Origin of the sequence: Paraburkholderia sp. WC7.3g, assembly GCF_050436345.1 — a bacterium.
In the GTDB taxonomy this organism is placed as follows: Bacteria; Pseudomonadota; Gammaproteobacteria; order Burkholderiales; family Burkholderiaceae; genus Paraburkholderia; species Paraburkholderia podalyriae.
The window spans coordinates 453511-680883 of sequence record NZ_JBNDMA010000002.1; the positions used below are offsets into that span (position 1 = coordinate 453511).

Consider the following 227373-nt stretch of genomic DNA (forward strand, 5'->3'; position numbering starts at 1 on the left):
CAGCGCTTTTCAGAAGTGGGTGGCGGGACGAGATCGATACCGCCCGCGGAAAACGGATGGCAGCGGCAAACACGCCTCACGGCGAGATAAGTCCCGCGCGCGGCGCCATGATACTGGATTGCCTCGCGCGCGTAATCAGAGCAGGAAGGGTAAAAACGGCACCGGTTGCCGAGCATGGGGCTGACGGCAAGCTTGTAAAAGCGCAATAAAGCGATGAGTACCGTTTGCATGGCAGGTGCGGCCGGATGGCGCCGCGCAACGTTGAGTACCGGGCGACGCCCGCGCCCTGAAGCTGCCGGCGCCACGTCAGTGGCGGCGACGGAGGTGCGGGCGGTCACTGCGTCATTCCGTCCTGGGCGCCTCCGCGGGCGGCGCCTGACGACGAGTAATTTCGCGCGCTGCCTTGTCGAGCAACGCTTCGATTTCGCTGCGGCACAACGCCTTCAATGGCGACGACGACGCGCTCGGCAAAGTCTTTTTGTCGAAACGCGTATGTAGACGCAGCAGCACATCCCAACCGCCGAATTCTGCACGACGCAGCCGGAAAGCTTCGCGTGCGATGCGGCGCACCAGATTCCGCGTGGCCGCGCGCGACGCATACTTCTTACCGATCACGAGACCAAGACGCGCCTCGTTGCCGGTGGGCCTGCCGTACATGACGAAATGCGCGGTACGGCGCCATGGCCGCAAACGAAAAACGGATGAAAACTCATCCGTTTTTAGCAGCCTTGCGGCTTTGGGGAAGGCGGCTTGCGCTCGCAACGGAACCGAGCCCGGTTGCTGCGCCCCGGCTGCTCCCGCTTCGCTGCGGGCTTCAGTCACAGCGCGCAATCCGCTTGCCTTAGATCGCGAGGCGCTTGCGGCCCTTCGCGCGACGTGCGTTGATGACCTTGCGGCCGCCAGCGGTCTTCATGCGAACGCGGAAGCCGTGGGTGCGCTTGCGACGGGTAACGGAAGGTTGATAGGTACGTTTCATGTTGCTCTCACTCGATCGAAAAAAACCGCGCGATCATCGCTGAAAGCGCAATGGCCGGTGGTTTGCTGAAATTGGTTTTCGCGGAACCCGCTATTTAAACCGGTTTTCCGTTGGCCGTCAATAGTTTAGCCATCTTCCCGCGTAATTGGTGCTTGCCGAAGCAGCTGATCCGTCCCTGTGGATAACTCACTTGCGGGTCCGTTTTGGCGTTAGAATCTCGCCTTACTTCCCAAAAATGTTGCACGTCGCTCCGGCACGTTTGTCCCGCAGACCCTTGTGGCACAAGCGCCTGGGGCCGTTACGCCTGGCTGCTCAGGGCCTTGTTGCGCGTGCGCGACAGGGGCAGCGGCGACCGCCGTGCACACCATAACGATAGCAACTTGATGAACGAATTCTGGCAACACTGTTCCGCATTGCTGGAGCGTGAGCTCACGCCCCAGCAGTACGTGACGTGGATCAAACCCTTGGCCCCGGTCGCCTTCGACGCCGATGCGAACACGTTGAGCATTGCCGCGCCGAACCGATTCAAGCTCGACTGGGTCAAGAGCCAGTTCTCTGGCCGCATCGCGGATATGGCCCGCGATTTCTGGCACACGCCAGTGGACGTGCAATTCGTACTGGATCCGAAGGTTGGCATGCGCGGCCCGGCGGCGGGCGCGCCGACTCCGTCGTTCGCACGCCCGGCTTCGGCGGCGCCGCAGGGCGGCCATGCCGGTGGCGTCGCAGCTGTGGATGCGGCTGTCGGCGCCGTGCAGGCCGCGCATGCCGCACGCCCGAATCCCGCAGCTGCAGCAGCGGCGCTCGCCGCGCAAAACGCGAACTCGCGCAGCACCGCCGAAGACGCAGCCGACCTCGATCTGCCGAGCCTCGACGCGAACGAAGCCGCCGCCGGGCGCCGCACTTGGCGTCCGGGCCAAGGCGCGGGTGCCGCGGCGAGTAGCGAGAGCGACTCGATGTATGAGCGTTCGAAGCTGAACCCCGTGCTGACCTTCGACAACTTCGTCACCGGTAAGGCGAATCAGCTTGCGCGCGCTGCGGCGATCCAGGTGGCCGACAACCCCGGCATCTCGTATAACCCGCTGTTCCTGTACGGCGGCGTGGGCCTCGGCAAGACGCACCTGATCCACGCGATCGGCAATCAGTTGCTGATGGACAAACCCGGTGCGCGGATTCGCTACATCCACGCTGAACAGTATGTGTCCGACGTCGTGAAGGCATACCAGCGCAAGGCATTCGACGACTTCAAGCGCTACTACCACTCGCTCGACCTGCTGCTGATCGACGATATTCAGTTCTTTTCGGGCAAGTCGCGCACGCAAGAGGAATTCTTCTACGCGTTCGAGGCGCTGGTCGCGAACAAGGCGCAGGTCATCATCACGAGCGACACGTATCCGAAGGAAATCTCGGGTATCGACGATCGCCTGATCTCGCGCTTCGATTCTGGCCTGACCGTGGCCATCGAACCGCCCGAACTCGAAATGCGCGTCGCGATTCTGATGCGCAAGGCGCAATCGGAGTTCGTGAGTCTGAACGAAGACGTCGCGTTCTTCGTCGCGAAGCACCTGCGCTCGAACGTGCGCGAGCTCGAAGGCGCGCTGCGCAAGATCCTTGCGTACTCGAGGTTCCACGGCCGCGAAATCACGATCGAACTGACCAAGGAAGCGCTGAAAGACTTGCTGACGGTGCAGAACCGGCAGATCTCAGTGGAAAATATCCAGAAAACGGTCGCCGACTTTTACAGCATCAAGGTCGCGGACATGTATTCGAAGAAGCGTCCGGCGAACATCGCGCGACCGCGGCAGATCGCGATGTACCTGGCTAAGGAGCTGACGCAGAAGAGTCTGCCGGAAATCGGCGAGCTGTTCGGCGGGCGCGACCACACGACGGTGCTGCACGCGGTGCGCAAGATCGCCGATGAGCGCAGCAAGGACGCGCAGCTGAATCACGAACTGCACGTCCTGGAGCAGACGCTGAAAGGCTAAACGCGCTGGCCGCACGCGACGGTGAAACCGACGCGGGCGGCAGGAAATGCTGGAACTGGCTGCGCAGAGAAGCGGGCAGGGGATGAACAAGCCGGCGAGGCTGCCGGGTCCGGACGGGGAATGACAAGGAACGCGACGGCAAGCGGGGCACAAGTGATGCAGAGGCGCGGCAAGCGCGCGACGAATTTGCGGCGCAACCGACCCGTAGCGACTGAAAAACCCGCCCGCGAACAGGCGGCGCAGCGCAGCAGCGCGACAAACCGGCGGCAACCCGGATCACGGTCCGCAAATCGACCTGTTTATTCCCGAACTCGCCCCCATTTTAGTGAGGCGGTCCCGTTTTCAGGCACAATACAGGTTTAACCGCCCGGCGGCCGCGGGCGGATTTCACGCCGTGACGGGCGCTGTTCATGGCGCCGGCGGGGAGTCGCGACTGCACGCTGAAAAGCTTGTCCCGTAAGGCGTGCAGGCCGTTTATCAACGAAGGAAATCTATGCAACTGGTCAAGACCGAACGCGATAACCTCCTCAGGCCGCTGCAAACCGTGAGCGGCATCGTCGAACGCCGCCATACGTTGCCGATCCTCGCCAATTTGCTGATCACCAAGAACGGTCCGGACGTATCGTTCCTGTCGACCGACCTCGAGTTGCAGATCACCACCCGCGCCGATTTCGGCGTGGGCGGCGATTCGGTCGCGACCACGGTGGCAGCGCGCAAGCTCCTCGACATTCTGCGCGCGATGCCCGACGGCCAGGTCACGCTGACGCTGAATGACAAGCGCCTGACCGTGCAATCCGGCAAGAGCCGCTTTGCGCTGCAAACGCTCGCCGCAGACGAATTCCCGACCGTCGCTCAGGCTAAAGACTACGGCGCGAGCCTCGTGGTTCCGCAAAAGACGTTCCGCCAGCTGCTCGGCATGGTCCATTTCTCGATGGCCCAGCAGGACATCCGCTACTACCTGAACGGCATGCTGCTGGTGGTAGACGGCGATCAGCTGATGGCGGTCGCGACGGACGGCCACCGTCTCGCGTTCTCGTCGATGAAGATCGAGGGCTCGTTCGCGCGTCAGGAAGTGATCATTCCGCGCAAGACGATTCTCGAATTGCAGCGCCTGCTCGAAGACATCGACGACACGCTCAAGATCGACATTGCGCAGACGCAGGTCAAGTTCACGTTCGGCCAGGTCGAACTGGTGTCGAAGCTCGTGGAAGGCAAGTTCCCCGACTTCCAGCGCGTGATTCCGAAGTCGCACAAGAACAAATTCCAGATTGGCCGCGAAGAACTGCAGCGCTCGCTGCAACGCGCGGCGATTCTGACGTCTGACAAGTTCAAGGGTGTGCGCTGCATGGTCGAGCCGGGCCAGTTGAAGATCATGTCGACCAACGCCGATCAGGAAGAGGCGCAGGAAGAACTGGAAATCGCATATGACGGCGACAGCGTCGATATTGGGTTCAACGTCACGTATCTGCTCGACGTGCTCGCGAACCTGAAGGTCGACATGCTGCAGGTGAGCCTGGGTGATGCCAGCTCCAGCGCGTTGATCACGATTCCCGAGAACGACGAATTCAAATACGTGGTGATGCCGATGCGCATCTGACGCGTCCAGCATAAAGAAGAACACCAAGGGGCGCAGCGCCCCTTTGGCGTTTTTATGGCGTTTTGAAAAGTCCAGAGCAGCAACCTTGCAGTAACGCAGAACCGGAAAAAATCCATGACTGAAACGAACAATACACAGCCCGATAACAGCTACGGCGCCTCGTCCATCCAGATCCTCGAAGGTCTGGAAGCCGTGCGCAAGCGGCCTGGGATGTACATCGGGGATACATCGGATGGCACCGGTTTGCACCACCTCGTGTTCGAAGTGCTCGACAACTCAATCGACGAAGCGCTCGCCGGGCATTGCAACGACATCCAGGTGATCATCCACGCGGACAACTCGATCTCGATCACCGACAACGGCCGTGGCGTGCCGACCGGCCTGAAGATGGACGACAAGCACGATCCGAAGCGCAGCGCCGCCGAAATCGTGATGACCGAGCTGCACGCAGGCGGCAAGTTCGATCAGAACAGCTACAAGGTGTCGGGCGGCCTGCACGGGGTGGGCGTGTCGTGCGTGAACGCACTGTCGGGATGGCTGCGCCTCACCGTGCGCCGCGACGGCAAAAAGCACTTCATGGAATTCCACCGTGGGGTGCCGCAGAACCGCGTGCTCGAAAAAATCGACGGCGTGACCGTCTCGCCGATGCCAGTGATCGGCGACACCGAAAACCGCGGCACCGAAGTGCATTTCATGGCCGATGAAAAGATTTTCGGCAACGTCGAATATCACTACGACATTCTCGCGAAGCGGATTCGCGAACTGTCGTTCCTCAATAACGGCGTGCGTATTCGTTTGACGGATCAGCGTTCGGGTAAGGAAGAGGATTTTGCATTCGTCGGCGGCGTAAGGGGTTTTGTCGAGTACATCAACAAGAACAAGTCCGTGCTGCACCCGAACATCTTCCACATCATGGGCGAGAAGGACGGTGTGGGAGTCGAAGTGGCGATGCAGTGGAACGACAGCTACAACGAAAACGTGCTGTGCTTCACGAACAACATTCCGCAGCGCGACGGCGGCACGCACCTCACGGGTCTGCGCGCGGCGATGACGCGCGTGCTGAACAAGTACATCGCCGATCACGAAGTCGCGAAGAAGGCGAAGGTTGAAACGTCTGGCGACGACATGCGCGAAGGGCTGTCGTGCGTGCTGTCGGTCAAGGTGCCGGAGCCGAAGTTCAGCTCGCAGACGAAGGACAAGCTGGTGTCGTCGGAAGTGCGCGCGCCGGTGGAAGAAGTGGTTGCGAAGGCGCTCGAGGAGTTCCTGCTCGAAACGCCGGGCGACGCGAAGATCATCTGCGGCAAGATCGTCGACGCGGCGCGTGCGCGCGATGCGGCGCGCAAGGCGCGTGAGATGACCCGGCGCAAGGGCGTGCTCGATGGCGTCGGCCTGCCAGGGAAGCTTGCGGATTGCCAGGAGAAGGATCCGGCGAAGTCGGAGATTTATATCGTCGAGGGTGACTCGGCGGGCGGGTCGGCGAAGCAGGGGCGTGATCGGAAGTTTCAAGCCATCCTGCCGCTGCGCGGCAAGGTGCTGAACGTCGAGAAGGCGCGCTACGACAAGCTGCTTTCTTCTGAGCAGATCGTTACGCTGATTACCGCGCTTGGCTGCGGGATCGGCAAGGAAGACTACAACCTCGACAAGCTGCGCTATCACCGCATCATCATCATGACCGATGCTGACGTCGATGGCGCGCATATCCGGACACTGTTGCTGACGTTCTTCTATCGGCAGATGCCGGAGATGATCGAGCGCGGGTATATCTATATCGCGCAGCCGCCGCTTTACAAGATCAAGGCGGGGAAGGACGAGCGGTATCTGAAGGATGAGTCGGAAGTGAACGCTCATATTCTTCGGCTCGCGTTGCAGGGGTCCGAGTTGTTGGCTTCTGAAGGTGCGACTCCGATTACCGGGGATGCGTTGGGTGAGTTGGCGCGGGCTTATCTGCTGGCGCAGGCGGTGGTTGATCGTTTGAGCCGCTTGTATGACGCTGGCGCGCTCGAGGCGGTGATGGATAGTGTCGTTATCGACCTCTCCAGCGAGCAGGCGGCCGAGTCTTCCGCTCGCGCGCTTGAGGCGAAGCTGCGGGATGACGCGCTGAAGCCGGAAGTGCGCGTTACGACGATGTATGACCCGGTGCGGGAGCTGCGCTCGCTGCGCGTCGCGCGGACGCATCATGGGAATCAGAAGATCTCTGTGATCGATGAAGAGTTTCAGCTGACCGCGGATTATCAGCAGCTTGTGAATACCGCTAATACGTTCAAGGGGCTGATTGGCTCTGGCGCTGTGATCAAGCGTGGGGAGCGGAGTATGGCGGTTAGTGACTTCAAGAATGCGATGAAGTGGTTGCTGGCGGATGCTGAACGGAATGTTTCCAAGCAGCGCTATAAGGGGCTCGGGGAGATGAATCCGGGGCAACTTTGGGAGACGACTATGGATCCTGCGGTGCGGCGTCTTCTGAGGGTGCAGATCGAGGATGCAATTGCCGCCGACGGTATCTTTACTACGCTCATGGGGGATGATGTGGAGCCGCGGAGAGCTTTCATTGAGTCCAATGCGTTGAGGGCGGGGAATATTGATGTTTGAGGGTGGGTGTAGACGTAGGGCGCCAGAGTAAGTGCGACTGGCGCCACAGTTTTGCGACTGTGGGACGCAGTTCATGCGACTGGCCTACTTAGACGCGAAGGGACCGCCATTGTTTATCGCAAACGTGGGCTTGCGACTAACGCCCGGCTTGGGGACTGCGCTTGCGCTAGAAGCCGCGAATAGCCGAAAGTCGCACTGGCGATGCCAGCCGGGCAACGGAATTCGTGAGATCTGATCTGTGGGATACCCCCGAAACTAGAGCGCTCGTGTGTTGCAAGCTCCTCGAGCACCGAGGCATCGACAGGTGGATTCGTCGCGATTTGGCCCACCCAACCCTCTCCAGCCTGCGGGGCGCCGACTTTGCCAAATACCGTGACGAAAGGCGCTTAGCGGGTCGAGCAGAAAACACCATCCGACTTGAATTGCAGATTGTCAGTCATCTGTTCGAGATGGGCCTATCCAACCCCTTGACTAATATTCGGAAGCCCACTGGAAGCCAACCACGAGACCGGCGGCTTCGACCTGGTGAGTTTGAAAAGCTGTGCGTCCTCTTGTCGGCCAGCGGGAATCGATGGGCCGCCCCTGCTTGTGAGCTGGCCATCGAAACGAGTCTGCGCCAAGGTGCAGCACTGTTCAGTGTCCGCTGGGAGTGGCTCGACATTCAGAGTCGGATGATCAAGTTTCCACCTGATGCCCGTGGAACTGACAATAAGAGTGTTCCGCCTGCATTGCCGCTTTCCCGCCGGGCGATCAACGTCTTGCGGCACCTTGCGGCGATCGCAGAAGGGGCTGATACCAGATTGGCTCGCTCAATGTTTGGCCCAGCCAACGCTGACCTCACAGGACTAAAAGGCCGTGTGTTTGGCACAACCACCAACGCAATAATTTGCGTCTGGAAGCGAACCATTAAATCCGCAAGCATCGAAGACCCGATATTTATACTCTCCGCTGGCACGATTTGCGACATGAAGCAGCGTCGCGGCTATTCGAGAAAGGGTTACATCCGATGGAAGTCGCTTCGATAACCGGTCACCGCAGCATGCAAATGCTGAAAAGGTATACACATTGAAGCCCGAGAGTTTGCTGGAAAAACTAGGATAGCCCGCAATTGCCACGCGCGGCCTAATCGGGAATGTCGCGACTAGGCTGCGCCGCAATGATCCGTCTGATCACTCTCACGCCGATGCCTGTCAACCAGGCGACCTAGGTCAGATTCAGCCCAATCCACATATGCCGTTTGCGCGCCTGTTGCCTACGCCGCCGCCTATGTGGCACTCTCGATAAGTTTCAGCAGAATAAATCCATTCGAGGACAGTCATGTCGCAAATTTCTGCGCATTGCCACAGTACAAAGCATCACGCTAGCGGGTCCCAATCCATCGTGGTCGGAGAGCCGGACCGACTCGTCTGCAATACCTCCACCAGCCTTCAGCAGGGAGCATAACGATGAGCCCCCGGGCGTGGTCGTTTCTTACGATCGACGGGGTGCGCCAATATGGAGGAAACGTTGGCTATGAAGACGACCCAGCAAAGGTCTACCGCTACGACAGCGACGTCGCAAATTGTCGACAGGTTAAGAAAGACGACGTAGTCATTTTGCGCTCGCGGACCGAAATCATTTGTGTTGCGGAAATCGGGGAGATCTTGGAAGGGCAAGGCCACAAGGAACGGCTGCGTTGCCCAATCTGCCGTGCTACCAACATAAAAAAACGCGGGACAAAAACTCCCGAGTGGGCTTGCAAGAATCAGCACTCATTTGACGATCCGACGCGCGAGACAGTGGCTGTTCACACGTTCGAAGCGCATTATGCAGACACTTTCCGCTTGCCTCCGCAGGAGCTTACGACGACTCAGCTACAAGATGCCGTTCTGCGCCCGAGCGATCAGATGTCGATCAAGGAGATTGACCTCGCGAAGATCGAGCGATTCCTTTCGATAGACCCTAGCTACCGCCAGCTCGTTGTCGCGTACGCCAGCGCGATCTCGCCGGACGCTACTCCGCATTCGATGGATGACACTGAGGCGCCGCAATCAATCATTGCAGCTAGGAGGCGAGTATTGCGCGAAGTCAATCTCCGGCGCGGACAGCAGCAATTCCGCGATCGCTTGATCCGGCTCTATGGCGCAGCCTGCCAAGTGAGCCGCTGTGCGTTTCCAAGCCTCGTCGAGGCGGCGCATATCATGCCGTACGCGCAGACAAACGATCATAGCGCTCACAACGGGCTGCTGCTTCGCAGTGACCTTCATACGCTTTTTGATTTGGGATTAATGGCAATAAATCCTCTAGATATGCGTGTTTCGCTACACCCCGATTTGTTGCTTGTGGGATATGCCTCTTTTGACGGTGCATCGCTGTTCACAAACGGTACAAATGGTCCGAATCGCGACGCGCTCCGTGAACGATGGGAATTTTTCCAGACCTGTCTTCAGCGGCAATCGACTTGACTTGCAGCGCTAGTCCGTTTCTGGTCGCCTATATACGTTTTCTCTGTGAAATTTAAGACTATCTACGCTGATTTCATGATTTTGATCCACTCGCAAACTACCGTCGAGACCCAGAAGCGTGAAATCATCATTCACAGAGAATGCCCCTCTATCGAACGTCTTGTGATGGTTCGGGCAAAGCAAAAGCGTGTTTCCGAGCACTCTCGCGCCACCCTCGCTTACCGGAATGATCGAAGCCGCTTCCGAGGCACCGTCAAACGAGCATATCTGGCAGCGGTCACCGTACATCTGCACCAAGTGCAAGCGCACACGGTTCTCTTTGTATAGCCTGTTTCCTAGTTTGACTCGCTCTGACGAGATCGTTTTAACCTGCTCGATCGAATCCTTCTCCACATGTATCCCGAGATGCTGACTCGCCAGAGACATGAACCGTTCTGAATTATATATATAAAAATTCGACAATCCTGCTTCGGAAAAAACCTCAGACAGCAACTCTGGCCGTGGCCCCACCGTTTTTCCATTTACTCGAAGCCACCAATCTTGCTTATTATCATCCGTAACAAAAATAACGCCTTGCGGCTTCTTTCCCTTGATGAATTGAAGTATTTCTTTCCACACGATCAAATCGCCAAACTCGCGCTTCACATACATACCTCTATCGATAATATACGTGCCTTTTTTCTCGTCCTCATCAGCATAGCCAGGTGGACGCTTCGCCTTGTAACGAACAGCACCCTCTTTAAATATACCCTCGATCTCCTCAGAAGAAAACGGCGAGCCGATCCTTTCTGCAAAAAGCTTCTCTATCTCGCTTCTTATACTGTCTTCATGATGAACGTCCAACTGCTCACTTTCCAGTTGCGTTAATTGGGCTCGATATTTATTAAATGACGCACTGATTTCTTCCAGTAATATATCAGGGTCAATTGAAGAATGCCGCTTTCGAAGCTCCAAGGCATCCAGTTCCTTGCGCAATCTGGATTCAATGTCCGATATTACCGTATTGACTTTTCCGTATTTTTCTCGCTGATCTGAAATTACGGAAAGTCTATTAGACTGAAATTCCAAAGCAGACTGGTATGGCAGCCACAATCTGTTTTCAGAGGAGAGGCCGACCAATATCCGCAGTAGATCATCCCGGGCCTTCTTCGGGTACCTGTATAAATGAAGCAGCATGTTGGCGTCGAAAATGAAGACGGCGCTTTTAAAAAGTTCGGCAAGCTCAGAATCAGCAAGCCGATAGAATTGCGGGAACAGATTCTTCAACACACCCCCCATTATAATGCATGCCCTATCTATCCCAAGGCCTCATCTATATGCAAGTGGACCAAATCTCAGCGATATTTTATCGTCTGGTTCAATTTTATCTGTTGTGCCGGAGATCGGCAAATCACTGCAAAGTGATCACCACTGACGAGAAAAAATACCCGAAATCACGTCCTGTCTTCTGAAATTTTCTCATCGATGATTTCGCGAAGCTCCTCAATGCTAAGCGGAGGAGTCTTGCGATGAAGCATTGCGTGGCAATTCGGGCATACCGGTACTAAATCCTTTTTCGGATCCACCTGATAGCTCCCACCCAGCGAGGATACGGGTGTTGTGTGATGAACCTCGATGAAATCCCTGCCCAATTCGCCATAAAATGCCAAAAAGTCAAAACCACAAATGGTACATTGCATGCCGAAATAGGCGATGCACGCGTTGCGATTAACCGGACTTCTTTCATATCGATTTACCTCAACGCGCATTTTCGCGCCCTCAGGCAAACCTTCTTCATAGGCACTGCCGACGTCAACGATGTCCTCTATAACAAGTAGCGACAAGACGAGACCAACGCAAACCGAAGCCACCTCTAGCGCGCGCGCTCGGAGGTCGATTTCGCTGATCTTGCCGACGGGCAACATAACGTCACAGTCAATTTCGAGCTTCCCCCATTCCTCCCTAGGCAAATCTCTCAGATCCTCGACAGGATTGCCGTTGACTGACGCAATCACTCTGAACCCTCTTGCAGCAGCTAACCGAGCCAATTCCGCGAAAGCCTCGCGCGCATCAGAATCGGCTTGGCCCATACTACGCAGCAGGCGGCGAGAAAATGAGTCCGCCCGGAAACTCGCCTCGATCCGCCGAGGAGTTCGTGCAATTAGTACGCCGAAGCCGTTCGGATGCTCGAGGTCATCCGGGCGTATCACTATGAACGAACCTCCGTCGACATTTTCGACGCCGGCGGAGAACGCAACGCCATAATGGTCTTCGAGTCCTCGCGCCAACAAAGTCCCGTCAAGCGTTGTCATTGCTCGAGTCACCTTCAACATAGTCCGGTAAATCCGCCACGAGCTTTTTCAGATTACGCGATACCTCTATCCGGAATTCTTCAAAGGCATCGCGATTTTCATCGCTGACATTATTTAATTCCGCTTGAGCCAAAGCCCAAAGAAGGAAATCAAGAGCTTGAACTACCGTGCTATTGCTTTTATTTGGCAAATATGCTTTCGAGTAATATGGATGACCCGTGTTTAGCGTAACTCCAGCACCGCCATTTACCAGCGACATTTCCCACAACACGCCGTTATCAAGCGCGTCTGCCGTCGAGATATGCACCAGCCCTAGGTCATCCGAAGTCACAATACGCAGAGTCGTGGTCGAATGACCCGCGTTGTTAGTGACCTCTACCTGTCCATTTCCAGCCGCGGTTTCAGAAACTGTAGCGAGCTTTAATGCCCGTACCTTCTGTTGAATCGCGTTATCTGAATTTGTATGAATCAGTGTCGCAGCACCTTTAGCAACTCCCGCTGCGCCCTTGCGGTAGCGAATCTCGGCTTCGCGCCGGGGAGCAGCCAAGAATGTATCTCTAAGCCATTCATATAGATTTTCGTTAAGGAGAATTCTCGATTTTTTAATGTCAACCTGAAACGCGTCGTCCAGTCTGTGATCAAACGACAATTCAACACGCAGCAGCGAAAAATGTGGCTCTTGTTTATACATTCCAAGCCAATCTGGACCGTGAATCAGTCGATTCTCACGATACACGTACACGCCTTGCCGTTCATTTGATATTTTCGCGGCGGCTCTGCCCGCGTCGTCGGGAAACTCCTCCTTTCGCGGTAATATGAATGCGCGAACAGTGAAGGATGCGGTTTCGCCATTTGTCAATTGAACCGCCACGCTCCTGTCTACGACGGGCTTTTTTGTCTGCGCAAGACAAAATGGGTCCCATGGCGCAACCACGACGCCATTCAATCGGATCTCCACCGTGTGCGAACGATCATCGTCGTGATCGAGAAACCTTTGATATACCGTGCCAATATGTTCGCGCAGAGACTCTTCCAGTCGCCGCAATGCGTTTTTTAGGGGCTTTCCGTCTGGCCGCTTCAGTTCGCTAAAGAGTCGATCAACCTTTTCCCAGATCACCACCGTTCCGGCCGAATTGATTGCAACTGCTTCGAGGAGCTGCGTTTCGTGAGGCTCGGGCTGTCCAATTTCGAGCGCCCAACTGTTCGCGGAGCTCATCTCGTCAAGATCCCAGACAGCGCGCAGCGGTTGCATTGAGCCACCATCCCGAGAAACGACGATCAATCGTCGGCAAAAAGCGGTCGATGCGGTCTTTAAGCCCAGACCAAATTTCCCTAAGCTTGCGCTATCTTCTCGCTTCGAAGACCCATAACGCATGGCATTAATTAGTCCGCTCCGGTCCATGCCGCAACCATTGTCGGCAAACGACACAGCGATACCCCCTAAGAAGTCCACGCCAATGCGTACATCAACGGTGGAGGCGCCCGCCGCTATTGAATTGTCGATGATATCCGCGACAGCTGTGTTAATGATATAACCCGTGTCGCGTAGCCCCTCGCTTACCCGAGCTACATCTGGCGGCACATCGACTGTTTCGATTTCCAACATCTTATATCCTTTCACGCTATGTTAATGATCTTCCAGCCACCACTTAACACGAGAACATCATCCGAATGATGCATGAGCGACGGACCGTTGGGCCGAACGCGCGCAACGTAAACTGACCCATTCTCATTTTTTGAGAATACAAGCTCGTCATCGACTTTTGCATCCACAGCACGAAGATATTGGGTCATACAAGTGAGTCGATATTCATTGCGCGTACCGCCAAATAATCTGTTGTTATAAAAAATAAAATTGAATGTCCACGGAGTCTCACTAACAGACTCCCGAACTAACATTTTCACTCTCGGATTTTTTGTCGATCTGTTAAGTGGGGGAAAGAAATTTAAAATATCATCCTGCTTAGGAACCAAAATTCCGGCCTGATGCGCCCCCGTCAAACCGATATCGTTGGCACTGAGTCGCTTAGAAATTTTTTTCATATCAGTTGCGCCCACTTTTTATAGGTGATGTTTGCAACGCTTTGAAGACGATAGAAGAGTCTATTTTTCCATCGTGCCCCGTTACAGCTCCTTCTGCCATCTGCCGTTTATGTTCCGCTCGCTCAAGCATTATTTCTTCAACAGAATCTGCAAAGTAGAGGTGGTGGACCGTCACTGGCCGCGTCTGCTTTCTACGAAATGCGCGCGCAGTAGCCTGTGCGGTCAACGCAGGATTCCATTCTGGATTGTAGTGGATCACATGATTTGCGGCGGTGATATTCAGGCCAGTCCCGGCCGCCTTGGGATTCAGAAAAAGTGCCCCTGGACCGTTGAACGAAAAGAATGAATCAACGACCCCTTGCCTTGCTGGAACATTGACCCTTCCATCTATATAATCGAAAAAGACGTCAGGCCATCTTATCGGCAGATCTTGCTTCAATAAATCGATCATGCCTTGATAGCTTGTGAAAATCAGCACCTTTTCGGTTGACTCGAACAGCTCGCTAAGAAGTTCAAGAAGTCGCTGATATTTCGGCATATCGTGCGTAGGATCGCCGGGCCACTCAGTCGATAAGATTGGATGTGCACATAAGACCCGAAGCTTCGACGTCGCAACAATACCGGCGCCCGCGCCATATTCCGCCATCGCGTCAAGACGAATTGATTCGTAGGCGAGCGCCAGCGACTCGCTCATTTCGATTCGTTGTGGGATCTCGATTTTGTCCGGTAAGTCTCTGGCAACTTCTGCAACCCTCCGTCTTAGGATCAACGGGGACACGACAGATGCCAAGCGACTTGCATCGTCAACATGATCGCTGTATCGCCCCCGAAATTCCGATAACTCCCCTAGTAGACCAGGTAGGGCGAAATCACTTACCGACCAAAGGTCTTCAAGATGATTTTCCACCGGGGTGCCCGTAACCGCCAGTGAGACGCGACGAGGCAGCTTCTTGACTGCCAAGGTCCGCTGGGCGGCCGGATTCTTTATATTTTGAGCTTCGTCCAAAATTACGATGTCCCAAGGGACGTCGCCAAGCAACTCTTGGTCACGGACTACTGTGTCATAGGACACAATTACAACTTCGGCCCCGATAAATGCTTCCGCAACCCCCGCACGAGCAGAGCCATTGTGAACAATGGTCCTCAGCCTTGGGGCGAAGGACTGGATCTCTCGGCGCCAGTTCTCAAGCAGGGTAGCCGGCGCAACGACCAACGATGGACTTCTTCCCTCATTTTGTTCCGCCTGAAGGAGCGCGATAACTTGCAGTGTCTTGCCTAGACCCATTTCGTCGGCGAGTACGCAACCAATATCCTCCGACTCGACAAACCGGAGGAACGCAACCCCGTCGCTCTGATATGGGTAAAGGGTCGCGCAGAGACCTTGAATACCGCCATCGGTTGTGCCCATCCGCATGGCGATATCCATTGAAGAACTGACCGCTTCGTCCAGCAATTCCACGGGTGGCGAGCTCGCAGCACGTATCCGTAAAAGCTGCCCGATGGTCAAGGAATCTTTGCGACCAATACCCAAGTCCGTTAGCCACCCATCAGCCACCGCCATTTCATCCGAGTCGATCGGGTACCAACTTCCGCCTGCGATGATTTGGTCGTGAATGGGCACAACAAATACCCCAGCAGCAGTCTTCACCCCGACTTCCGCCTTTATTGGTGCAGGCGGCGCACCGAACAACCTGATGGTCGTTCTGGCGGGGTACCGAGAGAAGATCACGCCGGGCAGAGCACTAATCAGTTTTTGCGTCGGCAGTCCGGCTTCGTTGGACGCTGATGGCGAAAATGCCGCCACAAACACCTGGCGGGCACTGGGAAAATTTCTCTGCCCCGAGGTATCGATAACGCAGACCCGGTCGTCTTCAACGCTCCACGTCAACTCTCTATTCATCTTTGAATCGCCGGCAACGGTTTAGAGCAAAGCGTAACGGGTCGTCGGGGTACGCGAAGGGCTAGCGTCGACCGCGCATCGGAACGCGACTGATCGGGTGGACCGTAGGTGCCGCACCCAATTTCATAAATCTGCTTACGAGGGAGCGTCTTCGACAATGTTGCAAAACCGTTCATTGGATAACAACCATGTCCGGACACGCTGGCTCAGCACTTCCGGCGACAATCGCATCCTCCCCTTCAAGGCGCACTCCCAAATGACACATACTCGCCAGTGATTATCTAGGAGTTCCATGGTGACGTGCGCATCGTTTGCCGTGTTTCGCGCGATTTTTGATCGCCAGAATTCAGGACGAGACGAGGGCAGCCTGAAAAGGTGGCGCGCGTGACCATGCCAAAAGCAGCCATGAACTAGAGCGACCGCTTTGTGCCGCCTCAAGACGATATCCGGTTTGCCCGGGAGCTTTTGATCGTGAAGACGAAATCTGAAGCCGCACCCGTGCAACAAGCTCCTTACCTGAAGCTCAGGTCGAGTGTGAGCGCTCCGTATGCCGCACATCATTCGACTGCGCGTCTCCTTGTCTACGATGTCCACATCACCCCACTGACAACTGCGATTCTTGGAACCTCTCCGTTTCCGCCGGGTGATTTATTCCAAGAATATGCGGCAACATGATTCGGGCTACCTCGGTGATTACGGGGACGACCACACTATTTCCAAATTGCTTGTACGCCTGTGTATCGCTAACGGGTATTACAAATTCATCGTGAAACCCCATTAGTCTGGCGCACTCTCGGGGAGTCAACCTACGCGGATTTTTATTTTTACCGCGGTTGATCAAAATCTCCGACCCGTCTTTGTAATAACGCGCCGAAAGCGTTCGAGCCCGATCACTCCCTTTAACCAGACCAAAGCCGAAACCGTTACCTGCAGCTCGGTGTTTAGCCGCGTAAGCCTGAAGATAGTTCCACAGCTTATCCGAGAGTACATACTTACTGTTAACCATTGCCTTCGCACCAATCGTATAAGGCTCTTCGGTAATCTCTGAACCGTTTTGCGGATGCAAAATGGAATCCAGCGTTGGCTTGACAGTAGGAAGATGCATGTTCTCCCAAGAAAAATCAGTCTTATCTCTAAACCCGACAATAATGATTCGCTCTCGATGTTGGGGCGTGAAATGACCGCCGTCTACGACTTTCCATTGGACGTCGTAACCGAGCTCTTCTTTAAGGGTTTTTACAATCGTCCTGAATGTGTTGCCCTTATCGTGAGAAAGAAGATTCTTCACATTTTCGAGAAGAAACGCCTTTGGACGTTTCTTGGCGATGATTCGCGCAACGTCGAAAAACAACGTGCCTTGCGTTGTACATTCAAATCCGTGCGGGCGACCAAGCGCGTTCTTCTTGGATACTCCGGCGATCGAAAATGGCTGACACGGAAATCCAGCCAAAAGCACATCGTGATCGGGCACATCTTCGGCGGGGAGAACCGTGATATCGCCAACATACGCATGTGTGTTGCCAAAATTCGCAATATACGTTTTCTTTGACCAATCGTTCCATTCAGAAGTAAAAACGCATTTTCCACCAACAGACTCGAAACCCAAGCGAATCCCGCCTATTCCGGCGAAAAGGTCAATGAAGCTAAAAGTGTTCAATGGCAGAGCGCCCTGTCGCTCACCTCTCAGGATCTCTCGCAGCGCGGGCAGAACCATCGCCGGGCAAGAACTCTGCCCGTTTTCCCAGCGAGCAATCGTTTTCGCCGTAACGTCGAGTTTTTCGGCCAATCTCTTTTGGGTGAACTGCCCTCGTGCGTCCCTAAGCGCTTGACGCGCTTCTTCATGACTTGCCATCAGATCCCTCTGGGAAAATTTGGGGACATTATGACCAAGATCCCACCCAGCGCCAAGTGTTTCCGCATACTCCCTGAACTGCCTTTCTAGGAGCCAACAAGTCGAATCGTCCACGGTGTGCGCAGCGCATATGCCAAGCAAAGCCGTGCGAATTGTGATCCGCGGTGAATAATATGACGACCATCTCATCCACTCTCTTCTCAGCGCCGCGGGTTCCAAGTTGAACCGACTGTACCTGTTAGCGGCAGTCGAGACCTAATTTTCCAGAAATTCCAGCGATGAAGTTTCGGATCATCGGCAGCGCGCGCCTTGTCGCCCATATCGATCACCGTTGCTGGAGCCCAATAGGAAACCGTTGTCAGGCCTTTAATTGGCTAGGTACATCGGATCACGGCCGGTGTATCGGTAGCCACAAGGTCTTTTGTGGTTAACCGCAAGACCGGCACTCGATCACATGAAAGCTGCAAGCTAGTCGATCCCACCCTTATGCATCTCGCCGAAACCATGCCGCTAATTCCGCATGCGGAATTAGCGGCATGGTTTCGCGACGAACACACTTGTACGATGGTACCAGTCCGGACAGGATCCCGAGCGTCGTCTACCAATCCTGTCGGCCTACCTCGGCCATGTGCACGTTGAGGATACGCAGTGGTATTTAAGCGGCTCGCCCGAACTGATGCGTGAGGCGATGCGCCGACTCGAACAGCACTGGGGGGAACGGCAATGACTCCTTCTGCCACCTTTGCTCCACTACTGGAACATTTCTTCACGCAGCGCCTGATGCAGCAGCGCCAGGCGGGTTCGTCCCGCGCATCGCGACTATTGGCGAAGTACTGTGCGCGCCGAAGAATGGTTACTCATTGAATGGCCTGATGGCGACATGGAGCCGCTCAAATACTTTCTCACTACGGCCCCTGAGGAGGCGACACTTGAGCAGCTTGTCTTCGTGACCAAGATGCGCTGGCGCATCGAACGCGACTATCAGGACCTGAAACAGGAGTTCGGGCTTGGGCACTATGAAGGGCGTGGCTGGCGTGGCTTTCATCACCACGCCACACTGAGTATCGCTGCATATGGGTTTCTGATGACTCAGCGACTCATGATGTCTCCTGCTTGGACTACGGCTCATGCAACGATGGCACTCTTCCCGTACGGCGATAGACTGCGCAACTAATTATGTGACACAGTAAGATTTCTATGGGCATTGGAAGTCAAGCCCTTTGGTGATCTGTTTCCCGTGAATCAGTTACCTCCATGTGAGGGTGCTGCGGGTTGTCCACGGCTGGCCAGCGGGTCGCCTGTCACGACCACGACGCTGGCCGGCGGTGGACAACCCGCACGGCGAAGGATGCCTGATTCATGTTCGGAATCCTTCTTATAAAGCTGAACTTCAACGCGAGTCAGGTCGGAGTGTCTGATGTCCGGGCAACCACCCCCGGACTAACTTCTATCCGTGCCGGCACCAGGCCGGTCACCTCATACCACATGCGCAGAGCGCTGGAACCACTCCGTTACCGACGCGCCCCATCTAGAACTACGCTTGCCCGCCGGGCAAGCCTCTTACTGTCCGGGCGCGCCTGACCTTCAGGCCGTGTCATCGATCGTCATTCGCCGCTCAGGCTGCAACCGTGTTGCTGCCGGGTGGCTTGAGTGTTGCCCCGGGAGGAATCTCACCATGTTCCAGATAGCGCCACAAGGCGATCGACAGACGACGCGCAAGCGCCACTATGCCGATGCGTCGCACGCGCTTGCCGCCTCCCGCGAAGCGCTCATTGAACCACTGGCTCAGCTGGCTGGCAGGCTGGAAGCGCAGCCAGCTCCACGCGAGTTCTACCATCAGCCATCGCGCCCGTTTGTTGCCGGCCTTGCTGATGCCCTGTTCGACTTCGCTGGTGCCGCTTGCGTAAGGCGTTGGTGCCAGGCCCAGGCAGCCGGCGATTTCCCGGCGGTTGTGAAACTGCCGCCAGCCGAACAGTTCCTTGACCAGGGTCCATGCGCTGCCGGTGCCGATACCCGCGAGCCGCGCCAGCACCGCGATCGCGGGTTGTGCGCCGCTGCGGACCTGATGGGTCTGCAGCGCCTCAAGCGTCCTGATCTGCCTGACGACAAGCGACAGCCGCTCGACCTCGCGCTCAATCTCGGCGCGCAAAGCCGGCAGCAGTTGCGCGGCGTGCTGCGCCCACCAGCACGTCCACGCGCGCCCACCGATGTGCTCGACGCGCAGATTGTGCAGCACCAGCAGCGAGCGGATCCGGTTGCTGTGGGCGGTGCGCTCCTGCCGCAGACGCCCGAGTTCCCGATGCACGCGTCGCTCATCCTCCTGCTCGGGCGTCGGAATCCTCGCGACCGCCCACACCCGCCGTTCACCCGCGGGGTAGCGCATCAGCATCGACAGCAGCTTGTCGCTGTCGAGCCGGTCCGTCTTCGCGCGGCGTGCCCGCCGGTTCACTTCGATACTGGCCGGATCCACCACCAGGTTGACAATGCCTTGATCGCTCAGCCAGCGGTGTAGCCAGAAGCCATCCCGCCCCGCCTCATAGCAGCTGCGCACCGGAGCGTCGGTTGCCAGATGGCAACGCGCTTTGGCCCTGGCGATCGCCATCAGCACCGCCGCTGTATCGCCGGCCGCCACCATACACCGGCTCGGCGCGCGCACGCCGTCGCCCAGTGACAGCTTCCAGCTGTTGTCGCCCAATTCGAACGCGACATACAGCCCGGCCGGTGATCGTTGTATCTTGCCCTTGACGGGCCGTCGTGACAGGCGCATCCATTTTGCGTGCTCCTTTCGAAAAACGGGTGTCGGAATCTTCCGTTTTACTCCAGGGGCTTACTCTCGCTGACCTTGATGGCGCTTCATGTCGCAACTGCATTGGGCGGGCGCCAGCAGCTCGGGCGACCATCAAGGAGGCAGGCCCCGATTCAGGTGAAGGCCTGTTACTGAAAATTCGGCTTTATTTTTTCGGTCAGCCAAGCCTTGCTTGACGCATACATTTTTACGACAGCTGGATCTGTCTCTATGGCAAGACGGGAATCAATGAAATTCAGCGTCCTTTGTTTATCAGCCGAGAATTGATATGCAAGCCACATTGCATCGGTCGCTTGGTCTAGCCGGTTCTCTTTGGCAAGCGTAACCGCCAACGGAGCCCAAACATTCGTTCGCCGCGGGTTAAGGGCCAGCGCGACAACAGCAGTGTCCTCGGACTTTGCCAACTGGCCGTCCATAGCGTATGCAAATGAGAGGTTGCTCGCAATCTCCTCATCGCCAGGATCGGCTTGGCTTGCTTGCTGGAGCAGTTTCACTGCATCGTCTGCCCTCGATGCATTGAGCGCGGAGAGTGCATCCTGATTGAGCCTTCGAGCTGTTGTTCGATCGCCACGTGGTGGTTTGGGAAGGGAGTCGATGGTCGCCGCCGCTTGCATCGCACCGGCGATATTTTCCGAACTTGCGAACGAGAGCATTGCCTTTGCGCACGCGACAGTGGTCGTGCAACTTCCCGCAGGACTTGCCGCCGATTGCGAGGGGGCTGGTGCGTCGGGCTGTGCGGGCCCATTTTCATCACTCACGGTATTTGTTAGCCACTGCCGCTGCGTTGCATACCACTGAACGAGGCAATCGCGGTCGTGACAGTTACGCTCCCGGTAGTTCCATTGCTCCCGGGCGTGCTCCTTAAAGGCATCCTGGTCGGTAACTGTCGCCTTTGCACTCGCAAAGAGATTTGCGAGTTCGACGTTGGCCGCAGCAAGTTCAGCGTCGTTGCAGATAAGACGCTCCGCATCCGAGCGCGCCTTTGCACAATCGAAGCTGGTTTTGATAGCCGGCGTATTTTGTTCGACGGGCACCGATGCATTTGCGCTAGCGGCCATGGATAACCCCTGCTGCCTCAGAGCCGCGCGATTCGACTCGACTTCCGCTCGGACGCCCTCAAGATCGCTGGTGCGGTAGCGGTAGTTCGAGCAGCGGGCGTTGTAGAAGTTTACCGACGCGTTGAACGCATCCACTGAACTCTGTGGATTTTCATTCAGCTGTCCCTGCCACGCTTCCAACCGGACTCTCTGCGACAAGCAGTAACGAATCTGTGACCGGTCCAACGTCAGCCCCGAGCCTACAGGTGCCACGGTTTCCTCGTTCTCGGTCGATGGGACTGCAGCTGACGGTGCTGGGGCCTCGAACGTTGGGGCATTGTTTGTCGTCGTGGCAGGCGGCTCGTAGGCGACCGCTGGCGGTGAACTTGACGGCTTGCCAGAGTTTGCCAGCCAGGCCAACAGCACGAACACGCCAATTGCGATGAGCAGCCACCCTTTACCTGAGATCCCAGCCCCGGAGCCTGCTCTTGGCAATCCCGTGAAGACCTGCGGCGGCTCTGCGGCCGTCGAAGTCACGTCGGGCTGTCGATTCGGTGGCTCGGTGGGCTCCTGCTGAATCGGTGGCGCGGAAGGTTCCGGCGCGGGCCCGACCTCTGAAATCATCGAGTCGAGTCCTGCGAACCCCTTCTTTTGTTTGCCGTTCTCCATGGCCTATCAATCCTTGAGGTAATCGCTTAGCTTCCGGACACCCTTCTTGAAGCCGCCGCGGACGAGGTGCTCGAGGATGTGCGTGTTCCACCCATTGATGTAGGAAGCTGACCCGTAGACTTTCTTGTCATCCTTTTTGCCGATTACAAAGTTCCCGTCGTGGCTCCAGACATGGACCTCATTCCAACCGAGACGCACTTGCTCGTTTGCCGCGAAGGTCTTATGTCGAGTAAGCGTTACTGCGTCGTCCTGGACCGTGATATCCCCGAAGCTAAAGGATTGCCCTCTCTCCAGGGCGGAGACCATCTCGAGAAGCAATCGGACGCACACGCCGCGCCACAGCGCCCCTGTAAATCCCGAGTAGGTAGACTCTTTCCGCAGAGCGACGCTCTGATGGGAACTGCTGTCGCCGAAGGCGATGGTGTAGTCGGTTCCCGTCGGAACGCCGTTGATCGACTTGCGCACGGCGCCCCATCGGACCCGTGTAACCGAGTCCAGGGGAACAGTGCGCCCCCGCCAACGGATGCCTTGCGAGGAAATAGCGAGTTCCTCCTTGAATACGAGTCCGACCTCGGCGCGGAAGGTGATCTCGCGCTCCCACTGCTCATTATTGCGAGCTTGCTCATCGGCTTGACGCCGCAGCCCCTCAAGCGCTTGCGCATCCTCACTAAGCCTTTCAGCGACATCGGGCAGCTCCGCAAACAGTTCGCGCAGCAGACGGGTCATCCGATCGGCCTCATTGAGCATGCCGTGGTCGTTGTTCAAAGCGAGCGACAAGCTCCGCAATTCGTAGGCGGCCGCCTGACTCGGGCGATGGGCAATGCCACGGGACTTTGCGCTGATCAGAATCGGTAGCGCCACCCAGTGCCAGTTGCGTGCTACATTCTCAACCCGGTCGAGGAGCGGGTCGACCACCGAGGCCCCTCTTGGCGCCGCCTCACGGGCGTGTCCGACAAGGGCGGAAAGGTTCTCCGCTTCCTTCTGCAGGAATCCCTGTGTCTCTACCTCGTAGCTGTCAACGAGGTCGTCGAGCAACGCAGGTGCTTGCACCTTCCCACCGTCAGTCGCTCGCCGCATGACATCGGTCATGGTGTCGACCAACTTTGCCGACTCCAAGCTATCCAAGAGATTTTTAAGGACCGATCGGTATGCCTTGCGCCGCTCTGAGAACTCTTGCGCGATCGTTTCCTTCCCCTGAACCTCGGGAAATCCGGATACGCTGCGATCTTCGTTCACGTCGCGCAGGACGTCCTCCAGATCGATTGATGCGACAATCTCCGCGAAATTTCGAACGAATTCAGCCACGGACGAGACCGGCTCATCGTCTGCCACCAGTTCGCAGGCGGCCGCCATGACGTTGGCTCGCGCCAAGCCTGGGAGCCCTTGCACGGTTCGGACGACCCGGGGATTTTCCGCGAGGGCCCGAATCACGTCCTCGGCGATCTTTGGCGCAACTCCCGGCATCCAGGCCATTTCCGCCGCAAGCCTCGTCCTCGGGTTGGTCAGGTCGGAACGAGCCTTCTGGCAAATATCACTGTCCAATTGCAGCGTGCGCTCTTCGGCCAACTTGACGATCTTTCGCCGATCATCACGCGTGGTGACACCGAGGACGCAGAAGGGGTTAGTGTGCAGATGCGTCTCGTATGTGTTCGTGCTCATCTCAGTTTTGCTTTGTCGCCCCTTGGGCCGTATTGGTCTTTGTCGCAGCGCACGATGCGCTCGGTAATTGCCGCCGCTGTCGGTTAACTACTCATCATTGATTCGAGCTCGAGACCGGGCCATTTGATTGCAGTCAGGCTGCGTGGCAACATCGGATCGCAGTGACATCCAGCAGCCCACATTAACCGCAGCCTGTCCTCCATTAAACGAATCCGACGCGCCGCTCCGGGCCTGCTCCAGAGCGGGAAGGGGCAGCTTCTAGTGCTGCGAGGAGAAAGTCCTGTCCGAGCATGTCACTGCCTGCTCGCGCGGACAGCCGGGCACCTTCGCGAACCACAAACGCGACGTCGGAGAGGGGCCGACCCGCGAGCGCCTTTGCCAAAGGTGCCGGGTCTACTGCTCGGTCTTTTGGCAAGGCCGCCAGTAACTTTGCGAGCAAGGCCGCGACTTCTGCCTCGTCTGGATAGCCAACTGCGATGACGTGATCAAAGCGACCGCGACGCATGATCGCCGGATCAATCATTTCCACCCGATTGGTCATTGCGATAATCAACACCTCGTTTTTGGCAGCCTCGGGGATGCGCCGCAAGAATTCGGCAACTTCCTCCACCCGGTGGTGGCTACCTCCGCCGCCTGCTTCCCGGTCGGCCAAAAACGCCTCCATTTCGTCAATAACCAGAACCGACGGCGCGTTCTGCATTGCTTTCTCGAACATCTCAGAGACCTTTCGGCTGGTCTCGTGGATGAATGGGCTAGCGATGGTAGAGGCGTCCAGCTGGAAACTCGGCCACCCCAGATACTCGACGAGTTGCTCGACCGCGAAGGTCTTGCCGCACCCTGGTGGACCGTGCAGAACGGTCGCGGCGGGAAATTCGATGCCTAGCGCGCTGTAGCGCTCCTTGTTACGAACGATGTCGACAATGTGCTCGTTGAAGAACGCCTCGAGCTCCGGGCGTCCACTTAGCTCGAATGTTTTCCCCAACTCGATACCGGCCTTGCGCTTTGCGCTTTGTTCGAGAGCGTCGGCGTTCTCCAGCGGACTCGTTTTTTGGTGCAGGGAATGCGGGAGGTGTGCGACTTTGTTGGCCCCCAAGGGGGTGCCGTCGTCGGCGAGTTCGATTCCTGCCGTTTCAATGACCTCGCGAAGTGCCGCAGGTCCGATCCACGTCAGCATCTGGCGCAGGCGCTGGAACGACTCGGCGGAGATCTGGGCTCCGCCGCTCAGCCAGTAGCCGAGCACGATGCCGTCGTCTGCAGGAGAGTTGATCTCATAAGTGGGTAGAAGCCGGCTGAGTTTCTCGACATAAACGGCGTCCTGAAGCGAGCTGTCAGAGTCGATCGCACGGGTATCACGTAGGGCTACAGCGAACGCGATGGCCTCGTTCTTATTGTTGGGCGAACGGCAATCGGACAGATGGACAAGCAGCTGGCTGGGACTGCAGGAAACCGTGTGATAGGTTTCGGCGCCGAACGTAAAGCGGTGGAAGTCGCCGAGCTCGACCAGTCCCGAGGCGGACCACCTGGCGAATAAGGTCTCCATGGCGATCAATGCATTTCCACCACCGCGCGTCTCGACAATTTGCCAGTTTGTGCCCGCGTGGAGCGGTCGCCCGCAACTCGCGCCGTCGGGCAGTTCGTATCCGATTGGAAACCAGCTCTCGAGCGCCACAATTACCCCACGAGGATGTTCGATCCTGCGAGCATATCGTCCTCGCTCGATGTAATGACCCGGATCCCATCGAGTTGACCGACGATCTGGCGTAAGGTGTCCATGTCGTTCGATTCCGCAGCTTGACGTCCCGACCTGCAAAGCTTCTCATGCTCGGCCGCATCGGCAAACTCGAACGGACGGTCTGACAGCCATTTGAGCCGGTCTATGACGAACCAGTCCTGGCGCCAGAGGATGAGGAAATTCCTTCTGCGCATTTCATCAAGAAGCGACTCGAAATCGCCGCTGTTGTTGTCGATCGCGCGTTGCGCTGTCCTCGCGAGGTTGTCAAACGCTCCGGCCTCTGCTGGCCGTGCGAATTTCCGAATGGCCGAGTCGAAGAATTCGACAGCCTTGTCTAGCTCCATCCGACGTATGACCGGAAGGTGCTTTTTGCGCGCTTGCGCAAGGAGCTTCTTCGCCTCCTGAACATCGTCCATTGCTTGCTTAGCGGATTCAGCATCGCTTTCGCTACCCAAGCGAGACGCGCGTTCGACCCTCTTGCGTGCCTGGTCAAGGCGCGAGTCGTCAACCTGCTGGGCGACTTCCTGGAGCCGGACTCCGACGCGATCAGAATCCTCCCGGATGCGCTTGGCTGCCTTGGTATAGTCAATCTGCCCTTCCACGCGCGAATAAAAATTTCGACCGCTGGGAAACAAGCCGCCGATGGAAGGCACGCTGACCTCGAGAATGATGTTGCCCGAATCGAGCACCTCATATTTGCATAGGAGGTCAGCACCCTTGGCGATCACGCCATCGGAGAAGTCAGAGCCCTTGATCTCGAACATGCCAATAAATCGGTTGTCCGAGATGGGGTCGTCGATCGGGCCTTCCCATAGTTTGAACTTGATCGATCCGGTCGCTCCGGCACGCAGGGACTCCTCGGCCTTAAAGGTCTTATTGCCGGTTTTGGGCAACTGGTCGCCCTCACGGACCAAGTAGTCAAGCACGACCCGTCCACCCACTTTCTCCCGGGCTTCCACGCCGATGGAATGAGAGGCCGGAATCGCGTCAATTTGCGCGGCGGTCCGCGAGATTACGATCTTGTCTTGCGCCAGCTTCACCGACCCGCCAGCTGCGTCGAACACGAACACTTTGAACAGGTTCTCGCCGGGCTTGGCAAGCGGCACTTCGATTGTCGCGCCATCCGAGAGAGTGACGCGACCGGAAGACCAACCAGTATCGAGGCTGTCAATTTGGAACGCCGCGCCATCGGCCGCCTTGCCACCAACTTTAGCCATCAATCTGGCGTTGGCGTCGGGCGTGCGCGCCTGATAGTTGAAGGATAGTTCGAGGCCGCCTTCCGTGGCCAGCAAACCGCGTCCGCTTTTTCGACCTCGGTTTTGGCTCGCCCAGTCGATGGACTCGGCGAATACAGCGGCCCCTTCGGCGACCGCCGACATTGGGTTGACGTCCGTGGATGCTGCGATACCCAGCTCGAAGGCCACCTTGTCGCGAAGCGGCTTATATTGGGTTGGCCCACCTACAAAGACCACACGTCCAATATCGTGGGAGCTCAGTCCGGCCTTGTCCATTGCCTCGCGCGCCGCGACGACGGATTCCGTGACTTTCTCGGAGATTAACTCGTCGAAACGATCCCGCGTCACAGCGATATCAAGGTAGATGTCTGTTCCAGAAGCGTCGCGCACACGCAGTTCGCTGTCGTCGAGCGTAATAATCGCCTCAGCGCTTGACGAAAGTTCTATCTTTGCTTTTTCGGCTGACCAAGTGGCCATGTGACGCAGGGTCGAATAGCGCTTGTCGCTGGAGAAGTCTTCCGGCAAGTCGAAGTTCTCGAGAAGCCAAGGTTTAACAACGTTGTCGAGTAACAAGCGGTCGAAGTCCCGTCCGCCACACATGGCGATGCCACCGTGCGACAACAGGCTGACTCGTCCGTTGATGCTCTCGGCAATGGCGATGTCAAGCGTTCCGCCGCCTAGATCATAGACAAGGAAGATTCCGTCACTTTTGCGCTGGCGCATCACGCTCATGACTGCTGCGACGGGCTCTTGCATGAGGGCAACCTTTCCCAGCCCAGCCATTTCAGCAGCCGCCATCGTCGCGTCCTTCTGCATCTGGTTGAAGGCTGCGGGAACCGTGATCACTGTTCCGGTGTCCGGCGCATTGCGGATTTCCTCGGGCAAGTATCCGTATAGGACGCGCAGGATTTCGGCGGAGCATTCCTCGGGGGTCATCGTCAGATCAACGCCTGGCAGGCGCACTGGCGTGCTTGTGCCCATTAAGCGCTTGAAAAGGATCGCAGCGTTTTCTGGATTCCGAGCCGCATTATCGTAAGCACGCTTGCCGAAATACTTGTTGTTACGCTTGTCGATGAATATAGCCGAAGGCGTGACGTCGTTCTGGTCAGGGCTTTTGAACAGCCTGATGCTCTCACCGTCATAAGCACAGATCGCGCTGTTCGTTGTTCCTAGGTCAATTCCGATGTAGTTCTTCATTGGCGCTCTGCCTTGGCAAGCATGACTGTCCCGCCGCGCACCAATCCTTCCGGGCCCATGACAATGGGTTCGAGCATCTGCTCAACCACCAGGAAGTCGTCGACGCTGAAGTCCGCAATGTTCAAAGCTGAGACGGCCATTCCCGGATCGTAGGGCTGGCCCTCGAGCGTGACTATGCGAATACCAAATGCACTTAGCCGATCATCGATCTTTTTATAAAAATAGCGGGCCTGATTGGCATATCGTGTCGCCTCGCCCGCATCGAGCTTATCAAGCAATCGATCAAATACCCTAGGGAAACGCTGATTTATTCGGCTCGGCGGTCATCGCCGGCGTAGCTGAGGACGTTATAGAAGACAGCTCACGGAACAGACTCACGATGATGAAGAGGCAGATTGGCTTCGCGGAAGCGGAAATTGCAGGCAAGAGGCGAGTGACGAGGCGCCAACGCTTCCTCGCCGAGATGGAGAAGGTTGTTCCGTGGCAGCGATTGCTGTCGGCAATCGAGCCGTACTATCCGAAGGGCACGCGAGGCCGCCCGCCGATTGGCCTGGAGCGAATGCTGCGGATCTACTTTCTGCAACAGTGGTACGGGCTGTCGGACGAGGGACTGGAAGACGCGCTGTATGACAGCATCGCGCTGCGAGCCTTCGCTGGCATCGATCTGGCAGTCGAGAACGTGCCTGATGCAACCACACTGTTGAAGTTCCGGCGCCTGCTGATCGAACACGAACTGACACGAAAGTTGTTCGACGAGATTGGCATCTCGCTGTGCGAGCGTGGGCTGATGATGAAGGAAGGTACGCTGGTTGACGCGACGATCATTGAAGCGCCGCCGTCGACCAAGAACGCCGGGAAGAGTCGTGACCCGGAAATGCACCAAACGAAGAAGGGAAATGAATGGCACTTTGGGATGAAAGCCCACATTGGCGTCGACGCCGATTCGGGCCTGATTCACAGTGTGGTTGGCACGGCGGCCAACGTGTCGGATGTATCACAAGCGCATGCCCTGTTGCACGGACATGAGGAGCAGGCGTTCGCCGATGCGGGCTACATTGGCGTAGACAAGCGCGAGGAAATGGCGGGTAAGACCGTGAAGTGGAACGTCGCTGCCAAGCGGGGAAAGGTCAGGGCGATGCAGGAGGGAGCGCTGAAGGAATTGATGATCGCGGTCGAGCGAACCAAAGCGCAGATCCGTTCGCGAGTTGAGCATCCGTTCCATATCGTCAAGAACCTCTTTCACCATCGCAAGACCCGATACAAGGGCTTGGCCAAGAACACCGCGCAACTGTTCAGCCTGTTCGCTCTGGCGAATCTGGTGATTGCGCGAAATCTGATGCGATCGGTCCATGGGAGCAATCCGTCAGGCGCATGAAAAATGCGAGCAGCGAGGCTCGTTTGCGCGTCCCAATTCAGCGAATTGAGCGTCGAATCGCTTTGTCATCCGGAAAATTCGACGCCGTCTCGACTGCAATTTGGGCAGTTGGGCCATTGATCAGCGTTTCCCTAGTGAAGCGCCAACCTTCCACCGAAATATCGATTAAAGCCTTCCGCTCGGCATTCTCGCTCACGTCACGGCGCATCTCGTCCATGCTTTTCCCCGACACCGTTGTAGATTATTCAAATGCATGGGGCTCCGTCTCGCCGTGTTGCCCATGAGCGTTTCCGGGGCACCCATTTGGTCTATCCCAACTATATCAGAACGTCAGTCCTTGCTGACAAGGCAGGTTGATCCGCTGCGAATAAGTTCGCCAAGAATCGTGGGGTGGCGCACGATGGTCCCGTCGGCAAGGTGCGTAGCCGGCTAAGAACGTCGCGCATTCAATTGACGAAGGACTACGGACGCCGGCAGTAAATGCTCGCACCAAACGTTTGCTTTATAGCCTGTGAAACCTAGGAGGAACGACGCTCGGGCATTGATGTGCTGGTTGTCGCATGGGTTTTCCAAGAAGTTTTCCCAAACGGGATCCTGACGAAAGTGATCCCGGATTGGTTGATGCACTGAGAAATCTCCGCGCTCACGTATCCGAAACTTATCGATTGAATCGACGGATCTTACGAAACCGCGCCGGCGGCAGGTGTCTGGACTAACGCCCGAGCGGAAAGGGCTCGAATCCTGGGTGATTGACGGATCATCGGTTCGAGCGCTGGAGTCATCAATGGAAGCTTGGCGCATCGCCGCTAATGCAACGCTATCCAGGGGCTTGGACTCAAGGCAAATTTCTGGCTTTCGTAGCTTCTATGGAAGTTTGGTACATGGCGTTCTTGAGGATTTGAATGTTGCGCGCGCCAGCTATGCTTTCATCGACGGGAACTGCTTCGACAATCCGAAAATGTCGCCGAGGCAACTTTGGAAGGTGAACTTAAATATCTGGACGATATCCTCGCAGTTTGCGACGACCGCGAGTGGATCGATTTACGGCTAGTCGCTTTAGGTGAAAATCTTAGGCGTCTCCCAGCAAGCGCGAAAGCGATCGTTTTTTTGCTCCAGTAAGCGAGTCGCCGATGAAGTCTTCAAGTACCTTCGGCGAGAAGAACTTCGCGCGTTGCGGCATCAGACAGGCTGCGATGGAGATGACGTGGTGTTGATTTGCACCGAATTCGGACCCGCCTGACCCGGTGATTTGCATCCAATATTGACCCACGTGGAACACACTGGCCCGCTGAGCAGCTTGCGGGAGAACGGAGTGATCGACATGGCAATATTGAGCATCATTCGACGCTGGCACTATCACGATAATAGTCGTCGTCCACGCGATCCATCGACGCGGACTAGTTCGACCCGAACCTACGGGGACATGCTCGACCAATCGACTCGTTCTCATTTGGGGCCACCGATACTTCGTGGCTTCGCTCCATGTCTCATTCGCTGACTGCGGGCCCTCTTCGTCGACTCAACCCGGACGCATCGATTTTTGTGCCTACATTTGCCGCTGTCCGCTTTATTCATTGATTGGACCAGCAGCTTCGTCGAGGGAGTCGACTCAGTCGCGCACGATACTACAACGGTGTGATACCGACTCTGAAGCAGTGCACGGGTCTTTTCTCCGGACGCCCTTTCTTCCTTGCCGCGGGCTGGTCCGGCTCCGGTACGCTCGCGTCTAGGTTAGTTCACCCAACCCAGCCCTGCAAGCAGTCGCTGAGACTTTGCGCCGGTGTGGCTCCCGTGTCATACGCCGAGCAACACGTTGCGCTGCAGAAACTCACCGAGTTGCTGCACAACCTCCCTTGGCTCCGCGTCCGCTCAGAGGTCTTTACGCCTCAACGGCAGCAGACGAAAATTCTCATCAATCTTCGTCAACAGAGCGCCGGCTGAATAATTCGAGAACGTTTTCGATCTTATTACGGAAAAAGTACCACTATTTAAGAGTTCGACGCCACAAAGCGATCAAAAACATTTTTAAAAACAAATCCAATTTGACTCGTAAATAAAATGTGTCTTTTATCCTCGGTCTCCTCGGAAATAATTCGTTGACCTACTGGTGCTCCGCTCCTATTCTCAGAAAATTCGCAAACAAATTTTCTTCGAATTTTAAGTGACAGATCTCGGCAAATTCGTCCGGACGCGCCGGAAAGCGCTCAAGCTTACGCAGACAGAACTGGCTCGCCAGCTCGGCGTCGATGACGCGTCCATCAGCGGAATCGAACGCGGAGTCCGCACGCCTGGCGACGTCGTTTTTATTGATCAGCTGGGACGAGCGCTGGCGCTCGATTCGGAAGGCCAGCGTGAATTAAAGGCGGTCGCGGAAAGCTCCAAGCGCCTGCTGCGCCTGTCCGAACCGCTGCCGCTTTACAAATATCAGGTCATTTCGGCCCTGGTCGGAGATCAAGCTCTGACGGAAGCTGACATGGAGACGATCGCAAAAGTACATGCTGCGATCGTCCAGATTCGGAGCGCTACGGCGGGAGCCGTTGGCATCGACAAAGGAGGGCCTATGTAAAAGCAAAAGCGCCACTAACCAGAAGGCCAGTAGCGCTTTTGGGATCAGAACCAGTAAAGATTCATCTCCTCCAAGGCCGAGTCTCTACCTCTCTGACCTCAGCGTCAAGCCCTTCTTGTTGCCTGGCGATTTGCGCCCCCTCGGAATTCGAACTGTTTTAATCGAATCTCCGATTTCGTTCGTCCGCGCTCTGGGCGATATTCGACGGCAAATTGTCGTCGGAGGGAGGCGCGTTCCCTGAAAAGTAAGCGTCTGTCTGCAGACGCTATGGAGAAAACTCGTGCCTAAAATCCCCCAAAGTTCCACCAATAATCCCTCAACACGTCGGCCGCGCGACATCGTGACCGTCTCTGGCATTGGCGTGCGAGGAAGATTTCCGAGCCGAAAGTCTGTCAAGGCCGCCCAGTATGAAAGTCGCGTCGAGAACATGGCGCTGCAATTCCTGGAAGTGGCCCCGTCCGTCAAGTCAATCGCAACTCAGCCACGAGTATTCGAATACATGGACGGTAAACGCCGGCGGCGTTATACGCCTGACGTGGCGATCGAGATCGGGACTGCCAATGAGACAGCGTACCTCGAGGTTAAAGATGACGGAGCGTTCACCCGAAGTTCAAAAGCTGCCGATCGGATCAGCGCTGCGATACGGCACCTTCGACAACGTGGCGAATCCTTGTACATAGTCTTTCGCGCCGACCTCGTCGCAAACAATCTCCAACTACAGCTCGAACTTCTATTCCGAGCACGTCCGGTTCGCACAAGGTATCGCACTGATATCGATGCGACTCTATGGGATCCGGAAAACGGCACCCCTCCTCCAGCAGACATTGAACAGCAATGGGAAGACGCAAAACGTCAATGTGATGATTTGCTCCGCCGGATCATGAAGCGTGATCCAGACGATCTCTTGCCAGTCACGATTCGCTAACAGGAGCATTCACCATGGCTAACTTCACCAAAGACCAGGTTATCTTCCGCGGCGAGGGAAAGTTTCGGCTCGTTCGCGTACAGGAGGACATTGCTCAACTGGAAAACATCGTGACAGGCGAGCTTTCCAGCCACAGCGAAGCAGATCTTCTGGAAGAGTATGTGCAGGGATACCTTTGCACAGTTAACAGCAGGCAGTATCAACGCCCTCCAAAACGCAACGCTTTCGAGGATGTATTGGAAGCTGCAACGTCACCAACCAAGCAAGGTGACTTCGACACGCACCGGCGTGTGAACTATCTCGTGGCGCTCGACCGTATGTGTGCATTTCGTTCTCGATCTGCGTTGCGTCAAGCGATTCAAAAAATAGCATCAGACGTGAACGACGCGAAGCCGCCCCATATCACGACTGTATATCGCTGGCGCGCGCGATACCGGCATGCACTGCGTGATGTCCGTGCATTACTTGATCGAACAGATCTGCGGGGAGGCAAAGGGCAGTCACGGCTCGCCCACGTCGTCGAAGGTATCGTACAGGACAAAATCGAAACTGCATTCCTCAACAGCAAAAGAGGATCAGCTGAAGATGTCTACAACGCGATATTCCTCGAAATCCAGCGGCTAAACACGACTCGTATCGAGTCCGAGTGGCTCAAGGTTCCGGGGCTTCGGACCATTCAAAGGCGAATCCAGAGCATCAACGCATTTGAGCGCGCGGTTGCCCGCTATGGTGAACGGGAAGCGCGGCGCCGGTTCGCCGACCAGCTCTGCGCGCGCCAAGTAAGCAGAATCCTTGAGATCGTTGAAATCGATCATACCCCGATCGACTTGGTTTATACGGACGCCGACGGCAGAGCGATCGATCGCCCGTGCTTCACCGTTGTACTGGACCGTTTCTCTCGATGCGTACTTGGTTTTTGCATCAGCTCAGCCGGACACGGCGTTCACGCCGTATTCGAAGCGCTGCGGCACTCCATGATGCCAAAAAACTATCTTGGAGAGCGATTTCCCGAGCTACTTCTGGAGTGGCCATGCCACGGTTGGCCAGAGCGCTTACTGATGGACAACGGTCGAGAGTTCCATGCCCGTGCAGTAATTGACGCTCTCACGAATCTCGGCGTGATATGCGAATACGCCGCTTCGCGCGATCCGAACGACAAGCCATTCGTTGAACGTTTTCTCAAAACGTTCAACTACTCTTTTATCCACAAACTTCCGGGAACAACCCTGGCGAAGGTTCATCAACGCGTCGGTTTCAAATCGGAAGATGAAGCTTGCATCACGTTCGAGCAGCTCAACGAAATGGTGCATGTCTGGATCACGTCCGTATATCATCTTCGACCGCATAAAGGTCTTGCGGCGCGCGCACCGATCGATGTGTGGAAGGAGAGTGCAGCTGCATTTCCACCCGCATTGAAGTGCAATGCAGAGGATCTCAGCATCGAATTCGGCGAGTTCGCCGAGTGCGCTCTACAGCACTACGGCATCGACTTCAATACGTTCAGGTATGTATCTCCCGAATTGCTTGCCCTGCGCCGGATGCTGCCCGCCAAGCAAAAGGTGCAAATCAAGGCCCCCTACGAAAACGCCGGCGCAATCTGGGTGTGGAACCCGATTGATAACCAATACATCCGTGCTGACAACACCGACGAGCGGTTCAGCAACTTGACGGTAGAGCAAGCCAGGTTACTCAAGCGCGAATACGCAGACTCCGATCCTTATCAACGAACCCGGGCAAATGGAGAAGAGATGATCCGTCAAAAGGCCAACGAGGCGATGCAATCAAAGGATTTGAAAACACGCAAACGGGGGGCTCGGCAGGCACATACCACATCGAAATCTGCTAATCGCCTCCCACGTGCAGCGTCTGAACCTCAAATCGCCGCTCCACTTGCCGCCTTCACTTCGGATGCCGATGAGCTTTCAGAGTTTGAAGTGGAATCGATCAGTATCGAGGTGAGCCATGAAAAATGAAAACTCATGCACTGACATTGTTAGGGATATTAAATCAAGCTTCATCCACTTCCCTCACGTCAAGAAAATACAGATGGCGTTGGATCGTATGCGTGAGTACCAGTGTGGCGACGAGGAGGCCGAGCACATCATGCTGCTTGGCGAATCCGGGGTCGGGAAATCGACGTTGCTCAAAAGATACGTTAAGAAGTACCCGCGCGTCGCGCACGAGGAATTCACTGAGGTCCCGGTATTGTTCGCGACACTTCGTCAGTCACCAACCCCCAAGAGATTGGGGGGCACGCTTCTGAGGACGCTGGGAGACCCCGAGTGGTGTAGAGGACCGGAGGATGAATTGACTGAGCGGCTCGTCTTGTTGATCGAGCGGTGTCGCGTCAGACTCGTAATCATTGACGAGGCTAATCACCTGGTCGATCGCGGAGGCGAGAAAACATTGCACACATCTGGTGATTGGCTGAAGGGCCTCGCGGATGCGACGCGAGTGTCGTTTGTGCTAGCCGGCATACCCCGGTCCACGCGCTTGCTTGCGACCAACGATCAATTGCGAGGCAGGTTCCGGGAGGTCATTGATATCGACCGGTTTTCGGTGGCAAACAAGTCCGCCGAACACGAGTTCCGCAGTGTTCTTAAGGTCTTCAAGGGATATCTGCGGGAACTCCCCACCATAGACCTCTCGGGAGCTGCCATAACGCGACTGTTTGCCTTTGCAACCGACGGGCGTCTGCGCGCTATCCGAAGTCTTCTTGTGCGAGCAGTCGAACTGGCATACGGACAGCCCGATCCCCGATTGACAGACGCGGTTCTGGCCGAGGCCTTCCGGACAGTCATCTATCCGGGATCGCCAGATAGACGGAATCCCTTTCACAAGACATTCGACAAGATGCCGCTCGTCAAGGGCGATGAACCGTTTGCACCTGTGGAGCGCTGATATGAATACCTATCACTTTTCTGGACCGCCACTATGCCGCCCGAAAATGCTCCCGGATGAGTGGGTCGAAACCTATCTTTTTCGCGTTGCAAGAGCAAATGGCATTCGCCGCCCACGATTGAGTGACACAGACCGTATCCGCCCAACGCTACCTATCACCGTTTCGAGCAGGCCTCAGGGCTATCCCATCTGGAGCGATATACCGCTGCCACGGTGGAGCGTGGTCACCCGTGTTAACAAGATCCGGTATTGCCCTGGCTGCATGGCTGAATCCCGACATATTCGTTCGCGCTGGCGTCTCACGGTGTTTGAGGTTTGTACCATCCACAATATCCGGCTGAAAGACGACTTAGCCGAACCGGTGATGACGAGAGGCTATAAAAAGGACGGGAGATACCTTGTTACGGGCGTGACAGATGAGCAGCTGTGGGCGGGTGCAGTGTGCCCAATGCCCAGCGAGCGACGGCACCTCGAACAATTATGGTCGGGTTTCGAACGCTCGATCATTCAGAACGATATTTCGCGCGCTCTCAGGACGCTTGCCTGCATCCTCTTTCTGGAGGCATTGCTCGATGCCATCGCGACCACAATCGAGGATTCCGGATATCAGCAGATCGGCGGTCCCCGCTCGGCCGACATGGCCAAGCTTGTCGAACAATTCGAATATCCCGTGTTGCCGGATCTTGACGGAATTCGCACGTTCCTGGACCAGATCACGTTGGTCAAGCATCGTTACGTTGTGCTGGGACGGCTGCGCCGTATGTTGGCCGATGAAGAGAATAGGCCCACCTGTTTGTCCAATCTGCCGATCCCTGAATTGCGAGCGCGGCTGCTAGATGGTGGTCGTAATTGGCCCTCCCCTCCAACTCGTGGTCTCGTGCATCCGCGCCATTCACAGCCCCAAGGGTATGTGAGCTTCAACAAAGCAGGATCGCTTATTGGATGCACACCTAGCTTCCTTCGGCATATGGTTCAGAACGGGATTTTTCTGGACACCAACGTCGTAAAGCACGGCCGGAAGCGTTTCACCTATATTCCTCTTCAGGCAGTGCAAGCATGCCGTAAATGGTACGCCTCGTTGGCCACGCGCGAGCACGTAATGAATGAGTTGCATATCGATCGAAGAACTTTCGCTACTCTTTTGAGTGCAGGTCAGCTGCGTCCGCTGGAGATTGGTGTCTACACCTTCTTTCAGCGGAGTGACCTGACTGATCTATGTCGACGCCTGGAAGATATATCTCGTCCGTTTCCGATGGAGGCCGCTCAGGTCCATTCCCTGTTCGGCAAATGGATGTTACAGGGCCAGACACGCAAGTCAATATCACTAGAACTCGCGAAAGAAGCATTCGAAGGTAAATTCCCCATCTTCCGGCAACCAGGCAAGCCGGGGTTGTCTGCGTATTTCGTCGATCGGAGCGCGCTCGATCGTGCACATCAACTCGGGAGGATTAACGTAGCAACCCGCCGGCGTCGCACGGAGTCATCTCATCAGCTTTCACTGCTGCCGTGATGGCTCACAAACCGATCCGAAACGCAGACTGGCGCCACCAAGGAACCGCCCTGTTTTCGGAGCGTTTCCTGGTGCGCCCGGCTGCGCGCCCGGACGAAAGCTTTCTTGGCTATCGCCTGCGGGTGGCTCATGCTAACGGGCTATCTAACCCTGGTTGGCTGGTCTACGTCGAAAACAGCCTGCCGAAATCGCACGGGATTGTCCGTTGGTGCCCATATTGTCTCGCCGCTCCCGATGGCTATTGGCGCGAGGATTGGTACACCGGACGGGCGGCGTGCTTTGTTCATCAATGCTGGCTCACGTCTGACTGCTGTGCGTGCCGGCGGACATTGCGCTGGAACCAGGCCCGCTTTGCCACTTGCACGTGTGGAGCAGCATTGCAGGACGTGCGCGTCGACACGTTTTCGGATGACGTCCTCGGGCTGATCGATGGTCGAATCGATTCGACGGCTGGCCGTTTGTCCGTTGGAGAACGCTGGAACCTAGCCCGTTTCCTCGGGGCACTGTCGCTGTTCGGGCTTCAGGGCAAGCCATTGAAGAAGGCCTCCCGTCAAACCGAGAACACCGACCAGCTGCTGGTGACTGTTGGAGCGTCACTGATCGCTGATCAGTCGGCCTGTTTCGAATTGCTGGATCGGCTTCGCGCGCCTCAGGCCGGCGCGAATAACGTCCCCCTGCTGTCGGAGGTTTTCCCGCATTTGCTCTCGATGGTGCGCAAGCAGTTGAATGAGGCCGAACGTCGCTGGATGCTGGACTTGCTGGATGAATACGTTGCGAGTTCATCGCGCCATGGATCTGCGGTGCTCTGGGAAAGGAAAGGCGTCGCCGGGGGGGCGGACAAGGAACTACTGGAACAGCAGAAGACACGAAACCCTGCCATTGCCACCATGCTTGCTCAGACGGGCGTGACTGTACCGGTCAGGCGAACCCGGGGCGGACGGCAGAAGTTCGTGATCAGTCACGCGGACCTGCACGGCCTCCGGAAAACCCAGCGTTCGCTGGTCCTGCTTAAGACAGCGGCCCGATACGCCGGGATGTCCACCAGACGTGTTCAGACGCTGGCGAAGGCCGGCCTGATTGCTTCAACGGAGGCACGGATCGACACACGGTCTGTTGATCGTCTGCTCGGCAATATCGTGGCAGCCTGTGTCCGGGACATACCAGCGTTTGCGGATCCGGTCAGCTTGGCCGACGCCTTGCGTTTGTACGTTCCTGTTGAAGCGTCAGCGGCATTCTTCAACCGGCTCATGAACGGTGCCGTACGCCTTGTCTTCGAGCCGCACAAGGTACCGGCATTGCGGGATATTTACGCCGACCGTGGCGAGGTGATCTCCGCCGCACAGGTGCCGACCGAATTGAGTTCCCGGATATCGATTGTTGAAGCTGCCCATCGGCTCGGCGTCAAGCAGGAAGTGATGTACCACCTGATCAACATAGGTCTGGTCAGGACTCGAACGGGCAAACTGCGGCGCCGGGCAGCGCGAGTCGTCGATGTCGATGATCTGCAAAAATTCACCGAGCAATTTCTGCCGCTGTTCTCGGTGGCGAAGGCGATAGGACTCTCCGCTCGCGAGGCGCCTGGCTGGGCCAGACAGCACGGCGTTGAGATCGTCACAGGACCATCAGTCGACGGCGGACGGCAATACTGGATCCGCAGGCAGGCCAGCGTGGAAATCTCCGGCAGCGAAGGAAGTGACGCATGAAAAATTGGTTTTCGTGGGTCGTGTCAACCCTGTCCTGCAACCAGGAGCGTATATGCGAATCTGGAAATCTCCGCCTGTTGAGTTGCAACCTATTGTCTTCCTGTCTCGCTGGCAAGTCATGGAGACGGACGAGGGCTTCCGCTATTTCATTGGGCACAACATGGAAACCATGAGCGGGCGGACAAGTACCTGTATCGTGAACTTTGACCCGGAGACGCGTCGAGGGGTGACCGGATCCGGGAGAATCTACGAACTGGTCGGGGAAAGCGGCGTCGACACGAAAGCCAACTATCTGTGGGCCGTCACCTGCGCTCAGGCTGGCACGAGTTCGACGGATGTCTCGTCCGATTATGATCAACCGGCAATCGCTTCCCACCGACCTGTCGCGCCTTTCGTAGCCCATCTGTTCTACGAGGGCGGGCTGGGGTGCCTGAGCGCCAAAATCCCGGCGACCGGTCAATCCTTCGAGGTGCGGGATCCGGAGGACCTGGCGGAACTACTGTTTGCCAGAGGCGTGAGAGGTTACTTGCGCCTCCCGCACTTCGACAGGACCGAGAATCGGCCCGAGTTCGTCGACCTTGTGCGCGCGGTGGAGCATCGGCTCAATCAATTGGAGCGGGGCTTGCCTCGTGACGCTGACGGGGCACGCAGCGCAGAATGGTCGTGATGCCCCGGTGACCTGACGCTGTCGAACGCCATGACTTGCTGCCGACCAGTCAGGTCAGCGACCCAACCTTTGATTGTGAAGCCATGAAGCTGCTCGTCCTGTCCGATCTCCACAACGAATTCGAGCCAACCGTAGCTGACGCGGAGGCCGTCGCCCGCGCCGATGTTGTTGTGCTGGCTGGCGACATCGACACGAAGGATCGAAGCGTTGAGTCGGCTCGGGCATTCGTTGACGATCCGGCCAAGCCCATCATCCTGGTGGCCGGGAATCACGAGTTCTACCAAGGGCACTTTGACTACACGCTAGACAAGCTTCGCGAGCGTGCGCACGGCACCAACCTTTATTTCCTGGAGAACGACGTCTTGGTGGGCCGTATGTGTCGTCGGTTCAAGGCGGCGGCAATCACGAAACGCCACAGCAGGGAACTGAGGTGCCGGCGAACGAGGTAGCATTGTTCATTGCTTCGACGTGGAAACGGTGAAAGAGCGCTGCCGTGTCGATGCGGGTATCGCTACACTGGAAAATCACTTCCGCCCCGGGTGAATCATGAGCACGAAGGCTACCCTGTCACACCACGTCAGCACGGCCGGCGAACCCTCCTGGCACTTGTACGAGGAAGTGTTTGAAGAGGGCGTTGTCTATCTGGAACTGCGCGGCGTCAACGTCGAGCTGTCCACGCTGGAAAAGGGTGGCGTTATCGTGACAATTCGCCTTCCCACCGAAACGGCCAGACAGCTTGGCCTGCACACTCAGGTTGAAGCCGAGCGATGGACGCGTGTGTCTAATCAGGACAAACCCTGAGAAGCCCTTTGCCGGTGGCGACACGTCACACCGGCGATACGCATGCCCTTAGGAGATTCGGATGGCTCACGGAAAGAAGCTCGCTGATCGGCTTGGTCGGTGGGATCCGGCTGCACCCTATGCGGGCGAGGCGTGGCACGCGTTATCGTGCAGGGCTACGAAAGCAGCTTTAATGATGTAACCGGCGCGACTCCGCAGCCGATCGTCGTCGATGGTGATCATCGCGAGCGGGATTGCTTGGGGCCGTATGTGCCGGCGCATCAGGGCGGAGGCGGCGATCATGAGTCACCCGCCGAGGTCGACGCTGCAGCTCACGAGCTGGCCGTGCTGATCACGGTCTCGACCGACGATATGCACGAAGCGGTCGGGCAGCACATCAAGGGCGAATGGATCGGCGGCTCGCCCGGCTTCACGGACGAGGCGCTTTAGCGCGCTTGCGGGTCAGGTAAGCGCATCGCCCGGCCTCGACGTGCCGCTCGAGCTGGTTGCGGATGCGAACTGGCCGCGTGCGCGTACCTGCGATCCCGGGCGCCGCGTGCTGGTGGCCACGCTCGACAGTGGCCGGCAGCTCGAAGCGCACGACGCCCCTGAACTGGCCGAGCTCATGCCTGAGGCAGGCGTGCGGGCGGGCGACATGGCCATGCTGCGCCTGCATTACGATGAAGGGAACGGCGTGCCGACCGGCGATCAGATTGCGATTCACCATCGCCTGCCAGCTGTCCGCCCGTGACGAGCGCACCGCGCAGCTGCAGGCGGTGCCCGTGCAGATGCGCGATGGCAGGCCGTATTATGTTCGGCTGCTCGATGTGCCCCAGCCTTGGCAGGACGAGTTTCGGGCCGCGTTGCGCGGCTCGGGCTGCCCCGCGATCGACGGCGAGGGCGAGTGCGCCTGGCCGTGGGACTGGTGCAACTGGCTGCAGGGGCGCTTTCCGCACTATTGAGGGCATACGTGACATGGCAATCAAGGACAAACATCACGCGTTCATCTTCGGCATCGCTGCGGGCGTGCCGTCGCACGAGCTCGCCAGCGAAAAGGTGCTTTACGCAACCGATGCGCCCTACGAGTTTCGCGACCAGCTGCTGCCGCGCTGGCTACTCGCGCACCACGGCTGGACCGATTGGGACTCACCGGCGCGCGTGGTGCGGCGCGATGCGAGAGGCAAGCTCGCCTACACGTGGCAGAGCTGGGAGGCGTTCATTGACTGGATGACGGCCACGCTCGATGCGGCGCTCGTGGACGAGCGACATGCGGGCGCATCGGAAGACGACACCACCGCGACACACCTCGCCGCGCTGCGCGCTGGCATAGCGGCAGCCGAAGCGCCGCTTACCGACGCCACCCGGCCGCACGCGCTCAAGGCCGGGTTGGAGGCGGGGGTGCCTTTTGCTGAGCCGGAATGGGGCTATGTGGTGTATCTGCACGATGTGCCGCTCGAACTATGCCGCGCGCTGCTAGGCTGGCTATCGGCCCGATTTCCATCGGACCCGGATGGATCGACCAATCCCGCCTTCTGGGTGGATGAGGATGGCCAGGTGGCGCTCATGTGGGCCCGCTGGGAGGAGTTCATTTACTGGCTGTGCAAGTTGCTCACTGACGCGCTCGACGGGCTGGAAAACGCGCGTGAACAGACCGAAGAGGGCAACTAGAAGCGCCAGCCTTGGGTCGGGGTTCAGGGTTTCTATCTCATTCGTCGTAGGGCGGATCTATGGGAAGCGCAACGTGCTTTCCACAGGGAAAGCCGCGTCAAGATGGCTGGGATATGCCCTGCGGGGTTTTGATTTCGAGGGGTAGCGCATGCGGCTTTTTGTCGATACCGAATTTACGGATTTCATCGACTGCGATCTGATCAGCGTCGCGCTCGTGGCCAACGACGGCCGCGAGTTCTACGGCGAGCGGTCCGACTTCGATATGCCCAGCTGCAGCGAATTCGTGCGCGCGGCCGTGCTGCCGCAGCTCGGCCAGCATGCGGGCCGCGTGTTCACGCGCGAGGCGCTGCGCGTCGCGCTGCTCGCATGGTTCGACCAGTTCGCCAACGAACCGGAGCGGATGCTGTGCTTCGACTACGGGGGCGACTGGGAGTTGCTGTGCGATCTGCTCGATGGGCCGCCCGCTGGCTGGCAGGCCTGCCAGGTTGGCGAGGTGATCGACTTCGACCGAATGGAAAGCTATTACAGCGCGCATGGCGGCCGGCATCACGCACTGTCCGACGCCCGCGCCAACTGCTACGCAATGGGGGACTAAATGTTACGGGTACCGGCCGCCCGCCGATTCAGGTGACGATCTTGCGAAACAGGCGCAGCACGACCGTCCGGCCCTGGTGCACGAACACGTCGGCGCTGTACTCCTCGCCGTCCAGGTAGTCTTCCACCACCACTCGGGCGGCGTCCTCGTCGAGCACGGTGCGCATGACGCTGCCGGCGTCGGCTTGCACCGCCCGGGCGATCGCCATCGGGTCGAAGCTCCCCGCTTCAGAATGACGCACGATGCCGTAGCCGGAATAAGCCGCATCCAGCGGGGCCAGATAGCGATCGGGATAAGGCGCGGCGACGTCTTCCAGGTAGCCCCGCGGCAGGGCATGTAGCCCGCAGGCGGAGAGGTCGTGCTTTGAGCGGCTGGCGCGCAGCGCGTGCGGCGCAATATTCGCCACGCCGGCCCGGATCGCCCGGCTCACCCAGAATTCATTGAGCGGGACCACGGGCGCGTGAGTGTGAGGAATGTCCTCGCTGCAGGTCACCAGCGCGCGATGCTGCGTCGGAATGTGCCCCAACATTGCCGCATTTTCCAGGAGCACAACGGCCATGCCGGCTTGCCTGAGCGGCGGCTCGTGGCCGAACTGAGCCGTACCACCCGCCTTACCGGCCTGCGACCTCGCGCCACTTCCCGGCCGAACTGAGCCAAAGACTCGCCTCGCAGCATGAACAGAGTTGGCGGAGTCGGCTCGGTCGCAAGTTCGCCACCCTGCACTATCATGGTGGACTCGACGAGGGCGCACATGTGTACCTCGAAGCCAACCCGAACGACGCCCGCTGTTCACGAATCAGGATGTCATAGCCGACATGCGAGACGTGCCACACATCAAAAGCCGGTTGCTGGTGGTCGCGGCATTCGCGCTCCCCGCGTTCGTGTTCATCAACGGCTGCAAGTCGACAGCGACGCAGGCTGTGACCGCGCCGGGGAAGGTCGCCACTGACGACGCTGCGCTCGCCGCCAGGGTGAAGCAGGCGCTCGTCGCAGACCCACGGCTGCGATCCTTGCCGATCAGCGTCGCCACGTATCGAGGCGTCGTGCAGTTGTCAGGATACGTGGATGCAGAGGTACAGATTCAGCAAGCGCTTGCCGTGACGCGCGGCGTGGCGGGGGTGCAATCCGTGAGCAACGATCTACACCTCAGGCCGCAATAACGCGCGCTCGCCGGAAAACAGATGACGGACGAGACAGCGATGCCTGGGCTGCGCGCGACCAGCGGTTCCGTCAAAGGAACAGGTGCATCTGCGCCTTGACGGGCATTCCCCTGCGCTCTATCACGTTCGCCGGTTTCGGGGCCGACCGTGATCGACCCGTTCCTGCCCCTCAGTAAGATTCTCCGAATGTCACCACCGCGCTCAAAAGCGGCCGTTCTCCCCACGCCGTAACTGGGGGCTGGGCGACTCGCGTGCGCTGGGCGATCGCCCTGGCTCCGGCATAGGGAGAGCCGGAGGCCAGGAATAGCCGCCGCATTTTCGTCCACATGCCAGCAATCTGACAGTACCCCGCCGTCCGACCATGCGCCAAAAAAGCGCAAATGGCGGACCATGCCAACCTTCGACATTCAGTGTTGCTCGACAATTCGCTGTGCCCCTATGACGAGACGGATGACGTCATAACTCGTCTTGGGCAGTTTCCAAGGCGAGATATGCCATCACGGCGTGAAGCCCGGCTCCAGGGAAGCATAGTGCGAGGAGCGCTGCGATCGCACTCGTGCACATGCCCAAAAGAACATGCCTGTGGCGCACGACCGTGGATCTTTCGCGTCCCCTCTATTAACTGCCGCATTAATGATGAAGTCGCGTTGGCGTTAACCCTATTGGCATTTTGGCTGGCAATACTTCGTCCCGCCCTATGCGGTTGCGCGCCAGAAGGCGCAGCAAGCACCGGCGAATTTCCAAGGATCGGTCCTGACCTGTCGGCGGCGATCCGTCCACGAATGATCGAGGAGTCAAGCAATGAAGCAGGAAGCGGCCGTCATCAACGGTGAGTCGATTGAGACACGCGACACGGTAGCGGTGCTGGATCCGTCCAGCGGCGAAGTGATCGCCCAGACCCCGGACTGCGGTCCTGCGGAAATCGATCTTGCGGTTAGCGCGGCCCGGCGCGCGTCGCATCCGTGGCGCAAGGTGGCGGTTGCCGAGCGCGCACGCATTCTGCGCCGCATCGCTCAACTGGTCGAACGTGACCGCGATGCACTGGCGGAGCTCGAAGCGCTGCAAACGGGGAAGCCTTTGCGGCAAGCGAAGCGCGATGCTGAAATTACCAGCCGCTACTTTGACTTTTACGCCAGCGCGCTCGAGACACACTATGGGTCGTCCATTCCGTTGAACGCGGATACGATGATCTTTACGCAATGGGAACCGCATGGTGTCACCGCGCACGTGATTCCATGGAATTATCCGATGCAGATCTTCGCGCGCACCATCGCCCCCGCACTGGCGATGGGCAATTGCTGCGTGTTGAAGCCTGCTGAAGAAGCGCCGTTGACCGCGTTGAGACTGGCATTGCTCGCGCTTGAAGCGGGCTTGCCTGCCGGCGCGCTGAACGTAGTGACTGGCTATGGCGAGACGGCCGGTGCAGCGTTGACGAGCCATGGCGACATCGACCATATCTCGTTCACCGGCTCAGTCGAAGTAGGACGCATCATCGCCCACGCCGCGGCCAACCGTGTAATTCCGGCAACGATGGAATTGGGCGGCAAGTCGCCCAATATCGTGTTCGCCGATGCGGACCTCGAACGTGCCGTACCGGGCGTCGTCAACGCCATTCTGCAAAATGCAGGGCAAACCTGCTCAGCCGGTTCGCGGCTGCTGGTTCACGAAAGCGTGCACGACGTGCTGGTGGAGCGCATCCAGCAGGCCTTTGCCAACGTGACGATCGGTCCTGCTCTGACTGACCCCGTTCTTGGGCCGCTCATTTCGCAGACGCAGCGCAGTCGCGTCATGTCGTTCCTCGAGCAGGCGCGCGGCAACGGCGCGAAGATCGTTGCCGGCGGCAACGCGCTGAACGGCGGCGTGTTCGGTAAGGGCTTCTTCCTGCAACCAACATTGATTGACGATGTCGACCCCGCGAGCCCGATGGGCCAGGACGAAGTCTTCGGGCCGGTGCTGGCCGTGACGCGGTTCCGCAACCTCGAGGAAGCGCTCCAACTGGCCAATGGCACCGACTATGGACTGGTTGCTGGCGTGTGGACGCGCGATCTGACCACCGCGCATCGAATGATCCGGGAGGTGTTGGCCGGGCAGGTCTTCGTCAACACGTATGGCGCCTCAGGTGGGGTTGAACTGCCGTTCGGCGGCTTCAAGCGCTCCGGGTACGGACGCGAGAAAGGCGCGGAGGGGCTGCGCAGTTTTGCGCAGATCAAGACCGGCGTGGTCGCGCTGTAAGCAAGTCCAACTCGTCCCAAGGTAGAGGAATTATGTCGAGCATGAGACGTACAACAACAGATCCGAGTGAGCCTGAGTTCCACGGTGAGTCGCGCGCCGCAACGCCTGGGCCAATCGAGTCCCTGTGCACCCCTGCGCTGTTGCTCGACGAGAGCCGCATGATGCGCAACATCGCGCGTCTGCGGGGACGGCTCGCGGAACGCAGCGTCAAGTTGCGCCCGCACCTGAAGACACCGAAGTCGATCGAAGTGGCGCGTCGCGTGATGGATGGTCCGGCCGGACCGGCGACGGTATCGACTCTTCAGGAAGCGGAGCAGTTCGCCGCCGGCGGCGTGCGCGACATTCTCTACGGTGTCGGCGTTGTGCCCAGCAAACTCGACCGCGTGAGTGCACTACGCCGGCAGGGCATCGACCTGTCGGTCGTGGTGGACAACGTCGACGCTGCGCGAGCGGTTGCCGAGCAGTCGCGCCGCACAAATGACCGCATTCCAACGCTGATCGAGATCGACTCGGACGGTCATCGCGCCGGTGTGCGGCCCGATGACACGGTCAATCTTCTGGCAATCGGCAACACGCTGCATGACGGCGGTGCGGAATTGCGTGGCGTCATGACTCATGCGGGCGAATCGTACGCATGCAGGAGCATCGAAGAGATCGTGGCGATTGCCGAACGCGAACGCGCAGCGGCAGTCGGTTGCGCAACAGTGTTGCGCGCTGCGGGGTTGCCAGCCCCCGTCGTCAGTGTGGGGTCGACGCCGACGGCCCATTTCGCGGGCGACCTGACGGGCGTCACGGAGGTGCGTGCGGGTGTGTTCGTGTTTTTCGATCTCGTGATGGCAGGTCTTGATGTGTGCACGGTCGACGACATCGCTGTTAGCGTGCTGGCCACCGTCATCGGTCACCAGGCCGCCAAGGGATGGATTCTCGTCGATGCAGGCTGGATGGCGATGTCGCGCGATCGGGGTACGGCGTCGCAGAGAATCGATCAGAGTTATGGCGTGGTGTGCAGTGTCGACGGCGTGCCCTACCCCGACCTGATCATGGTTCAGGCGAACCAGGAGCAGGGGATCATCGCCGTGCGCAGCGGTAGTGGGGCGTCGCTGCCTCATTTACCCATCGGCTCGCTTGTGCGCATTCTCCCGAATCACGCTTGCGCGACGGCCGCCCAGCACGCCCACTACGAGTTGATTCGAACCGGCTCTCGCGAAATCGCAGCCCAATGGCCACGCTTTCAGGGGTGGTGATAGTTAGCGGCAAGTCCCTCCCCGCTGCTGAGACAACTACACGCCTGCTTTAGGTAAGGTTGTCGAGTAGCGCGAAGCATTGCATGTCAGCCCAGGTTGTCATGCGATCGAGCTTCGAGAATGGAAAGGACTGGGAAGTGAATACGAATGGTTGGTTGCAATCTTGCGTCGCGCCGATATTGCTCGGAATAGGCGGGCCGACGTCATCTTTCCGGGCTGGAGAAATAACATGAAGATTCGCTTTAATGCGGCACGTCTCCTTGCGTGCATGGCGTTGAGCTGCGGTGCGTTGACTTTGGGAATGACCGCTGCACACGCCGATGAAGATCACCTGAGCACGGTGGTCAAACGCGGCACGCTGTTGTGCGGCACGGACAATGCAACGCCGGGCTTCGGCTATCTGAACACGAAGACCGGCAAGATGGAAGGCATGGATGTCGACCTTTGCAGGGCGACCGCTGCCGCCGTGTTAGGTGACCCGAACAAGGTCCAGTTCGTGATCGTCACGGACCGCAGCCGCTTTAACGCGCTTCGCACGGGGCAGGCCGACGTCGTTTTCGCCCACAGTACGGTCACGCCGACGCGCGAGTCGGCAGCGCTCAGCATTTCCTTCCTGCCCACCAATTTTTATGACGGTACCGGTGTTCTGGTCAAGACCGCGCTGAAGGTCAAGCACATCAGCGACCTGAACGGTGCGACATTCTGCACGACGCAGGGTTCGGAAACGGAGCAGATGCTGGCCGGTTACTTCAAGGCTCACAACTGGAAAACGTCAACCAAGGCGCTGACCTATCAGGACACGAACAAACTGTTTGACGCGCTGAATTCCGGACGTTGTGACGCAATGGTGACGGACAAGTCGGCTTTGGCGGGCTGGCGCGGCAACGCGAGCAATCCTGCTGCCTTCCAGATTCTTCCTGAGGCGTTCGACAAATCGCCGCTCGCAGGGTTTGTGTCTGAGGACGACCCTCGCTGGCACGCTGCGTTGACATGGGTGATCTATGCGACCTTCGAAGCCGAAGAGCACGGCATCACCTCGAAGAATTTGCCGACCTTCGTCAAGACGACAGACCCGTACCTGCAAAAATTCTTGGGTGTGAACGGTACGCTCAGCAAGGATTTCGGGCTGCAACCTGAGTTTGTGCAGAAGGTGATCGCGTCGGTCGGCAATTACGGTGAGATCTACGACCGCAATATCGGCCCACGGACACCCTACGCAATTGAACGCAAGGGTTCTCTGAACGCGGCATGGAATGACGGCGGCATGATGTATTCGCCGCCCTGGTACTAAGCAGCGCAAGTCGCACTGAAGCGGGCGGCCGGCAACCTGCCGCCGGCTTCGGCAGAGTCCGGATATGAAACGAGATCAACTGTCCGCCCGCATTGGAAATTTTGACGTCAGTGGAGAAGGAAGAGTGTCGCAATTAAAACTGTCCAGTACGGAAAAAAATCGACCGTTCGGACCTCCTCCTTCACCCGCTTCACGGTCCCAATCGAAGCGGCGGCGCGCGGCACGCACGCGCGCAGCGGCGATCCAGGCGCTGATCCTTGCGGCCATTATTGCGGTCGTGTTGGCCTTCTTCGCGACGGTATGGGGTGGTCTTCAACGCCATGGCATCGGGTTTAGCCTCGACTTTCTCAAGCAGCCTGCAGGCTTCGACATCAGTGAGGGCCTGACCGTAGCGAAAGGTCCGCACGGTCTGTCGCTGGTGCCGTTCAATTCTCAGCAGACCTACGCCCAGGCACTGATTGCGGGTCTTTATAACACCCTCGTAGTCACACTCATCTCGATCGTGCTCGCCACCGTTGTTGGCGTGCTGGTCGGCGTCGGGCGCATGTCGAGGAATTGGGTCGTCAAAAACTGGGCATGGGCGTTTGTCGAACTCATCCGCAATACGCCGCTACTCATCCAGATCATCTTCTGGTATTTCGCTGTGCTGTTGCAACTGCCAAGCCTGTCAGATGCGACGCTGCTGCATGGTGCGTTGATCGCAAGCCGGCAAGGTGTGTTCACTCCGTGGCTGATTGCTACCCCGGCGGCGTCCCGCTACGCGTGGATTGCAGGACTGGCCGTGGCCGTGTTTGCCGTGGGTGTGCTGGTGAGGACGCGAGGCCAGCGTCGCTTAGCCTTCGCGGTGAGTGCCGGGATATTGGCGCTCGGCGTTGCGGTCGCTGGGCGGCCGTTCAGCATCGACATGCCGCAGGCCAGCGCTTTTTCGGTGTCGGGTGGCGCGGGCTTTTCTCCGGAGATGGCCGCCCTGATCATCGGTCTCAGCGTGAACTTCGCCGCGTACGTTGCCGAAGTGGTGCGCGGTTCGGTGCAATCGATCGACCGAGGGCAGTGGGAGGCAGCCGCTGCACTAGGTCTCGGCCATCGTGAATCCCTCTGGGTCGTCGTCTTGCCGCAAGCGGTGCGCGTCATCCTGCCTTCCCTTGGCAACCTGTACGTCACCATCGCGAAGAGCACTTCCTTTGCAATTGCGATCGGTTTTCCCGATATGTTCAGTGTGTACGGGACGGTCGCCAACCAGACCGGACGTGCACTGGAGGGCATCATCATTGTCATGGTCGTCTACATGCTCATCAGCTTGTCCATTAGTGCGATCGCGAACCTGTACAACCGGCGTGTCATGAAGAAAGGAGCTCGGTAATGGCAATGACCATTGGTCGTTGGGCGCGGCACAACCTGTTCTCGACTTCATCCAGTTCGCTGCTCTCGCTGGTGTCGATTCCGCTGACGCTTTATATTGCAGTCCTTGCCGCGCGCTGGGTCTTGTTCATCGCGCATTGGTCGGTCGTGGTGGACAACCTGACCGTATTGCTGGTCGGGACGTTCCCGGCAGACCAGATCTGGCGTGCGCTCGTTACTGGCGCCGGACTGAGCGCGCTATTCGGCATGACGATCGGCCTTGTATTGATAGCGAAGCGCTGGAAGCGCCATGTCCTGAGCGGCGCCGTTCTGGCGGCGGCCGCGGCGGTGACTTTTGGTATTCAACTTCATTGGCTCGCCGGTGTGTTCGGCTGTCTTTCCATCGCGCTGGTCGCATGCGCCGCTACGAGCCGCTGGCCCCAGATCGGCCGCATGATGGGCCTGTTGTGGCTGCTGGGCGTGGGCATCATCTGCGCGTTGCTGGCACCGGCCGGCGTCGACCGATGGGTGGGTGGATTGCTCCTGAGTGTCCTCGTCACGGTGATTGCCACCTTGCTCAGCCTGCCGGTAGGCATCCTGCTCGCGTTCGGCAGAAATAGCCGATTTTCGAGCGTGCGACTGGCGTGTTCGGGGTACATCGAATTGATGCGTTCCGTGCCGCTTGTCTGCACCGTCTACTGGTCATGGATCATTATTCCGCTGGTGTTTCCACCTCAGGTTCATATTCCGGACCTTGCGCGGGGCATCGCGGGTTTCGTGCTCTTCTACGCGGCCTATGCCGCCGAGTATGTTCGCTCTGGTATTCAGAGCGTGCCGCGGGGGCAATCGGAGGCGGCTCAGTCTTTGGGCTTCAGCAAGCGGGACGAGAGTTTCCTCATCGTTCTTCCGCAGGCATTGAAGGCCGTGATTCCCGCGCTCGTGGGGAACGTGCTTGACCTGTTCAACAACGTACCCGCGCTGTTCATTATCGGGCTTACCGATTTTCTGAAGGCAGGACAAACCGTGCTCGCCAATCCGCAGTACAGCGGCTCGCAAGACGAGGTTTATGCCTTTCTGTTCGCTGCTTACCTCGCGATCGGCTCGCTCATATCGTACGGCGCTCGCCGGATTGAACTGAAAATGAGCGAGGGTGCGCGCTAGGCTGCCGCCTCGAACAAGATGGATGGCCAGCTTCTTTGCTGGGTGAAGATATTTTTGACGAAGGAGTGGATATGTCCGCGATTGTCCAAATGCACAAGCTGAACAAATCGTACGGTGCATTTCACGTGTTGAAAGACATAGATCTGCAAGTACAGAGCGGCGAAGTGGTGGTCATTATCGGTGCGAGCGGCTCCGGCAAGTCGACCCTGATTCGTTGCGTCAACGGGCTGGAGAATTTCGGCGATGGCCAACTGATTGTCGATGGAATCGAGCTGGCGCCGTCGGAGGATGTGTTCGGCACTTCAAGGAAGGAACTGGCGGCTATCCGTAAGGAAGTCGGCATGGTCTTCCAGCACTTCAACCTGTTTCCGCACAAGACCGTTCTGGAAAACGTGATGCTCGCACCGATCCGCGTACGCAGATGGCCGCGTGCGCGCGCCGAGACGATTGCCCGCAAGCTGCTCGAGCGCGTTGGACTACGAGACCATGTCAACAAGTACCCATCCCAGCTTTCCGGCGGACAGCAGCAGCGAGTCGCGATTGCGCGTTCGCTGGCGATGGAGCCGCGGGTGATGCTGTTTGACGAGCCGACCTCGGCGCTTGACCCGGAAATGGTAGGCGAGGTGCTTGAAGTGATGCGCGAGCTCGCAAGTTCTGGAATGACGATGATGATCGTTACCCATGAAATGGGCTTCGCGCGCGAGGTGGCGGACAGGGTCATCTACATGGACCACGGCAAGGTGCTTGAACAAGGGGAGCCGGCCGCCATCTTCGACAATCCCATGCATGACCGCACGCGTACGTTCCTGTCACGGGTACTCAAGCATTAATGCCGCGGCGACGCTCGCCGAGCCACGAACCCGTCCAGCCGGCGCACGAATGGGGCAGGACGGAGAGGACAGGCGCCGAGATGAGTTGAGCTGACGCGCGAAGTAGCGTCAGACCGGGCTAAACGGCTGGCCCGAAGAAGCCCGATTTTCAATAGAAAACCTTAGGAAGTCAAACAATGAAACTGCTTCGTTATGGGCCGAAAGGGCATGAAAAACCAGGGTTGCTGGATAGTGACGGCAAGATTCGTGATCTGTCTGCTGTCGTGGACGACATCGCTGGTGACGTGCTAACAGACGCAGGGCTTGCACGGCTGCGCGCCATCGGTCCTGCGTCGTTGCCTGTCGTGCAGGGCGAACCGCGCATCGGAGCATGCGTTGGCAACATCGGCAAGTTTGTCTGTATCGGCCTGAACTACGTCGACCATGCGGCCGAGTCAAATCTGCCGGTTCCTACGGAGCCAATTGTCTTCAACAAGTGGACGAGCGCCGTATGCGGCCCAAATGACGGCATTGAAATCCCGCGCGGCTCCGCGAAGACCGACTGGGAAGCCGAACTCGGCGTCGTCATCGGCAAGTCTTGCAAGTACGTCGACGAAGTAGATGCGCTCGAGTACGTAGCGGGCTATTGCGTGATCAACGATCTGTCGGAGCGCGAGTGGCAGATTGAACGCGGCGGCACGTGGGACAAGGGAAAGGGCTGCGACACATTCGGACCAATCGGCCCCTGGCTCGTGACTCGCGACGAAGTGGCCGATCCGCAGGCACTCGATCTGTGGCTCGAGGTCGACGGGCATCGCTACCAAAACGGCAATACGCGCACGATGGTGTTCAGCGTCGCGAAGCTGGTTTCCTATTTGTCCCAGTGCATGAGCCTGCAGCCGGGTGATGTGATCTCTACCGGTACGCCGCCGGGAGTCGGCATGGGTGTGAAACCGTCGCCAGTGTTTCTGAAGCCGGGGCAGACGATGCGCCTTGGCATTGATGGTCTTGGCGAACAACAGCAGACCACGTACGCGGCCGAATAACACGCTCGCCGCTTGCATTTCGGCGAACAACGCGGCGGCGAGGTTGTTTTCGTGAAGTGGCCGCACCCGAAGTCATATCAGAGGCCGTGCGCCGTTGAGCCGGGACACGGCCTCGCGCGCTCTGCAGTCACTCGCGCGAATGTGTCAGGTGCGGGTCGATGGTCTTGCGGAACTCTCGTGATTGAGGGTCGGCTGGGCTGAGCGGACATCATCGTTGTAAATCAGCAGACGAATTGCGCAGGCGGATCGCAAGGAATCTCTCGTGTCAAACGCAGATAGCAATGGCGGTCAAAAAACCCGCAGACTACCATCCTCGGATTGTTGCGCTCACACTCAAGTCAATGATCTCGACCGAGGACCTGCACTTTTTCATTATGCTTACGAACGCGGCGTCACTCGCTGACGCCGCGCGCAAGCTCGGCGTCACGCCGCCCGCGGTCACGCAGCGACTGCGTCTTCTTGAAGCGCGCTTGGGCATGCGGTTAATCGACCGATCGGGGCGGCGCATGGTGCTCACCGATGAGGGCGAACTGCTTGCGAGCAATGCGCGCCGGATCTGCGATGACATCGGCAATCTGGCGGACACGCTGGCATCGCGACGCGGCTCGGTGGCTGGACATCTGCGGGTGATCGCGCCGCTCGGTTTCGGGCAGCGTTATGTCGCGCCTGCCATTGCTGAATTTCGCACCCTTTATCCGGAAGTCAACGCAAGCCTCATGCTATCCGATCGTCCCGCGAGCATCTCAGACGATATGTGGGACCTAATGGTACATATCGGCGAATTGCGCGATTCGTCGCTTGTCAGCCGGCGCCTTGCACCTAACCGCCGCATCCTGTGCGCCGCGCCCGGCTATCTGGCCCGGCGCGGCGAACTGCGGTATCCGGACGATCTGCGCGCGCATGACTGTATCGCGCTGCGTGAAAACGATGAAGACGTGACGATGTGGCGCTTCACGCCGAAAGATCATGGTGCACCGGCGAACGTCCGTATCGAACCGGTCATGACGAGCAATGATGGTGGCACCGTGCGCGATTGGGCACTGGCCGGACTCGGGATCATTTCACGTTCCGAGTGGGATGTCGCCGAACACCTGAACGCGGGGCGGCTTGTCCCACTGCTCGGTGCATGGACGCAACCGGACGCGGATATCGTCGCGCTGATCAGTTCGCGGCATGGGCGCTCGCTGCGCGCAACTCGTTTTCTTGAGCTTCTCCATGCCTCGGTGTTGCAACAGCCTTGGCTCCCGCGAAATGGCAGCGAGCATCCCGAGCGCGGCAAGTGTGCAAAGGACCCGCGTGCCGATGGCTCGGGCGCTCGCGCGACTGCCGTCTGACGGGATGTGACCGCAACGGTATGCCGTCACTCTCCAAACACCATGACTCAGGTTAGTCCCGGTAGTCAGGTTCCAGCTTATCGAGCCTGCGTTTGATGCTCTCAAGATGTAGCTGACTGGCTTCCTCGGCGCCGGACTCCATTTGTTCGAAGGTCAATCGCGCGACCTGTGGATCGACCGGTTTCAGAGGCACGCCCGTTGACAGCGCGAGGCGTTCCACTTCGCAAACCCGTTCGAGATAGTAGAGGTCGTCCCAGGCTTGCGCGATGCTTCGGGCAGCGACCATGACGCCATGATTTTTCAAAAAGATCACGTTCGCGCTCCCGAGTGCGGCTGCGATGCGTTCGCCTTCACGGTTGTCCAACGCGAGGCCGCCGAAACGCTCCTCCACCGCGAGCCGGCCGTAAAACCTCAGTGATGTCTGACCCGCCCATCGCAACGGCGGCCCTTCGAGCATCGACAGGGCGGTTGCGTTCGGCATGTGCGTATGAAAGCATGCAACGGCATGTGGATGGTGCAGATGCACCTGCCCATGAATATGAAAAGCCGTGCTTTCGGGCTCCCCTTTTCCAGCGAGAACCTCACCGTCAAAATTGCAGATCAGCAGGCTGGAAGCGGTGATTTCATCGAATGCGTAACCGAGCGGGTTGACCAGAAAGAGCCTCGGGTGTCCCGGCACGAGCGCGGAGAAGTGGTTGCAAATGCCTTCATGAAGGCCGAGCCGCGCGGCCATGCGAAAGCACGCAGCGAGATCGAGACGCGCCTGCTGGATGGCAGGAGATTTCAATTCATCAGACGTCTGGCGTGAATTTGAACCTATCGTGGAATGTGTGGAAGTCACGTCATCCATATTCTTTACCCGGGCGTCTCTTAGTTGCGAGGTGTGCAATTGAGTCGCAGGGCAGGCTCAACGACATTGCGCAAGCGTTCGACGTACCGCTCCTTTGGAAAGTTGAGTGTGGCCGCCTAACCGTATTGTCCATCGACGAACTAATCGGCCTGATCGGTGCTGGACTTGGGCTGACGGCCTGTGCTTGTGGTCTATGACCCAATGATATTACCAGGGCCACGCCAACGACGTTGCCGTGCTTGTTTCGCAGGCGCGCTGATGAAGCAGGCGTGCCACCGTCAGGTCTTGCAGGGCAATACCCGTCATGTCGAACAGCGTGATGTCGTCCGGCTGCCGGTTTGTCTGGACCCGGCCGGTGATCACATCGCCGATCTCGATAGATACGGTGCCCGGCGCCCATTGAGTCTCGCCGATTTCTCGCGCCTGGGTCCGGTCGTCGACGAAAACGCGACTGCGCATCAGCAAGCCTTCGGGAAGTTCACGTTTGCCTTTGGTGTCGGCACCGACGCAGTTGAGGTGAGTCCCGGGTCGAACCGCCGCCGCGTTGAAGAGCGGCCCGAAGCCTGGAGTCGCGGTGATCACCACATCGCTTTCGGCAACTGCGGCGTTATGGTCGGTCGCATGCGACACTTCGCAGTGTCCGGTGAAATGCGCTTCAAACGAAGCATCGCGCTGAGCGTCCACGGTGACATAGCGAATGGAGGAAAGCTGCTTTAGCACACGCAGCGCGAATGTGACCTGAACTCGCGCCTGTACGCCCGTGCCAAAAACGCACAGGCGGGTGCTGTCCGCACGCGCGAAGAGTGTCAATCCCAAAGCACCTGCCGCACCCGTGCGCATGGTCGTGATTGCGTTGCCGTCGATCACGCATACAGGCCGGCCGGTCTTGGGATCGATCAACATGATGGTGGCCTGGTGCGGTTCGCCGCCCACGCCGCGGTTTGCCGGCCAGAAACCCGCAGCCTTAAAGCCGAGCAGGCCTTGCGACTGTACGTCGCCCGATTTGATTCCAAATACGCCACCCGTCACGAGCGCCTCCCTGACAACAGGAAAGACACGCCCTTCGCCCGCGCTGTGCAGAGCAAACGCCTCCCGTACCGCTTCGACGACATCGTCAGGCTTTAACAACGCCTCGACTTGGTGTTTGTCGAGAAGAATCAGCTTGACATCATTTCGCATCGTATTAAACCTCTGTTTGTGAATAGTTCAATCCTGCGAGCGTTTCGCACGTGCGCTAACCAGCGTGTGCCAGCCGGAGAGTCAGAGCGCGGCCGGGCTCAAGGAGTACTGCGCCGGGGCGCGGCTGCTGGCGGGCCGCCGCGCGGTTGGCGCGGTCCGCGAATACTACTGTGGTTGCCGAGACGCACATCAGCGCGGCAACACCGAGCATCGGAACGCGATCGGGGCCGGTAAGGCTGTGCAGCCAGCCCGTTGCGTAAGGTCCGAGGATGCCGGCCAGCGTGCCGATGATATTGACAAGGCCGATGCCGGGCGCAGCCGCCGCGTTGTTCAGATAGCGAGGCGGCAACTGCCAGAACGATGCATGTGGGTATAGACGCCAACCGCCCCAGAGGATGAAAGCGGCCATCACCTCATAACGCGACGAAAGATCCAGCGCAGCGGCGAACAACAAGCCGCCCAACGCCGTGGGAATTGCGACGTGCCAGGCGCTGAACGAGGAACGTCGGGCATATTGTCCCCACAACAGAAACATCACTGCCGATACCGCAAATGGAACTGCGGTGATCAGCCGGACGTGGACACTGAATACTTCCCAGCGAACACGGGGCGCAACTCGGTTCGACTTGATCGCGAAACCAAGAGTGCCGATGCGCAGACTTTTCATCAAGTACTCGTTCCTGGGTCACTCTCAATGGCATCGGACGCGTATCTGCCCAACGGAGTATCGACGGGTAGTGGCGTTACTTTCTGCGGCTCGGCGGGAGACTGCCGACGTGCGTGACGGCAGGTGTGTTCGCCTGCCGTTTGAAAAGTATTAGTTGCCAAAAAGCCGTTGGGGTTAAGGCAGTCTGACTGATTAGTTAACTTATGGATTAATGACGTCTCGCAAGCGAGTAGCCGGTCCGGCGTACGTCGCAGGGCAACCTGATGGGCATCCAGGAGCATCGTCAGGACCAGCGCGGCTTGCTCTGCTACCACACGTCAATGCGCCTGTGTCGGACTTGCCGGTCAGGCGCATCGTCGCTCCGTTCACTTCATTGCCGACCTGACACTGCCTTACGGACGAGTGCTGCACGACTACAACCGATAACATGCATTGCCGTTTCGTCGATCTCTGTAGTGTGGATGGCCGGTATGGGTCCGGCGAGCAGCCATTCGCCGTCACGACGCGAATGACCCATCATGGCCGTTTGCTGCCCCACGGCCTGACGTGCGCCGACACACGACAGGAAGCAAGAAACTCGACGCCGCCACGCTCCCCGACTGGACGTTCGCCGCATGTCTTCGTCAGAGAATCCGGAGATACCGGATTTTCCCGATCTGGGAAGAGCGCTTCAGGATCAGGTCGGTGATGTATTCAGGCAGGAGCGCGCGCGGCACATTAGCCGGAATATCCTCAACGAGCTGCGATGGCACGTGGACGATAAATTCGTCCGGCGCATTCTTCAGGCTGTGTTCGTAGCTGACACGATAATCCATAACTGTCCTGACCTTGGAGGGTGATCCTTCTGTGCCGGATATTATCAGCACGCTACTCTGATATGCCGCGTAACCATTCCGCAAGCTTCGAGTAGCGGCGTTCCGTTTGCTTGCCCTTGACTGCCATCGCCAGTGCACGCTTTTGCCCGACGAGCACAACAAGGCGCTTGCCGCGCGTAATGCCGGTGTAGATCAGGTTCCGCTTGAGCATCATGTAGTGCTGCGTCGAGACCGGAATCACCACAACCGGGTACTCCGATCCCTGGGATTTGTGAATCGTCGTCGCGTAACAGAGCACCAGCTCGTCGAGTTCGCCGAATGCGTAGGTGACGATGTGCTCATCAAAGGTTGCGGTGAGCTCCTGCTCTTCAGCGTCGATGTCGGTCACAAATCCAATGTCGCCGTTATAGACGTCCTTGTCGTAGTTGTTCTCGATCTGCATCACCTTGTCAGCGACGCTGAAGCGATAGCCAAACTTCTCGATACTCTGTTCGCCCGGCGGGTTCAGCGCCTCCTGCAACAGCTGGTTGATACCGCGAGCGCCGGTGAGACTCCGGTTCATTGGGCACAGCACCTGAATGTCGCGCACCGGATCGAGCTGGAATTTTCGCGGTAGCCGGGTCTTGACCAGACCAACGACTGTTTTAGCGATCGCCTCGGGTTCTTCCGCCGGCACGAAATAGAAGTCCGACTTTTCGCCTTTCGCCGGCAGGGACGGGAACAGCCCCTGATTGATCTGGTGAGCGCTTCGGACAATGCGTGATGTCGCCGCCTGACGAAAAACCTCCGTCAATCGCACGACCGCCACCGAGCCCGATTCGATCAAGTCATTGAGAACCTGTCCGGGGCCAACGGAAGGCAGCTGATCCACGTCCCCGACGAAGATCACTACCGTCTCGCCTGCCACCGCTTTGAGCAACTGGTTCGCCAGCGGCACGTCGACCATCGAGCACTCGTCGATCACTAACAGATCGCATTCAAGTGGCGATTCTTCGTTGCGTTTGAACTGCCCGTTAGCGGGATTGACTTCAAGCAGCCGGTGGATCGTCTTCGCCTCAAGTCCGGTCGACTCCGACAAACGCTTGGCCGCGCGCCCGGTTGGCGCACACAGCAGCGCCTTGACCTGCTTGGCGCGCAGGATCGTCAGGATCGAATTGACCAGTGTGGTCTTCCCAACGCCTGGGCCGCCGGTGATAACCAGCAGCTTTGACGAGAGCGCCAGGCCGATCGCCTGCTTCTGGCTTTCCGCGAGCTCGATCGAGAGTTTTTGCTCGACCCATGGGATTGCCCGCGCGGCGTCCATCGAACCCCACGACGGCGAGCCCGTTCGAAGGCGAAGGATCTGCGAGACAATCGAGCGTTCCGCGTTATAAAGCGGCGCGAGAAATACGCTGGGCACGTCATAAAGCATGTCGGCGACGACCACGCCCTCGGACAGTTCTGCGTCGATCGCCGTCTCAATGATGGCTTCTGGAATGTCGAGTAGCTTGACTGCCAGCGACACGAGATGCGTCCGGGGCAGACCGCAATGCCCCTCTCCGGCGGCCTCCGACAGCGCGTAGGACACCCCGGCTCGCGCCCGAATCGGCGCGTCGCGCGCGATACCAATTTTCTGGGCAATGGTATCGGCCGTCAGGAAGCCGATGCCACGGATGTCCTGTGCCAGCCGGTAAGGATTTTCGCTGACGACGGCAATCGCGTCCTGACCGTAGGTCTTGAAAATGCGCACCGCCCGCGACGTGGACACCCCGTTGCCATGCAGGAACACCATGATTTCGCGGATGATCTTCTGGTCGGCCCAGCCGGAGGTAATCTTTTTCGCGCGAATCTCGCCGATGCCGCCAACTTCGCGCAGGCGTGCGGGCGTTTGTTCAATCACGTCGAACACGGCGGCACCGAACGCCTTGACGAGCCGGCTGGCGTACACCGGACCGATACCCTTGACCATCCCGGAGCCGAGGTAGCGCTCGATGCCAGTCAGCGTGTTCGGCGGCGAAATCTTGACGAAGACCGCCTTGAATTGCCGGCCGTGCTCGCGATCGGTCACCCACGTGCCCGACGCTGAGGCGTACTCTCCTGGCGACACGGTGGGGGCATGTCCGATCAGTGTGATGAGATCACGCTCGCCCTTGACCTTCAGGCGTAAGACGCAAAATCCATTATCGGCGTTGTGGAACGTGACGCGCTCAACCAGTCCCGCGAGGCGCTCAGGCTCGGGCTTGGGAACGACGTTGGGTGGGCTTGCTGACATGAATGAGGTGCGGCTTGTTGTATCGCTACTGAAACGCTGACAGGACTGGCATCCTATCGTGTTACTGTCGCTTCATGACCGTTCCCGACCACCGCGGCCGGCCCGGGTAGTGTCGTCCGCTGCCCATCGCGACCGCCTTAGTTAGGCCAGGAGCAGTCGGATGTTGGAAAGGGTAGACTTGCCCGCTCCCATTCGCCGTTCAAGGTAGTCCCTATGTTGATGAAAGCCCTGCGAGTCGGTCTCGGCCAGTTGATTTTACTCGGCGACGCCGTCAGTCGCCCGCACCCGCAGCGCCGTCGGGCGCAAGGTCAGGCGATTGTAGAAAAAGAAGCGGCGCGGCTATCGCTGTATCAGTTCCATTCGTGCCCCTTCTGCGTCAAGACCCGGCGCGCCCTGCATCGTCTGAATGTGCCGATGACGCTGCACGACGCCAAAAACGATCCCATCGCACGGGATCGTTTGCTGGCCGGCGGCGGCAAGATTAAAGTGCCTTGCCTGCATATTCAGGAAGAGGGCCAGTCGCGCTGGTTGTACGAGTCCAACGCCATCATCGCCTATTTAGAGCAACGCTTCGCCGGGATCGCGTGATCCGTCGCGTGCACGCTGGTAAGAAAGCTTCTGGCCCACGCTCGCTCCGTGGCATCGAGCGTAGTTGTCTACGGGTCCAGAATCCAACTGACGTCGGGCGGTATGACGGGCCGGGGCTCGGTTTATCACGCTCCTCCAAGGGGCGCTGTCGACCCGTTGCAGCCGGTCGAGCAGTCTCTGTTCTAAGGGTAGGTATCGGAGTGGAACGGTCATTCCGTGCCGTCGCCTGGGGGCAAGTCATCGGCCTCTGCGGACGCTTAGACCCGTGAGTTGGTGAGGCGGCTTACGCCGTGCAAGGATGACGTCTTGCTCGACCCTCGAATTGCTCTCGAACTTAAGTTTGATTTCTCTATAAGCAATCAGCTTGTCGTTCACCAGATCGAAAGGAAGCGCCCGCAAGGTTAGGGATGGTGTTCAGAACTCGTTTTGCCGCACTGAGCCATCCACATAGGGCCGATGCGGTGGAAGCGGTGCGGCACCTGGCTCGAATGCAGCGCTACGTTCGGCATAAGGAAGGCGCCGATTGCCTGCCCGCGCGGGCGGCTTTTGCGCTCATGCAGCGGCCTCGCGCATCAGTCGTTCGCGCGTCATCCACAGATTGCTTAGAGCGAACAGCGTGTGCAACTCTGCGGGTTCTTCATCAAGCCGCGATAGCGCACCTTTAGATGCCACCGTGCGCGGCGATGAACATGGCGACGGCCGACCGGCAATAGGATTCGATTTCGTTGTCATCCTCTGCTCTCGCCTCATCGAAGCGTGCGACAAGCAGAAGATCGGATCCTTTGAAAAGCGCGGCAAACAAGCGGGCGGATCGGAGAGCATCGGGTACGTTCAGAATCGCTTTCGCGTGCAACTGACGCAACACGGCCTCGATTTGGGCGATGACATGGGCGGGCCCGGCTTCGTAATGGAGCTTGCTTAACGACTTTTGATTCGTCTTGTCGGCCAAAACCATGGCTTCGACACTGCGGACGTCCGGGCTCAACAGCGTGCGAAGCAGGGATGATCCCACCGCCATGAGCTGATCTTCGGCTGAACCGTCGACGCTTTCAGAAAGGGCCTGGGGTGCAAATTGATGGCAGTGGGCCACCATGGCCGCGCTGAACAGCGCCTCCTTGTTCTCGAAGTGCCGATAGATGCTGAGCTTGGATATCTTCGCCCGCTGCGCGACCTTGTCCATGGTCGTCGCTTGAAAACCCAATTCCACAAAGAGTTCGCAGGCGGCGTCGACGATCGTTTGGCGAAGCGCCTCGTTGGCGGGCCGGCCGCGCCGGCTCTGGCTGTTTTCGGTCACAACAATTCCAGTACTTGACAGTATTCAAATTCCTGCACTACGATACCACGCAGTATCTTAAATGTGCAAGCCAAGGATAGGTTTCAACCAGTTGCCCAAATCAGGTTTCCCCGGGGCGCCTGGCGATATCGAATGCGGGATTGTGGGGCCGATCAATACAGCCATCAGCAACTTTCTCGCCAATGCCGAAGCCCTACTCGCTGACCGTCTCAAGCGCGTATCGCTGGACGATATTGCACACCACGCCCAGCCCACCCCTCCAATCACAACACGGAGCCCATCACCATGGATGACGTCATCATCATCGGCGGCAGCTTTGCCGGCCTCGCCGCCGCCCTGCAGCTCGGCCGTGCCCGCCGCAAGGTCACGGTTCTCGATACCGGCCGGCCGCGCAACCGCTTTGCAGGCCACTCGCATGGCTTGCTCGGCCACGATCACAAGCCACCGCTGGACATCCTGGTCGAGGCGCGGCAGCAGTTGACGCGCTATCCAACGATCAGGCTGGTCAATGCCCGGGCCGAGAGCGTGTCTGGCGCCATCGACGATTTCTGCGTCGTCACTGACGATAACGAAAGCCTGAGGGCGCACCGCCTGATCCTGAGCTATGGCGTCGCCGACCAGATGCCTGATGTTCCGGGCTTTGCCGAAAGCTGGGGCACGTCCATCGTGCCCTGCCCCTATTGCGACGGCTTTGAAGTCGCCGGCCAGCATTGGGGCCTCGTCTGGTCCAGCCCGCAGTCGCACCAGTCTGCCAGGCTGTTCCGCGATTGGACGGACAAGCTGACTGTCTTCGCCGATGGTCATGACATTGCGCCCGATATCCAAGTCGATCTGGCGCGTCGCAACATGCCTGTCGTCGATGGCCGGATCGTCGAGATCGCCCATCACAAGGGCCATATCAACACCGTCAATCTCGATACCCGCCGCAATGTCGCGGTCGACGTCCTGTTCGCCCATCCGCGCAACAAGCCGTCCGCACGCCTGCATGAATCACTGGGCCTCGCCACGGTCGATACGCCCACCGGCATCGTCCTCAAAGTCGACGAGCGCCGCCAAACCAGCGTGCCCGGCATCTACGCCGCTGGCGACCTCGCCACGCCCTTCTTGCCCTCGGTCACCCAGGCTTCATCGCAGGGCGCGATGGCGGGTATCTTCGCCCAGCAGTCGATGGTGGTTTGAGAGCACAGATCCCTGCTCTTGTTGCGTCGTCGCCTTCGAAAAGGTTGGCGTAAATCGACGCGGCGAAAGGCGGATCGTCGAGTCAAGGAGATGACATGGCAAAGCAAAGTGCTGATCAGGTGGGTGACTGGAATGGTCAAAGCGGGGAGCGCTGGGTCGCCAACCAGGCCCGGCTCGACGCGCTGGTGGCGGTGTTCGGCCAGGCCGCGATCGAAGCCGCCGCGCCCGCGACGGGTGAGCGCGTGCTGGACATCGGCTGCGGCGCGGGTGCGTCAAGTCTGGCTCTGGCCGCTCGCGTCGGCGCGGGGGGCCAAGTGCTGGGCGTGGACATATCCGAACCGCTGATCGATCGAGCGCGCGCGCTTGCGCGCCACGATACGCCGGCCCTGTTTCAGGTGGCCGACGCCAGCAGCGCAGAGCTGCCCGAAGGCGCGTTCGACATTCTGTTCTCGCGTTTCGGCGTGATGTTTTTCCCCGATCCGACAGCGGCGTTCGCCCATATGCGACGCGCGCTCCGGCCGGGCGGCCGGGTCGCTTTCGTCTGCTGGCGCGGTGCGGCCGAGAACGATTGGATGCGACTGCCGGTGGGCGCGCTCAAGGACATCGTCCCGCCGAGCGCGCTCCCCGATCCCGAAGCGCCCGGCCCGTTTTCGTTCGGCGACCGGGAGCACGTGGCGCGCATCCTGACGGCGGCCGGTTTCACCGAAATCGTTATCTCGCCCTTCGACGCGGCCGTCCCATTCGGCGAGGGCGAAACGCGGGACGCGGCGATCGACGACGCAGTGAGGATGACGCTTGAGGTCGGCCCGCTGTCGCGTGCGCTCGCTGGTCAGCCCGACGACATCCGCGCCCGTGCCTCCGCCGCAGTTCGTGCCGCCTTCGCGAGCCTCCCCGGCGAGGGGTCGGTGATGATCAACGGCGCGGCTTGGGTCGTCATGGCACGAAATCCGGCAAGCTGACAGGGATTAACAGGGGAGATGCCTCCGCTCGGTGGAACAGGGCGTCTTTGGCCGGCCAGATTGATGTCCCTTCTGGCCGCTGAACGAGCGCTCGCCTTGCGACAATCAGATGGCCGGTTGCGAAGCAGAGCCGGCGCCTGAGCGGCCTTCCGGCGGCGCATGTGGCCGGCAGTTTGTGGCCGAACCCGGACTGTTACAACTGTGTAGATTAACTCAAGAGCGTTTGGGGGCGTGAATAGCTAGGTAACGACGCTGAATTGCTGCTGTTCAAGAGAGACGATCTCTACAATCGTTTCGAACTCGGCCAGAAGGTCAGGCTGACGCTGCCGCAGATATTGAGCTACCAGTTCGTTCTCCAGGAGCCTGGCGAGATATCCCTTTGCGAGCACCAGGTTCAGCACATCCTGTCCGTAGGTCTGCTCGACAAGTTTGTATTGACCCTGGAGGTTACTCATCTCCCGCTCCATCTTCGCCATCTGTTCAGGAGTGACGCCGGTCAGCTTCGGCGGCTTCTTGCCTTCCATCAGGTGCGCTGCGGGTGTCGCGACGAGGAGCGCTTCAGCGTAGGGCACGGTCACGTTGTTTGCCGCGATCATCAGTTCGACGCATTCGACCTGCCGCGTCGGTTTCATTTTTCGGAGCGCACGAGCAAGCTCCACCGAAAACTGACGGTCCCCCAGAAGTTCGGCCGCTTCAGGGCATATGCCGTCCAGCAGTGACAGCTTCTTGAGAATGTGGGACACGTCCATCGCAAGGGCCTTCGCCAGCCTCTCCGGCGATACACCCCGTTCGACGACGCGCCGGATCATATAGTGCTCCTGGATCGTGGACAGCCGATTGACACGGTTGTTGTAGGTGTAGCTTTCGTCGTCGGTCGCAATCAGGCAGGAAGCTTCGACAAATCCGAGCTCCTGCATCGCAATGAGGCGTAAGTGGCCATCAAGCAGCACGTGCTGACCCGTACCCTGGTGTGCTGCCGTGACAGACAGCGGTTCGATCAGACCGATCTCCTCGATCGATGCCTTGATCTGTTTGAACTTGCGGGAATCGATAATGGTCGCCGGCGTCCTGCGGGACGGCAGGATACACACTACTGGAACCGATAGGGGCTCGGGGATGAACCCGAGCGTCACGCCTGTCATGCGACGCTCCCGCTCGACCAGACCCGCTCGGCAAGATACTTGGGCAACGTTGCCAGCCCTTCCGCACGCAACAGATTGACGAAGTTCTCATCGGCGAACAATTGCCGCAGCGCACCCACGACGAACATGAGCCGCTGCTGCGCAAACCCGGCCTTACGGACCATCGATTTCTGGCGTTCGACTTCGTGCTGGTAAGTCCGCACGAGGCTAGATGTTGTCACGTCCGCGAGCTTTCCCGACATGTTGCGACCGGCAGAGCGCCCAAGTGTCTTCCGCCGTTCGATGATCCGGCGGGCGTCCATTAACTGTTTCCCACGCAATTTGCCGGACTCGTAAGCCTCCTGCAGAGCAAGCTGTATCGCTGAATCATCATCACCGGCGCCGACGATCGTGAGCGCAGCGTTAAGCGGAATCCGTCCCGTCTCAACCGCGATGACCAGTCGCTCCTCTCCATGATGCAGCAGCATCAGAATGCCTTGTATGTACTGCTGTGTCAGTCCCGTCTTTTCTGCGATCACCTTGGGCGTGTATCCCTGCTCCTGCAATTGCCGGATGCCGGCGAGGAGTTCGAGTGGCCGGCACTGACGACGGGCGATGTTCTCGGCGAGGCTCATGATGAATGCATCTTCGTCGCTCACATTCACAACCATCGCCGGGATAGTCGCTTCGCCGAGTGAACGGAAAGCCTTCAGGCGGCCTTCGCCGCACACGAGCAGATACTTCTCGACACCATCGTCAGTGGCGCGCGGAGTGACCTTGATTGGTTTTTTCAGGCCGATCGCCCTGATGTTGCCGACGATTTCGTTGAACACGCGGCTATTACGTTCGCGCGGATTGATGACCTCGATCTGGTCGACCGGAATCATCCGGACCTCGCCCGTTTGTTGCTGCTGGTTCATGCCACCCTCCGAAGGCGGGCCCGCTCCGCCATGCCATAGAGATACTCCAGCGTGTCGAAGCGGTAGCTCTCGAACTCAATCTTGTTCTGATCGGCAAGGCTGATGCGCGGCTGGCCAAAATCGAGGCGCGGCAGGAGGTAATAGTCGAGTGCCGCCGAATTCGCCTGATCGAGTCGAACGGCTACCGTGATGTCCGGCAGCAGGCTCGTATCAAACCGAACCTTCCAGTGATGCCGGCCGTTTTCGTGCGTCTGGCAACGCGCAAGAACGAGGCAGGCGGTGAACTCATGGTTGACCGTGAGCATGTCAGTTGCGGGATCACGTTCCACTGCGCCGCCGAGATCGGCGATTTTTTTCTCCGTCTGGGCAATGATTTCGGGGTGCAACTGCCGGAGGAAGCGGTTGGTCTCGAGATAGCGGTAATCGCGACCGGGCGTGAAGCCGACGGTCTGGTAAGCTCGGATGAGACTGCCGAACCGGTACATGTAAACGGAGCTCGACGGCATGCCATCCGTCTCGTCGATGACGAGCCCGGAGAGGAAGCCACGATTTCGGTACAGGTTACGCAGGCGCTGAATCAGCTCTTCATTCGAATAGCGCCGGGCACGCGCGCGCATGATGCCCTGCGCTGTGTAAAACACTTCACTCGAAACGATCGACTGGAATGCACCTTCCTTCCGTATCCACATGTCCGGCGTATTGACGACGCGCACTTTCTTGAGCTTGAACGACACGCGGTTGTAGACGTTATTGCCGATGTATTTCTCGTTGGTCAGTACCTCCCGTACAGTCGCACGTGTCCATTCCCGATCGAGATTGGTGCGAACACGCATGCCGTTCAGCCGGGCCGCAATTTCGTATTCGTTTAACGACTCGTCAATAAACCAGCTGTAGATGAGATTGACGATCCGGATTTCGCTCTCGGGCCCTGGCACCAGAATGACGCGATCGGTCTGCAGGCTCTTGTGCTCGCCTTGCTGAAGTTCGCTTTTCATGATCCCGTGCTGATCGATGAGTACACGGCGTAGACCATATCCGGCCGGTCCACCTTGCCGGAAGCCGAGCTCGATCAGCCGGCATTGGCCGGCAAATACCTTCGCCGACAGTTCGCGGCTGTACTCACCAGCCATCGCCCTTTTCACACCCTTGACGATGGTCGAGAAGGGCGAACCATCGTTCTCGAACTGCTCGGCGCAATAGGTCACCTGGATGCCTCTGCGTCGGCACACATACTCGTAATAGGCACTTTCATCCGCGTCCTGGAATCGCCCCCAGCGACTTACGTCGTAGACGAGGATCACCTGAAAATCCGCGCGGCCGCTTTCGACGTCCTTGATCAACTGCTGCAGCGCCTGCCGCCCGTCGATGCGAAGACCGCTTTTACCTTCGTCAGCGTAGGTGTGAACAATCTCGAGACCGCGCCGCGTAGCGTACTCACGAATCCTGTCACGCTGGTTCTCGGTGGAGTATTGCTGGTGCTCCGTCGACATCCGGACGTATTCAGCTGCCCGCACCGTGGGAGGAGCTTGCGCGACACCTGCACCGCATGTGTGATCGAGTGACACGGTCCTGCTCCGCAGCTTCGAATCCTCGCTCCCCTGAGCTTGCGCGTCCGGCATCGCGCCGGAAACGCAGATCGTCACTTCGAAACGCAACCGCGTCGCAACTGCGGTGGTGTTTGATTCAGAGCGGGTACAAGGCAAAGGTAGCAGGCATGGCGCGGAAGTCGATCACGTCATCTCTTTGCAATCACGTATGGGTGGCCCGTTGGTTGCCGACAGCACGGCGATATGGACGGTGCACGCGTTCGTCTTTGCAATACCGGTTTCGACCACGCGGCGCAGTATGTAGAAGCCCGACGCGAGCGGCCGGTAGGACGGTGACGCGTCCATGTTTGCAACAGGAGTGGAACTCCGTCGCGCGTTCCGCTTCCGTTGCATCGCGCAATTGCGCTCCCGATAGGTCGGGTGCATCGCGCGGTATTCACGCCAGTAGTCCGGATGACGGGTGCGCCATTTGGCCTGCGCCCGCGCCTGGTTGTCGCGATAGTCGGCATCGGTGCGCAGGCGCTGGCGTTGCCAACGTCGTCGGCGCTCACGCTGACATGCGGGGGCGGAACAAAACCGTTGGGCGGGAACCTGGGGATACGGCTGGAAGGCGCAGCCGCACGCGATGCATCGCCGGTTCGTATTCATGAGCGTGCTCCACACGTATTCCGAATGTGGGAGCGCGGGCTGGGAGATACAACGTAGTTCGGAGCGTATCGCCGGCGCTGGCGAAGCCCGTCCTGGCGCGGCTTTGACGGGGGCGCCGAGATTTTTCAGTTATTGCGGCACGGCTGCCGAGTTTTTTCACTTTTAGTGTCAGAGACGGCCCCGATGCATGTCACTTTTAGTGAAAAAGCCCTTTAAATTCATAGAGGCGTTTTTCACGAAATGTGTCATCCGACAGGTGTAGTCGTAGGGCGCCAGAGTAAGTGCGACTGGCGCCACAGTTGTGCGACTAACTTCAGAAAAGAACAGATCGTTTTTCGAGGCGAGGGAAAGTATCGCCTCATCCGTACGCAAAATGGTGTCGCCCAGCTCGAAAACGTTGAGACAGGGGAGTATTCCAACCACAAAGAAGCAGATCTTCTGGAAGAGTACGTACGCGGATATCTTAGAACCGCCAGTTCAAAGCATTATCAGAACGCGCCGAAGAACAACCTTATCAGCGATGGCTTCGAAGCGAACGCCAAGGACTGTCCTGATAGTCGGGGAGCTGTCCACGCTGGAAAAGGGTGACGCTATCGTGACAATCCGCCTGCCCACCGAAACGGCCAGACAGCTTGGCCTGCACACGCAAGTTGAAGCCGAACGATGGGCGCGTGTCTGTAATCAGGACAAACCCTGAGAAGCCCTTTGCCTGTGGCGACACGTCACACGGGCGATACGCGTGTCCTTGGGAGGTTCGGATGGCTCACGGAAAGAAGCTCGCCGCTCGGCTTGGCCGGTGGGATCCGGTTGCACCCTATGCGGGCGAGGTGTGGCCCGGTGTTGCAAGTGACCTTGCGGCAGCCGGGGCTGATGGCCCTTCGTCTGGCCGTGGTCCACGTGACCCATGGAAGCCGCGCTAGTTCCTCGACACGGAGTTCACGGATTTCGACGCCTGCCAGCTCATCAGCGTGGCGATCGTTGGCGAGGACGGGCGTGAGTTCTATGGCGAGTGCTCCGACATCGAGCGCCCGATGTGCAGCGACTTTGTGCACTCGAGCGTGCTGCCGCAGCTCGGCCAGTTTTCCCGACTGCGCGATGCCGTTCGACCAGTTGCGCCGTGAACTGTTGGACTGGCTGAACCGGGTGCCAGCGAAAGCGAAGCCGGTACTGTGTTTCGACTTTCACGGCGATCTGCAACTCGTCGACCCTCTGCTCGGTGGCGCCCTGCCACGTGGCGGGAACAGACTCGATGCCCGCCGCCTTGCCAGCTATTTCGCGGAACATGGCGGCGAACATCACGCGCTGCAGGACGCCCGCGCTCACGCGAGCGCGTTCATCTGAGGAACCAATCATGATGACCGTCGCTGAACTGATTGAAATCCTGCAGTGTCTGCCAGCTTCGGCGGGCGTTATCGTGCAGGGCTACGAAAGCGGGGCTTTAATGATGTAACCGGCGCGACTCCGCAGCCGTCGTCGATGGTGGTCATCGCGAGCGGGATTGCTTGGGGCCGTATGTGCCGGCGCATCAGGCCGGAGGCGGCGATCATGAGTCACCCGCCGAGGTCGACGCTGCGGCTCACGAGCTGGCCGTGCTGATCACGTCGACGCGGCATAACGCGGCAGCGGATGCGGTGTTGTCACGGTTGCGCGGCACGGTGCAGCAATTTGAAGGCGCAACCGGTCCCGTCTGGCTTGACAATGACGAATGAGGCTTCAACCGCGGACAAGAACTCACTGAGCACGCGGCGCGCGTGCTGGGCGTTCATGTACAGGCCAGCAAAGTGCTCGAAGACCCGGTGATCGCGATGCAATGGATGCTGCGCCCCATGGTCCTGTGAATGGTGATCGGCCACTGGATGCACTGGCGACGCAAAACGGTTATGACCGGGTGCGCGATCTGCTCATGCGCCTTGAGCGCAGCATGGGTATTTGAAACTGGATCCGTCCCTCGGCAGCGCGGCAGGAGCAAACATATGGTCAAGGAACTGAAGGGCGTCGTCCACAAGCGAGAACAGGCCGTCTCGACCGACGATATGCACGAAGCGGTCGGGCAGCACATCAAGGGCGAATGGATCGGCGGCTCGCCCGGCTTCACGGACGAGGCGCTTTAGCGCGCTTGCGGGTCAGGTAAGCGCATCGCCCGACTTCGACGTGCCGCTCGAGCTGGTTGCGGATGCGAACTGGCCGCGTGTGCGCGTACCTGCGATCCCGGGCGCCGCGTGCTGGTGGCCACGCTCGACAGTGGCCGGCAGCTCGAAGCGCACGACGCCCCTGAACTGGCCGAGCTCATGCATGAGGCAGGCGTGCGGGCGGGCGACGTGGCCATGCTGCGCCTGCATTACGATGAAGAGAACGGCGTGCCGACCGGCGATCAGATTGCGATTCACCATCGCCTGCGCCAGCTGTCCGCCCGTGACGAGCGCACCGCGCAGCTGCAGGCGGTGCCCGTGCAGATGCGCGATGGCAGGCCGTATTATGTTCGGCTGCTCGATGTGCCCCAGCCTTGGCAGGACGAGTTTCGGGCCGCGTTGCGCGGCTCGGGCTGCCCCGCGATCGACGGCGAGGGCGAGTGCGCCTGGCCGTGGGACTGGTGCAACTGGCTGCAGGGGCGCTTTCCGCACTATTGAGGGCATACGTGACATGGCAATCAAGGACAAACATCACGCGTTCATCTTCGGCATCGCTGCGGGCGTGCCGTCGCACGAGCTCGCCAGCGAAAAGGTGCTTTACGCAACCGATGCGCCCTACGAGTTTCGCGACCAGCTGCTGCCGCGCTGGCTACTCGCGCACCACGGCTGGACCGATTGGGACTCACCGGCGCGCGTGGTGCGGCGCGATGCGAGAGGCAAGCTCGCCTACACGTGGCAGAGCTGGGAGGCGTTCATTGACTGGATGACGGCCACGCTCGATGCGGCGCTCGTGGACGAGCGACATGCGGGCGCATCGGAAGACGACACCACCGCGACACACCTCGCCGCGCTGCGCGCTGGCATAGCGGCAGCCGAAGCGCCGCTTACCGACGCCACCCGGCCGCACGCGCTCAAGGCCGGGTTGGAGGCGGGGGTGCCTTTTGCTGAGCCGGAATGGGGCTATGTGGTGTATCTGCACGATGTGCCGCTCGAACTATGCCGCGCGCTGCTAGGCTGGCTATCGGCCCGATTTCCATCGGACCCGGATGGATCGACCAATCCCGCCTTCTGGGTGGATGAGGATGGCCAGGTGGCGCTCATGTGGGCCCGCTGGGAGGAGTTCATTTACTGGCTGTGCAAGTTGCTCACTGACGCGCTCGACGGGCTGGAAAACGCGCGTGAACAGACCGAAGAGGGCAACTAGAAGCGCCAGCCTTGGGTCGGGGTTCAGGGTTTCTATCTCATTCGTCGTAGGGCGGATCTATGGGAAGCGCAACGTGCTTTCCACAGGGAAAGCCGCGTCAAGATGGCTGGGATATGCCCTGCGGGGTTTTGATTTCGAGGGGTAGCGCATGCGGCTTTTTGTCGATACCGAATTTACGGATTTCATCGACTGCGATCTGATCAGCGTCGCGCTCGTGGCCAACGACGGCCGCGAGTTCTACGGCGAGCGGTCCGACTTCGATATGCCCAGCTGCAGCGAATTCGTGCGCGCGGCCGTGCTGCCGCAGCTCGGCCAGCATGCGGGCCGCGTGTTCACGCGCGAGGCGCTGCGCGTCGCGCTGCTCGCATGGCTCGACCAGTTCGCCAACGAACCGGAGCGGATGCTGTGCTTCGACTACGGGGGCGACTGGGAGTTGCTGTGCGATCTGCTCGATGGGCCGCCCGCTGGCTGGCAGGCCTGCCACGTTGGCGAGGTGATCGACTTCGACCGAATGGAAAGCTATTACAGCGCGCATGGCGGCCGGCATCACGCACTGTCCGACGCCCGCGCCAACTGCTACGCAATGGGGGACTAAATGTTACGGGTATCAGCAGCTCCCGTTCCAGTTCAGCCTGCACCGTCTGTCGCGAACGGGCAAACTGGAGCACCGTGCATTTTTTGACCTGTCGGGTCAGGATCCGTTGCTTGCCTTTGCCAAGGCGCTAGTTGCCGCTTGCGGAGAAAGCGGCCCGGTCTACGTATATAGCGCATCGTTCGAGAAGGGCGGCATCCGTGAACTGGCAGAGAAGTTTCCACGCCTGAATGCCTCACTACAAGCCGTCAATGACCGCGTGGTAGACCTGTTACAAGGTCAGGGATATGGGCTGCACCTGCCAGCGGAAAAACCTTGCCGGACCGCCTCAGGGCGTGAAGCCGCCCTTCACGCTTCCGCATCCGCGATGACCGCTTGGGGCGAGTGCCCGCCCGACAACGTTCCCGGATACTTGTCTCTCCATGCTCGCTTTGCCACGAGAAGCGGACGTTCACGCAGATTGAACATGGCGAGGTCGCGGACGCGCGCCGAAAGCTGCAGGCGGATGTGAATGGCCCAGATTTCCTTGAGCTTCAGCGGTGGTTTCTGCCCAGTCAACCGGCCTTTGTTCCACGGCACTCTGGCAGTGGTTCCTTTCTCAGGTGTTTCCATGACGATCTCCTTTCAATTGAAGGGAGATCTAGTCTGTGCCCGCAGTCAGCGGGCGCTGTCCGATCCATTGCCGTCACTCAGGCTCAGATTGCGCCGAAGGTCGCTTCGAGAGTAAAGCGGCCGTTCGATCGCTGCGCATGAGTCGTGAGTTCTCGTGAGTAGACTGCGGATTAATGCAGGTGAAGGCTTGCCTTGGATCAAGTCAAGGTGCGCCCCATCAGACTCAGCCGCGAGACGCCACCATCCGGCAATATGTTGAAGCGCGCATGTGTAACAGACATGCTTCGGCTCGGCGCAAAGGTATGTACCCTGTCCATCTCCAGCTTCTGCTCGTCGAGCAATACCGGCCAGAACATCGATTGCGTAATCAGGGACTCGTCCGTTCCCGCGCTGACGAACGCGCCTTGTAGCGAGCATCGGTCCGCAAAATTCCCCTTGAAATGCGCGGTGTCAACTTTGACCTGACTAATTTCACCGGGCGTCGCCAATTCGATGATGCACCAGTCGCAGCCCGGTTCGCGGCGTCGCCGGGTTTCCCAGCCTTCGGCCATGTTGGCCGCGCGCGTCGGCAGCAGCAGGTTCGACGCTGAACCGTAATGCTGGTTGTTCACGGCGACGATTCGCGCACCGTTCATCGCGGACGCGAGATCGAGTTCGGCGCGTGGCGCGAGTTCTCGGCGCGGCCGTCCGTACACCCGAAAACGCGCTACGCCACCGTCCGGATAGATATTGAGGCGCACGTGCGTATACATTCCGCGAGTGGCCGGATCGGTCGCGTGATAATGATGTGCGTTGCCGTTGAGCGCGGTCGCGGGCAGCACTTCAGTCCATTGTGCGTCGGCGGGCGGCATATCGTCGTCGCAACGGCACGCGTCGATCGACGCAGCCGGCGGAAAGTTGCCGGTGAAATGACTGGTGTCGATATCGACGCCCATCAATTCGCCCGCCACGCCCAGTTTGACGATGCAGAAATCGTGGCCGGTCTCGCGCTTGCGGCGCGATTCCCAACCGTCCATCCATTTGCCGTTGTCGTCGTATCTGCCGGGAATGAAGACGGCCGGGTTCGGGTCAAGCATGCGCGCCATCGGTGCAAAAAAATCGTCGCTGGCGAATACAGCCTGCGCGCCGAGGCGCGGGTCCGCGAGGTTGATACCCGTGCGTGTGAAGGCGGGTGCGTCGGGATCGAAAGTAGGGAGTGCCATCTGTCTTTACGCGAAGTGATCGGTTAGATCGGTTAATGGACCGGGATGCTCAGGCGGCAGGCACCCACGATTGCGTGCCTTGCAGATCCGACTCGAAGTTGTCGAGCACTGCAATTTCCACCGGCTTTGGCGTGTTGTCGCCTTGCCCCTGAATCTTGACGATGTCTTGCGGACAGGCGGAAAACGCGACGAAACAATCCATTTCCGCGCGCAACGTGATGTACTCGCCGGGCTTCGTCACGGTGGGCAAGGTATGGAGCGTGATGCCGTCGGGCTGCACGCGAATATTCATGAAGATGTTGAAGGACGCGAGGTTCTGGCGCGGGGGCGTGACGCCGAGTTCGAACATGCCTTCGAACATGTTGTCGCAACAGTTGCGGTGATAGCCGCGCACGCCGAGCAGTTCATAGCGTTTGCGATCGCAGGCCGCCATGAAGGTGTCGTGAACGCCAGGCGTCGTATCCTCGACTACGGTCAGCACCGGATGACGTTGATTGGTCACGAAGCTGTCGCCGACGATAGGGTTCAGCCGCTGATTCCACACGCGCGTGGTTTCCATGCACATGTATTCGTTCAGGTCGTACGCATTCCAGGCCCAGCAATCCACCACCTGAGTGCCATGCGTATTGATGACGCGCACGGCCTGGCCTGCTTTCAGTCGAACGGCTTTGCCGTGGCCGGCGAGAACGGTCGATGTGGGTTGATTCGTGTAGCTCATGAGCTTTTAGATTCCAGGTTGAAGCGATAGAGAAATTGCTGGAGACGGGGCGACGACGGTGCGTCGAGCACCTGTGCAGGCGGCCCCTGTTCGACGATGCGTCCGCCGTCCATAAAGATCACGCGGTCGGCGACATCGCGCGCGAAGCCGATCTCATGCGTGACGACGATCATCGTCGTGTCGTTCGCGGCGAGACCGCGCATCACCGCGAGTACTTCGCCGACCAGTTCCGGGTCGAGCGCGCTGGTCGGTTCGTCGAAGAGGATCACTTCCGGCGCCATCGCCAGAGTGCGCGCGATGCCCACGCGTTGCTGCTGTCCGCCCGACAGGTTCGCGGGCATCGCTGTGTGCTTGCCACTCAACCCCACTTGCCGCAGCGCTTCGACCGCGAGGTCGCTGGCGGCAAGGCGGCTCATCCGCTTGACCGACAGCAGGCCTTCCGTCACGTTTTCGAGCACCGTCATGTGCGGCCACAGATTGAAGCTCTGAAACACCATGCCGATCCGGCTGCGCTGCGCGCGTATCTCGCGGTCGGGACGTGGGCCGGTCGAGCCGTTCGCGTTTTCACGCAAACCGATCCGCTCGTCGCCGATCCAGACCGCGCCCTCTTCGGGCGGAGAAAGCCAGTTCAGGCAGCGCAGCAGGGTCGATTTGCCGGAGCCGGACGGGCCGAGTACGCAGATCGTTTCGCCGCGCGCGACTGTCAGGTCGACGCCGTCCAGGATGCGATTCGGACCAAACGACTTGACGATGCCGCTCGCCTTCAACGCAACGGGCGTCGTGTTGTCGGATAGGTTCATGCTGTTCACCGGGGCAGGGCGACCCGTTGGGCGCGCCCGAGGCGGCGTTCCCAATAACGGGTCGACAGATGGATGACGGACGTCGCGGCCCAGTAGACCATCGCGACGACGAAATAGACTTCGAGTGGAGCGTAGGTGTCGGACACGACGGATTTCGCGGCGAACATGAACTCATGAACCGAGATCACGGACAGCAGCGCGGAATCCTTGACCAGACCGATCAACAGGCCGGTCAACGTGGGAAGCAACAGCGGCAGCGCTTGCGGCGCGATGATGCGTCGCGCGATTTTCACCGGCGACATGCCGATGGCGACACCCGCTTCGACGGTGCCCGCCGGCACGGCGGCGACGGCGGCCTGAATCACTTCCGCAACGTACGGGCCGTAATAGATCGCGAGCGTGACGGTGCCGACGAGCGGAGCAGGCAGCAGCACGCCGAAATCCGGCAAGACGAAGAACGTCACGTAAAGTAAGACGAGCAAGGGCAAACCAAGCGTCAGCGCCGTATAGCCGCGAATCAGCGCGACGAGCCACGGCGCGCCGCGCCGCTGACCGATCGTCAGCAACACACCGAGTACGCCCGACATCGCCGCGCCGGCCGCACAGAGCCAGATCGTGCCGCCGAGTCCTTGCACGAGTTCGGGCCAATATCCCGACAGAACGCCGAGGTCGAACGTCATCGTGCGACGCCGCTTGCGATGCGTGACGCGCGCGGTAGGCGCGGCTTACGCTGGATGCGTCGCGCGGCGTAGATGACGGGAAGCGCGACCGCCAGATAGCCGACGCTGACGAGCAACATCACTTGCGTCGACGTGTAGGTGCGCGCGATCACCATTTGCCCCGCATACGTAAGTTCGGTGACAGCCACGACCGACGCCAGCGGCGTGGTCTTCAACAGGATCGTGAATTCGTTGATGAACGCGGGCAAGCTCGCTTTCAGCATCTGCGGTAACGCAATGCGCAACGCGATACGCCACGGCGCCATGCCGAGCGCAATCGCCGCTTCATACTGACCGGCCGTGACGACCCGGAGATTGCCGCGCAGGATTTCGGCCGTGTACGCGCCACTGTTCAGGCCGAGCGTCAGCGCGGCGGCCAGCATCGGCCGGCCGCCCAGTCCGATCAGCGGTAGCGCGAAGAACAGCATGAACAGTTGCACGAGCGCCGGCGTGCCCCGCATGAAGCTGATGTAGAGGCGCGCGGCCCAGCGCAATGGCGCGATGCGCGTCAGTTGCATCGCCAGTGCGAGATGGCCGAACACGACGCTGCCGGTCACGCCGAGCAGCGTCAGTTCTACGGTCAGCAACCAGCCGTCGATCAACGTCGGCAGGCTATGGATCACTTGCGGGTCGAAGCCCATTGCGGCGTTTTTCCGGAATCAGAGTTCGTCGAGTTCTTCCGCGGTCGAGAGTTCGAGCGCACCAGGCACGTCGTTACCCGCGATTCCGGTGCAACACGCCGACACGATGAACGTCATATCCGTGACGACGCGACACGCGATGAAATCGCCCGCGCGCGTGGTGTTCGGCAGCGGTTCGATGCGGCCGTCACGATGCAGTGCGACGTGCATGAACAGGTTGACCGGATCGGGCATCTTCGGCGGCTTGAGGCCGAGCGTGTCGATCACCGCGCCGACCGATTCGACGCAACCGGTCTGTCCGGCGTAGCCTTGTTCGACGAGATACGCGGTCGTGGATGCGGGCAGCAACAAGTCGTGCTTGCCGCTCGAATCCTTGCCGAGCACCATCATCGCGCGACGACGGTTGCTGACGATTCGCATGCCGGCCTGCAACACGTACGAATTGCTGAAGACACGCGTGTGATGGACCGACATGTAGACGTCGCCGTTGATGCGGCTGAAGCCGAACATCGAGGCGACCGCACCGGGTTCTTTCGCTTCGATGCGCAGGATCTGGCCGGCCTTGACTTCGATGGCACCGCTTTCGCCGGCAGGCACGGCGATGGTTTGCGGCGGCAGCGCGGCGCGTGAGGGCGGTTCTTTGAGAAGCAGCATGGTTGAGTCCGTTCAGGCGGCGACGGGCGTCGCGGGCAGGATGGAAATGGCGATGTCGGTGACCTTGAGGCCATTGCCGGGAATGATGTCCTGCGGACACGACGACACCGCGCACACCAGGTCTTCAAGCACATCGAAGGTGATGTGGTCGCCCGGCTTGCTGGTCGGATCGGTGACCTGCATCCGGCAGTCGGCGGTGACCGGGCCGTTCTGAAACAGATTGAACGGCTCGGGCACGTCGAACGGCGACAGTCCGTACAGCGCGAGACCCGCGTGCATGTTGTCGAGACAGTTGCGATGCCCGATCACGTTGAAATCGACCGTGAAACGCGTGTCGTCGCACGCAGGTACGTTGGCATCGTGAACCCCGACCGTGTCCTCGACGACCCGCAACAGAGGCCGTCCCAACGACGAATACAGCGCGTCGCCGACATTGAAAAACAGCGTGCGAAGCTGACGACGCGTGTGGGTCGGCGACAGCTTCTCGGTATGGTTCGAGGCGACGACCGCGACGAAATCGGCGGCCTGCTGGCCTTCGACGTCGATGATCGTCAGGCGTTGGCCGGCCTTCACTTCGAAGGTACGGCCATGTCCCGCCTTGACGGTGAGAGTCTGAACTGGATCTGTCATTTGATTCGGCCTGCCTACGCTTACTGCTGGGGAATGAAGTTGGACGTCGGCGTATCGAAGCTCACGCCGAGATTGGCCTTTTGCAGGCGTGCGAGTTCGCCCGATTTCCTCATGGCGATGATTTCGTCGCTGATCGCCTTGTTCAGACGCGTATCGTCCGGGCGAGTCGCCCACGCGATCCATTGCGACGGGCCGAGTTCACCGGTCGACTTGAGCTTGCCGGGGTTCTGCCTGATCACGCCCGCCAGCACGGTCATATCGTCGAACACGAAATCGGCGCGACGCGTCATCAATGCGGCCACCGTCTGATCCACGCTATCCACGCTGATCAGCGTGATGGGCGCGAGACCCTTGGCCTTCAGCGTGTCGTTGAACTGCTTGAGGATCTGCTCGGGCGCGCTTGCGCTCTTGACCGCCGCGGTCAGGCCCGCGAGCGATTCGACGGTGGCGTTCGCCGGAATCTTCCTGAAATCGGCGCGTACGAGTGCGCCGTTGACGGTCTTGCTGGTCGGGACGACGTACGCGAGACGCTTCGCGCGTTCGGCGGTCACGTTCAGAGCCGACCCTTCGATATCGAACGAATGCGCGAGCAGGCCGGGAATGATGCCGCTGAACGCCATACGCTGATATTCGATCTTCACGCCGAGATTTTTCGCGACGGCCGCCAGGATGGCCGGATCGAAGCCGACGATGTTGTTGCTGGCGTCCGTGTATTCGTATGGCGCGAAGGTCGGATCGATGCCGACCGTCATCGTGCCGCGACTCTTGATGTCGTCGAGCGTATCGGCGCTGGCGGCGACCGGGTGAATCAACGCGGCAAACGGTAACAACGCGGCAAGGGCAAGGCTGGAGAGGCAGCGCTTCGACATCGATGGGACTCCCGTAGACAGGTGGACAATGCAGGATGCAACGCATGATCCATACCAGTGGGATGCCTGAAACACACGTTTCACGAACTTATCGTTGAAAACGCATGTTTCTATATGGATTCGAGAGAAACACCGATTTCACGTTTCCGGCGCCGGACCTATAATGCAGCCGATGCGGATAGCGCCTACCTGCACCTGTCCCGTGCAGGCAAGCCTGGATGCACGTTTGCGGTGCTGAGATCGCACCATCACGGGCAACCCATTTATCCACCTGCCGAAATGTCAAACGCTCAAACCAAAAAAGAGAAGCGATCCCCACCGTCGATCGAAAGCCGGATTGCGGAATGCTATGACGAACTGTCTGAAATCGATCAGCGGCTTGCCGATGTGATTCTGAGTGCACCGGGACAACTGGCGATGCAAACCGCCACCGAACTGGCGACGACCGCGCAAGTGTCGAAGGCAACCGCCACACGGTTCTTTCAAAAACTGGGGTATGCGTCTTATGACGATGCCCGGGCGATTGCGCGAGCGGCACAGGTCGGCGGTTCGCCGTTATATCTACAGGACAGGGGTCGCAAGACGGCGGGTTCGAAACTCGACGACGTGATCCAGGCCCATCTGCAGCACGAAGTCGAAAACATGGCGAACACCTACCGTTCGCTCGATACGCAAGTGCTGAGCGAGGTGGTCGACGCAATCGCGCAAGCACGACGCGTGGCGATCATCGGCTATCGGCATAGCCACACGGTCGCCACGATGATCCGACGCGAACTGATTCAGGTGCGTTCGGACGTGATGCTATTGCCCGCGCCCGGCGACACGATCGGCGAATATCTCGCCGATCTGAACGCGAAGGATCTCGCGATCATCATCGGCTTGCGGCGCCGCGTGCCGGCGGTGGGCGTGACTGCCGCCGCGCTGGCCGAGGCAGGCGTGCCGGTTCTGTATATGTCGGATGTGATCGCGGGCAAACCTGCGCGGCTGGCGCGCTGGGTGATCCGATGCCATACCGATGGCTTGATGCTGTTCGACAGCAAGGCGGGCATGACGTCAGTGGTCAACCTGATTTGCTCGCTCGTCGCGGAACGGTTGCTCGAGCGCGGCAACAGTCATTTGCAGCGCGTCGAAGTTCTGCACGACAGCTTGCGTGAACTGGAGTGAACCGGGCGTCAGTGGAAGCAGGCATCGGGGATCAGACATTGTCGCGAGCCTTGAACTCTGATTAAAGCTTTCTGAGATCGCTCTATTCCATAATTGAATTCGCCGACGACCGCTTCTAAGTAAATAAGCAGCCGTTCAAATTCGTTGGAAATTCTTCGTTCGACTGTCTGCTCTTGGGCCGAAAAGGGACCGATGGTGATGGTTGATCGTCGTCCCACGCTATTTTTCGATAACGATCATGCGTAAGCGGTAATTCCTCCGCATCTGGCGAACCCAGCTGAGGAGGGTCAAGCTTGTGTCCGCAACAACAACTTGCGGACGCAAACATGACCCCAGACGATCTTGACTTCCTCCCTCTCAAAGTCACGCATATCGATGAAGGCGGCCGGCGCTGCTTTGATCCAGAGGACAAGCGCCGGCTGATCGAGGCATGCCAAAGGCCAGGAGTGTCGGTGTCCGGGCTGGCTCTCAAGGCTGGCGTGAACGCCAAAGGCCACTTGCTTTTGGCGTTCCGGAGTGTTTGTGGTCGTCGAGCATTCAAGGTCCAATGTGCCGTTTTGAATCAGCGGAATGCGGTTCTGCGCTGTGAACGGTATGACCTTGACCTGCAGATTGGGCGCTTTCAGTTCGGTTTTGATGCGATCTACGACCTTCATCATGATGTCGTAGGAGTAGCCCGCGAACTCGGTGCCTTGCACGCGGTAGCTGAAGGGTGCTGCGGATTCTCGCGCACCAAGCGTGATGACGCCGCTGTCCTTGATTTTCTTGAGGGTGCCGCTCAATTCTTCAGCGTGCGCTGTGCCGGCAACGAGACACGCGGACAGCAGGAAACTCATGCAACTAGCCAACTTCAACTTCATCAGATGCTCCATTGGTGAGCGTGAATGCGCGTTTGTGGTGCAAATATTGGATGCGGCGCCGCTGTTTTATTGACCGAAAAGTTTTGCGGCATATGGCCGATTACTCCTTCGGTGGACCTAGCGAACCGATGCGCAGTCCAGATCGGCTGTGAATCGGACAGTCACCGAGTGAGTGATTGTGCGAATACACCTTCAACGGGGACGGGTCACGGCGGCACGGAAGAAGCAAACTTCATACCATTGTTCCGGTTGCGTATTTCGGCACCCGTATTTCGGCACCACCCGAACGCGCTGCCAGCCAGCGCACTCGTATAGTCGTTCGGCGTCACCCCCGGTCACGTCGGCTAAGGGTTAAGAAGACCCCTGAAAACCTTGTGAGAGAGACGGCCAGCGACTTTTTCAACAGCATCAAGGTGCAGCGGACATCCGTGCGTCAGCGGCTGGCGGCACGCCCCCGGCTGTTGCGGACGGTCGTGGATCGCTGTGCCGAGCCCGACCCGAACCATGCAGCGGAGGTTCGCTCCAGGCTCAGTTGAATGAGGGGTAAGGCCGTCATCCACTCGCGGGTTGACCTCTTGTACAAGGGTCCTCGCGGGCCGGAGCGAACTCGCCACGCGACACGCTGATCTGATTGCCGCAGTGGATCCTAGCGTGGCGCTCCGGTTGGTGGCCCTCAGTTCATCACGCGGTGCCGTCAGCGTGGCTCATCGCTCGACATTTTTGGGCTCGCAAATCGGCCTCGGGGCAAGGCCGGGAATCTCGATCATTTCGCCGGAGCCGCGTCGGTGGCGCGCCTAGGCCCATCGCATTCGGACGACGCAAAGCAGTGCGTGCAGGCGCTCACTGCGGGTCCTCTGACCAATCCCGATGGCGCCGCGGTCGTCGAGGTGTATCCTGACCAGATGCTTTCTGCTGACGCGTTGCTGACCGTGGCGATGCCGTCTTGTCACCTGCGTTTCGAGCGCACCCTGCCCAGTTGAGGCGGACGAATATTGGCGTCCCGTTCTTCACCCCATGGGGGGGACAGCCTGACGGCAGCGTGCGGCAGATGAACCCCACCTATGGTTCCGGCGCCGATGGGTAACAGCTTCCAGATCGTGTGGGACGATGGCGAGGACGGCGCCCGGGCAATGGCGGCGACAACGTACACAACGTCCTGATTGCGCGGCCCGCCGTTGACCATCCACCGCCGGCCAGCCTCGATCGCCTCGCTCACGAGTTCGGATTGAAGGACGAACTCGATGGCGCGTGGGCGGTGTGGCCGCTGGAGCTGGTGCACGAAGGCGGCCGGACCCTGCTGGTGCTCGAGGATCCGGGCGGTGAGCCGCTCGAGCGGCTGCTCGGCGCGCCCATGGAGGTGGGACGTGTGCTGCGCCTCGCCGTCGGCATCGCCGTGGCGCTGGGCAAGCTGCACCAGCGCGGCCTTGTCCACAAGGATCTCAAGCCCGCCCATATCCTCGTGAACGGCGCGGACGGACAGGCGCGGCTTACCGGCTTCGGCATCGCCTCGTGGCTGCCGCGCGAACGGCGGGCGCCCGAGCCGCCCGAGACCCTCGCCGGCACGCTCGCCTACATGGCGCCCGAGCAGAGCGGCCGGATGAACCGCTCGATCGATTCGCCCAGCGACCTCTATGCGCTCGGCGTCACGCTCTATCTGTCACCAGCGGCGTGGAATTCGATGAAAACGGACGGTTTGAAATTCACACTGTTGAAGCGATAGCACGATGGCGGGATCAAGGGTCAAGCTGGTTCTGCGCCGCGACTCACCTCAGTGGCTAATCCGCTGAGAATGCGGCAACTACAAGGGAAGCAGGAGAACGGAGCGAAGAAAAATAAAGAAGAACCAGGCTTTAGACAAACCGGGCCCCGAAGAAGATGAACCAAGAATAGTCGGTTCCACGCAGTGAGTTTCACACCGTAGGTTTTTGACGACTTTCAGATCGCCAATGACACGCGTCGAACTGCAACAAGTCCTGCTTAACCTCGTCATCAACGCGATCGAGGACATGGGTGGCATCAGCGATGGCGTGCGGGAAGTGCTCGTCAGCACTTCCGAAGCCGACGCTGGCTGCGTGCTCGGGCGGTACGCGATTCGGGGCCGGGCGTTGCCGCGGACAGCGCCGAGCGCGTTTTCGCCCCGTTCTACACGACGAAGCCGACCGGCTTGGGGATGGGGCTGTCGATCTGCCGCTCGATCATTGAAGCACACGGCGGACGATTATGGGCGAGCGCCAACGTGCCGCGCGGCGCTGTCTTTCAGTTCACGGTGCCGGTTCATCCAGAGCTTTCATCGTGATTGCACGCAGCGCGAGCACTTTTTTGGAGTTGCGGTGTGCGCGTCGGCTCAGGCCGACGATGGCACTTGTGATCAACCGGCCAGCGTCCGATGTCTGGCTCTGAGGCGACATTGGAATGACCGCCGCAGCGCGCATACGAGTGGCCGGAGTTGGCCGGGCGCTGCCCTTCGGGCGGTCGGCCGCACCCGACCCGTTCCTGCCCCTCAGTTAGTTTCTGCGAATGTCACCATCGCGCTCCAAAGCGGTCGCACTACCCCACGCTGCCGGTCGGATATGGCTTGAGGCCGCCGATTCGTGTTCGCTCCATGCATGCTCACGAAGGACCATTCTGTACAGATTGGACGAGCCGGTTGTCGATCCATCAGCGCTCCTGGTGGCTTGTTTGTCTCACGGCCACTTGGCGCTGAAGGCACGCCGGAAAGCGAGAAGCGATATCCTGGACACCGAAGGCAAGTCAATCCTGTTGCGCTTGGTCAAGGCCTGCCTCCGTCGGCAGACCGGCCCTTCGCCGCAGCATTGCGTGCTCGGGAAAGCCCCATGGCCGGGTTGCCCGCGTCACACACATAATTGTCCAAGGTGGCCCGCCAATCAATGCACACAAACGGGGAGAGCCATGGCGCACGTCGGTCGCATCATCGGACGCATCCTGCCGGCCGGTTTGCTGATCATCGGCGCGGTTGTGAGCGCGCACGCCGCGGATGGCGAGATGCTTGCCCAAGTGAGGGCGCGCGGGGTCCTGCGCTGCGGCGTCAGCGAAGGCATCGCGGGGTTTTCGGTGCACGGCGCATCCGGCGCCTGGACAGGCATCGATGTCGATTTCTGCCGTGCGGTCGCGGCCGCTGCACTGGGCAATCCGGACAGGGTTGCCTTCGTTCCGCTCAGGGCGTCGGAGCGCTTCCCGGCGCTGGAAGACGGCGTGATAGACCTGCTTGCCCGCAACACCAGCTGGACCCTGCTGCGCGAAAGCACGCTCGGCGTGCAATTCGCGGGCATCCTCTTCTACGACAGCCAGGCGTTCATGGTGCGCACGCAGGGCGCCCCGCCGACGCTGGCCGGGCTCAAGGATGCGGCCGTGTGCGTCCAGAAAGGCACTTCGAGCCAGGATCATCTTCTCGCGTATTCGGCCGTGAACCGCCTGAACCTGCGGCCGCTCGTCCTCGAGTCGGCTGCCACAGCGAGTGCGGCTTTTTTCTCGGGCCGCTGCAGCGCCTGGACGAGCGATGCGTCGCAGCTGGCCGCCGCGCGTCTGCATGCGCCTGGCGGTCCGCAAGCCTGGGTGATCCTGCCCGAACGCATCTCGCAGGAACCGCTTGGACCCGCCGTGCGCGGCGACGACCGGAGCTGGCTGGTGCTCGTGCGGTGGGTTCTCTTCGCACTGTTGACCGCCGAGGAACTGGGTGTCACACGGGCGAATCTTGCGCAACGCTCACACGAGGCCGTCGTGCTGCAAGCGCTCGTGGCCGGCGACGAGGTGGACCGCAGTCTCGGCGTTGAATCCGGATGGATGTTGCGCGCCGTGCAGGCCGTTGGCAACTACGGTGAGCTGTTCGACCGCAATCTCGGTCCGCATAGCCTGCTCAATCTCGAACGGGGGCTCAACCGGCTCTGGACGCAGGGCGGACTGATGTACGTGCCACCAATGCGCTAAGCGGGGAGAGTCAGCCCATGAGCGAACTGCAGATCACCATCGTGATGGCCGTTTTTTCGGCAGTGATTCTTACGATCGCCTTCAATGTGATCGACATGGCCGTGGCCGCGCTCACCGGCGTATGCGTGCTGATCGCGCTCGGCATTCTGGACGGTCAGGACATCGTCGACGCCTTCCGCACCTCGGGCGGACCGATCGGCCTGCTGTTCGGCGGCATGGTCGTGGCGCGCATCCTGGCTACGACGGGCATATTCGATCTGCTGGGCGACTTCTACCTGCGCGCGACGGGCGGCAGCGGCAAGCGCTTCCTGCTCCTGCTGATCGCCCTGGTCGCGCCCGTGTGCGCGTTCCTGCCGAATGCCACCGCCGTCATCCTGCTCGCGCCCGTCATCGTGCGGGATGCGCTTGCGCTCGAAGCGGATTTCGTCGGGCCCATGATACTGACCGCGATCGTGAGTAATTCCGCCGGTCTGCTCACGCTGGTCGGCGACCCGGCGACGTTCCTCGTCGGCAGCTCGATTGGCATGACGTTCGGCGTCTATCTGCACCGCGTAAGTCTGGGCGGTGTCATGGCCATCGCGATCGTCGTGCCGCTGCTGCGCTGGCTGATGCCGGACGTGTGGCATCTGCGGCGGACCTTGCCGCCGCATACGACGGCAAGGCGCATCGAGCGGCCAGTCTATGCGAGTCTCACGCTCGCGGTGCTCGCGATGATGGTCGTCCTCTTCGTCTTCGGCGAGGATCTGCCTACGCGCATCGTGCCGCCCGCGGTGGCGCTGATCGCGAGTGCGCTTGCGCTGCTGGTCGGATATGCAGCCCGGATCGAATCGACCGACGACGTGCTGCGCGATGTCGACTGGAAGACCCTAGTGTTCCTGGCAAGCATTTTTTGCCTCGTGCAGGCGGTGGTCAAGACCGGCTTGCTGCAGTTGATGGCTCTTGGGCTCTATCAGGCGTTCGGCACGGAGCTGACGCTGGTTGCGCTGGCGATGATTGCGGGCATCGGCGTGCTGTCGAGCCTGCTTGCCAACGTGCCAGTGGCCGCAGCGTACTTCGTCTGCCAATGCGGCCCCGCTGCCGAGTAACGCGCCCGCTACGCAGAACGCGAGTGCGCGAATCCCCAGCTTGCGGATGGTCACGGCCCCGCCCCAATGTCGGTCGGATGATCCAGTCCGGATATGCATCGAGTACGGATGCCAGGCATCATGTTAGCCGGCATCGCGTGCGGCAGCGAGACTGCCGCAGTCTCAGCTTCACACTACCGCCGTCGACGGGCGCCGGCTGTTCGACGCGGAGCGGTCAGCGGGCGTCCTCTTTAAAGGACGCTCAAGATGGCAGGAGCGGACACTCATAGCACCCGCAAAGTCCAGGCGTCTGCTCAGGTGCTGATCTGACCACTAGCCCATCACGGCACCCTGAGTTGTGATTTGCATCTCACCAATATACAGATGAGTTGTAAAGTGCAACCAGCCCGCCACGGTTGGAATCCCGGCGGGCGGGTGCCCGCTGCTTTGATCGCTTGGGAAACTCGGCCATGACGCCAGCCTTACTGATCGTCGGTGCATCGATCTTCGGGTTGCTCGGGATCGTGCATGGATGGTACACATTTCGTGATTCGCAAAATCCGCGCCGGCTCGTTCCAGACAGTCGCGCAGTCTTGGAGGCGATGAAGACCACGGACCTCCGGCTTTCGCGAGGCGGTACCACCGTCTGGAAAGCCTGGTTGGGTTTCAACTACAGCCACACGCTTGGTTTGCTGATGTTTGCCATCGGCTGCATTTCCTTCGCGTTGTCGCTGCATGCCTTGGCTCCGCCGAAGGCGATTTTATTGATTCCGGTCGCCGTCGGGGCCACGTATCTATGGCTTGCCGTCCGATACTGGTTTCGGGTGCCGGCCCTGGGCGTTGCTATCGGCACGCTGTGCCTCTTAGCTGCGTGGCTAACCTACTAATGCGTTTTGGATTTCTTAACGGCATTGCACCATCCGGTTTCGCTATCGCATGCCAGATCGCGTTGGCGCCCGCACCAAATGCCTGCTTTCTGGAGAATTAGTCGAAGGCCCTCACTGGCGGCTCCTGGCCGCACCCTGCCCAATGCCGAATGGGTAGCGCGGTACGCCATAGCCTACCTCTGGCAGGCAGAAGTCGACCCTGAGCCGACATGGCAGCGCGCTGATAGCTGTCGTTCAAAGTCGCTGAAGCAGACGTTCAAAAGAGGGTGTCCAAGGCAACGTCCTGTCTCCCTGTCCGGTTCGCTCGAAGACCCCTGCCTCTGACGGACGGATGTCCCGTATCTTGATATGGCCGAGAACTATCGGATTACCCGATCCGCGCGCTCCAGCACGTCCCGCGGGATCGAAGCAGCGATCTGCCGAGCCGTCTTAAGGTTCACGATCAGCTCGTAACGCGTAACGGTTTGGACGGGCAAATCACCTGGAATGGACCCCGTCAATACTTTGTCCACGTATGTCCCCATCCATCGCATTGCCTCGCCGAGGCTCGTTCCAAAGGCGATAAGCCCTCCCGCGTCTGCCCAAGCCGGCGCGAACATGGTGGGGAGCCGATCGCGGGCCGCCAGCTCGGCAATCCGTTTCGAGTGGATCACGACGGACGGTTCCTCCAAGATCAGCACGGCGTCGGCGTTTTCCTGCCGAAGCGTGGCAAACACGGCGCCGAAATCAGGCATCGAACCCGCCACCCGGTGTCTTAGCGTCTGCAGGCGCAGCGCGCGCGCCTGCTGCTCGTTCGCGGTGATCAACGCATCGGAGACGCCTTGATCTCCGAGCAGCGCCACGCGCGTGAGTTTCGGGATGATCTGCTTGAGCAGCTCGAGCTGTTTCCTGGCTTGCAGTGGATCGAAGGTCGTTGCGCCGGTGACATTTCCGCCAGGCCGTTCCAGCGATTCGACCACGTGGTCCGCGACCGGATCGACAACGACAGCAAAAACGATCGGGGTATCGGGCGCCGCCTTTCTGGCAGCGCGAGCGGTCACGGCACCGAGCACGGCGATGAGGTCGACGTCGAGACGTAGTAGTTCGGCAGCAAGCTGGGGAAATTTCTCGTACTGTCCCTCAGCGAATCGCGACTCGATCACGACATTGCGGCCTTCGACATAGCCAAGATCTGCCAAACCTTCTCTGAACGCTTCGAAGGAGGGCGACGAACGTGCCACCGGCGACAAAAAACCGACACGTGGAATCCTGGCAGTATTCACGATACCCATCGTATACCTCCCCACTCTTTCGACGTCGTGCAGAACCCCGCTGTACCGTTCAATCTTGGATCTGTCACTTCGCACCCGCTTGTGCAGACGCGGAGAATGACTGGTCTAGAGCGATTTTCGCGCTCTCTCTGAAAGTCCACAATTGGCCGAACCCGGACTGTTACAACTGTGTAGATTAACTCAAGAGCGTTGCGTGAATAGCTAGGTAACGACGCTGAATTGCTGCTGTTCAAGAGAGACGGTCTCTACAATCGTTTCGAACTCGGCCAGAAGGTCAGGCTGACGCTGCCGCAGATATTGAGCGACCAGTTCGTTCTCCAGGAGCCTGGCAAGATATCCTTTTGCGAGCACCAGGTTCAGTACATCCTGTCCATAGGTCTGCTCGACGAGTTTGTATTGGCCCTGGAGGTTACTCATCTCCCGCTCCATCTTGGCCATCTGTTCAGGAGTGACGCCGGGCAGCTTCGGCGGCTTCTTACCTTCCACCAGGTGCGCTGCGGGCGTCGCGACGAGCAGCGCTTCAGCGTATGGCACAGTGACGTTGTTTGCCGCTATCATCAGCTCGATGCACTCGACCTGCCGCGTCGGTTTCATTTTCCGAAGTGCGCGAGCAAGCTCCACCGAGAACTGGCGATCACCCAGAAGTTCGGCCGCTTCAGGGCATATGCCGTCCAGCAGTGAAAGCTTCTTAAGAATCTGGGACACGTCCATCGCCAAGGCCTTCGCCAGCCTCTCCGGTGATACACCCCGTTCGACGACGCGCCGGATCATATAGTGTTCCTGGATCGTAGACAGCCGATTCACACGGTTGTTGTAGGTGTAGCTTTCGTCGTCGATCGCAATCAGGCAGGACGCTTCGACAAATCCGAGTTCCCGCATTGCAATGAGCCGAAGATGTCCGTCAAGCAGCACGTGTTGACCCGTGCTCTGATGAGCCGCCGTGACTGACAGCGGTTCAATCAGTCCGATCTCCTCAATCGATGCCTTGATCTGTTTGAACTTGCGCGAATCGACGATCGTCGCCGGCGTCCTGCGCGAGGGCAGGATGCACACTACTGGAACCGATAGCGGTTCGGGAATGAACCCGAGCGTCACGCCTGTCATGCGACGCCCCCGCTCGACCAGACGCGCTCGGCGAGATATTTGGGCAGCGTTGCCAGCCCTTCCGCGCGCAACAGATTGACGAAGTTCTCATCGGCGAGCAATTGCCGGAGCGCACCCACGACGAACATCATCCGCTGCTGTGCAAACCCGGCCTTACGCACCATCGACTTCTGGCGTTCGACTTCGTGCTGGTAAGTCCGCACCAGGCTTGATGTTGTCACGTCCGCGAGCTTGCCCGACATGTTGCGACCGGCAGACCGCCCAAGTGTCTTCCGCCGTTCGATGATCCGACGCGCATCCATTAACTGTTTGCCGCGCAATTTACCGGACTCGTAAGCCTCCTGCAGAGCGAGTTGTATCGCTGAATCATCGTCACCGGCGCCGACTATCGTGAGCGCAGCGTTAAGCGGAATCCGTCCCCTCTCAACTGCGATGACGAGTCGCTCCTCGCCATGATGCAGTAGCATCAGAATGCCCTGAACATACTGCTGTGTCAGTCCGGTTTTTTCTGCAATGACCTTCGGCGTGTATCCCTGCTCCTGCAATTGCCGGATGCCGGCGAGGAGTTCGAGCGGCCGGCACTGGCGACGCGCAATGTTCTCCGCAAGACTCATGATGAATGCATCTTCGTCGCTCACATTCACGACCATCGCCGGGATGGTCGTTTCGCCGAGTGACCGGAAGGCCTTCAGACGGCCTTCGCCGCATACGAGCAGATACTTCTCGACGCCATCCTCAGTGGCGCGCGGCGTGACCTTGATCGGCTTTTTCAGGCCGATCGCCCTGATGTTGCCGACGATTTCGTTGAACAGGCGACTATTACGTTCGCGCGGATTGATGACCTCGATCTGCTCGACCGGAATCATCCGGACCTCGCCTGTCTGTTGCTGCGGGTTCATGCCACCCTCCGAAGGCGAGCCCGCTCAGCCATGCCATAGAGATACTCGAGCGTGTCGAAACGGTAGCTCTCGAACTCAATCCTGTTCTGGTCGGCGAGGCTGATGCGCGGCTGGCCGAAATCGAGGCGCGGCAGCAGGTAATAGTCGAGGGCCGCCGAATTCGCGTGATCGAGCCGAACGGCTACCGTGATGTCCGGCAGCAGGCTCGTATCGAAGCGGACCTTCCAGTGATGCCGGCCGGTCTCATGCGTCTGGCAGCGGGCGAGGACCAGACAGGCAGTGAACTCATGGTTGACCGCGAGCATGTCGGTGGCTGGATCACGTTGCACCGCGCCACCGAGATCGGCGATCTTCTTCTCGGTCTGCGCAACGATTTCGGGGTGCAACTGCCGGAGGAAGCGGTTGGTCTCGAGATAGCGGTAATCGCGACCGGGTGTGAAGCCCACGGTCTGATAGGCGCGGATCAGACTGCCGAACCGGTACATGTAAACGGAGCTTGACGGCATGCCATCAGTCTCGTCGATAACGAGACCGGACAAAAATCCGCGATCGCGGTACAGATTTCGCAGGCGTTGAATCAGCTCTTCATTCGAATAGCGCCGGGCCCGCGCCCGCATGATGCCCTGCGCTGTGTAGAACACTTCGCTTGCTACGACAGATTGGAATGCTCCTTCCTTCCGGATCCACATGTCCGGTGTGTTCACGACGCGCATTTTCTTGAGTTTGAACGACACGCGGTTATAGACATTGTTGCCGATGTATTTCTCGTTGGTCAGTACCTCCCGGACCGTTGCACGTGTCCATTCCCGATCGAGATTTGTGCGAACACGCATGCCATTCAATCGGGCTGCAATCTCGTATTCATTTAACGACCCGTCGATAAACCAGCTGTAGATGAGATTAACAATCCGGGTTTCGCTCTCCGGCCCTGGCACCAGGATGACGCGATCGGTCTGCAGGCTCTTGTGCTCGCCTCGCTGAAGTTCGCTTTTCATGATCCCGTGCTGATCGATGAGTACACGACGTAGACCATATCCGGCCGGCCCTCCCTGCCGGAACCCGAGTTCGATCAGCCGGCACTGGCCGGCAAATACCTTCGCCGACAGTTCACGACTGTACTCGCCGGCCATTGCCCTTTTCACGCCCTTGACGATGGTCGAGACTGGCGAACCATCGTTCTCGAATTGCTCTGCGCAGTATGTGACCTGGATTCCTCTGCGTCGGCACACATACTCGTAATAGGCGCTTTCATCCGCGTCCTGGAATCTCCCCCAGCGACTCACGTCATAGACGAGGATCACCTGAAAATCCGCGCGGCCGCTTTCGACGTCCCTGATCAGCTGCTGCAGCGCCAGCCGCCCGTCGATACGCAGACCGCTTTTACCCTCGTCAGCGTAGGTGCGAACGATCTTGAGACCGCGCCGTGTAGCGTACTCACGAATCCTGTCGCGCTGGTTCTCCGTCGAGTACTGCTGGTGCTCGGTCGACATGCGAACATATTCGGCCGCCTGTACCGAAGAGGTCTGCAAGACAACATCGCCTGTGTGATCGAGTGACACGGTCCTGCTCCAGCCAGCGTCGAACCCCCGCTCACCAGACCTCCGCATGCAGCTGGGCGCCGGACAACGGAAGTTTGAGCTGATACGCCGGCGCAGATTACGTGCCGCAGCGTTTGATTGATTGCGGGTACAAGGCAAAGGTAGCAGGCGCGGCGCGGAAGTCGATCACGTCATCTCTTTGCAATCACGTATGTGTGGCCCATTGGGTGCCGACAGCACGGCGATGTGAACCGTGCACGCGTTCATCTTTGCAATACCGGTTTCGACCGCGCGGCGCAGTATGTAGAAGCCCGACGCTAGCGGCCGGCAAGGCGGTGACGCGTCCATGTTTGCAACTGGGCTGGAACTTCGTCGTGCGTTCCGCTTCCGTTGCATCGCGCAATTGCGCTCCCGATAGGCCGGGTGCGTCGCGCGGTATTGACGCCAGTAGTCCGGGTGACGATCGCGCCAGTTCGATTGCGCCCGCGCCTGGTTATCGCGGTAGTCGGCGTCGACGCGAAGGCGCCGCCGTTGCCAGCGGCGCCGGCGTTCACGTTGACACGCCGCGGCCGAGCAGTAGCGTTGATGGGGGACACGCAAAAGGGGATGAAACGGATGGCCGCAGGCAAGACAAAGTCGGGGCGATTTCATGATGGCGCTTCATGTCGCAACTGCATTGGGCGGGCGCCAGCAGCTCGGGCGACCATCAAGGAGGCAGCTGTCGATGCTGTTAAAACACGGCTTTAATGATTTAACTGCGTAGTAAATCGATGATTGCACTTACTGTGGCGCGGTTGTAGCCCAGTCTCACCAACTTAGACATCGGTCAACGGGCCTTTGTGGCGCGGCAGTTTGCAAGTGATTGATTTCCCTGGAAGTGCAGGTGCGCCTTTTTTGGCGCCCTACGGTAGAAGATAAACGCTTAACCTGAAAGACGGACCCATAAGTCGAGAAACTTATGGGTCTTTTTTCATTTTGCTGTATGAGGCGCAACGGAGATGCGTGGTCCGACACGGACCTATCCGTCATTTCGTGGGCGAGGCATATCATGAGGCAAAAGATCATGATTGCCTCACTTCGAACCCGCATCCTGCTGATTTCATCAGCAACCGTGATCGGTGCGCTCGCGCTCTCGGGAGGCGCCGCCTACATCACCGTGCGCGCCAACACGATGGAGACCATTGCGCAGAACCTGAGCGCCATCGCCGGCGCCAATGCGTTGGCCATCGACAAGTGGGTGGCAGCCAAACCGCTGGCCGTCAAGGTGACCGCCGAAGAGGTCGAGCATGGCGATCCGCAAGGCTTCGTCAAGCATATGAGCAGCGCGGACGGTTTCCCGATCACCACAGTCGGCTGGACCGACAAGACCTATTTCTCCACCAGCAACACCACGCCGAAGGACTACGATCCGACCGCGCGGCCCTGGTACAAGGCGGCTGTCGCAGCCGGCACGTTGATTGTCACAAAGCCGTATGGCGACGCGTCGACGGGCGTGCCCTACGTGTCGTTTTCCGCGCCGATGATCCGCAACGGCGAGGCGACCGGTGCGTTAAGCGGCGCGGTACCGGTCGACGGAGTGCGCGAAGTGGTTGCAGCCGTGCACCCGACGCCATCGAGCCTGGCCTTCGTCGTGACGCGCGACGGCCAGGTGATCGCGCATCTCCGTTCTGCTGGAAGTGCGTGCCGGCGTGGAAAACATGAAGACCGCGACCAGCGAAATCGAAACGGGCAACCGCGATCTGTCGCAACGCACGGAAACGTCCGCCAGCAATCTGCAGCACACTTCGGCAGCGCTCACGCAATTGACCGCCAGCGTCAAGCAGTCGGCCGAGGCCGCAATGGAGGCCACGCGGCTGGCGACCACCGCGAGCCAGGCGGCGGCGCGCGGCGGCGAAGTCGTGACGAGCGCAGTCAGCACGATGGATGACATCGCCAGGTCGTCCGCGCGCATTACCGAAATCATCAGCGTGATCGACAGCATTGCGTTTCAGACCAATATCCTTGCGCTGAACGCCGCCGTCGAAGCGGCGCGTGCCGGCGAAAACGGCCGCGGATTCGCCGTGGTGGCGGGCGAAGTGCGCACGCTGGCGCAGCGCTGTGCGACTGCGGCGCGCGAGATCAAGGACCTGATTCAAGCGTCGGAAGCCAGCGTCGGCACGGGCGCGCAGCGTGTACAGGCCGCCGGCGCAGCGATGCAGGAAATCGTCGAAGGGATTGATCGCGTGAATCGCGTCATCGGCGAAAGCGACGGTGCAATGAACGAGCAGAGCGCCGGCATCAGCCAGATCGACCGCAGCGTCGCCGAGATGGATCAGGCGACACAGCAAAACGCTGCTCTCGTCGAGCAATCGACGGCAGCCTCCGCGATGCTGAACGAACAGGCCCACGGCCTGTCCGGCATCGTGGCGCTTTTCAAGCTGCGCCACGCTGACCCTCGCGTGTAACGGGTAGCGGTTGAGGGGCTACGTAGACGTTGGTGTGCACGACTGGAAAGCGCCATGCCCCCAAACTTGTCCACAGCCCCCTTTGGACAACTTTTGTAAAAGCAACCGAACACGTTGTGGGCGAACCTTGATAAAACCGCGGCGTTAACCTGCCGAGGAAAACTTCTCCCGAGCTCCGTTAACCTGTCCGCCGGCGTTCCAAAGGGTTATCGATTCCACAGTGCGTTGATTCGTAAACGAACTTCCCGGTTATCCACAGCCGGACGCGCCACTTGTTAACTATTACTACGTATACGTATACAAAGACATATAAAAACCAGACAAGCACGGCAGCGAACAACAACTCAGCCACTTCGCCTCATGCCAAGGGCAAACAAATCTCCGTAACCAGCTCCGCAGGCGCAGTCTCCTTGGGACTATTCAAATACTCCTCAAACACGGGCGCATCTGCCGCCTCTCTCCCGGACTGCACGAGCCAGGTCCCATACAACCACTCATAAGCCGCCCGCATATCGCTATACGGCCCGACATGCCGCAGCACCGCGTACTCTCCACCGCGTATTCTCGTCACAGAAAGCGCCCCGCTCATCCCAACAGCCGCTCCAACCTCATCCATCACCGGCCCAGGCAACAACACCCCCGCCTTCGACCGCAAAGCCTGCTCTTCAACCACTCCCGGATCGTCGAAGTAGACCCCAATCATCCGCATCTGTCCCGCAAGCAGACGATGTTTCGCAAGCCACCCGAACAAAGCATCAAAAGCCTTGCCGATCTGCATATAAGGCCCGACATGATCGACCGACACAATCTCCATCGGCTCAACATTGCGAATCACGACCTCACGCATCATCGTCATCTGATCGTCTCCTGAAAGCGCCGGCCGGAACCGGCTATGCGTGCCTTGCCTGCGATACTGCGCCGGCGGCACACCGAACACCTCGCGAAACGTCCGCGAAAAAGACTGCAAACTGCTATAGCCCGAACGTTCGGCGATCTGAGCAATCGGCATCGAACTGTTCGCGAGAAAGCCGGCCGCGCGATGCAAACGTAAACGCCGCACCGTTGTCGCGACCGTCTCGCCATACATCGCCTGATAAATCCGGTGCCAGTGATACGGCGACAGACACGCAATCTCCGCAAGCCGCCCGATATCGAGTGGTTCGTCGAGGTGATCGTAGACGTGGTCGAGCACGCGTGCGAGTCGCGTTGCGTATCGAGTCTGACGGTCTGATTCGTTCATGTCTGGACGGAAGAATTTTGTCGCGAGAGCATGCGAACAAAGTATCACGTCGGCGCTTGCCGGCCGTTTACCCAATCCTGCGGAATTAAAGCGGGCCGCGCAAAGCGGATTAAGCGTCCGCTAACCTCGCCACATGCTCGATAGCGGAAGCGGCAAACGCAGCACCAACAAACGCAGCACCATCAAACAGGCCCAATCCACACGGCGTGACGCCGCGGCCATTTGGCGCTATCGTGTGATGCGCACCACCCGCAGCAAGCAGCATCCAGCAGTCACCGCCGTTCCCATTCCCGTCCGCGTCCGCGCGAAGCGATGGAGCCGCAAACATGAGCTACACCGAGTCGATCGGCAGTCGCACGTACCGCTTCGCCGACCTGAAGACCCTGCTCGCAAAAGCGAGCCCGCAACGCTCCGGCGACCAGCTCGCAGGTATCGCGGCAGCGAGCGAAGAAGAGCGGGTCGCCGCCAAAATGGCGCTGGCACAGGTGCCGCTGCGCACGTTCCTGGACGAACCGCTGATCCCCTACGAGATCGACGAAGTGACACGCCTGATCATCGACGATCACTCGGCACAAGCTTTCGCCGAAATCGCGCATCTGACAGTAGGCGACTTCCGAAACTGGCTGCTCGGCACCTCAACCGACACCGACGCACTCACCCGCATCACCCAGGGCCTCACACCAGAAATGGTCGCCGCGGTCTCGAAGCTGATGCGCAACCAGGACCTGATCACCGCCGCGCGCAAACGCCCGGTCGTCACACGCTTTCGCAACACCGTCGGTTTACCGGGCCACCTATCCGTCCGCCTGCAACCGAACCACCCAACCGACGACGTCAAAGGCATCGCCGCCTCGATGCTCGACGGCCTGATGTACGGCTGCGGCGACGCGCTGATCGGCATCAATCCGGCGAGCGACAACCTCGCCGCGATCACGAAGCTGCTGCTGATGATCGACGAATTCCGTCAGCGCTACCAGGTGCCGACGCAATCGTGCGTGCTTACGCACGTCACGAGCACGATCGCCGCAATCGAAAAAGGCGCGCCGGTCGATCTGGTGTTCCAGTCGATCGCGGGCACCGAGAAAGCAAACGCGAGCTTCGGCATTTCGCTCGCGCTGCTGCAGGAAGCGTACGAGGCGGGGTTGTCGCTGCAACGCGGCACGGTCGGCAGCAATCTGATGTACTTCGAAACGGGGCAGGGCAGCGCGTTGTCGGCCGATGCGCATTTCGGCGTCGACCAGCAGACCTGCGAGGCGCGCGCCTATGCGGTCGCGCGCAAGTTCAAGCCGTTTCTGGTCAACACGGTAGTCGGTTTCATCGGCCCCGAGTATCTGTACGACGGCAAGCAGATCACGCGCGCGGGTCTCGAGGATCACTTCTGCGGCAAGCTGCTCGGCGTGCCGATGGGTTGCGACATCTGCTACACGAACCACGCCGAAGCGGATCAGGACGACATGGACAACCTGCTGACGCTGCTCGGCGTCGCGGGCATCAATTTCATCATGGGCGTGCCGGGCGCCGACGACGTGATGCTCAACTATCAGAGTACGTCGTTTCATGACGCGCTGTATGTGCGCGACGTGCTCGGCTTACGGCGCGCGCCTGAATTCGAGGCATGGTTGGAGTCGATGCAGATCATCGACGCACGCGGCGCATTGATCGGCGCATCGACGCGGCAACCGCTGCTCGAAGGCGCACGTGACTGGATGGGCATCGCATGAGCGGGAACGACGCACTCGACGAGGATCCGTGGAACGCGCTGCGCCAGTTTACGCAGGCCCGCATCGCGTTGGGCCGCGCGGGCAACAGCTTGCCGACCACACCGCTGCTCGCATTCAACCTCGCGCATGCGCAGGCGCGCGACGCCGTGCACCATCCGCTCGACGTGGACGCGCTGCACGCACAACTGCGCACGCTAGGTTTCAACACGCTCGACGTGCATAGCGCCGCGCCGGATCGCGAGCATTATTTGAGACGTCCTGATCTTGGGCGGCGTCTGTCGGATGAAAGTCGCGCGGCGCTCGCGCAACTGCCGACACAATCAAGCGATGTGCTGTTCGTCATCGGCGATGGTCTATCGGCATTCGCCGCGTCGAAGCAGGCTGTACCACTGCTGCAAGCCGTACGTGCGAAGCTCACGGATTGGACCATCGGTCCCGTGGTGGTCGCGCGTCAGGCTCGCGTCGCGCTCGGAGATGAGATCGGCGAATTGCTCGACGCGAAGATCGTCGTGATGCTGATCGGCGAGCGGCCCGGTTTGAGTTCACCGGATAGTCTCGGCGTTTACATCACGTATGCGCCGAAAGCGGGTTGCAGCGACGCGCAGCGCAACTGCATTTCGAACGTGCGACCCGAAGGGCTCGACTATCCGCAGGCCGCGCACAAGCTGCATTACCTGCTCGCGCAGGCAAGGAAGCTCGGCGTGACTGGCGTCGGCTTGAAAGACGACAGCGATGAACTGCTGGCGAGCGCGCCGACCCATGCTGCCGTGAGCGACGGTTCAGCGTAGGACGCAACGAGCGTCAACCTCACACGCCCACTCACTTCCGCAATAACCTCAACCCGTTCCCGACCACCAGCAAACTCGCACCGACGTCGGCGAACACCGCCATCCACATCGTGCCGAGGCCTATCAACGTCAGCACGAGAAACACGCTCTTGATGCCGAGCGCGAGCGCGATGTTCTGCACCAGCACCGCATGCGTCGCCTTCGACAGCCGGATAAACGTCGGAATCTTGCGCAGATCGTCGTCCATCAGCGCGACGTCGGCGGTTTCGATCGCGGTGTCCGTACCCATCGCACCCATCGCGAAGCCGATGTCAGCGCGCGCGAGCGCGGGCGCATCGTTGATGCCGTCGCCGACCATGCCGACCGGCGCGCCATCGGTCGACCATTGCGCGACCGCGTCGAGCTTGTCCTTGGGCAACTGGTCACCGCGCGCTTCATCGACGCCGACCTGCCGCGCAATCGCGTCGGCGGTGTGGCGGTTGTCGCCGGTCAGCATCGCGGTGCCGACACCGAGCCGCTGCAATTCGGCGACCGCGGCGCGGCTCGTCTCCTTCACCGTATCGGCGACCGCGAACAACGCGAGTACGCGCTGCGCGTCGGCGAGCATGATGACGGTTTTGCCCTGCTGTTCGAGCGCATCGAGACGCGCTTCGAGTTGCGCCGAGCAGCGGCCCAGCTCTTCGATCAGGCGATGATTGCCGAGCCAGTACGCGATGCCATCGATATCGCCGCGCACGCCGCGTCCGGCGATCGCTTCGAACCCAACGACGTGCAGATGTTCGACGCCGTCGTCATTGGCGGCAGCGGCAATCGCCACCGAAACAGGATGATCGGAGCGGCCCGCGAGGCTCGCCGCGAGTGAGCGATAGCGGAGGGCGTCGGCCTCGTCACCGACGATCTTGAACTCCGTCTGCACCGGTTTGCCGTGCGTGATCGTCCCGGTCTTATCCAGCGCCAACCAGCGTAGTTTTCGTCCCTGTTCAAGGTACACGCCCCCCTTGATCAGAATCCCCTTGCGCGCCGCGGCCGCGAGCCCGCTGACGATCGTTACCGGCGTCGAGATCACGAGCGCGCACGGACACGCGATCACGAGCAGCACCAGCGCCTTGTAGACCCACTCGTGCCACGCTTCACCGAACACCAGCGGCGGCACCAGAGCGACGGCAAGCGCGATCGCGAACACGATCGGCGTATAAGCGCGCGCAAATTCATCGACGAAGCGCTGCGTCGGCGCCTTCGTGCCCTGCGCCTCCTCGACCGCATGGATGATGCGCGCGAGCGTCGTGTTGCCGGCCGCGGCCGTCACGCGATAGTCGAACGAGCCCGCCTGGTTGATCGTGCCGGCGAACACGGCATCGCCGGTGGTTTTGTCGACCGGCAGGCTCTCGCCAGTGATCGGCGCCTGATCGACGCTCGAGCGGCCCGCGACGATCGCGCCGTCGAGCGCGATCCGCTCGCCCGGCTTCACGCGCACCAGCGCGCCGGGCGCGATCGTGTCGACGCGGACCAGTTGCCAGGCGCCGTCGGGCTGCCGCACGCTCGCCTCGTCGGGCGTTAGGCGCAGCAGTCCTTCGATCGCGTTTCGCGCGCGCTCGAGCGAACGCGCTTCGATCAGCTCGGCGATCGTGAGCAGCACCATCACCATCGCGGCTTCGGGCCACTGGCCGAGCAGCGCCGCGCCGGTGACGGCAATGCTCATCAGCGCATTGATGTTCAGGTTGCCGTTGCGCAGCGCGAGCCAGCCTTTGCGATACGTCGTGATGCCGCAGGAGGCGATCGCGACGATCGCGAGACTCGCTACCACCCAGGTGGGCGCGACGAGCCAGCTAGCGACCTCTGAGGTCGCCGCGACGACGCCCGCGAAGATCAGGGGCCACCACGGCTTGCCCGCGGCGCTGATGGCCGCTTGGGATGCCGCGTTGGCATTGGCATTGCCGGCGGCGCTCGCCAGTTCGGGCGTGAAGTCGAGCGAGCGCAGCGCAGCGAGGACCGTGTCGAGCGCGCCCGGCGCGTGCACGACGGTCAGCACGCGCTGCATCAGATTGAAGTCCATGCTGCGCACGGCTGGCGTACGGCCGAGCTTCTTGCGGATCAGCGCTTCCTCGGTTGGGCAGTCCATCTGCAGGATGCGGATTGCGGTGCGCAGGTCGTCGCCGACGGCTTCAGAAGGCGGCAGGCGCAGCGACGTCGGCGCGAACGCGGCGCAGGCGCAGCAAGCACCGGTAGCGTGATCATGCACGTGGCCGTGAGCGTGGTCATGGTCATGGTGTTGGTCATCGTCGCGCCGCGCGTCAACCTCCCCGCAAGCCCCGTGCGCACCGTTTTCATTCACTTGTGGACGGTCGGCGGCAATGCGGTCGGTTTCAGGCATAAGTGGCTTCCTCGTGCGATTTGTGGTCTAGTAAACACCTTGAAGCCACTACAAGGTCAAGGCCGTGTGGAGGAAGGGGCCATGAAAATCGGCGAACTGGCGAAAATCGCCCATTGCACGACGGAAACCATCCGTTTCTACGAAAAAGAGCGCCTGCTGCCCGAGGCGGAGCGCACCGAAGCCAATTACCGCAGTTACACGGCAAAGCACGTCGAACGTCTACGCTTCATCCGCAATTGCCGCGCGCTCGACATGACCCACGACGAAATCCGCGCCTTGCTGCGTCTGACCGACGCGCCGGCGAACGGCTGTGGCGGCATGCATACGCTGGTCGACGAGCACATCGCGCACGTCGACACGCGTATTGAAGAGCTGCAGCAACTGAAGGTGCAACTGACGATGCTGCGCGACCAATGTAACGGCGAGCATCCGGTCGAAGACTGCGGCATCGTGCACGGCCTGACGGACATGGATGTGGCCGTTCCACGCCCGCGGCATACGCATCTCGGCTGAGGCTCGTGCCGGCCGTCACGAGCCATGGCCGCACCTCGCCGAAGCAGTCATCCCATACACGGCAAGGCCGCGCATGCGACCTTGCCGATCGATCATCGAATCCAGTTGGAGAATCAACGTGTTCACCTGTAGAAACCAGTCCTGCGGCGCGCGGTGGGAGCAGTCCGACGTCGTCATCAAGAACGAAGGCCAAGGGCTGCTGTTCCGCTGCCCGCTGTGCGGCGCGCGAAATTACGTCGAGCGTTTCGACAGCGACGACGGCGAGGTGTTGTACGAGCAACTGCCGGGCCGCCCCGACCAGGGCCCGATGGCCGAGTAACCGCGATTCCCATAGACGACCTCATGAATAGTCCCATCCCCTCCGGCGCCGCCTTCAGCGAGCTGCCGTTACCGCCCGCCACGCTCGCGAACCTGACGCAACTCGGCTACGTCGAGATGACGCCGATCCAGGCCGCGAGCCTGCCGATCGCGCTCGCCGGCCACGATCTGATCGCCCAGGCGAAAACTGGCAGCGGCAAGACCGCGGCATTTTCGCTGGCGTTGCTCGCGCGCCTCGACACGCGCAAATTCGACTCGCAGGCAATGGTGCTGTGCCCGACGCGCGAACTCGCCGATCAGGTCACGCAGGAAATTCGCCGTCTTGCGCGCGCGGAAGAAAACATCAAGGTGCTGACCTTGTGCGGCGGCACGCCGATGCGTCCGCAGACGGCGAGCCTCGAACACGGCGCGCACGTCGTGGTCGGCACGCCGGGCCGCATCATGGATCACCTCGAACGCGGCAGCCTCGATCTGCAATCGCTGAACACGCTTGTGCTCGACGAAGCCGACCGCATGCTCGACATGGGTTTCTTCGACGACATCGCGAAGGTCGCGAGGCAATGCCCGAAAGAGCGCCAAACGCTGCTGTTTTCAGCGACGTACCCCGAGGGCATCGCGAAGCTGAGCCAGCAATTCCTGCGAAATCCGAAGGAAGTCAAACTCGCCGAGCGGCACGACGACAGCAAGATCCGTCAGCGCTTCTACGAAGTGACCGAAGACCAGCGGCTGCATGCGGTCGGTCTGCTGCTGAATCACTATCGTCCGGTCAGCACGATCGCGTTCTGCAACACGAAGCAGCAGTGCCGCGATCTGCTCGACGTGCTGCGCGCGCAGGGCTTCCACGCGCTCGCGCTGCACGGCGAACTCGATCAGCGCGAGCGCGATCAGGTGCTGATCCAGTTCGCGAACCGCAGCTGCTCGGTGCTCGTCGCGACCGACGTCGCCGCGCGCGGCCTCGACATCGCGCAACTCGAAGCGGTCATCAACGTCGACGTGACGCCGGACCCGGAAGTGCACACGCACCGCATCGGCCGCACGGGCCGCGCCGATCAGGAAGGCTGGGCGCTGAGTCTCGCGAGCATGGACGAGATGGGGCGCGTCGGCGGGATCGAGCAGGCGCACAAGCGCGACGTCGAATGGCACAAGCTGGCCGAGCTGAAGGCGGGCAGCAACGAACCGCTGCTGCCACCGATGGAAACGCTGCAGATCCTCGGCGGCCGCAAGGACAAGATCCGTCCCGGCGACGTGCTCGGCGCGCTGACCGGCGACGCTGGTTTCGCGGGCTCGCAGATCGGCAAGATCAACGTGACCGACATGTCGACCTATGTCGCGGTCGAGCGCAGCATCGCGCGCGAAGCGGTGCGCCGGCTCAGCGCGGGCAAGCTGAAGGGGCGCAAGGTCAAGGTCCGCTTGATGGACGAAGCCTGATTCACCCGAAGCACCGACTTTCCCTGAAAGTCCGATAACTAGAAAAAACGGCCGCATTCGCGGCCGTTTCCGCAAGCGGGCCGCTCAGCATCACATTCCTTCATACCTACGCGGTTTCCCGCATTCCCCGATCTCCGCGCCGCGTCCCCGCAAACCGTGATCCCGTCGGCTTTGCCCGGCGTCCAGCGGCTGCGCGCGAGCCATGACGAAAACGCATGCCGCGCATGACAAAGTTTCGATTGTGAGCGTTGTTCGGCTGATGCCTAATCACCTCACCGGAAGGAACGCGCACCGCCGCCGCCGTTGGCTCGGCCGCCAGCGGCTGAAGAAAGGGAGAAAGTCTTATGCAGAGCGCCACGCAAGCCCGCTCGAAACTGCCGGACGTCGGCACCACCATTTTTACCGTGATCGGCCAGTTGGCCGCGCAACACGATGCATTGAATCTGTCGCAGGGGGCGCCGAATTTCGCGCCGGACGCGAAGCTCGTCGACGGCGTCGCGCAAGCGATGCGCGCCGGCCACAACCAGTACGCGCCGATGGCCGGCATCGGTGCGCTGCGCGAAGCGCTCGCGGCGAAGGTCGAAACTCTGTATGGCGTGCACTACGATCCGGCCAGCGAAGTCACCGTGCTCGCGAGCGCGAGCGAAGGGCTCTATTCGACGATCAGCGCGCTCGTGCATCCGGGCGACGAAGTGATCTACTTCGAGCCTTCGTTCGACAGCTACGGTCCGATCGTGCGCCTGCAGGGCGCGAAGCCGGTCGCGATCAAGCTGTCGCTCGACCACTTTCGCGTGAACTGGGACGAAGTCGCCGCCGCGATCACGCCGAAGACGCGCATGATCATCGTCAACACGCCGCACAATCCGACCGCCACGATTTTTAGCGACGCCGATATCGACCGGCTGAAGGCACTGACGCGCAACACCGACATCGTGATTTTGTCCGACGAGGTCTACGAACACGTCGTATTCGACGGCGCGAAGCATCAGAGCATGGCGCGCCATCGCGAGCTCGCCGAGCGCAGCGTGATCGTGTCGTCGTTCGGCAAGTCGTATCACGTGACCGGCTGGCGCGTCGGCTACTGTCTCGCGCCCGCCGCGCTGATGGAGGAGATCCGCAAGGTCCATCAGTTCATGGTGTTCTCCGCCGACACCCCGATGCAACACGCGTTCGTCGACGCGCTCGCCAATCGTGACAGCTATCTCGGCCTGTCCGACTTTTATCAGAAGAAGCGCGATCTGCTCGCGCATGCGCTGCGCGAATCGCGCTTCGAGCTGTTGCCGAGCGAAGGCAGTTTCTTTATGCTCGCGCGGTTTCGCGGTTTCTCCGATGAAAGCGACAGCGATTTCGTGCTGCGCCTGATCCGCGATGCGCGCGTCGCGACGATTCCGTTGTCGGCGTTCTATACCGACGGCACGGATTGCGGCCTCATTCGCCTCAGTTTTTCGAAGGACGACGCGACGCTGCTCGAAGGCGCGCGGCGTTTGTGCGAGATCTGAGCGAGCGACGGCAAACTCGACGTATCGAAGTCATCAAGGTATTCGAAGACAGAAGGGAGATGTTATGAAGTTGCTCAAGTGCTTGTTGGCGCTGGCCTGCGCAGGCGCGTCGCTCGCAATGTGGTCGGCCGCAAGCGCCGCCGATACCGCGACGCTGCGCTTCGGCCTCGAAGCGCAGTACCCGCCGTTCGAATCGAAAGGGCCGGGCGGCGAGCTGCAAGGGCTCGATATCGACGTCGGCAACGCGGTCTGCGCGGCCGCGCATATGACGTGCAAGTGGGTCGAAACCTCGTTCGACGGCCTGATCCCAGCGCTGCAAGGCCGCAAGTTCGACGCGATCAACTCGGCGATGAACGCGACCGAGCAGCGCCGCCAGGCGATCGATTTCACGACGGTGGTCTATCGCGTGCCGACGCAGCTGATCGCGCGACGCGATAGCGGTCTGCTGCCGACGCCCGCGTCCCTGAAGGGCAAGCGCATCGGTGTGCTGCAAGGCTCGATTCAGGAGACCTTCGCGAAGGCGCATTGGGAGCCGGCCGGCGTGATCGTGCTGCCGTACCAGGATCAGAACCAGGTCTATGCCGATCTGACCGCGGGGCGTCTCGATGGCACGCTGGTGCTCGCGCCCGCCGGACAAACGGGCTTTCTGTCGAAGCCCGAAGGCAAGGGGTACGCGTTCGTCGGTCAGCCGGTGCGCGACGACAAGATTCTCGGCAGCGGCATCGCATACGGTATTCGCAAGGGCGACACCGCGCTGCGCGATCAGTTGAACGCCGCGATCGCAAAGGTGCAAGCCGATGGCACCGTGAAGACGCTTGCTGCGAAATACCTCGGCAATATCGACGTCAGCGCGAAGTAGTCGCGTCGCGCCGGGCAGGCGGCGCCGTTGGCGAGCGGCGCCGCGCGTTCGCTTGTTGGCCATGCGTTTGACGGCTACGATACGTAGGCTTCGCGAAGACGATGGCGAAGTCGACGGATCAACCGGAGAGCGTGCATGGGCGAGACGACCGAAGCGGCAAGCGCTGCGAACACCGCACGCGCAACCGGCGCAACCGCGCCGCGCTTCTGGCGCAGCAACGCGCTACCGTTTATCGAGGCGCGCTCCATCGACGATGGCCGCAAGGTCTGCTACGCCAGGCATTCACACGAAACGTTCTCGATCGGCGCGGTGACGGGCGGCCGCAGCGTGTACCTGAACCGTCACGCGCGGGAATGGATCGGCGCGGGCGCCGTCGTGGTGATGAACCCCGACGATGTGCACGCGTGCAACCCCGTTGCCGGAGAGCGCTGGTCGTATCGGATGCTGCACGTCGACGTCGCGTGGTTCACGAAACTGCAGCACGAGCTTGGCTTCAACGAGAACCATGCGTTCCGCGCTTTTTCGCAGATCATGACGCTCGACGCCGCGTTGTTCGACGGCCTGAACCGGCTGTGCGCGATTCTCGCCAGCACCGACAACGACAAGGACACGCTGCGCAAGGAAAGCGCGGCCATCACCTTCTTCTCCCACGTGCAGCAAACGCTCAATCCGGCGAGCTTGCCCGAGCGTGCCGCGAGCGGCCAGCTCGCGCGTGCCGCGGCGTACATCACCGACAACTGCACACGCGCGCTGAAACTCGGCGACGTGTGCGAGGCGGCCGGGCTGTCAGCGTCGCATCTGATACGCGCGTTCAAGCTGCGCTACGGCATGACGCCGCACGCGTATCTGATCAACCGACGGATCCAGTACAGTCGCGCGCAACTGCGGCGCGGGCGCTGATCGCCGATGTCGCGCTCGACGCCGGCTTCGCCGATCAGGCGCATTTGCAGCGCACCTTCAAGCGGCTGGTGGCGGCGACGCCGGGGCAATATCGCAGTTGAGCGCCGCGCGGCGTGAGGCCACTTCAGGAAGGAGGCGCGATCCGCGTCACTCCACGAGCAGATACAACGCACTGAGCGCGAGCAGCGCCGCCATCACGCGATTGAACACCTTGACCCGCTTCGCTTCACGCAGATGCCTGCGCAAAAACGTGCCGGCGTACGCCCAGCTCGCGATCGACAGATAGCAGATCACGAAGTACAGCGCCGTGAATTGCCAGACGAGCTTGCCGTCGCCGCCGGCCGCATATGCGCTCATGCCGGCCAGCGACGCGAGCCACGCCTTAGGATTGAGCCATTGCATCGCCGCGCCGTGCGCGAACGACGGCCCGCGCGCCGGCTTTTCCGCGCCGAGCTGGCCGTTATCGACGGTGAGCTTGTAGGCCATGTAGAGCAGAAAGCCCACGCCCGCCCATTTGACGATCTCGATCAGATTGGGAAAGCGCGCGAGCAATTCGTGCAGACCGAGGCCGATCAACAGAAGCAGCAACGTGAAACCGACCGTCGCGCCAGTGACGTGCCGCAGACTCGCGGCGAGCCCGTGCTGCGCGCCGGCGCTCAGCGCGACGACGTTGACCGGCCCGGGAGAAATGGAACTGGCGAGCGCGAACGCGGCCATCGAAAGTAATGCGGTCATCGGATACCTCGAAACGTGAGTGTGCGAATGGATTGCGACGCTCAACGGTAACGAGACGGCGAGAGCATGTATTGAAGGAAATTGCCCACCCGAAAGGCGGGGAAAAACCGCATGCCACTTCAGCGGAACAAAAAATAACGTGATGATGGAATAACAAACGCGCGTTTTAATTTTGAAAAGCGATAGGCGCAAACGTTATCGAGAAAAAGCAGATTTTTCAGATTATCTGTAAATTCTACTTCATAAACCTGAGATATGTCCCTATGAAGCGCAAGATCATTCCGTCCGATAAATGGTCCGAGGCCTCTAAAAAGCGAATGCATTCGGCGCGCGATGAATGCCTGACGTCAGTATTAATAGACCGGTCCGTTTCTTTTGGAAACGAGCAATCGAATGGATTAAACGAAATGATCCACAAAAGAAGGGGCCGGTTTCGCGTGCTGATCGCGCGGGCGCGCAGATGGCGGATGCCGCGCGATGGCGTTATCTACGCGGGATGCGGCGTGGTGCTGGCAATGCTCGCGCTGTGTGGCTATGCGCTGTATCAGAGCCGCGAGGATGCGATCGCACGCGCGCTCGATTCAACGCGCGATGTCGCGACGATCACCGAGCGAGACATCGCGCGCAATTTCGAACTGTACGCGCTGTCGCTGCAAGCCGTCGCCGATGGCCTCGGGCGTCCGGGCGTGCTCGATTCGCCGCGTTTGCGGCGCGAGATCCTGTTCGATCGCGCGGCCACCGGGCAATACGTCGGCGCGATGGTGGTGATCGACGCGCTGGGCAACGTCGTGATGGATTCGGAAAGCGACGTGCCGCGCGGAGGCAACCTCTCCGATCGTCCGTACTTCAGGATTCATCGCGACGACCCGGGCTTCGGGCTCGACGTCAGCGCCCCATACGGTTCGAGACTCAGACCTGGTTCGCGCAGCATCGCGCTGAGCCGGCGACTGTCGCGGCCGGACGGATCGTTTGCCGGGATCGTCGCGCTTGGTATCGATCAAGCGTACTTTGCGAGCTTGTTTGCGGATCTGAGGATCGGGCAGCATGGCTCGATGTCGATCCTTAGAACGGACGGCACGATCATCGTGCGACGGCCCGACGATCGACACGTGAGCGGTAGCGACATCAGCAGGACGGCGTTCTTCCAGCACGTGCTCGCGAAAGACGAGGGCAGCTTTATCACGTCTTCGCCATTCGATGGCGCCGAGCGGCTCTACTCGTTCAGACGGATTCCGCAATTGCCGCTGATCGTGCTGGTCGCCGAGTCGACCGCCGATATCTATGCGGGCTGGTGGGAGCGCGCGCTGACGATCGGTTCGCTGATGCTGATCTTCGGAATCGGCGTGATCGTGTTGTCGGCATGGCTGAGCGCCGAGTTGCGGCGACGGCAGCGGGTGGAGCACGAACTCGAACGGCTTGCCGGCACGGACGGACTCACCGGCCTGCCCAATCGCCGCGCGCTGTGCGAAACGCTCGACCGCGAATGGCTGCGCGCGCGCCGCACGGGCAGCGTGTTGTCGCTGCTGTTCGTCGATATCGATCACTTCAAGGCCTACAACGACACGTACGGGCACCAGGCCGGCGACGTTGCGTTGACCGCGGTCGCGCGCTGCATCCGCCGGGTGATCCAGCGGCCGGGCGATTGCGTCGGCCGATACGGCGGCGAGGAGTTCATCGTGGTGCTGCCGGATACCGATGTGGCCGGTGCCGGGGTGGTCGGCGAGAACATCCGCGTGGCGCTGGGCGAGTTGGGCATCGCGCACGTGGGCTGCGAGTTTGGTCGCGTGACGGTCAGCATCGGCGCGACCACGTCGCGGCCGGATCTGGTGACGGATGTCAGCGTTGTGATTCGTGCTGCGGACGAGGCGTTGTATACGGCAAAGGCCGGGGGTAGGAATAGGGTCGCGCAGACGGGAGTGGGTTGAGCGTTCGCTCGCGATTTTCTGCGCTGGAAATGAAAAAAGGTTGCGACGCATTCGCGTGCAACCCTTTGAATTTCCTGGTGGCTTACTGCTCTTATACGGCGATCAATTCACCTGCAAAGCACCGCCGGCACCGAGGCCACCCTTCACGCTTTGCGCTTTGTATTGCTTCACGGATGCGACGAGATTACTTAGCGAATCCGTAAAGGCGGCCACAACGACCTTGCCCTGCGCGGTATTCGCATATGCACCTCCAGCGCCGCCACCTGCACCACCAAAGCCTCCGGCGACGATGCCGGCGAGCATGCCATAGTCGACGTTCTTGGCCGACCCTTCTGCGGCGGCCAGTTGGACGCTCGAACGGTTGTCGACCAGCGTGAGCAATGTCGATGCTTCCTGAGTCTTCATCGTGCCGGCGACACCCGCAAGCGCTCCGCCGACGACCGGCACAAACGCGAGCAGTCCCGCTGCACCGCCACCTGCGTTGTTGTTGCTAAACGTAATACTGGGACTGATGGTGTAGTCGGCGGCGACCATCTGGCCTTTGTGCATTTTTGAAGTCTTGCGAAGCTCGCCAGTTGCATTGAGCTGCCGCTCATCCATGGCGGCAGCCAGTGCACGGCCACGATCGACAATCACGAAGCAGTTGGATTGCTGCACCAGCAGCTTTAGAACAGGGACAGTACTGCCAAGCTGATATTGCCCGGTCAGCAGGCCATACCAGGGGGCAGTGGTGTCTTCGACAATCGAAACGGTCCCGAGGGGCGCGGTGCAATGCGGCAGGCTGGCATTGGCGTTCTGGGATGTCGCGCCAGCCGCCGAGCCGGTCGCGGTCGTTTTCGCCGACGTTGCGCCCATCTGCATGTCGGAGCATGCAGCCAGCAAAAGCAGCGACAAGGCTGCAGCCCCCATCAATTTGACTTCCATGGTTCCTCGCTCGTTGTTCTTTAGTTTTTAAGTCGTTGAGTCTTCTGCCTAACGGGAATTGGGCAAGTAGCGTCCGGTGTTCTCCATTGACGCCACCCGAATAACGGCAATCCGGCATGAATCTTTACAGTTGGCATTTAATTTTTTTAATGCCAGAAGGAAAACTCAGGACGCGTATATGGTCTGGGCCTTCTTGACGCGAGCACTAGTTGACTCGTGCATATTAGCTAGCGCGAGCAATTAGCCGAAACGTGACAGTTGACCGAGCGTGAGGCTGTTGTGATAGAGGTGCAGATAATCCGGGCGGCACTTGAACGTGGAACTGGCACGTTCAGGGGCAGGCCCATCGTCAACGCCAACACCCGATCGTGGCGGAATGCCTTGCAGGAAGTTGGAATCGGGAATTTCCGCTGGCATGACAGGCGGCATTGCTGGGCGTCCTGGCTGGTGCAGAACGGGGCGCCGTTGTATGCCGTGCGGGGGCTGGGTGGCTGGCAAACAGGGCAGATGGTGCAGCGATATGCGCATCTGAGCCCGGCCATTCTGGTAGACCATGCCAAAACGATCGATGCCATGATGATCCGTCATGGCACGTTTGCGGCACAAAGCCACAAATGAAAAAGGCTCCCGATTGCTCTGGAGCCTTTGAATTCTTTGGTGGGGCGTGAGTGACTCGAACACTCGACCTACGGATTAAGAGTCCGCTGCTCTACCAACTGAGCTAACGCCCCGACAGAAACGAAATTATGCAGGATGTTTTCGAGATTGCCAACCCCATTTAGTAGTTTTATTAAAAGGATCACATCGCCCGAGATTGAGTCTTTCCTCGACAAAGCCGCCGTCCAGAAAGCACCGACGCGTCCAATCCTGCCGGTATCATGTCGCGGACATCTCGCCGCGCGCAGCATCGTGTGGCTTTCGACCGGGGGTTGCCATGGATGACAAAGAGATCACCGAGTTGCTCGACCGAGTTCTCGCGCCATGGGTCCGAGCGCTCACGCTGACGCCGGTCAACGTCGACGAGGAAAGCGCGACGCTGCGTCTGCCGTTTTCCGGCGAGTGGCGTCACTCAGGCGGCATGATCAGCGGCCAGGTGTTCATGGCGGCCGCGGATACGGCGATGGTCGTCGCCATCACAGCCGCGCTCGGCGGCTTCAAGCCGATGAGCACGGTGTCACTAAACATCAATTTCATGCGCGCGGTCCGCAAGGGCGACGTGTTGATCAAGGCGCGCGTGCTGCGCATGGGCCGCAATCTGGTGTTCGGCGAAGTCGAGCTGTTCGACGAAGGCGGCAATATGGCCGTTCACGCCACCACGACTTACGCGCTGCTGGAGTGAGTGCCCGCCGGACCCGAGCTGGCGGCCATGCAACCTACCCGTAGCAAGAGCAAAGGAAAGCAAGGAAAAGCAGCATGTTCGATCAGGTCGTATTCGCAGGCGGGGGCAACCGCTGTTGGTGGCAGGCGGGTTTTTGGGACGTCGTGCAGCCGCAACTCGACATCCGCCCGCGCGTGATCACCGGCATCTCGGCCGGCGCCGCGACCGCGTGCATGATTTACACGCGCGGCGATTCCGACTGGGTCATGCGCTATTACGAGGACGCGCTGCGCCACAATACGCGCAACGCCTACTGGGGCAACCTGCTGCGCGGCGAGTCGGTGTTCCCGCATTACCGGATTTACCGGCAGGCGCTGCTCGACATCTACGGCGACAGGTTTTCCAGGCTCGCGCAGGCGCCGGAAATCCGTATCGGCGTGTCGCATCTGCCGCGCTGGCTGGGCGCGAGAAGCGCGGTCGCGGCGGGGCTGGTCGCATACAACATCGAAAAATACGTGCGCAAGACGCTGCATCCGACGCTTGGTCGGACGCTCGGTTTTCAGCCGGAATTCGTGCGCGCGCAGGATTGCGCGAGCGTCGAGGAGTTGGCGGACCTGATCCTGCAATCGTCGAGTACGCCGCCGTTCACGCCGGTTCTACGGCGCAACGGCCGGCCGGTGCTCGACGGCGGCATGGTCGATAACGTGCCGGTCGGCGCGCTCGACGCCGATGCGCCGGGCAACGTGCTCGTGATGGTCACGCGTCTTTATCCGCGGCCGCAGATGTTCGTCGTCCCGCACGGCGTGCAGCAGCGGCTATACGTGCAGCCGTCGCGCAAGGTACCGATTTCGAGTTGGGATTACACGAGTCCGTCGCAGATGGTGCACGCGTACAACCTCGGCCGCGCGGACGGCGAGACCTTCCTTGGGCGCATACCCGCATTGATGGAGGCGGGAGCGCACGAAGCACGGTGAGCGACGCGGCCCAGCGGGCCGAACCTGGCCGCCAGCCGCGCCACCCGCCAATCATCGCCGACGGCCGCCCTGCAATGCCTCCGGATTCGCGACACTGGCGGTATCGCCGGCATCGAACGCGAGAATGTTCCTGAACGCCGCGGCGAAATACAGCTCGTAGCTCTCACGCTCCACATAGCCAATGTGCGGTGTGCAGATCACGTTTTCCATGCGCAGCAGGCTGTACCCCTGCAGGATCGGCTCGCTTTCGTAGACGTCGATCGCGACCATTCCTGGACGATTGTGCGACAGCGCGCTCACCAGCGCATTCTCATCGAGCAGTTCGGCGCGGCTCGTGTTCACGAGCAGTGCGGTCGGCTTCATGCGCATCAGGTCGTCCTGCTTGACGATGCCACGCGTGTCGTCGTGCAGACGCAGATGCAGCGACAGCACATCGCTGTTCTCGAACAGCTCCTCACGACTCGCCGCGACACCGTAGCCGTCGGCGCGAGCGGCTTCGCGCGAATGCTCGCGGCCCCACACCAGCACGTTCATGCCGAACGCCTTGCCATAGCCGGCCACGAGCCGGCCGATCTTGCCGTAGCCCCAGATCCCTAGCGTCTGTCCGCGCAGCACCTGACCCAAACCGAAGTTCGGCGGCAGCGCCGATGTCTTTAGCCCCGATTGCTGCCAGGCGCCCTGTTTAAGGTTTGCCACGTATTGCGGAATACGCCGTTGGGCGGCCATGATGAGTGCCCACGTCAGCTCGGCCGGCGCGACCGGCGAACCGCTGCCCTCGAGGACGGCGATGCCGCGCTCGGTACAGGCCGCGAGATCGATGTGGCTCGACACCTTGCCGGTCTGACTGATCATGCGCAAACGTGGCAGCTTGTCGAGCAGTTGCGAGGTGATGCGGGTACGTTCGCGAATCAGGACGAGGGCGTCGACTTCCGCGAGACGGCTCGCCAGTTGTCCGAGACCGCGCACGGTATTGTTGAATACTTTGACTTCCTGGTCGGCCAGCAATTGAAAGCAGTCGAGCTTGCGAACGGCGTCCTGGTAATCGTCAAGGATGGCAATCTTCATGGTATGTACTTTGCTGCGCACCTCGGTGGTGCGAACGGAATGTTATGCTGACTGTCCCAGCATGTGATGTAGGTCACACGCTGGTCTGGCTGAATGTCCTACCGTAGAAGCTTTCGCACGCAAAAGAACGGTAGCGCTACGTGAAGGCGAATTGAGAACGTTTTTAGCAGTTTGTTGCGTGTTGAGGCAAGCCGCTTTACACAAGGTTGCAGAAGCCGTGTACGAAGCGCGCCTCCGCCTGGCAAGCTGTGTGGCCCAGGACGATCTGCGCAATCGTGCGCGGCAGTCGAAAGTTGACACGTCATCGCGATGAATTCAATGCCTCTCGCATGCAGCGTCCCCGGGCTTGTACCGTTTTTCCATTGCTTCAAACGGAGACAAGTCGATGAATCATCCCTCGTTCGAAGGACAGCCCACTATCGAGGCGCCCACATGGGTCAAACACCGCAAGCTGATCGACTGGGTCCAGCGCATCGCCGCGCTGACCAAGCCCGAAAAAGTGGTCTGGTGCGACGGCTCGCAGGAAGAATATGACCGCCTGTGCGCGCAGATGGTCGAAGCCGGGACCCTGAAGAAACTCAACCCCGCCAAGCGTCCCAATTCCTATCTCGCCTGCTCCGATCCGTCCGACGTCGCGCGCGTCGAGGATCGTACCTTCATCTGCTCGCAGCGCGCCGAGGACGCGGGCCCCACCAACAACTGGGTCGCCCCGGCCGAAATGCGCTCGACGCTCGACGGCCTGTTCGACGGCGCAATGCGCGGCCGCACGATGTACGTGGTGCCGTTCTCGATGGGTCCGCTCGGCTCGCCGATCGCGCACATCGGCGTCGAACTGAGCGACAGCCCGTACGTCGTGACCAATATGCGCATCATGACGCGCATGGGCCGCAAGGTGTACGACGTGCTCGGCGAGGAGGGCGAGTTCGTGCCGTGCGTGCATTCGGTCGGCGCGCCGCTCGCGGCGGGCGAGCAGGATGCATCGTGGCCTTGCAACAAGACCAAGTACATCGTGCATTTCCCCGAATCGCGCGAAATCTGGAGCTTTGGCTCGGGCTATGGTGGCAACGCACTGCTAGGCAAGAAGTGCTTCGCGCTGCGCATCGCATCGACGATGGGGCGCGACGAGGGATGGCTCGCCGAACACATGCTGATTCTCGGCGTCACCTCGCCGGAAGGGCGCAAGCATCACGTCGCGGCGGCGTTCCCGTCGGCGTGCGGCAAGACCAACTTTGCGATGCTGATCCCGCCGGCGGCACTGAACGGCTGGAAAATCTCCACGATCGGTGACGACATCGCGTGGATCAAGCCGGGCAAGGACGGCCGCCTGTACGCGATCAATCCGGAAGCGGGTTATTTCGGCGTCGCGCCCGGCACCAGCGAAAAGACCAATTACAACGCGCTCGCCACGTTGAAGGAAAACGTGATCTTCACGAACGTTGCGCTGACCGACGACGGCGACGTCTGGTGGGAAGGCATGACCGACGAGCCGCCGGCGCACTTGATCGACTGGCTGGGCAACGACTGGACGCCGGCCGACGCAAAGGAAACCGGCCGTAAAGCGGCGCACCCGAACGCGCGCTTCACGGCACCTGCGTCGCAGTGCCCATCGATCGATGCGGACTGGGAAAACCCGGCCGGTGTCGCGATCGACGCCTTCATCTTCGGCGGTCGTCGCTCGACCACCGTGCCGCTCGTCACCGAAGCGCGCAACTGGGTCGAGGGCGTCTACATGGCGGCGACGATGGGCTCCGAAACCACGGCCGCGGCGGCGGGCCAGCAGGGCGTGGTGCGTCGCGATCCGTTCGCGATGCTGCCGTTCTGCGGCTACAACATGAGCGACTATTTCAGCCATTGGCTGAAAACCGGCGAGCGTTTGCAGCAGCTGAGCGCGAAGCTGCCGAAAATCTTCTGCGTGAACTGGTTCCGCAAGGGCGCGGACGGCAAGTTCGTGTGGCCGGGCTTCGGCGAAAACATGCGCGTGTTGAGCTGGATCGTTGGGCGCGTCGAGGGCACCGCGCAGGGCGAAGATCATGCGTTCGGTATTTCGCCCCACTACGAGGACATCGACTGGAGCGGCCTGAACTTCAGCCGCGAGCAGTTTGAGCAGGTCATTTCCGTCGACGACGCTGCATGGCGTGACGAACTCGTGCTGCACGCAAAGCTGTTTGACACGCTGCAACAAGGTCTGCCGCCGGCACTGACTGAAGCGAAGCACGCGTTCGAGGGAAAACTCACGGCCTGATCATGTGAGTGCTCACTTACAGTTAAAAGCCGCCCGTTGGCGGCTTTTTCTATGTGCGCCTCGTTAATGGTCGACCCTTCGACTCCCGCAATGCTCTGAACGACGTTTGCGTCTATTCGAACAAAAAACATCGAGCAAGCTGCGGCGCAGTAAATTGTTTTGATTTTGGGAATAATAGCTGTTCAGGCCCCGGTTGAATTGACACAGTCGTACCAAAATTGACAATATTTCCCGGTTCGCGGGCAACTTCTGCACGATTTTGCGAGTCGTAGGAGAATTCCAAGTTCGCTTCCACTGGTTTCCACCAATTGTCAGGAAGCAGTAACAAGGCAGGAGTTGTCCTATGGATCATTTGCAGTCGATGCGAGTTTTCGTCAAGGTGGCGGATCTCGGCAGTTTTGCCCGCGCCGCGAGCGCAATGGATATTTCCAACGCGGTCGCCACCCGCCACGTTGCAGACCTCGAGGGCCGTCTTGGTACGCGGCTGCTCAATCGCACGACCCGCAGCTTGTCGCTGACCGAGTCCGGTCAGGTCTATCTCGAGCGCGCCCGTCAAATTCTCGACGAACTGGAAGACGTCGAACAGATGGTGGTCGCGCGCAATCACGAACCCGTCGGCACGCTGCGCATCGTCGCGCCAGTCGTGTTCGGGCTGCATAACCTCGCGCCCGTGCTGCAAACGTACGCGGAGCGCTATCCGAAGGTCATTCCCGACGTCACGCTGGTTGACCGTCAGGTCGATCTCGTCGAGGAAGGTTTCGACGTCGGCGTCGTCATCGCGCGGCAAATGCGCAGCGCGAGCATCGTCACGCGGCGTCTGACCACGGGCTGCATGACCGTCTGCACGACCCCGGCGTATCTGGAAAAGCATGGCACGCCGAGCCGCCCTGAACATCTGCTCGAACATCCGTGCCTGAGCCTGCCGTCCGAATACTGGGGCGACGAGCGCGTGTTCACGGGGCCCGAAGGGGAAGTGCGCGTGCGGCCGTCGAACGTGATCGTCGCGAACAATACGGAAATGCTGCGCCAGTTTGCGCTGCTCGGCATGGGCATCGCGATCCTGCCGAGCTACCTGATCGGCCGCGACATGACGCGCGGCCGGCTCGTGCGTCTGCTCGGCGACTACCGGTTGCCGCAGGTCGAGATCAATATTGCGTACCCGAGCCGCCGTCATCTTCCGGCCAAAGTGCGCACGTTCATCGACCACCTGGTCGAGCATTTCAACCAGACGCCGAACAGCGTGCTCGGCGAACAGTGGATCAAGGACGGTCTCGAACGCCCGGCGACGTCGGCCGCGTTCGAGACAGCCGAGTCGCGCGCGCCGGAAGCGTTCGATGGCGCCGAGCCGCTGTCGCGGCTACTCGATAGCGAGCTGTCGCCAGCCGTGCCAAAGCCGCTGGGGAAGTCGCCCAACCGCAGCACACGGCCAACGGCGTTGTCGCCGCTGTAAGTCTCCGGATGTCAAAGCCCGCGGGGATACGGGCGGCCGATAAAAAAGGCGCGGTCACTTCGAGTGACCGCGCTTTTTTCATGGACACTTGCGGCTGCCACAGCGCGCCGCCGATCCGAAGCCCGGCTTACGAGCCGGTCTTACGCGCGGCAGTTTTCTTCGCGGGCGCCTTCTTGGCCGCCGCGGTCCTGGCGGCGGGCGCCTTCTTCGCCGCCGCCTTTTTTTCCGCTGGCTCGGCCTTCACGGCCACGGCGGTATCGCCTTCGTCCGCTTCCGGCATCGCTTTCGCCGTGGAACGAGCACCCGAAGTCTTGGCCGCCGCGGTTTTCGCCGCCGCCGGTTCCTTCTTCTCGAACTCGAAGCCGATCTTGCCGTCGTTCTGCTTGACGAGGAACGCCTTGAAGTTACGACCCGTGCGCGACGATTTAAAGTTCGTCAGCAGATCGGTGCGACCTTCCTCGAGCAACTTGGACATCTGCTCGCGGGCGATTTCCTGCTGCAGAATCACCTTGCCGGAGCGAAAGTCGCACGTCTTCGGACTCGCCACCGAGTTTTCGCACACGTAACTCATGCCGTGCTCGAACACGCGGCCGTGACACTTTGGACACGCGCCGACCGGCTCCTGATCGGAGAAGTCGGGCGGTTCGCCGTCTTCGCCGGCCGCATCCTGGCCGAAGTCGAACTCGAGCTTATAGTTCTTGATTTCATCGTCGAGCGACAGTTTCAGGATCGCCGAGAACGGCCGACCCATCTTGCTGCGGAAGCCCGACAGCGGCCCGATCGTCTTGTTCTGAAGCAGTTCTTCGACTTCGGCGATCTCGAACTGACGACCGCCCGGAATCTTCGAGATCGAGAACTCGCATTTCGAGCACGCGAAACGCCGGTAGTTTTCCTTCACCTGGCCGCCGCAATTCGGGCAAGGGGTCTGCAACGTCGCGTAATCGCCGGGTATCGTGTCGGAATCGTATTCCTTCGCCCGCTTGACGATGGTCTGCGTCATGCGCGCGATTTCCTGCATGAACGCGTCGCGCGGCAGGTTGCCGCGCTCCATCTGCGAGAGCTTGTATTCCCATTCGCCGGTTAGCTCCGGCGCGGTCAGCTCTTTCACGCCGAGGCCGCGCAGCAGCGTCATCAGCTGGAAGGCTTTGGCGGTCGGAATCAGATCGCGGCCTTCGCGGATCAGGTATTTTTCGGTGAGCAGACCTTCGATGATCGCCGCGCGCGTTGCCGGCGTGCCGAGCCCCTTGGCCGCCATCGCTTCGCGCAATTCGTCGTCTTCGACCAGTTTGCCCGCACCTTCCATCGCCGACAGCAGCGTCGCTTCGTTGTAGCGTGCTGGTGGCTTCGTGACCAATTGATGCGCGGCGATCTTGTCGGTCTTGACCTTTTCGTCTTTCTGCACCGGCACGAGGTTCGCGTCATCGCCGCTGGTTTCGCGGCCGTAGATCTGCAGCCAGCCCGGCTCGACCAGCACCTTGCCTTCGGTCTTGAAGTGATGGCCGACCACCTCGGTGATACGCGTCGTCACACGGAATTCGGCGGCCGGGAAGAACACCGAAAGGAAGCGCTTCACGACGAGGTCGTAGAGCTTCTGTTCGGGTTCGGACAGATTCTTCGGCGCCTGCAGCGTCGGGATGATTGCGAAGTGGTCGCTGATCTTCGAATTGTCGAAGATGCGCTTGTTCGGTTTCACCCAGCCCTTATCGAGCGCCTGCTTCGCGAACGGCAGGTAGTTGTTGCTCTCCTTGAGCATCCCGAGCGTCTGCTTGACCGTGTCCAGATAGTCTTCCGGCAGCGCGCGCGCGTCGGTTCGCGGATAGGTCAGCACCTTGTGCTTTTCGTACAGCGCCTGAGCGAGACCCAGCGTGTTCTTCGCCGAAAAGCCGAAGCGGCCGTTGGCTTCACGCTGCAGACTGGTCAGGTCGAAGAGCGCGGGCGACAGCTGCGTTGACGGTTTCGACTCCTCGGTCACCGTGCCCAACTGACCGCGGCAAGCCGCGACGATCGTCTCTGCCGCTGGCAACGCCCAGAGGCGCGAATCGCGCTTCTCCGGATCGAACTCGTCGCGCTTGAATTTCGGATCGAACCAGCGGCCTTCGTAGAAGCCGCCCGCGCAGACGAACTCCGCCTTCACTTCCCAGTAATCGCGCGGCACGAAGCGTCGAATCTTCTCTTCGCGCTCGACGACGATCGACAGCGTCGGCGTCTGCACGCGCCCGACCGTGGTCAGGAAGAAGCCGCCGCCCTTGCTGTTGAAGGCGGTCATCGCGCGCGTGCCATTGATGCCGACGAGCCAGTCCGCCTCCGAGCGGCACCGCGCCGCATCGGCGAGCGGCTGCATCTCTTCGTCGCTGCGCAGACGCGCGAAACCGTCGCGGATCGCGCCGGCCGTCATCGACTGCAGCCACAGCCGCTGCACCGGCTGTTTGGCTTTCGCGTGCTGCGCGATCAGGCGGAAAATCAGCTCGCCCTCGCGTCCCGCGTCGCATGCGTTGATCAGACGGTCGATGTCCTTGCGCTTCAACAGCCGGGTCAGCAACTTCAGACGCGACTCGCTCTTCGCGATCGGATTCAGATCGAAATGCGGAGGAATGACGGGCAGATTGGCAAAGCTCCACTTGCCGCGCTTGACTTCGTATTCGTCGGGCGCGGCAATTTCCAGCAGGTGGCCCACTGCCGATGAAAGCACGTAGTCGTCGCTTTCATAGTACTCGTCATGCTTGGTAAAGCCGCCCAAAGCGCGCGCGATGTCGTTCGCGACAGAAGGCTTTTCGGCGATGATCAGTGCTTTGGACATGACTCGATGTGAGGTTGGAAGATGCGGGTGGGTGGTCTTGAGCGCCAACATGGCGCGCGGCGCTCGCTTGAGACCTTGTTCGACCCAATAACGACCGCTTTATAGCACAAGGCGAGAACCGAACGTGCCCGGTGCCATAAAAGCGCGCCAACATAATTGCGCGTCCAGCGGTTGATCAACTGCGGCAAACGCCGCGTGCGGACAGCGATGCCAGCGGTGAAGCTGCCCCAAAAATTGTCGGCGACGGCCCGTGCCGCAAGCCGCGCGTCGGGAGGCTTTCGGTTTGGCCAGGCGGCGCGCAGGGCCGCCTTCAGGCGACCGCCAGCGCCGGCCGCAGCTTCGGCGCGCCGGTCACACCGGGCAGCGCGGTCAGATCCGACAGCATCCGCTCGACGATCGACACCTGCGGCAAAACCGTACCGAAGAAACGTGTCGTCACCGAGTCTTCGATCAGGACGGTCGGGAAATTCTCGACATCCAGGTCGTCGAAGCGATCCGCATGAGTTTCGATGTCGATCCATGCGAAACAGACTTCCGGGTGCCGCTCGGCCAGCCGGTTGAAAGCGTCCCGGTACTCGCGACACGTTCCGCACCACTCCGCGCACAGGCATGCAACGAACAATGTGTCGGGTTCGTTGACGCGCTCGGCGATCCGGTCCTGGTCGGTGTCGAGGTTCAGCGCGGGCATGAAGTGGTTTCCTTGTGTACTTTGTCGGGTGCTTTGGCGCGAATGTAGCATGGCCGATCGCGAAGAGTGGCCAATCTGCGTTGATGCCGGTCAGTCTCGGCTCAGTCATGATGGGCTCGCATGAAGCGACCGCCGGGCAGTAGCGTGACCTCGCCGGCTAGTTCGAGTCGAAGCAAGGTGGCGTGCAGGGCAGCATCCTCCATCTCGGTGCGGGCGGCGAGAATTTCAAGCGTTGTCGGCGAATGGCCGAGCGCGGCGAGCAGACGCTGGGCGTCGGAGGCGAGCGCAGGCTGCGGGGCCGGTCCGGACGGTGGCGAGTCGGCGAAGGCGGCGCTCGTAGCTTGAGGAGCCTTCCCATCCGACGAAGCGCACAAACCCGTATGCTGCAGCGGCACAGCACGCTTCGCCGCGCGTCCCGCGGTGCGCGCCGGCCGCGGGGCAAAACCTAGTTCCTCCAGCACCTCGTCAGGCGTTTCCACGAGCCGCGCCCCCTGCTTGATCATCCGATGACAGCCGCGCGACAACGGCGCGTGAATCGATCCGGGCAATGCGAACACGTCGCGCCCCATCTCGTTGGCGAGCCGCGCGGTAATCAGCGAGCCGGAGCGCATAGCCGCCTCGATGATCACGACCCCGCTGACCAGCCCGGCGATCAGCCGATTGCGCTGTGGGAAATTGGCGGCGCGCGCCGGCGTGCCGAGCGGCCACTCCGACAGGATCGCGCCTTGCGCCGCGATCTGCCGCGCGAGCGCATGATGCGCGGCCGGATACACCAGATCCGCGCCGGTGCCGACCACCGCGACCGTCCCGCCGACGCCTTCCAGCCCGCCCCGATGCGCGGCGCCATCGATGCCGAGCGCGAGCCCTGACACGACCGTCACGCCCGCCGCCGACAGGTCGCGCCCGAATCGCCGCGCATCCTCGATGCCCTGCGGGGTCGCGCTGCGGCTGCCCACCAGCGCGACGGCTCGCGTATGCAGCAGATCGAGCCGGCCCTTTATATATAGAAGCGGCGGTGGATCCGGCATCGTCAACAGCGTGGGCGGATACGCGGGATCGTCGAGCGTGACGATCTGGTTGCCCGGCAGATCGCGCCATGCGAGCACCGCATCGAGCTCACCGTCGAACGCGGGACCCGGCGGCGTCAGCACCGCGCGCGCCGCAGCTTCGCCGGCGACCTCGGCGAGCGCCTCCCGCGACTGCGTGAAAATCGCTTCCGGCAGCCCGAATGCGCGAAGCAACAGGCGCAACGCCGCCGGTTTGAGGCCCGGCGCAATCGACAACCGCAGCCAGGCGGCCAGTTCGATACGGGTTGCGGACAAGGTCTGCATGCGGGTTGCTCCTCTGGCGGGGCCTGCGGGCAGGCGGGCGCCATGCTAAAATTTTCATCATCCGAAATAAAACCGCGGAAATAAAACGGCAATGAGCCACGAATAACCGCGGCGCCGCGCTGACCGGCGCGGGTTCGTCGTGGGGCGCACGAGGCGTGTTGAATCGAACCGGTTCGACATCATCTATCCTCTGCGTATTACGTCGGGCTCACAACCTGGCCGAATGGCCAACGCGAGCCTTCCAACCGTTGGCGGCGTCTCAAATCACACTCGAAATCATGGCTTTACTGAGCATCCTCAATTACCCGGACAAACGGCTGCACAAGGTGGCCAAGCCAGTCGCGGAGGTCAACGACCGTATCCGCCGTCTCGTCGCGGACATGGCCGAAACGATGTACGCGGCGCCCGGCGTCGGCCTCGCCGCCACCCAGGTGGACGTGCACGAGCGCGTCATCGTGATCGACGTGTCGGAGACGCACGGCGAACTGCTCGCATTCATCAACCCTGAAATCGTCTGGTCGAGCGATGCGAGGAAGCTGTCGGAGGAGGGCTGCCTGTCGGTGCCCGGGATCTACGACAACGTCGAGCGTGCCGAGAAAGTGCGCGTGCGCGCGCTGAACGAGAAGGGCGAAACGTTCGAGCTCGATTGCGAGGGGCTTCTCGCCGTGTGCATCCAGCACGAGATGGATCATCTGATTGGCCGCGTGTTCGTCGAATATCTGTCGCCGCTGAAGCAAACGCGCATCAAGAGCAAGATGAAGAAGCTCGCCCACGCGATGTAACCCGCTTTCACTTGCCTTCCGCCCATTCATGAGTCATTCGTTGCGCGTCATCTTTGCCGGTACGCCGGAATTCGCCGCGGCCGCGCTGGCCGCGATTCATCGCGCCGGGTTTGCCGTGCCGCTCGTGTTGACGCAGCCGGACCGGCCCGCGGGACGCGGCATGAAGCTGCAGGCGAGTCCGGTCAAGCGCTACGCGCAGGAACATGGCCTCGCGGTCGCGCAGCCCACGTCGCTGCGCCGCGCCGGCAGATATCCGCAGGAAGCCGCCGCCGGCATCGAGCAATTGCGCGCGACACCACACGACGTGATGGTCGTCGCCGCCTACGGGCTGATCCTGCCGCAGGAGGTGCTCGACATTCCGCGCTTCGGCTGCATCAACATTCACGCGTCGCTGCTGCCGCGCTGGCGCGGCGCGGCGCCGATTCATCGCGCGATCGAGGCGGGTGACGCGCAAACCGGCATCACGCTGATGCAGATGGATGCCGGCCTCGATACCGGCGCGATGATTTCCGAAGTGCGCACCCCCATCTCCGTCGACGACACCACCGCCACGCTGCACGATCGTCTCGCCGGGTACGGCGCGCAGCTGATCGTCGATGCGCTGATCGAGCTCGAGCACAGCGGCAAGCTGACGTCGACCCCGCAGCCGACCGACGGCGTGACCTACGCGGAGAAAATCGCCAAACACGAAGCGGCACTCGACTGGCGCCGCCCGGCCGAGGCGCTTGGGCGGCAGGTGCGCGCGTTCGACCCATTCCCCGGCGGCGCCGGCACGCTCGAAGACGGCAGCACCATCAAGATCTGGGCCGCCACCACCGTGGCCTCGCTGGCGTCTGACAGCAACAAGGCGCCGGGCACCATCACCGAGGTTTCGCCCGACGGCGTGCTGGTCGCTTGCGGCGAAGGCGCACTGCGTCTGACGCAATTGCAGAAGCCCGGCGGCAAGCGCCTGCCGGTGCGCGAATTCCTGGCCGGCTCGCCGCTCGTCGCAGGCCAGCGCTTCCAGCTTCTCGATGCGAAATAAGCGCATCGCGCACGCCAGGACATCGTCCATTCGGACGATGTCCTTCGCACCCGCCGCGAGTGCGCCGCGCGTTAGAATCCTCCATGCAGCAGACCAGTTCCGAGGGTTCATCACATGTTCGGCATCGTTCATTTCGAGTTTTTCATCGTCGCGGTTTTTCTCCTGAACATCACGCCGGGGCCGGATACCGCCTATATCGTTGGGCGCAGCGTCGCCCAAGGCCGCGGCGCGGGGCTGATGTCGGCGCTCGGTATTTCGGCGGGCTGCTGCATTCACTCGCTCGCCTGCGCGTTCGGGCTGACCGCGCTGCTGGCCGCCTCGGCTACGGCGTTCACCATCGTCAAATTCGTCGGCGCAATTTATCTGATCTATCTGGGCGTGCGCCTGATCTTCACGAAACCGGCCGCAGATGCGCCCGCCGGCGACGCGCGTGTGCCGTCCACGCCGAAATCGCTGCGGCAGTTGTTCCGGCAAGGCTTCTGGACCAACGTGCTGAACCCGAAGGTCGTGCTGTTCTTCGTGTCGTTCTTCCCGCAATTCGTCGCGACGAGCAGCGAACACAAGACCTTCGCGTTTCTCACGCTCGGCGCGGTTTTCGTGCTGATGAGCATGGTCTGGAACAGCTTCGTCGCATGGATCGCGGGCAGCGTCACGCAGCGTTTCTCGGGCAAACCCACAGTCAAGCGCTGGCTCGATCGCGGCGTCGGCAGCGCGTTCGTCGGCTTGGGGATCAAACTCGCGACCGCCTCTCGGTAATTGAATTTTCCCGCATCGCCCATATCTAACATTTCGCTTACGATCTGACGCCGCAATCGCGCGGCACGGAGATGAAGGCCACGCTCGGGGCAAGGAGTTGCAGACATGTTTAATTGGGTGAAAACCGCGATGTTGATGGCCGCGATCACGGCCCTTTTCATCGTGATCGGCGGGATGATCGGCGGGTCGCGCGGCATGATGATCGCGCTCGTGATCGCCCTTGGGATGAATTTCTTCTCGTACTGGTTCTCCGACAAAATGGTCCTGCGCATGTACAACGCGCAGGAAGTCGACGAAAACAGCGCGCCGCAGTTCTATCGGATGGTGCGCGATCTCGCCACGCGCGCGAACCTGCCGATGCCGCGCGTCTACCTGATCAACGAAGACGCGCCGAACGCGTTCGCCACTGGCCGCAATCCGGAGAACGCCGCGGTCGCGGCGACCACCGGCATTCTTCGCGTGTTGTCCGAGCGTGAAATGCGCGGTGTGATGGCGCACGAACTCGCGCACGTGAAGCATCGCGACATTCTGATCTCGACGATTTCGGCGACCATGGCCGGCGCGATTTCAGCGTTGGCGAACTTCGCGATGTTCTTCGGCGGCCGCGACGAAAACGGTCGTCCCGCGAACCCCATCGCGAGCATCGCGGTTGCGCTGCTCGCCCCGATTGCGGGCGCGTTGATCCAGATGGCGATTTCGCGTGCGCGCGAATTCGAAGCCGACCGTGGCGGCGCGCAGATTTCGGGCGACCCGCAAGCACTGGCGTCGGCGCTCGACAAGATCCATCGCTATGCGAGCGGCATTCCGTTCCCGACGGCCGAGGCGCATCCGGCCACCGCGCAGATGATGATCATGAATCCGCTGTCGGGCGGCGGCATCGCGAGTCTGTTTTCGACGCACCCGGCGACCGAGGAACGCATCGCGCGTCTGATGGAAATGGCGCGCACCGGCCGTTTCGACTGAGGCGCCGCGTCGCTCGGCGCGTCAAGCCTGAAATACTGAAGAGCGGGCCCGCGAGGCCCGTTTTTTTTTGCTTCTTTCGTCGCCACTGCGCGACAGCATCTGCGGCCACCGCCCACGCACGGCGGCGCCCCATCGGCGCCACGCTACAATGTGCGCTGATTGCGCCGCGCGCACCGTGCGGCTTGCCCTTGCTCCCTTCATGACTTCAAAGCCTTCTTCGCGTTCTGCTTCCTCGTTGGCGCGTTCACGCGAATCCCATTTGTCGACGCTGCATCTGTCGCCCGAATCGCTCGGGTTTGCGCTCGACTGCGCCGCCCAGGCCGTCGGCGTCGTGCGTCTCGGCGCGGCTCTGCCCGCGGCGCTGCAAAGCGTCTTCGTGGCGGTGCCCGAGGGCAACGCCGCGGCGGCGCGCGGCGCGGTGCAGGACATCGCCTATCGCACGATGCGCCGTCTCGCGACCGCCGAGTGGCTGATTGCGAAGCTCGTGAAGAAAGCGCCCCCGCCGCACGTCGCGCATGTGCTCGCGTGCGCGCTCGCACTGCTCGTCGACGACGAAGCGAGCGCCGCCTACACACCGTTCACGGTCGTCGACCAGGCGGTCAGCGTGATCGGCGCGCGCCAGCATTTCGCGTTTGCGAAGGGACTCGTCAACGCGGTGCTGCGTAACTTTTTGCGCGAGCGCGATGCGCTGCTCGCCGCCGTGCAAGCCGACGAAGTGGCGCGCTGGAACTATCCGGCCTGGTGGATCGACTCGGTGAAGCGCGCATGGCCCGAGGCGTGGCAATCGGTGCTGGCCGCCGGCAACACGCAAGGTCCGCTGACGTTACGCGTGAACGCGCGCCATTCGACGGTCGATGCCTATCTGCAAGAGCTGCAACGCCAGCAGATCGCCGCAAGCAAGGCTGGCGAGTACGCGGTCACGCTTGCGACGCCAATGCCGGTCGAGCGCATTCCGGGCTTCAGCGAAGGTGTCGTGTCCGTACAGGACGCAGGGGCGCAACTCGCCGCGCGATTGCTCGGCGTGCGTGACGGCATGCGCGTGCTCGACGCGTGCGCGGCGCCCGGCGGCAAGACCGGCCATCTGCTCGAACTCGCGAATATTCAACTGGTCGCGCTCGAAAGCGATGCGTCGCGCGCCCGCCGCATCGGCGAAAACCTGCGGCGTCTGAAGCTCGAAGCGGAAGTGCGCATCGGCGACGCGGGCAACCCCGCCCAATGGCAAGACGACCTCGACCAGCCATTCGAGCGCATCCTCGCCGACGTGCCGTGCTCGGCGTCGGGCATCGTGCGGCGTCATCCGGATATTCGCTGGCTGCGTCGCCAGTCCGATATCGCCGCGCTCGTCGCCGAACAGCGCCGCATTCTCGACGCGCTGTGGCCGCTCGTGAAATCAGGCGGCGAGTTGCTTTATGTTACCTGTTCGATCTTCCCCGAAGAGGGCGAGTTGCAGGCACAGTGGTTTGGAAACCAGCATCAGGATGCGGTACGATTGGACGCGCCGGGGCAGCTTTTACCCTCAGTTGCCCGCGCGCCCGCCGACCCATCGGCCGGTTCTCATGCTGGACGACCCGCTGAATTCAGCGCCGGCACGAACTCAGACCACGACGGATTTTTCTACGCGCGCTTTCAGAAACGGTGACCATAAAACGCTTCTTCCCGCTTCGGCTCGCTGCCGTGCTCTGGATCGCGCTGGCCGTCTGGCTTGCAGCGCCGGGTGCGGCGCACGCTGACTCGATCGCGGTGCAGCGGGCGTCGCTGCAGGCCGACAACGGCGGCTGGAGTCTCGACGCGCATTTCGAATTCGAGCTGAACAACAATCTCGAAGACGCGGTCAACAAAGGCATTCCGCTTTATTTCACGACCGATTTCGAACTGAGCCGGCCGCGCTGGTACTGGTTCGACGAGCAGCCGGTCAGCGTGTCGCAAAGTTTGCGGCTGTCGTTCCAGCCGCTCACGCGCGAATATCGCGTGTCGAGCGTGCAGTCGGGCGGCTTGCAGCTCGGCTTTTCCACGCTCAAGGATGCGCTCGCGGTCATCAAGCACGTGACCTCGTGGCACGTGATCGACCGCAATCAGGTACGTGTCGGTGAAACCTATAACGCGTCGGTGCGCATGCAGCTCGACATTGGGCTCATGCCCAAGCCGTTCCAGATCGACGCCGTGAACAACCGCGACTGGAACCTCGCCTCCGATTGGAAGCGCTTCACTTTCACGGCGGCCGATCATGCTAAATAAAGTGCGCTCCTCGTCCACCAGCGTCAGCAGCATCGTCGTGCGCGTGCTGGTGTCGACGGTCGCGGTGACGGCCGTGCTGCTGCTCGTGCTGCTGGCCGCGGCGAGCGCGAACACCGAATTCTTCGACCGCTACTACCAGTGGCTGTACGCGGCCAACGTCGCGGTCGCGATGATCTTTCTGCTGGTGGTGGCGACGCTCGTCGTCATCATTATCGTGCGATTACGCACGGGTAAATTCGGCACACGGCTGCTCGCGAAGCTCGCGTTCTTCATGGCGCTGGTCGGTGTGGTGCCGGGCGGCATCATCTACATCGTGTCGTATCAGTTCGTGTCGCGCAGCATCGAGTCGTGGTTCGACGTGAACGTCGAAACCGCGCTCGCGTCCGGCCTCAATCTCGGGCGCGGCATGCTCGACGCGTCGCTGTCCGATCTGCAGACGAAGGCGCGCCTGATGTCCGAGCAACTCGCGAGCGCGGACGCCGCCGGCACCACGCTGACGCTGCTGCGTCTGCGTGACCAGTTCGGCGTGCAGGACGCGACGATCGTGGAGCCGACCCGCAGCATGTCGGGCGCGACGCCCGACATGCACGTGGTCGCGCAGGCATCCGGCAACTACGCGATACTGCTGCCGAGCGATCTGCCGACACCGCTGATGATCGAGCAGGCGCGCGGCCACGGCTATGCGGCGATCGAGGGCGAAGTGGACGGCGATGCGCACGCGCAAGGCAGCAAAGGCGTGCTGCGTCTGCGTGTGGTGCAGCGTATTCCCGATGCCAACGCGTCGCTATTGCAGCCCGCCGAGCGCTTCTTGCAACTGACGCAGCCGGTGTCGACGACACTCGCGCGCAATGCCGATTCGGTGCAGCGCGCGTATCGCGAGTATCAGGAGAAGGCGCTCGGCCGCACCGGCTTGCGCAAGATGTACATCGGCACGCTGACGCTGTCGCTGTTTCTCGCGACTTTCATCGCGATGATGCTCGCGCTCGCGCTCGGCAACCAGCTCGCGCGGCCGCTATTCCTGCTCGCGCAGGGCACCAAGGAAATTACCGAGGGCGACTACACGCCGAAGCGCGAGATCAAGTCGCGCGACGAACTCGGTTTCCTCACGCAGTCGTTCAACGCGATGACGCGGCAGTTGTCGGAAGCGCGCGGGGCGGTCGAGAAAAATCGTATCGCGCTCGAGCATTCGAAGGCGTATCTCGAGAGCATCCTCGCGAACCTGACCGCGGGTGTGTTCGTGTTCGACCGGCAGTTCCGGCTGACCACCGCGAATCGCGGCGCCGAGCGGATTTTCCGTCAGCCGTTCCAGACGGTGCTCGGTTCGTCGCTGGATCAGATCGGCGTGCTGGGCGAATTCGGCGCAATGGTGCGCAAGCCATTCGCCGACCGGGAAGCGGCGAGCGAAGACGGCCGTGACGACAACGGCCATTGGCAGCAGCAGTTCTCGGTGCCGGTGCCCGGCGAAACCGAGCCGCTCACGCTGCTCGTGCGCGGCGCGCGCCTCGTCGCGGCGAACGAGCGCGACGCGCAAGGCTTGCAAACCTCGGGCTACGTGATCGTGTTCGACGACATCTCCGACGTGATCTCCGCGCAGCGTTCGATCGCATGGGGCGAAGTCGCACGGCGCCTCGCGCACGAGATCAAAAATCCGCTCACGCCGATTCAACTCTCGGCCGAGCGTTTGCAGATGAAACTCGCCGACAAGCTCGCGCCGTCGGATGCGGACGTGTTGAAGCGCGGCGCGACGACGATCGTCAATCAGGTCGCCGCGATGAAGCAGATGGTCGACGATTTCCGCGACTACGCGCGTACACCGCCCGCGGTGCTCGCGCATCTGCAATTGAATGATCTGGTCAGCGAGGTGCTCACGCTGTACGGTATCGAGGAAGGCAAGGGCGCGATCCAGGTCGAACTCGCGGCCTTGCCTGCGATACGCGGCGACGCAACGCAGTTGCGTCAGGTGATCCACAACCTGCTGCAGAACGCGCAGGACGCGGTCGCCGAAGTCGCGCATCCGCGTGTTTTGCTCGAGACGAGGACAGTAGAATATGGAGACCCCGATGCGCAAGGCAAGGCACGCGTAGCGGTACGTCTGACAGTGTCGGATAACGGACCAGGCTTTCCCGCGCGTATCCTCACGCGCGCGTTTGAGCCGTACGTGACGACTAAGGCCAAAGGTACGGGTCTGGGACTTGCGATGGTGAAGAAGATCGTCGACGAACATGGCGCGCGCATCGACATTCGCAATCGCATGAAGGCCGGCGATGTGATCGAAGGCGCGCAGATTTCGATTCTCTTCCTTCAACTGGCGGACGACCTCGCGCAGCCGGGCGCACCTGGTTCGGGTGCGCATCCGGCGCGCGCTGGCGCGTCGCAGGGAACGACAAAAGCAACAGTGCAGACAAGGGCAGCGTAAATGGCAACCATCCTGGTGGTAGATGATGAAATGGGCATCCGGGAATTGCTCTCGGAGATCCTGAGCGACGAGGGACACGTCGTGGAGGCCGCGGAAAACGCGCAGGAGGCGCGCGAGTTCCGTTTGCGTCAGGCGCCCGACCTGGTGCTGCTCGACATCTGGATGCCGGACACCGACGGCGTGACGTTGCTCAAGGAATGGGCCGCGCAAGGTCAATTGACGATGCCCGTCATCATGATGTCCGGTCACGCGACGATCGACACCGCGGTCGAAGCCACCAAGATCGGCGCGCTCAATTTCCTCGAAAAGCCGATCGCGCTGCAGAAGCTGCTAAAGGCGGTCGAACAGGGACTCGCGCGCGGCAATTCGGCGGCCGTGCCTGGCGGCGTGGCCGCGAAGCCGGCGTTGCCGGTTAGCGCGTCGTCGGTCGCGTCATCGGCCGCGTTGCCGATACTGTCGTCCGATGGCGTCAGCGGCGGCGCGCTCGCCGCGCAAACCGCATCGATCTCGTTCGACATTCCGCTGCGCGATGCGCGCGACGCGTTCGAGCGCGCGTACTTCGAATATCACCTCGCGCGCGAGAACGGCAGCATGACGCGCGTCGCGGAGAAGACCGGTCTCGAACGCACGCATCTTTATCGAAAGCTGAAGCAACTCGGCGTCGATCTCGGCAAGAACAAGGGAGAGTGAGCTCCACGTGTTGCATGCGAACGCCGGCCCGACAGGGTTTTCCATGAAAGGGCTTGCTGAACTGCGGATCGCTTGATATAGTTTCGTTCTTCGTTGGCCCGGTAGCTCAGTTGGTAGAGCAGCGGATTGAAAATCCGCGTGTCGGTGGTTCGATTCCGCCCCAGGCCACCAGGATTTAGCCCCAGGAAATCGCAAGATTCTTGGGGCTTTTCCGTTTGGCGGGCAAGTCGTTACTTCGGCTTGTCATGCAGTTAGAGCCGCGCGTGTGGGACAGCTGGCGCCGGTGAGATTCGGTGTCGCGTGATAAAATCGCGCCAGTTCAAGGACTTGCATGCAGGCGTCGCACCGAAGCGCCCAATCTTTCGCCCGACGATCGGCGGTATAAGCGCCCAGCCACGTTCACGCGCAACGCGCGACCTATACTGCTTTGGGCCGGCACAATGCCGGCACACGTCGCGCCGCGTTGCTCGTGTGGCGCACCTCGCGCAGCGCGACGTGGCACTCTCATTCACGGAGTATCACGGTGATCCGCAAAGACGCTAAGCGTAGCGCGCTCGTGCTGTTTTCCGGCGGCCAGGATTCCGCCACGTGTCTCGCTTGGGCGCTCGATCGTTACGACACGGTCGAAACGATCGGCTTCGATTATGGACAGCGGCATCGCGTCGAGCTTGAATGCCGCGAGGGGTTTCGTCAGGCCGTCGTCCGTGCGTTTCCGGCGTGGGCCGATCGTCTCCGCGACGATCACATGATCGACCTGTCGCTGCTCGGCGCTATCAGCGACACCGCGATGACGCGCGAGATCGAGATCGAAGCGACGACCAGTGGTTTGCCGAACACGTTCGTACCGGGCCGCAATCTGATGTTCATGACGTTCGCCGCGGCCATCGCGTATCGGCGCGGTTTGCAGGTGCTGGTCGGTGGCATGTGCGAGACGGACTTCTCGGGCTACCCCGATTGCCGCGACGACACGATGAAGGCGCTGCAGGTCGCGCTGAATCTGGGCATGGACACGCGCTTCGCGCTCGAGACGCCGCTGATGTGGCTCGACAAGGCCGACACGTGGCGCCTCGCGCACGAACTCGGCGGCGAGGAGCTGGTTGAACTGGTGCGCGTCGAAACGCATACCTGCTACGTCGGCGAACGCGCCGAGTTGCACTCATGGGGCTTTGGCTGCGGCGAATGCCCGGCATGCCGGTTGCGCAAACGTGGCTATGAGGCTTACCTCGCCGGCGATAAAGTGACCGAGCCGGTGTGACGGTTCGCGCGAGAGCGCGCATCATCCGCTAGTCGCGCATCATTGATTCAGGAACACAGGACAGAAAGCAGCATGACGTACGCGGTCAAGGAAATTTTCTACACGCTGCAAGGCGAGGGCGCGAATGCCGGCCGGCCGGCCGTGTTCTGCCGTTTCGCGGGCTGCAATCTGTGGTCGGGCCGCGAAGAGGATCGCGCGGAAGCCGTCTGCCGTTTCTGCGACACCGATTTCGTCGGCACCGACGGCGAGAACGGCGGCAAGTACCGCACACCTGACGAACTCGTCGCGATGATCACGTCGCAATGGCCGCAAGGCGAGGGCGAGCGTTTCGTCGTGTGCACCGGCGGCGAGCCGATGCTGCAAATCGATCAGCCGCTCGTCGACGCGCTGCACGCGGCCGGCTTCAAGATCGCGATCGAGACCAACGGCTCGCTGCCGGTGCTCGACACGATCGACTGGATCTGCGTGAGTCCGAAGGCCGACGCGCCGCTCGTCGTGACGAAGGGCAACGAGCTGAAGGTCGTGATTCCGCAGGACAACCAGCGCCTCGCCGACTACGCGAAGCTCGACTTCGAGTATTTCCTCGTCCAGCCTATGGACGGTCCGTCGCGCGACATCAACACGAAGCTCGCGATCGACTGGTGCAAGCGTCATCCGCAGTGGCGCCTGTCGATGCAGACTCACAAGTATCTGAACATTCCCTGATTTGCCGTGCTGACGATTACCCGAAAACTCGAATTCGACGCGGGCCACCGCATTCCCGATCACCGCAGCCAGTGCCGTAATCTGCACGGCCATCGCTACGTGCTCGAAATCACGCTGCAAGGCGATCTGGTCGACACCGAAGGCGCGCCCGATCGCGGCATGGTGATGGACTTCGCCGATGTGAAGTCGCTCGCGGTCGAGCATCTGGTCGACAAGTGGGACCACGCGTTTCTCGTCTACAAAGGCGACACGCAGGTGCGCAGCTTTCTCGAGAGCATGGTGGGTCACAAGACGGTCGTGATCGATCGCATTCCCACAGTCGAAAACCTCGCCGCGATTGCATTCGACATGCTCGCGAACGTGTACGACGCACACTACGGCGTGAACCTGCGCCTGCATAAAGTGCGTCTATACGAGACGCCGAACTGCTGGGCCGACGTGGTCCGCGACTAGCTCTCGCGTCAATCCACGCCCCGCCGCGGGCGAACTCTCGCGTTATTGTCACGGTATGATCGTTCCGACAACCACACGGAGCGAGACATGCCGGTCATTGCATTGCGTCGCAGCAGGCATCGAGGCCGTCAGCGCCCCGGCGCCTACCTGATCCGCTATCTGGCCCCGCTTCGCGTTGCAAACCTGCGCGAGGCCAGCCGATGAGCACCTTCACCAACTCCCTCAAACAACGTCTGAAGGACAACGCGCCGCTATTCGGGCTGTGGCTGTCGCTCGGTAGCGAGACCGCGGCCGAAGCGCTCGCGCATGCCGGCTTCGACTGGCTGCTGATCGACATGGAACACGCGCCGAACGACAGCGGCGGCGTCGAGTCGCAGTTGCGCGCGATCGCGGCCGCCCATCTGCCGAGCGAGCCGGTGGTGCGCGTGCCCGCGAGCGAGCCGTGGCTCGTCAAGCGCGTGCTCGACGCCGGCGCCCGCACGCTGATGTTCCCGAACATCGAATCCGCAGACGACGCGGCACGCGCCGTGCGGCTCACCCAGTATCCGACTGCCGAGGCGCTTGGCGGCCTGCGCGGCGTCGCGGGCGTCGTGCGTGCGGCGGCTTACGGCATGCGGCGCGATTACGTGCAGACGGCCAACGCACAGATCGCGACGATTGTGCAGATCGAATCGGCGCGCGGCTTGCGGGAGGTCGAGCAGATCGCGGCGACGCCGGGCGTCGATTGCGTGTTCGTCGGGCCGGCCGATCTCGCCGCGAGCCTCGGTCATCTCGGCGACGCGAAGCACGCGGACGTGCAGGCGGCGACGGCGCGTATCGTCAGCGCGGCGGACACGGCCGGCATCGCCGCCGGCATTTTCGCGATGGACGTGGCGAGCGCGCGGCAGCATCGCGACGCCGGTTTTCGCTTCGTCGCGCTGGCCGCCGACGTGATCTGGATGTTGCGCGCGACGCGCCAGGCATTACAGGAGGTGAGGTCATGAACGGCAGAGTGCAGCGGGGCGCCGGGCGGACGGTCGCGCAAGTGACCATTGCGGCGGCGCTGCTCGCGAGTGTCGCGTGGCACGCCGCGTATGCGCAGGATCGCGTCGCGAAGGCGAACGATCCGCAGACGCAATCCGCGGTGGCCGACTACAACGCCGGCAACCTCGGCGCGGCGCTGACCGAATTCCGCGAGGCCGCCGAGCGCGGCAGCCGGCTCGCTCAGTTCAACTACGCGATGATGCTGCTCAACGGCGAAGGCGCGCCGGCCAACGTCGACGAAGGCAAGAAGTGGCTGCGCAAGGCCGCCGACGCGAACATGTCGCACGCGCAATACGTGTACGGCAAGATGTACGACGATGGCGAGTTCGTCGGGCGTGATCCGGTGGAGGCGCATCGCTGGTTCATGAAGGCGGCCGCTCAGGGGCATGTGCAGGCGGAGCTCGCGCTCGCAAATCAGTTTCTCGACGGACGCGGCACCGAGCGTGACAACAAGCAGGCGTTCGTCTGGTACAAGAAAGCGGCGCAGGGCGGCGACATGACCGCGCAGTACGTGACCGGGTCGTTCTACGAGCGCGGCGGCGATGGTGTCGACCGCAATCTGAACGTGGCACGCGCGTATTACGCGGCCGCGGCGGCGCAGGGCGACCCGGCGGCGCGCCTCAAGTATCAGCAGCTGAGCGCACAGCTGCGCGATCAGAAGGAAGTGAAGCCGCAGTGACGAAAAAGGGCGCTCGCAAGGAGCGCCCTTTTGCATTTTCGACCGCTGCTTGCCGCTAGCTGCGGTTAGCTCTGCATCAACCTCTTCTGTCGCGCGACGCTCATGATCAGTCCGATCGCGACGCCCAGTGTAGTCAGCGCCGTGCCACCGTAACTCATGAACGGCAACGGCACGCCGACCACCGGCAAAATCCCGCTCACCATGCCGATATTGACGAACGCGTAGGTGAAGAACGCCATCGTCAACGAGCCGGCCAATAATCGCCCGAATAACGTCGCGCCATTGGCCGCGATGTAGAGCCCGCGCGCGATCAATAGCATGTACAGCGTGAGCAGCACGATCCCGCCCGCCAAACCGAACTCTTCCGAAAACACCGCGAAGATGAAGTCGGTGTGCTTCTCGGGAATGAACTCCAGATGCGCCTGCGTGCCCTTCAGCCAGCCCTTGCCGAGCGGGCCGCCCGAGCCGATCGCGATTACCGCCTGAATCGTGTGGAAGCCTTTGCCGAGTGGGTCCGAGGTCGGATCGAGCAGCGTGCAAATACGGTGCTTCTGGTAGTCGTGCATCAGCGGCCACTGCACTTCGGGCTGACAGATCTTGTCCTGGAACGCCGCGATCGACGCAACCGCAATCACGGCCGCGATCAGCACCGGCACGATCAGCCTGAAGCTCAGTCCGGCGAAGTAAATCACGAATAAGCCGGCCGCGAACACGAGCACGGCCGTGCCCAGGTCGGGCTGCTTCGCGATCAGGGCGACCGGCACGATGAGGATCACGAAGCCGACCAGATAGTCGTACCAGCGCATCACGCCTTCGCGGCGCTGGTAATACCAGGCTAGCATCAGCGGAGTCGCGATCTTCAGGATTTCCGACGGCTGGATCACTACGCCGACGTTGATCCAGCGTTTCGCGCCCTTGCGCGTGAGGCCGAACATCGCGACCGCGACCAGCAGCGCGATCCCGAACGTGTAAAGCGGGACTGCGAAGCGCATCAGCGTATTGGGCGGCACATTGGCGAGGGCCCACATCAGCACGAAGGTGAGCAGGATGTTGCGCAACTGGTCTTCGACGCGGCCCGGCATGTCGAGCGTCGCGCTGTACAGCGTGACGATGCCGACGCACAGCAGCAGAAACACGATCAGTGCGAGCGGACGGTCGAAGCCCACGAACATCCGCTTGATGCGCTCGAGCCAGGCGCGCTTGTCGAATTGCATGCCTTTCTCCTTATTCGATGCCGCCGGCGGCCGGCTGGCGCGGCGACGCGCGCTGGATGCTGTCCTCACGCGACGGCGCCGCTACGGTCGGCGCCGGCTCGCTTGCGGGACGGGGTTTGTGCGGGGCGCCAGGCGTATGCGGCGCGGACTTCTTTGCCGCGACCGAAGCCGAAGCGGGCTTCGCCGCCGACGCCGCTCGCGCCGCGGTGGCCGAAACCGCTGCGGGTGCGCTGGTCGACGCCATTGCCGCAGCGCCCGCCGATGCCGCGCCGGCCGATGCCGCGACCGGCGCCGACGCGCCATTCAGGCCCGAAGCGGAAACAGCCGCCGACGCACCGGAGGCCGCCGCGGCAGGGGCGGCTCCCGGCACAGGCAGTGCCGTAAAGCCCGCCGCAATCTTGAGCGGCTGAGCGCCATCATGCGATGCCGGCGTATCGCCGACCTGCGGCGCGGATGCTTCGAGCGTGGTCGATGCCGCCGCTGCGACGGCCGCTTGCTCCGCGCCGGGCTTGTTTTTGCCGATCAGGTAGTAGTCGAGCACCCTGCGCGCGATCGGACCGGCCGCCTCCGCGCCCCAGCCGCCGTTTTCGACGACCAGCGCGAGTGCGATCTTCGGTTGATCCACTGGCGCGAACGCGATGAACAGCGCGTGGTCGCGCAAATTCTCGGCAACCGCGTGACCTTTGTAGTTCGCACCCTGCAGCGAATACACCTGCGCGGTACCGGTCTTGCCGGCGGCCTGGTACGGCGCGCCCGCGAACACCTTGGCCGCCGTGCCGTTCGTCACCACGCCTTCCATCGCGCGCTTGATGAAGTCGATGTCCTGCTGCTTGACCGCGATCTTGTCGCTCGGATCGCGCACCACCGGCCGCGTGTCCTTCGTGATCGGATTTTCGATGTCGCGCACGAGGTGCGGTTTCATCACGACGCCGTCGTTCGCGAGCGTTGCGGTGGCATGCGCGAGTTGCAGGATCGTGAACGAGTTGTAGCCCTGGCCGATGCCGAGGCTGACCGTCTCGCCTTCGTACCACTTCTGCTGCTCGGGCCGGCGGTACGCGTGGCGTTTCCAGTCGGTCGACGGCAGGATGCCCTTCGCCTCGCCGGCGATGTCGATACCGGTGACCTGCCCGAAGCCCCACGGCTTCATGAAGTTCGCAATGTTGTTGACGCCGAGATCGTGCGCAAGCATGTAGAAGTACGTGTCGTTCGACACGACGATCGCGCGGTTCATGTCGATCCAACCCTGCCCGGAGCGCACGTCGTTGCGGAACGTGTGGCCGCCGAACGTGTAGTAACCGGGGTCCTGGAAGCCCCAGCTCGGCGTGCGCTTGTGCAGCGTCAGCGCGGCGAGCGCCATGAACGGCTTGTAGGTCGAGCCCGGCGGATAGGTGCCGTGCAGTGGCCGGTTCAAAAGCGGATGGTCGGGCGAGTTGTTCAGTTCGTCCCAGGTCTGCTGGTCGATACCGTCGACGAAGGAATTCGGATCGAAGCTCGGCGCCGACACGAACGCGAGCACGTCGCCGGTGGACGGCTCGATCGCGACGAGCGCGCCGCGGTGTCCGGCGAACGCCTGCTCGGCGACCTGCTGCAGACCGATGTCGAGCGACAGCTCGAGGTTGTTGCCCGGCGTCGCCTGGGTGCGCGACAGGGTGCGCACAGGGCGGCCGCCCGCCGTCACCTCGACTTCCTCGAAGCCGGTCTGGCCATGCAGCTCGGTCTCGTAGCTCTGCTCGACGCCGATCTTGCCGATGTAGTCGGTGCCCTTGTAATTGTTCGCATCCAGACGCGGATCGTAGTGATCCGGGTCGCTGTCGTTCTGATCGCTCGCATCGTCGATGCGGTCCTGGTCGCGCTGCGAAATCCGTCCGATGTACCCGATCACGTGCGCGGCAGTCGGCCCGAGGGGGTACTGGCGGAACAGCCGCGCGCGCACTTCTACGCCAGGAAAGCGGAAGCGCTGCGCGGTGAAGCGCGCGACTTCGTCGTCGGTCAGGCGCGTGCGGATCGGCAGACTTTCGAAGTTCTTCGAGTCTTCCTGGAGCTTCTTGAAGCGGCGGCGGTCGCGCGCGTCGATCGACACGACGGTGGCGAGGTTGTCGACTACGTTGTCGAGCGTGTCGTTCAGCTTCGACGGCGTGATTTCGAGCGTGTAGGCCGAGTAGTTCTTCGCGAGCACGACGCCGTTGCGGTCGGTGATGATGCCGCGGTTCGGCACGATCGGCGCGACGGAGATGCGGTTTTCATCGGCCTGCAGCGAGTACTTGCTGTAGTGCCAGACCTGCAGGAACAGGAAGCGGAAGCCGATCAGCCCGAAGCAGACGAACACGAACAGCCCCGCCGCCGCGACGCGCAGGCGGAATTTCGTGAGCTGCTGTTGAGTGTCCTTGAATTCGGTCATGCGATTCTGCAAAAGGCCGGCATGCGGCGATCAAGAGTGTGCGCCCAAACCGGCCGCAGCCGGTGGGTCTGTTGCGGGATCAAATGGGGCGCGTATCGTCCGGGTCGGCGGGGCGGCGCTGCGGCATCAGCAGCAAGATGCTCGCGACCGGCCACAACGCCGCTTCGACGAAACCGTCGATCAGATAGCTCCAGCCTGGAAAGGCCGCGCCGGTCAACAACCGGATCACGAACGGCACCAGCTGCGCGACGACGAGCAGCGGCATCACCGCAAAGGTTTGTACGCCGAGCGACATCCACAGCACGCGGCGGTGAATCGTGATCGCGCCGTACGACAGCAGCGTGTATGCGAGCGCGTGCTCGCCGAGCAGGCTCGCGTTGTGCACGTCCATCAGCAGGCCGAGCAGAAACGCGATGCCCATGCCGACCTTGCGCGGCTGATGCACATTCCAGAACAGCAGCACGAGTGCGACGAAGTCGGGAACGCCGGCGAGACGCCCCCACGGCATCAGGTTCAGCAGGAACGCTGCTGCGAGGCTGAACGTGATGAAGTATGGGTTGACCGGCTGCAGGATATATTGCGGGCGATTCATGGCTGAGCCCCCGGCTCGGCTTGAGGCTTCGCGTTCTTCGCGGCGGCCGCCTTTTCGGCTTTCCTGTCGGCTGCTGGCTTCTCGGACTTCTTGTCGGCGGCAGCTTTGGCCGGCGCCTTTTCCGTTGATTTGGCCGCAGGCTTTTCGGCGGCGGTTTTGTCGGCGTCGTTCCTGTCGCCAGGCCTGGCGGCGGATTTATCCGCCGCGCCCTTGCCATCCGCGGCTTTGGCGCCCTTTTTCGCTTTCACGTCCTTCGCGACGGTTGCCGCGTCGGGTGCGTCAGCCGGGCGCGGCAGCGCGTCGTCGTGGACGTGCAGCACGAGCACCTGACGCGCCCCGCGCACCGCCGCGACAGGCAGACTGACCACATGCGCAAACGCAGTGTCGGCCTGCTTGTCGACGCGCACGACCTTCGCGACCGGCAGCCCCGGCGGATACACACCGTCGAGTCCGCTCGTGACGAGCTCGTCGCCAGTCTGCACGTCGGCGCTGATTGGCACGAAGCGCAGATCGAGCGTGTCGCCCTTCGGCGTGCCGTAGATCACGCTGCGCAAGCCGGTGCGCAGGATTTCGACCGGTACGGCCTGGTCCTTGTCCGTCAGCAGCGTGACTTCAGCCTGCAGCGGGAACACCCGTGTGACCTGGCCGATCACCCCGTCTTCGTCGACGACCGGCGAGCCGTTCTGAATGCCTTGCTGCGCGCCGCGTCCGATCACGACCTTCTGCGTGAACGGATCGCGCGTGTCGTACTGGATTTCGGCGGGCAGCGATTGCGTGGTGAGGCGCTGCGACAGTTCCAGCAGCGCGCGCAGATGGCCATTTTCGGCGGCGAGCGACGCGGCCTTGTTGGCCTGCTGCGACAGTTGCAGATCCTTCGCCCGCAGCTTTGCGTTCTCGTCGCGCAGCGTGGCGCTCGTCACGGCGAGGTCGGCGGCGCCCATGAAGATATCGCGCGGCACGAGCGCTGCGCGCTGCAACGGATAAAGACCCGCGCCGACCACGCCGCGGACGATTTCGAGCGTCTGGAAGCGGGCATCGGAGATCAGCAGGGCGAGCGCCAGCACGACGAAGAACACCAGCCGGGCGAGAGCGGAGGGGCCTTGCTTGAACAGGGGCGGCGGACTGTATTCCATGGTCGGCGCCGGGGGCGTGAGCGGTTGGGTGAGACGGCGACGCGCAAGGCGCGGTCAGCGCGCGGAGGCTGGTCGGCCCAGCCAACGACAAAGCGGCCCGCAAGGGGCCGTGTGCCAGATCCGCGTTACTGACATGGGAGGAAGGCTCGCTTACTCGTACGAGAAGATGCTGCCGAGCTTGTCCATGCGCTCGAGCGCCATGCCCGAGCCGCGCACGACGCAGGTCAGCGGGTCTTCGGCGACGAGCACCGGCAGGCCGGTTTCTTCAGCGAGCAGGCGGTCGAGGTCGCGCAGCAGCGCGCCGCCGCCGGTGAGCATCATGCCGCGCTCGGCGATGTCCGCGCCGAGTTCCGGCGGCGTCTGTTCCAGTGCGATCTTCACCGACGACACGATCTGGTTCAGCGGATCGGTCAGTGCTTCGAGGATTTCGTTGCTGGAAATCGTGAAGCTGCGCGGAATGCCTTCCGACAGATTGCGGCCCTTCACTTCCATTTCCTTGACTTCGGAGCCCGGAAACGCGGAGCCGATTTCCTTCTTGATGGCTTCGGCGGTCTGTTCGCCGATCAGCATGCCGTAGTTTCGGCGAATGTAGTTGACGATCGCTTCGTCGAATTTGTCGCCGCCGACGCGCACCGAGCCCTTGTACACGATGCCGCCGAGCGAGATCACGCCCACCTCGGTCGTGCCGCCGCCGATATCGACGACCATCGACCCCGTTGCTTCCGATACCGGCAGGCCCGCGCCTATCGCGGCGGCCATCGGCTCTTCGATCAGATACACCTGCGAGGCGCCCGCGCCGTGCGCGGCTTCCTTGATTGCGCGGCGCTCGACCTGGGTCGAACCGCAAGGCACGCAGATGATGATGCGCGGCGACGGCGAGAACATGCGCGATTCGTGAGCAGTCTTGATGAACTGCTTGATCATCTGCTCGGTGACGGTGAAGTCGGCGATCACGCCGTCTTTCATCGGGCGGATCGCCTCGATGTTGCCCGGCACCTTGCCGAGCATCTGCTTGGCTTCCTTGCCGACTGCCTGAATGGTCTTCTTGCCGTTGGGGCCGCCTTCCTGGCGGATCGACACGACCGACGGTTCGTCGAGAACGATGCCCTTGCCGCGCATGTAAATAAGGGTGTTGGCGGTGCCGAGGTCAATCGCCAGATCGTTGGAGAAGTAGCTGCGCAAAAAACCGAACATTCAAAATCCTGTCTCGCTGGGGGCCGGGCCTCGCACCGTATGCGTAGGGCGGCAGCGGAAAAATAACAGCTTCAACCGGGCGGTAGCGTCGCCACATGAACTTGAAGCTGCGGGGAAGTCTACCGGAGGCGGTTGCAAACCGAGGGCTGAAAGCGCCGGACGTTCCTGGAAAATGTCCGCAAGGCCTTGGTAAGTCGCTCCGGGTTTGGGTCGAACGCGTAATGATACCTTATAATTTTGGATGTTTTGAAGGAAACGGAGCGCACATTTTGACGTTGCCGCGCCTTTTTGTGGATTGTCCTATCTTGTCGTAACCCGCTGTTACAACGCGACTTTTTTGCGTGTTGCGACATTCCACCCATTCCGGTGAATGCATGGCTCTGACCCTGACCGATGTAAAACGCATCGCGCATCTCGCGCGGCTCGAACTGGCCGATGCCGACGCCGAGCACACGCGTGCCCAGCTCAATGATTTTTTCGGCCTTGTCGAGCAGATGCAGGCGGTCGATACCGCCGGCATTGCGCCGCTTGCCCATCCGATCGAGCAGATCGAAGACGTTGCGCTGCGTCTGCGTGACGACGCCGTCACCGAGACGGTCGAGCTCGAGGCTTTCCAGCGCCCCGCGCCGGCCGTCCAGGACGGCCTGTACCTCGTGCCGAAGGTGATCGAATAAGACCTGACGGGCAGACCCCGGTCTGGCGTCGGCGCGAACCGCCATGCCGCAGCGCGGCTTCGCCGCGAACCTTGCCGGGCCGGTCTGCCGACGGGCAACCGAACGCCTCCACGGCAGCGTGACCACGCTGCCGCGCTTTCCAGGATAAAACGCAATGCATGAAAAAAGTCTGACCGAATTGCGCGCCGCGCTCGCGGCCAAGCAATGCTCCGCAGTCGAACTGGCGCAGCTGTACCTGAAGCGGATCGACGCGGCCAATAGCCTGAATGCGTTCATCCAGGTCGATCCCGAACTGACGCTCGCGCAGGCGAAAGCCGCCGACGCGCTGTTGCACACCGGCCACGCCGGCCCGCTCGTCGGCCTGCCGATTGCGCACAAGGACGTGTTCGTCACGAAGGGCTGGCGCTCCACGGCCGGCTCGAAGATGCTCGCGAACTACGAAAGCCCGTTCGATGCGACCGTGGTCGCACGTCTGCAGACCGCAGGCATGGTGTGCGTGGGCAAGACCAACATGGACGAATTCGCGATGGGTTCGTCCAACGAGAATTCGTACTTCGGCGCCGTGCAGAATCCGTGGGACCGCAAGGCCGTGCCGGGAGGGTCGTCGGGCGGCTCGGCTGCGGCCGTAGCCGCGCGTCTCGCGCCCGCCGCGACCGGCACCGACACCGGCGGCTCCATCCGCCAACCGGCGTCGTTCTCGGGCATCACCGGCATCAAGCCGACGTACGGCCGCGTGTCGCGCTACGGCATGATCGCGTTCGCGTCGTCGCTCGACCAGGGCGGCCCCATGGCGCAAAGCGCGGCTGACTGCGCGACGCTTCTGAACGCGATGGCCGGCTTCGACGAGCGCGACTCGACCAGCCTGTCGCACGAGCATGAGGACTACACGCGCTACCTCGGCAAGTCGTGGCAAGACGGCGGTGCGGACAAGCCGCTCGCCGGGCTGCGCATCGGCCTGCCGAAGGAGTACTTCGGCGCCGGTCTCGCCGACGACGTGCGCGCGTCGATCGACGCCGCGTTGAAGCAGTACGAAGCGCTCGGCGCGACGCTCGTCGAGGTGTCGCTGCCGAAGACCGAACTATCGATCCCGGTCTACTACGTGATCGCGCCGGCGGAAGCATCGTCGAACCTGTCGCGTTTCGACGGCGTGCGGTTTGGCCATCGCGCGGCCGGGTACCGTGATCTGCTCGACATGTACAAGAAGTCGCGCGCCGAAGGCTTCGGCCCGGAAGTGAAGCGCCGCATTCTGGTCGGCACCTACGTGCTGTCGCATGGCTATTACGACGCGTACTACCTGCAGGCGCAGAAGATTCGCCGCATCATCGCGCAGGACTTCCAGCAGGCGTTCAAGCAGTGCGATGTGATCATGGGCCCGGTCGCGCCGTCGGTGGCGTGGGATATCGGCGCGAAGGGCGACGATCCGGTGCAGATGTATCTGGCCGACATCTACACGCTGTCGGTGAGCCTCGCCGGCCTGCCCGGCATGAGCGTGCCGTGCGGCTTCGGCGCGGGCGCGAATGCGCAGCGTCCGGTCGGTCTGCAGATCATCGGCAACTATTTCAATGAAGCCCGGATGCTGCAGGTGGCCGACGCGTTCCAGCGCGCGACCGACTGGCACCGTCAGGCACCGGCAGGAGTGTGAGCACCATGACCAAACAATGGGAAGTCGTGATCGGTCTGGAGACCCACACGCAGTTGTCGACGCATTCGAAGATCTTCTCGGGCACCGCGACGAAATTCGGCGCCGCGCCGAACACGCAGGCCAGCCCCGTCGATCTGGCCTTGCCGGGCACGCTGCCGGTGATGAACCGCGGCGCGGTCGAGCGCGCCATTCAGTTCGGCCTCGCGATCGGCGCAACGGTCGCGTCGCGCAGCATCTTCGCGCGCAAGAATTACTTCTACCCCGATCTGCCGAAGGGCTACCAGATCAGCCAGTACGAAATCCCCGTCGTGCAGGGCGGTCAGGTGACGATCCAGGTGCCGGCCAATGAAAAGGCGGGCAAAGAAGCGTACGAGAAAACCATCAACCTGACGCGCGCACACCTCGAGGAAGACGCGGGCAAGTCGCTGCACGAAGACTTCGCGGGCATGACCGGCATCGACCTGAATCGCGCCGGCACGCCGCTGCTCGAAATCGTCACCGAGCCGGAGATGCGCAGCGCGGCCGAGGCCGTTGCCTACGCGAAGTCGCTGCACACGCTGGTCGTGTGGCTCGGCATCTGCGACGGCAACATGCAGGAAGGCTCGTTTCGCTGCGACGCGAACGTGTCGGTGCGTCCGGTCGGCCAGAAGGAATTCGGCACGCGCACCGAGACCAAGAACCTGAACTCGTTCCGCTTCCTCGAGGAAGCGATCCAGTACGAAGTGCGTCGCCAGATCGAGCTGATCGAAGACGGCGGCACGGTGGTGCAGGAAACGCGTCTGTACGATCCGGACAAGCGCGAGACGCGTTCGATGCGCAGCAAGGAAGACGCGCACGACTACCGCTATTTCCCCGACCCCGACCTGATGCCGCTCGTGATCGACGCCGCGTGGGTCGAGCGCGTGAAGAGCGAGATGCCCGAGCTGCCGGAAGCGATCCAGCAGCGCTTCGTGTCGCAGTACGGCCTCACGCCATACGACGCGAACGTGCTGACCTCGAGCAAGGCGACGGCCGCTTACTTCGAGGCGGTGGTCGCGAAGGTCGGCCCAGCCAACGTGAAGGTTGCGGCGAACTGGGTGATGGGTGAAGTGTCGTCGCATCTCAATCGCGAAGGCCTCGACATTGCCGCGTGCCCGGTCTCGGCCGCGCAGCTCGCGCTGCTGCTGCAACGCATTGCCGACGGCACGATTTCGAACAAGATCGCGAAAGAAATCTTCCTCGCCATCTGGGAAGAGAAAGCCACCGACGATGCCGCCGCCGATCGCATCATCGAGGCGAATGGTTTGAAGCAGATTTCGGACACTGGTGCGCTCGAAGCAATCATCGACGAAGTGCTTGCCGCGAATCAGAAGTCGGTCGACGAATATCGCGCCGGCAAGGAAAAGGCGTTCAACGCGCTGATCGGACAGGCGATGAAAGCGACCAAAGGCAAGGCCAACCCTGCTCAGGTCAACGAATTGCTCAAGAAGAAGTTGTCCTGAGTTGAAGTGCCGCGGGCGGGCGTGATCACGCCTGCGCCACCACGGGCTGTTGCCGGATTGAAGCAGGGCAACGGCCCGTTCTATTTTGCGAACCCGCTTCACCGGTTAATCGTAGGTAAGCGTAGATCACGGAGTATGTGCATGGCAAAGCAACCCGATCTCGACGATTTCCTCGTGCCGTATTTCGACGACGGCAAGAAAAACGGCCACTTCTCGCTCGACGATTTCGATCCCAAGGCGAAGCCGTTTTCGAGCGGCTCGAAAGATGCGGACCGCGCGCGTCTGTCGGAGATCGGCCTGCTGCTCGACAATTTGCAGGAACGGCTGCATGCGCAGCGCAAGCGCCGCATGCTGCTGGTGCTGCAAGGCATGGACACGAGCGGCAAGGACGGCACGATCCGCGCGGTGTTTCACGAAGTCGATCCGCTCGGCTTGCGCATCGTGCCGTTCAAGGCGCCGACGCCGGTCGAACTCGCGCACGACTTCCTGTGGCGCGTGCATTCGCAGACGCCCGCGGCCGGCGAGCTGGCGATCTTCAACCGCAGTCACTACGAAGACCTGCTGGTGCCGACCGTTCAGGGCGAGATCGACGCGGAGGCGTTCCTGCAGCGTTGCCGCCACATCCGCCAATTCGAGGAGATGCTTGCATGCAGCGGCACGGCGATCCTCAAGTGCATGCTGCACATTTCGAAGGACGAGCAGCGCACGCGTTTGCAGGCGCGCATCGACGATCCGCTGAAGCACTGGAAATTCGACGTGTCGGATATCGAAGCGCGCAAGCAGTGGAACGTGTATCAGTCCGCGTATCGCGACGCGCTCGCCGCGACGTCGACCGAATACGCGCCGTGGTACGTGATTCCGGCCGACTCGAAGACGCATCGCAACGTGATGATCGCCGAACTGCTGCTGCGCACGCTGGACGCGTTGAAGCTCGAATATCCGCCCGCCAAGGAGTCGCTGAAGGGCATCAAGGTCGAATGAACGCGGCCTCGCCCCCTGGTTTCACAAACGAATCGAACAAAAGAGGAACGACATGTTGCGTGTGATTACCGCCAACCTCAACGGCATCCGTTCGGCGGCGAAAAAGGGCTTTTTCGACTGGTTCGGCGAACAAGCCGCCGACGTGCTGTGCGTGCAGGAAATCAAATGCTCGCAGGACGACATGACACCGGAGTTTATGGCGCCGCACGATTTCACCGGCTATTTCCAGCATGCGGTGAAAAAGGGTTATAGCGGCGCGGGCGTCTATACGCGGCACGAGCCGGACGAAGTGGTGATCGGCTTCGGCAGCGAAGAGTTCGACCCGGAAGGGCGCTATGTCGAGCTGCGTTTCGGCGAGCTGTCGGTGATCTCGGTGTACGTGCCGTCAGGCTCGAGCGGCGACGAGCGCCAGCAGGCCAAGTTCCGTTTCATGGACGAGTTCATGCCGCATCTCGCCGAGCTGGCGAAGGAGCGCGAGGTGATCGTGTGCGGCGACGTGAACATCGTGCACAAGGAAATCGACATCAAGAACTGGAAGAGCAACCAGAAAAATTCGGGGTGCCTGCCCGAAGAGCGCGCGTGGCTCGACCAACTGTTCGACGAAGTGGGTTACGTCGACGTGTTCCGCACGCTCGACCAGCGGCCAGAGCAGTACACGTGGTGGAGCAATCGCGGTCAGGCGTATGCGAAGAACGTCGGGTGGCGGATCGATTACCAGATCGCGACGCCGGGTATCGCGAGCAAGGCGAAGCGCACCGACGTGTTCCGCGATATCAAGTTCAGCGACCATGCGCCGCTGACCGTCGACTACGACCACAAGGTCAAAAAGTAAGCCTACCGAGCGCGGCGCATGGCGCGCCGTGGCCCGCCAGCAGTCGGCAGAAGCGGGTATCAGTCGCGCACCGGCTTGCGGGTCGGCCGGCCGATCCCCGCGAAATCGGGCAACTCGTCGACGCTCCTGCCGATTGCCTTCGCGTAGAGCGCCAGCATGTCCGGCAGCCGCTTGATGATGTCTTCGCGGCGCGCCGGCGTGTACGGGTGCACGTAGATGAAGCCCTGTTCGCGATTGCCGCGCGTCACCTGCGCGAGCTTGTCCCACAGCGTGACCGCCGCGCGCGGATCGAAGCCCGCGCGCGACGCGATATCGCTACCGATCACGTCGGCTTCGGTTTCGTCGGTGCTCTCGTACTTCATTTCCAGCAGACGCGAACCGATGCCGAGCGGCGCCATGCCGAGATCGGCGAGGCCGAACAGCTGCGGGATCGTGCCGGACGAATCGAGCTGGCTCGCCTGCAACTGACCGAGTCGCATCCTCGCATGCTCGCGCAACGCGTGCGCGATTTCGTGACCGATCAGCATGCCGACCTCGTTGTCGTTCAGGCGCGCGCGATCGAGTATCCCGCTATAGACGACGATCTTGCCGCCCGGCAGGCAGTACATGCGGATGTCGTTCGAGCGCACCACCGCGACTTCCCACTTCCAGCCCTTGGCTCGCTCGTTCCACTTCAGCGAATACGGAATCATCCGGTTGATGATCGAGCGCACGCGCGTCACGCGCGCGTCCGTGTCGCCGTACAGGCGGTTCGCGTGGCTGGCGCCGTAGACGATCTGGTTGAATTCCGCTGCGGCCTGCGCCTCAAGCATCGACGACGGGATCAGGTTACGGAACACCATGTAGCCGCCGTAGCGCAGTTGCGGACTCACATAGTACGGCGGCGGTACGGCTGCGGCGGCCGATGCCGCTGCGGCCGATGCCGCGGCGGGCGCTTTGGCGGTAACGGGCGGTTGCGCGGACTGAGGCGCGGAGCCCGAGGTGGCGGCGGGCGGAGCGCTGCCGCTATTACTGGGCGTGCCTGGGGCACCGGCGTTAGCGCCGGTGGTGCTGTTACCCGTGCCAGCATTTACACCGCCAGCGTTGTTGTTGCCGGGCGAGGTCGGTGTCGTGTTTTCCGCGCTGGGGCCGCTTGTCGCGGATTTGGCCGCAGGCGTCGGAGCGGGATTGGGTGTCGCACCGCTCGTGGCCGCGGCGGCAGCAGCCGGCGCGGGAGCTTGCGCGCCGCTCACCGGACTGGCGCCAGTCGCCGCCGCGCCGGCCGCATAGGCGCTCACTGGCATCGCCAGCGCGACGCTCGCGCAGCCGAACATGCAGACGGCGCTGAGTGCGGGGCCGCGCGGGCGAGTCGGAAACTGTGCCTTCACGACCGTTCCCTCCATGGCGCGATACGCAACAGCAGCAGCATGCCGGGCACCGCGAGCGCGGTACAGAGGATGAAGTAGTCGAACCAGCCCATGCGCGCGACCACATAGCCGCTCGCCGCCGACGCGAGCGTGCGCGGTACCGATGCGAGGCTCGTGAACAGCGCGAACTGCGTCGCGGTGTAGCGCGGATCGGTGGTGCTCGCGATGTAGGCGGTGAACGCGGCCATCGTCAGCCCGGTGGCGAAGGTCTCGAAGCCGTACACGAGCGCGAGCGCGACCGAGCGGGGATCGAGCTGTACGCTCCAGTCGATGCCGACGAACGACAGCAGCCTCGACGTGCCCTCGCTGAGCGCGACCGCGATGTTGTAAATCGCCGCAAGTCCGGGCGAATCCGGGCCGAGATGCGCGAGCCACGCGAAGCCGAGCGTCGACACCATCTGCAGCAAACCGAAAATCCACAGGCCACGGCCGATGCCGATCTTCATCAGCCAGATCCCGCCGATGATGCCGCCCGCGAGGCTCGCGCCGAACGCCGTGGTCTTCGCGATCACGCCGATCTGCGTGCGCGAGAAGCCGATGTCGAGGAAGAACGACGTGGACAGCGTGGTCGCCATCGTATCGCCGAGCTTATACATGAAGATAAAGCCGAGCACGAAAAGGGCAGCGCGCCAGCCGTCGCGCTGGATGAATTCCCTGAACGGCTCGACGATTGCCTCGCGCAGATTCTTCGGCGGCTCGCCGTGCACCTCGGGCTCGCGCACGACCAGCGTCATCAGAACGCCCGGCAGCATGAACGCGGCGGTCACGATGAACACGGTGCTCCACGGCAGATGATCGGACAAAATCAGCGCGAGCGAACCGGGCACGAGCGCTGCGATCTTGTACGCGTTGACGTGCACGGCGTTGCCGAGGCCCTGCTGCGTGTCGCTGAGCAATTCGCGCCGGTAAGCGTCGATCACGATGTCGGAGCTCGCGCCGAAGAGTGCGACCAAAGCGGTCAGCGCGGCGACGGTCCAGATCGATTCGCGCGGCGACACGAAACCTAGCGTCGCCATCGCGCCTGCCACGAGCAATTGCGTGACCAGCATCCAGCCGCGCCGTCTGCCGGGCCGCCAGCCGGGCAGACGCGGCACATACCGGTCCATCAGCGGTGCCCAGACGAATTTCCAGGTGTACGGAAACTGGATCAGCGCGAAGAGGCCGATTTCCTTCAGATTGACGCCTTCCGAGCGCAGCCACGCCTGCACGAGGTAGACGAGCGTAAACAGCGGCAATCCCGACGTGAAGCCGAGAAAGACGCAAATCAGCATGCGCGTATTCAAAAACGCGCGCCAGCCGGGATGTTCTTCGTGAGCGGTAAGTGCGGGCGCCTCGTGCGGCGGGTTCGACATGTGGATAAGTGAGGTTAGCTTTTCTTGACGCGATAGACCGCAAGACTACCACGCCAGTTCACGCCCCAACGCACCACTTGTCCGTCGTGCAGCACGACGCGATCGAGAATCTCGATGCCGACTTCGGGCGCGAGCGCTTCGAAGTCCTTGATCGTCAGCACGCGAACGTTCGGGGTGTTGTGCCACTGATAAGGCAGCGACTTCGACACCGGCATGCGCCCCTGCAACACCGACAGCCGATGCGCCCAGTAGCCGAAATTCGGAAACGACACGATGCATTGCTTGCCGACGCGCACCGTCTCGCGCAGGATCGCCGCGGTCTGATGAATGGTCTGCAGCGTTTGTGACAGCACCGCGAAATCGAAGCTGCCGTCTTCGAACAGGCGCAGGCCGTCTTCGAGATTTTGCTGGATCACGTTGACGCCCTTCTGCGTCGCGGCGAGCACGCCGGCGTCGTTGATCTCGATGCCGTAGCCCTGCACGTCCAATTCCTCGTTCAGCAGCGACAGCAGCGAGCCGTCGCCGCAGCCGAGATCGAGCACCGTCGCGCGCGGTTCGACCCAGCGGGCGATCGCGCGGAAGTCCGGGCGCAATGCCAGGTAATCAAGTGCTCGCTGGTTCATGCGTTGACCTCGTTTGCAATGCGTTCGTAGTAGGCCCGCAGCAGGTTGTGATAGCGCGCGTCGTCGAGCAGGAAGGCGTCGTGGCCGTGCGGCGCGTCGATCTCCGCGTAGGTGACCGTGCGCTTGTGGTCGAGCAGCGCCTTCGCCAGTTCGCGCGAGCGTGCCGGCGCGAAACGCCAGTCAGTCGTGAAGCTCGCAATCAGATACTTCGCGGTGGTGTGCGCGAGCGCGGCGGTCAGATCGCCGTCGAAAGCCTTGGCCGGATCGAAGTAGTCGAGCGCGCGCGTGATCAGCAGGTAGGTGTTCGCGTCGAAGTAGTCGGCGAACTTGTCGCCCTGATAGCGCAGATACGATTCCACTTCGAACTCGACGTCGAAGCTGAAGTTGTAGTCATCGAGCGCGCCTTCCGCGCGACGCAGCGAGCGGCCGAATTTCTCGGCCATGTCATCGTCCGACAAATACGTGATGTGGCCGATCATCCGCGCGACGCGCAGGCCGCGCTTCGGTTTCACGCCGTGCGCGTAGTAGTTGCCGCCGTGGAAGTCGGGGTCCGACAGGATCGCCGAGCGTGCGACCTCGTTGAACGCGATGTTCTGCGCGGACAGTTTCGGCGTCGATGCGATCACGATGCAATGGGCGATCCGCTGCGGATACATCATGCTCCAAGCGAGCGCCTGCATGCCGCCGAGACTGCCGCCCATCACGGCGGCGAAGCGCGTGATGCCGAACGCGTCGGCGACGCGCGCCTGCGCGCTGACCCAGTCTTCGACGGTGACGACCGGAAAGGTCGCGCCATACGGCTTGCCGGTCGCGGGGTCGATGCTCATCGGCCCGGTCGAGCCGAAGCACGAGCCGAGGTTATTCACGCCGATCACGAAAAACTTGTCGGTATCGAGCGGCTTGCCCGGGCCGACCATGTTGTCCCACCAACCGATGTCCTTCGGATTGTCGGCGTACACGCCCGCCACGTGATGCGATGCGTTCAGCGCGTGGCACACGAGCACCGCGTTGCTGCGCGCGGCATTGAGCGTGCCGTAGGTTTCGACCATCAGGTCGTAGCCTGCGAGCGAACTGCCGTTGCGCAATGGCAGCGGCTCGGTGAAATGCATTTTTTGGGGAGCGACGATGCCGATGGATTCCATTCATTCCGCCATTGAGTCAACAGGGCGGCTAAACGGCGTCGGCGATGCACGAAGAGAAGGGCTGTGCGCAGCTGACGACCTCTTTAGCCGCATTTATAGTGAACCGCGGGCCTGGGGCCAAGGGTTCGCGCGCCCGCAATCGAGTCAGCAAATCGGCGCGTGAAAGGGGGTGAAACCGGGTGCAACGTGTTCGGGATGCCTTGGCGCGGTCCGTTGTGTATCGGAAGACCGCGGCGGCGTCAGGCGCAAAGTATAGCGGAAAATTCCGCGCGGCAGCGGCGCGGGCGGTGCCGCGCGAAGGGCTCGACTCCTCGCGGACTACTGAAGAATCAGCAGCAGTTGCTCGTCCGCGTGTTCGGCGGGCGGCCGCGCGAAACCGCTGCGCACATAGCGATGCCAGCGGCCGATCACGTAGCTGACTAGCAGGCTCGCGCGAATCGCGGGATCGTAGCCGGCGGGCAGCGCGGCATTGCCGTTGGTGTCGTCATCCGCATGTTGAAGCGCTTCGACCTGTGCAAGCCGCAAGCACTGCTTCAGCGATGCTTCGACGCGCTCGAGCATCTGGTTCACGCGCTCGGTCAGCCGCTCGTGCTCGCCGACCAGCGCCTCGCAGGTCAGCACGCGCGTCATGCCGGGATTTTTCGCCGGAAAGTTGAGCAGCATCAGCGAGATCGCGCGCGCCTGCAACACGCCGTTGCTTTGCTGACCGGTGATCTGGTTGATGAGCCCGAACAGCGTCTGCTCGATGAACTCGATCAGCCCTTCGAACATCTGCGCCTTGCTAGCGAAGTGGCGGTACAGCGCGGCTTCGGACACACCGAGCCGGGCGGCGAGCGCGGCCGTGGTGACCTTTTCGCTCTTCGGCGCCTCGAGCATGCTGGCGAGCGTCTGCAGGATGTGCACGCGACGCTCGCCCGGCTTCGGACGCGCTGGGCGCGTGGCCGCGGGCGCCGCGGGGGAGGCTGCGGCTAAGGCTTCGTCAGGCTTGTCGATCGGCTGCATGGCTGTCGTCCCCCGGCTGATGTCTTTGTCGGCTTTGGTCCCTACTGTCCCGGCTTGCGTCCCTTCCATCGAACCGGGCGCGTGCCCAATCGTAGCGATTTTAGCGAACGAATACTGCAGTCGACATAATGCGGCCGGCCGGTGCCCGGCAGGCGTGTCGGTACGCCGTCCACGTGCGGTTTGCGCGGCAGATGACCGGTGATCCACACGGTGCGGATGCCGAGCCGCCGATAGTTTTTCAGGTGCGAACGCGTGTCCTCGACGAGGATCGCGTCTTTCAGCGACACGTGCGCGTCGCGCATCGCGCGGCGCAGCATCGCGTGATCGGGCTTCGCACGCCATTGGCGGCGATCGCGCATGTGCTCGATCGCGATCACGCGCTCGAATAGCCGCTCGATGCGCAACTCGGCGAGTACCGCGCGCGCGTAGGTTTCGGGCGCGTTGGTGAGCACGATCTTGCGGCCCGGCAGCGCCGCGACCAGACGCGCGATACCGCGCTCATGACGGATCATCGAGCCGAGGTCGGGGAACGTGTGCACGACTTGCAGGAAGTCGTGCGCGTCGAGCGGATGGTGGCGCGTGAGGCCGAGCAGCGCTGCGCCGTAACGCAGCGTGTAGCCGGTGCGCAGACGGTTGGCCTCGTCGATGTCGACGTGCAGCGCGTCGATGATGTACTGGGTCATCCCGCGATTGATCGCAGGGAAAATGGCATGCGACGCGCGGTGCAGCGTGTTATCGAGATCGAACAGCCAGACTGGTTTGCCGCACGCGATGTCGGGACGGCGGCGCCGCGAAGTGGGGGTGCGCATGGTGGAGATCTTCAGCCGCTGACGGGCGCTTGATGCTGCGGATGAACAGAGTTTGCCGCATCAACGCTCGGGTGGGTGCAGAGCCTGCCAGCCGCGAGGTAGGGTGCAGGCGTCGCGCCGCTGGGATGCAACGCCCGTGCAGGGGATTCCGCCGCGATCAATGCGAGCGGATCATCGTGCCGAACGGCTGCTCGGTCAGGATTTCGAGCAGCACCGAGTGTTCGATGCGACCGTCGATGATGTGCACCGAGCGCACGCCGCTCTTCGCGGCATCGAGCGCGGACGAGATTTTCGGCAGCATGCCGCCGGAGATCGTGCCGTCTTCGAACAAGCCGTCGATTTCGCGCGCGGACAGGTCGGTCAGTAGATTGCCTTCCTTGTCCATCACGCCGGGGATGTTGGTCATCATCACGAGCTTTTCGGCGTTCAGCACGACCGCCAGCTTGCCCGCGACGAGGTCCGCGTTGATGTTGTACGACAGGCCGTCTTCGCCAGTGCCGATCGGCGAGATCACCGGAATGAACGCGTCGTCCTGCAGTGCCTTCACGACCGCCGGGTTGATCGACTCGACTTCGCCGACCTGGCCGATGTCGAGGTACTGGCCCGGATTGTCGCGATCGGGCATCAGCATCTTGCGCGCGTGGATCAGGCCGCCGTCCTTGCCGGTCAGGCCGACCGCGTGGCCGCCGAAGTGATTGATCAGCATCACGATGTCCTGCTGCACCTCGCCGCCGAGCACCCATTCGACGACTTCCATCGTCTCTTCGTCGGTGACGCGCATGCCCTGGATGAACGTGCCCTGTTTGCCGATTTTCTTAAGTGCCTGGTCGATTTGCGGGCCGCCGCCGTGCACGATGACCGGGTTGATGCCGACCAGTTTCAGCAGAATCACGTCGCGCGCGAAGCCCTGCTTCAGACGCTCTTCGGTCATGGCGTTGCCGCCGTATTTGATGACCACGGTCTTACCGTGATACTGGCGAATGTAAGGCAGCGCCTCGGCCAGAATTTCGGCTTTCAGGGTGGGCGCAATCTGCGAGAGGTCGGGAAGCTCGGACATGGCGGCAGGCTCGGGCACGGAACAGTTAAAACAGCGCGAATTGTACAGGACTGGCGCGCTGCAACAGGGTTTTCGGCAGCGGCGCGAGCGACGGGCGGTGCGGGCTTGGCGTACCGCACCATGGCGGCCACGGGGCGGGGCGAACGGCAAGCGTAACGCACTTGCGTGACGGCTGTGCATTGGCCGAACGGACGACTGCACCTGGCATATTAGTCATGGCATCATGGCTTGATCGATGTCTCCGTCCCGCTACGCCGACCTGCAATGAAATCGTCTTCCGCCCGCTCCGGACGCAGCGCGCGCTGTGCGCGCTGCGGCAATGCCTTCGACTGCGGCATGCAGACCGAGCCGTCGAACTGCTGGTGCCGCGCGCTGCCGCCGCTACCGGCCGAGCGGTTGAAACCAGGCGGCCGGTGTCTGTGCCCGGAGTGTCTGGCCGCGGAGATTGCACAGGCCACACGCGAGGCGAGTGAGGATGAGCGGCCGTGATGGCAGGGATCGCCCAAGGGCCGGTCTGAAACCGCCTACGCGCCGCTCAGATGCGAGACCGATTGGCATGCGGTGATTGCGAGGTCGAGCGCTAACGAACGCGGCGGTGTCGCCGAAGGTCGCGAGGCTCGCGGTGTGATCGATCATGCGCAGGCCGGCCGCCTGGCCAGCGGGGCGTATCTGAACGGGTAGACTAGGGTGATGCACCGTATAACCAACACCGGCCGGGTCAATCTCGGTCATCTGTTCTGGCTGCGCAGCCTCGCGATCATCGGGCAGTTGCTGACGATCGCGTTCGTGCAGATCTTCATCGGCGTGAATCTGCCGTTGCCCGCGATGCTGCTCGTGATCGGGCTCGAAGTGCTGTTCAACGCGCTCACGTGGTGGCGCGTGTCGCAGCAGCGTCCCGAGTCCAACCTCGAGCTGTTCGGGCAGATCTGGGTCGATCTCGGCGCGTTGTCGGCGCTGCTGTTCCTGTCCGGTGGCACTACCAATCCGTTTGTGTCGCTGTACCTGCCGTCGCTCGCGATCGCGGCGGCCGTGCTGCCGTGGTATCTGATGGCGTGGCTCGCGGCGTTCGCGGTCGCCTGCTACGCGACGCTCAGCTTCGATTCCGTCCCGCTCAATCTCGAGAATCCGGCCAACCTGTTCGAGTACTACCGCTCGGGCATGTGGGTCAACTTCATGGTCAGCGTGGGGCTGATCGCGTGGTTCGTCGCGCGCATGTCGCGAGCACTGCGGCTACGTGACGCAGCGCTTGGAGAAGCGCAGCAGCGCTTGCTTCACGACGAACGGGCGGTCGCGCTCGGCGTGCAGGCGGCCACCGTGGCCCACGAAATCGGCACGCCTCTGTCTACAATCGCGATGTTGTCCGAAGAATTGCGCGACGCGGCGCGCACCGATGCGGGACTCGCACCCTATCGCGCCGATCTCGAGTTACTCGAGCAGCAGATGACGTTGTGCACGTCGGCGCTCGCGCGGTTGCGCAGCCGCGCAACGACCACGACGGACCGCCAGCCGGTCGACGAATGGCTCGAGTCGTTTGCCGAGCAATGGCGCCTGCGCCATCCGCACGTGACGTTCGAGCGACTCGGCACGCCTCCCGCCGATGTCAGTCTCAACGACACGGTGGCCGTCAGCCAGATACTCACGATCCTGCTCGACAACGCCGCGCGCGCGAGCCGCGATCACGTGACGCTGTCCTGCGCGCTCGCGCCACGCGGCGGCCAGATCGTGTTCGAAGTGTGTGACCACGGCCCGGGCATACCGAACGCGCTGCGCGGATCGCTCGGCGCGATGCCGGTGGACAGCACGCAGGGCGGCCACGGCGTCGGCCTGTATCTGGCGTTTTCGGCGGCGACGCGTCTGAAGGGATCGATCGAGCTGACCGACGCAAACGGCGGGAGGCCGCGCGGCACGCGTGCGGTGCTGCGACTGCCGCTCGCGACGCGCACGATTTCCGGAGCGAGCCCGCAAGGCGCCGCGCCATCCAACACGGAGAAACAGGCATGAGCGAAAAGAATTTTCTGGTGATCGACGACGACGAAGTGTTCTCCGGCATCCTCGCGCGCGGCTTGACGCGGCGCGGCTACACGGTGAGCGAAGCGCACAACGCGGACGAGGCGATCCGGCTCGCGAATCAGCAGAAGTTCAGCGAGATCACCGTGGACCTGCATCTGGGCAACGACTCCGGCCTTACGCTCGTCGCGCCGTTACGTGATCTACAGCCCGATGCGCGCATGCTCGTGCTGACCGGCTACGCGAGCATCGCCACCGCGGTGCAGGCGGTCAAGGACGGCGCCGACAACTATCTCGCGAAGCCCGCCAACGTCGAGACGATCCTGGCGGCGCTGCAAAGCGAGGCGAGCGCGTTGCAGGCCGAGGAGGCGATCGAGCATCCGCAGCCGCTGTCGGTGGCGCGGCTCGAATGGGAGCACATTCAGCGTGTGCTCGCCGAACACGGCGGCAATATCTCGGCGACCGCGCGCGCGTTGAACATGCATCGGCGCACGTTGCAGCGCAAGTTGGGGAAGCGTCCGGTGAAGCAGTAGGCGGCGATCGTGGCGCGGCGTCGGCTGTTCGAGGCAACGCCGGCGTGGCTCGAGCGGCACAAAACAAAACAGGCTGCCTTTGAAAAGGCAGCCCGTTTTTCAGACCTCAGTGGCTGGTGATATCACCGCACAGATCACAGCACGTAGCGCGACAGATCCTCGTCTTGCGCGATTTCGCTCAATGCGCGATCGACATACGCCGCGTCGATTTGCACGGCACGGCCCGAATGATTGCCGGCCGAGAACGACACCTCCTCGAGCAGCTTTTCGATGACCGTATAAAGACGCCGCGCGCCGATGTTCTCGGTCTTCTCGTTGACCGAGTACGCGATCTCGGCGAGACGGCGGATGCCATCGTCGGCGAATTCGAGGTGCACGTCTTCCGTCGCGAGCAGGGCCTGGTATTGCTTGACGAGGCTCGCATCCGTCGACACGAGGATCGATTCGAAGTCTTTGACCGATAGCGAATCGAGTTCGACGCGAATCGGGAAGCGCCCCTGCAGTTCCGGGATCAGATCGCTCGGCTTCGCGAGATGGAACGCGCCGCTAGCGATGAACAGGATGTGATCGGTCTTCACCATGCCGTACTTGGTGTTGATCGTCGTGCCTTCGACCAGTGGCAGCAGGTCGCGCTGCACGCCCTGACGGGACACTTCGCCGCCGCCCGCTTCGTTGCGCGACGCGATCTTGTCGATTTCGTCGAGGAACACGATGCCGTTCTGCTCGACGTTCTGCACCGCCTTGCTCTTCACCTCCTCGTCGTTCAGCATCTTGCCGGCTTCTTCGTCGGTGAGGACCTTCAGCGCTTCCTTGACCTTCATCTTGCGGCGCGTCTTCTTGCCGCCGCCGATGTTCGCGAACATCGAGCGGATCTGCTCGGTCATGTCTTCCATGCCCGGCGGCCCCATGATGTCCATGCCGACCTGCGGCTGCTCGACGTCGAGCTCGATTTCCTTGTCGTCGAGCTGGCCTTCGCGCAGGCGCTTGCGGAACGTCTGACGCGTCGTGCTGCCTTCATCGGCGGTGTCGGTCGAGCTCGAACTCGAACCGAAGCCGACCGGCCGTGCGGTCGGCAGCAGGATGTCGAGAATGCGGTCTTCGGCCTGGTCGCCCGCCTTGGTCCGCACCTTGCGCATTTCGGTTTCGCGAGTCTGCTTAACCGAAATCTCCATCAGGTCACGCACGATGCTGTCGACGTCGCGGCCCACGTAGCCGACTTCGGTGAATTTGGTCGCTTCGATCTTGATGAACGGCGCGTCCGCGAGCTTCGCGAGACGCCGCGCGATTTCGGTCTTGCCGACGCCGGTCGGTCCGATCATCAGGATGTTCTTCGGCGTGATTTCCTGGCGCAGCGGTTCGTCGACCTGCTGACGGCGCCAGCGGTTGCGCAGCGCGACGGCCACGGCTTTCTTCGCGCGGCCTTGGCCGATGATGTGTTTGTCGAGTTCGGAGACGATCTCGGCGGGGGTCATGGTGCTCATCGATGGGTCCTTACTCGATCGTCTCAACGACGCGGTTATGGTTCGTGTAGATGCACATGTCGCCGGCGATTTCCAGCGACTTCTCCACGATGTCGCGCGGCGACAGTTCGGTGTTGTCGGCGAGCGCCTTCGCGGCCGCCTGCGCGTACGCACCGCCAGAGCCGATCGCGCAGATGCCGCCTTCGGGATCGAGCACGTCGCCATTGCCGGTGATGACGAGCGTGGTGGTTGCGTCCGCGGCGATCAGCATCGCTTCGAGACGACGCAGCATGCGGTCGGTGCGCCAGTCTTTCGCGAGCTCGACGGCCGCGCGCGTCAGATTGCCTTGATGTTTCTCGAGCTTCGCCTCGAAGCGGTCCAGCAGGGAGAACGCATCCGCCGTGCCGCCGGCGAAGCCGACCAGCACGTTGCCGTTGTAGATGCGCCGGACCTTCTTCGCGCCGCCTTTCATGACGATGTTGCCGAGCGTCACCTGGCCGTCGCCGCCGAGCGCGACCTTGTTGCCGCGGCGCACGGAAACGATCGTCGTGCCGTGAAATTGCTCCATATGCGTTCCTCTTTGCAAAACGGGTAGGACGCGGTAGCGCTGCGCGCTACCGCATGAATCCAGTCAGCGGACGGCGCGCACGCTGGCGCGCTCGTGAGCGCATCTCGGATCTATTTTAGGGCGCGCGCGGTCATATCAAGATCCGCCGGAAGGCATAGGACGAAAAACTGAAAATCCGCTCAGGGGCCTGAGAACAGAGGCGGAAAGCGACGGCGGGGCGGGACGGAAGTCGGAGCATGCGCGAATGTCGCGCAAAAAGAAAAGGCGCACGGTTCACCGTGCGCCTCTCGACGAAGCAGCGTTTTGAGGGCGCTGAGCCGAAGCCGCGCCGCAGCTAATCAGTCGCCGAACAGCTTCTGGCGCAATTCACGGCGCTCTTGAGCTTCGAGCGACAGCGTGGCCGTGGGCCGCGCGAGCAGACGCGGAATGCCGATCGGCTCGCCAGTTTCCTCGCACCAGCCGTAGTCGCCCGCCTCGATTCGCGCGATCGATTGCTGAACCTTCTTCAGCAGCTTGCGCTCGCGGTCGCGCGTGCGCAGCTCCAGCGCATGCTCTTCCTCGATCGTTGCGCGATCGGCCGGGTCCGGCACGATGACCGTTTCGCGCAGATTCTCGGTCGTCTGGCCGGCATTGCGGAGAATGTCCGCCTGCAACTGTTCGAGCCTGTTCTTGAAGAAGGCGAGCTGATCCTCATTCATGTAATCCTTGTCGCTCATCTTCAGGATTTCGGCTTCGGTCAAGAGTCGTTTCGTCGTCATCTGGCTTACTTCTTCAATGTGAGGCAAAACTCATAGGGCCCGCACTTTCGTATTGCCCGCAAACGCGTCGCGCGGACGCGCAGCGCAGGGTGGCCACGAACGTTGGGCTGTCGTGACGCCGAAGCGCCTGGCGCCCACACGCCGGACGTTGCTAGCTACGCCGCTGCGGGGCCGAACTCCTCTGGAAACCGATTCTCAAATGCTCCTGAGGCATCGCTCGCCGACTAGCGCGTGCCCTTTCAGGCCGTGCCCGCCGGCGTTTTCGGCGCGTCTCCGGACAAGATTTTCCGGCGCCGTTTCAGGCCCGTCGCGGGATACGCGCGACCGGGCAATTCGTTGTCATTCTCCCAGTGGGCACGTATTGTAACTGAATCACAATCCGGCGCCGCATCTGCTGAAAGCCGGCCTGCGGCGCTGCGATATCCCGAAAATATAACGCGCACCAAGCCAAAAAGCGATGGTCGTGCACGCTTTAATACAGCAGGGTTTTCACGCGTTTTTCATATGGCCTGCTGTCGAACGGTCGCCCGCCGCGGCGTCGCTGTTTCAGCAGAGGATTCACGCCCCGCGCACCTGGCGGCGGGCGTCTCGGCACAATGCAGCAGCACGGCGCATGCCGCGAAGCGCGCGGCATGCCATGAGCTTTCCCGCGGGCTTGCGCCGCAGCGCTGCGCTCGCTTCAGGCGAGGCAGGCGTCGAGACCGTCGGTGATCAGGTCGCGCGGCAGTTCGATGCCGATGAACACCATCTTGTTGGTCTTCTTCTCGGCCGGCTGCCATTTCGCGGCGAGGTCGCTGCCCATCATCTGATGCACGCCCTGGAACACGACCTTGCGATCGACACCCTTCATGTACAGCACACCCTTGTAGCGCAGCAAGTGCTCGCCGTAGATCTGCAGGATGCCGCCGAGGAAGTCTTCGAGCTTGTTCGGATCGAACGGACGGTCGCTGCGGTATACGAACGACTTGATCTTGTCGTCGTGATACGCACGGTGGTGATGCCCATGATCGTGGCCTTCGTGATCGCAATGGCCGTGGTCGTGATCGCAGTTGGCGTGATCGTGGTCATGATCGCCGTGCGTGTGCGTGTGGCCGTGCTCGTCGTGCGCGTGCGCGTGGCTGTGCGCGTGTTCGTCTTCGCTCAGGAAGTCTGGATCGATTTCGAGCTTCGAGTTCAGGTTGAAGCCGCGCAGATCGAAAATTTCCTTGATGTCCGCTGCGCCGAAATTGACGACCTTGATCGCAGCCTTCGGGTTCATGTGCAGCAGACGGTGGCGCAAATCGCCCACGTGCTGCTCGTCGACGAGATCGGCCTTCGTGATGAACATCCGGTCCGCGAAACCGACCTGGCGCTGCACCACTTCGTGCTCGTCGAGCTGATGGTTCGCGTGCTTCGCGTCGACCAGCGTGATGATCGCGTCGAGCAGGAATTCGCTCGCGATCTGGTCGTCCATGAAGAAGGTTTGCGCGACCGGGCCCGGATTCGCGAGGCCGGTGGTTTCGATCACGACGCGGTCGAAGTCCACTTCGCCCGCCTGCTTCTTCGCGGCCAGATCGTTGAGCACGCGCGACAGGTCGCCGCGAATCGTGCAGCAGATGCAGCCGTTGCTCATCTGGATGATCTGCTCGCTCGTGTCCTGCACGAGGATCTCGTTGTCGATGTTCTCTTCGCCGAACTCGTTCTCGATGACGGCGATCTTCATGCCGTGCTTTTCGTTCAGGATGCGCTTGAGCAGAGTGGTTTTGCCGCTGCCGAGAAAGCCGGTCAGGATGGTGACTGGAATCATGTGGGTCGCCTGTAAGTCGTGAAACGGTGCGTGATCGAACGCTAGAGCAATGCTAGCCAGATGCGTTGGGCCGGCCGCCGCAGCCGGATGGCGCGGCCGTGTCTAGCCGGTTATTGAAACATATTTGCCAGGCGGGCGCAGGGGCGCTTGGGCTGCGGCCGGGTCATGGCCGCGTGCGCCGACGATGACCGCTGCCGCGGCCGGCACGCGCAATCACCGACAAAATAAGGGCGATCAGGCGATTTGCAACAGCAGCCCCTTCAGATACTCCCCTTCGGGGAACGCAGTGAGCAGCGGATGATCGACGCCCGCGCCAAGCCGCTTCAGGATGCGGGCATCGACGCGCGCGTCGGCGGCGGCGCCCGACACGATCTTCTGGAACAGCTCGGGATCGATCGCGCCCGAACACGAGTAGGTGAATAGCAAGCCGCCCGGGCGCAGCAGCTTCAGGCCCGTCAGATTGATGTCCTTGTACGCGCGTGAGGCGCGGTCCACGTGCTCGCGCGACGGTGCGAATTTCGGCGGATCGAGCACGATCAGGTCGAAGCGCTCGCCTTCGTCGTAGAGGCGCCGCAGTGTCTTGAACGCGTCGGCGTCGAGCCAGCTCGCGCGGTCTGCATCGAAGCCGTTGGCCGCGACGTTCTGCTGTGCGAGCGCGAGCGCTTCACCCGACGAATCGACCGACACCACGCGCTTCGCGCCACCCTTGAGCGCCGCGAGCGAAAAGCCGCCGGTGTAGCAGAAACAGTTCAGCACGTCGCGATCTTTCGCGAACTGCTGCACGAGCAGTCGGTTATCGCGCTGATCGACATAGAAGCCGGTCTTGTGGCCATTGCGCACGTCGACGTGATAGCGCACGCCGTTTTCGCTCGCGACCAGCTTCTCCGACGGCGGCTCGCCCGCAAGCACGCCGGTGATCTGCTCGAGCCCTTCTTTCTGACGGATCGACACGTCGGAGCGCTCGTACACGTTCGGGCAGCCGGTCGCGCCGACCAGCGCGGCGACGATCGCATCCTTCCACGCCTCGACGCCAGCCGCCATGAACTGACAGACGATCTGGCTGCGCTGATCCGCGTCCTCGGCGACGTAGTAGTCGACGATCAGGCCCGGCAGACCGTCCGCCTCGCCGAAGATCAGCCGCACGGCGCCGGTGTCGCGCACCATCGCCTGACGATGCGCGAACGCGCGCTGCACGCGGCGCTTGAAGAACGCGTGATCGATCGGCTCGGCTTCGTCGAAGCTCCATACGCGTGCGCGGATCTGCGAGTGCGGGCTGTAGGCGGCGCGCGCGAGAAAACGGCCGTCGTGCGCGCGCACGAGCACGGTCGCGCCGGGCGCGGGGCGGCCGTCGACGTGCTCGATCGCGTTGGCATAGACCCACGGATGGCGGCGCAGCAGCGATTTTTCCTTCGATGGTTTGAGCGTAACGGTATTCATCAGATGTCGGTAAAGTGCAAGCGAAAGCGGCGCGTGGTGACGCGCGGCGTCAGTCGCGTGAGCCGTTGCGTTTCTTGGCGCGCGGATGCGCGCTGTCGTAGACGTGGGCGAGGTGCTGGAAATCGAGGCCCGTATAAACCTGCGTCGCGGTGATGCTCGCGTGGCCGAGCAGTTCCTGCACGGCGCGCAGATCGCCGCTCGACTGCAGCACGTGCGTCGCGAACGAATGGCGCAGCACGTGCGGATGCACGTTGGCCGGAATGCCGGCCGCGAGCGCCGCGCGCTTCACGCGCTCGCGCACGACGTTCGGCGACAAGCGGTTGCCGCGCGTCGACAGGAACAGCGGATGCGGATCGTGGCGGACCATCCGTTCGCGCACCGGGAGCCATGCGTTCAGCGCAGCGACCGCCTTGCTGCCCACCGGCACGACGCGGCGCCGGTTGCCTTTGCCGAGCACCTCGACTTCGCCGGAATCGAGCTTCAGCCAGCCGGCCGAGCGATAGCCGTCGACGTCGGCGAAACGCACGTCGAGGCCGACCAGCTCGGCGAGGCGCAGGCCCGACGAGTAGAACAGCTCGAGTATCGCGTGATCGCGCAGAGCTTCGGGCGAGTCGGCGGGCGGGTTGTCCATCAGGCGCGCGGTGTCGTCGACAGAAAGCGCCTTCGGCAGCGTTTTCGCCTGCTTTGGCGCGCGCACCGCGGCGACCGGATTGGCCAGCAGCTCGACGTGGCCCGCGAGCCAGCGATAAAACGCGCGCCATGCCGATAGCCGATGGCCGATCGACCGCGCGGTGAGGCCGCCCGCATGCGCGCGCGCGACGGCGCCGCGAATGTCGACGGCGGTGAGACTTTCGAGCGATCGACCTTTGGCGAGCTGCTTGAGCTCCGCCAGCTCATGCGTGTAACCGCGCAGCGTGTGCGCCGACAGCCGCCGCTCATGCTCGAGATGCGACAGGTAGGCGGCGATCGGGTCGGCGGCGGTCACGGTAGGCGGTGAGGTTGCGTGGCGAGGCTTAGCGCGGCAGCAGCCGGCTCAGCGCGGCGCTCGCGAGCGCGCCGATCTGCGTCAGGAAATCGGTGGCCATGCCTTCGTGGAAGCGTCGCGGGTCGGATGAGCCCATCACGAGCAGGCCGAACGTCGGCGCGTCTTCGCCACCTTCGGGGTCGCGCAGCGCGAGCAGCGCGATCGATTCGGTGGTCTGCACCGTCTCGCTCGATGCGTCGTCGCCGGTCGCGCTCGTTGCCGCGCTGGTCGCCGGGTTAGCCGCCCCGTTGGACGCGCCCGCCGCATGCGCGAGCCACTGCGCGGCCTCGAAGCCGGTGTTCGCGCCGCAGTATGGCGTGCTCAGGCTGCCCGCGAAAATCCGCACTTCCTCGCTCACGTGGCGCGCGAAGTCCGCTTGTGCATACGGCTCAGCGACGTCCCACACGCGCAGCGCCGCTTGCGGCACATCGAAGATGTCGCGCAGACCGCCGGCGATCGTGCGTGGCAGCGCGTGCGGATCGCGCCCGGCCATCACGCGGATGGTCCAGCGGTTGAATTTCGACGCGATGCTGTCGTTCTCGTGGCCGTAGCGCAGCAGCTCGGCGAGACGCCGTTCGAGATGCTTGTTCTTGTCGCGTAGCATCTCCATCTGCCGCTCCTGCAGCGACACGGCGGCTTTGCCGTGCGGGTTCGCGAGCCGGATCGTCGCGAGCGTTTCCGCGTGTTCGACGAAGAATTCGGGATTGGCGAGCAGGTATTCGGCGACTTCGCGATCGTTCATGGTTTCGGCTAGAGGACGACGGGACGACCGCCTCACGGCGGCGCATCGGTCAATGAGTTAGACGGAGGACGCCACGGCGGCCGGGCTGGACGGATTGCGATGCGACGAGTCTGGGGATGCGCTCGACGCTTCGTCGGCCAACTCGATCTCCCCTTCGAAGACGGTGGCGGCGGGGCCGGCCATCAGCAGCGGCGCGCCTGGCTGCGCGCTGTCCCACGTGATGGTCAGGTCGCCGCCGTGGGTGTGCACGAGCACCGGCGAATCCAGCAGCCCGCGCCGGATCCCGGCCGCGACCGCCGCGCACGCGCCGGTGCCGCACGCGAGCGTTTCGCCAGCGCCGCGTTCATACACGCGCAGTCTGATCTCGTTGCGGTTGACGATCTGCATGAAGCCCGCGTTGACCCGCTGCGGGAAGCGCGTGTGCCGCTCGATAGCCTGACCTTCGACGAGCACCGGGAACGCCTCGGCATCGTCGACGACCTGCACCGCGTGCGGATTGCCCATCGACACCACCGACATCCAGCGCGTCGTGCCGTTCACGTCGAGCGGCCAGGGCGTGTCCGCGCCTTCGCGGCGGCCTTGCAGGCCCTTGGTCGCAAAAGGGACGAGTTCGGGATCGAAAACGGGCGTGCCCATGTCGACGATCACTTCACCGTTGTCCTGCATCGTCAGCGTGATCGTGCCTTTCTGGACTTGCACGCGCACGCTGCGCTGGTCGGTGAGGCCGCGCTCGCGCACGAACTTGACGAAGCAGCGCGCGCCGTTGCCGCAGTGCTCGACCTCGCCGCCGTCGCAATTGAAGATGCGATATCTGAAATCGACGCCTTCGACGGTCGGCTTTTCGACCAGCAGCAACTGGTCGGCGCCGACGCCGAAATGGCGGTTCGCGAGCGCGCGAACCTGAGCCGTGGTCAGGTTGACCGGGTGGGTGTAGCCGTCGAGCACGACGAAGTCGTTGCCCGCGCCCTGCATTTTGGTGAATTTGAGCTTCACGTTTTCCGTGTATCCGTTGCTGCGTAGGGCTTCGCGCGTGCGGGCGAAGCCGAAAATCCGGCCTCACCGGCTCTCGGGCGAGTCACCCGTTCGAGCCGTGCTGGACCAATAGCAGATGATACACGTTGGCACATCCGAAACGGTATGGCGGGCAAGGGTCTCAGCGCCACCGTCAATACACGCCCGGCACCCCCGGCGGCCGCGTCTTGAACCGCTTGTGTACCCAGTAATACTGCTCGGGCATTAGCGGAATCTGCTGTTCGAGAAACTCATTCATGCGTCGTGCATCGATGTCATCGTCGCCGGTTGGATAGTTGTCCCACGGTTTGAAGACCTTGAGCCGGTAGCCCTTGTAATTCGGCAGCACTTCGCCGATGAACGGCACGACCTGTGCGTGCCCGACCTTCGCAAGACGGCCGACGGCAGTCAGCGTGCAGGTCGGCACGCCGAAGAACGGCACGAACGTCGAATTGCGCGCGCCGTAGTCCATGTCCGCGCCGAGCATCACCGGTTTGCGTTCACGCAGCCAGCGCAGCACGATGCGCGCGCTGTCGGCGCGGCTCGCCATGTCCGCGCCGAAACGCGCGCGCGCCGCTTTCGCGACTTGCTCGAACTGCTGGTTCGACATCGGCTGATAGAGCGAGCCGCACTGGCGCTTGAGCGAGTAGTTCAGAAAGATCGAACCGGCCTCGATGCCGACAAAATGAAAGCCGAGAAACAATGTGGGCGGCAGATTCGGGTCGGTCAGGTCGATCGCGCTGTCGAGCTGGATCAGCTTCTCGAGCTTCTTCGCCGAGCCGAACCACTGCACGCTGCGCTCGAGATAGCTGCGGATCGCGTGACGGAAGTGCTTCTGCGCGACGTCCTCGCGGCGCTCGTCGCTCCAGTCGGGGAAGCACAGCTTCAGATTCGTATGAACGATGCGCCTGCGGCGGCTCGGGATCTGGTAGAGCAACCAGCCGAGCCCGTCGCCGAGACGGGCGACGGATCCATACGGCAACAGCGCAAAGAGTTTGAGCAGCCCGATCGCGAGCTTCGCGCCGTAGCGGCTCAGCATGCAACCTCCACGTGGGCGGCGCTGCAGGGGGCGAAATGGTGGACAACGGAAAAATTGACGTGATGCCGCACGCGTTGAACTCTGTGACATTCAAGGGAAGTCGCTATAATAAGTGCTTCGCCGAGTTAATAGACAACTTGCGGGGCGAAGCCGGCGGGTGCTGTCCATGGTTTCCATGGTGATGCGTCCATCGGTCAGGTAATCCGCTAAAGCGTCGCCGCTTCAGACTCCCGAAGTCGGCTACGTGGAACGCAACCGTAACCACTAAATAGGAGTCTGCAACGTGGCAAACGACTATCTCTTCACTTCCGAATCCGTTTCCGAAGGCCATCCCGACAAGGTCGCGGACCAGATCTCGGACGCGATCCTCGACGCCATCCTCGCTCAAGACAAGTACTCGCGTGTCGCGGCCGAAACGCTGTGCAACACGGGTCTCGTCGTGCTGGCCGGTGAAATCACCACCACCGCGAACGTCGACTACATCCAGATCGCGCGCAACACGATCAAGCGCATCGGCTACGACAACACCGACTACGGCATCGACTACCGCGGCTGCGCGGTGCTCGTCGCCTATGACAAGCAGTCGCCGGACATCGCCCAGGGCGTGGACCGCGCGCACGACAACAACCTCGATCAAGGCGCGGGCGACCAGGGCCTGATGTTCGGTTACGCGTGCGAGGAAACGCCGGAACTGATGCCGCTGCCGATCCACCTGTCGCACCGTCTGGTCGAGCGTCAGGCAAATCTGCGCCGCGACGGTCGCCTTCCCTGGCTGCGTCCGGATGCGAAATCGCAGGTCACCGTGCGCTACGTCGACGGCAAGCCGCATTCGATCGACACCGTCGTGCTGTCCACCCAGCATTCGCCGGACATCGAGCTCGACACGCTGCGCGAAGCGGTGATCGAGGAAGTGATCAAGCCGACGCTGCCGGCCGAGCTGATCAAGGGTGACATCAAGTTCCTCGTCAACCCGACCGGTCGCTTCGTGATCGGCGGTCCGCAGGGCGATTGCGGTCTGACGGGCCGCAAGATCATCGTCGATACGTACGGCGGCGCGGCACCGCACGGCGGTGGCGCGTTCTCGGGCAAGGACCCGTCGAAGGTCGACCGCTCGGCGGCTTACGCTGGCCGTTACGTCGCCAAGAACGTCGTGGCCGCGGGTCTCGCGTCGCGCTGCCTGATCCAGGTGTCGTACGCGATCGGCGTCGCCCAGCCGACCTCGGTGATGGTCAACACGTTCGGCACGGGCCGCGTGTCCGATGCGACGATCACGGAACTCGTGCGTCAGCACTTCGACCTGCGTCCGAAGGGCATCATCCAGATGCTCGACCTGCTGCGCCCGGTCTACGAGAAGAGCGCCGCGTATGGTCACTTCGGCCGCGAAGAGCCGGAATTCACGTGGGAAGCCACCGACAAGGCGCTCGCACTCGCCGAAGCGGCAGGCACGGAGCCGGTCGCGGCGCTCGCCGAATAAGCGCGAGCTGATTGCTGCCTGATTGCAAAAAACCCCGCCGGCGTGAGCCGGGCGGGGTTTTTTCTTTGTCTGAAGGCGCAACGACGCGCGCTGCGCGCGCACCTTCGAGGGAGGCGGTGTGCGCGAGGACTTACGGTTCGCGAACTCGGCCGTGCGGTAAACCGCCAGCCGGCAGCAGTTCAGCGGCTTGGCCGCTCCCCGCGCAACTCACGTTCAGCGACTTCACCGGCTCGCGAACACAAACGCGAACCATCCGCTACTGCTCGTCGACAGCCGACGCGGCCGACGGCTCGTGGGCGTGCGCACCGCCGGCGCGCGTTTCGCGACCGCGAGGTGCAACGGTGTCGGTTTGCGCAGCAGCGTACGCAGCGACAGACGGCGCGTGCCGCTCTGCTGGCGCAGCGCCGAGAAGAACGTATGGAACCAGGTGCGGAAGCCTTCGACGGCCTTCGCGTCGCGCCACTGCTCGCCGAGCGCGCGAGTGCGCGCGGCATGGTGGCGCAGCGCTCGCATCATATGGCGGCGCGCGGGACGCGCCGCTTTCAGCGCGGCGCGGGTAAGACGGGTGCTCAAAAGAGTATGCATGGCTTCACAATTAGGCAATGTACCGCACGTCGGCGCGTGCACCGGATGGGCACGGACAAAAAGCACCATATGTGCCAATGACGGGGTTGCAATGAACGGCCTGAAAGCCGGCAGTTCGGCGCGGATCATGGCGCGGCGGATCGCGACGCGAAACACGGCGCACAACGCAGCGAACGTACAACGTGGAGAATCGTTGGGAATGGGCTCTCTCGGCCCGCGCCCTGAAGAAAAGTGCATCAGCGACGATCGACATGCGTGAAGGCTACAGGGGAATCGTGACGTCAGAAAGTCCGTTATTACCCTGCGAACTGGGTTTTCCCTCGGTCGCATCGTCGCGGATGCCATCCCGCGCGCTCCGCGAAACAACGCACCCCGATCGCGCCCGTTTTACAATCGAACATCAGTTAGTCGACAGTAACGGAGCACCATGTCACTCCATTCGAAGAAAGAGCAGATTCAAGCGTTGCGGGAGCAGGGTTTTGTCGTCGTGCCAGGACTCGTGTCGCCCGAGCGTTGCGACGAGTTTAAGCAAATCGCGCAGCAGCAGCTGCAGGAAACGGCGGCACCGATCGAATTCGAAGCGGATCTGCAGTATCCGGGCGCGCCGTCATCGAAGGATGCGCCGGGTGGACACACGGTGCGGCGTCTCCTCGACGCGTACGGTCGTCACCCGGCATTCGCGCAATGGGCGACCGCGCCGGAAATCCGCGGCTGGATGGAGCTGTATTTCGGCGAGGAGCCGCGACTGTCGCGCGCGCATCACAACTGCATGATGACCAAGCACCCCGCGTACGGCAGCCTGACCGGCTGGCATCGCGACGCGCGCTACTGGTCGTTCGAGCGCGACGATCTGGTGTCGGTGTGGCTCGCGGTCGGCCCTGAAACCGTCGATAACGGCGCGCTATGGTTCGTGCCGCAATCGCACAGCGCCGCCTTCACGTCCGAGCGTTTCGACGAAGCGAAATTTTTCCGCACGGATCTCTCGGAGAACGAGGCCGCGATCCGCACCGCGGTGTCGCCCGAGTTGAAGGCCGGCGACGTCGTGTTCTTCCATTGCAACACGCTGCACTCGGCCGGCAAGAATCTGAGCGACCAGGTGAAGTTCTCTCTGGTGTTCACCTATCACGGCGTCAGCAATGTGCCGCTGCCCGGCACGCGCTCGGCGGCGAAGCCCGAGATCGCGTTCTAGGTTCTTTCGTCGCGGGCCTCGCGCTAACGCTCAGCGCTTGCGCCCCGACAATGCGATTCCCGTCAGTCCGGCGAGCGTCGCCACCACACCCGCGACGATCAGCATGATCGCCTTGTTGCTCGGCGAACCGGTAAAGAAGCGCGACACGTCGCTGCTCACCGAATTGAACGCCTGCCCGCCGAAATACAGCAGCACGATACCGCCGACAATCAGCGCGATCGAAATCGCTTTCGTCATCTGCACCTCCCATCAACTTGACCGGCCAGAGTGTAGGTGAGCCGTGCGCGCTCGTCCATCCTGCATACTGGGTGCCTGCAAGCGCCGCGTCGTTTGGCTAACATAGCGGTCTGGCCGCACCGCAACGACACTACGACAATCCATCTCCCAAGCAGTACGCCTCTCACAACGCGCGAATCCTCACGCCCGCAATCGTCGGGCGATCTCATCGACAAGGACACTAGCAATGGCTTACGAAGCAGCTTCAGAACGCTATTCGGACATGCAATACCGCGTCTGCGGCAAATCGGGTCTCAAACTGCCGGCGCTGTCGCTAGGCCTATGGCACAACTTCGGCGACACCACGCCGATCTCGACGCAGCGCGACATCCTGCGCACCGCGTTCGACCTCGGCATCACCCACTTCGATCTGGCCAACAACTACGGGCCGCCGTATGGCAGCGCGGAAACCAATTTCGGCCGTCTGTTCAAGGACGATTTCAAACCGTATCGCGACGAACTGCTGATTTCGTCGAAGGCGGGCTGGGACATGTGGCCGGGTCCGTACGGACAGGGCGGCGGCTCGCGCAAGTACGTGCTGGCGAGTCTCGATCAGAGCCTGAAGCGCATGGGCCTCGATTACGTCGACATCTTTTATTCGCATCGCTTCGACGCGCACACGCCGCTCGAGGAAACCGCGGGCGCGCTCGCGAGCGCGGTGCAGCAGGGCAAGGCGCTGTATATCGGCATCTCGTCGTACTCGTCGGCGAAGACGCGCGAAATGACGAAGCTGCTCGCCGAATACAAGGTGCCGCTCCTGATCCACCAACCGTCGTACAACATGCTGAACCGCTGGATCGAACACGACCTGCTCGGTACGCTCGACGAACTCGGCGCGGGCGCGATCGCATTTACGCCGCTCGCGCAGGGGCTGTTGACCGGCAAGTACCTGAACGGCGTGCCGGCCGATGCGCGCGTCAACAAGCCGGGCGGCGGTTCGCTGAAAGACGAGCATCTGAACCCGCAGAACATCGAGCACGTGAGGAAGCTCAACGACATCGCGCAGCGGCGTGGTCAGAGTCTCGCGCAGATGGCGCTCGCGTGGGCGTTGCGCGATGCGCGAGTGACTTCGGTGCTGATCGGCGCGAGCCGCGCGGAGCAGGTGCGTGAGAACGTCGGCGCGCTGAAGAATCTCGCTTTCCCGGCCGACGAACTCGCCGAGATCGATCGTTATGCGACCGAAGGCGGGATCAACCTGTGGGAGAAGCCGTCGACGGATCAGGCGATCTGATCGCGTGACGGAGCGTCCGCGCAACAGGCGGACGGAAAAAGGCAAAACGAAGCCGCACGCGTCGCGTGCGGCTTTTCAATTGGTGCTTCGCCGCGCCGCTACACGAGCGCCGGCAGACCCTCGACCAGCGCCACCGCGCACATCACACCGATCAGCGCGCCCAGCACACGCAGCCCGTTATGTCGCAACTCGGTCTTGCAGGGCAGCGCGCCGACGAATAGCGCGCCCGCCAGCGCCATCGGAATGATCAGAATGAAATCGCCGATCGTAAAGTACGTCATTTTTTGTCTCCTCCCATGCAGGATGGTTGCTATGTCGTTCCAGCAGAGGCCGCGCCTTCAAATAATGCGGCGTCCGTGCGCCAATCGAGTATAGGAGACCGATGACGGAGCGCGACGCCGCGAGCTTGCGCGTCGGCGCTTATTCGCAAGCTGCTGAACCCCCGCGCCGCGGGCCGTGCGGCGGTTGGCGCGGCGCAACAAAACATGGCGAAATAGATGAAACGATCGCTTACGCACGCCTTTCGTTTTGCCGCCGATCCATGCGCAGCGGGTGATTGCGTGCGGCTCCCCGTCATTGAACCGCGCAGCGCGACAGACCCCTTTCGCTATTCGCGTCCGCGCAGGCGTGTCGCCGCGAACAGCCCGATCACGAGCAACGCAGCGACCAACCCGACGACCCCGTTCCAGCCATGAGCGGCCCACGCGTGGCCGCCATACGAGCCGACCAGGCTCGAGCCGATGTAGTACGCAAGCAGATACAGCGCCGCGGCTTGGCCTTTCGCGTCTTTTGCCAGACGCCCGACCCAGCCGCTCGCGACCGAGTGCCCGGCAAAGAATCCGAACGTCACGCATGCGATCCCGGTCGCGATGGCCGCGAGCGGATGCAGCATCGTCAGCGCGAGGCCGAACACCATCAACAGCAGGCTCGCGATCAGCACGCGCGCGCGGCCGAACGTGTCGGCCATGCGGCCGGACCACGGCGACGCGACCACGCCAGTCAGATAGACGATGAAAATCGCGCCGACCTCGGTCTGATTCAGCCGATACGGCGGCGCGAGCAGCCGGTAGCCGATGTAGTTGTACAGCGTGACGAAGCTGCCCATCAGCACGAAGGCGAGCAGGAACAGCAACGGCAGGCCCGGTCGGGTAAATTGCCGCAGCAGCAACGTGCGGTGATGCGCGAAGCTGAGTCCGCGGCGCGGCACGAAATGGCGCGACGGCGGCAGCAGCCCGCGGAATGCGAGCATCGACAGCAGGCCGAGCACGCCGATCGTGCCGATCGCGACACGCCACGAAAACAGATCCGCGACCACGCCGGTGATCACCCGCCCGGCCATGCCGCCGATCGCCGTGCCGCCCACATAGAGGCCCATCGCGAGGCCGAGGCCGTCGGGATGCACTTCCTCGGCGAGATAAGCCATCGCGACGGCCGGCACGCCGCCGAGCGCGAGCCCTTCGAGCGTGCGCAACACGAGCAGCTGATGCCAGTGCGGCGCGACCGATACGCCGATCGTCAGCACCGCCGACACCGTCAGCGACAGCGTCATCAGCTTGTGCCGGCTCCAACCCTCGGAGACGAATCCCGCGACGAAGGTCGCGAGCGCGAGCGCGGCGGTCGACAGCGACAGCGACAGACTGCTTTGTGCCGGTGTCACATTGAACGCTTCGGAGAACGACGGCAGCAGCGGCTGCACGCAATAGAGCAAAGAGAATGTCGCGTAGCCGGCGAACAGCAGCGCGACGCTCGCACGCCAGTACGCGCGCGAGCCGCGTTCGAGATAGGGGATGTCCGACACGGCGGTGATGGAAACGCTCAAAGTGTTAAGAATACGCTGAAAACCCGGCGCGTCACGCGCAGCAGCATGCCGCGCGCCCTTCTCGCGCTAGCCGCGAACCGCGGCTTCGCTGATCGGCGCCGGCGCGGAGCCCGAAGTGGACGTCGACGGATGCGAGAGCGCATCGCAGAAACATCGGCACGAACACGATACAGATCGCCAGCGTCGACGCGAGCGTCGGAATCGCGATCTGATGCGCGCTGTCGTGAATCGCCTGTTCGAGCTGATGGTTGATGTTTTCGATGGCGGCGGTCGCATCGTCGACGAGAATCCCGACCGCGAGCACGAGCCCGCCGAGCGTCATGATGTTGATCGTCTGGCCGAGCGCGGACAACGCGATGATCGACGTGATCATCGACAACGGAATCGATACCGCGATGATCAGCGTCGCGCGCCAGTTGCCGAGGGACAGCAGGAACAGCGGGTTCTTCAGGCCCGTCGGGCACGCGGCGATCAGCGCTTCACACAATACGCCCTGCACCGATGCACGCACATCATCGTTTTGATGCGATCGACGATATCGAGCGTGAACGCGTTGCCGCTTTTTGCTGCGCGGCGCCCGGATCCGGCAGATCGTTCTGGCAATGCACGTTTTTGATGTCTCCCCCCGCAGGGTTTATGATGATCTTCATTACGGCGTCTGACGCCGAGATCATCGGCCATGCGCAACGTAATGGGGATAGCGCCAAACGACTGGTGAAAGCTTTTCGTGCGCGCTTCCCAAAGCCCCGCAATGCGGGAACAATGACTCGAACCTCTCATGCGCCACGCGCGCGGCAGATCAGGTGCGCACGCAACGCCAAGCGAAGCGGCGTTTTTATCATCACCTCGACCGGCGTGAAGTCATAAAGCCGGCTAAGGGAAGCGGGGAAATATCATGGAAGTCGGTTCCATCGTCCGATCGGTACATATCGCCGTGCCGCAAGGCGCGCGCGGAATCGTCATGCGCATCCTTGGCGACATGGCGATGGTGGCGTGGTACGCCGGCGAGCCCGGCGCATCGCCGCAGCTCAACACTGAACCCTTTTTCCTCGAAGATCTGATCGATACCGGCGACCTGATACGTCCGGCCGGCGCGCAGACGCATTGAGCGACAGGCTGACTGGTTGCTCATTCCCGTTGTTTGACACGCAAGTGCGGGCTGTAGCGATGCTGTGAGGTAAGGCCGACTCGCCAGCATCGTGCCGGTCGATGCGCGCGTCGATCCACTGCGCGCGTCGCCAATCAGTGCACGTTTCTAACGATGCAACCACGCATTGCGAGTCGTCGCCCTCGTCTTTACCCGCGGCGCGGCGCACAATGCGGGGCATGAACGACACCATTCCCGACAATTTCGATCCCGAGGCTGGCGCCGATGGCGCCGTGCCGTTTGCGCGGCTTACGCCGGAAACCGTGCTGGATGCGCTCGACGGCGTGCTCGCGACGACCGGCGTGCGCACCGACGGCCGCCTGCTGCCGCTCAACAGCTACGAAAACCGCGTGTATCAGGTCGGCGTCGAAGACGGTCCGCCCGTGGTCGCGAAGTTCTATCGTCCCGAGCGCTGGAGCGATGCCGCGATTCTCGAAGAGCACGCGTTCGTCGCCGAGCTTGCCGCGCGCGAGATTCCGGCCGTGCCCGCGCGCTTGCTCGACGGCCGCACACTGCATACGTTCGACGGTTTCCGCTTCTCGGTCTTCGAGCGGCGCGGCGGTCGCGCGCCGGATCTCGACCGGCGCGACACGCTCGAATGGCTGGGGCGTTTCATCGGACGCATTCATGCGATCGGGCAGACGCAGGACTACGCGGAACGTCCCACGCTTGACATCGACACGTTCGGCTACGAGCCGCGCGACTTCCTGCTCGCGCACCGTTTCGTGCCAGACGACGTGCGCACCGCGTGGGAAACCGTGATGAATCTCGCGCTCGAAGGCGTCGCGCGCGCGTTCGAGCGGGCCGGCGAGATTCGCACGCTTCGTGTGCACGGCGACTGTCATCCGAGCAACGTGCTGTGGACCGACGCGGGCCCGCATTTCGTCGATTTCGACGACAGCCGCATGGCTCCCGCGATTCAGGATCTGTGGCTGCTGCTGCCGGGCGAGCGCGCGGAGGCGTCGCGCGCGCTGGCCGATCTGCTCGCCGGTTACGAGGATTTCTGCGACTTCGAGCCGCGTGAGCTGTATCTGGTCGAAGCGCTGCGCACGTTGCGGCTGATTCACTATCAGGCATGGCTCGCGCGCCGCTGGAGCGACCCGGCGTTTCCGGCCGCGTTTCCGTGGTTCAACACGCAGCGCTACTGGGAGGAGCGCATCCTCGAGATGCGCGAGCAGATCGGCGCGATGCAGGAAGGGCCGCTGTGGCCGGTTTGACGTTCAAGGCGCCTGCGACGCCATATTCGACGACTCCACCAACGTCGATCTGACGATGACCTCCGCGCGCACGTCCCGCCCGATTGCTTCGATCGCGGGACGCATGCGCGTGAAGTCATCGGGCGTGCACACGTCGCTGTCGAAATGGGTGGCGCCGTCGCGCGTCATCGTGACCACGTTGCTGTGCGGATCGAACGCGTATTGCGACGTGAAATCGACGAAGCGGTCCTGGGTGCGCTGCGCCTCCGGCATGTCGAGCAGGCGGAAATTGGCGGGCAGCTCGATGCGCGCGTGTTCGTGGATCGCGAGGTTGTGGCACACGAACGGCTGCGTGCGCTTGCGTTCGCCGAGCCAGTAGCGCGTGTCGGCCTCGACGCCGCCGCCGAGGCTCGTCAGCGCCGGAATCGACGCCGTCATGCCGGTCACCACGAGACTTTCGAGCGTGCCTTTCATCGTCAGCGTGAGCGGGCCGTCGGCCGCGTTGAGGTCGCTCGTCGTCAGCGTCGCGGTGCCGCGCAGATTCGCGTTGCGCAGCTCGGCCTGGATCGATTCCTCGCGCTGCGCGGGCGTTTGCCTGCGCAGCCGCGCGCGGGCCTGCTCGGCGTGCGGTCCCGCATCCTGCAGCCGATACGTGAAGCTGGCCGAGCCATCCGGTTCGATCTTGATCGCGAGGTCGGTGCTGCGTGACATCTGCGCGGTGGCGGGAGTTTGCGCGAGCATGCCGTCGCCGATCAGCACGGTCGGACGGTCCATGTCGGACGATGGCAGAAAACCGAATTCGACGTTCGATGCGGTCGAATCCGCGTACATCTGCAAATCGGGCAGCCACGTGATCGCATGATTGATGACGCCGTAGCCGGGCACACTCGGCAGCGTGTAGATCGTGCCGCTGCTGATCAACGCCGGCTCGTTGCGCACGCCGACCGCGTCGAGCAGCGCGCCGTAGAGCGCGACATGGTCCTTGCAATCGCCATAGCGGTTCGCGAGGATCGCGCTGGTGCTGTGCGGCACGACGGAGCCGCGTCCGACGTAGATCGCGACATAGCGGATAGTGCGGCGAACCCAGTCGTACAGCGTTTTGGCTTTGTCGTGCGGTGTGCGATCGTGCGCGGTCAGCTGTTGCGCGAGCTGGGCGATCGCGGCGTCGTGGGTGCCCGGGTCCGCCGCGGAGCCGCGATAGGACGCGGCGAACGCGGCATAGCTCGCGAAGGTCGACACCATCAGCCGATCACCGTACGACACGTACGCGACCGAGCCGCGTTCGAGCCGCTCGAAATGCGCCTTGTCGTAGCGGAATTCGTAGCGCGTGCGGCCGTCGCGCGTCACCGGCGTGACCGCGCTGAAGCCGCGCGCGTCCGTGTACAGCGGCTTGTCGGCGGGCAGGTCGTAGATCACGCGGAAGTTGCGCGTCGGTGCGAGATCGGGCGGCGTGAAGTCGCTGAATTCGCCCGGCACGATCGGTTGACGCTGCGTCTTGCGGTACGTCAGATGCACGCGCGCGCCCGGTTCGACTGCGGGGAACACGATCACCTTCTCCTCGATGTCCTGGAACATTGGTGCGTCGAATGAGCGGGCTTCCTGCACGTCGCGGATCTGCTCTGCCGCTACGTCGTGACGCTTGCCGTCGACGGTGAGGGTATAGGCCTCGAGGATCTGCACGTCGGCCATGTCGCGGTTGAACCAGACGTACTGCTGCGCGACCCGCTCGACGCCGGCTTCGTTGTTGACGCGCAGCGTCATCGAGTCGAGCTTCACATACGAGCCGTCCGCGTTGACGGTGAAGGTCTGCGTTTCACCTTCGTTGGTGTATGGGTCGTCCAGTCTGACCGGCGCGCTCGCGCTCGCGCTTGCGGCGTGAATGGCGGCCAGCCAGCAGGCGGAGGCTAGGACCACGACGGAGAGGCGCATGACGGGCGGTATCCGGACGACGACGTTGACGGCATCGCCCGCTAGCGTCGTTTCCCGCCGGGCGGATGTCAAGCGGCTGGCGCGCATTGAGAAGCGCTCCCCGGATTGCCGGATGGGTTTGCGCGGCGCGCCGGCGCCAGGCTACGCGCTGCAAGCGGCGCCACCCGACGCCGCAATTTCCCGCGCAGCCTTCGCGCCTTCGACCTGCAATAGCGTCGGCAGCGACACGCCATTTTTCGCCGCCGTCACCTCGGCCAGAATCGACACCGCGATTTCAGGCGGCGTCCTGCTGCCGATATAGATGCCGACAGGTCCATGCAAACGGGCCAGTTCGGCTTCGTTCAGATCGAACTCCTTCAAGCGCTCGCGCCGCGCCTGATTGTTCCGGCGCGAGCCGAGCGCGCCGACATAGAACGCCGGCGTCTTCAAGGCTTCCATCAGCGCGAGATCGTCGAGCTTCGGATCGTGCGTCAGCGCGATGACCGCGCAGCGCTCGTCGAGCTTCATGTCGATCACGGTGTCGTCCGGCATCGTGCGGACGATCTTCGTGCCGGGCACATCCCATTCCTCTGTATATTCCTCACGCGGATCGCAGACCGTCACCTGATAATCGAGCCCCACCGCGATATGGCACAGGTAGCGCGACAACTGCCCGGCGCCGATCACCAGCATCCGGTAGCGCGGACCGTGGATCGTCAACAGACGCTCATCGTCGAAATGCACGCCGTCGGTCGCCTGCGCGTTGTCGAGCCGTGCTTCGCCCGTCGTCATGTCGAGTTCGCGCGCGACGAGCCGGCCAGTTTCGACCGCGTGACACAGCTCGGCGATGCCGCTTTGCCGCGTCAACGGTTCGAGCACGAGCTGGATCGTACCGCCGCACGGCAACCCGAAGCGATGCGCTTCCTCGGCGGTGATGCCGTACTTCACCGCTTCCGGGTGCGTCTGCTCGATACCCCGTTGCCGTACGCGATCGATCAGATCGTCCTCGATGCAGCCGCCCGACACCGAGCCCACCACGAGGCCGTCATCGCGCACCGCGAGCATCGCGCCCTCGGGACGCGGCGACGAGCCCCACGTCTTCACGACCGTCACGAGGAGCGCGCGATGTCCGTCCTCCAGCCAGCGGGCGCTGGTTTTCAGAACTTCGAGATCCACGCTTTCCATGATTTCTTCCCTTTCTTTGCTTCGCCGCCGGACTCTGCGTCCGCGGCCTCGTTCGATTCTGTTTGCGTAGACGCGGACGCGGCTTCGGCTTCGGCTGCGGCTGCGGTTTCGGCCGAGGCGTCGCCGTCCGCCGCTTGATCGACGCTATTGTCGCCCGAGAGCTGGGCGCTCAAGCGCCTGAAAAATTCCCCGGCAATCTTGCGCGCCGCACCGTCGACGAGCCGCGAGCCGATCTGCGCGAGCTTGCCGCCGACCAGCGCGTTGGCGGTATAGGAGAGCTTCGTCGCGGCGTCGCCGTCGGCTTCGAGCGTGACCTGCGTATTGCCCTTGGCAAAACCCGCGGCGCCGCCCTGGCCTTCGAACACGATCGTGTAGGTGTTGGGCGCGTCGATATCGGTCAGTTGCATACGCCCCTTGAAGCGTGCCTTGACCGGTCCGACCGCCGCGCTCAGCGTGACCAGGTACGCGTTTTCGCCGTCGGGGTCGATGCTTTCGCAACCGGGGATGCAGGCGCGCAGAATCTCGGTGTCGTTCAACGCGTCCCACGTTTGCTGCTGCGCGACCGGCAGCGTATGAATTTCGCTCAATTCCATGAGGTTGCTCCTGCGAGTGTCGTCGCGGTGATGGTGCGGCGAGGCGCGCGCGTCAGCTGCGCGAGATCTCGGCCGAACGCTGCGAGACTGTCTAGATTATGAACCGGACGGTGCGCGTCGACATACGGCAGGATCGCCTGCACGCCGCGCGCTTTCGGAGTGAAGCCGCTGAACCGCAGCAGCGGGTTGAGCCACACGATGCGATGCGCGAAGCGTGCGAGCCGCGCCATTTCGGTTTCGAGCACGTCGATCGCTTCGTGATCGAGACCGTCGGTGACGAGCAGCACCGTCGCACGACCGGTGAGCACGCGACGCGCCCAGCGTCGGTTGAACTCGGCGAGCGCCGCGCCGATGCGCGTGCCGCCCGACCAGTCGGCCACCTGATCGCTGAGCGTCGCGATCGCGACGTCCGGGTCGCGTTCGCGCAGTGCGCGCGTCGCGTTCGTGAGCCGCGTGCCGAACAGAAACACCTGCAGACGTTCGCGCGACTGCAACAACGCGTGGCAAAAGTAGAGCACCGCGCGCGAGTAGTTGCTCATCGAGCCGGAAATGTCGAGCAGCAGCACGAGCGGCGGCTTGCGCTCGACCATCGCGCGATACTTCCACACGGTCCAGTCACCGCCGGCGCGAACCGCATGCCGGGCGCTCGCGCGCAGGTCCGCATGGGTGCCGTGCGACGCCGCCTTCAGGCGTCGGGTCGGCTCGGTTGCGAGCGGCAGCCGCTGGCCGCGAATCAGGTGACGCAGCGTGCGCCATTCGTCGGCGCTCAGTGTATCGAAATCGCGATGACGTAGCCGCTCCTCCGCGCTGAACGTCAGTTGCGCGTGCAGCTCGTGCTGCTCGGTTTCCTGCGGCGCATTCAGATGCGGCGACGCCGGCATGCGTACCGCGAGCGCATCGGCGAGACGGTTGTTGCGCTTCGGCGGTGGCAGCCCGTCGCGTACTTTCGGCAGCATCAGCGCACGCAGCTTGCCTTCCCAATCGGGGTCGCGCCAGAACAGATCGAATGCGGCATTGAAGAGCTCGTGTTCGTCGGGCGCGGTGACGAGCAGCGCGGCGAGCGCGGCGCGCACATCGTCGCGGCGGCCGAGGTCGATCCACTGCAACGCGGCGAGCGCGTCGACTGCCTGCGCGGGCGACATCGGCAGGCCAGCGCCGCGCAGCACGCGCACGAAATGAACGACGTTGCGCGCGAGCACGGGCGCAGCGTGCCGGTTCGTGTCGTCGTGCGTGCCTGAGCCGGTTTCGTTCGTCATGTCAACGATCCTCACTCGGACAGACACTTCGCGATCTGCGCGGCATCCACGCGCGCCAGATCGTCCTGATACTTGAGCAGCACGCCGAGCGTGTTCCGCACCGATTGCGGATCGAGTTCCGTGACCGACAACGCTTCGAGCGCGCGGCACCAGTCGATCGTCTCGGCGATGCCGGGCGCCTTGAACAGATCCATGCCGCGCAGCCGATGCACGAAGTCGACCGCGCGCCGCTGCAATTGCGCCGACGTATGCGGCGCGCGGGCGGCGACGATCTCCAGTTCGCGCTCGCGGTCCGGATAGCCGATCCATTGATACAGACAGCGGCGCTTCAACGCGTCATGCACTTCGCGCGTGCGGTTTGACGTCATGATGACGAGCGGCGGCTGCGTCGCATGCACGGTGCCGTATTCGGGAATCGATACCTGAAAGTCGGACAGGAGTTCGAGCAGGAACGCCTCGAACGGTTCGTCGGCGCGGTCGATTTCGTCGATCAGTAGCACGCGCCGCGCGCCGGGATGATTTTCGTCGGGCATCAACGCCTGCAGAAGCGGACGCTTCAGCAGGAATTCGCCACGATATAGCGTGTCGTTATCGGGGCGCTCGCCGCTCGCTTCGGCGAGCCGCAGCGCCATGATCTGGCGCGGGTAGTCCCATTCGTAAAGCGCGCTCGCGGTGTCGAGGCCTTCATAGCATTGCAGGCGCAACAGCGTGGTGCCGAGCATGCCGGCCGCCGCTTTCGCGAGCTCGGTTTTGCCGACGCCCGGCTCGCCTTCGACGAACAGCGGCCGCTCCATGCGTAGCGCGAGATACAGCGCGGTCGCGAGCTCGCGGCTCGCGAAATAGCGTTGGGCGGCGAGTTGGGCGAGGGTGTCGTCGATCGAAGCCGGTTGCATGGTGCTCCTGAATCTGCGCGACAGGCCGTGGCGAAAGCGTAGCGCGAGTGAAGAACGGATAGGACGCGAGGCTGACGTCAAACGCTCGCGCCGGCTCGCGAAGTGAGCGAAGCCGGCTTGCGCGCGCCGTGGTGTGCGCGCGGCAAGCCGGGCGGCTCAGCGCGAATCGCTAGGCATTTGCCTTCGTGACCGCGCGCGCGGCCAGCACTGGAATCAGATGCGCGCGATACGCGGCGCTCGCGTGCATGTCGTCGTTCAGCTGGTCGGGCGACACGCTGACCGCGCGTGCCGCGTCGGGGGTGAAGTTCGCCGACAGCGCGCTTTCGAGCTCGGGAACGCGAAATACCGATGACGCCGCCCCCGTTACCGCGACGCGCACGCCGCTCGCGACCTTCGCGACGAACACGCCGACCAGCGCAAAGTGCGAAGCCGGATTGCGGAATTTCTCGTACGCGGCGCGCTCGGGCACTGGAAACTCGACGGCGACGATCAGTTCGTCGGGCGCGAGCGCGGTCTCGTACATGCCGACGAAGAAATCGGCCGAAGGGATGCGCCGCCGGTCCGTGACGATCGTCGCATCGAGGCCCATCGCCGCGGCCGGGTAGCACGCGGCCGGGTCGTTGTTCGCGAGCGAGCCGCCGATCGTGCCGAGCGCGCGCACCTGGCGATCGCCGATATTCGCGGCCAGCTCCGCGAGCACGGGCAACACGCGTCGCACTTGCGCGTGCTCGGCGACGTCCGCGTGACAGACGGCCGCGCCGATCGTCACCGTGTTGGCGTCGACGGTGACGGTCTTGAGCGCAGGAATGCGCGTCACGTCGATCAGTTGCGACGGCTGCGCGAGACGCAGGCGCATCGTCGGCAGAAGGCTCTGGCCGCCGGCAAGGAACTTCGCTTCGCTGTCGGCGGTGAGGGCTGCGGCGGCCGCTTGCGGATCCGTCGCGCGTTGATACTCGAATGAATACATGTCGAATGCTCCGCTCAGGATCGTTGGGTCAGACTTGCTTCGCCGCTTGAATCGCGGACCACACGCGATGCGGCGTGGCCGGCATCTGCAGAGCGGTCACACCGAGCGGCGCGAGCGCGTCGATGATCGCGTTGATCACGGCCGGCGGCGAGCCGATCGCGCCCGCTTCGCCGCAGCCTTTGACGCCGAGCGGATTGTGCGTGCACGGCGTACCCTTCGAAGTCTCCACCGTGAAGTCGGGCAGGTCGGACGCATACGGCATCGCGTAGTCCATGTACGAGCCGGACAGCAGCTGGCCGCTGTCGTTGTCGTACACGCAGCGTTCGAGCATCGCCTGGCCGATGCCTTGCGCGAGCCCGCCATGCACCTGGCCTTCGACGATCATCGGATTGATCACGTTGCCGAAATCGTCGACCGCGGTGAACTGCTGGATGCGGGAGACGCCGGTGTCCGGATCGACCTCGATCTCGCAGATATACGCACCCGACGGATACGTGAAGTTGGTCGGATCGTAAAAGGCGCTTTCCTCGAGCCCCGGTTCGAGCACGTCGAGCGGATAGTTGTGCGGCACGTACGCCGCGAGCGAGATTTCCGCGAACGCCTTCGTGCGGTCGGTGCCTGTGACGCGGAACACGCCGTTCTTGAACTCGATGTCTTCAGCCGACGCTTCGAGCAGATGCGCGGCGATCTTCTTCGCCTTTGCTTCGATCTTGTCGAGAGCCTTCGAGATGGCCGAGCCGCCGACCGCGATCGAACGCGAACCATACGTGCCCATGCCGAACGCGATGCGGCCGGTGTCGCCGTGCACGATCTCGACGCTTTCGAGCGGAATGCCGAGGCGATCCGCGACCACCTGCGCGAAGGTCGTCTCATGGCCCTGGCCGTGGCTATGCGAGCCCGTGAACACGGTCACCGAACCGGTCGGGTGCACGCGAATCTGGCCGACTTCGAACAGGCCCGCGCGCGCGCCGAGCGCGCCCGCGATGTTCGACGGCGCGAGACCGCATGCCTCGATGTAGCACGAGTAGCCGAGGCCGCGTCGCTTGCCGTTCTTTTCGGATTCCTGCCGGCGTGCGGCGAAGCCCTCGACGTCGGCGAGCGTGAGCGCGCGCGACAGGATCGCGTTGTAGTCGCCGGTGTCGTAGGTGAGGCCGACCGGCGTCGCGTACGGGAATTGCGTGATGAAATTGCGGCGGCGGATTTCCGCGGGGTCTAGTTTCATCTCGCGCGCCGCGGCTTCGACCAGACGCTCGACGACGAACGTCGCTTCCGGCCGGCCCGCGCCGCGATACGCATCGACGGGAACGGTGTTGGTGAAGACCGCCTTCACTTCCGCGTAGATCGCGGGCGTTGCGTATTGCCCGGCGAGCAGCGTCGCGTACAGGATCGTCGGCACGCTCGACGCGAACGTCGACAGATACGCGCCCATGTTCGCGATTGTATGCACGCGCATGGCGAGGAACTTGCCGTCGGCGTCCAGCGCAAGCTCGGCTTTGGTCACGTGATCGCGGCCGTGCGCGTCGGAGAGGAAGGCCTCGGAGCGCTCGGCGGTCCATTTGACCGGCCGGCCGATCTTCTTCGATGCCCACGTGAGCGCGACGTCTTCCGCGTATAGAAAGATCTTCGAGCCGAAGCCGCCACCGACGTCCGGCGCAATCACGCGCAGCTTCGATTCCGGCAGCGACAGCACGAACGCGGCCATCAGCAGCCGCTCGACGTGCGGATTCTGATTGGCGACATACAGCGTGTAGCTGTCGTCCTGCGCCGAATAGTTCGCGTTGACCGCGCGCGGTTCGATCGCGTTCGGCACGAGGCGGTTGTTGACGATGTCGAGCGTGGTCATGTGCGCGGCTTTCGCGAACGCGGCATCGGTCGCGGCCTTGTCGCCGTGGCCCCAGTTGTAGCAGACGTTGTCGGGCACTTCGTCGTGCACCGCCGCTTGACCTGGGTCGGCCGCATGCGCGGTATCGACGACGGCCGGCAGCACGTCGTAGTCGACGTCGATCAACTCGGCCGCATCTTTCGCGGCCTTGATCGAGTCGGCGATCACGAGCGCGACCTGATCGCCCACGTGCCGCGCTTTCGTATGCGCGATCACCGGATGCGGCGGCTCGTTCATCGGCTTGCCATCAGTGCTGTGGATCAGCCAGCCGCACGGCAGTCCGCCGACGTTGTCGGCGGCGAGATCCGCGCCGGTGAAGATCGCGACCACGCCCGGCGACTGTTTGGCCGCGCTCGTGTCGATGCTTCTGATCTTCGCGTGCGCGTGCGGCGAGCGCAGGAACACGGCGTAGGTTTGCTGCGGCAGCACGATGTCGTCGGTGTACTGGCCTTTGCCGGTCAGGAAGCGATAGTCTTCCTTGCGTTCGACGGCGGCGCCGATCAGGCTCGGGGTATCGGGTGCGTTCATCGTCGGCTCCTCAGGCGGCGGTGGCGCCGGCGGCATTCGCGCCGGCAGATGCGTTCGATGCGGCGGACTTCATACCCGCGGCGCCTTCGAGCACGGCCTTGACGATGTTGTGATAGCCCGTACAGCGGCACAGATTGCCGTCGAGCTGCTCGCGCACGTCGTCGCCGGTCAGATCGGGTTGACGCTGCACCAACGACACCGCGCTCATCACCATGCCAGGCGTGCAGAAGCCGCATTGCAGACCGTGGCAGTGCTTGAACGCGGCCTGCATCGGATGCAGCGCGCCGTTGTGCGCGAGCCCTTCGATGGTCGTGACTTCGGCGCCGTCGGCTTGCGCGGCGAGGATGTTGCAGGACTTGATCGCGCGGCCGTTCAGATGCACGGTGCAGGCGCCGCATTGCGCCGTATCGCAGCCGACGTGGGTGCCGGTCAGACGGAGTTGATCGCGCAGGAACTGGACAAGCAAGGTGCCAGGGTCGACTGAGGCGCTCACGGGCGCGCCATTGACCGTCAGACTGATGCTGATCGCCATGAAGCTGTCTCCTTAATTGATCGGAGCGGGCGCTTCGGCGTATCGATCCCCGCCTCGGCGCAGACCACGATCCCATGCAAGATAGTTGCTGTGGGTGAGACCGGACCTGTGATTGATGTTGCCCCTGCTTTGCTTCGACTGCGTGCTGACTGCGATTCGCGAGGTCCGACGAGGGTGCTGCGGGTCTTATAGGTCTGCCGAAAAGTAAAGCACAAATCGCGTGAGCGCGCTATGAGGGGAAGTGTGTCCGGCGCGCGCGAACGCACGAAGACAAAACTCGCGGCCACGCAATGGGCCGCCGCAACGACATGCGCCCCGTCTGCAGAGCATGACGGGGCGCATCGATAGATCAGCGGAAAGCGAGGCCGTGCTCGCGAGCATTCAGCGCGTTGGCGTGGCCTCGTCGAAACGGCGCATTACTTTGCCAGTTTCGAGTGACGGCGCGAGTAGCCGAAATAGACGACCATGCCGATCAGCAGCCAGATCACGAACGCGGCCCACGTGATGCCTTGCAGGTTCAGCATCAGGAACAGGCACGATACGACCGCGAGCACCGGCACGACTGGCACGCCCGGGCAACGGAACGCGCGCGGCAGCTCGGGGTGCGTCTTGCGCAGCACGAGCACCGCGATCGACACCATCGAGAACGCCGCGAGCGTGCCGATATTGATCAGTTCAGCCAACACATTGAGCGGCACCAGCGCGCCGATCAGGCCGAAGAAGAGACCGACGAGCCACGTCGTGAAAAACGGCGTCGCGAAACGCGGATGGACTTTCGACAGCTTCGCGGGCAGCAGGCCGTCGCGCGACATCGCGAAGATCACGCGCGTCTGACCATAGGCCATCACGAGAATCACGGTCAGCATGCCGAGCACGGCGCCGAGATCGATGAAGCCCGCGACCCAGTTCTGCCCCGCGAGCTGCAGCGCGTACGACACCGGATGCGAAATGCCCATGAACTTCTCCGACGGCACGATGCCGGTGACGACCGCGGCCACTGCCACATACAGCACCCCGCACACGCCGAGCGACGCGATGATGCCGATCGGCAGATCGCGCTTCGGGTTTTTCACTTCTTCCGCCGCCGACGACACCGAGTCGAAGCCGATGAACGCGAAGAACATCACCGCGGCGGCGCCGAACACGCCGCTCCAGCCGTGGGGCATGAACGGGTGCCAGTTGGCCGGCGTGACGTGAAACACGCCGACGGCGATCACGAGCAGCACGACGACCACCTTGATCGCGACCATGATGTTGTTGATCCGCGCGGACTCGCGCACGCCGAGCGACAGCAGCGTGGTGATGGCCATCATGACCAGGAAGGCGGGCAGGTTGAACAGCGTTTCGTGTCCCGGGACGGCGCCGGGGGCCGCGCTCAGCGCCATCGGCAGCGACACGCCGAAGCCCGACAGCAGCGACTGCAGATACCCGGACCAGCCGACCGACACCGCCGAGGTCGCGAGCCCGTACTCGAGCATCAGGTCCCAGCCGATGATCCACGCGGCCAGCTCGCCGAGCGTCGCGTACGAGTACGTGTAGATCGAACCGGCGACCGGAATCGTCGACGCGAATTCGGCGTAAGCGAGCGCGGCGAAGCCGCAGGCGATCGCCGCGATCACGAACGAGATCATCAACGCGGGGCCGGCCTGCACGGCGCCCGTGCCGGTCAGCACGAAGATACCGGTGCCGATGATGGCGCCGACGCCGAGGAAGGTCAGGTCGAGCGCGCCGAGCGCCTTTTTCAGGCCGGCGGTCTGAGCGCTCGCCGCGAGCATGTGCTCGACGCTCTTTTTGCGAAACAGGGACATTGGCGTGGGTCTCCAGTGGTGCACGCGTGTTGCGCGCCGAATGTCGGGAAAACCCGCAATTCTAGCGGATGCGTGCGGCCGAGCTAGTTCGCGGCGGCGCTTCGTGGGCCAAGGCGATGGGCGGAAACTCCCGTCCGGACGGGCTTCCTGGTGGTCTTGCGGTGCCGGGGCGGTGCGGAAGTCAAGCTTTTACCGGATGAGCGACAAACGGGGAGGGACTCTCTCCGTTCGCGTGCGCCACGGTTCGAGGTTTGCTGGCCTAGCCCGCCATCGCGGGATTCAGATCGACGAGGCGGTTGCTCATCACATAAAACGTCAGCTCGGCGTTGTTGCGCAGCTTCATCTTGTCGAGCAGCCGCGTGCGGTACACGCTGACCGTCTTCACCGACAGCGACAGCGCGGCCGCGATATCGGTGAGCCGTTTGCCCGACGCGAGCATGCACAGCGTCTGGTATTCGCGATCGGACAGCTTTTCGTGCGGCAACTGCTCGCCGTCGAACGACACATAGTCGGCGAGCGCCTCGGCCATCTCGGGGCTGACGTACTTGCGGCCCGCGGCGACCTGCTGGATCGCGCCGATCATCTGCGCGGCGTCGACCGTCTTCGACAGATAGCCGGACGCGCCGGCTTTCAGCGCGCGCACCGCGTACTGGTCCTCGCGGAACATCGAGAACATCAGCACCGCCGCACGCGGCGCCTTGCGCTTCAGGCGCTTGAGCACCTCGACACCATTCATGTCGGGCAGCGAGATGTCGAGCAGCACGACGTCGAAGTTCTGATGGACGACCGAATCGAGCGCTTCGGAGCCGTTTTGCGCCTCGGCGACCTCGCGCGCGACGCCGCGATCGAGCAGCAACTGGCGAACGCCCTGGCGGACCACCGCGTGATCTTCGACGATCAGGATGCGCAGGCTCATGGTCGCGGGCTCACGATTGCAGTGCGCGCCGGGCGGCGCGCGGCGCGGCGGTGGCCGCCAGCAGCGCATGCCACGTAAAGCGAGCCTGGATCAGCGTGCCGCGCCAGGCGGGGGCGCCTTGGCTGCCACTGCCGCTGGCCTCGACAGCACCAACGCTCGCGCGCCTGGCGCTGACTCGCAGCGTGCCTTCGAATGCGACGCAGCGCGCGTGCATGCCGGCGAGGCCGAAATGGCCGCCTGATTTTTTCTGGCCACCGCGTTCGCGCGTGCCGCGCGGCAGGCCGATGCCATCGTCGCCGATCAATAGTGTGAGATGACGCGCGCCCGTTTCGATGCGTACGTCGGCGCACGTCGCGCGTGCGTGCTTGGCGACGTTATTCAGCGCTTCCTGCGCAACGCGGAATACGGCGAGCGCCGCGTCGGCGGGCAGGCGCGCGAGCCGCGCGTCGTCGCTGCATGTGACGGTGGTGCGCAAGCCGGTGCGCGCGGAGAAGTCGCGCACCCAGCACTTCAGCGCGCCGGCGACGCCCGTCTCGAACGACGGCGCGTGCAGTTGCGCGACGGCCTCGCGGCTCGCCGCGCACACGGCGTCGAGCGAACGGTTCGCGAGCGCGAGCGCCGCCGCGCATTGCGACGACGCGTCGGCGGGCAGCCAGGTTTCGATGCCGGCGAGCGCGAAGCGCGTCGCGGTCAGCTCGGCGCCGACGCCGTCGTGCAACTCGCGCGCGACGTGACGGCGCACGCTCTCCTGCGCGTCGACCAGCTCGGCCGACAGCTCGCGCACCCGCGCGCGCAGCCGCTCGATCTCGCGTGCGGCGTGCAACGGCATGTCGAAGCCATCACGCTGCGCTGACGAGGCCAGCGCAGCGTTGAACGGGACGGCAGTCGACGTATCCATGAATTTCCCTCTCAGGAAGCGGAGCGGAAAGCGAAGCGGGCGCACACAGGCGGCACGAAAACCTGCGAATCACGAGGTTTCGCGCCTCGCCGTCGAGCGCGCGGGGCGACGGGCGAAAACACGATGGCCCAAGGTAACGAAATTTACATTCAGTAACAAGTCCGCTTGATGACGATTGATGCACTGATTCGTCTGATCTCGCCGCGCGATCATATCTCAAAAAGACAAAAAAAGCAGTTGCACCAAGGGTTAGCGCAGGATGCTCAGAGATTACATGATATTTACATCAGATCGTTCTGTCAGAAGAATCCTGACAGCGGAAGTCCTGTAACCGGCTCCGATTTGTAACGAAGCAACAAAAAAGGAGCCCGGAGGCTCCTTTTTGGAATTCGCGGCGTGAGGGCCGCGAAGCGGGAATGCCGGCTTAGCCGACGAAGGCCTTTTCGACCACGTAATGACCCGGCTCGTTGTTGCTGCCTTCCTTGAAACCCGCGTCTTCGAGCAGCTTGCGCGTGTCGCGCAGCATGTGCGGGCTGCCGCACAGCATGACCCGGTCGTCCTCGAGCGAGAAACCCGGCACGCCGAGGTCGGCGAACAGCTTTTCGGTTTCGATCAACTCGGTGATGCGGCCACGGTTCTGGAACGCTTCGCGCGTGACGGTCGGGTAGTACAGCAGCTTTTCCTGCACCAACTCGCCGAGGTGTTCATGCGCCGGCAGGTGGTCGGTGATGTATTCCTTGTACGCGAGTTCGTCGACGAAGCGGCAGGTGTGCGTGAGGACCACACGCTCGTAGCGGTCGTAGACCTCCGGATCCTTGATGATCGACATGAACGGCGCGAGACCCGTGCCAGTGGACAGCAGCCACAGCGTCTTGCCCGGCAGCAGGTTGTCGGCCACCAGCGTGCCCACCGGCTTCTTGCCGATCAGCACTTCGTCGCCGACCTTCAGGTGCTGCAGACGCGACGTGAGCGGGCCGTCCTGCACCTTGATGCTCAGGAATTCGAGATGCTCTTCGTAGTTCGCACTGGCGAGGCTGTATGCGCGCAGCAGCGGCTTGCCCTCGACCTGCAGGCCCACCATCGTGAACTGGCCGTTTTCGAAGCGGAACGACGGATCGCGCGTGCAGGTGAAGCTGAAAAGCGTATCGGTCCAGTGATGGACGCTCAGGACGGTTTGTGAATTCAGGTTGCTCATGGCTTCTTGGATAGTGCGAAAACAAAGGCGGCCAGTCGTCTGAGCCGGCCGGCACGGCAAGGGCGATGCTGCGCTGATCCGTGGTCGGGACTTCCGCGCAATCCGCTATTTTAGCGTGTCCGCCGGAGCGGGGCCGCGGCGCGGCGGTCGAGCCTGGTCAAGCGGGTCGCCGGACCGGCAGCGGCGGCACCGGCTTGCTGGCGCCGCGCAGTACGTTGGCGTGAGTGCGGCCGTGTTTCAGCGGGGTACGGCGATTCGGCGAACGCCGCGCAGAGTGGTTGCCATTGACTGTCCGGCAGGCGCGAAAGCGACGCGCCGCGCGGACAACAATTTCAGGATGATACCGAAAGGCGGCGTGCGCTGCAGCATTGACCCTGCAGAGAAAACTGGCAAATGGGGCGCAACCTGGCCGGCGCCATCGGGATAGTTCGCGTGCGACATTGGTTCGACATCGTTCACGCCGCGCGATTTTTTTGGGAATACGCCAGACGTTGCCTCGTTTACGCAGGACGCGAGTCGCGCGAAACCAGGCAGTGCGGTGGCTGCGCGACTCGTCCTGGCGGCTACGGCCGCCCATGCGAGTAGGGGGTGTCAAATGGAAGCTTCTCGTGCGATATCTGCATCCGGTTCATACACTGGCGTCGACGGGTTGGTGATACGGGCACGCGCATCGCGCTGCGTGCGTCGTGCGGTGTGTCGAGCCGGTCTGCTGGCTTTATCGTTGGGGACTGTCGGGGCCGAGGCTCAGGAGGCGATTCTGCCGCCGCAGTCGGTAACCTCATCGACCGTTCCCGCCAACGGCGATGTCAATCCGTACGGCATGGCGTTCGTGCCGACCGGCGTGCCGTCCTGGAGCACGCTCAAACCGGGCGATGTGGTGGTGTCGAATTTCAATGCGAAGTTGAATCTGCAGGGAACCGGTACGACGATCGTCAAGCTCGTGTCCAATAGCGATCCGGTGACTTTCTTCCAGGGACACAATCTCGGTCTCACGACGGCGCTCGCCGTGCTAAGAAGCGGCTTCGTGCTAGTGGGCAATGTGCCAACCACGGATGGCAAGCACGTCGTCGCGCCGGGCTCGTTGCTCGTCATCAACCCTCAGGGCGGGCTCGTCAAGGAGCTGAAAGATCCCAACCTGCTGGACGGCCCCTGGGATCTCACCGTGATCGACGGGGGGCGATTCGTCCGGGTCTTCGTCTCGGATGTGTTGAACGGAAAGGTCGCGCGGATCGATCTTGCCATCGGCGAGGATGGCGTTCAGATGCTGCCTGGTTCGACCATCATCGCGTCAGGCTATGTGCACCGCACCGATCCGGCGGCGCTCGTGGTCGGCCCGACAGGGTTGGCTTACGACCCATCGCATGACGTGCTTTACGTCGCCTCGACCGGTGACAACGCGGTGTTCGCCATTTACGGCGCTGCGGCCGCGAAACACGACGGCGGCATCGGCCGGATGATTTACCAGGACAACAAGCACCTCCACGGTCCACTTGCGCTGGCGCTCGCACCCAACGGGCATCTCGTTACCGCGAACGGCGACGCGGTCAACCCCGACCCGGAACATCCCAGCGAACTCGTCGAGTTCACCGTTGACGGCCAATTCGTCGCCCAAATGTCAGTCGACGCTGCGCCGGGCTCCGCATTTGGCCTCGCTTTCGGCCTCGATAGCAAGCGTCGCTTGCAGTTCACCGCGGTAGACGACAACACGAATACGGCGACAGTCTGGACGTTGCGCGAAGACAGTCAATAAGCGAAAACAGGACGAAGATCGGGAACGCCGTGACGCTCGCTGCGACGCGTCACGGTTTTCGCTCGCGAGCGTGCGGCGGGCTGTCTTTCCAACCGACGTATGCCGATTACGATGCGCGCCGACGCGCCGTTCGACCACATGGTCGTGTTCGCGCCGGCCAACGATCCGCAGCTCTGCGTGGAGCCGGTCACGAATACGACGGATTGCTTCAGCGCGGTCGGTCTGCGGGAGCAGGCCGGTGGTTGCGTGTTGCAGCCGGGGGAACAGCTCGAAGCGGCGTCGAGCTGGACGCCGCATCGACAGTGACGGCGTAGTTAGCGTGAGAGCGCGCACGCACCTTGCGCTGGGGACAGCGCACGAACAGAAGCAGAAGCGCTCATTCCACCCGCAACTTCGCCATGTACGGCAAATGATCGGACAGCCACGCGGTCTCCTGGGTCGGCTGAATCCACTCGACGGGCTGCATGCCGCGCACGAACATCTTGTCGAGCGACAGCGCCGGCGAGAACGCCGGAAACGTGCGCGCCGGTTCGCCGAGCAGCGTCGCGACTTCCTGCAAGCCGTGCTCGCGAAAGAGCGGCACCGAGTCGTTGCGCCAATCGTTGAAATCGCCGGCTAGCACCAGCGGACCGTCGGGCGCTTCCTTCGCGATCCAGTGCGCGATCCAGTTCATCTGCCGCAACCGCGCCGGGCGCGTCAGCGCAAGATGCGCGCACAGCAGCGTGACGAGCCGTCCGCCGAACGTCGCACGCGCGACCAGCAGGCCGCGCTTTTCGAAGCGATGCGCGGAGATGTCCCAGCGGCCGCCGAGATCGAGCGGATGCGGCGACAGGATCGCGTTGCCGTGCCGCCACGACGGCTTGAACACGTTCGGGCCGAGCGCGACTTCGAGCTCGAGCGAGCGCGCGATCTCGGTCGCCTGACAATGCCACACGTCGGTCAGCGGATCATCGATCGGCGCGCCGAAACTGCTCGCCAATACCGGGGCCGGCATGCGCCGCGCCATCGCTTCCTGCAGAAAGTACGCGTCCGCGTGGGTCGATTGAACCCAGCGCTGCATTGCCTGCCAGGCCTGAAAACCGAGCGGCGTGCGGCCCTTGTGCAGGTTCCAGCTCACCGCGACGAAATCGTTTGGTGCGAGGTTCTCGCGGATCAATTCTTCTGGGTTTCGCATGCCGCGGTATCCCCGTGTTCTGTTTGAGCGCGTCGGTAGGGCGCGTTGTTCCTGCTAGTTCGGATTGCTGCTGCCGGTCGCGGCGCCATTGCCGCTGATACCGCCAGTCGTGCCGTTGCTGTTCGCACCGTTGCTCACCACGGTCGCATGCACGCGGTACACGAGGTTCGGATTGTGATCGACGATGGTCCAGCTCGCCCATTGATCGGGCGGCACGACGAGACCCGGGTGGCTCGCGCTCACCTGGCGAGGCTGCGGCGGCAGCTTGCAGCCGATGTCGGTGCGCCGCGCGTTGTCGTCCTCGAGCGTTTCCTGCGTGTCGATGGAAAACATCACGCCCTCGGGATCGACGCGCAGTGGCGACACCGTGATCGTGCGCGACAGATCGATGCTGCCGGCCGGCTGGTCCTTGCAGCCGACGTCGTGTTGCACGACCTGGTGATGGGTATCCGTGCGCGCCTGGCCGACGGTGGTGGTGCCGTCGAACGAATCGATCTGCTGACCATCTTTCACTACCTGCAACTGCCATTGCACGACCTGCTGCGTTGGCCGTTGTTGCGCGTGGGCGAGCAACGAAGCGCCAAGCAGCATGGCCACGATACTGGTTTTCCACATGGAAGGATCTCCGCTTACGCGTCGGTTGCGTGGTTGCCCCGGCGTAGCAATTAGAGAGCCATCTTACCCCCGATGGCCGCAACGATTTCTGACACGGTCAGCGCGCGCCGGTTCAGCAACAATACATTCCAGAAAAGGACGGGAATGCCAGCGGTTGTTAGCAGCAGAGCCGCACGACTGCTGGCTTGCACGCGTTGACGTCCTCGCTACACTGGACTCGAACCGGTGCCCACGAGGCGCCGCCGCAGGATCAGTCAGACGGGGTGAGCGATGACGACAGCAATGGTCAAACAGGAAATCGCGGTGGCCTCGTTCAGCCGGGTGTATGACCTCGACGAGGTCGAAACCGCGCTGAACGGTCTCGGCGAGGGCGCCAACGACGCGTTGCGCGCGACTTACGAAAAGATGCTGAAAACCGGCAATCTGCGCTTCTGCGTGAAGCCGAACCGGATGCCGTCGATCGACGATCTGATCGACGCGCTGCCCAATTTTTCAGCACCGCTCGACGACATCCGCAAGCAGGTCGCCCTTTGCCTCGAAACCGAGGACCGACTCGAGTTGATGCCGATCCTGCTGCTCGGCGAGCCCGGCATCGGCAAGACGCATTTCGCGAAGCAGTTGGCGCGCCTGCTCGGCACCGCGTACCAATACGTCGCGATGAGTTCGCTGACGGCGGGCTGGATTCTGTCGGGCGCGTCGTCGCAATGGAAGAACGCGAAACCGGGCAAGGTGTTCGATGCGCTGGTGAACGGCAGCTACGCGAACCCGGTGATCGCCGTCGACGAAATCGACAAGGCGAGCGGCGATTCGCAATACGATCCGCTCGGCGCGCTCTATGCGCTGCTCGAACACGACACCGCCGAGAGCTTCATCGACGAGTTCGCCGAGATTCCGATCAACGCGGGCAACGTGATCTGGATCGCGACCGCCAACGACGAATGCGCGATCCCCGAGCCGATCCTCAACCGCATGAACGTCTACGAGATCCCGCCGCCGGACCACGCAGGCGCGCGTCGCATCGCGCAGTGTATCTACGATGAGATTCGCGGCGCGCACAACTGGGGTCTGCGCTTTCCCGAGACGCTCGGCGATGCGACGCTCGATGCGCTCAAGCGTGCGTCGCCGCGCCAGATGCGCCGCGCGATCCTGAACGGTTTCGGCGCGGCACGCATCGCGGGACGCGACCGGATCGAACCGGCCGACATCCGCGTCGATTACGGAAATCGGCGAAAAGCGATCGGTTTCTAAGGTTTTTGGCCATTTTTTTGCGTCAAACCCCGCTTTTCTGCGATTTAGACGGTTCGGATCGGCAATTCGTATCGTGCGTACGGTGAATGCCAGGGCAATTGTTTCTGTTTTCGGCAGGGGATCGCGAAATCGAGCGAGCTTGCATCGCCATCGCCTGGCCGGCGCGAACGACTGTTTGTCACCTCCGCCTGTACCGGGTCGTACAATCTTCCTTCCATCGGCTGAACGAGGCAGCGCGCGGCGCAATGGGCCGCGTCAACGGATATGGATCAGATCGAATGTGTAGTGATCGGCGCCGGCGTGATCGGCCTCGCGACGGCGCGGGCACTGGCGGCGCGCGGGCGCGAGGTGATCGTGCTGGAGGCCGCCGACGCGATCGGCGTGGGCACGAGTTCACGCAACAGCGAAGTGATCCACGCGGGCATCTATTATCCGCGCGGATCGCTGAAGGCCGCGCTGTGCGTGCGCGGTCGCGAAATGCTGTATGACTACTGCGCCGAGCGCAACGTGCCGCATTCGCGCTGCGGCAAACTGCTTGTCGCGACGTCGCGCAATCAGATTCCGCAGCTCGAAAGCATCATGACCAAAGGACGCGACAACGGCGTGCTCGACCTGATGCGCGTCACCGGCGATCAGGCGCAGGCGCTCGAACCGGCGCTCGAATGCGTGGAGGCGGTGTTTTCGCCGCAGACCGGGATCGTCGATAGTCATCAGTACATGCTCGCGCTTCAAGGCGATGCCGAGCGCGACGGCGCCGTGTGCGCATTCCATGCACCGGTCGAGGCGATCGAGGCGCGCAACGGCCGCTTCGCCGTCACAGTCGGCGGCGCGGCGCCGAGCACGATCAGCGCCGCCTGCGTGATCAACAGCGCCGGTCTGCATGCGAACGCGCTCGCGCGCAAGATTCGCGGACTCGACGCCCGTCACGTGCCGCCGCTTTACTTCGCGCGCGGCAATTACTTCAGCATCTCGGGACGCGCGCCGTTCAGCCGCCTGATCTATCCGATGCCGAACGAAGCCGGCCTCGGCGTGCATCTGACGATCGATCTGGGCGGTCAGGCGCGCTTCGGTCCCGACGTCGAGTGGGTCGACAAGATCAATTACGACGTCGATCCGCGTCGCGCGGAGTCGTTTTATGCGGCGATTCGCGCGTACTGGCCGGCGTTGCCGGATGACGCATTGCAGCCCGCGTACGCCGGCATTCGTCCGAAGCTGTCGGGTCCCGGCGAGCCCGCCGCGGACTTCGTGATTCAGGGGCCGGCCGCGCATGGCGTGCGCGGGCTCGTCAATCTGTTTGGCATCGAGTCGCCGGGGCTGACGGCATCGCTTGCGATCGCGCAGCGGGTCTGCGAACTGGCCGGGCGCGCGTGAGGTCGCGGTTGCATCGTACCAATGCGCTTATCTCTACCATTTCGATGCTCACGGGGGACGGCTTCGTTGCTATGCTTGGCGAACGCTGTCGTCAGAACGGCGTTGATTTCAATATAAATGGAGTGAGTCCCCATGAGATCGTCCCGTCGTACGTTTTTGATCACCAGCATCGGTGTGGCATCGACGTTCGCGCTGTCGCGCCAGGCGTTCGCCGACGCGCCGAAACTCTCCGAAACCGATCCGACCGCGCAGGCGCTTGGCTACAAGTCGGACGCGAGCAAGGTCGATAAGGCGAAATTCGCCAAATACACGCCTGGCGAGCAATGCAGCAACTGCAGCTTCTTTCAGGGCAAGGCGGGCGACGCCTACGGCCCCTGCCCGATGTTCGCGGGCAAGCAGGTCGCGGCCGCGGGGTGGTGCAGCGCCTATAACAAGAAGGCCTGATCAAACCTGCCTGAGTCGTGCTGGCAGGCTCTCCGCGGGATGCGCGGTGACATCGCGGCGCATCCCGTGACGGCGCGCATCGTGGCGTTCTGCGCCGCATGCGGCGCACGTCGCGAAGCGCAAGCCGGGCTGGATTTTCAACACTTCATTGCAGCGGGCCGCTGGATTGTTAGCGCCGCGCATTCATCAACGGTGGACGCTTGTTGAACCACGGCCGTGCCGCCTCGAGTTGCGCGGCGAGTCTGAATAGCGTCGCCTCGCCGCCGCTACGCGCCGCGAATTGCACGCCGATCGGCAGCCCGCGTGCGTTCCAGTACAAGGGCACCGACATCGCTGGCTGGCCGCTCAGGTTGAATAGCTCCGTGCAGCCGGCCCACGCGAACGCCTTATTCGACGCTTCGAACAGCAATTTCTTGATCAACGGTTCTAGCGGCATCGTCGTCACCGCACGCATTTGCATGCGCTCGACGGAGCTCGGCCGCATCTCGCCGATCTTTATCGGCGCGGACGCGAGGGTCGCGCACAACAGCACGTCGTAGCGGTTCAGCAGATCGGTCAGACGTTCGGTGATGCGGCGCTGTTCGTCGAGTGCGGCCGGTAAGCCCTGCTCGCCGATCTTGCGGCCGACATGCGCCATCGCCCACGTCGAAATCTCGAACTCGCTGCGTGTGGGCTTGTGGCCGGTGATGCGTTCCGCGTTCAGCACGAGGTCTTCGGCGGTCACCGACCACAGCGTCAGGAACGCGTGACGGACCGCCGCGAAATCGACGCCGAGCGACACCGGTTCCAGACGATGGCCGAGCGAGCTCGCGAGTTGCGCGGCGTCGTCGAGCGCGGCGCGCGCATCGGCCGATAGCGAGGGCGCGAGCATCGGCTCGGTCACGTATGCGATGTTCAGCGGCTTGCACGGCTCGCGCGTCGCGCCGAGAAAGGTGCCGGGCGCGCCGGCTGGCCGCTCGGCGTTGCCGGCCAGCAGATCGAGCAGCAACGCGCTGTCGCGCACGCTGCGCGACACGGCGTGATCGATGCCGAGCTCACCGGCGCCGGGTGGCGCCGCGCGCGGCACACGACCGCGCGAGGGCTTCAGACCGAACAGTCCGCAGCACGATGCCGGAATGCGGATCGAGCCGCCGCCATCCGATGCATGCGCGAGCGGCACGATGCCCGCCGCGACTGCCGCCGCCGCACCGCCGCTCGATCCGCCCGGCGTGTGATCGAGGTTCCACGGATTGCGGCACGCGCCAAATAGTTCGGGCTCCGTATAAGGCATCTGGCCGAGTTCGGACGTGCTGGTCTTCGCGAAGATATTCAGACCCGCCGCTTTCGCGAGCGCGACGACCGGCGCGTCCTGCGTCGGAATGAAGTGGCGGTAGTGGCGGCTGCCCATCGCCATGCGCAGTCCCGCAACGGGAGCGCCGAGATCCTTGATCAGGAAGGGCACGCCGGTGAGCGCCGCATGGGCGGCGGAGCCGTCCGTTCCGTTCACGCCGTTGACGGTATTCGCGCGATTCGCGTCGTCGCGCGACGCGCGCTGGCGTGCCGCATCGTAGTCCTTCAGAACGACCGCGTTGATCGCGGGATTGACGGCCTCGGTGCGCGAGATCGCGACGTCGATCAGTTCGCGCGCGCTGACCTGGCGCGTGCGCACGAGTTCGGCCAGGCCGATGGCGTCATGAGCGAGATAGTCGGATTGCACGTCGGTTGAGCCCTCGCGGTCGGTTGGCATGCGGCGTCGAACTCGTGGTGCGATCACATGAGCAACGCGGCGGGTCCGGCTGGGTGCCGGACCCGCGAATTACATCCGCTCGCCGAGGAACGTCAGCGTACGGCCATGCGCCAACGCGGACGCGCGCTGGTTGTACGACGCACGCTCCGAGCAGTTGAAGCCGTGTTCCGCGTTCGGGTAGATGTTGAACTGCACGTCGGCGCGACCCGCGAAGCGCTCCTGAATCTGGCCGATGTCCGACGGCGGGATATGCGCGTCGAGCTCGCCGTAATGGAACTGCATCGGTACCTTGACGTTCGCGGCTTGGTCGAGATGATTGTGGATGCCGCCGCCGTAATAGGCGACAGCGGCGTCGACCGAACCGGCCGCCGCGGTCAGGTAGGCGAGACGGCCGCCGAAGCAGTAGCCGATCGCCGCGATCTTGCCGGTGACTTCCGGCAGCGCGCGCAAGGCGGCCGCGGCGGCGCCGATGTCGGCGACCGCGTCGTCGAGCCTGGTCTTCTGCATCAGCTCGATGCCCTTTTCGCGATCCTTGCCGTCATACGTCAATTCGACGCGCGGCTGCACGCGCCAGAACACGTCCGGGGCGAGCGCGACATAGCCGTCCTGCGCGTACTGGTCCGCGACCGAGCGGATATGGCTGTTCACGCCGAAGATTTCCTGAATGATGATGACGGCCGGTCCCTTGCCGCCCTTCGGCAGCGCGAGGTAGCCGCCGAAACTGTCGTTGCCGGCGGGGATGTCGATCCATCGGGAAGTCGTGCTCATGCTGTTCTCCATTGACTTGCGCGAACCCCGCGCGAGGTCGGTGTGTACGAAACGCCCAAGGCCGCCAGGCCCTGCAACGGGCGGTTAGTTTGCCATCAAAAGAAACGGCTTGCAGCGAGGCGGGACGGGGCCTCGCGGTTGATGCGGCGCGGTTCGATTCCCGTAAGGCGATTGAAACGATCTCGACGATTCATTTCTCCGTGATGGGCGTATGGATACAGTCAGCGTGTGATGATTCGCGCATGTCGGCGCATCTCGCGACCACGTTGGCGAGCGCATCGCGTCCCGCGTTTGCACGCGGCCGGCCACCGTGCGGAGCGCCGCGTTCAAGCGTTGATTGCCGGGCCGATTTAAACTCGATTCAGAAGTTTTTGGCGTACTCACAATCCTGTGCGGTACGCCACCTTTTCGAGTTGAAAAACCCTTCGAATCACACGGGACATAAGTCGGAAAAAGGCTGAATCCGCGTCTGCGGAGATACTTCCTGATTAGCGGAAACCCGCATGGGACGGGGCTTTGCGGCCCGATCCGCCAAGCCGCGAGTGGCTCGCGCGGAAACTGCGCTATTAGTGTTGTTCCCACTTTCTCAAAAAATTCCCCCAAATTAATTTGATGGCCTACACTTGCGCGCAAGTACGGTTTGCCAACTGCCACAAACAGTCCGGTAAACGTACTGGCCAAGTGCATGAACGATGCAACCGGCGTGGTCGTCCACGGGACTGAGCGACACGTGTAGGGGAAGCGGGGCACAGGGCGATTACGTTGTTTTGACCGAAACTGGAGACTCACATGAACATCAAAATTCAAAAGCTGTTGCCGATCAGCGCTGCGGCGTTGCTGTTCGCGACGTTGGCAACATCGGCCGCGGCCGACACGGTCGTCAAGATCGGTCACGTCGCGCCGTTGACTGGCGGTATCGCTCACCTGGGTAAGGACAACGAAAACGGCGCGCGCCTCGCCGTCGAGGAAATCAACGCGAAGGGTCTCACGATCGGCGGCGAGAAGGTCACGCTGCAACTCGACGCGCAGGACGACGCGGCCGACCCCCGCACGGCTACGCAGGTTGCGCAGAAGCTCGTCGACGACAAGGTCGTCGCCGTGGTCGGCCACCTGAACTCGGGCACCTCGATCCCGGCATCGAAGATTTATAGCGATGCGGGCATCGTGCAGATCTCGCCGTCGGCAACGAATCCGGCCTACACGCAGCAGGGCTTCAAGACGACCTATCGCGTGGTCGCGACCGACGCGCAGCAAGGCCCGGCACTCGCGAACTACGCGGCGAAGGGTATGAAGGTGAAGAGCGTCGCGATCGTCGACGATTCGACCGCTTACGGCCAGGGTCTCGCGAACGAGTTCGAGAAGACGGCGAAGGCGCTCGGTCTGAAGGTCGTGTCGCATGACGCGACGAACGACAAGGCCGTCGACTTCCGCGCGATTCTGACGAAGATCAAGGGCGAAAACCCTGACGCGATCATGTACGGCGGCATGGACGCAACCGGCGGCCCGTTCGCGAAGCAGGCGAAGCAACTCGGCCTGCGCGCGAAGGTGCTGGCAGGCGACGGCGTGTGTACCGATAAGCTGTCGGATCTGGCCGGCGACGCAACCGACAACATCGTCTGCTCGGAAGCCGGCATGGCGCTCGAAAAGATGGCGGGCGGCAAGGCGTTCGAAACGAAGTACGAGAAGCGTTTCGGTCAGCCGATCCAGATCTACGCGCCGTTCACGTATGACGCGGTGTACATCGTCGTTGACGCAATGAAGCGCGCTAACTCGACCGATCCGGCCAAGATCCTGGCAGCGATGCCGACGACCGACTACAAGGGCGTGATCGGCGAAACGACGTTCGATTCGAAGGGCGACCTGCAGCACGGCGTGATCTCGCTGTACAGCTACAAGCAAGGCAAGAAGACGCTGCTCGACGTCGTGAAGATGTAAATTCGTTGTGGTCGAAGGCGGCGTGGCGCCGTACTTCGATTTGCCGCTAAAGAGGCACGTAGGCCGTGAGGCTTGCGTGCCTTTTCTTTTGGACGTTGCGTTTGGCTCAGATCTTCAAACGCCGCAGTACCCTCGGTCCGACGAGCGCGATCATCGCGGCGCAGACGGCGACGACCGACAGTCCGATCGTCAGATTGGTCACCTGCGCTACCGCGCCGATGATTACTGGACCGAGCAGCAACCCGAAGTAGGCGAGCCCCGCGACGTGCGCGAGCCCCTCGGCCGCGTGAATGCCCTTCACGCTCGCCGCCGCCGCGAACAGCACCGGCATCATGTTCGCGAGGCCCAGGCCGATCAGCGCGAAGCCGGCGAGCGCGGCCACCGGATTCGGCAGCAGCAGCGCATCGACCATCCCCGCGCAGGCCAGCGCCGCGCTGATCATCACGAGCTGCGGTGCGCCGAAGCGGGCGCGCACCGCGTCGCCGGCAAAACGCGCGGCCGCCATGCCACCGGAAAACGCCGCGTAGGCGGCACTCGAGAGCGCGGGCGTCGCCAGCACGACATCGCGCATATAAACAGTGGCCCAGTCGTACATCGCACCTTCGGCGATCAGCGCGACCAGTGCCATCGTGCCGAGCGCCCACAGCGCCGGTGAGCGCCAGCGGCTCGCGCGCGGCGTCGCGGCATCGGGATGCTCGGCGTGCGGCACGTGTGGCAGCACCGACGGGCACGCGAGCATCAGCACGAGCGCGCTGACCGCCGCGGCGAGCGCGAGATGCAGCGCCGGCGCCATGCCGCGCGACAGCAGCGCTCCGCCGACCGCCGCGCCGAACATGCCGCCAAGGCTGAACATCCCGTGCAGCGACGACATGATCGGCTTGCCGAGGGCCTTTTCGACGGCGCTCGCTTCGGCGTTCATCGCGACGTCGAGCGTGGCCATGCCCGCGCCGAAGACGGCCAGCACGACCAGCAGGATCCAGTACGCCGGCACGACGAGAATCAGCGCGGCGCAGGCGGCCATCGCGAGGCCGCCGCTCAGGCAGGCGCGGCGGGTGCCGACCCGCGCGATCCACGACGCATTGGTCACCATCGCGCCGATCGATCCGCCCGCCACCGCGAACAACGCGAACGACAGCATCGCCGGATTCACATGAAAGCGATCGCGTACGGTCGGCACGTGCACGCCCCACGACGCGTACATCATGCCGGCGATGAAGAACAGCGCCATCGTGGCGATGCGTGCGCGTTGCCGTGCAGTGACGGACAGATTGCGATGCGCGGCGGGCAGAACGGCGAATTCGGAGGCTTGGTGATCGGGCACTGAGGTCTCGAGGCGGAGTGCGCGAGAAAGCGCATTGAAAGCGGATCTTCGATTCTATCGAAGCGTGGAGGCTTATGCTTGGAGCCGCGGGCTCCCGCGCATACGATCGAATGGATGCGGCTGCGACCAGGCAGCGTTGCCGAACGCATGCGTTGGGGCGGCGGCGTTGGCTTTTGCATTGCCGCGTGCGGCGGCCGTTCTGCCACTCACGACTCATCGCTAATCACCGAGGAACGCTCAGTTGAACATTCCCGCTCACGCTCCGCTTCATCTGCTGCACACGGCCGCGGTCGGCACGCTCGCCACGCACGCGCGCCGGCCCGAGGGCTTTCCGTATCCGTCGGTGCTGCCGTTCGCGCCGGACGCGCGGCATCGTCCGACGATCCTCGTCAGCCGGCTCGCGGAGCACACGCACAACCTGCAAGCCGATCCGCGCGCCGGCTTTCTGGCCTTCGACGCGCCCGACGGCGACGTGCTGGGTGGCCAGCGCGTCACGCTGCTCGGCCGCTTCGAGCCGGTCGATTCGAGTCCGGACCTGGTGCGGCGCTATCTGCGCTATCACCCGGACGCGGAGCGCTACCTGGTGCTGGGCGATTTCACCTTCTGGATCATGAATCTGGAGCGGCTGCGCTACATCGGCGGCTTTGGCGCGATGGGCTGGCTCGACGGCGCCGAACTCGATCGTTTGCCGCCGCTTGCAGCCAGCGAGGAGGACGCGCTGATCGCGGAATTCGGTCGCCGGCTAAGTGGCGCGGGGGGCGTCGAATTGCTGGGCGTCGACCGCTACGGCGCTGATCTGAAACGCAACGGCGCGCGCCACCGTTTCGCATTCGATGGCGCGCGGTCCGATACCGGAACATTGCACGCCGCGCTCGAAGTCTGCATCGAGCGGCATACGAATTAAGCATTTATCGTTTATCGGGAAACGCGCATGGGCCAGTCGCAATGCGCGGGCTCCTGTCTCAATAGTGCGCTTATCGTGGACGAAGCTTTCATGCGGTGAAATGTTTGTTGAGCAATAGACGTCCGAAGTCTCATTTTCTGATAGTTAAATCGTATAAATATGCATGCAGATGGATTTTTTTCAGCTACATGCGAATCAGCTAATTGGAAGGCCGCAGCCCCGACACAGAAGCAGCTCTGGAAATTTTTTGAAACGAATTTAAACTAAATTTTCCCCGGTGCTTTTCCAGGCTTTCTATTTTGTGTTAATCTCGCCATCAAATTCCGAGGCATGAAACCTTCAAAGGCAAGTCGGCATAAGACTGGCGTTCATTTTATCCATACCACAAGGGAACCTATGTCTTCTTACAAGGAACTGCTCGCGCAGCGCGAGAAGCTCGAAAAGCAGATTGAAGAAGCGAAGTCGCGCGAATACGCGGAAGTCTTGAATGAAATCAAGCAGAAAATGGCGGACTACGGCATTTCGCTGAGCGAACTCGGCGGCGGTCGTGCATCGAAGGGCGCTAAGGCGAGCCGCCCGCGCGCAGGCGTCGCGCCTAAATACCGCGACCCGGAAAGCGGCAGCACGTGGTCCGGGCGCGGCAAGCCGCCGCGGTGGATCGCGGGTCTTGATCGCGAAAAGTTTCTGATCCAGAAGTAATGACCATCCGGCGGGTGGTAAGCGTTGCCTGCGCGTAATACGAATACGGGCAATCCGCCGCGTTTATAGCCTGCTGCAGAATCTCAAAAAACCGCGCACCGTTCAGGGCGCGGTTTTTGTCATTTGCGACGCCGGGTTTTTGTCGCAAGCACTCAGATAGCTGGAACGCGAATGCTTTTCGTTTAGATAAGCGACTGATTTAAAACGTTTTTTTGCGCCTCGCCTGCGCGTTCGATTCGCGGCGGCTACAATAGCATCAATCGACCTTTCCGCCATTTCAGCATGCAGTCCGCCTCGATCGCCCAAACCACAGAGAAGCAGCGCGTTGCGCGCAAAAGTACCCTTGCGAGTATTGGGCTCAATACCGTGTTGATGACGCTGCAAATCGTCATCGGCACGATCGCGCACTCACAGGCGTTAGTTGCCGATGGTGTCCATTCCCTTGCGGATCTTATTTCCGATTTCGTCGTGCTGATTGCCAATCGGCATAGCGGGGCAAAGCCCGACGCGGATCACAATTACGGGCATAGCCGTTACGAGACGGTGGCGTCGTTATTTCTCGGCGCGCTGCTGATCTCGGTCGGCGTCGGCATGTTGTGGCGCGCTGGTACGCGGCTCGCCGATCTGCAAAATATTCCGGCCGTGCACCTAAGCGCGCTCGCGGTCGCGGCGCTCGTGCTCGTCTGCAAGGAAGCGCTGTTTCGCTACATGCTGCGCGAGGCCAAGCGTGTGCGTTCCGCGATGCTGATCGCGAACGCATGGCACGCGCGCTCGGACGCGGCGTCTTCGTTGGTGGTGGGGATCGGCGTGATCGGCAGTCTCGCCGGCTTGCGACTGCTCGACCCGATCGCGGCGGCCATCGTCGGCTTCATGGTCGCGCGCATGGGCTGGACCTTCGGCTGGGACGCGCTGCAGGACCTGTCGGATCGCGCGCTCGACGAAGCCGCCGCCGCCGACATGCGCGCGCTGCTGATGTCCACCCCCGGCGTGCGTGACGTGCACGAAATGCGTACGCGCAAGATGGGCGATTTCGCGCTCGTCGACGCCCACATCCTGGTCGATCCGATGATCTCTGTGTCGGAAGGGCATTACATCGCGGAGTCGGCGCGTCTGCGCGTGCTCCGCGACAAGCGCGTGCTCGACGCGCTGATCCACGTCGATCCGGAAAACGATGCGCTCGCGCATCCACCCGTCGATCTGCCGCCGCGCGAGCGGGTGACCGCCGAAGTCGACGCGGCGCTGGCGGCAGGCGGCTTGCGGGCCGCAGCGGTGAATCTGCATTACCTGAGCACCGGGCTCGACGTGGAGGTGGTGTTGCCGGCGGCGGCATCCGGTGAAGGGGGGGCTGCGGGCGGCGCCGAGGCCGCGCGTCTGCTGGAAAGCGAGGCGCAGTCGCTCGGCCGCGTCGATCTGGCGGCGCTCAAGCGTCGTCTCGGCGCGCGCAAGCTCGACGTGCTGCTGCAACGGGATATTTCGGCCGCGCAAGGCGGTTCGGCGGCGGATCCCGCGACCGGCGTCGCGCGCCCCGGTCGGTCGACCGCCACGGAGCCTCACAGCGCCGCCTGAGTTCGATGAGTTTCGGACACCCGACGTCGCGAACCTCCATGCAGGCCGCGGCGGCAGCACCCGTCACAACGGCAACTGCGTATCGAACTTGATTTCGCGCAGCACCACACTCGTGCGCACCTGCGCGACGGCTGGAATCTTGAAAATGCGTTCATGCAGGAAGCTGTCATACGCCTTGATATCCGGCGCGACGATCTTCAGGATGTAATCGGATTCACCGGTCGTGCTGTAGCACTCGGTCACTTCGGGACAGGTGGCGATTTCCCGCTCGAACTGCTCGACGCCGCCTTCGGTGTGACGCGTCAGATGGATATGCGCGAGGGCGCACACGTGCAAGCCGAGCTTTTCGCGATCGAGCAGCGCCGTGTAGCGCTGGATCACGCCCGACTGTTCCATGTCCTTGATGCGCCGCCAGCACGGCGTGCTCGACAGCCCGACCTGGTCGGAGATTTCCTGCACGGAACGACGTGCGTCGAGCTGCAGAAGGCGCAGGATCTTCTGTGAGAACGTATCGAGTGTCAACTGCGCCTCCGTTAGCGTCGCCGTATCAACGCATGGTAGAGGGCGCGAAAACGAAACGCAATGTAAAACGGCTCCCGCGAGCGAGATTGCCTAATTTACCGGGTCGGGAGCGGCGTTTTGCCCTGAGCCGTCCCCATCATCCTTGCCGTCGGCCGGCAGCTCGGGCTGACGCGCGCGCAAGTCCTTCAGCATGTTGCAAAAGAGGGCGCCCTGCTCGATCGCGTCGTCGAGCGCGACGTGCGTATGCGGATGATCGTCGAACCAGTGCTTCGGAAAGCGCGGCTTGATGTTCTTGCGGTACGGCAGGCCGGTCATCGCGAACGCGAGCGTCTTGATGTCGAGCGCCGACCACGAGAACGGGCAGCGGTCGACGAAGCGCATCATGTACCAGAACATGTAGGTGAAATCGAAGCCGGCCGGCATCGCGACGAACACCGGCTTGCCCGGCAGCGCCTCGACCCATTCGACATAGGCGGTCATTGCGGCTTCGGGCTTCTGCAAGTCCTGGCGGCAGGCCGCCCACGCTTGCGGCTGGGTCTTCCACCACGCCGCCTGCACCGGATGCGGCGCCGCGCCTTCGAGTAGTTCGAGATTCGCCGAGAACGTCGCGATCAGCTGCTTGTCTTCGGTGTATGCGGCGGATGCAAAGCTCAGCATCGAATGCGGGCCGGGGATCGGGCCATCCGCTTCGACGTCGGTACTCACATAGATTTCGCTGCTCATGCGCCCACTCCGTCTGCGACGTAGGGATTCGTGCGGCGCTCGGCGCCGAACGTCGAGGTCGGGCCGTGGCCCGGCACGAACGTGACGTCGTCGCCGAGCGGCCAGAGCTTGTCGCGGATCGAGCGGATCAGGTCCGCATGGTTGCCGCGCGGGAAATCCGTGCGGCCGATCGAGCCGGCGAACAGCACGTCGCCAACCAGCGCAAGCCGGTGCGCGCGGCTGAAGAAAACCACGTGGCCCGGTGTGTGACCGGGGCAGTGGTAGACCTCGAAGGTTTCGTCGCCGAATTGCGCGGTATCGCCGTCTTGTAGCCAGCGGTCCGGCTCGAAGGCGTCGGCGGCCGGGAAGCCGAAGCGCGTGCTCTGGTCCGGCAGCTTGTCGAGCCAGAAGCGTTCGTCCGGATGCGGACCTTCGATCGGCACGCCGTAGTGGGTGGCGAGTGTCTTCGCGCCGGCGCAATGATCGATATGGCCGTGAGTCAACAAGACCTTCTCGACGGTCACGTTCTGCCGTGCGATCTCGCGCTGGATCATGTCGAGGTCGCCGCCCGGATCGACGACGGCCGCGCGCCCGGTGGCCTCGCAAACGAGCAGCGAGCAGTTCTGCTGGAACGGCGTGACGGGGATCAGGGTGACTTTCATGGCTGGACGACACGCTGGGAAAACGTTGATTGTACCGGGCCTCGCGACCGTCTCCGCCGGCCGTGCGACGGGGTCGGCTCACAGCCCGTCTCAGTCTTTTCGTATGCCCATTTTTGCGATAAATGTGAAGATTGGTCAAGTTTTTGAGCAGCTTGCCATCCTAAAAAAAAGTTTTGGGTATAATGGACTCCAAGCACTAGGAATTGTGCTGCCACAAGGCGATGCGTTCCCACAAAAAGGGAATGCCGCTCGCCGTTCAAGTAAGGGCTGTCGGAATGCCGACGGCCATCAGTATCGATGCGTTCGATGCACACGTCTTGCCCAGCCAGGCGCCGCGCGCCTGCTACGGAATTAACCTCCGGGACGCTGGGTGGGGCCTACGCCGCCGTTCCTGCGCGCTGAGTTGCGCGCGCAAGAACGTGTCATTGCCACGTTCAGTTGGCGGCATGTGGGGTCTGGTCAGGCTGCCGGGGACAGGTTGCGCCAGACGTGAAAATTAACCGTGCGGTAGCGGCTGAGTGAGCCGTATCCGGGCTTTGACGTACTGCGCTTTTTCGCGCGGCGCGTTGTCGTCCCTGCCGCCGGAGCCGCAAGCAACATATCCAGCAGTTTTGCGGGTGACGCGGCTCGACAATGTGATTGCACGTCTTATGAAAACTCGGCTAACCCGTGGTCTAGGGACTCTTTTTGCCTTTTTTGTACTGGCCGGCTGTGCCACGCCTCCGGGCGCGCGCGATACGTCCGCGAACGACACGCCGCAAAGTACAAAGAACACGCACCTGAGCTCTTTCGGACCGCAATCGTTCGGTAGCGCGCCGGCCTCGAGCCCGAGCGCGTCGAACGCGCCCGCGTCGCCGCTGGCTGACGCGCAGCCGCTCACCGACGACGGCGTCGACGTCGCGGACTTCCATCAGATCGGACGCGCGTCGTGGTACGGACGCTTCTTTCACGGCCGCCGCACTGCCAATGGCGAGCGTTACGACATGCATGCCCTGACGGCCGCGCATCGCACGCTGCCGCTCGGCTCGTACGTGCGCGTGACCAATCCGGCCAATTCGCGCTCGGTGATCGTACGGATCAACGACCGCGGCCCGTACGCCCGCGGCCGCGTGATCGACCTGTCGATGGCGGCCGCCGCCATGCTCGACATGCGCCACACCGGCACCGCGCGGGTCAAGATCGAAGGGCTCACGCAGCAGGAGGCGCGCGCCGAGCTGAACGAGACGCTCGCGTCGAACTCGGATTCGAACAAGTGATGTGACGTTACGTGGCGGCGATGCCGCGTAGGCTGAACCAACTGTCTGCAGAAAATCGGAGGGCCGCGACATGCGGCCCTTTTCTATTGCCGTCAGCCTTTTATCCGCCGGGCTCGACCCTCACGTTTCAGGCTTGTCTTCCTTCAGCGCCAGCGCGCGCGCATACAACACGTTGCGCGATGCGCCCGTGAGCGCCGCCGCGACCTTAGCCGCGCTGCTCACCGTCAATTCTTCCAGCAGGATGCCGAGCAGCGCGTCGTGATCTTGCTCGCCGGCCGCTTCGGGCGCCGCGCCTTCGACCACCAGCACGAATTCGCCACGCTGCCGGTTCGCGTCGGCAGCGAGCCACGTTGGCCCTTCGGCCAGGGTGCCCTGATGCAGCGCTTCGTGTAACTTCGTCAGTTCCCGCGCGATCAGCAGACGGCGTGTGCCGCCAAACGCATCGGCGAGCGCCTGCACGGTCTCGACGATTCGGTGCGGCGCCTCGTAGAACACCATCGCGTGAGGATGTTGCGCGAGCGCCTGCAAAGCGGCGGCGCGCGCCTTCGGTTTCGGCGGAAGGAAGCCGAGGAACGAGAAAGTCGCGACCCAGTCGCCGGTCGCGCTGAGCGCGGTTGCGAGCGCGCTCGCACCGGGCAGCGGGACCACCACGAAGCCGGCCTCGCGCACGGCATCGACGAGCTTGGCGCCGGGGTCCGAGATGCCCGGCGTACCCGCGTCGGACACGTAGGCCACGCGCTCGCCGGCCCGCAGATACTCGACCACGCGCTGCGCCGCGGCGCGCTCGTTGTGTTGATGCACGGCGACGAGCGGCTTCGAGATGCCGTAGCGCGCGAGCAGCTGACCGGTGTTGCGGGTGTCCTCGGCGGCGATGCGGTCCGCAAGTCCGAGCACGTGCAGCGCGCGCAGCGTGATGTCGGCGATGTTGCCGATCGGCGTTGCCACCACATACAGCGCGGCGGCGGGGTACTGCTGCCCTTGCGCGAGTTCGGAGAGAGGAGTCATGACACGGAAGACACAAACAGACGGAACGAGGCCGACATTGTGCCATGTGGGCTTGCGCGAGCAGGCCGTGCCGAAGACTGCGCAAAAGATGCCCCGACACGCCAGCCCGAAAACCGCCCACAACTTTTCCGCCGCTCACCAGTCCAAATCCGTCGGCGCGGCTTTCGAGGCACGCGCACAAGAATTTTTGCAGCGCCAACGTCTGCGCTTCGTCGCGCGCAACGTGTGCTGTCGGGGCGGGGAGATCGATCTCGTGATGAGCGATCGCGATGGCGCGCTGGTGTTCGTCGAAGTGCGCGCGCGTGCGCAGCGGCATTACGGCGGTGCCGCCGCGAGCATCGGTTGGCAGAAGAGGCAGCGCATCGTGCGAGCGGCGCGGCATTATCTCGCGACGCACGCCGCGACGAACCGCCACCCGCGCGACGAGCCCACGTGCCGTTTCGACGTAGTCGCATTCGAGAGCGGCAGGCTCGTGTGGCTGCGCGATGCGTTTCGCGCCGACGAAGTCTGACGGACCGCGCGGACAACGCGCGTGAGTGCGATAAACTTGCGCTCGCGTGCCGCGCGAACTCATCGGCGAGCACGGCCTGGCAATATGACTTCACAACACGGCCGCGTAGTGCGGTCCATTCGCGGTAGAAGATAGAGACTCGATGTCAGTCGAACGCATCCAACAACACTTCCGCGACAGCGCGGCAGTCAAACTCGAAGCCCTCGAAACCCTGTCGATGCCGATCGCTGTCGCGATCGACACGATGTTCGCCGCGCTCGCCAATGGCAATCGCATCCTCGCGTGCGGCAACGGCGGTTCGGCCGCCGACGCGCAGCATTTCGCGGCCGAGCTGATCGGCCGCTTCGAGCGCGAGCGGCCAGGTCTGCCGGCCATTGCGCTCAGCACCGACACCTCCGTGCTCACCGCGATCGCCAACGACTATTCGTTCGAACAGATTTACGCGAAGCAGGTCTGGGCGCTCGGCCTGCCCGGCGACGTGCTGCTCGCAATCACGACATCCGGCAATTCCGCGAACGTGCTCGCTGCGATCGAAGCGGCGCACGAGCGCGAAATGATCGTCGTCGCGCTGACTGGCAAGGGCGGTGGACGCGCGCAGCAAGTGCTGAGCGACACCGACATCCAGGTATGCGTGCCGTCCGACCGCACGGCGCGCATCCAGGAAGTGCACCTGCTGACCATCCATTGCCTGTGCGACGGCATCGATGCCATGTTGCTCGGCGAAGACTGACACTGATTTCGAAGGAGAGCTAGTTGATGAGCGTTTTCCGCATCAAGAAGACACTGGTGAGAACCGTGCTCGTGGTCGGCTTCGCGGCGGGGCTGTCGGCCACGCTGCAAGGCTGCTTTCTCGCGGTCGGGGCCGCGGCGGGCGGCGGCGCGCTGATGGCGACGGACCGCCGCACGCTCGGCGCGCAGACCGAAGACCGCGAGATCCAGGTGAAGGCGCTGTCGCAGATCAGCCAGAATCTGCCGGACTCCGCGCACGTCAACGTCACGGTGTTCAACCGCCGCGTGCTGCTGACCGGCGAGGTCGCGGGCGATGCGTCCAGGCAGCGCGCCGAGAGCATCGTGCGGAACATGAACAACGTGAATACGATCGTCAATGAACTGGTGATCACGCCGGCGAGCTCGTTCTCGTCGCGCACCAACGACACCTACCTCGAAACGCGCGTGAAGACCGCGCTGATCGCCGAGAAGAACATTTCGGCGAACAACTTCAAGGTCGTGGCTGAGCGCGGCAACGTCTATCTGATGGGCCTCGTCACGATGGACGAAGGCAATCGCGGCGCCGACGTCACGAGCCGCGTGCCGGGCGTCGTGAAGGTCGTCAAGGTGTTCCAGTATATTCAGCCGCAGGAAGCGGAGGTTGCTGCTGCCGCTGCTGCGACGGCGCCAGTGGCCGCCTCGCAGCCCGAGGTTGGTGAGCCGACGGTCGGCGCGATCCCCGATTCATCGGTGAGCGCGCGGCCGCTCGATCAACAGGCGCCCGCGCCGGTCAGCTCGTCGACCTCGGTGCGGCCTGGCAATCCCAAGGCGGTGCCTTGATACGCGGTATGACGCGCGGGGGTGTTGTGTTCGCGTTGGTGGTTGGCACGCTGGCCGGCACGCTGACGTCGGTTGCTCACGCGGCCGAGGCGCCGCGCGGCCAGCAGGTCGCCACCGCGAATGCGTGCATGGGCTGTCACGCGGTGGATCGCAAACTGGTCGGTCCGTCGTTCCAGCAGATCGCCGCGAAGTACAAGGGCGACGCGCAGGCGCCGGCCAGACTCGCGCGCAAGGTGAAGGACGGCGGCTCCGGCGTATGGGGCATGATTCCGATGCCGGCCCATCAATCGATGAGCGATGCGGACATTCGCGCGGTGGTCGACTGGGTGCTCGCGGGCGCGCCGTCCAGATGAGGTTTTCCCGAGGCTGGACGCTTGGCAAAACGGAAAATGGCTGTGCTAGAATTATTTTCATGTTGGGGGGGTAGCTCAGCTGGGAGAGCGTCGCGTTCGCAATGCGAAGGTCGGGAGTTCGATCCTCCTCCTCTCCACCATATATTCGTCTGAAGAAATCCGGCAAGATCTAGAAAACCCCGTAAGCTCAAGGCTTGCGGGGTTTTTTGTTGCCGGTTAGATCCCGGTTCGTCCATTGACATCCGGTGCCGAAACGGGAACACTTTTGGGGCTACTGGCCAACCTGTCAAGGCAGTATTCCCCAAATGGCGCTTACCGATACCGCCGTCATGCAAGCGAAGGCCGCCGAAAAGCCCACAAAGCTGTTCGACGGCGGCGGCCTGTACCTGCTCGTCAACGGTCGGGGCAAATACTGGCGGCTCAAGTACCGGTTCGGCGGTAAGGAGAAGGGCCTGTCGTTCGGCATATACCCGAAAGTGACGCTCGAAGAGGCGCGGGAACAACGGGATCAAGCCCGAGCGTTACTCGCCGCAGGCGTCGATCCCAGCCAGGCACGTAAGCACGATCGCGCCATCCGGCGAGATAGAGCCGCTCGACCTGGGGCAGCAGTGCTCTTTTCCCTGAATAGCGATGGTCCGCTGTCGATTTGTCTCGGCGCGCGCCACATGAACCTGGATCCTTCGGAGACGGCCCGGCTTCGCGTCTTCCTGGATGCAACGCGCAACGTGATCCCGAGGAGCAGTTTGCATGGCACTGACTGACGCAGCCGTTCGGAATGCGAAGCCGACTGGCAAGCTCTATCGTCTGTTCGACGAGCGGGGGATGTATCTCGAGGTCTCGGCTGCCGGCGGCAAGTGGTGGCGCTTCAAGTACCGATTCGGGGGCAAGGAGAAGCGGCTGTCGCTCGGAGTGTACCCGGCTGTTGGTCTAAAGAAGGCGCGCGACCGCCGGGACGAGGCGCGCGAACTCCTCGCAGACGGCGTGGACCCCGGCGAGCACCAAAAGGCCAAGAAGGCCGCGAACGGTGAGCGCGCTGCCAACTCTTTTGAAGTGGTCGCGCGCGAATGGTTTGCCCGACAGTCGCACGCGTGGGCTCAGAGTCACGCCGATAAGGTCATCCAGCGTCTCGAAAAAGACATCTTCCCGTGGCTCGGCAAGCGGCCCATCTCGGAAATTGCCGCGCCCGAGCTGCTGGGGGTAATTCGGCGGATCGAAGAGCGCGGTGCGCGAGATACGGCGCACCGGGCGATGCAGAACTGTGGGCAGGTGTTCCGTTACGCCGTGGCGACCGGACGCGCCGAACGTGACCCCTCGGCCGACCTGAAGGGCGCCCTTCCGCCCGTTCGGCACGAGAACTTCGCATCCATCACCGAGCCCGAGAGGGTGGCGGAGTTGCTGCGTGCGATCGATGCCTTTCGCGGCACATTCGTCGTGAAGTGTGCCTTGCAGTTGGCCCCTCTGCTCTTCGTGCGCCCTGGCGAATTGCGTAAGGCTGAGTGGTCGGGGCTCGATCTGGACAAGGCGGAATGGCGGTATTTCGTGACCAAAACGAAGACCGAGCATCTCGTCCCTTTGGCGACGCAAGCTGTAGCGATCTTGCGCGACCTGCACGCGCTGACCGGACACAGAACTCACGTGTTCCCGGGGCGCGATGTACGGAAGCCAATGAGTGAGGCGGCGATCAATGCGGCACTGCGGCGCATGGGGTACGACACGAAGACAGAGATCACTGGTCACGGATTTCGCGCGATGGCTCGCACGATCTTGCATGAAGAACTGCTGTTCAAGCCGGAAGTGATCGAGCATCAACTTGCGCACAAGGTGCCGGACGCATTGGGCACCGCATACAACCGCACCAGATTTCTGAAAGACCGGCGGAGCATGATGCAGCAGTGGGCGGACTACCTCGACGCACTTAAGTCTGGATCGGTGAGTCCAGGAGTCCAACGATCCGTGGAAAGCGACGAGCCGACCAGCTAACGGATCTCATTCCGCGCGGTGCGCGCGTCCGACCATGTAGTGCCCGACGAAAACGTAACCGATACCGCGCAGCCGGACAGCGCTGCCCGCCGGTTCGTTTCGAGTACCGGGGCACCAGCAATCTCCGTGGAGAACCTCAACAATGCCGACCGCGAAGGCGCGCTACACCGGGCGCGAAACCGGATCCAAACCGAATAGCCTGTCGGAAGACGTCAAACACGCGCTACGCGAATTGCACTCTCAGTTCACCGAAGAGGTCGATGAACGGTCTCCAGATTGGGACGCCGCCGGGCCGGAAGTTCCGTGGGGCAATCGCCCCCACGACTTCGTAAATGCCATCAACGCGGAAGTCCACTGGGCTTTCGCAGAGCTGCAAGAACATGGGCGCGACCTGACGAAGTCCGAGATGTGGGCAGAGCATGATGATTTTCTGCGCTCGCTACGTGCCGCCCGCGAAGCGGCGCGAGATCGGTCGCCCGATTACAGCCGCTTGTTTCCGACTGACGTCGATCTGGTTTCGCAGTTGGATGACATGATCTCGACCGTGGAGGCCGCCGGACTGAAGATCACCCAGGCGCCCAAAGCCGGCAAGCCCGCGGACAAGCAGCACGCGGTGGCGGTCGAGATGGCAATACGCGTGCTCCGGGTAGTGAAGCAATACAGGATACCCGTGACAGCAACGGCCGATGTAGATCTGGGCCGCGCATCCCCGGCAGTCCGCATTCTGAAATTGATCGGCGACGACCTCAAATTGGTGCTCAGTATCGCAACATGGCTTAAGGTTGTTATTGCCGCGAAACACAGTGCACCCGATGTTGTCAAGTAGCGCCATGCACCCGTCTTAGGCGGGTGCATGGCGCTAGCGGCCCCCGTTCGTCTGCCAACGCACACTGCGAGTCATGACGTTCCAGCAACCCGCTGGACGCTTCCTTTCTAAAGGAGAGAGTGCATGGCTGACAGAGTCAATCAAGCTACGGGGCCGCTTCGCATCCTGCGGCGCCCGGAAACCCAATCGCGGGTGGGTCTCGCGCGGTCGACAATCTACGCAATGATGAAGGCCGGTCAATTCCCCAAGCCGATTCAGCTTGGGCCGCGCGCAGTCGGCTGGGTCGAATCCGAGATCGACGAGTGGTTGAGCGCAAAAATGAAAGCCCACACCAGCGCAGTCGAGAAGGAGTAATCGTCATGACGAAGACCGATTGCTCTCCGGTGCTTGCAGACGGCGGCTCCTCCAAAGGCGACGTGGTCGCACGCCGTATCAGTGATGAAAGATGGGCGCTTATCGTTGGTTATCCCGCTGAGACCGACGAGATTGTGGCAGCCGGTCAAACCGACGGAGCCGTTAAGGCTAATACGACCGAGGCGACCGAGGCGACCGGGGCGACCGGGGCGACCGGGGCGACCGGGGCGACCGAAGCGACCGAAGCGACCGAAGCGACCGGCGAACCTCAAGAAACCAATTTCTCGGCTGTGTCGAACGCCGAGTTTCTTGGCGCCGTCTTCGCGTCGCTGCAGGACGGACACCGACCCATCGTTTGTGGTTTCCGGGGCAGCCCGAGCCTGGTGCAAGGTAACAAGTGGTTCGGGCACCCTTGGAGTTCGGCAAAGGCGGACGCGGGTGCGCCCGACCAGAATTCCTATTTTTCGTTGGCTGCGTTCACCCCTGACAGCGAGGGTAAATATCGGCGGCGGAAGTCGCAATTCGCGGCCTTGCACGCTCTCATGCTTGACGACGTTGGTACGAAGGCTTGTGGGCGAGACCGGCTCAATGCGTTGCCCCCGTCTTGGGCGATCGAAACCAGTCCCGGCAACTTTCAAGTGGGCTATTTGTTCGCTGAGCCTTTGAGCGACGGCGCTGCGGCGAACGCCATCATGGACGCGGTCATTGATGCCGGTCTTTGCGATCCGGGGGCCGACGGGCCTCTCGCTCGGTACGCGCGGCTCCCCGTCGGCATCAACGGGAAACATGAACCTCCGTTTCGCTGCCGGCTGGTCGAATGGCATCCGGAGCGTCGCTATACGCCCAACCAAATTGTCGATGGGTTGGAACTGAGGCAGAACGAGTCCACGGAACACCAGCGTCCGACGCGCTTGGGCGGCACGTCCATTGAAGGGGCGGCGGACGAGGTTTATCTGCCGCGACCCACCGAAAACGCTGTTATCGGCGCTCTGCGAGCTCGCGGCTACTATAAGTCTCCGCTTGGCTCCGCTCGCCATGACATCACGTGTCCGTGGGTGAACGAGCATACCGATCGGGTTGATCGCGGTACGGCGTACTTCGAGCCCGACTTGTTCTATCCGCGTGGCGGATTCAGTTGCTTGCATGGGCATTGCGCCGAGCGGCACATCGGTGCACTGCTGCAGCATCTCGGCATCAGTTCTCAGGCCGCCAAACATAAGCCCACCATTCGAGTGACTCAAGGCGAGCTGAGTCGGATCGTTGACGCGACGGAACGCGAGCTCGCTTTGGCCGGAAGCCACTATCAGCGTGGCGGCCTGATCGTCACGGTTATTACCGATCGAGGCACCGGCGAAACGGTCGTTAAGGAGCTTGGTCAGCAGGCGTTGCTTCGTGCCGTGTCGGCCGTGGCCATCTGGGAGCGGTATGACGCCCGCAGCAAGACTTACGTCATCGTCGACCCTCCTTCGAAGCATGTGAGCGTCTTGTTCGACTCGGAGGACTATCGCCATCTCCCGGTTCTTATCGGCATTGCACGCCAGCCGTATCTGCGACCCGACGGTAGCTTGATGAAACGCTCGGGGTATGACCAGGCAACGGGCATGTTCGGAGCGTTTGACGAACGCACGTTTAACGTGCCGGACACTCCGACGCGGGAGGAGGCCGTCGCGGCTCTGCACGAACTGAATGGGTTGTTGGACGAATTTGCGTTTGCTACGGATCGCGATCGCGCCGCTGCCCTGGCGGCTATCTTGACGTCGGCTATCCGCCCGTCGCTACGGCAAGCGCCAATGTTCCACGTCAGGGCACCTCAGATCGCCAGCGGCAAAAGCTACCTTGCGGCTCTGTTTTCCGCCTTCGCCACGCCTATGAGACCTCCGGCGCTGTCCTTTCCGCAGGACGATGAAGAATGCAGGAAGCTCCTGCTTTCGACCTTGCTCACATCTCCGGCGGTGCTTTTCTTTGACAATCTGACGAGTGACCTGTTGCCGCACAAGAGTCTCTGCAGTGCGCTGACAGAGGAGTCCATTGCGGGCCGCATTCTTGGTGTCAGCAAAAACGCCACTGTTAGTACCCGGGCCTTGTTTCTGTCGTCGGGCAACAATGTTGACCCTGTGCATGACATGGCGCGCCGCTGCGTCACCATCAGCCTTGATCCAGCCTGCGAAACCCCGGCGACTCGCGAGTTCAAGGGCGATCCGGTATCTGCGGTTCATAAAGAGCGAGCTCGATTTGTGTCGCTGGCGATGACGGTTGTGCGGGGCTGGCTCGTCGCAGGCGCTCCGATTGCGGCTTGCAAGCCACTGGCGAGCTTCGAAAAGTGGAGCGAGTGGGTGCGTCAGCCCTTGCTCTGGCTGGGCTGCCCCGACCCGGCGGCTTCGGTCTTTGACTCCATGGCCACCGACCCCGCGAGGGAAACGCTCGAACGGATCTTGCTCATGTGGGAGCGGGTTTTTAATCGTGACCCGACGAGGGTGCGCGACGTGGTCGACGCTATTTCGACTTTCGAGCCCACAGCTGACCTTGTTGAATTGAAGGAACTGATTATGGACATTGCTGGCGAACGCGGGCAGGTGAACCGTCGCCGCCTCGGCTGGTGGATCAAGCGGCACGTCGGGCGAGTTGTGAACGGGCTCAGGTTCGAAAAGGCACCGATCACCGGGAATGCCGACTACTGGCAGGTTTCGTCGGTTTCGTCGGTTTCGTCGGATGTTGCGGGCGGAAACGTCAAGACTGTCACCCAATAGTTAGGTAGATGCGCGGCCTTGCAACGCGAATGGACGGATGCCACGATGTGCGCGTTTCGCAGCGAAATTTATCGCTCCACTCGCCGCGCAAAGGAGTATCGCAAGCCGTCGTTGGTCCGCGCCCGATGACGTCTCTTCCCGTGATCACGGAATAACCTGAAAACGCCGCGGAGCAGGAAAAGCGATGCAATGACCGAAAACCGGCCGCCACACCGTGTTTTCAGGATGCCTAAGCAGTGCGAGAATCGCCCGCCACGTCGAGTGCGCGATTATCGCACTGCCCGCATTCGCTTTTGACGACATTGATCTGTCTGCTGCTCTGCAGGACGATGCCTGTCTTTTGGTTTGTGCTGCTGACGAAACCGACAAAACCGACGAAACCGACAAAACCGACCGAAAGCACCGATGTCGTACCCCGTTGCCAACGTTTTTCGCAGTCGGATAACATTCGTGCTAGGAAATCCGTTTCGATTTGTCCGAGCCTTACCCAAGATTGCCTTAAAGCGATTTCGTGGCGGAGTGGGGCAGCCGAGCTTGTGCGCAGACAATCAGCGAGTGAGCGGCCTCAAGTCTGCCGACGCCCGTCAGTTCGCGCATCTTGGCGTGCATCTCTCTAGGTCATCGCGCACCTTCGCTCTGTGGCCGTGATGGGCTGCGCGGGTCCAATTACGCGCGCTTCGGTGCGGTGATCGCAGCGGCATACTGTTTGCCCCCGCAGCCCACGATTGCCGGAACAGCGGGCTCAATGGGTGCAGACAATTCCCATCTACGACAAGCGCGGCGGAATCAGTGCGGCGGACGAGCTTGCTCTTATGCCGAGTTCGGCCTCCATGGCGAAGGCGGCCATCACTCATTCCCGGCTATGCGCTTGCATGTTTGATCCGGCACCTCGGAGACAACTACAGGTATCGCGCACGCGCGAGGATGGCGGCGTTTGCCCGGCTTCAAGTTATTGCGAGAGCAGGCCTGCCATACGTGCGCCGGCCGGGATGGGTTGACTGGTTCGCGCCTTAAGTGTGCGCTTCTCGCTCATGAAGCACTTCTCGGTGACCAATCTTCCGCGACGACTCGTTGGAACTATTCAATTAGTCGGTGCATTTTAGCCAACGGACCCTCCGGCACTACTCCTGAAAAAGGGCAGCCTGTGCCGTTCGCTCGCGAGTGCACCGGGGCGCTCCACTCTTGGTCTTTTTTTCTCTGTCCTCGGCACAGTGCTGTCGTCACTCCAATCTGACCACCGGCAGAGCTCAGTACGACAATTCAGTCGGAAGAACCGCAAGAGGCCATCGCCCTTTGCTCGTGTTAACGCAAAGCAACCAGTGAGAACGTACCAGTGAGAACGCTTATCTCGTCCGTGTACATTTGAGGTACACCTTAGATGGACGGTCCATCCGGGCCGCCGCGTCAGCTTCTGCGTGTCTAACTAGGGTTGATTTGAATTCTTTGACATGGTGCCCATCATAGTCTAGAACTCACTTATACAGTCACGTAGACACGCGGAGCGGTACCGCACCCTCGCTACAGACTGATCTAAACGGAGCCCATCATGAGCAAGGGGCAGAGAATCGGCTACGTGCGAGTGAGCACGGTCGTTCAGAACTCGGAGAGGCAGCTAGACGGTCTCGCGCTTGACAAGGTGTTCACCGACAAGGCTAGCGGCAAGGACACGAAGCGTCCTCAGCTACAGGGGGCACTCGAGTACGTGCGCGAGGGCGACACGCTAATCATCCACAGCATGGACCGGCTTGCACGGAACACGGAGGACCTATTGCGGATGGTGCGTGAACTCACTTCGCGCGGCGTATCCGTCGAGTTCGTGAAGGAGCGGCTCACCTTCAGCGGAAACAGCGATGACCCGATGGCGCACCTCATGATGACGATGCTGGGCGGCTTTGCGCAGTTCGAGCGGGCCCTCATCCGCGAGCGCCAACGAGAGGGGATTGCGCTGGCCAAGGCGAAAGGCAACGTGTACAAGGGACGTAAGCCCTCACTTACGAAGGCCCAAATAGCAGAGGTGCGGCAGCGGGCTGCGAAGGGCGAGTCCAAGGCTGAGATGGCTGCGAGCTTCGGGGTGGCACGGCAGACCATCTACAACGTGCTTGCCCGCCCATAATCCGCGGCTTTCGCATGCGCGACGCCGTGTGGAACACCAATACGGCCGAGGGGCCGTCGCCGCCTCAAACGCGATTGTCATTTACGCGAGGCGCGTGCAGTCGACGGTAAGTGGTGTCGACTGAGTGTGCGGTATGCAACCCTCGAACATCTTCAACCCTGCGACATGGGTGTACTCTGTATGGCTGTCACCTGCCGTCACGCATGATTTCGACGGCCCATCAAGGGCGCACCCTCAAATGAGTCGCCGGCTGGAGTCCGTCGAGGCTTAAACATCGGGAGAAACCATGGGCGAGTCAGACTTCGCGCGACAGATGCGCGAGGATCGTGAGCGGTGGGAGCGCCAGCGCAAGGAAGAAGAACGCAGGCATGAAGCGGCCCTTAAGCAAACGGACCGATTCATTCGCTGGTTCGCTTGGCCCATGTGCGCACTGATGGGCTTGATGTTTCTCGTGCTGATGTACACCGTCATGCCGACGATCATCAACGCTGTCATCAAGGCGACGCACCAGTGGCAAGCCCTGATACGGTAAGGAGGTTCGATGGACACGCACAAGTTCGTACTTGCGTTGGAAGGCGAAGGTATGGATCCCGAGCACGCATACATCATCGCCCGCGAGCTGTATGCAATCTATGCTCATTCGGTACGGGGTGGCGTGTACAAGCCTGTGGACTATGGGGATTTCGAGACGCTTCGTCTTAAGGCGAGCTTGGCGCGAGCCGCGAAAGAAGCGATGACCAACGCGCTACGCGCGGCGATCGCCGAGGACGCCGACCAGGAGAAGCACTGGCGGGGTGAAATGGAACGGATCGAGGCAGAGAGAAAGCAGCGAGGGTTCATCAAGTGAGCGACCCGAAACGCGGTCCGGGCCACCCCAATGCCTAACGACCCATCGTTTCACGCGATTCTCGGAGCGCGGCGAAAGCGCACGTTAACGTTCCGGGCAGTCTCTATAAGGGCGATCTGATATGGGAAATCCATTAGCGCACGTCGACCCGTCAACATGGCGCGTCATGCGTGACATATATGAAGGTTACTATCGCGAGAAATCGCTGACTGATTGGCTCAGCGATATGCGGCGTGCACACTGGGCGTTGCGTGGTGAAGACGTACGTGTTGTCCGCTGTCTTTCGGAGGCGATTGCGATTCTTGAATACACCATTATTGTGCGCGACGGTCATCTTGTTCGCGAGATCGCCGATTCATTGGTCGACAAGAGGTCAAATGAGGGCGCTGACTCTCAGTGCGGGGCCCTGAGCGTCCATAGGTGAATTCCGCGAGCGTAATCCATGGAAGCCGCCGGTCAGTCAATAGCGTCTCGCGCGCATCAGTTCGAGCATGGATCTCGGGAGGCTTAGTTCGAACCGTTGCCGAGGGAGCGGCAAGCGCATGGGTGGTTTGCAAATGCTGTACAGACGAAGAGTGGCGGCTCATCGGACGTACTGCGCGATGGCGACGGCAGTGTGGAGGGAAATGTGAACGATAGCGGTGAGACTCGAATTCTGCTCGACGACATCGAGGCCAGTCTGCGCGATATCTTCGCCAGTTTGGACCGGCTGGAGGATGGCGTGGCACGGTTGGAAATGCATTTCGCTCGTTTCGCAGCATTTGACGCTCAATTGACGAAGCTCGCGACGATGGTTTCACAGGAGGCCGCACAAATCGCGACGATGGCGGAGCATCGGCGGCGCTTGCTGGACTCGCGCCGCATGACCTGACTGTGTGCAGACGTGCGGCTAGCGGGCGCAAATCCTGACGCAACGAAGTCGTTGTGTCGAGTGTGACGCATCGCGCTGCGGATTGCGGACTCGCATGGTCACAATCGTGCCGATCCCGTTCGCTTTCGCCGCAGAGGCCTGCATAAGCGTGACGTCATAACGCGGGAGGAGCAGACGTGACGAAGGACGAATTCGACAGCCTCATGGTGAAGGGAGTGATGGAACTGGACACTCCCGTGGCTGCGTTCGAGGGAAGTATGGCGCAAAGCATGGGTGAGCTGAACGCGGCGTTGAGTAGGGTCGAGATGGAAGTTGCGGCGTTCCAGGTGGAGATTGCGCAGATGAATCTGATGGTCGCTCGACGGCAGCGCTTCCTCGCTGACCGCGGTGACGTGCCATCACTCGGTCTTCCGCCTGCGGCACCAGACAGCACGCATAGGCTAGTGCGGGAAGCGGTCTCGGTGGCCCACTTCATGCCGGCGACTGGGGGCGCGAGCGCACGTCCCTGAAGCAGGCGACATCCGAATAGTCTTCGCAAGACGTCAAGTCCGGCAGGTAGCCGGATGAAGGCTGCAAATCAGCGCGGACCCTTGGCGCGCAAGCGGAGAAAGCATAAAAGGAGGACGGCGTAAGCATGACGCGTTACGAAGATGACCGCGCGCAATGGAGCGATGAGCAGATCGCCGCTCTCCAGTCGTGCGACTGGGTCGCTCTGGACGTGCCAATGCTGGTGCGCCTCCTTAACGGACAGACACCCGAACACGTCGAGCGCCACCTGCACAAGCTGCTTGCCGCGCTCCTTAAATGGATGGTCTGCCCCTCGCGCCGCAATGCGGGCTGGAGCGAAATCATCAGGCGGCACCGATATTTCCTGGAGTCGATTTTCGAAGATGACCCACCGATGCGCGAGCACGCTGTCGCCGAGTTGCAGGGCGAATACGAGCTTGCAGTCTACCGGGCTGCGTCAGCAATCGGAGTTGAGCCTGAAGATCTGCCCGCACGTTGCCCGTGGACACTTGATGAGACGATTGATAGTCAATTCATGCCCGGTGAGCCGACAACGCCGGGGGACTATAACCGGACGTACGGCGAAACCGGCCTGTAGCGCCTGGGTTGGATTCCACGGAGCGCAGGCGCCAATAACAGGTCTGGACCTGAACCAATGCGCCGTTTCCCGCTCCTATCGCAGGACGACACCACTCATCGCGGCGAAGAGATACCTTGTTTTAGAGCTGAAACCGCCCGTGCTGCGCTGGTTTTTTGACCCCCGGCACACCCGCTTTTGCTTTTCAAAATGGGTCCCCTTAAGGGCGTGGGATCAGGCAGAGACAGGCGGGCAGACGTTCAAAGGGTGAGCGCGTAGCGTCTTTGACGAGGACGAGCGGTTCGCGGGTCCGTGGCAACTGCGCGTGATGGAACAGCCGCTTCTAGAGGGCATGTCAGTGCGACAATTTTAGAGCACTGCCTGGAACTCGCGAACGAGGTGACCGCTCGCATATGTTTGACGACGAACGTTACGAGTCTGCGCAATAGCGACATGCTCAAACACCTGCTCGTGGCTTCATCGGCGGCCACCGATGTGCTACTTGTGGCGCCTTCCATTGAGATCAGGAGAGCCATCGTATGAGCGACAACGACACGGACCGCGACCACCCTGCACGCACGATCGCCGAGGCGCTCGACTCGCGCGATTGGGATCTAAATGCCGGTGGATTGCACAAATCTTTTCTCGAGCTGGTCGGCGCGGTGATAGCGGTCGCGCGCGAAGTCGCCAACGTCGCGGCCACGGCCAAGCGCGCTAACGACAGGCTCGATTCGATAAACGAGGGGTGCAGGCAACTGATGGATGAGGCGCATGCCGACCAGGCGACAAGAGCGGCCCCAAGTGCAGCTCCCGATGCTCGCCTCGAGGATCCGTCGGCGGCCAACGCACGCCATGACAGGGAGAAGCATGACGACACTGACGCCCGATTGAGCCGCCTGCTCGCCGATATGGAGGAACAATCAACCCAGGAAACGCTCAGGCGTGAGCTGGAGCACGCCCGTCAATATCAGACTCGCGCAAAGCTCGCAGAGCATCGGGTTGACTTTCTGTATCGCGGCCTCGTTGAAATGTGGCGCATGGCGCGTTGCGCCGAGGAGGACGCACAAACACCCGAACAACTGCGCAAGGCACTCGTTTCCATCGAGACACGTTTGCGCGCCATGCTTGAAGCGGCGGGCAAGCTGCCGCCCGAGTAATCCGCGACGTGCGCGTATCGATAAGCCCCAAGGTCGGATCAGTGCGCGGCCGGTTCATGTCATCGCCTGTTCGGACTTGCGCAGTACGGGCCTACAACGAAGACCTATCTCCGAGTGCAGCTCGAGGGTCATGCGGGCGTTTTAACGCCGCTTGAGCAGCCGATACGCCAATAGTAAGTGTTTTTGGTCCAGTGGCACGGGGCGTACCGCGATTCGACTCACTCTATTATTTGACGGCCACTCCAGCGCGGTATCGGCTGCGATGCTTTGCGGCCAGATTGCTCCGGAAGGCCCCGAAGTCATCGCCGATACCATTTCTACCCCGTTATTTATTTGTAAAACTCCGGGCTGATCGGACAGACGATGTCAAATCGTCCGGCTCAGTTCGGCCATAAAGGGACGGTCGACAGCACCGGCAAAATCGTCAACAATCGCTCTTGGATTGAAACGGCTACACGGTCCGATGGAACAAAAAAATCCCCCAAACAAAAATGATGTCGGCGCCCAACTAAAAGCGGCGCGTCGACCAGAGAAAAATCTATGACCACCGTATCGACAAAAGAGCAGCTAGAGAAAGCCAAAGAAAGGAAAGAACCGGAAATCATCATCATCGGCCAGTTGGCTGACAACTTGGCGAAAGCAAAGAAGATCGCTACGCTAAGCGCATGGGCTGTGGCAGGTATCGTCGCGGTAGTCGGCGTCGCAGCCGTCGCTGCGCCGGAAACGGCGGGATTGTCTTTGGCCTTTGCTGCCGCGCCGGTTGCAGCCATAAGTGGGATGGAGGTGGCTGCTATCATTGCAGCGGCATCCATTGGAATTGCGTTGATACTTGCAGTCTACAAAGAATATGACGAGGTGGAGGCCGGAGGCGGCCGACTCGTATTGCGACGCAAATCGAAATAATAATGAGCGTTCAGCCACTGGATGATTGAAATTGATCCAAGACGCAGAACATCCCGGGGAGCGGGCTGACCAATCTGACAACGGCCAGCTCTCGCGACCAACACCGAACAGAGTGGCGGCTTCCGTTAAGGCTCAAAAGTCCGCTTGGGATCGCTTTACGCCAATCGCATTTTGGCACCGAACGGTGTCAGATCGAGGCTAGCGTCGGGTAGGGTTCGGCCATCTATGGGTGTCACAGAGCTAGCTCTTGTCGCAGAGAGATAGAGAACAATTTTACAAAAAGCCACCGTATGTTTGCTCTTGGATTTATTGTCAAACAAATTGACACGCACGTTAAAGGCAGCCTTACGGAATGCGAATTGGATGCGGTCGGGAACCTCATTCAACAAAAGGTCATACTTGACTGTATCGTATTACCAAAAGAGGTGTTCCTCTACTTCGTCCAGCGTAAGGCGATCGTGATACGCGCTATCCGCAAAGATCCCAACTTTGTGGCGTTCGATGACTACTTCAACAGTTTGGTAAAACCCGGCAGGCGAAAGATTGCCGGCGAATACAAAGGTGCACTTGACAGGTATCGCTTAGGGTATGACATACAGATTAGTGTGCTAGCAGTAGATCGGACGTATAGCAAAATCGAGTTATCGACTGCTGGCTGCTTTAACTATCGTCTAGCACCAATGGTGCTGCGAAAGGACGTACTCGAGAACCTAGTCTGGCAGATTAATGCAAAGGTTTCTTTCCCAGACATTTGGTCCGACATTCGACATCGACTAGAACGCATACGACCCAAGCTTAGCCGTTCTACCTTGTTTTCACCTTGGCGCGCGACGACGCTCAACGCGATCCAGCTGATCCTTGAATCCCCTGTGACGGTTCTTTTTTCAAACGCTCTTAAGATGCTGGCGCCGACGATTGAGGGCGTGTTGGGTGCATACATCACCCACAAGGGTGTGAAGGGCATCAAGACGCAAACGCTGAGCACGATTGTTGGCGGATTGGCCAACCACACCGGATCCGAGTTTTCTCCGGAATTCAAGGAATATGTCCGGATCATACTGGAGCCGATTAGGAATATGTTGCTCCACGGGAAGATTCCAAGTGAGTCGGTATGCAACTTCCTTATCGTGATTTGCTGCGACTTGTTCGAGGAGATTCTTGACAGCGAATAGCAGAGGCGTTTGACACTTTTATCCGCTATAAAGACCATACTTAGGCGCTCCCTACTGCATCGACACTAATACAGATGCTGCTTATCTGTGCTGCGGGTGACTTTTACGTAATGCGAAGCGCTGCGTGAACGTCCGTTGCTGAGTGCAATATGTCCGACTTCTTCGGGTCGCGTGCTGCCGATCGCCGACAGGCAGGGACCGGCCAAAAGCTATCATTGGGATTGCAATTCGGACCGTCCGGTCGAGACTTCGCTGGAACTGTTCATCTGTGAGAAAAGGGGCTACGATGCGAAAATCTACTCGTTCCTCGGGTGTCTCAATGTCCACTAAAGAGGACTATCTGGTCAGAATTTTCTTGGGGGACCTCGAAAAAGCGATGTCATCGAGAGCGGTAGATGAGCGTCGCATTTTCACTATTTTTCACAACTATGCTAGACAAACGTACTATTCCAGTTCTCAAATTTGGAAGCGGGATGATGCTGGCCCTGTAGTTCCGCCCCGTTTACTGGCTTATGACAGCATCAACGGTCCGAGTCGGGATGTGAATTACATCCGCCCCAATAAAACAGACGATTATAAAAAAATCTTTAAATGGGCAGCTCTGTATTTGGATGCCGCGACGATCGTGAGCGAAGATGTCGCTTCGCGCTCGAGAGAAGCGATAGAGGGGGATTTGATTTCTACGGCCAGATTGAATTTATCGCTAAAGGAGGACGTTATCGCCTCGGGAATAGCGATTCTTCCTGACCAGCTTGAGGTAATTTGGCCGCATATGGTAAACCAAAACCTTGATGAACTCCGGAAGGAAGTTCTATCCTCCAGATCGATATTAGGACGCAACGCGCCATCCCGCGCTAGCTTCGACATGCATTCTACGAAGTTGCCAAGGTACGAAGATTCAGTGATCCTCGCTCCCATTATTCTCCCTTACTTCGACAACGTCTCGGTTGAAACAATACGAATTATCAAAAAAATGGAGACTGACGCGTTTGATCGGTTTAAATGTGCACTTCAAAAAAATCTCATTAAAATAGGCAAAAATGAAAGCGAGAGCGCAATAAAGGAAATAATAAGTGAAATACAAGAGGATGCTATCAAATTAAAAATCGAAACCATAAAGCTGAATAGGTTAAAGACGCTTCAGTATGCATCATACTGCACTCTCGGCGTCTCGATTGCTGCCACGATCGCACCCGAACTTACTCAATTACATTTTCTGTCGGGAATGTTGGGGACAGCTTCAGTATTTACAGCAATGCAATCACTTGCCAGTGCGAGGAATGCGCTGGATACCATGCGCCAGAGCGCGTACTACATACCGTTCATAGTTAAGAGGTGATTCACAGCACAGTCACGTCACCATGCGGGCGATTGAATGACCGGTCACGAGAATCGTGAACGTCGCTTTGGGGTCAGTTGCCGCCCTTTACCTTGAACACGTTTGGGACTTGATCTGACTGTGACTGTCATATCGAGTCCCGCCTCTTACAATTTGTTCAGCAAACGTTACGCTGGTACGCCA

Annotated in this window: 209 protein-coding genes, 3 tRNA genes and 12 pseudogenes (2 of these 224 cut by a window edge); 123 read left to right on the forward strand and 101 right to left on the reverse strand. The window is 61.7% G+C overall.

What is annotated here, in order from left to right; all coding sequences use genetic code 11:
* The 3 genes from yidD to rpmH all read right to left on the reverse strand — a co-directional run.
* A protein-coding gene (yidD, locus tag OKW43_RS13565) for a membrane protein insertion efficiency factor YidD (protein ID WP_187632646.1) crosses the window boundary here: on the reverse strand, nt 1-230 show its 5' portion. Its footprint begins 1 nt before the window's first position; 230 of the gene's 231 nt are visible here — the first part of the coding sequence; it begins with the start codon at nt 228-230; the stop codon is cut by the window's left edge — 2 of its three bases fall inside, at nt 1-2.
* 112 nt (nt 231-342) lie between these two features.
* Nucleotides 343-822, reverse strand: a complete 480-nt coding sequence (gene rnpA, locus OKW43_RS13570) for a ribonuclease P protein component (protein WP_376776297.1) — start codon at nt 820-822, stop codon at nt 343-345.
* A 19-nt stretch (nt 823-841) separates the two neighbouring features.
* Nucleotides 842-976, reverse strand: a complete 135-nt coding sequence (gene rpmH, locus OKW43_RS13575) for a 50S ribosomal protein L34 (RefSeq protein WP_004198824.1) — start codon at nt 974-976, stop codon at nt 842-844.
* Nucleotides 977-1359: 383 nt separating this feature from the next.
* On the opposite strand from rpmH, the gene dnaA reads away from it, so the two are divergent.
* From dnaA to OKW43_RS13600, 5 genes and pseudogenes are all read left to right on the forward strand, one after another.
* The gene (gene dnaA, locus OKW43_RS13580) at nt 1360-2958 is read left to right on the forward strand and encodes a chromosomal replication initiator protein DnaA (protein WP_222945435.1); all 1599 of its coding nucleotides are present in this window, start codon (nt 1360-1362) and stop codon (nt 2956-2958) included.
* Nucleotides 2959-3451: 493 nt separating this feature from the next.
* A complete protein-coding gene (gene dnaN, locus OKW43_RS13585) occupies nt 3452-4555 on the forward strand; it encodes a DNA polymerase III subunit beta (RefSeq protein ID WP_187632392.1) in 1104 nt (367 codons plus the stop codon).
* Between the two features lie 114 nt (nt 4556-4669).
* Nucleotides 4670-7141 (forward strand): DNA topoisomerase (ATP-hydrolyzing) subunit B, encoded by a 2472-nt coding sequence (gene gyrB, locus OKW43_RS13590; RefSeq protein WP_429447806.1) that lies wholly within the window; start codon nt 4670-4672, stop codon nt 7139-7141.
* 943 nt (nt 7142-8084) lie between these two features.
* Nucleotides 8085-8242 (forward strand): annotated as a pseudogene (locus tag OKW43_RS13595) (tyrosine-type recombinase/integrase); the annotation flags it as partial.
* A 344-nt stretch (nt 8243-8586) separates the two neighbouring features.
* A complete protein-coding gene (locus OKW43_RS13600; protein ID WP_429447808.1) occupies nt 8587-9585 on the forward strand; it encodes an HNH endonuclease in 999 nt (332 codons plus the stop codon).
* Nucleotides 9586-9594: 9 nt separating this feature from the next.
* Here the strand turns inward: OKW43_RS13600 and OKW43_RS13605 are convergent, their stop codons facing one another.
* The 7 genes from OKW43_RS13605 to dcm form a co-directional block, all read right to left on the reverse strand.
* Entirely contained in the window at nt 9595-10851 is a 1257-nt protein-coding gene (locus tag OKW43_RS13605) for a PIN-like domain-containing protein (RefSeq protein WP_429447810.1), read from the reverse strand.
* Nucleotides 10852-11018: 167 nt separating this feature from the next.
* Nucleotides 11019-11876, reverse strand: coding sequence for an HNH endonuclease (locus OKW43_RS13610; RefSeq protein ID WP_429447812.1), 858 nt, complete (start codon nt 11874-11876; stop codon nt 11019-11021).
* Nucleotides 11863-13482: an ATP-binding protein gene (locus OKW43_RS13615; RefSeq protein WP_429447814.1), complete on the reverse strand. Its 1620-nt coding sequence runs from the start codon at nt 13480-13482 to the stop codon at nt 11863-11865. Before OKW43_RS13615 ends, OKW43_RS13610 begins: the two co-directional genes overlap by 14 nt.
* Before the next feature lie 11 nt (nt 13483-13493).
* Nucleotides 13494-13919: an EcoRII N-terminal effector-binding domain-containing protein gene (locus OKW43_RS13620; RefSeq protein WP_429447817.1), complete on the reverse strand. Its 426-nt coding sequence runs from the start codon at nt 13917-13919 to the stop codon at nt 13494-13496.
* A 1-nt stretch (nt 13920) separates the two neighbouring features.
* Nucleotides 13921-15819 carry a DEAD/DEAH box helicase gene (locus OKW43_RS13625; RefSeq protein ID WP_429447819.1) on the reverse strand — a complete coding sequence of 633 codons (1899 nt, stop codon included), beginning with the start codon at nt 15817-15819 and terminating at the stop codon, nt 13921-13923.
* A 135-nt stretch (nt 15820-15954) separates the two neighbouring features.
* The gene (locus OKW43_RS13630; protein ID WP_429447821.1) at nt 15955-16413 is read right to left on the reverse strand and encodes a very short patch repair endonuclease; all 459 of its coding nucleotides are present in this window, start codon (nt 16411-16413) and stop codon (nt 15955-15957) included.
* Nucleotide 16414: 1 nt separating this feature from the next.
* Nucleotides 16415-17671 (reverse strand): DNA (cytosine-5-)-methyltransferase, encoded by a 1257-nt coding sequence (gene dcm, locus OKW43_RS13635; protein WP_429447823.1) that lies wholly within the window; start codon nt 17669-17671, stop codon nt 16415-16417.
* Between the two features lie 787 nt (nt 17672-18458).
* Here dcm and OKW43_RS13640 point away from each other — a divergent pair.
* Nucleotides 18459-18845, forward strand: a pseudogene (locus tag OKW43_RS13640) (transposase); the annotation flags it as partial.
* A gap of 441 nt (nt 18846-19286) precedes the next feature.
* Here OKW43_RS13640 and OKW43_RS13645 read toward each other — a convergent pair.
* The 6 genes and pseudogenes from OKW43_RS13645 to OKW43_RS13670 form a co-directional block, all read right to left on the reverse strand.
* Nucleotides 19287-20442: pseudogene (locus OKW43_RS13645) on the reverse strand (IS110 family transposase).
* Between the two features lie 163 nt (nt 20443-20605).
* Entirely contained in the window at nt 20606-22183 is a 1578-nt protein-coding gene (locus OKW43_RS13650; RefSeq protein WP_429447826.1) for a hypothetical protein, read from the reverse strand.
* Nucleotides 22184-22189: 6 nt separating this feature from the next.
* Entirely contained in the window at nt 22190-23842 is a 1653-nt protein-coding gene (locus tag OKW43_RS13655; protein WP_429447829.1) for a hypothetical protein, read from the reverse strand.
* A gap of 202 nt (nt 23843-24044) precedes the next feature.
* Nucleotides 24045-25382, reverse strand: a complete 1338-nt coding sequence (locus OKW43_RS13660) for an ATP-binding protein (RefSeq protein WP_429451666.1) — start codon at nt 25380-25382, stop codon at nt 24045-24047.
* A gap of 131 nt (nt 25383-25513) precedes the next feature.
* Nucleotides 25514-28006, reverse strand: a complete 2493-nt coding sequence (locus tag OKW43_RS13665; protein ID WP_429447832.1) for an Hsp70 family protein — start codon at nt 28004-28006, stop codon at nt 25514-25516.
* A complete protein-coding gene (locus OKW43_RS13670; RefSeq protein ID WP_429447835.1) occupies nt 28003-28284 on the reverse strand; it encodes a hypothetical protein in 282 nt (93 codons plus the stop codon). The genes OKW43_RS13665 and OKW43_RS13670 overlap by 4 nt, the downstream gene beginning before the upstream one ends.
* A 104-nt stretch (nt 28285-28388) precedes the next feature.
* Here OKW43_RS13670 and OKW43_RS13675 point away from each other — a divergent pair, with 104 nt between their 5' ends.
* Nucleotides 28389-29381 (forward strand): IS5 family transposase, encoded by a 993-nt coding sequence (locus tag OKW43_RS13675; RefSeq protein WP_187639754.1) that lies wholly within the window; start codon nt 28389-28391, stop codon nt 29379-29381.
* 37 nt (nt 29382-29418) lie between these two features.
* Here OKW43_RS13675 and OKW43_RS13680 read toward each other — a convergent pair whose 3' ends face one another.
* On the reverse strand, nt 29419-29598 hold the full coding sequence (locus OKW43_RS13680; protein WP_429447837.1) for a hypothetical protein: 180 nt from the start codon (nt 29596-29598) through the stop codon (nt 29419-29421).
* A gap of 567 nt (nt 29599-30165) precedes the next feature.
* Between OKW43_RS13680 and OKW43_RS13685 the strand changes: the two genes are divergently transcribed.
* From OKW43_RS13685 to OKW43_RS13755, 15 genes are all read left to right on the forward strand, one after another.
* A complete protein-coding gene (locus tag OKW43_RS13685; protein ID WP_429447839.1) occupies nt 30166-30432 on the forward strand; it encodes a hypothetical protein in 267 nt (88 codons plus the stop codon).
* A 1110-nt stretch (nt 30433-31542) separates the two neighbouring features.
* A complete protein-coding gene (locus OKW43_RS13690; RefSeq protein ID WP_429447841.1) occupies nt 31543-31947 on the forward strand; it encodes a helix-turn-helix domain-containing protein in 405 nt (134 codons plus the stop codon).
* A 280-nt stretch (nt 31948-32227) separates the two neighbouring features.
* Entirely contained in the window at nt 32228-32872 is a 645-nt protein-coding gene (locus OKW43_RS13695; protein WP_429447844.1) for a hypothetical protein, read from the forward strand.
* Nucleotides 32873-32886: 14 nt separating this feature from the next.
* Nucleotides 32887-34845 carry a Mu transposase C-terminal domain-containing protein gene (locus OKW43_RS13700; RefSeq protein ID WP_429447846.1) on the forward strand — a complete coding sequence of 653 codons (1959 nt, stop codon included), beginning with the start codon at nt 32887-32889 and terminating at the stop codon, nt 34843-34845.
* Nucleotides 34835-35773 (forward strand): TniB family NTP-binding protein, encoded by a 939-nt coding sequence (locus OKW43_RS13705; protein ID WP_429447848.1) that lies wholly within the window; start codon nt 34835-34837, stop codon nt 35771-35773. The genes OKW43_RS13700 and OKW43_RS13705 overlap by 11 nt, the downstream gene beginning before the upstream one ends.
* A gap of 1 nt (nt 35774) precedes the next feature.
* Nucleotides 35775-37283 (forward strand): TniQ family protein, encoded by a 1509-nt coding sequence (locus OKW43_RS13710; RefSeq protein WP_429447850.1) that lies wholly within the window; start codon nt 35775-35777, stop codon nt 37281-37283.
* The gene (locus tag OKW43_RS13715; RefSeq protein WP_429447852.1) at nt 37283-38986 is read left to right on the forward strand and encodes a hypothetical protein; all 1704 of its coding nucleotides are present in this window, start codon (nt 37283-37285) and stop codon (nt 38984-38986) included. The genes OKW43_RS13710 and OKW43_RS13715 overlap by 1 nt, the downstream gene beginning before the upstream one ends.
* A gap of 52 nt (nt 38987-39038) precedes the next feature.
* Nucleotides 39039-39653 (forward strand): hypothetical protein, encoded by a 615-nt coding sequence (locus tag OKW43_RS13720; protein WP_429447854.1) that lies wholly within the window; start codon nt 39039-39041, stop codon nt 39651-39653.
* An 83-nt stretch (nt 39654-39736) separates the two neighbouring features.
* A complete protein-coding gene (locus OKW43_RS13725; protein ID WP_429447856.1) occupies nt 39737-40102 on the forward strand; it encodes a metallophosphoesterase in 366 nt (121 codons plus the stop codon).
* Between the two features lie 97 nt (nt 40103-40199).
* Nucleotides 40200-40454, forward strand: coding sequence for a hypothetical protein (locus OKW43_RS13730; RefSeq protein WP_429447859.1), 255 nt, complete (start codon nt 40200-40202; stop codon nt 40452-40454).
* A 147-nt stretch (nt 40455-40601) separates the two neighbouring features.
* Nucleotides 40602-40883 (forward strand): hypothetical protein, encoded by a 282-nt coding sequence (locus OKW43_RS13735; RefSeq protein WP_429447861.1) that lies wholly within the window; start codon nt 40602-40604, stop codon nt 40881-40883.
* Nucleotides 40884-40923: 40 nt separating this feature from the next.
* Nucleotides 40924-41184 (forward strand): hypothetical protein, encoded by a 261-nt coding sequence (locus OKW43_RS13740; protein WP_429447863.1) that lies wholly within the window; start codon nt 40924-40926, stop codon nt 41182-41184.
* Entirely contained in the window at nt 41147-41395 is a 249-nt protein-coding gene (locus tag OKW43_RS13745) for a hypothetical protein (protein ID WP_429447866.1), read from the forward strand. The genes OKW43_RS13740 and OKW43_RS13745 overlap by 38 nt, the downstream gene beginning before the upstream one ends.
* A gap of 13 nt (nt 41396-41408) precedes the next feature.
* Nucleotides 41409-42101: a hypothetical protein gene (locus OKW43_RS13750; RefSeq protein ID WP_429447868.1), complete on the forward strand. Its 693-nt coding sequence runs from the start codon at nt 41409-41411 to the stop codon at nt 42099-42101.
* A 148-nt stretch (nt 42102-42249) separates the two neighbouring features.
* Nucleotides 42250-42696 carry a hypothetical protein gene (locus OKW43_RS13755; RefSeq protein ID WP_429447870.1) on the forward strand — a complete coding sequence of 149 codons (447 nt, stop codon included), beginning with the start codon at nt 42250-42252 and terminating at the stop codon, nt 42694-42696.
* A 28-nt stretch (nt 42697-42724) separates the two neighbouring features.
* Here OKW43_RS13755 and OKW43_RS13760 read toward each other — a convergent pair whose 3' ends face one another.
* A complete protein-coding gene (locus OKW43_RS13760; protein WP_429447872.1) occupies nt 42725-43255 on the reverse strand; it encodes a hypothetical protein in 531 nt (176 codons plus the stop codon).
* Nucleotides 43256-43511: 256 nt separating this feature from the next.
* On the opposite strand from OKW43_RS13760, the gene OKW43_RS13765 reads away from it, so the two are divergent.
* The 9 genes from OKW43_RS13765 to OKW43_RS13805 all read left to right on the forward strand — a co-directional run bounded on the left by OKW43_RS13765 (nt 43512) and on the right by OKW43_RS13805 (nt 54311).
* Complete coding sequence (locus OKW43_RS13765) at nt 43512-43856, forward strand: BON domain-containing protein (RefSeq protein WP_429447875.1); 345 nt, start codon at nt 43512-43514, stop codon at nt 43854-43856.
* Nucleotides 43857-44657: 801 nt separating this feature from the next.
* Nucleotides 44658-46088 carry an aldehyde dehydrogenase family protein gene (locus OKW43_RS13770; protein ID WP_429447877.1) on the forward strand — a complete coding sequence of 477 codons (1431 nt, stop codon included), beginning with the start codon at nt 44658-44660 and terminating at the stop codon, nt 46086-46088.
* 158 nt (nt 46089-46246) lie between these two features.
* Nucleotides 46247-47332: an alanine racemase gene (locus OKW43_RS13775; RefSeq protein WP_429447880.1), complete on the forward strand. Its 1086-nt coding sequence runs from the start codon at nt 46247-46249 to the stop codon at nt 47330-47332.
* Between the two features lie 229 nt (nt 47333-47561).
* Nucleotides 47562-48623 (forward strand): transporter substrate-binding domain-containing protein, encoded by a 1062-nt coding sequence (locus OKW43_RS13780; RefSeq protein WP_429354857.1) that lies wholly within the window; start codon nt 47562-47564, stop codon nt 48621-48623.
* A gap of 64 nt (nt 48624-48687) precedes the next feature.
* Nucleotides 48688-49983, forward strand: a complete 1296-nt coding sequence (locus OKW43_RS13785) for an ABC transporter permease subunit (protein ID WP_429447882.1) — start codon at nt 48688-48690, stop codon at nt 49981-49983.
* Nucleotides 49983-51122, forward strand: a complete 1140-nt coding sequence (locus OKW43_RS13790; protein ID WP_429447884.1) for an amino acid ABC transporter permease — start codon at nt 49983-49985, stop codon at nt 51120-51122. The genes OKW43_RS13785 and OKW43_RS13790 overlap by 1 nt, the downstream gene beginning before the upstream one ends.
* A 71-nt stretch (nt 51123-51193) precedes the next feature.
* The gene (locus tag OKW43_RS13795) at nt 51194-51952 is read left to right on the forward strand and encodes an amino acid ABC transporter ATP-binding protein (RefSeq protein ID WP_429447886.1); all 759 of its coding nucleotides are present in this window, start codon (nt 51194-51196) and stop codon (nt 51950-51952) included.
* A 176-nt stretch (nt 51953-52128) separates the two neighbouring features.
* On the forward strand, nt 52129-52977 hold the full coding sequence (locus OKW43_RS13800; RefSeq protein ID WP_187637418.1) for an ureidoglycolate lyase: 849 nt from the start codon (nt 52129-52131) through the stop codon (nt 52975-52977).
* Nucleotides 52978-53258: 281 nt separating this feature from the next.
* The gene (locus OKW43_RS13805) at nt 53259-54311 is read left to right on the forward strand and encodes a LysR family transcriptional regulator (protein WP_429447889.1); all 1053 of its coding nucleotides are present in this window, start codon (nt 53259-53261) and stop codon (nt 54309-54311) included.
* Between the two features lie 52 nt (nt 54312-54363).
* Here the strand turns inward: OKW43_RS13805 and OKW43_RS13810 are convergent, their stop codons facing one another.
* From OKW43_RS13810 to recD2, 5 genes are all read right to left on the reverse strand, one after another.
* Nucleotides 54364-55152: an aldolase gene (locus tag OKW43_RS13810; protein WP_429451668.1), complete on the reverse strand. Its 789-nt coding sequence runs from the start codon at nt 55150-55152 to the stop codon at nt 54364-54366.
* Nucleotides 55153-55368: 216 nt separating this feature from the next.
* Nucleotides 55369-56340, reverse strand: a complete 972-nt coding sequence (locus OKW43_RS13815; protein WP_429447892.1) for an ornithine cyclodeaminase family protein — start codon at nt 56338-56340, stop codon at nt 55369-55371.
* A gap of 55 nt (nt 56341-56395) precedes the next feature.
* Nucleotides 56396-57007: a hypothetical protein gene (locus OKW43_RS13820; RefSeq protein ID WP_429447894.1), complete on the reverse strand. Its 612-nt coding sequence runs from the start codon at nt 57005-57007 to the stop codon at nt 56396-56398.
* A gap of 623 nt (nt 57008-57630) precedes the next feature.
* Nucleotides 57631-57822, reverse strand: coding sequence for a hypothetical protein (locus OKW43_RS13825; protein WP_429447896.1), 192 nt, complete (start codon nt 57820-57822; stop codon nt 57631-57633).
* Between the two features lie 52 nt (nt 57823-57874).
* Nucleotides 57875-60073 (reverse strand): SF1B family DNA helicase RecD2, encoded by a 2199-nt coding sequence (recD2, locus tag OKW43_RS13830; protein WP_429447898.1) that lies wholly within the window; start codon nt 60071-60073, stop codon nt 57875-57877.
* 213 nt (nt 60074-60286) lie between these two features.
* Here recD2 and OKW43_RS13835 point away from each other — a divergent pair, with 213 nt between their 5' ends.
* Nucleotides 60287-60661, forward strand: a complete 375-nt coding sequence (locus tag OKW43_RS13835; protein WP_429447900.1) for a glutaredoxin family protein — start codon at nt 60287-60289, stop codon at nt 60659-60661.
* A gap of 552 nt (nt 60662-61213) precedes the next feature.
* Here the strand turns inward: OKW43_RS13835 and OKW43_RS13840 are convergent.
* Together OKW43_RS13840 and OKW43_RS13845 are read right to left on the reverse strand one after the other, a co-directional pair.
* Nucleotides 61214-61335: pseudogene (locus tag OKW43_RS13840) on the reverse strand (IS5/IS1182 family transposase); the annotation flags it as partial.
* A complete protein-coding gene (locus OKW43_RS13845; RefSeq protein WP_018421953.1) occupies nt 61323-61955 on the reverse strand; it encodes a TetR/AcrR family transcriptional regulator in 633 nt (210 codons plus the stop codon). The pseudogene OKW43_RS13840 and the gene OKW43_RS13845, both read right to left, overlap by 13 nt.
* 285 nt (nt 61956-62240) lie before the next feature.
* On the opposite strand from OKW43_RS13845, the gene OKW43_RS13850 reads away from it, so the two are divergent.
* Together OKW43_RS13850 and OKW43_RS13855 are read left to right on the forward strand one after the other, a co-directional pair.
* A complete protein-coding gene (locus OKW43_RS13850) occupies nt 62241-63134 on the forward strand; it encodes an NAD(P)/FAD-dependent oxidoreductase (protein ID WP_429447902.1) in 894 nt (297 codons plus the stop codon).
* A gap of 95 nt (nt 63135-63229) precedes the next feature.
* Nucleotides 63230-64093 carry a class I SAM-dependent methyltransferase gene (locus OKW43_RS13855; RefSeq protein ID WP_026226061.1) on the forward strand — a complete coding sequence of 288 codons (864 nt, stop codon included), beginning with the start codon at nt 63230-63232 and terminating at the stop codon, nt 64091-64093.
* Nucleotides 64094-64332: 239 nt separating this feature from the next.
* Here the strand turns inward: OKW43_RS13855 and OKW43_RS13860 are convergent, their stop codons facing one another.
* The 4 genes from OKW43_RS13860 to OKW43_RS13875 form a co-directional block, all read right to left on the reverse strand.
* On the reverse strand, nt 64333-65235 hold the full coding sequence (locus tag OKW43_RS13860; protein ID WP_429447904.1) for a plasmid partitioning protein RepB C-terminal domain-containing protein: 903 nt from the start codon (nt 65233-65235) through the stop codon (nt 64333-64335).
* A complete protein-coding gene (locus OKW43_RS13865; RefSeq protein WP_429447906.1) occupies nt 65232-66134 on the reverse strand; it encodes a ParB/RepB/Spo0J family partition protein in 903 nt (300 codons plus the stop codon). Before OKW43_RS13865 ends, OKW43_RS13860 begins: the two co-directional genes overlap by 4 nt.
* Entirely contained in the window at nt 66131-67753 is a 1623-nt protein-coding gene (locus OKW43_RS13870) for a recombinase family protein (RefSeq protein ID WP_429451670.1), read from the reverse strand. The genes OKW43_RS13865 and OKW43_RS13870 overlap by 4 nt, the downstream gene beginning before the upstream one ends.
* A 111-nt stretch (nt 67754-67864) precedes the next feature.
* A complete protein-coding gene (locus OKW43_RS13875) occupies nt 67865-68329 on the reverse strand; it encodes a hypothetical protein (protein ID WP_429447908.1) in 465 nt (154 codons plus the stop codon).
* Between the two features lie 1095 nt (nt 68330-69424).
* Here OKW43_RS13875 and OKW43_RS13880 point away from each other — a divergent pair.
* The 6 genes from OKW43_RS13880 to OKW43_RS13905 all read left to right on the forward strand — a co-directional run bounded on the left by OKW43_RS13880 (nt 69425) and on the right by OKW43_RS13905 (nt 72765).
* Nucleotides 69425-69670 (forward strand): hypothetical protein, encoded by a 246-nt coding sequence (locus OKW43_RS13880; protein ID WP_429447910.1) that lies wholly within the window; start codon nt 69425-69427, stop codon nt 69668-69670.
* Between the two features lie 632 nt (nt 69671-70302).
* On the forward strand, nt 70303-70440 hold the full coding sequence (locus tag OKW43_RS13885) for a hypothetical protein (protein ID WP_429447912.1): 138 nt from the start codon (nt 70303-70305) through the stop codon (nt 70438-70440).
* Between the two features lie 114 nt (nt 70441-70554).
* On the forward strand, nt 70555-70956 hold the full coding sequence (locus OKW43_RS13890; RefSeq protein WP_429447914.1) for a hypothetical protein: 402 nt from the start codon (nt 70555-70557) through the stop codon (nt 70954-70956).
* A gap of 13 nt (nt 70957-70969) precedes the next feature.
* Nucleotides 70970-71662: a hypothetical protein gene (locus tag OKW43_RS13895; RefSeq protein ID WP_429447868.1), complete on the forward strand. Its 693-nt coding sequence runs from the start codon at nt 70970-70972 to the stop codon at nt 71660-71662.
* Between the two features lie 148 nt (nt 71663-71810).
* Nucleotides 71811-72257, forward strand: coding sequence for a hypothetical protein (locus tag OKW43_RS13900; protein WP_429447916.1), 447 nt, complete (start codon nt 71811-71813; stop codon nt 72255-72257).
* The gene (locus tag OKW43_RS13905; protein ID WP_429447918.1) at nt 72196-72765 is read left to right on the forward strand and encodes a DUF2779 domain-containing protein; all 570 of its coding nucleotides are present in this window, start codon (nt 72196-72198) and stop codon (nt 72763-72765) included. Before OKW43_RS13900 ends, OKW43_RS13905 begins: the two co-directional genes overlap by 62 nt.
* Here the strand turns inward: OKW43_RS13905 and OKW43_RS13910 are convergent.
* The 9 genes and pseudogenes from OKW43_RS13910 to OKW43_RS13950 form a co-directional block, all read right to left on the reverse strand.
* Nucleotides 72711-72866 (reverse strand): annotated as a pseudogene (locus OKW43_RS13910) (integrase); the annotation flags it as partial. The gene OKW43_RS13905 and the pseudogene OKW43_RS13910 sit on opposite strands and share 55 nt — an antisense overlap.
* Nucleotides 72867-73063: 197 nt before the next feature.
* The gene (alc, locus tag OKW43_RS13915) at nt 73064-74068 is read right to left on the reverse strand and encodes an allantoicase (protein WP_429447920.1); all 1005 of its coding nucleotides are present in this window, start codon (nt 74066-74068) and stop codon (nt 73064-73066) included.
* A 49-nt stretch (nt 74069-74117) separates the two neighbouring features.
* Nucleotides 74118-74786 carry a DUF1989 domain-containing protein gene (locus tag OKW43_RS13920; RefSeq protein ID WP_429447922.1) on the reverse strand — a complete coding sequence of 223 codons (669 nt, stop codon included), beginning with the start codon at nt 74784-74786 and terminating at the stop codon, nt 74118-74120.
* Nucleotides 74783-75586 carry an amino acid ABC transporter ATP-binding protein gene (locus OKW43_RS13925; protein WP_429447924.1) on the reverse strand — a complete coding sequence of 268 codons (804 nt, stop codon included), beginning with the start codon at nt 75584-75586 and terminating at the stop codon, nt 74783-74785. The genes OKW43_RS13920 and OKW43_RS13925 overlap by 4 nt, the downstream gene beginning before the upstream one ends.
* 5 nt (nt 75587-75591) lie before the next feature.
* On the reverse strand, nt 75592-76266 hold the full coding sequence (locus OKW43_RS13930) for an amino acid ABC transporter permease (RefSeq protein WP_429447926.1): 675 nt from the start codon (nt 76264-76266) through the stop codon (nt 75592-75594).
* Nucleotides 76263-76946: an amino acid ABC transporter permease gene (locus tag OKW43_RS13935; RefSeq protein ID WP_429447928.1), complete on the reverse strand. Its 684-nt coding sequence runs from the start codon at nt 76944-76946 to the stop codon at nt 76263-76265. The genes OKW43_RS13930 and OKW43_RS13935 overlap by 4 nt, the downstream gene beginning before the upstream one ends.
* 18 nt (nt 76947-76964) lie before the next feature.
* Nucleotides 76965-77600, reverse strand: a complete 636-nt coding sequence (locus OKW43_RS13940; protein ID WP_429447930.1) for an urea carboxylase-associated family protein — start codon at nt 77598-77600, stop codon at nt 76965-76967.
* A 12-nt stretch (nt 77601-77612) separates the two neighbouring features.
* Nucleotides 77613-78230, reverse strand: a complete 618-nt coding sequence (locus OKW43_RS13945; protein ID WP_175164613.1) for a DUF1989 domain-containing protein — start codon at nt 78228-78230, stop codon at nt 77613-77615.
* A 20-nt stretch (nt 78231-78250) separates the two neighbouring features.
* Complete coding sequence (locus tag OKW43_RS13950; protein WP_429447932.1) at nt 78251-79099, reverse strand: transporter substrate-binding domain-containing protein; 849 nt, start codon at nt 79097-79099, stop codon at nt 78251-78253.
* A 279-nt stretch (nt 79100-79378) separates the two neighbouring features.
* On the opposite strand from OKW43_RS13950, the gene OKW43_RS13955 reads away from it, so the two are divergent.
* Both OKW43_RS13955 and OKW43_RS13960 read left to right on the forward strand, forming a co-directional pair.
* Nucleotides 79379-80263 (forward strand): MurR/RpiR family transcriptional regulator, encoded by an 885-nt coding sequence (locus tag OKW43_RS13955; RefSeq protein ID WP_429447934.1) that lies wholly within the window; start codon nt 79379-79381, stop codon nt 80261-80263.
* Nucleotides 80264-80589: 326 nt separating this feature from the next.
* Nucleotides 80590-80751 (forward strand): annotated as a pseudogene (locus OKW43_RS13960) (transposase); the annotation flags it as partial.
* Here the strand turns inward: OKW43_RS13960 and OKW43_RS13965 are convergent.
* Nucleotides 80752-81099 (reverse strand): annotated as a pseudogene (locus OKW43_RS13965) (transporter substrate-binding domain-containing protein); the annotation flags it as partial. It lies immediately after the preceding pseudogene.
* Between the two features lie 854 nt (nt 81100-81953).
* On the opposite strand from OKW43_RS13965, the gene OKW43_RS13970 reads away from it, so the two are divergent.
* The 6 genes and pseudogenes from OKW43_RS13970 (at nt 81954) to OKW43_RS13995 (ending at nt 87019) form a co-directional block, all read left to right on the forward strand.
* A complete protein-coding gene (locus tag OKW43_RS13970) occupies nt 81954-82103 on the forward strand; it encodes a hypothetical protein (RefSeq protein ID WP_429447936.1) in 150 nt (49 codons plus the stop codon).
* Nucleotides 82104-82199: 96 nt separating this feature from the next.
* Nucleotides 82200-82777: pseudogene (locus tag OKW43_RS13975) on the forward strand (serine/threonine protein kinase); the annotation flags it as partial.
* A 414-nt stretch (nt 82778-83191) separates the two neighbouring features.
* On the forward strand, nt 83192-83419 hold the full coding sequence (locus OKW43_RS13980) for an ATP-binding protein (RefSeq protein ID WP_429451672.1): 228 nt from the start codon (nt 83192-83194) through the stop codon (nt 83417-83419).
* 659 nt (nt 83420-84078) lie between these two features.
* Nucleotides 84079-85068, forward strand: coding sequence for an amino acid ABC transporter substrate-binding protein (locus OKW43_RS13985; RefSeq protein ID WP_429447938.1), 990 nt, complete (start codon nt 84079-84081; stop codon nt 85066-85068).
* Between the two features lie 17 nt (nt 85069-85085).
* Nucleotides 85086-86153: an SLC13 family permease gene (locus OKW43_RS13990; RefSeq protein ID WP_429447940.1), complete on the forward strand. Its 1068-nt coding sequence runs from the start codon at nt 85086-85088 to the stop codon at nt 86151-86153.
* Between the two features lie 449 nt (nt 86154-86602).
* Nucleotides 86603-87019: an LIC_13387 family protein gene (locus OKW43_RS13995; RefSeq protein ID WP_429447942.1), complete on the forward strand. Its 417-nt coding sequence runs from the start codon at nt 86603-86605 to the stop codon at nt 87017-87019.
* A gap of 359 nt (nt 87020-87378) precedes the next feature.
* Here the strand turns inward: OKW43_RS13995 and OKW43_RS14000 are convergent, their stop codons facing one another.
* From OKW43_RS14000 to OKW43_RS14015, 4 genes are all read right to left on the reverse strand, one after another.
* A complete protein-coding gene (locus tag OKW43_RS14000) occupies nt 87379-88290 on the reverse strand; it encodes an ABC transporter substrate-binding protein (protein ID WP_429447944.1) in 912 nt (303 codons plus the stop codon).
* Nucleotides 88291-88491: 201 nt separating this feature from the next.
* Nucleotides 88492-89394 carry a plasmid partitioning protein RepB C-terminal domain-containing protein gene (locus OKW43_RS14005; RefSeq protein ID WP_429447946.1) on the reverse strand — a complete coding sequence of 301 codons (903 nt, stop codon included), beginning with the start codon at nt 89392-89394 and terminating at the stop codon, nt 88492-88494.
* Entirely contained in the window at nt 89391-90293 is a 903-nt protein-coding gene (locus tag OKW43_RS14010; protein WP_429447948.1) for a ParB/RepB/Spo0J family partition protein, read from the reverse strand. Before OKW43_RS14010 ends, OKW43_RS14005 begins: the two co-directional genes overlap by 4 nt.
* Nucleotides 90290-91900 (reverse strand): recombinase family protein, encoded by a 1611-nt coding sequence (locus OKW43_RS14015; protein ID WP_429447950.1) that lies wholly within the window; start codon nt 91898-91900, stop codon nt 90290-90292. The genes OKW43_RS14010 and OKW43_RS14015 overlap by 4 nt, the downstream gene beginning before the upstream one ends.
* A gap of 994 nt (nt 91901-92894) precedes the next feature.
* Between OKW43_RS14015 and OKW43_RS14020 the strand changes: the two are divergent.
* Nucleotides 92895-94275: pseudogene (locus tag OKW43_RS14020) on the forward strand (methyl-accepting chemotaxis protein).
* Between the two features lie 358 nt (nt 94276-94633).
* Here the strand turns inward: OKW43_RS14020 and OKW43_RS14025 are convergent.
* Nucleotides 94634-95515, reverse strand: a complete 882-nt coding sequence (locus tag OKW43_RS14025; RefSeq protein WP_429447952.1) for an AraC family transcriptional regulator — start codon at nt 95513-95515, stop codon at nt 94634-94636.
* A 326-nt stretch (nt 95516-95841) separates the two neighbouring features.
* Between OKW43_RS14025 and OKW43_RS14030 the strand changes: the two genes are divergently transcribed.
* Together OKW43_RS14030 and eutC are read left to right on the forward strand one after the other, a co-directional pair.
* A complete protein-coding gene (locus tag OKW43_RS14030) occupies nt 95842-97236 on the forward strand; it encodes an ethanolamine ammonia-lyase subunit EutB (protein ID WP_187632389.1) in 1395 nt (464 codons plus the stop codon).
* Nucleotides 97233-98024: an ethanolamine ammonia-lyase subunit EutC gene (eutC, locus tag OKW43_RS14035; protein WP_429447954.1), complete on the forward strand. Its 792-nt coding sequence runs from the start codon at nt 97233-97235 to the stop codon at nt 98022-98024. The genes OKW43_RS14030 and eutC overlap by 4 nt, the downstream gene beginning before the upstream one ends.
* Nucleotides 98025-98055: 31 nt before the next feature.
* Here eutC and OKW43_RS14040 read toward each other — a convergent pair whose 3' ends face one another.
* On the reverse strand, nt 98056-100395 hold the full coding sequence (locus OKW43_RS14040) for a heavy metal translocating P-type ATPase (protein WP_429447956.1): 2340 nt from the start codon (nt 100393-100395) through the stop codon (nt 98056-98058).
* A gap of 81 nt (nt 100396-100476) precedes the next feature.
* Here OKW43_RS14040 and cadR point away from each other — a divergent pair, with 81 nt between their 5' ends.
* The 6 genes and pseudogenes from cadR (at nt 100477) to OKW43_RS14070 (ending at nt 106013) form a co-directional block, all read left to right on the forward strand.
* On the forward strand, nt 100477-100908 hold the full coding sequence (gene cadR / locus OKW43_RS14045) for a Cd(II)/Pb(II)-responsive transcriptional regulator (protein WP_187632386.1): 432 nt from the start codon (nt 100477-100479) through the stop codon (nt 100906-100908).
* 118 nt (nt 100909-101026) lie between these two features.
* Nucleotides 101027-101227: a hypothetical protein gene (locus OKW43_RS14050; protein WP_187632385.1), complete on the forward strand. Its 201-nt coding sequence runs from the start codon at nt 101027-101029 to the stop codon at nt 101225-101227.
* Nucleotides 101228-101250: 23 nt separating this feature from the next.
* On the forward strand, nt 101251-102654 hold the full coding sequence (gene dbpA / locus OKW43_RS14055) for an ATP-dependent RNA helicase DbpA (protein ID WP_429447959.1): 1404 nt from the start codon (nt 101251-101253) through the stop codon (nt 102652-102654).
* 344 nt (nt 102655-102998) lie between these two features.
* The gene (locus OKW43_RS14060; protein ID WP_429447961.1) at nt 102999-104153 is read left to right on the forward strand and encodes a pyridoxal phosphate-dependent aminotransferase; all 1155 of its coding nucleotides are present in this window, start codon (nt 102999-103001) and stop codon (nt 104151-104153) included.
* A 64-nt stretch (nt 104154-104217) separates the two neighbouring features.
* Nucleotides 104218-105012 (forward strand): ABC transporter substrate-binding protein, encoded by a 795-nt coding sequence (locus OKW43_RS14065; protein ID WP_429447963.1) that lies wholly within the window; start codon nt 104218-104220, stop codon nt 105010-105012.
* Nucleotides 105013-105147: 135 nt separating this feature from the next.
* Nucleotides 105148-106013, forward strand: a pseudogene (locus OKW43_RS14070) (AraC family transcriptional regulator).
* 46 nt (nt 106014-106059) lie between these two features.
* Here OKW43_RS14070 and OKW43_RS14075 read toward each other — a convergent pair.
* Complete coding sequence (locus OKW43_RS14075; RefSeq protein WP_187632380.1) at nt 106060-106647, reverse strand: LysE family translocator; 588 nt, start codon at nt 106645-106647, stop codon at nt 106060-106062.
* A gap of 407 nt (nt 106648-107054) precedes the next feature.
* Here OKW43_RS14075 and OKW43_RS14080 point away from each other — a divergent pair, with 407 nt between their 5' ends.
* A complete protein-coding gene (locus OKW43_RS14080) occupies nt 107055-108572 on the forward strand; it encodes a sensor domain-containing diguanylate cyclase (RefSeq protein WP_429447965.1) in 1518 nt (505 codons plus the stop codon).
* Between the two features lie 102 nt (nt 108573-108674).
* Here the strand turns inward: OKW43_RS14080 and OKW43_RS14085 are convergent, their stop codons facing one another.
* Nucleotides 108675-109496, reverse strand: coding sequence for a CsgG/HfaB family protein (locus tag OKW43_RS14085; protein ID WP_429447967.1), 822 nt, complete (start codon nt 109494-109496; stop codon nt 108675-108677).
* Nucleotides 109497-109754: 258 nt separating this feature from the next.
* Between OKW43_RS14085 and OKW43_RS14090 the strand changes: the two genes are divergently transcribed.
* Nucleotides 109755-110114 carry a tyrosine-type recombinase/integrase gene (locus OKW43_RS14090; RefSeq protein ID WP_187632377.1) on the forward strand — a complete coding sequence of 120 codons (360 nt, stop codon included), beginning with the start codon at nt 109755-109757 and terminating at the stop codon, nt 110112-110114.
* A gap of 37 nt (nt 110115-110151) precedes the next feature.
* Here OKW43_RS14090 and OKW43_RS14095 read toward each other — a convergent pair.
* Nucleotides 110152-110227, reverse strand: a tRNA-Lys gene (locus OKW43_RS14095).
* Nucleotides 110228-110430: 203 nt separating this feature from the next.
* Between OKW43_RS14095 and OKW43_RS14100 the strand changes: the two genes are divergently transcribed.
* On the forward strand, nt 110431-110835 hold the full coding sequence (locus tag OKW43_RS14100) for a PaaI family thioesterase (RefSeq protein WP_429447969.1): 405 nt from the start codon (nt 110431-110433) through the stop codon (nt 110833-110835).
* A gap of 74 nt (nt 110836-110909) precedes the next feature.
* Complete coding sequence (locus tag OKW43_RS14105; protein WP_429447971.1) at nt 110910-111788, forward strand: patatin-like phospholipase family protein; 879 nt, start codon at nt 110910-110912, stop codon at nt 111786-111788.
* Between the two features lie 51 nt (nt 111789-111839).
* Here the strand turns inward: OKW43_RS14105 and OKW43_RS14110 are convergent, their stop codons facing one another.
* On the reverse strand, nt 111840-112853 hold the full coding sequence (locus OKW43_RS14110; RefSeq protein WP_429447973.1) for a D-2-hydroxyacid dehydrogenase family protein: 1014 nt from the start codon (nt 112851-112853) through the stop codon (nt 111840-111842).
* Nucleotides 112854-113238: 385 nt separating this feature from the next.
* On the opposite strand from OKW43_RS14110, the gene OKW43_RS14115 reads away from it, so the two are divergent.
* Together OKW43_RS14115 and OKW43_RS14120 are read left to right on the forward strand one after the other, a co-directional pair.
* A complete protein-coding gene (locus tag OKW43_RS14115) occupies nt 113239-115095 on the forward strand; it encodes a phosphoenolpyruvate carboxykinase (GTP) (RefSeq protein WP_187632368.1) in 1857 nt (618 codons plus the stop codon).
* Between the two features lie 343 nt (nt 115096-115438).
* Nucleotides 115439-116545 (forward strand): LysR family transcriptional regulator, encoded by a 1107-nt coding sequence (locus tag OKW43_RS14120; protein WP_429447976.1) that lies wholly within the window; start codon nt 115439-115441, stop codon nt 116543-116545.
* A 127-nt stretch (nt 116546-116672) separates the two neighbouring features.
* Here the strand turns inward: OKW43_RS14120 and OKW43_RS14125 are convergent, their stop codons facing one another.
* The 3 genes from OKW43_RS14125 to dprA form a co-directional block, all read right to left on the reverse strand.
* Complete coding sequence (locus tag OKW43_RS14125) at nt 116673-119342, reverse strand: DNA topoisomerase III (protein ID WP_429447978.1); 2670 nt, start codon at nt 119340-119342, stop codon at nt 116673-116675.
* 310 nt (nt 119343-119652) lie between these two features.
* Nucleotides 119653-120030, reverse strand: coding sequence for a thioredoxin family protein (locus OKW43_RS14130; RefSeq protein ID WP_187632364.1), 378 nt, complete (start codon nt 120028-120030; stop codon nt 119653-119655).
* A 101-nt stretch (nt 120031-120131) separates the two neighbouring features.
* Nucleotides 120132-121361: a DNA-processing protein DprA gene (gene dprA / locus OKW43_RS14135; protein ID WP_429447980.1), complete on the reverse strand. Its 1230-nt coding sequence runs from the start codon at nt 121359-121361 to the stop codon at nt 120132-120134.
* A gap of 278 nt (nt 121362-121639) precedes the next feature.
* Between dprA and def the strand changes: the two genes are divergently transcribed.
* The 14 genes from def to OKW43_RS14205 all read left to right on the forward strand — a co-directional run bounded on the left by def (nt 121640) and on the right by OKW43_RS14205 (nt 134342).
* Nucleotides 121640-122143 (forward strand): peptide deformylase, encoded by a 504-nt coding sequence (def, locus tag OKW43_RS14140; protein WP_187632362.1) that lies wholly within the window; start codon nt 121640-121642, stop codon nt 122141-122143.
* Nucleotides 122144-122171: 28 nt separating this feature from the next.
* Complete coding sequence (gene fmt, locus OKW43_RS14145) at nt 122172-123167, forward strand: methionyl-tRNA formyltransferase (protein WP_429447983.1); 996 nt, start codon at nt 122172-122174, stop codon at nt 123165-123167.
* A gap of 114 nt (nt 123168-123281) precedes the next feature.
* Nucleotides 123282-123923, forward strand: a complete 642-nt coding sequence (locus tag OKW43_RS14150) for a LysE family translocator (RefSeq protein ID WP_187632360.1) — start codon at nt 123282-123284, stop codon at nt 123921-123923.
* Between the two features lie 105 nt (nt 123924-124028).
* A complete protein-coding gene (gene htpX, locus OKW43_RS14155; RefSeq protein ID WP_187632359.1) occupies nt 124029-124886 on the forward strand; it encodes a zinc metalloprotease HtpX in 858 nt (285 codons plus the stop codon).
* A 199-nt stretch (nt 124887-125085) separates the two neighbouring features.
* Complete coding sequence (gene rsmB / locus OKW43_RS14160; protein ID WP_429447985.1) at nt 125086-126525, forward strand: 16S rRNA (cytosine(967)-C(5))-methyltransferase RsmB; 1440 nt, start codon at nt 125086-125088, stop codon at nt 126523-126525.
* Entirely contained in the window at nt 126522-127121 is a 600-nt protein-coding gene (locus OKW43_RS14165) for a DUF4390 domain-containing protein (protein WP_187632357.1), read from the forward strand. The genes rsmB and OKW43_RS14165 overlap by 4 nt, the downstream gene beginning before the upstream one ends.
* Nucleotides 127111-129537 carry an ATP-binding protein gene (locus OKW43_RS14170; protein WP_429447987.1) on the forward strand — a complete coding sequence of 809 codons (2427 nt, stop codon included), beginning with the start codon at nt 127111-127113 and terminating at the stop codon, nt 129535-129537. Before OKW43_RS14165 ends, OKW43_RS14170 begins: the two co-directional genes overlap by 11 nt.
* Nucleotides 129538-130227: a response regulator transcription factor EsaR gene (gene esaR, locus OKW43_RS14175; protein WP_187632355.1), complete on the forward strand. Its 690-nt coding sequence runs from the start codon at nt 129538-129540 to the stop codon at nt 130225-130227.
* Between the two features lie 95 nt (nt 130228-130322).
* Nucleotides 130323-130398: transfer RNA gene (locus tag OKW43_RS14180), tRNA-Phe, on the forward strand.
* Nucleotides 130399-130750: 352 nt separating this feature from the next.
* The gene (queC, locus tag OKW43_RS14185) at nt 130751-131482 is read left to right on the forward strand and encodes a 7-cyano-7-deazaguanine synthase QueC (protein WP_429447990.1); all 732 of its coding nucleotides are present in this window, start codon (nt 130751-130753) and stop codon (nt 131480-131482) included.
* A 72-nt stretch (nt 131483-131554) separates the two neighbouring features.
* Nucleotides 131555-132187: a 7-carboxy-7-deazaguanine synthase gene (gene queE, locus OKW43_RS14190; RefSeq protein ID WP_187632353.1), complete on the forward strand. Its 633-nt coding sequence runs from the start codon at nt 131555-131557 to the stop codon at nt 132185-132187.
* 9 nt (nt 132188-132196) lie between these two features.
* Nucleotides 132197-132640, forward strand: coding sequence for a 6-carboxytetrahydropterin synthase QueD (gene queD, locus OKW43_RS14195; RefSeq protein WP_187632644.1), 444 nt, complete (start codon nt 132197-132199; stop codon nt 132638-132640).
* A 200-nt stretch (nt 132641-132840) separates the two neighbouring features.
* A complete protein-coding gene (locus OKW43_RS14200) occupies nt 132841-133623 on the forward strand; it encodes an HpcH/HpaI aldolase family protein (RefSeq protein ID WP_429447992.1) in 783 nt (260 codons plus the stop codon).
* Nucleotides 133620-134342 (forward strand): tetratricopeptide repeat protein, encoded by a 723-nt coding sequence (locus tag OKW43_RS14205; protein WP_429447994.1) that lies wholly within the window; start codon nt 133620-133622, stop codon nt 134340-134342. Before OKW43_RS14200 ends, OKW43_RS14205 begins: the two co-directional genes overlap by 4 nt.
* Nucleotides 134343-134407: 65 nt before the next feature.
* Here OKW43_RS14205 and rodA read toward each other — a convergent pair whose 3' ends face one another.
* From rodA to OKW43_RS14230, 5 genes are all read right to left on the reverse strand, one after another.
* On the reverse strand, nt 134408-135556 hold the full coding sequence (gene rodA, locus OKW43_RS14210; protein ID WP_187632350.1) for a rod shape-determining protein RodA: 1149 nt from the start codon (nt 135554-135556) through the stop codon (nt 134408-134410).
* Between the two features lie 10 nt (nt 135557-135566).
* A complete protein-coding gene (gene mrdA, locus OKW43_RS14215) occupies nt 135567-137954 on the reverse strand; it encodes a penicillin-binding protein 2 (RefSeq protein WP_429447997.1) in 2388 nt (795 codons plus the stop codon).
* A 79-nt stretch (nt 137955-138033) separates the two neighbouring features.
* Entirely contained in the window at nt 138034-138546 is a 513-nt protein-coding gene (gene mreD / locus OKW43_RS14220; protein WP_187632348.1) for a rod shape-determining protein MreD, read from the reverse strand.
* On the reverse strand, nt 138543-139679 hold the full coding sequence (mreC, locus tag OKW43_RS14225; RefSeq protein ID WP_429447999.1) for a rod shape-determining protein MreC: 1137 nt from the start codon (nt 139677-139679) through the stop codon (nt 138543-138545). The genes mreD and mreC overlap by 4 nt, the downstream gene beginning before the upstream one ends.
* Nucleotides 139680-139829: 150 nt before the next feature.
* Entirely contained in the window at nt 139830-140873 is a 1044-nt protein-coding gene (locus OKW43_RS14230) for a rod shape-determining protein (RefSeq protein ID WP_004189550.1), read from the reverse strand.
* A 374-nt stretch (nt 140874-141247) separates the two neighbouring features.
* On the opposite strand from OKW43_RS14230, the gene gatC reads away from it, so the two are divergent.
* The 5 genes from gatC to OKW43_RS14255 all read left to right on the forward strand — a co-directional run bounded on the left by gatC (nt 141248) and on the right by OKW43_RS14255 (nt 146483).
* Nucleotides 141248-141547 carry an Asp-tRNA(Asn)/Glu-tRNA(Gln) amidotransferase subunit GatC gene (gene gatC, locus OKW43_RS14235; RefSeq protein ID WP_187632346.1) on the forward strand — a complete coding sequence of 100 codons (300 nt, stop codon included), beginning with the start codon at nt 141248-141250 and terminating at the stop codon, nt 141545-141547.
* Nucleotides 141548-141701: 154 nt separating this feature from the next.
* The gene (gatA, locus tag OKW43_RS14240) at nt 141702-143189 is read left to right on the forward strand and encodes an Asp-tRNA(Asn)/Glu-tRNA(Gln) amidotransferase subunit GatA (RefSeq protein WP_429448001.1); all 1488 of its coding nucleotides are present in this window, start codon (nt 141702-141704) and stop codon (nt 143187-143189) included.
* A gap of 5 nt (nt 143190-143194) precedes the next feature.
* Entirely contained in the window at nt 143195-144670 is a 1476-nt protein-coding gene (gatB, locus tag OKW43_RS14245) for an Asp-tRNA(Asn)/Glu-tRNA(Gln) amidotransferase subunit GatB (RefSeq protein ID WP_187632344.1), read from the forward strand.
* A gap of 141 nt (nt 144671-144811) precedes the next feature.
* Entirely contained in the window at nt 144812-145651 is an 840-nt protein-coding gene (locus OKW43_RS14250; RefSeq protein WP_187632343.1) for a PPK2 family polyphosphate kinase, read from the forward strand.
* 52 nt (nt 145652-145703) lie between these two features.
* Nucleotides 145704-146483 (forward strand): exodeoxyribonuclease III, encoded by a 780-nt coding sequence (locus OKW43_RS14255; RefSeq protein WP_187632342.1) that lies wholly within the window; start codon nt 145704-145706, stop codon nt 146481-146483.
* A 59-nt stretch (nt 146484-146542) separates the two neighbouring features.
* On the opposite strand, the gene OKW43_RS14260 is transcribed toward OKW43_RS14255, so the two are convergent.
* The 7 genes from OKW43_RS14260 to argB form a co-directional block, all read right to left on the reverse strand.
* Nucleotides 146543-147865, reverse strand: coding sequence for a M48 family metallopeptidase (locus OKW43_RS14260; protein ID WP_187632341.1), 1323 nt, complete (start codon nt 147863-147865; stop codon nt 146543-146545).
* Nucleotides 147847-149241, reverse strand: a complete 1395-nt coding sequence (locus tag OKW43_RS14265; RefSeq protein WP_187632340.1) for an AmpG family muropeptide MFS transporter — start codon at nt 149239-149241, stop codon at nt 147847-147849. Before OKW43_RS14265 ends, OKW43_RS14260 begins: the two co-directional genes overlap by 19 nt.
* Before the next feature lie 14 nt (nt 149242-149255).
* Complete coding sequence (metW, locus tag OKW43_RS14270; protein WP_187632339.1) at nt 149256-149864, reverse strand: methionine biosynthesis protein MetW; 609 nt, start codon at nt 149862-149864, stop codon at nt 149256-149258.
* Nucleotides 149861-151006 (reverse strand): homoserine O-succinyltransferase MetX, encoded by a 1146-nt coding sequence (gene metX / locus OKW43_RS14275; protein WP_429448005.1) that lies wholly within the window; start codon nt 151004-151006, stop codon nt 149861-149863. The genes metW and metX overlap by 4 nt, the downstream gene beginning before the upstream one ends.
* Before the next feature lie 318 nt (nt 151007-151324).
* The gene (gene slmA / locus OKW43_RS14280) at nt 151325-152008 is read right to left on the reverse strand and encodes a nucleoid occlusion factor SlmA (protein ID WP_187632337.1); all 684 of its coding nucleotides are present in this window, start codon (nt 152006-152008) and stop codon (nt 151325-151327) included.
* A 41-nt stretch (nt 152009-152049) separates the two neighbouring features.
* A complete protein-coding gene (locus OKW43_RS14285) occupies nt 152050-152817 on the reverse strand; it encodes a pyrimidine 5'-nucleotidase (protein ID WP_187632336.1) in 768 nt (255 codons plus the stop codon).
* Nucleotides 152818-152974: 157 nt separating this feature from the next.
* On the reverse strand, nt 152975-153874 hold the full coding sequence (argB, locus tag OKW43_RS14290) for an acetylglutamate kinase (RefSeq protein WP_187632335.1): 900 nt from the start codon (nt 153872-153874) through the stop codon (nt 152975-152977).
* Between the two features lie 264 nt (nt 153875-154138).
* On the opposite strand from argB, the gene OKW43_RS14295 reads away from it, so the two are divergent.
* The 3 genes from OKW43_RS14295 to OKW43_RS14305 all read left to right on the forward strand — a co-directional run bounded on the left by OKW43_RS14295 (nt 154139) and on the right by OKW43_RS14305 (nt 156414).
* A complete protein-coding gene (locus tag OKW43_RS14295) occupies nt 154139-154363 on the forward strand; it encodes a cysteine-rich CWC family protein (RefSeq protein ID WP_429448008.1) in 225 nt (74 codons plus the stop codon).
* A gap of 201 nt (nt 154364-154564) precedes the next feature.
* Nucleotides 154565-155875, forward strand: coding sequence for an ATP-binding protein (locus tag OKW43_RS14300; protein WP_187632333.1), 1311 nt, complete (start codon nt 154565-154567; stop codon nt 155873-155875).
* Nucleotides 155872-156414 carry a response regulator transcription factor gene (locus tag OKW43_RS14305; protein ID WP_187632332.1) on the forward strand — a complete coding sequence of 181 codons (543 nt, stop codon included), beginning with the start codon at nt 155872-155874 and terminating at the stop codon, nt 156412-156414. The genes OKW43_RS14300 and OKW43_RS14305 overlap by 4 nt, the downstream gene beginning before the upstream one ends.
* A gap of 134 nt (nt 156415-156548) precedes the next feature.
* Here OKW43_RS14305 and hslU read toward each other — a convergent pair whose 3' ends face one another.
* From hslU to OKW43_RS14350, 9 genes are all read right to left on the reverse strand, one after another.
* Nucleotides 156549-157895, reverse strand: a complete 1347-nt coding sequence (hslU, locus tag OKW43_RS14310) for an ATP-dependent protease ATPase subunit HslU (protein WP_429448011.1) — start codon at nt 157893-157895, stop codon at nt 156549-156551.
* Nucleotides 157896-157905: 10 nt separating this feature from the next.
* Nucleotides 157906-158442: an ATP-dependent protease subunit HslV gene (gene hslV, locus OKW43_RS14315; protein ID WP_187632330.1), complete on the reverse strand. Its 537-nt coding sequence runs from the start codon at nt 158440-158442 to the stop codon at nt 157906-157908.
* Between the two features lie 338 nt (nt 158443-158780).
* Entirely contained in the window at nt 158781-159200 is a 420-nt protein-coding gene (dksA, locus tag OKW43_RS14320; RefSeq protein ID WP_008923580.1) for an RNA polymerase-binding protein DksA, read from the reverse strand.
* 679 nt (nt 159201-159879) lie between these two features.
* Nucleotides 159880-160986, reverse strand: coding sequence for a CobW family GTP-binding protein (locus OKW43_RS14325; protein ID WP_187632329.1), 1107 nt, complete (start codon nt 160984-160986; stop codon nt 159880-159882).
* 234 nt (nt 160987-161220) lie between these two features.
* Nucleotides 161221-162423 (reverse strand): class I SAM-dependent rRNA methyltransferase, encoded by a 1203-nt coding sequence (locus OKW43_RS14330; RefSeq protein ID WP_429448014.1) that lies wholly within the window; start codon nt 162421-162423, stop codon nt 161221-161223.
* A 49-nt stretch (nt 162424-162472) separates the two neighbouring features.
* Nucleotides 162473-163408, reverse strand: a complete 936-nt coding sequence (xerC, locus tag OKW43_RS14335) for a tyrosine recombinase XerC (protein WP_187632327.1) — start codon at nt 163406-163408, stop codon at nt 162473-162475.
* 28 nt (nt 163409-163436) lie between these two features.
* On the reverse strand, nt 163437-164189 hold the full coding sequence (locus OKW43_RS14340) for a DUF484 family protein (protein WP_429448016.1): 753 nt from the start codon (nt 164187-164189) through the stop codon (nt 163437-163439).
* Between the two features lie 57 nt (nt 164190-164246).
* Complete coding sequence (gene dapF, locus OKW43_RS14345; protein ID WP_429448018.1) at nt 164247-165182, reverse strand: diaminopimelate epimerase; 936 nt, start codon at nt 165180-165182, stop codon at nt 164247-164249.
* A 172-nt stretch (nt 165183-165354) separates the two neighbouring features.
* On the reverse strand, nt 165355-166239 hold the full coding sequence (locus OKW43_RS14350) for a lipid A biosynthesis lauroyl acyltransferase (RefSeq protein ID WP_187632324.1): 885 nt from the start codon (nt 166237-166239) through the stop codon (nt 165355-165357).
* Between the two features lie 283 nt (nt 166240-166522).
* On the opposite strand from OKW43_RS14350, the gene metK reads away from it, so the two are divergent.
* A complete protein-coding gene (metK, locus tag OKW43_RS14355) occupies nt 166523-167713 on the forward strand; it encodes a methionine adenosyltransferase (protein WP_187632323.1) in 1191 nt (396 codons plus the stop codon).
* Between the two features lie 222 nt (nt 167714-167935).
* On the opposite strand, the gene OKW43_RS14360 is transcribed toward metK, so the two are convergent.
* Entirely contained in the window at nt 167936-168298 is a 363-nt protein-coding gene (locus tag OKW43_RS14360; RefSeq protein ID WP_187632322.1) for a hypothetical protein, read from the reverse strand.
* 91 nt (nt 168299-168389) lie between these two features.
* Here OKW43_RS14360 and OKW43_RS14365 point away from each other — a divergent pair, with 91 nt between their 5' ends.
* Nucleotides 168390-168557 carry a hypothetical protein gene (locus OKW43_RS14365; RefSeq protein WP_187632321.1) on the forward strand — a complete coding sequence of 56 codons (168 nt, stop codon included), beginning with the start codon at nt 168390-168392 and terminating at the stop codon, nt 168555-168557.
* Between the two features lie 168 nt (nt 168558-168725).
* Nucleotides 168726-169487 carry a phytanoyl-CoA dioxygenase family protein gene (locus OKW43_RS14370; protein WP_187632320.1) on the forward strand — a complete coding sequence of 254 codons (762 nt, stop codon included), beginning with the start codon at nt 168726-168728 and terminating at the stop codon, nt 169485-169487.
* Nucleotides 169488-169517: 30 nt separating this feature from the next.
* On the opposite strand, the gene OKW43_RS14375 is transcribed toward OKW43_RS14370, so the two are convergent.
* Nucleotides 169518-169724, reverse strand: a complete 207-nt coding sequence (locus OKW43_RS14375) for a DUF3185 family protein (RefSeq protein WP_027199413.1) — start codon at nt 169722-169724, stop codon at nt 169518-169520.
* Between the two features lie 226 nt (nt 169725-169950).
* On the opposite strand from OKW43_RS14375, the gene mgrA reads away from it, so the two are divergent.
* A complete protein-coding gene (gene mgrA, locus OKW43_RS14380; protein WP_187632319.1) occupies nt 169951-170994 on the forward strand; it encodes an L-glyceraldehyde 3-phosphate reductase in 1044 nt (347 codons plus the stop codon).
* 98 nt (nt 170995-171092) lie between these two features.
* On the opposite strand, the gene OKW43_RS14385 is transcribed toward mgrA, so the two are convergent.
* The 3 genes and pseudogenes from OKW43_RS14385 to OKW43_RS14395 all read right to left on the reverse strand — a co-directional run.
* Complete coding sequence (locus tag OKW43_RS14385) at nt 171093-171275, reverse strand: hypothetical protein (protein WP_187632318.1); 183 nt, start codon at nt 171273-171275, stop codon at nt 171093-171095.
* Between the two features lie 326 nt (nt 171276-171601).
* The gene (locus OKW43_RS14390; RefSeq protein ID WP_429448022.1) at nt 171602-172813 is read right to left on the reverse strand and encodes an MFS transporter; all 1212 of its coding nucleotides are present in this window, start codon (nt 172811-172813) and stop codon (nt 171602-171604) included.
* 130 nt (nt 172814-172943) lie between these two features.
* A pseudogene (locus OKW43_RS14395) lies at nt 172944-173395 on the reverse strand (efflux RND transporter permease subunit); the annotation flags it as partial.
* Nucleotides 173396-173449: 54 nt separating this feature from the next.
* Between OKW43_RS14395 and OKW43_RS14400 the strand changes: the two are divergent.
* From OKW43_RS14400 to OKW43_RS14410, 3 genes are all read left to right on the forward strand, one after another.
* On the forward strand, nt 173450-173680 hold the full coding sequence (locus OKW43_RS14400; RefSeq protein ID WP_187632317.1) for a hypothetical protein: 231 nt from the start codon (nt 173450-173452) through the stop codon (nt 173678-173680).
* A gap of 28 nt (nt 173681-173708) precedes the next feature.
* On the forward strand, nt 173709-173921 hold the full coding sequence (locus OKW43_RS14405) for a hypothetical protein (protein ID WP_187632316.1): 213 nt from the start codon (nt 173709-173711) through the stop codon (nt 173919-173921).
* Between the two features lie 209 nt (nt 173922-174130).
* Nucleotides 174131-175177: a serine/threonine protein kinase gene (locus OKW43_RS14410; protein WP_376776248.1), complete on the forward strand. Its 1047-nt coding sequence runs from the start codon at nt 174131-174133 to the stop codon at nt 175175-175177.
* 3 nt (nt 175178-175180) lie between these two features.
* Here the strand turns inward: OKW43_RS14410 and OKW43_RS14415 are convergent, their stop codons facing one another.
* From OKW43_RS14415 to OKW43_RS14470, 12 genes are all read right to left on the reverse strand, one after another.
* A complete protein-coding gene (locus tag OKW43_RS14415) occupies nt 175181-177085 on the reverse strand; it encodes a DUF3857 domain-containing transglutaminase family protein (protein ID WP_429448025.1) in 1905 nt (634 codons plus the stop codon).
* 141 nt (nt 177086-177226) lie between these two features.
* Complete coding sequence (locus tag OKW43_RS14420) at nt 177227-178249, reverse strand: XdhC family protein (RefSeq protein ID WP_429448027.1); 1023 nt, start codon at nt 178247-178249, stop codon at nt 177227-177229.
* Complete coding sequence (locus OKW43_RS14425) at nt 178222-178842, reverse strand: CoxG family protein (RefSeq protein ID WP_187632312.1); 621 nt, start codon at nt 178840-178842, stop codon at nt 178222-178224. Before OKW43_RS14425 ends, OKW43_RS14420 begins: the two co-directional genes overlap by 28 nt.
* Nucleotides 178833-180098 (reverse strand): vWA domain-containing protein, encoded by a 1266-nt coding sequence (locus OKW43_RS14430; RefSeq protein ID WP_429448029.1) that lies wholly within the window; start codon nt 180096-180098, stop codon nt 178833-178835. The genes OKW43_RS14425 and OKW43_RS14430 overlap by 10 nt, the downstream gene beginning before the upstream one ends.
* Before the next feature lie 11 nt (nt 180099-180109).
* Nucleotides 180110-180991, reverse strand: a complete 882-nt coding sequence (locus OKW43_RS14435) for an AAA family ATPase (protein ID WP_429448031.1) — start codon at nt 180989-180991, stop codon at nt 180110-180112.
* 169 nt (nt 180992-181160) lie between these two features.
* Nucleotides 181161-181958 (reverse strand): FAD binding domain-containing protein, encoded by a 798-nt coding sequence (locus OKW43_RS14440; protein WP_187632309.1) that lies wholly within the window; start codon nt 181956-181958, stop codon nt 181161-181163.
* Nucleotides 181959-181986: 28 nt separating this feature from the next.
* The gene (locus tag OKW43_RS14445; RefSeq protein ID WP_429448034.1) at nt 181987-184368 is read right to left on the reverse strand and encodes a xanthine dehydrogenase family protein molybdopterin-binding subunit; all 2382 of its coding nucleotides are present in this window, start codon (nt 184366-184368) and stop codon (nt 181987-181989) included.
* A 10-nt stretch (nt 184369-184378) separates the two neighbouring features.
* On the reverse strand, nt 184379-184900 hold the full coding sequence (locus OKW43_RS14450; protein ID WP_187632307.1) for a (2Fe-2S)-binding protein: 522 nt from the start codon (nt 184898-184900) through the stop codon (nt 184379-184381).
* A 416-nt stretch (nt 184901-185316) separates the two neighbouring features.
* The gene (locus tag OKW43_RS14455) at nt 185317-186708 is read right to left on the reverse strand and encodes an amino acid permease (RefSeq protein WP_429448036.1); all 1392 of its coding nucleotides are present in this window, start codon (nt 186706-186708) and stop codon (nt 185317-185319) included.
* A 259-nt stretch (nt 186709-186967) separates the two neighbouring features.
* On the reverse strand, nt 186968-187624 hold the full coding sequence (gene rqpR, locus OKW43_RS14460) for a response regulator transcription factor RqpR (protein ID WP_187632305.1): 657 nt from the start codon (nt 187622-187624) through the stop codon (nt 186968-186970).
* A 10-nt stretch (nt 187625-187634) separates the two neighbouring features.
* Nucleotides 187635-188522, reverse strand: coding sequence for a sensor histidine kinase (locus OKW43_RS14465; RefSeq protein WP_429448038.1), 888 nt, complete (start codon nt 188520-188522; stop codon nt 187635-187637).
* Nucleotides 188523-188946: 424 nt separating this feature from the next.
* Nucleotides 188947-189717 carry a ferredoxin--NADP reductase gene (locus tag OKW43_RS14470; protein WP_187632303.1) on the reverse strand — a complete coding sequence of 257 codons (771 nt, stop codon included), beginning with the start codon at nt 189715-189717 and terminating at the stop codon, nt 188947-188949.
* 595 nt (nt 189718-190312) lie between these two features.
* Here OKW43_RS14470 and OKW43_RS14475 point away from each other — a divergent pair.
* Nucleotides 190313-191467, forward strand: coding sequence for a hypothetical protein (locus OKW43_RS14475; protein ID WP_429451674.1), 1155 nt, complete (start codon nt 190313-190315; stop codon nt 191465-191467).
* A gap of 105 nt (nt 191468-191572) precedes the next feature.
* Nucleotides 191573-191773 (forward strand): annotated as a pseudogene (locus OKW43_RS14480) (aldose 1-epimerase); the annotation flags it as partial.
* A 70-nt stretch (nt 191774-191843) separates the two neighbouring features.
* On the opposite strand, the gene OKW43_RS14485 reads toward OKW43_RS14480, so the two are convergent.
* Nucleotides 191844-192641 (reverse strand): endonuclease/exonuclease/phosphatase family protein, encoded by a 798-nt coding sequence (locus OKW43_RS14485; protein ID WP_187632301.1) that lies wholly within the window; start codon nt 192639-192641, stop codon nt 191844-191846.
* Nucleotides 192642-192695: 54 nt separating this feature from the next.
* Entirely contained in the window at nt 192696-193256 is a 561-nt protein-coding gene (locus tag OKW43_RS14490) for a hypothetical protein (protein ID WP_429448041.1), read from the reverse strand.
* 270 nt (nt 193257-193526) lie between these two features.
* Between OKW43_RS14490 and OKW43_RS14495 the strand changes: the two genes are divergently transcribed.
* The 3 genes from OKW43_RS14495 (at nt 193527) to OKW43_RS14505 (ending at nt 196319) form a co-directional block, all read left to right on the forward strand.
* Entirely contained in the window at nt 193527-194504 is a 978-nt protein-coding gene (locus tag OKW43_RS14495) for an AAA family ATPase (protein ID WP_429448043.1), read from the forward strand.
* 264 nt (nt 194505-194768) lie between these two features.
* On the forward strand, nt 194769-195875 hold the full coding sequence (locus OKW43_RS14500; RefSeq protein ID WP_429448045.1) for an NAD(P)/FAD-dependent oxidoreductase: 1107 nt from the start codon (nt 194769-194771) through the stop codon (nt 195873-195875).
* Between the two features lie 132 nt (nt 195876-196007).
* Nucleotides 196008-196319 (forward strand): high-potential iron-sulfur protein, encoded by a 312-nt coding sequence (locus OKW43_RS14505; RefSeq protein WP_187632297.1) that lies wholly within the window; start codon nt 196008-196010, stop codon nt 196317-196319.
* Between the two features lie 169 nt (nt 196320-196488).
* Here the strand turns inward: OKW43_RS14505 and OKW43_RS14510 are convergent, their stop codons facing one another.
* Together OKW43_RS14510 and OKW43_RS14515 are read right to left on the reverse strand one after the other, a co-directional pair.
* The gene (locus OKW43_RS14510; protein WP_429448048.1) at nt 196489-198045 is read right to left on the reverse strand and encodes an amidase; all 1557 of its coding nucleotides are present in this window, start codon (nt 198043-198045) and stop codon (nt 196489-196491) included.
* 69 nt (nt 198046-198114) lie between these two features.
* Nucleotides 198115-198813, reverse strand: coding sequence for a dienelactone hydrolase family protein (locus OKW43_RS14515; protein WP_187632295.1), 699 nt, complete (start codon nt 198811-198813; stop codon nt 198115-198117).
* A gap of 789 nt (nt 198814-199602) precedes the next feature.
* Here OKW43_RS14515 and OKW43_RS14520 point away from each other — a divergent pair.
* Entirely contained in the window at nt 199603-200748 is a 1146-nt protein-coding gene (locus OKW43_RS14520) for a branched-chain amino acid ABC transporter substrate-binding protein (protein WP_187632294.1), read from the forward strand.
* A 106-nt stretch (nt 200749-200854) separates the two neighbouring features.
* Here OKW43_RS14520 and OKW43_RS14525 read toward each other — a convergent pair whose 3' ends face one another.
* On the reverse strand, nt 200855-202069 hold the full coding sequence (locus OKW43_RS14525) for an MFS transporter (protein ID WP_429448051.1): 1215 nt from the start codon (nt 202067-202069) through the stop codon (nt 200855-200857).
* A gap of 241 nt (nt 202070-202310) precedes the next feature.
* Here OKW43_RS14525 and OKW43_RS14530 point away from each other — a divergent pair, with 241 nt between their 5' ends.
* Together OKW43_RS14530 and OKW43_RS14535 are read left to right on the forward strand one after the other, a co-directional pair.
* The gene (locus OKW43_RS14530) at nt 202311-202973 is read left to right on the forward strand and encodes a HugZ family protein (protein ID WP_429448053.1); all 663 of its coding nucleotides are present in this window, start codon (nt 202311-202313) and stop codon (nt 202971-202973) included.
* A 396-nt stretch (nt 202974-203369) separates the two neighbouring features.
* Complete coding sequence (locus tag OKW43_RS14535) at nt 203370-203672, forward strand: H-NS family nucleoid-associated regulatory protein (protein ID WP_187632291.1); 303 nt, start codon at nt 203370-203372, stop codon at nt 203670-203672.
* Nucleotides 203673-203774: 102 nt separating this feature from the next.
* Here OKW43_RS14535 and OKW43_RS14540 read toward each other — a convergent pair whose 3' ends face one another.
* Nucleotides 203775-204056, reverse strand: a complete 282-nt coding sequence (locus tag OKW43_RS14540) for a hypothetical protein (protein ID WP_429451832.1) — start codon at nt 204054-204056, stop codon at nt 203775-203777.
* Between OKW43_RS14540 and OKW43_RS14545 the strand changes: the two genes are divergently transcribed.
* Complete coding sequence (locus OKW43_RS14545; protein WP_429448055.1) at nt 203955-205238, forward strand: cation diffusion facilitator family transporter; 1284 nt, start codon at nt 203955-203957, stop codon at nt 205236-205238. The genes OKW43_RS14540 and OKW43_RS14545 overlap by 102 nt on opposite strands.
* Before the next feature lie 63 nt (nt 205239-205301).
* On the opposite strand, the gene OKW43_RS14550 is transcribed toward OKW43_RS14545, so the two are convergent.
* From OKW43_RS14550 to OKW43_RS14560, 3 genes are all read right to left on the reverse strand, one after another.
* Nucleotides 205302-205760, reverse strand: coding sequence for an Lrp/AsnC family transcriptional regulator (locus OKW43_RS14550; RefSeq protein WP_012431468.1), 459 nt, complete (start codon nt 205758-205760; stop codon nt 205302-205304).
* Nucleotides 205761-205850: 90 nt separating this feature from the next.
* A complete protein-coding gene (locus OKW43_RS14555; protein WP_187632289.1) occupies nt 205851-206483 on the reverse strand; it encodes an exonuclease in 633 nt (210 codons plus the stop codon).
* Nucleotides 206480-207124, reverse strand: a complete 645-nt coding sequence (locus tag OKW43_RS14560; RefSeq protein WP_187632288.1) for an MBL fold metallo-hydrolase — start codon at nt 207122-207124, stop codon at nt 206480-206482. Before OKW43_RS14560 ends, OKW43_RS14555 begins: the two co-directional genes overlap by 4 nt.
* Before the next feature lie 650 nt (nt 207125-207774).
* On the opposite strand from OKW43_RS14560, the gene OKW43_RS14565 reads away from it, so the two are divergent.
* Nucleotides 207775-208380, forward strand: a complete 606-nt coding sequence (locus OKW43_RS14565) for a septal ring lytic transglycosylase RlpA family protein (RefSeq protein ID WP_187632287.1) — start codon at nt 207775-207777, stop codon at nt 208378-208380.
* A 120-nt stretch (nt 208381-208500) separates the two neighbouring features.
* On the opposite strand, the gene rsmI is transcribed toward OKW43_RS14565, so the two are convergent.
* The gene (rsmI, locus tag OKW43_RS14570; protein WP_429448058.1) at nt 208501-209385 is read right to left on the reverse strand and encodes a 16S rRNA (cytidine(1402)-2'-O)-methyltransferase; all 885 of its coding nucleotides are present in this window, start codon (nt 209383-209385) and stop codon (nt 208501-208503) included.
* Nucleotides 209386-209473: 88 nt separating this feature from the next.
* On the opposite strand from rsmI, the gene OKW43_RS14575 reads away from it, so the two are divergent.
* The 21 genes from OKW43_RS14575 to OKW43_RS14675 all read left to right on the forward strand — a co-directional run bounded on the left by OKW43_RS14575 (nt 209474) and on the right by OKW43_RS14675 (nt 227190).
* Nucleotides 209474-209896, forward strand: a complete 423-nt coding sequence (locus OKW43_RS14575; protein WP_429451676.1) for a YraN family protein — start codon at nt 209474-209476, stop codon at nt 209894-209896.
* Nucleotides 209897-210038: 142 nt separating this feature from the next.
* Nucleotides 210039-210626: a phosphoheptose isomerase gene (locus OKW43_RS14580; RefSeq protein ID WP_429448060.1), complete on the forward strand. Its 588-nt coding sequence runs from the start codon at nt 210039-210041 to the stop codon at nt 210624-210626.
* A 26-nt stretch (nt 210627-210652) separates the two neighbouring features.
* Nucleotides 210653-211444, forward strand: coding sequence for a BON domain-containing protein (locus tag OKW43_RS14585; protein WP_187632283.1), 792 nt, complete (start codon nt 210653-210655; stop codon nt 211442-211444).
* An 8-nt stretch (nt 211445-211452) separates the two neighbouring features.
* The gene (locus OKW43_RS14590; RefSeq protein WP_429448063.1) at nt 211453-211797 is read left to right on the forward strand and encodes a c-type cytochrome; all 345 of its coding nucleotides are present in this window, start codon (nt 211453-211455) and stop codon (nt 211795-211797) included.
* 64 nt (nt 211798-211861) lie between these two features.
* Nucleotides 211862-211937: transfer RNA gene (locus OKW43_RS14595), tRNA-Ala, on the forward strand.
* 165 nt (nt 211938-212102) lie between these two features.
* Complete coding sequence (locus OKW43_RS14600; protein WP_429448065.1) at nt 212103-212558, forward strand: Arm DNA-binding domain-containing protein; 456 nt, start codon at nt 212103-212105, stop codon at nt 212556-212558.
* Complete coding sequence (locus OKW43_RS14605; protein ID WP_429448067.1) at nt 212545-213777, forward strand: tyrosine-type recombinase/integrase; 1233 nt, start codon at nt 212545-212547, stop codon at nt 213775-213777. The genes OKW43_RS14600 and OKW43_RS14605 overlap by 14 nt, the downstream gene beginning before the upstream one ends.
* 142 nt (nt 213778-213919) lie before the next feature.
* Complete coding sequence (locus tag OKW43_RS14610) at nt 213920-214603, forward strand: hypothetical protein (RefSeq protein ID WP_429448069.1); 684 nt, start codon at nt 213920-213922, stop codon at nt 214601-214603.
* 123 nt (nt 214604-214726) lie between these two features.
* Nucleotides 214727-214957 carry an AlpA family transcriptional regulator gene (locus tag OKW43_RS14615; protein WP_429448071.1) on the forward strand — a complete coding sequence of 77 codons (231 nt, stop codon included), beginning with the start codon at nt 214727-214729 and terminating at the stop codon, nt 214955-214957.
* 5 nt (nt 214958-214962) lie between these two features.
* Nucleotides 214963-217704, forward strand: a complete 2742-nt coding sequence (locus OKW43_RS14620) for a hypothetical protein (RefSeq protein ID WP_429448073.1) — start codon at nt 214963-214965, stop codon at nt 217702-217704.
* A 1546-nt stretch (nt 217705-219250) separates the two neighbouring features.
* Nucleotides 219251-219817, forward strand: coding sequence for a recombinase family protein (locus OKW43_RS14625; RefSeq protein ID WP_429448075.1), 567 nt, complete (start codon nt 219251-219253; stop codon nt 219815-219817).
* Between the two features lie 286 nt (nt 219818-220103).
* Nucleotides 220104-220349: a hypothetical protein gene (locus OKW43_RS14630; RefSeq protein ID WP_429448077.1), complete on the forward strand. Its 246-nt coding sequence runs from the start codon at nt 220104-220106 to the stop codon at nt 220347-220349.
* 9 nt (nt 220350-220358) lie between these two features.
* The gene (locus OKW43_RS14635) at nt 220359-220664 is read left to right on the forward strand and encodes a hypothetical protein (protein WP_429448079.1); all 306 of its coding nucleotides are present in this window, start codon (nt 220359-220361) and stop codon (nt 220662-220664) included.
* A gap of 121 nt (nt 220665-220785) precedes the next feature.
* Nucleotides 220786-221088, forward strand: coding sequence for a hypothetical protein (locus OKW43_RS14640; RefSeq protein ID WP_429448081.1), 303 nt, complete (start codon nt 220786-220788; stop codon nt 221086-221088).
* 204 nt (nt 221089-221292) lie between these two features.
* The gene (locus tag OKW43_RS14645) at nt 221293-221535 is read left to right on the forward strand and encodes a hypothetical protein (protein WP_429448083.1); all 243 of its coding nucleotides are present in this window, start codon (nt 221293-221295) and stop codon (nt 221533-221535) included.
* A gap of 176 nt (nt 221536-221711) precedes the next feature.
* On the forward strand, nt 221712-222044 hold the full coding sequence (locus tag OKW43_RS14650) for a hypothetical protein (protein WP_429448085.1): 333 nt from the start codon (nt 221712-221714) through the stop codon (nt 222042-222044).
* Nucleotides 222045-222169: 125 nt separating this feature from the next.
* Complete coding sequence (locus tag OKW43_RS14655) at nt 222170-222640, forward strand: DUF29 family protein (protein ID WP_429448087.1); 471 nt, start codon at nt 222170-222172, stop codon at nt 222638-222640.
* A gap of 518 nt (nt 222641-223158) precedes the next feature.
* Entirely contained in the window at nt 223159-223776 is a 618-nt protein-coding gene (locus OKW43_RS14660) for a hypothetical protein (RefSeq protein WP_429448089.1), read from the forward strand.
* A 540-nt stretch (nt 223777-224316) separates the two neighbouring features.
* Nucleotides 224317-224679: a hypothetical protein gene (locus tag OKW43_RS14665; RefSeq protein ID WP_429448091.1), complete on the forward strand. Its 363-nt coding sequence runs from the start codon at nt 224317-224319 to the stop codon at nt 224677-224679.
* A gap of 290 nt (nt 224680-224969) precedes the next feature.
* On the forward strand, nt 224970-225851 hold the full coding sequence (locus OKW43_RS14670; RefSeq protein ID WP_429448093.1) for a hypothetical protein: 882 nt from the start codon (nt 224970-224972) through the stop codon (nt 225849-225851).
* 319 nt (nt 225852-226170) lie between these two features.
* Nucleotides 226171-227190 (forward strand): hypothetical protein, encoded by a 1020-nt coding sequence (locus tag OKW43_RS14675; protein ID WP_429448095.1) that lies wholly within the window; start codon nt 226171-226173, stop codon nt 227188-227190.
* Nucleotides 227191-227357: 167 nt separating this feature from the next.
* Here OKW43_RS14675 and OKW43_RS14680 read toward each other — a convergent pair whose 3' ends face one another.
* Nucleotides 227358-227373: the 3' portion of a type I restriction endonuclease subunit R gene (locus tag OKW43_RS14680; RefSeq protein WP_429448097.1), read on the reverse strand. Its footprint extends 2984 nt past the window's final position; 16 of the gene's 3000 nt are visible here — the last part of the coding sequence; its start codon lies off the right edge, out of view; it ends in the stop codon at nt 227358-227360.

What these genes read in the sequence shown, in the direction of transcription:
- OKW43_RS13660 (WP_429451666.1), bottom strand. Translation starts at nt 25,382, where the DNA reads ATGGAGACCTTATTCGCCAGGTGGTCCGCCTCGGGACTGGTCGAGCTC.
- def (WP_187632362.1), top strand. Translation starts at nt 121,640, where the DNA reads ATGGCTTTACTGAGCATCCTCAATTACCCGGACAAACGGCTGCACAAG.
- OKW43_RS14200 (WP_429447992.1), top strand. Translation starts at nt 132,841, where the DNA reads ATGAGCACCTTCACCAACTCCCTCAAACAACGTCTGAAGGACAACGCG.
- OKW43_RS14330 (WP_429448014.1), bottom strand. Translation starts at nt 162,423, where the DNA reads ATGAATACCGTTACGCTCAAACCATCGAAGGAAAAATCGCTGCTGCGC.
- OKW43_RS14025 (WP_429447952.1), bottom strand. Translation starts at nt 95,515, where the DNA reads ATGAACGAATCAGACCGTCAGACTCGATACGCAACGCGACTCGCACGC.
- OKW43_RS13790 (WP_429447884.1), top strand. Translation starts at nt 49,983, where the DNA reads ATGGCAATGACCATTGGTCGTTGGGCGCGGCACAACCTGTTCTCGACT.
- OKW43_RS14495 (WP_429448043.1), top strand. Translation starts at nt 193,527, where the DNA reads ATGACGACAGCAATGGTCAAACAGGAAATCGCGGTGGCCTCGTTCAGC.
- OKW43_RS13880 (WP_429447910.1), top strand. Translation starts at nt 69,425, where the DNA reads ATGCCGTTCGACCAGTTGCGCCGTGAACTGTTGGACTGGCTGAACCGG.
- OKW43_RS14665 (WP_429448091.1), top strand. Translation starts at nt 224,317, where the DNA reads ATGACCACCGTATCGACAAAAGAGCAGCTAGAGAAAGCCAAAGAAAGG.
- OKW43_RS13800 (WP_187637418.1), top strand. Translation starts at nt 52,129, where the DNA reads ATGAAACTGCTTCGTTATGGGCCGAAAGGGCATGAAAAACCAGGGTTG.
- OKW43_RS13795 (WP_429447886.1), top strand. Translation starts at nt 51,194, where the DNA reads ATGTCCGCGATTGTCCAAATGCACAAGCTGAACAAATCGTACGGTGCA.
- OKW43_RS14545 (WP_429448055.1), top strand. Translation starts at nt 203,955, where the DNA reads ATGCAGTCCGCCTCGATCGCCCAAACCACAGAGAAGCAGCGCGTTGCG.
- metW (WP_187632339.1), bottom strand. Translation starts at nt 149,864, where the DNA reads ATGAACCAGCGAGCACTTGATTACCTGGCATTGCGCCCGGACTTCCGC.
- OKW43_RS14455 (WP_429448036.1), bottom strand. Translation starts at nt 186,708, where the DNA reads ATGTCCCTGTTTCGCAAAAAGAGCGTCGAGCACATGCTCGCGGCGAGC.
- queE (WP_187632353.1), top strand. Translation starts at nt 131,555, where the DNA reads ATGACGTACGCGGTCAAGGAAATTTTCTACACGCTGCAAGGCGAGGGC.
- OKW43_RS13770 (WP_429447877.1), top strand. Translation starts at nt 44,658, where the DNA reads ATGAAGCAGGAAGCGGCCGTCATCAACGGTGAGTCGATTGAGACACGC.
- OKW43_RS13935 (WP_429447928.1), bottom strand. Translation starts at nt 76,946, where the DNA reads ATGGGCTTCGACCCGCAAGTGATCCATAGCCTGCCGACGTTGATCGAC.
- OKW43_RS14470 (WP_187632303.1), bottom strand. Translation starts at nt 189,717, where the DNA reads ATGAGCAACCTGAATTCACAAACCGTCCTGAGCGTCCATCACTGGACC.
- fmt (WP_429447983.1), top strand. Translation starts at nt 122,172, where the DNA reads ATGAGTCATTCGTTGCGCGTCATCTTTGCCGGTACGCCGGAATTCGCC.
- OKW43_RS14375 (WP_027199413.1), bottom strand. Translation starts at nt 169,724, where the DNA reads ATGACGAAAGCGATTTCGATCGCGCTGATTGTCGGCGGTATCGTGCTG.
- OKW43_RS13750 (WP_429447868.1), top strand. Translation starts at nt 41,409, where the DNA reads ATGGCAATCAAGGACAAACATCACGCGTTCATCTTCGGCATCGCTGCG.
- OKW43_RS14435 (WP_429448031.1), bottom strand. Translation starts at nt 180,991, where the DNA reads ATGCAACCGGCTTCGATCGACGACACCCTCGCCCAACTCGCCGCCCAA.
- OKW43_RS14115 (WP_187632368.1), top strand. Translation starts at nt 113,239, where the DNA reads ATGAATCATCCCTCGTTCGAAGGACAGCCCACTATCGAGGCGCCCACA.
- OKW43_RS14405 (WP_187632316.1), top strand. Translation starts at nt 173,709, where the DNA reads ATGGAAGTCGGTTCCATCGTCCGATCGGTACATATCGCCGTGCCGCAA.
- cadR (WP_187632386.1), top strand. Translation starts at nt 100,477, where the DNA reads ATGAAAATCGGCGAACTGGCGAAAATCGCCCATTGCACGACGGAAACC.
- OKW43_RS14445 (WP_429448034.1), bottom strand. Translation starts at nt 184,368, where the DNA reads ATGAACGCACCCGATACCCCGAGCCTGATCGGCGCCGCCGTCGAACGC.
- OKW43_RS13685 (WP_429447839.1), top strand. Translation starts at nt 30,166, where the DNA reads ATGGAAGCTTGGCGCATCGCCGCTAATGCAACGCTATCCAGGGGCTTG.
- OKW43_RS13870 (WP_429451670.1), bottom strand. Translation starts at nt 67,753, where the DNA reads ATGCCGGACGCGCAAGCTCAGGGGAGCGAGGATTCGAAGCTGCGGAGC.
- argB (WP_187632335.1), bottom strand. Translation starts at nt 153,874, where the DNA reads ATGTCCGAGCTTCCCGACCTCTCGCAGATTGCGCCCACCCTGAAAGCC.
- metX (WP_429448005.1), bottom strand. Translation starts at nt 151,006, where the DNA reads ATGGAATCCATCGGCATCGTCGCTCCCCAAAAAATGCATTTCACCGAG.
- OKW43_RS14610 (WP_429448069.1), top strand. Translation starts at nt 213,920, where the DNA reads ATGCCGACCGCGAAGGCGCGCTACACCGGGCGCGAAACCGGATCCAAA.
- OKW43_RS14670 (WP_429448093.1), top strand. Translation starts at nt 224,970, where the DNA reads ATGTTTGCTCTTGGATTTATTGTCAAACAAATTGACACGCACGTTAAA.
- esaR (WP_187632355.1), top strand. Translation starts at nt 129,538, where the DNA reads ATGGCAACCATCCTGGTGGTAGATGATGAAATGGGCATCCGGGAATTG.
- OKW43_RS14205 (WP_429447994.1), top strand. Translation starts at nt 133,620, where the DNA reads ATGAACGGCAGAGTGCAGCGGGGCGCCGGGCGGACGGTCGCGCAAGTG.
- mgrA (WP_187632319.1), top strand. Translation starts at nt 169,951, where the DNA reads ATGGCTTACGAAGCAGCTTCAGAACGCTATTCGGACATGCAATACCGC.
- OKW43_RS13615 (WP_429447814.1), bottom strand. Translation starts at nt 13,482, where the DNA reads ATGTTGGAAATCGAAACAGTCGATGTGCCGCCAGATGTAGCTCGGGTA.
- OKW43_RS14250 (WP_187632343.1), top strand. Translation starts at nt 144,812, where the DNA reads ATGGCAAAGCAACCCGATCTCGACGATTTCCTCGTGCCGTATTTCGAC.
- OKW43_RS14555 (WP_187632289.1), bottom strand. Translation starts at nt 206,483, where the DNA reads ATGAGCAGCGAAATCTATGTGAGTACCGACGTCGAAGCGGATGGCCCG.
- OKW43_RS13940 (WP_429447930.1), bottom strand. Translation starts at nt 77,600, where the DNA reads ATGCTGCTTCTCAAAGAACCGCCCTCACGCGCCGCGCTGCCGCCGCAA.
- OKW43_RS13950 (WP_429447932.1), bottom strand. Translation starts at nt 79,099, where the DNA reads ATGTCGAAGCGCTGCCTCTCCAGCCTTGCCCTTGCCGCGTTGTTACCG.
- OKW43_RS14400 (WP_187632317.1), top strand. Translation starts at nt 173,450, where the DNA reads ATGATGATCTTCATTACGGCGTCTGACGCCGAGATCATCGGCCATGCG.
- OKW43_RS13710 (WP_429447850.1), top strand. Translation starts at nt 35,775, where the DNA reads ATGAATACCTATCACTTTTCTGGACCGCCACTATGCCGCCCGAAAATG.
- OKW43_RS14170 (WP_429447987.1), top strand. Translation starts at nt 127,111, where the DNA reads ATGCTAAATAAAGTGCGCTCCTCGTCCACCAGCGTCAGCAGCATCGTC.
- OKW43_RS14120 (WP_429447976.1), top strand. Translation starts at nt 115,439, where the DNA reads ATGGATCATTTGCAGTCGATGCGAGTTTTCGTCAAGGTGGCGGATCTC.
- OKW43_RS14615 (WP_429448071.1), top strand. Translation starts at nt 214,727, where the DNA reads ATGGCTGACAGAGTCAATCAAGCTACGGGGCCGCTTCGCATCCTGCGG.
- OKW43_RS14520 (WP_187632294.1), top strand. Translation starts at nt 199,603, where the DNA reads ATGAACATCAAAATTCAAAAGCTGTTGCCGATCAGCGCTGCGGCGTTG.
- htpX (WP_187632359.1), top strand. Translation starts at nt 124,029, where the DNA reads ATGTTTAATTGGGTGAAAACCGCGATGTTGATGGCCGCGATCACGGCC.
- OKW43_RS13775 (WP_429447880.1), top strand. Translation starts at nt 46,247, where the DNA reads ATGATGCGCAACATCGCGCGTCTGCGGGGACGGCTCGCGGAACGCAGC.
- OKW43_RS14005 (WP_429447946.1), bottom strand. Translation starts at nt 89,394, where the DNA reads ATGACAGGCGTGACGCTCGGGTTCATTCCCGAACCGCTATCGGTTCCA.
- OKW43_RS13860 (WP_429447904.1), bottom strand. Translation starts at nt 65,235, where the DNA reads ATGACAGGCGTGACGCTCGGGTTCATCCCCGAGCCCCTATCGGTTCCA.
- OKW43_RS13835 (WP_429447900.1), top strand. Translation starts at nt 60,287, where the DNA reads ATGTTGATGAAAGCCCTGCGAGTCGGTCTCGGCCAGTTGATTTTACTC.
- dksA (WP_008923580.1), bottom strand. Translation starts at nt 159,200, where the DNA reads ATGACGACGAAACGACTCTTGACCGAAGCCGAAATCCTGAAGATGAGC.
- OKW43_RS13665 (WP_429447832.1), bottom strand. Translation starts at nt 28,006, where the DNA reads ATGAAGAACTACATCGGAATTGACCTAGGAACAACGAACAGCGCGATC.
- OKW43_RS14625 (WP_429448075.1), top strand. Translation starts at nt 219,251, where the DNA reads ATGAGCAAGGGGCAGAGAATCGGCTACGTGCGAGTGAGCACGGTCGTT.
- OKW43_RS14080 (WP_429447965.1), top strand. Translation starts at nt 107,055, where the DNA reads ATGATCCACAAAAGAAGGGGCCGGTTTCGCGTGCTGATCGCGCGGGCG.
- dnaN (WP_187632392.1), top strand. Translation starts at nt 3,452, where the DNA reads ATGCAACTGGTCAAGACCGAACGCGATAACCTCCTCAGGCCGCTGCAA.
- OKW43_RS13625 (WP_429447819.1), bottom strand. Translation starts at nt 15,819, where the DNA reads ATGAATAGAGAGTTGACGTGGAGCGTTGAAGACGACCGGGTCTGCGTT.
- dcm (WP_429447823.1), bottom strand. Translation starts at nt 17,671, where the DNA reads ATGGCAAGTCATGAAGAAGCGCGTCAAGCGCTTAGGGACGCACGAGGG.
- dbpA (WP_429447959.1), top strand. Translation starts at nt 101,251, where the DNA reads ATGAATAGTCCCATCCCCTCCGGCGCCGCCTTCAGCGAGCTGCCGTTA.
- OKW43_RS13855 (WP_026226061.1), top strand. Translation starts at nt 63,230, where the DNA reads ATGGCAAAGCAAAGTGCTGATCAGGTGGGTGACTGGAATGGTCAAAGC.
- OKW43_RS13920 (WP_429447922.1), bottom strand. Translation starts at nt 74,786, where the DNA reads ATGAGCTACACGAATCAACCCACATCGACCGTTCTCGCCGGCCACGGC.
- OKW43_RS14590 (WP_429448063.1), top strand. Translation starts at nt 211,453, where the DNA reads ATGACGCGCGGGGGTGTTGTGTTCGCGTTGGTGGTTGGCACGCTGGCC.
- OKW43_RS14635 (WP_429448079.1), top strand. Translation starts at nt 220,359, where the DNA reads ATGGACACGCACAAGTTCGTACTTGCGTTGGAAGGCGAAGGTATGGAT.
- OKW43_RS13995 (WP_429447942.1), top strand. Translation starts at nt 86,603, where the DNA reads ATGACGCCAGCCTTACTGATCGTCGGTGCATCGATCTTCGGGTTGCTC.
- OKW43_RS14510 (WP_429448048.1), bottom strand. Translation starts at nt 198,045, where the DNA reads ATGCCAACCGACCGCGAGGGCTCAACCGACGTGCAATCCGACTATCTC.
- OKW43_RS14500 (WP_429448045.1), top strand. Translation starts at nt 194,769, where the DNA reads ATGGATCAGATCGAATGTGTAGTGATCGGCGCCGGCGTGATCGGCCTC.
- OKW43_RS13655 (WP_429447829.1), bottom strand. Translation starts at nt 23,842, where the DNA reads ATGAGCACGAACACATACGAGACGCATCTGCACACTAACCCCTTCTGC.
- OKW43_RS13610 (WP_429447812.1), bottom strand. Translation starts at nt 11,876, where the DNA reads ATGACAACGCTTGACGGGACTTTGTTGGCGCGAGGACTCGAAGACCAT.
- OKW43_RS13720 (WP_429447854.1), top strand. Translation starts at nt 39,039, where the DNA reads ATGCGAATCTGGAAATCTCCGCCTGTTGAGTTGCAACCTATTGTCTTC.
- OKW43_RS14105 (WP_429447971.1), top strand. Translation starts at nt 110,910, where the DNA reads ATGTTCGATCAGGTCGTATTCGCAGGCGGGGGCAACCGCTGTTGGTGG.
- OKW43_RS14010 (WP_429447948.1), bottom strand. Translation starts at nt 90,293, where the DNA reads ATGAACCCGCAGCAACAGACAGGCGAGGTCCGGATGATTCCGGTCGAG.
- mreC (WP_429447999.1), bottom strand. Translation starts at nt 139,679, where the DNA reads ATGGAATACAGTCCGCCGCCCCTGTTCAAGCAAGGCCCCTCCGCTCTC.
- OKW43_RS13650 (WP_429447826.1), bottom strand. Translation starts at nt 22,183, where the DNA reads ATGGAGAACGGCAAACAAAAGAAGGGGTTCGCAGGACTCGACTCGATG.
- OKW43_RS13865 (WP_429447906.1), bottom strand. Translation starts at nt 66,134, where the DNA reads ATGAACCAGCAGCAACAAACGGGCGAGGTCCGGATGATTCCGGTCGAC.
- OKW43_RS13780 (WP_429354857.1), top strand. Translation starts at nt 47,562, where the DNA reads ATGAAGATTCGCTTTAATGCGGCACGTCTCCTTGCGTGCATGGCGTTG.
- OKW43_RS13675 (WP_187639754.1), top strand. Translation starts at nt 28,389, where the DNA reads ATGAAGAGGCAGATTGGCTTCGCGGAAGCGGAAATTGCAGGCAAGAGG.
- gatC (WP_187632346.1), top strand. Translation starts at nt 141,248, where the DNA reads ATGGCTCTGACCCTGACCGATGTAAAACGCATCGCGCATCTCGCGCGG.
- OKW43_RS13700 (WP_429447846.1), top strand. Translation starts at nt 32,887, where the DNA reads ATGGCTAACTTCACCAAAGACCAGGTTATCTTCCGCGGCGAGGGAAAG.
- OKW43_RS14150 (WP_187632360.1), top strand. Translation starts at nt 123,282, where the DNA reads ATGTTCGGCATCGTTCATTTCGAGTTTTTCATCGTCGCGGTTTTTCTC.
- hslV (WP_187632330.1), bottom strand. Translation starts at nt 158,442, where the DNA reads ATGGAGCAATTTCACGGCACGACGATCGTTTCCGTGCGCCGCGGCAAC.
- OKW43_RS14505 (WP_187632297.1), top strand. Translation starts at nt 196,008, where the DNA reads ATGAGATCGTCCCGTCGTACGTTTTTGATCACCAGCATCGGTGTGGCA.
- rodA (WP_187632350.1), bottom strand. Translation starts at nt 135,556, where the DNA reads ATGCAATTCGACAAGCGCGCCTGGCTCGAGCGCATCAAGCGGATGTTC.
- OKW43_RS14490 (WP_429448041.1), bottom strand. Translation starts at nt 193,256, where the DNA reads ATGTGGAAAACCAGTATCGTGGCCATGCTGCTTGGCGCTTCGTTGCTC.
- OKW43_RS14420 (WP_429448027.1), bottom strand. Translation starts at nt 178,249, where the DNA reads ATGGAAAGCGTGGATCTCGAAGTTCTGAAAACCAGCGCCCGCTGGCTG.
- OKW43_RS14325 (WP_187632329.1), bottom strand. Translation starts at nt 160,986, where the DNA reads ATGATTCCAGTCACCATCCTGACCGGCTTTCTCGGCAGCGGCAAAACC.
- gatA (WP_429448001.1), top strand. Translation starts at nt 141,702, where the DNA reads ATGCATGAAAAAAGTCTGACCGAATTGCGCGCCGCGCTCGCGGCCAAG.
- mreD (WP_187632348.1), bottom strand. Translation starts at nt 138,546, where the DNA reads ATGAATCGCCCGCAATATATCCTGCAGCCGGTCAACCCATACTTCATC.
- rsmB (WP_429447985.1), top strand. Translation starts at nt 125,086, where the DNA reads ATGACTTCAAAGCCTTCTTCGCGTTCTGCTTCCTCGTTGGCGCGTTCA.
- OKW43_RS14660 (WP_429448089.1), top strand. Translation starts at nt 223,159, where the DNA reads ATGAGCGACAACGACACGGACCGCGACCACCCTGCACGCACGATCGCC.
- OKW43_RS14110 (WP_429447973.1), bottom strand. Translation starts at nt 112,853, where the DNA reads ATGAAGATTGCCATCCTTGACGATTACCAGGACGCCGTTCGCAAGCTC.
- OKW43_RS14300 (WP_187632333.1), top strand. Translation starts at nt 154,565, where the DNA reads ATGCACCGTATAACCAACACCGGCCGGGTCAATCTCGGTCATCTGTTC.
- OKW43_RS14475 (WP_429451674.1), top strand. Translation starts at nt 190,313, where the DNA reads ATGGAAGCTTCTCGTGCGATATCTGCATCCGGTTCATACACTGGCGTC.
- OKW43_RS14515 (WP_187632295.1), bottom strand. Translation starts at nt 198,813, where the DNA reads ATGAGCACGACTTCCCGATGGATCGACATCCCCGCCGGCAACGACAGT.
- OKW43_RS14640 (WP_429448081.1), top strand. Translation starts at nt 220,786, where the DNA reads ATGGGAAATCCATTAGCGCACGTCGACCCGTCAACATGGCGCGTCATG.
- OKW43_RS14675 (WP_429448095.1), top strand. Translation starts at nt 226,171, where the DNA reads ATGTCCACTAAAGAGGACTATCTGGTCAGAATTTTCTTGGGGGACCTC.
- OKW43_RS14385 (WP_187632318.1), bottom strand. Translation starts at nt 171,275, where the DNA reads ATGACGTACTTTACGATCGGCGATTTCATTCTGATCATTCCGATGGCG.
- OKW43_RS13930 (WP_429447926.1), bottom strand. Translation starts at nt 76,266, where the DNA reads ATGACGTTCGACCTCGGCGTTCTGTCGGGATATTGGCCCGAACTCGTG.
- OKW43_RS14605 (WP_429448067.1), top strand. Translation starts at nt 212,545, where the DNA reads ATGGCACTGACTGACGCAGCCGTTCGGAATGCGAAGCCGACTGGCAAG.
- rpmH (WP_004198824.1), bottom strand. Translation starts at nt 976, where the DNA reads ATGAAACGTACCTATCAACCTTCCGTTACCCGTCGCAAGCGCACCCAC.
- OKW43_RS13900 (WP_429447916.1), top strand. Translation starts at nt 71,811, where the DNA reads ATGCGGCTTTTTGTCGATACCGAATTTACGGATTTCATCGACTGCGAT.
- OKW43_RS13785 (WP_429447882.1), top strand. Translation starts at nt 48,688, where the DNA reads ATGAAACGAGATCAACTGTCCGCCCGCATTGGAAATTTTGACGTCAGT.
- OKW43_RS14425 (WP_187632312.1), bottom strand. Translation starts at nt 178,842, where the DNA reads ATGGAATTGAGCGAAATTCATACGCTGCCGGTCGCGCAGCAGCAAACG.
- rqpR (WP_187632305.1), bottom strand. Translation starts at nt 187,624, where the DNA reads ATGAGCCTGCGCATCCTGATCGTCGAAGATCACGCGGTGGTCCGCCAG.
- rsmI (WP_429448058.1), bottom strand. Translation starts at nt 209,385, where the DNA reads ATGACTCCTCTCTCCGAACTCGCGCAAGGGCAGCAGTACCCCGCCGCC.
- OKW43_RS14265 (WP_187632340.1), bottom strand. Translation starts at nt 149,241, where the DNA reads ATGTCGAACCCGCCGCACGAGGCGCCCGCACTTACCGCTCACGAAGAA.
- OKW43_RS13815 (WP_429447892.1), bottom strand. Translation starts at nt 56,340, where the DNA reads ATGCGAAATGATGTCAAGCTGATTCTTCTCGACAAACACCAAGTCGAG.
- OKW43_RS13805 (WP_429447889.1), top strand. Translation starts at nt 53,259, where the DNA reads ATGGCGGTCAAAAAACCCGCAGACTACCATCCTCGGATTGTTGCGCTC.
- OKW43_RS13885 (WP_429447912.1), top strand. Translation starts at nt 70,303, where the DNA reads ATGGTCAAGGAACTGAAGGGCGTCGTCCACAAGCGAGAACAGGCCGTC.
- dnaA (WP_222945435.1), top strand. Translation starts at nt 1,360, where the DNA reads ATGAACGAATTCTGGCAACACTGTTCCGCATTGCTGGAGCGTGAGCTC.
- OKW43_RS13945 (WP_175164613.1), bottom strand. Translation starts at nt 78,230, where the DNA reads ATGACAGATCCAGTTCAGACTCTCACCGTCAAGGCGGGACATGGCCGT.
- OKW43_RS14305 (WP_187632332.1), top strand. Translation starts at nt 155,872, where the DNA reads ATGAGCGAAAAGAATTTTCTGGTGATCGACGACGACGAAGTGTTCTCC.
- OKW43_RS14030 (WP_187632389.1), top strand. Translation starts at nt 95,842, where the DNA reads ATGAGCTACACCGAGTCGATCGGCAGTCGCACGTACCGCTTCGCCGAC.
- OKW43_RS13620 (WP_429447817.1), bottom strand. Translation starts at nt 13,919, where the DNA reads ATGAAAAAAATTTCTAAGCGACTCAGTGCCAACGATATCGGTTTGACG.
- OKW43_RS13725 (WP_429447856.1), top strand. Translation starts at nt 39,737, where the DNA reads ATGAAGCTGCTCGTCCTGTCCGATCTCCACAACGAATTCGAGCCAACC.
- OKW43_RS13600 (WP_429447808.1), top strand. Translation starts at nt 8,587, where the DNA reads ATGAGCCCCCGGGCGTGGTCGTTTCTTACGATCGACGGGGTGCGCCAA.
- OKW43_RS14575 (WP_429451676.1), top strand. Translation starts at nt 209,474, where the DNA reads ATGCCCCGACACGCCAGCCCGAAAACCGCCCACAACTTTTCCGCCGCT.
- dprA (WP_429447980.1), bottom strand. Translation starts at nt 121,361, where the DNA reads ATGCAGACCTTGTCCGCAACCCGTATCGAACTGGCCGCCTGGCTGCGG.
- OKW43_RS14485 (WP_187632301.1), bottom strand. Translation starts at nt 192,641, where the DNA reads ATGCGAAACCCAGAAGAATTGATCCGCGAGAACCTCGCACCAAACGAT.
- OKW43_RS13820 (WP_429447894.1), bottom strand. Translation starts at nt 57,007, where the DNA reads ATGAAAAGTCTGCGCATCGGCACTCTTGGTTTCGCGATCAAGTCGAAC.
- recD2 (WP_429447898.1), bottom strand. Translation starts at nt 60,073, where the DNA reads ATGTCAGCAAGCCCACCCAACGTCGTTCCCAAGCCCGAGCCTGAGCGC.
- OKW43_RS13730 (WP_429447859.1), top strand. Translation starts at nt 40,200, where the DNA reads ATGAGCACGAAGGCTACCCTGTCACACCACGTCAGCACGGCCGGCGAA.
- OKW43_RS14565 (WP_187632287.1), top strand. Translation starts at nt 207,775, where the DNA reads ATGAAAACTCGGCTAACCCGTGGTCTAGGGACTCTTTTTGCCTTTTTT.
- OKW43_RS14230 (WP_004189550.1), bottom strand. Translation starts at nt 140,873, where the DNA reads ATGTTCGGTTTTTTGCGCAGCTACTTCTCCAACGATCTGGCGATTGAC.
- OKW43_RS14620 (WP_429448073.1), top strand. Translation starts at nt 214,963, where the DNA reads ATGACGAAGACCGATTGCTCTCCGGTGCTTGCAGACGGCGGCTCCTCC.
- OKW43_RS14370 (WP_187632320.1), top strand. Translation starts at nt 168,726, where the DNA reads ATGTCACTCCATTCGAAGAAAGAGCAGATTCAAGCGTTGCGGGAGCAG.
- OKW43_RS13760 (WP_429447872.1), bottom strand. Translation starts at nt 43,255, where the DNA reads ATGGCCGTTGTGCTCCTGGAAAATGCGGCAATGTTGGGGCACATTCCG.
- OKW43_RS14255 (WP_187632342.1), top strand. Translation starts at nt 145,704, where the DNA reads ATGTTGCGTGTGATTACCGCCAACCTCAACGGCATCCGTTCGGCGGCG.
- gatB (WP_187632344.1), top strand. Translation starts at nt 143,195, where the DNA reads ATGACCAAACAATGGGAAGTCGTGATCGGTCTGGAGACCCACACGCAG.
- OKW43_RS14600 (WP_429448065.1), top strand. Translation starts at nt 212,103, where the DNA reads ATGGCGCTTACCGATACCGCCGTCATGCAAGCGAAGGCCGCCGAAAAG.
- OKW43_RS14085 (WP_429447967.1), bottom strand. Translation starts at nt 109,496, where the DNA reads ATGGAAGTCAAATTGATGGGGGCTGCAGCCTTGTCGCTGCTTTTGCTG.
- OKW43_RS13825 (WP_429447896.1), bottom strand. Translation starts at nt 57,822, where the DNA reads ATGGATTATCGTGTCAGCTACGAACACAGCCTGAAGAATGCGCCGGAC.
- OKW43_RS13895 (WP_429447868.1), top strand. Translation starts at nt 70,970, where the DNA reads ATGGCAATCAAGGACAAACATCACGCGTTCATCTTCGGCATCGCTGCG.
- mrdA (WP_429447997.1), bottom strand. Translation starts at nt 137,954, where the DNA reads ATGACCGAATTCAAGGACACTCAACAGCAGCTCACGAAATTCCGCCTG.
- OKW43_RS14060 (WP_429447961.1), top strand. Translation starts at nt 102,999, where the DNA reads ATGCAGAGCGCCACGCAAGCCCGCTCGAAACTGCCGGACGTCGGCACC.
- OKW43_RS13850 (WP_429447902.1), top strand. Translation starts at nt 62,241, where the DNA reads ATGGATGACGTCATCATCATCGGCGGCAGCTTTGCCGGCCTCGCCGCC.
- OKW43_RS14340 (WP_429448016.1), bottom strand. Translation starts at nt 164,189, where the DNA reads ATGAACGATCGCGAAGTCGCCGAATACCTGCTCGCCAATCCCGAATTC.
- OKW43_RS14585 (WP_187632283.1), top strand. Translation starts at nt 210,653, where the DNA reads ATGAGCGTTTTCCGCATCAAGAAGACACTGGTGAGAACCGTGCTCGTG.
- slmA (WP_187632337.1), bottom strand. Translation starts at nt 152,008, where the DNA reads ATGCAGCCGATCGACAAGCCTGACGAAGCCTTAGCCGCAGCCTCCCCC.
- OKW43_RS14350 (WP_187632324.1), bottom strand. Translation starts at nt 166,239, where the DNA reads ATGCTGAGCCGCTACGGCGCGAAGCTCGCGATCGGGCTGCTCAAACTC.
- OKW43_RS14125 (WP_429447978.1), bottom strand. Translation starts at nt 119,342, where the DNA reads ATGTCCAAAGCACTGATCATCGCCGAAAAGCCTTCTGTCGCGAACGAC.
- OKW43_RS14630 (WP_429448077.1), top strand. Translation starts at nt 220,104, where the DNA reads ATGGGCGAGTCAGACTTCGCGCGACAGATGCGCGAGGATCGTGAGCGG.
- OKW43_RS14130 (WP_187632364.1), bottom strand. Translation starts at nt 120,030, where the DNA reads ATGCCCGCGCTGAACCTCGACACCGACCAGGACCGGATCGCCGAGCGC.
- gyrB (WP_429447806.1), top strand. Translation starts at nt 4,670, where the DNA reads ATGACTGAAACGAACAATACACAGCCCGATAACAGCTACGGCGCCTCG.
- OKW43_RS14655 (WP_429448087.1), top strand. Translation starts at nt 222,170, where the DNA reads ATGACGCGTTACGAAGATGACCGCGCGCAATGGAGCGATGAGCAGATC.
- OKW43_RS14015 (WP_429447950.1), bottom strand. Translation starts at nt 91,900, where the DNA reads ATGCGGAGGTCTGGTGAGCGGGGGTTCGACGCTGGCTGGAGCAGGACC.
- OKW43_RS13705 (WP_429447848.1), top strand. Translation starts at nt 34,835, where the DNA reads ATGAAAAATGAAAACTCATGCACTGACATTGTTAGGGATATTAAATCA.
- OKW43_RS14295 (WP_429448008.1), top strand. Translation starts at nt 154,139, where the DNA reads ATGAAATCGTCTTCCGCCCGCTCCGGACGCAGCGCGCGCTGTGCGCGC.
- OKW43_RS13875 (WP_429447908.1), bottom strand. Translation starts at nt 68,329, where the DNA reads ATGAATACGAACCGGCGATGCATCGCGTGCGGCTGCGCCTTCCAGCCG.
- OKW43_RS14410 (WP_376776248.1), top strand. Translation starts at nt 174,131, where the DNA reads ATGCGGGGCATGAACGACACCATTCCCGACAATTTCGATCCCGAGGCT.
- alc (WP_429447920.1), bottom strand. Translation starts at nt 74,068, where the DNA reads ATGGCACTCCCTACTTTCGATCCCGACGCACCCGCCTTCACACGCACG.
- OKW43_RS13955 (WP_429447934.1), top strand. Translation starts at nt 79,379, where the DNA reads ATGTCAAACGCTCAAACCAAAAAAGAGAAGCGATCCCCACCGTCGATC.
- OKW43_RS14100 (WP_429447969.1), top strand. Translation starts at nt 110,431, where the DNA reads ATGGATGACAAAGAGATCACCGAGTTGCTCGACCGAGTTCTCGCGCCA.
- OKW43_RS13765 (WP_429447875.1), top strand. Translation starts at nt 43,512, where the DNA reads ATGCGAGACGTGCCACACATCAAAAGCCGGTTGCTGGTGGTCGCGGCA.
- OKW43_RS13990 (WP_429447940.1), top strand. Translation starts at nt 85,086, where the DNA reads ATGAGCGAACTGCAGATCACCATCGTGATGGCCGTTTTTTCGGCAGTG.
- OKW43_RS14040 (WP_429447956.1), bottom strand. Translation starts at nt 100,395, where the DNA reads ATGCCTGAAACCGACCGCATTGCCGCCGACCGTCCACAAGTGAATGAA.
- OKW43_RS13680 (WP_429447837.1), bottom strand. Translation starts at nt 29,598, where the DNA reads ATGGACGAGATGCGCCGTGACGTGAGCGAGAATGCCGAGCGGAAGGCT.
- OKW43_RS14415 (WP_429448025.1), bottom strand. Translation starts at nt 177,085, where the DNA reads ATGCGCCTCTCCGTCGTGGTCCTAGCCTCCGCCTGCTGGCTGGCCGCC.
- OKW43_RS14560 (WP_187632288.1), bottom strand. Translation starts at nt 207,124, where the DNA reads ATGAAAGTCACCCTGATCCCCGTCACGCCGTTCCAGCAGAACTGCTCG.
- OKW43_RS14440 (WP_187632309.1), bottom strand. Translation starts at nt 181,958, where the DNA reads ATGTATTCATTCGAGTATCAACGCGCGACGGATCCGCAAGCGGCCGCC.
- OKW43_RS14365 (WP_187632321.1), top strand. Translation starts at nt 168,390, where the DNA reads ATGAACGGCCTGAAAGCCGGCAGTTCGGCGCGGATCATGGCGCGGCGG.
- OKW43_RS14580 (WP_429448060.1), top strand. Translation starts at nt 210,039, where the DNA reads ATGTCAGTCGAACGCATCCAACAACACTTCCGCGACAGCGCGGCAGTC.
- OKW43_RS13905 (WP_429447918.1), top strand. Translation starts at nt 72,196, where the DNA reads ATGGCGGCCGGCATCACGCACTGTCCGACGCCCGCGCCAACTGCTACG.
- OKW43_RS14260 (WP_187632341.1), bottom strand. Translation starts at nt 147,865, where the DNA reads ATGGAGGGAACGGTCGTGAAGGCACAGTTTCCGACTCGCCCGCGCGGC.
- OKW43_RS14430 (WP_429448029.1), bottom strand. Translation starts at nt 180,098, where the DNA reads ATGACGAACGAAACCGGCTCAGGCACGCACGACGACACGAACCGGCAC.
- OKW43_RS14285 (WP_187632336.1), bottom strand. Translation starts at nt 152,817, where the DNA reads ATGCGCACCCCCACTTCGCGGCGCCGCCGTCCCGACATCGCGTGCGGC.
- OKW43_RS14075 (WP_187632380.1), bottom strand. Translation starts at nt 106,647, where the DNA reads ATGACCGCATTACTTTCGATGGCCGCGTTCGCGCTCGCCAGTTCCATT.
- OKW43_RS13925 (WP_429447924.1), bottom strand. Translation starts at nt 75,586, where the DNA reads ATGAACCTATCCGACAACACGACGCCCGTTGCGTTGAAGGCGAGCGGC.
- OKW43_RS13755 (WP_429447870.1), top strand. Translation starts at nt 42,250, where the DNA reads ATGCGGCTTTTTGTCGATACCGAATTTACGGATTTCATCGACTGCGAT.
- OKW43_RS14465 (WP_429448038.1), bottom strand. Translation starts at nt 188,522, where the DNA reads ATGGATACGTCGACTGCCGTCCCGTTCAACGCTGCGCTGGCCTCGTCA.
- eutC (WP_429447954.1), top strand. Translation starts at nt 97,233, where the DNA reads ATGAGCGGGAACGACGCACTCGACGAGGATCCGTGGAACGCGCTGCGC.
- OKW43_RS13715 (WP_429447852.1), top strand. Translation starts at nt 37,283, where the DNA reads ATGGCTCACAAACCGATCCGAAACGCAGACTGGCGCCACCAAGGAACC.
- OKW43_RS14535 (WP_187632291.1), top strand. Translation starts at nt 203,370, where the DNA reads ATGTCTTCTTACAAGGAACTGCTCGCGCAGCGCGAGAAGCTCGAAAAG.
- hslU (WP_429448011.1), bottom strand. Translation starts at nt 157,895, where the DNA reads ATGAGCACCATGACCCCCGCCGAGATCGTCTCCGAACTCGACAAACAC.
- OKW43_RS14360 (WP_187632322.1), bottom strand. Translation starts at nt 168,298, where the DNA reads ATGCATACTCTTTTGAGCACCCGTCTTACCCGCGCCGCGCTGAAAGCG.
- OKW43_RS14450 (WP_187632307.1), bottom strand. Translation starts at nt 184,900, where the DNA reads ATGGCGATCAGCATCAGTCTGACGGTCAATGGCGCGCCCGTGAGCGCC.
- OKW43_RS14000 (WP_429447944.1), bottom strand. Translation starts at nt 88,290, where the DNA reads ATGGGTATCGTGAATACTGCCAGGATTCCACGTGTCGGTTTTTTGTCG.
- OKW43_RS14065 (WP_429447963.1), top strand. Translation starts at nt 104,218, where the DNA reads ATGAAGTTGCTCAAGTGCTTGTTGGCGCTGGCCTGCGCAGGCGCGTCG.